This window comes from Pseudomonas sp. B34(2017) (assembly GCF_002112915.1).
GTDB lineage: Bacteria > Pseudomonadota > Gammaproteobacteria > Pseudomonadales > Pseudomonadaceae > Aquipseudomonas > Aquipseudomonas pharyngis.
In genome coordinates this window covers 848,208-1,078,370 of sequence record NZ_NEJA01000001.1, presented here as the reverse complement: position 1 = coordinate 1,078,370, position 230,163 = coordinate 848,208, and the positions used below count along the sequence as shown (strand labels likewise).

The window sequence follows — 230,163 nt, the reverse complement described above, 5'->3', positions numbered from 1 at the left end:
TGGGTGCCGAAGTTGTGGTTCTGTCCGCGCAGCCCAATGGTCTGAATATCAACGACAACTGTGGCTCCACGCACATGGGGCAATTGCAGGCGGCGGTGTTGTCCGAGCATGCGGATCTGGGTATCGCCTTCGACGGTGATGGTGATCGGGTGCTGATGGTCGACCACACCGGGGCGATAGTCGATGGTGACGAGCTGATTTTCATCATCGCGCGCGATCTGCATGAGCGAGGCAAATTGCAGGGCGGTGTGGTCGGTACGCTGATGAGCAATCTGGGCCTGGAGTTGGCTCTGGCGGATCTGGGTATTCCTTTTGTGCGTGCAAATGTCGGCGACCGCTATGTGATTGCCGAGTTGCTGGAGCGCGATTGGCTGGTCGGGGGCGAGAACTCCGGACATGTCGTTTGCTTCAATCACACGACGACTGGCGATGCGATCATTGCGGCGTTGCAGGTGCTGATGGCGTTGAAAACACGCAACGAAGGTCTGGCGCAAACTCGTCAGGCCCTGCGTAAGTGTCCTCAAGTGCTGATCAACGTGCGCTTCGGCGGTGGCGACAGCCCGCTGGAGCACCCGGCTGTCAAGGAGGCGAGCGCACGCGTAACCCAGGCTATGGCGGGGCGCGGGCGTGTGCTTTTGCGCAAGTCCGGGACAGAGCCTCTGGTACGTGTGATGGTCGAAGGCGAGGACGAAATCCAGGTTCGTGGCTATGCCGAAGAACTGGCAAAACTGGTAACTGAAGTTTCTGCCTGATTCGGCTTGCCAGCCATGATTGTGTTGGGTAACATCTGCGCCCACTTTGACCGACGAGGTACAGCATGCGTCGCCCTATGGTAGCTGGTAACTGGAAGATGCACGGTACCCGCGCCAGCGTCGCTGAGCTGATCAACGGCCTTCGTCATCTGGCCTTGCCAAGCGGTGTTGATGTCGCGGTATTCCCGCCTTGCTTGTATATCAATCAAGTGATTGATGGCTTGAAAGGCAAATCGATTTCGGTCGGTGCGCAGAATTCTGCGGTGGAGTCCATGCAAGGTGCATTGACGGGCGAGATTGCGCCGAGTCAGTTGGTGGATGCAGGTTGTTCCCTGGTGCTTGTCGGGCACTCCGAACGCCGCCAGATCATGGGCGAGCGAGACGGAATGCTGAATCGCAAGTTCGCAGCGGCACAGGCATGTGGCTTGATTCCGGTGTTGTGTGTAGGGGAGACCCTGGAGCAGCGCGAAGCCGGAAAGACTCTTGAGGTTGTCGGGCGTCAGCTAGGCAGTATCATCGAGGAGCTGGGTGTCGGTGCTTTTGCCAACGCAGTGATCGCTTACGAGCCGGTCTGGGCGATTGGTACCGGGCTGACTGCAACGCCGCAACAGGCTCAGGATGTGCATAAAGCCATTCGCGAGCAGTTGGCGGCAGAGAATTCTGAAGTGGCACGAGGTGTGCGGCTTCTATACGGCGGCAGCGTGAAGGCGGCCAATGCGGTCGAACTGTTCGGCATGCCGGATATCGATGGGGGGCTCATTGGTGGAGCTTCCCTGAATGCAGATGAGTTCGGTGCGATTTGTCGCGCCGCGGGAAACTGAAAAAATGCTGGAAACAGTCGTAGTCGTTTTTCATCTGCTGGGTGCATTGGGCGTAGTTGCTCTGGTTTTGCTGCAGCAGGGTAAAGGTGCGGACGCTGGCGCGTCTTTCGGAGCAGGTGCTTCAAATACTGTGTTCGGAAGCCAAGGTTCCTCTACCTTTCTTAGTAAGTTTACTGCTATACTTGCCGCCGGTTTCTTCATAACCAGCTTGGGGTTAGGATACTTTGCTAAAGAGAAGGCTCATCAGCTGACTCAAGCAGGTTTGCCAAACCCGGCAGTGTTGGAAGTTCCAAAGCAACAGCCGGCTTCTGATGATGTCCCGGTGCTTCAAGAGCAAAAGTCGGCTACTCCAGCGACTGACGTACCTCCAGCTCAAGAGCAGAAGTAAGAAGGGTTTCAAACGTAGTATTGCCGAGGTGGTGGAATTGGTAGACACGCAACCTTGAGGTGGTTGTGCCCATAGGGTGTAGGGGTTCGAGTCCCCTTCTCGGTACCAATTAGTCAGGAGAGCCCGCTGTTGCGGGCTTTCTTGCAGGTGGAAGGTTACATTGACCCTAAAAGGGATCGGTCGTATACTTCCGCCCCAGCTTTGTCGCGGGGTGGAGCAGTCTGGTAGCTCGTCGGGCTCATAACCCGAAGGTCGTCGGTTCAAATCCGGCCCCCGCAACCAGTTTAAGGAGCCCCTTTTAAGGGGCTTTTTGTTAGCTGGACACTTTCAACGCCGCTGTTCGACGGCGTTTCAAGGATGGGCGTTTCGCCCATTTTTTTATTTTGCATAGCATGCACATACATGCACGAGGGGGTTCAGGTGTCGAGCAAGCTAGAAGAGTTGCAGGCCTTGCTGGCCCCGGTGGTCGTGGCCCTAGGCTATGAATGCTGGGGTATTGAGTTTTCGGCTCAAGGTCGCCACTCAATGTTGCGCGTTTATATCGATAAGGAAGGCGGCGTACTGGTGGACGATTGTGCCATCGTCAGCCGTCAGATCAGCGGTGTGCTGGATGTTGAAGATCCGATCTCCGTTGAATACACCCTTGAAGTTTCCTCGCCAGGCATGGAACGCCCACTGTTCACTCTTGAGCAGTTTGCCAAATATGTCGGTGAACAAGTGAAGATCAAGCTGCGCTCGCCTTTTGAAGGTCGACGCAACTTTCAGGGCCTTCTGCGCGGTGTAGAAGAGCAGGACGTCGTGGTGCAGGTAGATGACCATGAGTTCCTGTTGCCGATCGATATGATCGACAAGGCCAACATTATTCCCAGTTTTGACTGAGACGCGGATCCCGCGGATCCAATGGCTTGCGAAAGGCGAGGCGTACGATGAGCAAAGAAGTACTGCTGGTTGTTGAGTCGGTATCCAATGAAAAGGGTGTACCGGCAAGCGTGATTTTTGAAGCGCTGGAGCTGGCTCTGGCCACTGCTACCAAAAAGCGTTTTGAAGACGAAGTTGATCTGCGTGTGGAAATCAATCGCCACACCGGTTCTTACGAAACTTTCCGTCGCTGGACGGTCGTCGAAGAGAATGATCTCGATGATCCGGCTATCGAAACCTGGCCTAGCAAGGTTGCTGAAACGCATCCTGGCGCCAAGGTTGGCGACGTCGTTGAAGAAAAGATCGAGTCCATCGAGTTCGGCCGCATCGCTGCGCAGACCGCCAAGCAGGTCATCGTGCAGAAAGTGCGCGAAGCCGAGCGCGCTCAAGTGGTTGACGCTTATCGCGAGCGCCTGGGAGAAATCATCTCCGGCACCGTGAAGAAAGTGACCCGCGACAACGTGATCGTCGACCTGGGTAATAACGCTGAAGCGTTGCTGGCCCGTGAAGACATCATTTCTCGCGAAACCTTCCGTGTTGGCGTGCGTCTGCGTGCGCTGCTCAAGGAAATCCGCACCGAGAACCGCGGCCCTCAGCTGATCCTGTCGCGTACCGCGCCGGAAATGCTGATCGAGCTGTTCCGTATCGAAGTGCCGGAAATCGCTGAAGGTCTGATCGAAGTCATGGCCGCTTCCCGTGATCCGGGTTCGCGCGCCAAGATCGCTGTCCGCTCCAAGGACAAACGCATCGACCCGCAAGGCGCGTGCATCGGTATGCGCGGTTCGCGCGTCCAGGCCGTGTCGGGCGAGTTGGGTGGCGAGCGTGTCGATATCGTCCTGTGGGACGACAACCCGGCACAGTTCGTGATCAATGCCATGTCGCCGGCAGAAGTGGCGGCCATCATCGTTGACGAAGATGCCCATGCCATGGACATCGCCGTTGGCGCAGACAATCTGGCTCAGGCCATCGGTCGTGGTGGTCAGAACGTGCGTCTGGCGAGCCAGCTGACTGGCTGGACCCTGAACGTGATGACCGAATCGGACATCCAGGCTAAGCAACAAGCGGAAACCGGCGACATCCTGCGCAACTTCATCGACGAGCTGGAAGTCGACGAAGAACTGGCTCAGGTGCTGGTAGACGAAGGCTTCACCAGCCTGGAAGAGATTGCCTACGTACCGTTGGAAGAAATGCTCAACATCGACGGCTTTGACGAAGACATCGTCAACGAGCTTCGCGCTCGTGCCAAGGATCGCTTGTTGACCAAAGCCATCGCTACTGAGGAAAAGCTGGCAGACGCCCATCCGGCCGAAGACCTGCTCTCGCTTGAGGGTATGGACAAGGATTTGGCGATGGAACTGGCGGTGCGCGGCGTAATTACCCGCGAAGACCTGGCCGAGCAGTCTATTGACGATCTGCTCGACATCGACGGCATTGACGATGATCGTGCCGGCAAGTTGATCATGGCCGCCCGAGCCCACTGGTTCGAGTAATTAGGCGCGGCCTGAGGAGAGAAGTGCATGACGCAAGTCACGGTGAAACAACTGGCCGATGAGGTCAAAACACCGGTAGAGCGCCTGTTGCAGCAGATGCGTGAGGCAGGTCTGCCGCACACCGCCGCCGAAGAAAATGTGACTGACAGTGAGAAGCAATCCCTGCTGACCCACTTGAAAAGCAGCCACAAGGCGAAAGTGGAAGAACCACGCAAGATCACGCTGCAGCGTAAAACCACCAGCACCCTGCGTGTGGCTGGCAGCAAAAGCATCAGCGTTGAAGTCCGCAAGAAGAAAGTTTTCGTACAGCGTAGCCCGGAAGAAATCGAAGCCGAGCGCAAGCGTGAACTGGATGAACGTCGCGCAGTAGAAAATGCTGCCCGTCAGAAGGCTGAAGAAGAAGCCCGCGTTCGCGCCGAAGAAGAAGCGCGTCGCCAGCCTGCTGCGCCGTCCGCTCCTGCCGAAGCCGTCGCTGCCCCTGCTCCAGTGGCCGAACCAGTGCGCGAAGCTGCGCCGGTTGTGGCTGCTGCGCCAGCTGCCGACACTCGCAAGCGTGACGAACAGCGCCGTCCGGACAAACCACGTGCTGACGACAACAACCGTCGTGGCGGTGGTGATGGCGAGCGCAAAAACGCTCCGCATCGCGCATCGGTCAAGGAAAAGGCTCCGGCTCCACGTGTGGCGCCACGCACTACCGACGAAGAAAGCGATGGCTTCCGTCGCGGCGGTCGCGGCAAGGCCAAGCTGAAGAAACGCAACGCCCACGGTTTCCAGAGCCCGACCGGCCCTGTCGTGCGTGAAGTGAAGATCGGCGAAACCATCACTGTTGGCGATCTCGCCCAGCAGATGTCGGTCAAGGCTGCCGAAATCATCAAATTCATGTTCAAGCTGGGCACCCCGGCCACCATCAACCAGGTACTGGATCAGGAAACTGCCCAGCTGGTCGCAGAAGAACTGGGCCACAAAGTGACCCTGGTCAGCGACACCGCCCTGGAAGATTCCCTGGCCGAGTCCCTGAAGTTCGAAGGTGAAGCGGTTCCTCGTGCGCCGGTCGTGACCGTAATGGGTCACGTTGACCACGGTAAGACCTCGCTGCTCGACTACATCCGTCGTGCCAAGGTAGCTGCTGGCGAAGCCGGCGGTATCACCCAGCACATCGGTGCATACCACGTTGAAACCGAACGCGGCATGGTCACCTTCCTCGACACCCCTGGTCACGCCGCGTTTACCGCCATGCGTGCCCGTGGTGCCAAGGCGACCGACATCGTGATCCTGGTGGTTGCGGCGGACGACGGCGTGATGCCACAAACCATCGAAGCCGTTCAGCACGCTGTTGCTGCCGGCGTTCCGCTGGTGGTTGCGGTGAACAAGATCGACAAGCCGGGTGCTGATCTCGATCGCATCCGCAGCGAACTGTCGGCTCACGGCGTGACCTCTGAAGACTGGGGTGGCGACACTCCATTCGTGCCGGTTTCGGCGAAGATGGGTACCGGCGTCGACGAGCTGCTTGAAGCTGTATTGCTGCAGGCTGAAGTTCTCGAGCTGACCGCCACTCCTTCGGCTCCTGGCCGCGGTGTCGTGGTTGAATCGCGTCTCGACAAGGGCCGTGGCCCGGTGGCGACCGTTCTGGTTCAGGACGGTACGCTGCGTCAAGGCGACATGGTGCTGGTCGGCTCGAACTATGGCCGCGTGCGCGCCATGCTCGACGAGAACGGCAAGCCGATCAAGGAAGCGGGTCCGGCCATTCCGGTCGAGATCCTCGGCCTGGACGGTACGCCTGACGCCGGCGACGAAATGAGCGTGGTTGCCGACGAGAAGAAAGCCCGTGAAGTGGCTCTGTTCCGTCAAGGCAAGTTCCGCGAAGTCAAACTGGCTCGCGCTCACGCCGGCAAGCTGGAAAACATCTTCGAAAGCATGGGCCAGGAAGAGAAGAAGACGCTCAACATCGTCCTCAAATCCGACGTCCGTGGTTCGCTGGAAGCCTTGCAGGGCGCTCTGAACGGCCTGGGCAACGACGAAGTGCAAGTGCGCGTGGTCGGTGGCGGTGTCGGTGGTATCACCGAATCCGACGCCAACCTGGCACTGGCTTCCAACGCTGTACTGTTCGGCTTCAACGTGCGTGCCGATGCCGGCGCCCGGAAGATCGTCGAGCAGGAAGGTCTGGACATGCGTTACTACAACGTGATCTACGACATCATCGAAGACGTCAAGAAAGCCCTGACCGGTATGCTTGGCAGCGACGTTCGCGAGAACATCCTCGGTGTGGCCGAAGTCCGTGACGTGTTCCGTTCGCCGAAGTTTGGCGCGATCGCTGGTTGCATGGTGATCGAAGGTGTTGTGCACCGTAACCGTCCGATCCGTGTACTGCGTGAAGATATCGTGATCTTCGAAGGCGAGCTGGAATCCCTGCGCCGCTTCAAGGATGACGCTTCCGAAGTACGTGCCGGCATGGAATGCGGTATCGGCGTGAAGAGCTACAACGACGTCAAAGTCGGCGACAAGATCGAAGTCTTCGAGAAGGTTCAGGTTGCTCGCAGCCTCTGACTCGCGCACTTCAAGGGCCACGTCGGGCCGCCGCATGCAAGTGCGCGGCACGGCGTCAGGACTCTAAACGCAACGCCCGGTCTGGCTTTTGTCAGGCCGGGCGTTTGCCGCTTTCAGACCTTGCGGGTTTCACCGCAGGGCAGTAACAGGTAACAAATCATGGCAAAAGAATACAGCCGTACCCAACGTATCGGCGATCAGATGCAGCGTGAGCTGGCCCAGCTGATCCGTCGTGAAGTCAAAGACCCGCGCGTCGGCCTGGTCACCATTACCGCTGTGGAAGTCAGCCGTGACGTCGGTCACGCGAAGATCTTCATCACCGTGATGGGGCAGGACAACGCCGAAGACATCGCGCAAAGCATCAAGGTGCTCAACGCTGCCGCCGGTTTCCTGCGCATGCAGCTGGCCCGCGAAATGAAGCTACGCAGCGTGCCGCAATTGCACTTCCACTACGACGAAAGCGTCGTGCGGGGTGCGCACCTGTCGGCCCTGATCGAGCGCGCCGTGGCTGAGGACAATCAGCACGTGGCTGCGGCAGAACCCGAAGACACCAAGGAGTAACTCGGTGGCTCAGGTCAAACGTATCCGTCGTAACGTCAGCGGCATCATCCTGCTCGACAAGCCGCTGGGGTTCACCTCCAACGCCGCGTTGCAGAAGGTCCGCTGGTTGCTCAACGCCGAGAAGGCCGGTCACACCGGCAGTCTCGATCCCCTGGCCACCGGCGTTCTGCCGCTGTGCTTTGGCGAGGCGACCAAGTTCTCGCAGTACCTGCTCGATTCCGACAAGGGTTACGAAACCCTGGCGCAACTGGGCAAGACCACCACCACGGCAGACGCCGAAGGCGAGGTTTTGCAGGAGCGTCCGGTGACCGTTGGTCAGGCCGACATTGAAGCGGTTCTGCCGAAATTTCGCGGGCAAATCAGTCAGATACCGCCGATGTACTCCGCTCTCAAGCGTGATGGCCAGCCGCTGTACAAGTTGGCCCGTGCAGGCGAAGTAGTGGAGCGCGAACCGCGTTCTGTTACTATTGCGCGCTTGGAATTGCTGGCCTTCGAAGGCGATACTGCGCGACTCGCGGTGGATTGCAGCAAGGGCACCTATATTCGCACCCTGGTGGAGGATATCGGTGAGCAACTCGGTTGTGGTGCGTACGTCGCTGAATTGCGCCGTACCCAGGCCGGGCCTTTCACCCTGGCGCAGACCGTGACCCTCGAAGAGCTGGAAGCGGTACATGCCGAAGGCGGCAACGAAGCGGTCGACCGCTTCCTGATGCCATCGGACAGCGGCCTGCAGGATTGGCCGTTGCTGCAGTTCTCGGAAGCGAGCGCGTTCTACTGGCTCAACGGCCAGCCGGTACGTGCCCCGGATGCTCCGAAGTTCGGCATGGTGCGGGTACAGGATCACAATGGTCGCTTCATCGGTATCGGTGAAGTGAGCGAAGACGGGCGCATCGCGCCGCGTCGACTGATTCGGTCAGAATGACCGGAAACCGGTCTGTGTAACAGCAGGCCGGCGAGTGTGGCTGTCAACAGGCACGGTCACTACTCATTTATAGATACAGGGATTTGTCCCTGGCCTGTTGAAACCGTTTTTGAAACGGTTTCCTGATAAAAGGATTGCCTCATGGCTCTCGACGTTCAAGAAAAAGCTCAAATCGTTGCCGACTACCAGCAAGCTGTTGGTGACACTGGTTCGCCAGAAGTGCAAGTTGCACTGCTGACCGCCAACATCAACAAACTGCAAGGTCACTTCAAGGCCAACGGTAAAGACCACCACTCCCGTCGTGGTCTGATCCGCATGGTTAACCAGCGTCGCAAGCTGCTGGACTACCTGAAAGGCAAGGACGTGAGCCGTTACAGCGCTCTGATCGCTCGCCTGGGTCTGCGTCGCTAATCAGCGATTGCGCTATGAGGTTGGTTGTCTGTCAGACGTCAGCGGGTTTCCGCCGGCGTCCGGCAGGCTCCCAGCCTCAAGTTTTATCTGGATACACGTTTTACCCTGGACAGGCGTCGGGCCGATTCCCGGCATTGCCCAAGAATTTCGCAAGAAACCAGTTCCCCCAAGAGCCACAAAGAAGGTAGGACACCGTGAACCCGGTAATCAAAAAATTCCAGTTCGGTCAGTCGACCGTTACCCTCGAGACTGGCCGTATCGCCCGTCAGGCCTCCGGCGCAGTATTGGTCACCGTTGACGACGACGTCAGCGTATTGGTGACCGTAGTCGGTGCCAAGCAAGCCGATCCGGGCAAGGGCTTCTTCCCTCTGTCCGTTCACTACCAGGAAAAGACTTACGCTGCCGGTAAGATCCCTGGCGGTTTCTTCAAGCGTGAAGGCCGTCCTTCCGAGAAAGAAACCCTGACTTCCCGACTGATCGACCGTCCGATCCGTCCACTGTTCCCTGAAGGTTTCATGAACGAAGTGCAGGTTGTCTGCACCGTCGTTTCCACCAGCAAGAAGACCGATCCGGACATCGCTGCGATGATCGGTACCTCGGCTGCCCTGGCGATCTCCGGCATTCCGTTCGACGGCCCGATCGGCGCCGCTCGCGTTGCTTTCCACGAAAGCACCGGCTACCTGCTGAACCCGACCTACGAGCAGCAGGCTGCCTCGAGCCTGGACATGGTCGTTGCCGGTACTTCGGACGCCGTACTGATGGTTGAATCGGAAGCCAAAGAGCTGACCGAAGACCAGATGCTGGGCGCAGTACTGTTTGCTCACGACGAGTTCCAGGTCGTGATCAACGCCGTTAAGGAACTGGCTGCCGAAGCCGCCAAGCCAACCTGGACCTGGGCACCTGCTCCAGAAGCCACCGAGCTGCTGGCCGCTATCCGTTCCGAGTTCGGCGAAGCGATCTCCCAGGCTTACACCATCACCATCAAGGCCGACCGTTACGCGCGTCTGGGCGAGCTGCGTGACCAGGTTGTGGCCAAGCTGTCCGGTGAAGAAGGCCAGCCTTCGGCTGCCGACGTCAAAGCCGCTTTTGGTGAAATCGAATACCGCACCGTTCGCGAAAACATCGTTAACGGCAAGCCACGTATCGACGGTCGCGACACCCGCACCGTACGTCCGCTGAACATCGAAGTCGGCGTTCTGCCGAAGACTCACGGTTCGGCACTGTTCACCCGTGGCGAAACCCAGGCTCTGGTCGTCGCGACGCTGGGCACCGCCCGTGACGCGCAACTGCTGGACACCCTGGAAGGCGAGAAAAAAGACCCGTTCATGCTGCACTACAACTTCCCTCCGTTCTCGGTGGGCGAGTGTGGTCGCATGGGTGGCGCCGGTCGTCGCGAAATCGGTCACGGCCGTCTGGCCCGTCGCTCGGTTTCGGCCATGCTGCCTGCCGCTGACGTGTTCCCGTACACCATCCGTGTGGTATCGGAAATCACCGAATCCAACGGTTCGAGCTCGATGGCTTCCGTTTGCGGCGCTTCCCTGGCCCTGATGGACGCTGGTGTCCCGATGAAGGCACCGGTTGCCGGTATCGCCATGGGTCTGGTTAAAGAAGGCGAGAAGTTCGCCGTCCTGACCGACATCCTGGGTGACGAAGACCACCTGGGCGACATGGACTTCAAAGTAGCCGGTACCGCCAAAGGTGTGACCGCGCTGCAGATGGACATCAAGATCAAGGGCATCACCGAAGAGATCATGGAAATCGCTCTGGGCCAAGCCCTGGAAGCGCGCCTGAACATCCTCGGCCAGATGAACCAGATCATCGGCCAGTCGCGTACCGAACTGTCGGCCAACGCTCCGACCATGATCGCTATGAAGATCGACACCGACAAGATCCGTGACGTTATCGGTAAGGGTGGCGCGACCATCCGTGCGATCTGCGAAGAGACCAAGGCTTCGATCGACATCGAAGACGACGGCTCGATCAAGATCTTCGGCGAAACCAAGGAAGCGGCTGAAGCAGCTCGTCAGCGCGTTCTGGGTATCACCGCAGAGGCCGAGATCGGCAAGATCTACGTCGGCAAGGTTGAGCGCATCGTCGACTTCGGCGCATTCGTCAACATCCTGCCGGGCAAGGACGGTCTGGTTCACATCTCGATGCTGAGCGACGCTCGCGTAGAGAAAGTGACCGACATCCTGAAAGAAGGCCAGGAAGTGGAAGTACTGGTACTGGACGTGGACAACCGCGGCCGTATCAAGCTGTCCATCAAAGACGTGGCAGCTGCCAAGGCTTCGGGCGTTTAATCACCCCGCAGTCCTAGCGCAATGAAAATGCCCCGCCGTGAAAACGGCGGGGCATTTTTTTGTCCATGAAATATCGAGTCATTCGGCGAAGTTGCCGACCTGCAAGACCAGTGCTAGGTTTAGCCCACCGCCCGTGTAGCTCAGCCGGTAGAGCAGCGCACTCGTAACGCGAAGGTCGCAGGTTCGATTCCTGTCTCGGGCACCACCTCTCCCTAATCCTTTTGAACCGGCATTTATGTTCCACAGGTCAACTTTTTGTGGGAGAGATGTAAAGAGCCGTGTAATTCGCCATGCAAACGTCCTATATTCGGTGCCTGCATGAGCATCGCCCAGCAGTTTTCAGATGATCCCGAATGGTTCCGAAGGCCGGACAGTCCGCGTCAGAGAGATCCTTGATGATCCAGATCCATCCTCCATTCCTATGATCAGCGAGAACGCCATGACCGAATTAACTCAAGAGCAACGTCACGAAGAAGCGCTTAGAAAATACATCCTGGATGTTCCGGATCTGAAGGAAGAGATCAAGGACCTGAGTCCCGATGATCAGAAAGACCAGATCCAGTGGGCGTTCGAAGATGAAGCCGAAGCCCAGGGCCTGCAGCCGTGGGAATTGACCCTCAAGTACACCAGCACACCTGAGGAGTTCGAGGCCAAGCGCCTGGAGCTGCACAAGGAAGCGGCCGAGGTGTTGGGCGTCGAGTGGGAAGAGTACTGCGAGATGAACAATCTCGTCGTTTGACGAGAGCTGCCAGCTACAAGCCGCAAGCTACAAGTAAAAGCACAACCGCTTTGGCTTGCAGCTTGTAGCTCGCATCTTGCCGCTGCCCTTAAATGCTCAGTCGCATCGACAGATCCACGGCCTTCACGTCCTTGGTCATCGCGCCGATCGAAATGTAATCCACCCCGGTCTGTGCGATCGGCAGCAGCGTGCTTTCGTTGATGCCGCCACTGGCTTCCAGTTTTGCCTTGCCGCCGTTCAGGCGCACGGCTTCGCGCATGTCGTCGAGGCTCAGCTCATCGAGCATGATGATGTCGGCTCCGGCGGCCAGCGCCTCCTTCAGCTCTTCCAGACTTTCCACTTCGATTTCCACCGGCTTGCCCGGGGCGATCTTGTGCGCAGCGGCAATGGCCTGCGGGATGCCGCCGCTGGCAGCGATGTGGTTTTCCTTGATCAGGAACGCGTCGTAGAGACCGATGCGATGGTTATGGCAACCGCCGCAGGTGACCGCGTATTTCTGCGCCAGACGCAGGCCCGGCAGGGTCTTGCGGGTGTCGAGCAGTTTTACCGAGGTCTCGGCGACGAAGTCCGCCAGGTACTGCGCGCGGGTCGCCACGCCCGACAGCAATTGCAGGAAGTTCAGGGCGCTGCGCTCGCCGGTCAGTAGCGAGCGGGCAGGGCCTTCCAGATGAAACAGCGGCTGATTGGGCGAAACCCGTTCGCCATCGCGCACCTGCCAATGCACCGCCACCCGCGGATCGAGCTGGCGGAACACCGCATCGACCCAGGCCGTGCCACTGATGACGGCGGCGTCACGGGTGATGATGGTGGCTTTGGCCAGGCGTTCGGCCGGGATCAGTTGCGCGGTGATGTCGCCGCTGCCGATGTCTTCGAGCAACGCACGGCGCACGTTGGCTTCGATTTCGGCGGTCAAATCGGCGAGACGTAGATTCGGCATAACGGGCTCCACAAACTAAGTGGTCCGATTATAGGGGCATGGCGTCGGCCAACCCAAGGCGAGAACAGCCACGCAGCCCTGCATCCGGTCGATTTTCTTTGAGCAAACCCGATTCTGTCGTGGTCACTTCAAGGTGTCGGCGCATAGGGGAAACCCTGACGGCTCTGGCGCCGGAGACATCTTTTGCAAGATAATCCGCCTTGCATTTGACGCCATAGCTTTGACGTCGGCAAATCACCGTTTCAGGAGGCTTGGATGCACAACGACGGGAATGTAGTGCCTTTGCACAAGGCCACTACCGATCAGGCGCCTCACTCGCCGCTCGCCCGCCTGCCTGTGATTCTGCTTCAGGTTCGCGACAAGGCTGCCCAACGCCTGCGCAACGGTTTGCAGGAGCTGTTCGATAACGCCGACGACACCCTGTTCGAAATGGCCGACCGGGCACGCAACGACGTCGAACAGAACATCTTTTTCGAAGCCATGCGCGACCTGCGCCTCAAGCGCAAGAACATCGAGCGTGGTTTTCTCGAGCAGTTTTTCGAAGCCTTTGTCGGCCTCACTCAATTCGATCCCGTTCCCGCCGTCCTCTCGCACGCCTTGCAATACGGGGACACGACAGCGCGCACCGATGACATGGAGCGCAGCGTCGCGGTCGAAACCATGGTCGGCCGCGTGCTCAATCGCGACGGCTTCGCCCTCGACCAACTGACCGCGCGGTTCAATGCGTTGTTGGGCAAGACGCTGGGCGATCATTACAACCCGCTGGGCCCGGCGATGCTTTGCGAGTACTTCCTGCAGGCCGGGCGCAATCTGGGGGTGGAGATCAAGGTCAAGCTGATCCTGCTCAAATTGTTCGAGCGCTATGTGCTGGCCGATACCGATCAACTCTACGCCGAAGCCAACCAACTGCTGATCGCCACGGGTGTGTTGCCCGAACTCAAGCCGGCACCGGCCCGTCGTGCCATCGATCAGGCCGTGGCCAGCGTGCAGAGCGAATTCGAGGGCGTCGACAAACCCCAGACCGATGCCGGCGTGCAGGAGGTCTTCGCCGCGTTGCAGGAGTTGCTGCTGCACGTGCGCGGCACCGTCGCGCCGACCCTTGAACCCAGCGCTCCGGCGCAGCCGATTTCCACCCGCGACCTGCTGCGCCTGCTCTCGCACCTGCAGCAATACGTGCCGGCGCTGGCAGTGCAGGACGACTTCGATCTGCGCCATCAGCTTGAACAACTGCTGACGCGGGTCAGCGTACGCAGCGGCAAATCGCGAATTGTCGGCGGGGCTGACGAGGACGTGATCAATCTGGTGGCCATGGTCTTCGACTGCATCCTCGATGATCGCAACCTGCCGGATTCCCTCAAGGCGCTGATTGCCCGGTTGCAGATCCCGATGTTGAAGGTCGCGGTGATCGACAAAAGCTTCTTCAGCCGCAGCAGCCACCCGGCGCGGCGCCTGCTCAACGAAATCGCCGAGGCGGCGATGGGCTGGGGCGAGTGCGACGGTAATGCGCGCGACAGCCTGTACCTGCGCATCGAGCAAGTGGTGCAGCGCCTGCTGACGGATTTCGTCGATGACCCGGCGATTTTTTCCGAGTTGCTGGCGGACTTCCTCGCCTTCACCAGTGACGAGCGCCGTCGCAGCGAATTGCTTGAACAGCGTTTGCGCGATGCCGAAGAGGGCCGGGCGAAAACCGAACTGGCTCGCCAGCGGGTCGAGCAGGCGCTCAATCAGGCTTTGCTGGGCAAGGTTCTGCCACCGTCGGTGGTGACGTTCGTGCAGGACGCCTGGAGCAAGGTGTTGCTGCTGACCTGCCTCAAGCACGGCGATCAGTCCGCCGAATGGCAGGCCGACGTGCAGACCATGGAGCAATTGATCTGGAGCGTGCAGCGCCACGACGATGCCGAAGCCGGCCTGCGTCTGCTGGCGCTGGTGCCGGGGTTGCTCAAGTCACTGCGCGACGGCTTGAGCACTTCGGCCTTCGATCCGTTTGCCACCAGCGGCTTTTTCAGTGAGCTGGAAGCGCTGCATGTGCGGCTGCTCGAACCGTCCGGCGCACCGGATCAGTCCGTGCTGCCGGAAATGATCGAAGTGTCGCAGACGATTGTCCTGCAGATGGCCGACGACGGTCTCAAACCACGCACGCCAGCGCGTTTGCCAGCCGACGATGTCGGTCTGCGCCAGGTCGAACAGTTGCGTCTGGGCAGCTGGGTGGCGTTCGAGGAGGACGAAGAACACACTCTGCGCTGCAAACTGGCGGCGATCATCGAGGCGACCGGCAAGTACGTGTTCGTCGACCGCACCGGCATGAAAGTGCTGGAGCGCGACCGCACGGAACTGGCCCTGGCGTTTCGTCGCGGCGCGGTGCGGGCGCTGGACGACACCTTGCTGTTCGACCGGGCGCTGGAGTCGGTGCTCGGCAATCTGCGGCGGCTCAATCGCGGCAAGTGATCGCGCGCCGGGGGCCGATCACGGCATACTGGTCGCAACACAGTCGGCGTTGAAGGAATCGGTATGCAGTTGGATCCCGCAAGCGGGTGGTGTCACGGGGTGCAGGTCTGCCCTTCGCCCAACTTCAATGAACGCCCGGCGGGCGAAGTCTCCCTGTTGGTCATCCACAACATCAGCCTGCCACCGGCGCAGTTCGCCACCGGCAAGGTCCAGGAATTTTTCCAGAATCGTCTGGATGTCACGGAACATCCCTACTTTGCGGGGATCGCCGACCTGCGCGTGTCTGCGCATTTTCTGATCGAACGTGACGGCAAGGTCACCCAGTTTGTCTCCTGTCTTGAACGGGCCTGGCATGCTGGTGTTTCGATGTTCGAGGGGCGGGAAACCTGTAACGATTTTTCGGTAGGCATCGAGCTGGAAGGCACCGATGATCTGCCGTTCACCGATGCGCAGTACCGGGCGCTGACCGCGCTGACCCGGCAGATACAGGCGGCGTTCCCGGCAATCACCGTCCAGCGCATCTGCGGGCACAGTGATATCGCCCCCGGACGCAAGACCGACCCCGGACCCGCATTCGACTGGGCACGCTACCGCGCCGCCCTGGCACAAGAGGAAGGACAATGAGTTTTCTGGTGTTACTGCTGGCGGTATGGATCGAGAAGTTCTCGGCTCTGCGCCAACGGGTGCAACGCGATGGCGGATGGATCCGCGAACTGCACAAGCTTGAAACCGGTGGGCTGGCGAAACAGCCGTGGCTGGTGCTGATTGTTCTGGTGCTGCTGCCGGTGGCATTGCTGGGCTTGTTGCTGCTGGTGCTGGAGCCGGTGGCCTATGGTCTGCTGGCATTGCCGGTGCATTTACTGGTGGTGATTTACAGCCTGGGGCGGGGTGACCTGCTCGGCGAACTCGGGCCGTTTCGCGACGCCTGGCGCCGCGAGGACCTGCAGGCCGCCGCCCATGTGGCCAAGCGTGATCTGAACATCTGCGCCGAAAGCGGAGAACAATTGCTGGAGCAAGTGCAGCGGCATCTGTTGTGGCAGGCCTACCAGAGCTTTTTTGCGGTGATTTTCTGGTACTTCCTGCTCGGTCCGGTGGCGGCACTGAGTTACCGCTTGCTGGCGCTGGCGGAGGAAAACGCCCAGAACCCGGCGGTGGCCGAACGGGCAGGGCAACTGCGTCATGCCTTCGACTGGGTGCCGGTGCGCCTGCTGGCGGCGAGCCTTGCACTGGTCGGCAATTTCGTCGCGGTCAGTCGGGTGATGCTGCACGAGCTGCTGAACTGGAACATCAGCGCCGCGCAACTGATCAACAGGGTCGGGCTCGCGGCCGGGGAAATCCCGCCGGCCGCTGTCGGCCCCGAAGGCATCAACACCCTCGACTACCTGTGGGAGTTGCTGCTGCGGGCGGCAGTGTTGTGGTATGCCGGATTTGCCCTGTGGACAGTGCTGGCGTAGGCCGTTCGAGTGATGAGGGGGGCAATCCCCCTCGTTAACCTTAAGTTACAAAACCTCCCTTCGATTTGAGCTATACAGAGATAGCGCCCGATAGTGGCTATCTGCTGTCGCCCCGCGCCTGCCAATAAAAACAAGAAAAAACCAAGGGAGACTTCCAGTGAAGAGCTTGCTCTATCCCGCCGTCTCGCTGATGAACCGCTTGAGCTTCGGCATGAAGTTCAGCCTGATCAGCGTGCTGTTCCTGGTGCCGATGCTGGTGACCAATTTCTATCTGGTGCGCGATTCCTACCGCGAATTCCAGGGCACCCGGGTCGAGCTGCAGAGCCTCGACCTGCTGGGCAGCAGCCTGACCCTGCGCCGGGATCTGGAAACCCTCAACAATCTGGTGCAGATCAATGTCACCCTCGGCCAGTCCGGAAAGGCCGGCAATGTCGAGGCGCAGATCACCAGTCTTGAGCAAAACGTTCTGGCGCGCCTGCAAGGGCTGACGCCCATGACCGAGGATCCGGAGCAGATCAAGTTCTTCGAGGCCAAGCGCGATGAAATGATCGCCGCTTTCAAGGCTCAGCAGGCGGAAAACTCCCTGCAAAGCAAAAGTGCGCTGATCGGCAAGCTGCTGGGCAATGCGCAGGTTTTCAGCCAGATCGTCGCCAGTCAGGCCGGATTGAGTCGCGACAACCAGAGCGACATACGCCAGCTCAGCGAGCTGATCACCGCGATCACGCCGGCCGTCACCCAGGCGTTGGGCGAAGGTCGGGCGATGGGCTCGTATTCATTGGGCCAGGGCTTTCTCAATAGTTCGTCGAGCACCCGCTTCGACGAGTTGCTGGTGCAGATCGAAAAGCTTCAGGCCGAATATGGCCTGAAATTGCAGGATGCGCTGGGGTCGAGCAAAGCCGCCCGTGACTCCCTGAGCGCCCCGGCCGATGCCAGCAAGGCGTCGCTGAAACAGGCCGGCACACTGATCGAAGAGCAAGTGGTGATGGCCGAAACCCTCGACGCCCCATGGCAGGGTTTTTATGACCAGCTCACCGGGCTGATGGACCAGACCTATCAGCTCAACGACGCCACCCTGAAATTTCTCGACACCCAATTGCAGCAGCGCCTGGGGCAAAACCGCACGCACATGGTGCTGCAAGCCGTGGCGTTGTCGCTGGTGTTCGTGCTGATTTTCTATCTCTACGGTGGCTTCTATGCCTCGACCCGCGCCACCCTGAAAAACCTCGGCGCCATGATGGATAAAGTCGCGGCGGGCGACATGACGGTGAATTTCCACGCCAACAGCCGCGATGAACTCGGCGAGTTGGGCGAAGTGTTCAACGGTACGGTGAGGAAAATCCATGACCTGATCGAACGGGTCGGCCACACCGTTGGCGAGGTCGAGCGGCAGGCGGGGCAGGTGGAAAACGTCTCGGCGCGAAGCAATCAGGCGGTCGCCGGGCAACGCACACAGATCGAACAAGTGGCTACGGCGATGAACCAGATGTCGGCAACGTCGCTGGAGGTGGCACGCAGTGCGGCGGCAGCGGTCAGCAGCGCCCACAGCGTGAACGATGAAACCATCAATGGGCGCGGACTGGTGGAATCGCAGCAGGGCAGCATCGCGGCACTGGCGAGCGAAATCGATCAATCGGTGCTGGTGATCAACCAGTTGGCCAGCGACAGCCAGGCGATCAGCCGCGTTCTGGAAGTGATCAAGAGCATCGCCGAACAGACCAACCTGCTGGCGCTCAACGCCGCGATTGAAGCCGCACGGGCCGGTGAGCAGGGGCGCGGTTTTGCCGTGGTCGCCGACGAAGTCCGCACGCTGGCCAAGCGCACCCAGCAATCGACCGAAGAAATCGAGCAGATGATCGCCAAGCTCCATGGCGGCGTCGGCGCGGCAGTGAAGGCCATGGGCGTCAGCCATCAGATGGCCAATGGCACAGTGGGACAGTCGGAAAAAGTCCAGCAGGCGCTGGAAAACATCCTCGGCGCTGTCGGCATGATCGTCGACCAGAACCAGCAGATCGCCGCCGCCGTCGAGCAGCAGACCGCCGTCGCCCACGATATCGACCAGAACATCGTCGAGATCAACCGTGCCGGCGAGCGCACTGCAGAAGGTGCACACCAGACCGAAGATGCCAGCCGTGCGTTGTCGGCGCAGGTGGTCGAGTTGAAGCAGTTGATCAGCGCGTTCCGGGTTTGAATCGACCTGCCTCCTCTGAGGCAGGTTTTTTCGGAATGGTTTGTAGTACTTTTTTGCCTGCATCTGTAAGCCCAATCCTGTTTTCCTCCAGGCGCTGGTTTTTCGGCTTCAATGAACCAAGATCAATTCATTGACCACTTGGAGGAGATCGCACATGTCCGTCGCAACCCTGGGCGTCCAGGGCCGCTGCGCCCACTGCCAGACCACGCTGGCACTCAAACCCTGGCAGCTGAATGCCATTTCGATTCACGAAGCGTTCACCTGCGCCCATTGCCAGAAAAGCCTGGAATTGCGTTGCCCCAAGCAGATCAAACGTTTCCGTTCGCTCGATTCACTCGGCCTGCTGCGCGCCAGTGCGCTGGTGACGGTGTGCACCGCGCTGCTGGTGGCCCTGGTGACGGAATGGGTGGGGCTGCTCAGCGTCACCGAACAACTGAACGGATCGCTGATCGCGATTTTCGTGTACTTCGCGGTGATTCGTTATGCCCGGCAGCGCCAGCACCTGACGCTGATTCTCGACGCGGCCAAGGCCCACGCCGACTGACTACCAGCCGAACACCTCGCAGCTGTTGGCGGTACTGGCGGCGGCGAGTTGTTGCGCACTGATGTTCATTAAAGTGGCCAGTGAGTCGCAGATCGCCGGCAAATGCGCCGGCGTATTGCGCACGCCGGGAAACATGGCGGGCGCCATGTCCGGTGAGTCGGTTTCCAGCACCACCGCGTCCAGCGGCAAGTCGGCCAGCACCCGATGCATGCGCAACGCCTGCGGCCAGGTCGGTGCGCCCCCGAGGCCAAGTTTGAAACCGAGCTTGATGTACTCCCGCGCTTCTTCACGGCTGCCAGCAAAGGCGTGGATGATGCCGGCGCGTTTGAGCTTGAAGCGCTTGAGCGTGGCGATCACCGCCGCATGGCTGCGTCGTACGTGGATCAGCGCCGGTAATTCGAAATCCGCCGCCAGTTGCAGCTGCGCTTCGAACAGCGCCTGCTGGCGTTCGCGGTCGAGGGTTTCGATGAAGTAATCCAGGCCGATTTCGCCGACCGCGCACAGCTGCCTATGACCCTTTAGCCGTGTCAGCCAGTCGCCCAGTGCCAGCAAGTCTTGCGGCCGATGCTGATCGAGATACACCGGGTGCAAACCGAGGGCCGCGTACAGATCGGCATCGCTTTGCACCAGATCCCACACCCGTTGCCAGTTACCCTCGTAGACCCCGAGCACCACCATTCGCCGCACCCCGAGGGCGCGGCTTTCGGTGAGCAGCGCCGCGCGGTCGGCGTCGAAGTCGGGGAAGTCCAGATGGGTGTGGCTGTCGATCAGCTCCACGGCTCAGTCCCGGTGAATACGCTGCTTGAAGGTACGGGCGATGGCCTGCACGCCGGGCTGGTAGTCCGATTGCTCGACGGCTGCGAGTGCCAGTTCCAGCGCCTTGTCGGCGATCAACTGGTGCTGCTGGGCCATGGCGTTGACCGGCAGCGGCAGGAAGTCGAGCAGTTGGGTGTCGCCGAATGTGCCGAGGCGCAGCGGGCGGTTTTTAAGCGGGAAGTCATGCAGCGCGTCGAACACACCCTGCAGCAGCACGTAGGACGTGGTCACCAGCGCATCCGGCAAATGCCCGAGGCGTTGCAGGAGTTCTTCCATCAACTGCTTGCCGCACTCGCGGCTGAAGGATTCGGCGTGTTCGATCAGCACTTCGCCCTTGAATCCGGCGAGGGCTTGCTTGAATCCGGCCGCACGTTCCTGGCTGATGCTCAGTTCCGGGCGGGCGCCCAGCAGCACGATCTGCTTCGGCTGCGGGTCGAGCAGGCTTTCGGTCAGGTGCAGGCTGGCTTCGCGGTCGTCGCTGACCACCGAGCAGAAATGCTCGGCATCCATCACCCGGTCGATGGCAATGATCGGCAGGCCCTTGGCCTGCAACTGGCGATAACTGTCGTCACCGGCCGGGAGACAACTGGCGACGATCAACGCATCGCAGCGCCGGGCGCGGAACAGTTGCAGCAGTTGTCGCTCGCTGTCCGGCGCATCGTCGGAGCTGGCGATCAGCAGCTGATAGCCCCGCGCCCGGGCGCCTTGCTCCAGCAGTTTGGCGATCCGCGCGTAACTGGGGTTTTCCAGATCCGGCAGGATAAAACCCAGGGTCCGGGTGTGCCGACTGCGCAGCCCGGCTGCCTGTGGATTGGGGGTAAAGCCGTGCAGATCGACCACCGCTCGCACCCGCTCGACGGTGGCGGTGCTGATGCGCTGCTGTTCGGCCTTGCCGTTGATGACGTAGCTGGCGGTGGTCACGGACACTCCGGCCAACCGCGCGATATCACTGAGTTTCAACCCGGGATTTCCTTGTTTTTTCGAGCTTGCCGCGACATTTTCGCCAATCCTACCCGATTCAGGCAGGCGACCATTGTCTCAGCGCATCCGACAAGTTGGACTTCAAGGATGGGACATTATCGAGTAACGTGCCGATCAATCTAGATTAAACGTTTCAGCAAGCGTATTTTCTACGTTTTAGACGCCTTTGGCCGGTTCTGCCGTGAAACCGCCAAAACTGCCTCCTGAAAAGGATGGCCCATAGCGCCTAAGCTGCAACCATTCAAAACAATACCTGGCGCGCCACCGCGCCAAAAAGGAGATCGCATGCTCGAGCTCACTGTAGAGCAGATATCCATGGGCCAGTCGGCTGTGGATAAACCCGCCGCTTTGCAATTGCTGGCCAGTCATCTGGTCGCCGATGGTCTGGTCGCCGACGGATACCTCGCTGGCCTGCAGGCCCGGGAGGCTCAGGGCTCGACCTTCCTCGGCCAAGGCATTGCGATCCCCCACGGCACGCCCGAAACCCGCGATCAGGTGTTCGCCACCGGCGTGCGCCTGATGCAGTTCCCCGATGGCGTGGACTGGGGCGACGGCCAGATCGTTTATCTGGCCATCGGCATCGCCGCCAAATCCGACGAACACCTGCGCCTGCTGCAACTGCTGACCCGCGCCCTCGGCGAGACCGATCTGGGCCAGGCCCTGCGCCGCGCGAGTTCTCCCGAAGCGCTGCTGAAACTGCTGCAAGGTGCGCCGCAAGAGCTGGCGCTGGATGCGCAGATGATCGGCCTCGGGGTCTCCGCCGACGATTTCGAAGAACTGGTCTGGCGTGGTGCGCGGCTGCTGCGTCAGGCCGATTGCGTGAGCAACGGTTTCGCCGGCGTGCTGCAGCAGGTCGAAGCGCTGCCGCTGGGCGATGGCCTGTGGTGGCTGCACAGCGAGCAGACCGTGAAGCGTCCAGGCCTGGCCTTCGTCACCCCGGACAAACCGATGCGCTACCTCGGCCAACCGCTCAGCGGTCTGTTCTGTCTGGCCAGTCTGGGTGAAGCGCATCAGGCGTTGCTCGAGCGGTTGTGCGCGTTGCTGATCGAAGGTCGCGGCCATGAACTGGGCCGCGCCACCAGCAGCCGAAAGGTTCTCGAAGTGCTCGGCGGGGAATTGCCGGCCGACTGGCCGAGCGCACGTATCGCATTGGCCAACGCCCATGGTCTGCACGCGCGGCCGGCGAAAATCCTCGCGCAACTGGCGAAAAGTTTTGACGGCGAGATTCGTGTGCGCATCGTCGACGGTCAGGACAGCGCCGTATCGGTGAAGAGCCTGAGCAAACTGCTGAGCCTCGGCGCCCGTCGCGGGCAGGTGCTGGAAATCATCGCCGAGCCGAGCATTGCCGCTGACGCCTTGCCGGCGCTGCTGGCCGCCATCGAAGAAGGCCTCGGCGAAGAAGTCGAACCGTTGCCCGCAGTCAGTCAACAGCGCGAAGTGATTACGGACATTGCAGAAGTGCTGACCGCCCCGGCCTCCGGCAGTCTGCTGCAAGCGATTCCCGCCGCCCCCGGCATCGCCATCGGCCCGGCGCACATTCAAGTCCAGCAAGCCATCGATTACCCGTTGCGCGGCGAGTCTGCCGCCATCGAGCGCGAACGTCTCAAGCAAGCGCTGGCCGACGTGCGTCAGGACATTCAGGGCCTGATCGAGCGTAGCAAGGCCAAGGCGATCCGCGAGATTTTCATCACTCACCAGGAAATGCTCGACGACCCGGAACTCACCGACGAAGTCGACACCCGCCTCAAGCAGGGCGAAAGCGCCGAAGCGGCGTGGATGGCCGTGATCGAGGCCGCCGCAAAACAACAGGAAGCGTTGCAGGACGCGTTGCTCGCCGAACGCGCCGCCGACCTGCGCGACATCGGTCGCCGGGTGCTGGCGCAACTGTGTGGTGTGCAGACGCCCGCCGAGCCCGAGCAACCGTACATTCTGGTGATGGATGAGGTCGGCCCGTCCGACGTGGCGCGGCTGGATCCGGCGCGGGTCGCGGGGATTCTTACCGCCCGTGGCGGCGCCACCGCCCACAGCGCCATCGTGGCTCGCGCGCTGGGGATTCCGGCGCTGGTCGGTGCGGGCGCTGCGGTGTTGCTGCTGAAGCCGGGCACGCCGTTGCTGCTCGACGGCCAGCGTGGGCGACTGCATGTGGACGCGGATGCCGCGACCCTGCAACGCGCCAGCGAAGAACGCGACACCCGCGAACAACGCCTGAAAGCCGCCGCCGAACAACGCCATCAACCGGCGCACACCACCGACGGCCACGCCGTGGAAGTGTTCGCCAACATCGGTGAAAGCGCCGGTGTGATCAGCGCGGTGGAGCAGGGCGCCGAAGGCATCGGCCTGCTGCGCACCGAGTTGATTTTCATGGCTCATCCACAGGCGCCGGACGAGGCGACTCAGGAAGCCGAATACCGCCGCGTCCTCGACGGTCTCGCCGGTCGGCCACTGGTGGTGCGCACCCTCGATGTCGGCGGCGACAAACCGCTGCCGTATTGGCCGATCGCCAAGGAAGAAAACCCGTTCCTCGGCGTACGCGGGATTCGCCTGACCTTGCAGCGTCCGCAGATCATGGAAGCGCAGTTGCGCGCCTTGCTGCGTTCGGCGGACAACCGTCCATTGCGGATCATGTTCCCGATGGTCGGCAGCGTCGAAGAGTGGCGTCAAGCTCGTGACATGACCGAGCGTCTGCGCCTGGAAATCCCGGTCGCCGACCTGCAACTGGGGATCATGATCGAAGTGCCGTCCGCCGCACTGCTGGCGCCGGTGCTGGCCAAAGAGGTGGACTTCTTCAGCGTCGGCACCAACGACCTGACTCAGTACACGCTGGCGATCGACCGTGGTCATCCGACCCTGTCCGCCCAGGCTGACGGCCTGCACCCGGCAGTGCTGCAACTGATCGACATCACCGTGCGCGCGGCCCATGCCCATGGCAAATGGGTCGGTGTGTGCGGCGAGCTGGCGGCGGATCCGCTGGCGGTGCCGGTGCTGGTCGGCCTCGGTGTGGATGAACTGAGTGTCTCCGGGCGCAGCATCGCCGAGGTCAAGGCACGCATCCGCGAACTCAGCCTGACGCAAACGCAAACCCTTGCTCAACAAGCCCTGGCCGTGGGCAGCGCCAACGAAGTGCGCGCATTAGTGGAGGCCCTGTAATGGCCAAGATTCTCACCCTGACCCTCAACCCGGCGCTGGACCTTACGGTGCAGTTGCCACGTCTGGAGGCCGGTCAGGTCAATCGCAGCGACGAGATGCACACCCACGCCGCCGGCAAGGGCGTCAACGTTGCGCAAGTGCTGGCCGACCTCGGTCATCAACTGACGGTCAGCGGCTTTCTCGGCGAAGACAATCTGCAAGCGTTCGAAACCCTGTTCGCCAAACGCGGTTTCACCGATGCGTTTATCCGGGTGCCCGGCGAGACCCGCAGCAACATCAAGGTCGCGGAACAGGATGGCCGCATTACCGACATCAACGGCCCGGGGCCGGTGGTCGGCGTGGTGGCGCAACAGGCGTTGCTGGATCGACTGGTGCAGATCGCGCCGGGGCATGATGCGGTTGTAGTTGCGGGCAGCTTGCCGCGCGGAGTCACTGCACAGTGGTTGCGCGAACTGGTCGAGCGCTTGAAAACGTTGGGCCTGAAAGTCGCTCTGGACACCAGCGGCGATGCCTTGCGTGCAGCGCTCAAGGCCGGCCCGTGGCTGATCAAACCGAACACCGAAGAGCTGGCCGATGCGCTGGGTTGTGAAACGGTGTCCCACGCGTCTCAGGCCGAAGCGGCCAATCGGCTGCACGCCCAGGGCATCGAGCATGTGGTGATTTCCCATGGCGCCGAGGGTGTGAACTGGTACAGCGTCGGCTCGGCGCTGCATGCGACGCCGCCGAAGGTCAGCGTCGCCAGCACGGTCGGTGCCGGCGATTCGTTGCTGGCCGGCATGCTCCACGGCCTGCTCAGCGCCGACACGCCCGAACAAACCCTGCGCACGGCCACCGCAATTGCGGCGCAGGCGGTGACCCAGATCGGATTCGGTATTCACGATGCTGCGCAACTGACGCAGCTCGAACAGGGCGTGCGCGTGCGCCCCCTGACAGAACAATAAGAGGGTTTGTCATGAAGTTAGCCATTGTCACGGCCTGCCCTAACGGCATGGTCACCAGTGTGCTGTGCGCCCGGCTGCTGGATGCCGCGGCCCAGCGTCAGGGCTGGAGCACCAGCGTCGAAGTGGTGGATGCCGCGCACCCGGAACGCGAGTTGTCAGCGGCCACCATCGAAGCCGCCGAGTGGGTGTTGCTGGTGACCACGGGACCGGTGGACATGACCCGGTTCATCGGCAAGAAAGTCTTTCGGATTGCGCCGGCGCAAGCCCTGCAGGATGTTGAAGACGTGTTGCGGCGTGGCGCCGTCGAGGCGCAGGTTTACGTCGCTGACGAAACGCCGCCCGTGGTTGCCAGCGCGCAAGCGCCGCGTCTGGTCGCGGTCACTGCATGCCCGACCGGCGTCGCCCACACCTTCATGGCCGCCGAAGCCTTGCAGCAAGCCGCCAAGCGTCTGGGCTACGACCTGCAAGTCGAAACCCAGGGCTCGGTCGGCGCGCGAAATCCGCTGAGCGCAACCGCGATTGCCGAGGCTGACGTAGTGCTGCTGGCGGCTGACATTGAAGTCGCCACCGAGCGTTTCGCCGGCAAGAAAATCTACCGCTGCAGCACCGGCATTGCGTTGAAGCAATCCGAAGCCACGCTGAAAAAAGCCCTGGCCGAAGGTGTCGTTGAAAACGCTGCCGGCGACGGCAAGGCCCCGGCCAAACAAGAGAAAAGCGGCGTCTACAAACACCTGCTGACCGGTGTGTCGTTCATGCTGCCGATGGTGGTAGCGGGCGGTCTGATGATCGCCTTGTCGTTCGTGTTCGGCATCACCGCGTTCAAGGAAGAGGGCACGCTGGCGGCGGCGCTGATGCAGATCGGTGGCGAGACCGCGTTCAAATTGATGGTGCCGCTGCTGGCCGGTTACATCGCCTGGTCGATTGCCGACCGTCCCGGACTCGCACCGGGGATGATCGGCGGTTTGCTGGCGAGCACCCTGGGCGCCGGATTCATCGGTGGGATCGTTGCCGGGTTTATCGCAGGCTATGCCGCCAAAGCAATCAGTCGCTATGTGGCGCTGCCGCAAAGTCTCGAAGCGCTGAAACCGATTCTGATCATCCCGCTGTTCGCCAGTCTGTTCACCGGACTGGTGATGATTTACGTGGTCGGCAAACCGGTGGCCGGGATGCTTGCGGCGCTGACGCATTTCCTCGACAGCATGGGCACCACCAACGCGATCCTGCTCGGTGTGCTGCTGGGCGGCATGATGTGCGTCGACCTCGGCGGGCCGATCAACAAGGCCGCGTATGCGTTCTCGGTGGGGCTGCTCGCCTCGCAGAGTTATGCACCGATGGCCGCGACCATGGCCGCCGGCATGGTGCCGCCGATCGGACTGGGTATCGCCACCTTCATCGCCCGACGCAAGTTTGCCCAGACCGAACGCGAGGCCGGTAAAGCGGCGCTGGTGCTCGGGTTGTGCTTCATCTCCGAAGGGGCGATTCCGTTTGCCGCGAAAGACCCGTTGCGGGTGATTCCGGCGAGCATTGCCGGCGGTGCGCTGACCGGTGCGCTGTCGATGTACTTCGGCTGCAAACTGATGGCGCCCCACGGTGGCCTGTTCGTGCTGGCGATCCCGAATGCGATCAACCATGCGCTGCTGTATCTGCTGGCGATTGTCGCGGGCAGTCTGCTGACGGCGGTGGTGTATGCGCTGGTCAAGCGCCCGGAAGCCGTGGAACTGGCGCTGGAGCCCGCGAAGGCGTGAGGTGTCACACCCCTTTCATCTAGCGGTGCTTAAGTTTTCCTTTTTTCAGGGAGAACACCATGAGCGATTTCAATCCCGGTCGCCGGCGCGTGATGCAAGCCGTCGGCGCCGGACTGCTGATGCCGGGGCTGGCGCCGGCCGTCATCGCCTCGGTCAAGGATCGACCGCAACTGACTGACGGCGTGCAATCTGGCGACTTGCAGGGCGACCGGGCGATGATCTGGGGCCGCGCCGACCGCCCGGCGCAGATGGTGGTGGAGTGGGACACTCGCAGTCAGTTCCGCCATCCGCGCCGCGTGGTCTCGGCGCTGGCCGATGCCCGCAGCGATTTCACCGCCTGCGTCGAGCTCACCGGGTTGCCCGCCGATCAGGCGATTTTCTACCGCGTGTATTTCAAGGACGCCCGCACCGGCGTCGCCAGCGAACCGTGGCTTGGCCATTTGCGCAGCGCACCGACGGCGCGGCGCAATCTCCGTTTTGTCTGGAGCGGCGACACCGTCGGCCAGGGCTTCGGCATCAACCCCGATATCGGCGGCATGCGCATCTATGAAGCCATGCGCATGCGCCTGCCGGACTTCTTTATCCACAGCGGCGACACCATCTACGCCGACGGCCCGGTGCCGGCGCAACTGACCACCGAAGGTGGCCGGATCTGGCGCAACCTCACCACCGAAGCCAAGAGCAAGGTCGCGCAAACCCTCGACGATTATCGCGGCAATTACCGCTACAACCTGATGGACGAAAACGTCCGTCGTTTCAACGCCGAAGTGCCGCAGATCTGGCAGTGGGACGACCATGAAGTGGTCAACAACTGGTCGCCGGGCAAGCAGCTCGACGAGCGTTATCAGGAAAAAAATATCCACACCCTGGTCGGCCGTGCGCGTCAGGCCTGGCTCGAATATTCGCCGATGCGCCGTCAGGCAGCGGACGGTGGCGGGCGGATCTATCGCAAGCTGAGTTACGGGCCGATGCTCGATGTGTTCGTGCTCGACATGCGCAGTTATCGCGGGGCCAACGACGACAATCTCGGGGCGGAAAAGCCGTTCCTCGGGCGGGAGCAACTGAACTGGCTCAAGCGTGGATTGAAGGCCTCGAAAGCCCAGTGGAAAGTGATTGCCGCCGACATGCCGATCGGTCTCGGCGTGCCCGACGGTGAAGTCAGTCCCGGTGTTGCACGCTGGGAAGCGGTGGCCAACGGCGACCCCGGTCCGGCCCAGGGGCGCGAGCTGGAAGTGGCCGAATTGCTCGGGTTCCTGCGGGCACATCAGGTGCGCAATTTCGTGTTCCTGACGGCAGACGTGCATTACTGCGCGGCGCATCATTACCACCCGGATCGCGCGGCGTTCCAGGATTTCGAACCGTTCTGGGAGTTTGTCGCAGGGCCGTTGAACGCCGGCAGTTTCGGCCCCAATCCGCTGGACAAGACCTTCGGCCCGCAAGTGGTGTTTCAGAAAGCGCCACCGACGCAAAACGCTTCACCGTTTGCCGGTTTTCAGTTTTTCGGCGAAGTGAACATTGAGGGGCAGAGCGGGGAGATGAGCGTGGTGTTGCGGGATCTGGAGGGGGTTGCGGTGTTTGAGCAGAAGCTGCAGCCGGTCTGAATGCAGCGCTGAAGCTGTGGGAGCAAGCTTGCTCCCACAGTTATCCAAGGTGAATCAGTAAACGTCGCGGCGATAGCGACCCTGTTCGATCAGGCGTTCGACTTCGGCAGCGCCCAGCACTTCATTGAGCACCTGATCCACCCCCGAAGCCATGCCTTGAAGGCTGCCGCAGATGTAGATCACTGCACCGTCCGCCAGCCATTTCTTCAACTCGCCGGCCGATTCGCGCAGGCGATCCTGCACGTAAATCTTCTCGGCCTGATCCCGCGAGAACGCCAGATCGAGGCGTTCCAGATCGCCATTGATCAACCACTCTTCCAGCTCCGCACGACAGAGGAAGTCGTGCTCGCGATTGCGTTCGCCAAACAGCAGCCAGTGGCGCTGTTGGTTGTCGGCGATCCGTGCCTTGAGCAAGCTGCGCAGCCCGGCAAGGCCGGTGCCGTTGCCCAGCAGAATCATCGGCACCGGAGCGTTCGGCAGGTGGAAACCGCTGTTGCGGCGCACCCGCAGGCTGATGCTGCCGCCGATCTGCGCATGCTCGGTCAGCCAGCCGGAGCCGATGCCGAGGCTGCCATCGGCATGTTGTTCCTGACGCACGATCAGCTCCAGTACGCCGTCGGCGGCAATCGAGGCGATCGAGTATTCGCGCATCGCCAGCGGCACCATCGCATCGACCAGCGCCTGAGCGTGCAGGCCCACCAGATGGGCGCGGTGCTCGGGCAACTGGCGGCTGGCGAGGGCCACTTCCAGCGATTCCTGCAGGCCGTTGACCTTGACGCTGGTTTCGCCACGGATGCCGAGGCCGTCGAGGAAATGCTCGATGGCCCACGGGCAGTTGCGCGGCAGCACTTCCACCAGATCGCCGGCCAGCCAGCTGCGGGAGGTCGGTGCGGTCAGACCCAGCAGATAGACCGGTGCGCCGGCGCTGTCCGGGTTCATCAGCTCGCGGCGTACCAGTGTCCAGTTCTCGTAGCTCGGTGCCTGCCAGGTGTCGACCGGTGCTTGCCCGGTGAGCAGGCCGAGCTGGGTCTGCCAGTGACGCAGGGCGTAAGGGTCGCCGCTGTCGACTTCGACCGGGGCGAACAGGGTCTTGCCGCCGTGTTCGCCCAGCCATTGATGCAGGCGTCGGGCGAAACCGCAGAAGTGTTGATACTGCCGATCGCCAAGGCCGAGTACGGCGTAGTTGAGGCTGTCGAGGGTCGAGGCGTTGCTCAATACCTTGCGCTCGAAACCGCGAGCGCTATCCGGTGCTTCGCCGTCGCCGAAGGTACTGACCACGAACAGCGCGTTGTTCGATTCGCGCAGATCCTGCTCGCTGACATTCGCCAGCGGCTGCACCTTCACCGGCAATCCGGCGGCCTGCAATTGCCCGGCGGTCTGCCACGCCAGTTGCTCGGCAAAACCGCTCTGGCTGGCGAAACCGATCAGCCACGCCGGTGTATCGCCGGCCGGTTGGTCGAGGCCTTTGCGGGCATCCTTGATCTGCTTTTTCTTGCGCCGGCGATCCAGGTACAACAGCCAGCCGGTGATGAAGAACAGCGGCATCAAGACGGCCGCGACGGTGACGATGATCCGCCCGACCAGTCCGAAATAACTGCCGACGTGCAGCGCGTAAATGCTGGTCAGCAATTGCGCCTTGAAGCTTTTGTCGGCGTAGCGGTCGACGCGCTTGACCACGCCGGTGGCCGGGTCGAGGGTGATCTGGTTCAGCGCGCGGTCATGGGGCGAGCTGTCGAGCAGGTAGAACACGGTCGCCGGTTGACCGGCGACTGGCGGCATGCGGATGTTGTAGGCGGCGAGGCCCGGGCCGGCGGTGCTGTAGATGCTGAGCCACATGGCGGCGTAATCGGCAGTCGGCGCCGGACCTTCAGGGGCCGGGCCACGACCGCCGCGCACGCGCTCGTTTTGCGGTGCGTCGGAAAGCAACCTGGTCAGGCCTTTGTTGTACCACTCGTAGGACCAGGACAGTCCGGTCAGTGCCAGCAGCAGGTAAACCAGCATGCACCAGGTGCCGAACACCGAGTGCAGATCCCAGTTGAAGCTGCGGCCCTTTTTCTTCCAGTCGAGAGTCAGCCAGACGCGCCAGCTGTGCCACTGGCGCGGCCAGCGCAGGTACAGGCCGGACAGGCAGAAGAACAGCAGCATCAGGGTGCAGGCGCCGGTGATGTTGCGGCCGGTATCGCCCATGGCGAGGAACCGGTGCAGTTGCAGCATCAGGCCAAAGAAGTCCTGGCCCGTGGCATCGCCCTTGAACTCGGCGGTGTAGGGATCGAAGTAGCGCATCTCGCCCCGGCGCTCGCCTTTGGGCGGGGTGAACCAGACACGTCCGGCGCTGCCGCTTTCGGTCTCGACCGAGAGCATCGAGACTTTCTTGCCCGAGGCGGCTTCGATCTGCGCCACCAGATCGGCGGGGGGCAGCACGCCAGCGACCTGCTTCTCTACCTGCAACACCGAAGGGTTGAGGGCTTTGAGAATTTCGTCCTGAAACGAATAGGCAGCGCCGGTGATGCCCATCAGGGCCAGCACCAGCCCGGCAGTGATGCCAAAAAACCAGTGCAACTGGAACAGGGTTTTCTTCAACACGTTGCTTGCCTTGTCCGTTCGGAGGTTGTGTTCACGGCGTGCATTATGCCGTGGCCTATCGAGAAACGTTCTTTATTACGCACAAAAGCCCCGCTCAAATGAATGAACGGGGCTCGGTACTTCCCGCTTCGATCAGAAGTGGAAGTTGGTGCTCAGCAATGCCGTACGGCCCGCCGCCTGATTGGCGAAGTGGGTCGAGAAGGCCTTGTCGTAGTAGGTCTCGTTGGTCAGGTTCTGCACGTTCAGTTGCAGGTCGACGTTCTTGCTCAGCTTGTACGCCGCCATCGCGTCGTAGCGAACGTAGGAATCGACCATGGTGGTGTTGGCCACGTTGCCGAATACGTCATCCACATAGAACGCACCGCCACCGATGGTCAGCTTCGGCGTGACCTGGTAAGTGGTCCACAGGCTGGCGCTGTTCTTCGGCGTGTTGGGCAACTCGTTACCGTTGTTGGCCTTGTTGGCCGGCAGGTCACCACCGTCCACCTGTTCGCTGTCCATGTAGGCGTAGCCGGCGAACACTTGCCACTTGTCGGTGATCTTGCCGCTGGCGGACAACTCGATACCTTGTACACGAGTCTTGCCGGCGTTTTCGTACGAGGTGGTATCGACCTGGACACGCGCGTTTTCTTTCTCGGTGCGGAAGATGTCGGCGGTCAGCGACAGGCGATCGTTCAGCAGATCCCACTTGGTACCGACTTCGTAGTTCTTGGTGGTTTCCGGCTCCATGTCGCTCTTGAGCAGGTTGCCGTTGCGATCCGGCGTGCCGCCCAGCGGGTTGCCTTCCTGACCTTCACCCAGGGTATTGCCCGGCGGAGTGGCCGAGGTGGCGTAGGACGCATAGATGCTGCCGTTCTCTGCCGGTTTGTAGACGACGCCGAACTGGCCGGTGACGAACTCGCTGGTGTCCGAACCCTTGGAGGTGGTGCGGCCAGCGTTGGTGTACGTCTTGTAGCCGGTTTCGAAGTGGTCGTAGCGCAGGCCCATGTTTACCAGCCATTGCTCGGACAGCTCCAGGGTGTCGAACGCATACAGTGCGTAGGTATCGGACTGGGTGTCGGTGCCGGCGTAGTTGCGCGAAATGGCGCCGTTCCACGGATCGTTCGGCGTCGGGTTCGACAGCGAGGTGCAGTTGTAGCCGCTGGCGGCGCCGATCAGACCCGGGTTGCAGTTGGTGGTCACGGCCGAGGTGCGCGGCGTGGTGTCGGTGTTGACGTTGTACGAGGATTTGCTGCTTTCCTCACGGGTGTACTCGACACCGGTGGAGAAGCTGTTCTTGAAGCCGGCAACGTAGAAGTTGCCGAACAGATCGGTCTGGTTGGTGGTGGTCTCGGTGTTGCTCACACGAGTGTTCGCACGACGCCAGACGCTGCCGTTGTTCACGTTGCCCTTGCTGTCGTCCGGCTGGGTCAGGATGTAATCCTGCATGCTGGTGCCGTGACGCAGGGTGTTCTTGATCGTCAGCGAGTCGCTCAGGTCATGCTCGATGGCGAAGGTCGCGGTGTCGGTGCGGCCCTTGCGGAAGTCGCGGTCCAGACCGTAGAAATTGCTGTGATCGCCGCCGGCGTACGGCTTGTCCGGGCTGGACTTGGTGCGCGCCGCCGAGCCGCCGGCCGGGATGGTGTAAGGGATGCCCGAATCCGGCGTGTCGTTGCTTTCGAGATGGTAGTAATCGAGGTTGACGCGAGTGTCGGTGCCCAGGCCGAAGGCCAGGGACGGCGCGATGCCCCAGCGGTCGTAGTCGACCTTGTCGCGACCGGCGACGTTGCTCTCGTGGCTCATCAGGTTCAGACGGCCGGCAGCGGTGTCGCTGAACTGGTAGTTGCCATCCATGGTGTAGCGCTGGGTCTGGTCGGAGCCCCAGGTGAAGCCACCGTCGAACGAGTTGCCCAAGTGGGCTTTCTTGCTCACCAGGTTGATGCTGCCGCCGGCTGCGCCGCGACCGCCGATGGCGGAGTTCGGGCCCTTGCTGACTTCGATGTTTTCCACGGCGAAGATTTCGCGGCTCTGGGAGCCGGTGTCGCGCACGCCGTCGAGGTAGGTGTCGCCCTGGGCGTCGAAACCACGGATGAACGGACGGTCGCCCTGCGGGTTGCCGCCTTCACCGGCACCGAAGGTGATGCCCGGTACGGTGCGCAGCGCATCCTGCATGTTCAGGGCGCCGGTGTCTTTCAGCACTTGTTGCGGGATAACGGTGACCGAACGCGGGGTATCAACCAGCGGCGCGGTGTACTTGGGCGAGGAGGCTTTCTCGACCTGGTAGGAGGTCGAGTCCTGGGCTTCGCCGGTGATGGCGGTGGCGTCCAGGGCGATGGCATTGCCGGTGGCTTTGCTGTCGGTTTTTTCGGCGGCGAACACCATGTGGCCTGCGGAGCCGGCGGTGATCGCCACGCCGATGGCGGAAGCGAGCAGACGTGGTGAACTGACCGGTACTTGTGCTGGTTGACGTGCCATTTTTATTCCCCTCCCCAAGGATTTGAGGCGGCGGAATATAGGGTAAACAGGTATTCGTATCAATTGCGAAACATTACTATTCGCGACAAATTTACATTCTTTACAATTTAACCTTACGGTTTTTGCCAGTTCATTCGTCTAGCGGGTTTTACACAGTCAATAAGAATCAATACCATTGGCATCCTTTTGCCATCTGGTGACGTCGCCATGCTCCTGCACATCCCCGCGCTGTTCGAGAAAGACGAAGTGCAGCGCATTCGCGAGGCGCTGGAACAAGCGGACTGGGCCGATGGCAAGATCACCGCCGGCTATCAATCGGCCAAGGCCAAGCACAATCTGCAACTGCCCGAAGGCCATCCGCTGGCCAAGGAAATCGGCGCGGCGATGCTCGAACGCCTGTGGAAAAACCCGCTGTTCATGTCGGCCGCGCTGCCGCACAAAGTGTTCCCGCCGTTACTCAACTGCTACACGGCGGGTGGCAGTTTCGATTTTCACATCGACAATGCCGTACGCCAGCCCAAGGGCAGCATCGAACGGGTACGCACTGATCTGTCGGCCACGCTGTTCTTCAGCGAACCCGAGGACTACGACGGCGGCGAGCTGGAAATCCAGGACACCTTCGGCACCCAGCGGGTAAAACTGCCCGCCGGCGATATGGTGCTGTACCCCGGCACCAGCCTGCACAAGGTCAACGCGGTGACTCGCGGTGCGCGCTATGCCTCGTTCTTCTGGACTCAAAGCCTGGTGCGCGAGGACAGCCAACGCGCGTTGCTGTTCGAGATGGACGGTGCGATCCAGCAGCTTACCCAGGACATGCCCGATCACCCTTCGCTGATCCGCCTCACCGGCACCTATCACAACCTGCTGCGTCGCTGGGTCGAGGTGTAAGTGGCGGACTTTCGTTTGCGCCGCGAGGAAGTCCTCGACGGCGAACGCCTCACGGCCATGCTCGAAGAAAGCCCTGCCCGCGCGGCTCAGGCGATTCTGATCGCGGCGGGTGAGGGCGTGCTGGAAGCGCAGGCGCTGCTTGGGCAGATCCTGCTCGATGGTCACGGGATTGCTCAGGATCAGCCGCTGGCCTTGCGCTGGTTTGAAATCGCCGCAGGGCAAGGTCATCTGATGGCGCGTAACATGCTCGGTCGCTGCCATGAGCACGGATGGGGTTGTGTGGCCGACGCAGCGATTGCCGCCCAGCAATATCGCGTTGCAGCGGATGCCGGGCTGGATTGGGCGATGTATAACCTGGCCAACCTGCTGGCAACCGGGCGCGGTGTTGCGGTCGATCATCTTCAGGCCATGGCGCTGTATCAGCGCGCGGCAGAGTCCGGGCATGCCAAGTCGATGAACCTGCTCGGGCGGTATCTGGAAGAGGGGCAAGTGTGCCCGGCGAATCCGGCAGCGGCCCGTGACTGGTATCGACGTTCGGCCGAAGGCGGGGATTTTCGTGGGCAGTTCAGCTACGCGGCGGTGTTGGCGGCTGAGGGGCGCGTTGATGAGGCGTTGGTCTGGCTGGAGAAAGCTCTGGCCGGCGGCAACCTGAATTTTCTGCGCGTGGCCAGCCAGACGCTGGCGAGCGCAACCGATCCGAGAATCCAGGCGCTGGCGCAGGCCTACACTCACCGTTGCGTCGAGTTACAGGACACCTGAACCGCAGCTACAAAAAAGCCCATGACACGTCATGGGCTTTTTGCATTACGCCAGCATCGCTTACACGTAGAACGATTTCAGCGGCGGGAAGCCGTTGAACTCTACGGCGCTGTAGCTGGTGGTGTACGCACCGGTCGACAGCCAGTACAGGCGATCACCGATCGCCAGGTTCAGCGGCAGGCCGTACTTGTAGTTTTCGTACATGATGTCGGCGCTGTCGCAGGTCGGGCCGGCGATCACGACTTCTTCCATCTCGCCTTTCTTCTCGGTCCAGATCGGGAACTTGATCGCTTCGTCCATGGTTTCGATCAGGCCGGAGAACTTGCCCACATCGGTGTAAACCCAACGCTCGACGGCGGTGCGGGATTTACGCGCAACCAGCACCACTTCGCTGACCAGGATGCCAGCGTTGGCGATCAGCGAACGGCCCGGCTCCAGAATGATTTCCGGCAGGTCATCACCGAAGTCTTCCTTGAGGAAGCGGATGATTTCTTCGGCATAGGTTTCCAGGCTGTTGGTGCGAGTGATGTAGTTGGCCGGGAAGCCACCGCCCATGTTGATCAGCTTCAGGTGGATGCCGTCTTCTTCTTTCAGGCGCTCGAAGATCACTTTGACCTTGGCGATCGCCGCGTCCCAGACGCTGATGTCACGCTGTTGCGAACCGACGTGGAACGAGATGCCGTAAGGCACCAGGCCCAGGTCACGAGCAAGGATCAGCAGGTCCATGGCCATGTCGGTCTGGCAGCCGAATTTGCGCGACAGTGGCCAGTCGGCCGTGGTCGAGCCTTCGGTCAGGATGCGCACATAGACTTTGGCGCCCGGTGCGGCCTTGGCGATGTTGCGCAGGTCGGCTTCCGAGTCGGTGGCGAACAGGCGCACGCCCTTCTCATAGAAGTAGCGAATGTCCTTGGACTTCTTGATGGTGTTGCCGTAGCTGATCTGGTCCGCGCTGACGCCACGGCTCAGCACTTTGTCCAGCTCATAGATCGAGGCGATGTCGAAGCTCGAACCTTTCTCTTTGAGCAGATCGATGATCTCGACGGCCGGGTTGGCCTTGACCGCGTAGTAGACCTTGGCGAATTCGAAACCGGCGCGCAGGTCATCGTAGGCCTGGGCGATCATCGCGGTGTCGATCACCACGAACGGGGTTTCCTGTTTGTCGGCGAACGCCTTCATTTTCTGAAAGGTTTCGCGCGCGAAATAGTCTTCGACCTGGATCGACATGCTGGGAACTCTCCTACTGGCAAACAAAGTTAATCAATGGGTGCGAGGGTGTGTCATCAATGAATTCGCGAGTGCGTTGTGCCTGAGCGCGTGCCAGGCAAGGCGCAGGCCGCAGCTAATGGTTGCTCCCTTCGCAAGGCCTGCAACGCAGCATGGCGCGCGCTCAGGCACAACCCGAAGGGCCGGGCCTGCTTTTGCGCAGGGCTGCGTTGCTCGTCCCTTATTTGGAACAACCAAACTGCGGGCCTCGCGCCTTGCCCTGCGCAAAAGCATGCCCGGCGCACTCGTGAATTCATTGATGACACACCCTCCTGAACGTCCTCCGTATCCCCACTTTGGTTCGCCTACTTCCCAAGGCATGTCGCCGAAAGCAAAAAGGCCATGGGAAATGGAGCTTTCTTTCCCTTGGCCTTGCTGTCTCGTCGTCAGTACTTGAGCCGGATGGATCGTTTCCAGCATGGACGTTCGGCGCGAACTTTAGGGCGTGAGGGGCCTGAGATCAACTAAAAATGTCGCGTTTTTGCACGCTTCTGACGTACGTCGCGGATATCACTCTTTGTACCCGACCGAGATGACGGCCAGATGTTCCGCAATAATTTTCAGGTGTTAAAAATACCTGCACGTTCGACGCTGATGTGTGCCAAGTCTCAGATAAGTGCGTTCACTTCAACATCGGCGACGTTGGCGGCGAGAAGGGGAGGTGCGAGGGAAGTTGCTGGTTGAGGCAGAGATCTTCGGGCGGGTTCAACCTTCTGACGTGTTGATATTTCTTGCCGGCTCATAGTCGGCAAAATAATCACGGCTTTCAGATTCCGGCGGTCGAAAAAAAGGGCTGTCGAACAGCCCTTTTGCATTTGATCAGGCCACCGCTTCGGCCGGTGACACGATATTGGTCTTCATTCCGCGCGAACGGCCCGAACTCAGGTAAGCCGCAATCGACTCCTGGGTGACCTCGCCAAGGAACACACGCTCGGCATCCATCACTGGCAGCCATGAGCGATTGAACTCGTACATGCGCGACAACAGAATGCGCAAATGCTCGTCGTAGGCAGCGGTGGCGTTGAACTCGCGCAGGAACTGCGCACAGGTGCCGGTCTGACGGTGCAGGTCGCGACGGCGCACATAACCCAGAGCCTTGTTCTCCGCGTCAGTGACGACGACATAACGACGGTCATGCTCGTCCATCAACTCCAGCGCATCGGCCACCGGGGTTTCCGGGCTCACCGACGGCGCGTTGTCCGCGGCGTCTTCGGCTTTGACCAGCAGCAGACGTTTGAGGGTGCTGTCCTGACCGACGAAGTTGCTGACAAAGTCGTCCGCCGGATGAGCGAGCAGGGTGTCCGGATGATCGATCTGCAGCAACTTGCCGGCGCGGAAAATCGCGATCTTGTCGCCGAGCTTGATCGCTTCGTCGATGTCATGGCTGACCATGATCACGGTCTTGTTCAGCGCGCGCTGCATCTCGAAGAATTCGTTCTGGATCATCTCGCGGTTGATCGGGTCCACCGCGCCGAACGGTTCGTCCATCAGCAGCAGCGGTGCATCCGCCGCCAGCGCACGGATCACGCCGATCCGTTGCTGCTGGCCACCGGACAGTTCGCGCGGGTAGCGATGCAGATACTGCTTGGGTTCAAGCTTGATCATGCTCATCAGTTCGCGGGCGCGGTCGTGGCATTTCTGTTTGTCCCAGCCGAGCAGTTTCGGCACCACGACAATGTTCTCTTCGATGGTCATGTTCGGGAACAGACCGATCTGCTGGATCACGTAGCCGATGTTGCGGCGCAGGGTCACTTCGTCGAGGTCGGTGGTGTCTTCGCCGTTGATCAGGATCTTGCCCGAGGTCGGCTTGATCAGGCGGTTGATCATTTTCAGCGTGGTGCTTTTGCCGCAACCCGATGGCCCGAGGAACACACAGATTTCGCCTTCATTGACGGTCAGGCTTACCGAGTCCACGGCTTTCACATCTTTGCCGTTGCTTTGGAAGGTCTTGCTGAGGTTTTGAAGTTCGATCATTTGAGGAGTCCTTTTGGAGTCAGCGAACGTTGCAGCCACTGCAAAATGAGGTCGGCGAAGATCGCCAGAAGACTGACCAGCAGCGCGCCGACGATGAGCATCGACATGTCGCTGCGGCTGATGGAGGCGAGGATCAGCACGCCGAGGCCGCCGGCGCCGATGGTCGCGGCAATGGTCATCACACCGATGTTCATCACCACGGCAGTGCGTACGCCGGCGAGGATCACCGGCACGGCGATCGGCAACTCGACCATGCGCAGGCGTTGGCCGAAGGTCATGCCGATGCCGCGCGCGGCTTCGCGGATGCCCGGTTCGACACCGGTCAGGGCAAGGTAGGTGTTACGCATGATCGGCAGCAGTGAATAAAGGAACACAGCGGTGATCGCCGGCATCGGGCCGAGGCCCTGGCCGAACTTCGAGTAGAACGGCAGCAGCAGGCCGAACAGGGCAATCGACGGCACGGTCAGCAGCACCGTGGCGCTGGCCTGCAAGGGGCCGGCGAGGCTCGGGAAGCGTGTCATCAGGATGCCCAGCGGCACGCCGATGAGGATTGCCAGGCTGACAGCAATGCCGACCAGTGTGATGTGCTGCCAGGTCAGGTGCATCACCTGCTGCCAGTCGAGGTGGGAAAAGGCGTTCAAAAATTCCATGACTTTTCCTCCTTTAATTCAGTGGATGCTGGCGCAGGAAGTCGGCAGCGACTTTCGACGGGCTCTCGTGATCGACATCGACCCGCGCGTTGAGCTGGCGCATGGTTTCGTCGTCGAACAGCTCGGCCAGCGGCTTGAGTTGCTCGGCCAGTTGCGGATGCGCGTCGAGGTAGGCCTGACGCACGACCGGCGCTGCGGTGTAGTCCGGGAAATAATGCTTGTCGTCTTCCAGCAGCTTCAGGCCGAACGCGTTGAGGCGACCGTCGGTGGTGTAGACCAGACCGGCAAACACCTGACCGTTGCGCAGCGCGGTGTAGACCAGCCCCGCGTCCATCTGCCGGATGTTCTGGCGGGTCAGGTTCATGTCGTAGAGCTTGACCATGCCGTCCAGACCGTCGGAGCGGTTGGCGAACTCGGTGTCCAGCGCCACCAGATGATTGGTTTTGGCTTCAGCGCGCAGCACTTCGTTCAACTGGCTGATGGTGTGAATCTGCGGATATTCCTCGGCCACGGTCTTCGGCAGGGCGAGGGCGTAGGTGTTGCTGAATTTCGACGGTGTCAGCCAGACCAGGCCTTTCTTCGCATCGAGTTCTTTGACCCGGGCGTAGGACTGTTCGCTGTCGAGTTTTTCGGTGACATGGTTGTAGGCCACCAGCGACACGCCGGTGTATTCCCAAAGCATGTCCAACTGTCCGGTTTCGTGGGCGCTGCGGGCCAGGTTGCTGCCCAGACCGCCGGTGATCTGCGCGTCGTAGCCTTTGCTGCGCAGGTATTGCGCGGTGATTTCCGCGAGCAGGGTCTGCTCGGTGAATACCCGGGCGCCAAGGCGGATCACTGGTTTGTCAGCGGCTTGGGCGATGCCTGTGAAGAGCAGCACGCAGCCCAGAATCAAACTAAGTCTTTTCATAAATATTCCTTCGCAAAGCCTCAAGACGGGCGCAAACCGCGTTCCAGCCAGAGACGGCTGGCGAGGGTGACCACGCCATCGAGCAGCAGGGCCAGCAGCGCGGTGCACGCGGCGCCGAGCAGCAGTTGCGGCTGATTGTTCAGGGCGATGCCGGGGAAGATCAGGCTGCCGAGGCTGTTGGCGCCGATCAGGAAGGCCAGCGGCGCGGTACCGACATTGATCGCCAGCGCCACCCGCACACCGCCGACGATGATCGGCACGGCGTTGGGCAACTCGACTTTCCACAGCACCTGGCGCGGGGTCATGCCGATGCCGACAGCGGCCTCTTTCAGCGAGCCCTGGACGTTTTTCAGGCCTTCGTAGGTGTTGCGCACAATCGGCAACAGCGAGGCGAGGAACAGGGCGAAGATCGCCGGACCGCTGCCGATGCCGAGAATCCCCAGGGCAATCGCCAGCACGGCCAGCGGCGGCACGGTGTTGCCGATGTTGAAGATCTGCATGAAGCGTTCAGCGCGGCCGACCATGGTCGGGCGGCTCAGGAAGATGCCGGCGGGGAGGCCCACGATCAGGGCGGCCAGCATTGAGGCGAGGACGAGAATCAGATGAGCTTGCAGGTAAAACAACAAATCGTCGCGGTAGTGTTCGATCGTGTTGATGCCGATCCAGTGGACCAGCAGGGCCAGGAGCGCGATCACCACCGCACCTCCCATCAGCCCTTTGCCATAGCGGATAGCCACAGGCGGACTCCTTTTTTTAGTCGGCGACCGCTGCTCCGTGTGGCATGCCATGCCTGGCTGCCGGAGTCAGTGTTCGCGAGAAGCAGCTTTTTTTCAGTCCGGCAAAAGCGGTCTGAAAGCGAGCCATGAGCGCAGCCTCGTCAGGCTAACTTGCTGATTTTTCAGCCCCTGACGAATTGTCGTAACAGGGGATGGACGTCTCCGTGCTTTAAAAGGTTCCCATCCGAGGCAGCATTTGGCCACCCTTAATGTGCTCAACGGTTCGGTTATTGAATCGAGTTGGGCTATAATCGCCGCCCTTTTTTGAATCACCGCCAGGCGATTTCCCATGACCAGACAGGCCGCCGAAGTCGCGAAACGCCGCACTTTCGCCATTATTTCCCACCCCGATGCCGGTAAAACCACCATCACCGAAAAGCTCTTGCTGATGGGCAAGGCGATTGCCGTGGCCGGTACGGTGAAATCCCGTAAATCCGACCGCCACGCGACATCCGACTGGATGGAGATGGAAAAGCAGCGGGGCATCTCGATCACCACGTCGGTCATGCAGTTCCCGTATCGCGAACACATGATCAACCTGCTCGACACCCCGGGCCACGAAGACTTCTCCGAAGACACCTACCGCACCCTGACTGCGGTGGACTCGGCCTTGATGGTTCTCGACGGCGGTAAAGGTGTAGAGCCACGGACCATCGCGCTGATGGACGTCTGCCGTCTGCGTGACACGCCTATCGTCAGCTTCATCAACAAACTCGACCGTGACATCCGCGACCCGATCGAACTGCTCGACGAGATCGAAGCCGTCCTGAAGATCAAGGCTGCGCCGATCACCTGGCCGATCGGTTGCTACCGCGACTTCAAGGGCGTGTACCACCTGGCGGACGACTACATCATTGTCTACACCGCCGGTCACGGTCACGAACGCACCGAAACCAAGATCATCGAGAAGCTCGACTCCGACGAAGCCCGCGCACACCTGGGCGATGAGTACGAGCGTTTCCTCGAACAGCTGGAACTGGTGCAGGGCGCCTGCCACGAGTTCAACCAGCAGGAGTTCCTCGACGGTCAACTGACCCCGGTGTTCTTCGGTACTGCACTGGGCAACTTCGGTGTCGACCACGTACTCGACGCCGTGGTCGACTGGGCCCCGCGCCCGCTGCCACGCGTAGCCAACGAGCGCACCGTGGAGCCGGTGGAAGAGAAGTTCTCGGGCTTCATCTTCAAGATCCAGGCGAACATGGACCCGAAACACCGCGACCGTATCGCCTTCATGCGTATCTGCTCCGGCAAGTACGAGAAAGGCATGAAGATGCGTCATGTGCGTACCGGCAAGGACGTGCGCATCGGCGACGCCCTGACGTTCTTCTCCTCCGAGCGTGAACAGCTGGAAGAAGCGTACGCCGGCGACATCATCGGTCTGCACAACCACGGCACGATCCAGATTGGCGACACCTTCAGCGAAGGCGAAACCCTGGGCTTCACCGGTATCCCGCACTTCGCCCCGGAACTGTTCCGCCGCGTACGCCTGCGCGACCCGCTGAAATCCAAGCAACTGCGCCAGGGCCTGCAACAGCTCGCCGAAGAAGGCGCGACCCAAGTGTTCTTCCCGGAGCGCAGCAACGACATCATCCTCGGCGCCGTCGGTGTGCTGCAGTTCGATGTGGTCGCCAGCCGCCTGAAAGAGGAATACAAGGTCGAGTGCTCCTACGAGCCGATCACCGTGTACTCCGCGCGCTGGATCGAATGCAGCGACAAGAAGAAGCTCGAGGAATTCTCCAACAAGGCCGTGGAAAACCTGGCACTGGACGGCGGCGGTCACCTGACCTACCTCGCGCCGACCCGGGTCAACCTGGCCCTGATGGAAGAGCGCTGGCCGGACGTGAAATTCCGTGCGACGCGTGAGCATCACTAAGCGCTGATTGGCTGCACCCAAAACCCCGTCGCGAAAGCTGCGGGGTTTTTTATTGCCGGAAAATACCTGTGGGGAGCGAGCCAGCTCGCGATAGCGGATGGTCAGCCGAAGTTGGACGGGCTCATCAATCGCCATCGCGAGCAGGCTCGCTCCCCTAGGAGACCTTCCACATTAGATGGATTGGGTATAGGCGTTATTTCCAACCAGTCTCTACAGTCACGGCATTTCCAGCCGCTCCACAACGTCCTATCTGGTGAACCCGGCGGATTGGAACTAGATTTCAATCAGCGTCAGGTCAGCATGAATTTCTCACCTGGAACAGGATGGACTCGGCTATGAAAAGCAGGTTGCTACGGATTTTGCTGCTGTTGAAAGTGATGGTGATGCTGTCCCTCGGCACCGCGACGGCCTGGGCCGAGTGCGAGGATCACGATACCCAGGCGTCCAGCGGGCAGGTGGGGCACAGCACGCTGATGCTGGCCAAGTACGAGTCCGAGCCGGGCGATAAGGGCCAGGGTGGCAGCGGCGACGATGACGACTCGACCACCGACGAGCCGGACTCCGATGATCCGGATGAAGGCGACAGCCAAACTTAGTGTGCGGAGGGCACATTTCTACGCATTCGGGTTTCAGATGGACGGGTTGAGAAAAGGCGAAGCGTGGAGCTTCGCCTTTTTATTTTCTCTGCGTGCTTAGCGTGGCTGGATTGGAGCCTTTCCGGAATTGAGGATTGGGACTTCGTAAGTGCTGTACCACTCATCTTTCATGTGGTCGTAGATACCGCTGACAATCCCTTTGCAAACAGCAATGGTGTTTTCCAGGAAAAAGTATCCACCCGGAGTTCCAGCCTTGGAGCGAGGCTGCGACAAGAAGTACTGGATCTTACGAGCACGGCTAACCGTCAGCTTGTCCTCGTCCGACAGTTCGTCGATACCCAGTGTTGCAATGATGTCTTTCAGTGGTTCGTATTTCTCCAGCAAGTTCAGAACGCTATTAGCTGTTTTGTAGTGTTCTTCACTGACCACGTCCGGGTTCAGCAGGCGCGAAGTCGAGCTCAGTGGATCTACCGCTGGATAGATATTGTCGGCGGCCAGTTTTGTAGACAGAACGAAGGAGGCGTCCAGGTCGGCGAAAGTGGTCGACGGCGCCGGGTCGGTCAGGTCCTCCGCAGGTGTGTAGATGGCTTGTACAGAAGTTATCGATCCCCTCGGCTCTCGCGGGGCGCCTATCTCTGTCGCGAGGGTCGGCTGGTAAGCGACTTCCGAAGGTATTCGACCGAGCAGTGCGGAGACTTCGCTACCGGCCTGGGTGAATCGGGGGGAGGAATCGATTGTCACCAGAACGTTACGACCTTCGTCACGGAAATGCTCGGCCACGGCCAATCCGACTTTTACCGCCCTTAGATAGTCGTCCTGTGAGTCATGTTCCGAGCCGATCAATCTCAATCGTTTGTCATCACTTGCGTCCTTACTTATGGAGTTCGGGTAGCTCGACCCAAGCCCGTTTTCTATAGAAACAACAAAAAACGATTGCTGAGATTTTGCGATGTTATTTATCAGTTCCTGTATCAATACCGTCTTGCCAACCCCTGCTCCCCCGAACACACCGATTTTGCTGCCCTTCAGAACGGGGCGCAGCAGATCGATCGTCTTGATCCCGGTTTTCAGCGTGTGGGAATCCGTTGGCTCTGACGTGATGTCTATGGGGTAGTCTTTGCTAGCCCTGGCAGTGAGCTCCCCCTTGCCGTCCCGCGGTTGGAGATTAAAGTCAACCACCCGATCCAGCAGCGCACGAGGGTGCGGTGTAGCGATGTGTTCATCGTTCATTTCCTGATACTCCAGATCCAACAATAGAGGGATTGAGTGCAGCGTCACGCGTATTGAGTACGTGAAACCATAAGCCTGCCTCGCTCTATCGAGCACCTGTCATAACTGACAGTTGTTTAGACCGTTGCGCGATAGCCCGGGATTTTTTGGTCACCCCACCGAATATCCAACGACGCCGGGTCAGCCGGATGTAAACGCCGGACAAAAGAAAACCCCTTCTTTCTCGACTGATGCGCAATCGGGGCAGAAGGGGTTTGGTCAACTCATCAACAACCCGCCCCGGGAAACGGGGCGGGTTTTTTCAGGCCGCGCCGTCGAGGAACTGCTCGGCGTAATGGCAGGCAACCTGACGGGTGTCGAGCTGGCGCAGGGCCGGCTCTTCGCTGCTGCAACGCGCGGTGGCGTATGGGCAGCGCTTGTGGAACGCGCAGCCAGGTGGCGGGTTCAGCGGGTTGGGCAACTCGCCGACGATCTTGATTTTCGGCTTGTCCGGATCCGGATGGATGGTCGGGGTCGCCGACAACAGCGCCTGGGTGTACGGGTGCAGAGGGCGGGCATAGATGTCGTGCTTCGGACCGATTTCCACCGGGCGACCGAGGTACATCACCATCACGTCATCCGCCACGTGCTGCACCACCGCCAGGTTGTGCGAGATGAACACGTAACCGGTGTTGAACTCCTGCTGCATGTCCATGAACAGGTTCAGCACCTGCGCCTGGATCGACACGTCCAGCGCCGAGGTCGGTTCGTCCGCCACCAGCACTTTCGGTTGCAGCATCATGGCGCGGGCCAGCGCGATACGCTGACGCTGACCGCCGGAGAACATGTGCGGATAACGCTGGTAGTGCTCGGGACGCAAGCCGACCTGCTTCATCATCGCCTGGACTTTCTCGCGACGTTCGGCGGCCGACAGGTTGGTGTTGATCAACAGCGGCTCGGCCAGTTGATCACCGATTTTCTGCCGTGGGTTCAACGACGCGTACGGGCTCTGGAACACCATCTGCACGTCTTTGCGCAGTTGTTTGCGCTGAGCCTTGTCGGCGCCGGCCACTTCTTGCCCGGCGATTTTCAGGGAACCGGACGACGGCTCTTCGATCAGGGTCAGGGCGCGGGCGAGGGTGGATTTGCCGCAGCCCGATTCACCGACGACGGCGAGGGTCTTGCCGGCTTCCAGCTCGAACGACACGCCGTTGAGGGCGCGCACGGTGGCGTGGCCCTTGAACAGGCCACGGGAGACTTCGTAGTGACGGGTCAGGTCGCGGGCGGTAAGTACGACGGCCATTACGCCACCTCCTGGTTCAGCGGATAGAAGCAGCGGGCGAGGCTGTGGCTTTTCGGGTCAAGGGTCGGACGCTGCGCGCGGCAGCTGTCCTGCACGTACGGGCAGCGCGGCGACAGCAGGCAGCCTTGCGGGCGGTCGTAACGGCCGGGAACGATGCCCGGCAGCGTGGCCAGACGCTCGGCACCCTGGCTGTGTTCCGGAATCGCCTTGAGCAGCGCTTCGCTGTACGGGTGGGCCGGGATGTCGAACAGTTGCGGAACCTGACCGACTTCAACGGCTTGACCGGCGTACATCACGCACACGCGCTGGGCGGTTTCAGCCACGACGGCGAGGTCGTGGGTGATCAGCACCAGGCCCATGTTCTGCTCTTTCTGCAACGCCAGCAGCAGATCCATGATTTGCGCCTGAATGGTCACGTCGAGTGCAGTGGTCGGTTCGTCGGCGATCAGCAGTTTCGGCTCGCCGGCAATCGCCATGGCAATTGCCACACGCTGGCTCATGCCGCCGGACAGTTGATGCGGGTAGGCATCCATACGGCTGGCGGCGCCCGGGATCTCGACTTTTTCCAGCAGTTCGATCGCACGCTTGCGCGCTTGCTTGCCGGACATTTTCAGGTGCAGGCGCAGCACTTCTTCGATCTGGAAACCGACGGTGTAGCTCGGGTTCAGCGCGGTCATCGGGTCCTGGAACACCATCGCCAGGTCTTTGCCGACGATCTGCCGACGCTGGCGGTTGTTCAACTTGAGCATGTTCTTGCCGTCGAAGCTCAGGGCGTCGGCGGTGACGATCCCCGGGTGCTCGATCAGGCCCATCAGCGCCATCATGGTCACGGACTTGCCGGAACCCGACTCGCCCACGATCGCCAGGACTTCGCCCTTGTCGACTTTCAGGTCGAGGCCGTCGACGACCGGGGTGGCGTTCTTGTCGCCGAAGCGAACGTTGAGATTCTTGATTTCTAACAGTGACATGGGAATCTCCTCAGGCGGCGTTCTTGAGTTTCGGGTCCAGCGCATCGCGCAGGCCGTCGCCCATCAAGTTGATTGCCAGCACGCTGAGCAAAATGGTCAAACCAGGCAGACTCACCACCCACCAGGCGCGTTCGATGTAGTCGCGGGCCGAAGCCAGCATGGTGCCCCACTCAGGGGTTGGCGGCTGAACGCCGAGGCCGAGGAAGCCCAGGGCGGCGGCATCGAGAATCGCGGAGGAGAAGCTCAACGTCGCCTGGACGATCAGCGGTGCCATGCAGTTCGGCAGCACGGTGATGAACATCAGGCGTGGCAGACCGGCACCGGCCAGGCGCGCGGCGGTCACGTAGTCGCGGTTCAACTCGCCCATCACGGCGGCACGGGTCAGACGCACGTAGGACGGCAAGGACACCACGGCAATCGCGATCACGGTGTTGATCAGGCCAGGGCCGAGGATGGCGACGATCGCCACGGCCAGCAGCAGCGACGGCAGGGCCAGCATGATGTCCATCAGACGCATGATGGTCGGGCCGACCACTTTCGGGAAGAAACCGGCGAACAGACCCAGCAGGATCCCCGGGATCAGCGACATCACCACCGACGACAGACCGATCAGCAGCGACAGGCGCGAACCCTGGATCAGACGCGACAGCAGGTCGCGACCCAGTTCATCGGTGCCGAGCAGGAATTGCATCTGCCCGCCTTCGAGCCACGCCGGCGGCGTCAGCAGGAAGTCGCGGTATTGCTCGCTCGGGTTATGCGGGGCGACCCACGGCGCGAAGATCGCGCAGAAAATCACCAGCAGCATGAACAGCAGGCCGGCGACGGCGCCCTTGTTCTTGGCGAAAGCCTGCCAGAACTCTTTGTACGGTGACGGGTACAGCAGACTTTGATCCACGGCGGTGGCGGCGGTGACTACTGAGGAAGTTGGAGTGCTCATGGGTATTGACCTCAGCGCTGATGACGGATGCGTGGGTTGGCAAAGCCGTAGAGGATATCCACCACGAAGTTGACCAGAATCACCAGGCAGGCGATTAACAGGATGCCGTTTTGCACAACCGGGTAGTCCCGGGCGCCAATGGCTTCGATCAGCCATTTACCGATGCCGGGCCAGGAGAAGATGGTTTCGGTCAGGACCGCACCGGCCAGCAGGGTGCCGACTTGCAGGCCGACCACGGTCAGTACCGGGATCAGCGCGTTGCGCAGGCCGTGTACGAACACCACGCGCGACGGCGACAGGCCTTTGGCCTTGGCGGTGCGGATGTAGTCTTCACGCAGTACTTCGAGCATCGACGAACGGGTCATTCGCGCGATCACCGCCAGCGGAATGGTACCCAGCACGATGGCCGGCAGAATCAGGTGGTGCAGGGCATCGAGGAACGCGCCCATGTCATCGGCCAGCAGGGTGTCGATCAGCATGAAGCCGGTGCGTGGCTCGATGTCGTAAAGCAGGTCGATCCGCCCGGACACCGGGGTCCAGCCCAGGCTCACCGAGAAGAACATGATGAGGATCAGGCCCCACCAGAAGATCGGCATCGAGTAACCCGCGAGGGAGATGCCCATCACCCCGTGGTCGAACAGGGATCCTCGCTTGAGGGCCGCGATCACCCCGGCCAACAGGCCCAGGATACCGGCGAACAGCAGGGCGGCCATGGACAGTTCCAGGGTCGCCGGGAAGAGGGAGGTGAACTCGGTCCATACGCTCTCACGGGTGCGCAGGGATTCGCCGAGATCGCCGTGGGCCAGTTTGCCGATGTAGTCCAGGTATTGGGCGTACAGCGGTTTGTTCAGACCGAGGCGTTCCATTGCCTGAGCGTGCATTTCGGGGTCGACCCGACGTTCGCCCATCATCACTTCCACGGGGTCGCCGGGAATCATGCGAATCAACGCGAAAGTCAGCAAGGTGATGCCGAAAAACGTGGGGATCAACAACCCCAGTCGGCGGGCAATAAAACTAAACATCGTGTGTGGTACCTCATCAGCCGGTTAGGCGTGCCCGGTTTCCCTGGGGTCAGGGAAACCGGGAGTTTTCTTATCTACTTCACCTGGGTGGTGGCGAAGTTATTGGTTGTCAGAGGGCTGATGTGATAACCCTCTACGTTGTTGCGCATTGCGGTGAACATGCGGGTGTGGGCCATGCTGATCCACGGCTGATCCTGATTGAACAGCACTTGAGCCTGTTCATACAGCCTGGCGCGTTCGGCCGGATCTACTTTAGCCCGTGCTTCGTCGAGCAGGGCCTGGAATTTCTCGTTGCACCAGCGCGCGTAGTTTTCGCCGTTCTTGGCCGCTTCGCAACTGAGCATAGGCGTCAGGAAGTTATCCGGGTCGCCGTTGTCGCCCGCCCATCCGGCCGAGACCATGTCGTGCTCGCCGGCCTTGGCGCGTTTGAGCATCTCGCCCCATTCCATCACGCGGATGTCGATCTTGATCCCGACTTTCGCCAGGTCAGCCTGCATCATCTGCGCGCCGAGCATCGGGTTCGGGTTGGTCGGGCCGCCACCGTTGCGGGTGAACAGGGTGAGCGTGGTGCCTTCCGGTACACCGGCTTCCTTGAGCAGGGCGCGGGCCTTGTCGAGGTCACGTGGCGGGTTTTTCAGCTCGTGGTTATAGCCCAGCAGGGTTGGCGGGTACGGGTTGACCGCAACCGTCGCGTTGCCTTTGCCGAACAGGGCGTTGACGTAGGCTTCCTTGTCGAAGGCGATGTCGATCGCTTTGCGCACCCGCACGTCGCTGATGTACTTGTGCTGGGTGTTCATGGCGACGTACGAGACGGTCATCGCATCCAGTTCGTCGACTTTCAGGTTGCTGTCTTTCTTGATGCTCGGGATGTCATCCGGTTTCGGGTACAGCGCGATCTGGCACTCGTTGGCCTTGAGTTTCTGCAAGCGCACGTTGTTGTCGGTGGCGATCGCCAGGATCAGCGCGTCAGCCGGCGGCTTGCCACGGAAATAGTCCGGGTTGGCCTTGAAGCGAACCTGGGCGTCCTTGTTGTAGCGCTGGAAGATGAACGGCCCGGTGCCGACCGGTTTGTTGTTCAGGTCGCCGGTCTTGTTGGCCTTGAGCAACTGGTCGGCGTACTCGGCCGAATAGATCGAGGAGAACGCCATGGCGATGTCGGCCAGGAATGGCGCTTCGCGACGGGTCAGGGTGAACTTGACGGTGTTGTCGTCGACTTTCTCGACGCTTTTGAGCAGTTCCTTGAAGCCCATGCTTTCAAAGTACGGGAAGCCCACGCTCGACAGCTTGTGCCACGGGTGATTCGGGTCCAGCTGACGCTGGAAACTCCAGACCACGTCGTCGGCGTTCATGTCGCGGGTCGGCTTGAAATATTCGGTGGTGTGAAACTTGACGCCTTTGCGCAGGTGGAACGTGTAGGTCAGGCCGTCGTCGCTGATGTCCCAAGATTCGGCCAGCGCCGGAATCACTTCGGTGGTGCCGGGCTTGAAGTCCGCCAGACGGTTTAAGATGGTTTCGGCCACCGCGTCGGCTGTGACTGCAGTCGTGTACTGGACTATATCGAAGCCTTCCGGACTGGCTTCGGTGCAGACCACCAAGGGTTTGGCCGAGACGCCGACAGCGACACTCAGCAACGCAGCCGCGATGGCCGCACGTAGGGGAAGCATTTTCATCAAGAACCCTCTGCAATCGGTTGAAGACAAAAGCCGAACGGCCGACTCGTCACTGAGTCAGCCGTCGGCGTGCGGTTTTACAGGATGTTGAACGGGATGGTGGTCACGAGACGGAACTCGTTGATGCTGCCGTCCGACTGGAATTCGCTCGCACGGTGCGCGGTGTAGGTGCCGCGAATGGTGGTCGCTTTAAGAGGGCCGCTCTGTACTGCGTAGGTGGCACCGATACCGTATTCATAATGGTGCTCGCCATCTTGTTCCTGGATACCGTCGTAACCCTTGCCGGCAACGCCTTTGTTGCCGTTGTAGTGGGTACCGTCGATGCCCCAGCCGCGTGCCTGATAGATGTTGAACTTCAGGCCTGGCACGCCGTATTCGGCCATGTTTATGCCGTAGGAAACCTGGAAGGATTTCTCGTTCGGGCCGTTGAAGTCCGACAGCAGGGAGTTGGCCAGGTAGATGCCGTTGGTTTCATGCAGGTAGTCGAAGTACTCGTTACCGTTCACTTGCTGGTACGAGAACGTCAGGCTGTGGGCCTGGTGGGTCAGGCCGAACGACAGAGAGTAGGTGTCGTTGTCGATATCGCCCAGCAGTTTTTTGCCTTCATCAACGGTCTTGTAGTAGTTAAGACCGGTAGTCAGGGCGAGGACATTGCTGTCACCCAGTTCATGGGTGGCGCCGAAGTAGTACTGGTTCCACAGGTCTTCGACCTGAGTGCCCCAAACACTGGTTTTCAGGCTTTCAAGTGGCTGGTAGCTGATACCGGCAGTGTGCACGTGATCGGATTCGACACGGCCGTTGGCGTATTCGGCGCGGAATTTCTGCAGGCTCTGTTCCGAACGTGGCGACACGCGGTCGAACGTGGCCAGGTCGAAGGACAGGTTGTTCAGCTCTTCACTGTGCAGGGAAATACCTTCGAAGCTCGAAGGCAGTGCACGGTTGCCGATCACGTCGACTTGCGGGCTGCTGAAGTTCATGCGACCTGCGGTCAGCGTGGTGTTGGAAATACGGGCCTTGATGTTGGCCAGCCCGATTTTGCTCCACTGATCGACCGCTTCACCGTTGTTCTTGTGAGTCAGGGTACGGTTGTTACCGGAGAAGGAGCCGGTCTTCGGTGCACCACCGTTGCCGGAGGCCAGATTCTCACGATCACGCTCCAGCGCGATGGCGTTGTACGCGGCAACTTCGGTGCTGATCCCTACAGTGCCTTCGGTGAAGCCCGAGTTGTACTTGACGATGGTGCCTTGCACCCAGTTGATACGACGGTCGGTCTCGGCGATTGCACCATCTTTCTTATAGGCAAACTTGCCGCCACGCTTCAGTTGTTCGTTGGCGTACCAGTTGCGGGTAGTGCCGGTGATCGACTGACCTTCGACGAAACCGGTGGCTTCTGCCTGGGCGCTCTTGGTGTTGACGGTCACCGGGGTGAACGCCTGGCTTTGGGTTTCCGCGTAAGCCGTGGCGGTGATGCTGCTGATGGCCAAGGCCAATATCGCGGTATTGCTCAGTTTCATGGGTGAAGCTCCTTTACTTTCTTTTTATGCCGGCTTTTTTGGGTTGGCCGGTTATTGGTTTAGAACTCATTCACACATCGCAAACGTTTGCAAAATGCCTGATTGGCGAATTTCGGCAAAGCGCTTGCGTGAGGGGGTAGACGGCCCCCTCAGCATTGCGGCTAATCGGTTTTTTGTTTAATCGATGCTGACACCCGAAAACACGTTGCGACCGAACGGGCTCACCTTGAACCCTTCGACTTTGGCGCTCAGCGGCTGGTTGACCGTCGAGTGGGCGACAGGCGTGATCGGCACTTGCTGCTTGAGCAGTTGCTGGGCCTGTTTGTAGAGCACGGTGCGCTGGTCACGGTCGGTGACGACCTTGGCCTGTTTGATCAGCTTGTCGTAAGCCGGATCGCACCACATGGAGTAGTTGTTGCCGCCGATGGCGTCGCAGCTGTATAGCGTGCCGAGCCAGTTGTCCGGATCCCCGTTGTCACCGGTCCAGCCGATCAGGCTGACGTCGTGCTCGCCATTCTTGGTGCGTTTGATGTACTCGCCCCATTCGTAGCTGACGATCTTCACTTTCAGACCGATCTTGGCCCAGTCGGCCTGGAGCATTTCGGCCATCAGTTTGGCGTTCGGGTTGTACGGACGTTGTACCGGCATCGCCCACAGGGTGATCTCGGTGCCTTCCTTGACGCCGGCAGCCTTGAGCAGCTCTTTGGCTTTCTCCGGGTTATAGGCGGCGTCCTTGATCGTGTCGTCGTAGGACCATTGGGTCGGCGGCATGGCGTTGACGGCCAGTTGACCGGCGCCTTGATAAACAGCGTTGAGAATTCCCTGTTTATTCACCGCCATGTCCAGCGCCTGACGCACTTCGAGCTGGTCGAACGGCTTGTGACGGACGTTGTAGGCGATGTAGCCGAGGTTGAAGCCCGGTTTCTCGATCAATTGCAGTTTCGGGTCGTTCTTCAGTGCCGGCACATCGGCCGGACGCGGGTGCAGGGTGACCTGACATTCACCGGCCTTGAGCTTCTGCACACGTACCGAGGCGTCGGTATTGATCGCGAAAATCAGGTTCTTCAGCTTCACCCGGCTCGGATCCCAGTAGTGCGGGTTGCCGGTGTAGCGAATGTTCGAGTCTTTCTGGTAGCTCTTGAACACGAACGGGCCAGTGCCGATCGGCTTCTGGTTGATGTCGCTCGGCTTGCCTTCGGCCAGCAGCTTGTCGGCGTACTCGGCGGACAGAATGGCGGCGAAGCTCATGGCAATGTTCTGGATGAACGCGGCGTCGACGCTGTTGAGCGTGAACTGCACGGTCAGCGGCCCGGTCTTCTCGACCTTGGCGATGTTCTTGTTGAGGCTCATCCCGTTGAAATACGGGAACTCGGTCGGATAAGCCTTACGGAAAGGCTGTTGCGGATCGAGCATGCGGTTAAACGTGAACAGCACGTCGTCGGCGTTGAAATCGCGTGTAGGTTTGAAGTACGGCGTTGTATGAAATTTCACACCTTCACGCAGGTGAAAGGTGTACTTGAGGCCGTCCTCGGAAATATCCCAGCTGGTTGCGAGGCCCGGTACTACACCGGTCGCACCTTTTTCGAACTCGGCCAGGCGGTTGTACAGCGGTTCGGCGGCGTCGTTATCGGTCGCCGTCGTGTACTGCGCGGTATCGAAACCGGCCGGGCTGCCTTCGGAGCAGAACACCAGACTGTCGCTGGCGGCGAAACTGGCGGACGTGGCGGCCAACAGGCCGGCGCCCAGCAATGCGGAAAAAACCAAGGTATGGCGCATGACGCTCCCTCTTTTTTAGTGTTTTTCAATGCGCCGCGATCCCGTCCAGGGACGTTGTGGCTGCATTGAGCTCCAACCGAAACGAACAGCAAAACCGAAAGCCCACGCAGTCACTGGTCAGAACCCGACGGTAGGGGCCGTGGGTCTGGCAGTAAATGCGCTGAGTCCTAAAGACTCGTAGGAAAAGGCGACACGTCCTAAACCATCCCGGTAAGACGGGGTGGAAAAAGTTGTAGGCAAATTCCTAACTTCTCGGCAAAAAAACAGCGGCGACGCTGAAAACGTCGCCGCTGCCTCTTTTATTTGCTGACGCTGACGCCGTAGAAGGAGTTCAAGCCGAACGGGCTGATCTTGAAGTCCTGCACGTTGGCGCGCATGGGTTGATACACCGTCGAGTGAGCGATAGGTGTCATAGGGACTGCATCTTTGAGGACGTGCTGCGCCTCTTTGTAGAGTTCGGTGCGCTTGGCCTGGTCAGTGGTGCGCTTGGCTTCTTTCACGAGGCCGTCGAATTTCTTGTCGCACCATTTGGAGAAGTTGTTGCCGCTCAGGGAGTCGCAACCAAACAGCACGTTGAGCCAGTTGTCCGGATCACCATTGTCACCGCTCCAGCCAATCAGCATGCCCTGGTTCTCGCCACCCTTGGAGCGCTTGATGTACTCGCCCCACTCGTAGCTCTGAATCTTCACGTTCAGACCGATTTTCTTCCAGTCGGACTGGAGCATTTCGGCCATCAGTTTGGCGTTCGGGTTGTACGGACGCTGAACCGGCATCGCCCACAGAACGATCTCGGTACCTTCCTTGACGCCGGCTTCCTTGAGCAGCTGTTTGGCTTTCTCAGGATCGTACTTGGCGTCCTTGATGGTGGTGTCGTAGGACCACTGGGTCGGCGGCATGGCGTTGACGGCCAGTTGGCCCGCGCCCTGGTATACCGAGTCGATGATCTGTGGCTTGTTGACCGACATGTCCAGCGCCTGGCGAACGCGCAGGTCGGCCAGCGGATTAGGCTCGTTGCTGCCCTTGACCTTGTCCATCACGTTGTAGGCGATGTAGCCCAGGTTGAAGCCAGCCTGGTCAGGCATCTTCAGCGCAGGATCGGCTTTCAGTGCCGCGAGGTCGGCCGGACGCGGGAACAGGGTGACCTGACACTCGTTCTTCTTCAGCTTCTGGATACGTACCGACGGGTCGGTGGTGATGGCGAAGATCAGGTTGTCGATCTTCACGTCTTCAGGCTTCCAGTATTCCTTGTTGCCGGTATAGCGGATGTTGGAGTCTTTCTGGTAGCTCTTGAACACGAAAGGACCAGTGCCGATCGGCTTCTGGTTGATGTCGGCAGCCTTGCCTTCTTTCAGCAGCTGGGCTGCGTACTCGGCGGACTGGATCGACGCGAAGCTCATGGCCATGTTCTGGATGAACGCAGCGTCGACTTCTTTCAGGGTGAACTTGACGGTGTGGTCGTCGACTTTATCGATCTTGGTGATGTTGGTGTCCATCCCCATGTCGGTGAAGTACGGGAATTCGGTCGGGTACGCCTTACGGAACGGGTCATCCTTGTTAATCATGCGATTGAAGGTGAACAGCACGTCGTCGGCGTTGAACTCACGAGTCGGCTTGAAATACGGGGTGGTGTGGAACTTGACGCCTTCGCGCAGGTGGAAGGTGTAAGTCAGGCCGTCATCCGAAATGTCCCACTTGGTCGCCAGACCAGGAATCACGGCGGTACCGCCACGCTCGAACTGGGTCAGACGGTTGAACATGGTTTCGGCTGAGGCGTCGAAGTCGGTTCCGGTGGTGTATTGGCCTGGATCGAAACCGGCCGGGCTGCCTTCGGAGCAGAACACCAGGTTAGTCGCAGCGGTGGCGAAAGGTGCGGAGGCTAACAAGCCTGCGCCGACTAAAAACGGAATGACCGCGTGTTTAAGCATGTTGGCCTCATGATTTGTTGTCATTTTTTAGTAGTGAGGTACGACCTCGTGAGTCGTGCCTGCGGATACTTATGCAGGGCCCATACCCAATGCAAGATCCAGAGCGCTCGGCGGCCTCAAAGCGTGGCACGAACGTACCTTAATGTCGCATCCGTATAACTTCTGACGCATTTGACCGTTTGCGACCGGTTTTTACGGTGCAAATGGAGCCCCAAAACGGTGCATTGGTCACGCTGTGCGCGCCGGATTGGGGCCGGGTGTTACTTATTTATACCCACGCCATAGAAGGGGGTTAGACCGAACGGGCTGATCTTGAAATCGGTGACTTCCTTGCGCAGCGGCTGGAACACCGTGGAGTTGGCGATCGGCGTGATCGGCACCTGCTGTTTAAGGATGAGTTGCGCCTGTTGATACAGTTTTACCCGTTGCGATTTATCGGTGGATACCTTGGCTTGTTGTACCAGCTTGTCGTAGGCCGGATCGCACCATTTGGCGTAGTTGCTGCCGTTCACCGCCGCGCAGCTGTAAAGCACGCCCAGCCAGTTGTCGGGATCACCGTTGTCACCGGTCCAGCCGTAGATCATCGCGTCATGTTCGCCATTCTTGGCGCGCTTGATGTACTCGCCCCATTCATAGCTGACGATGTTGGCCTTGATACCGATCTTCTCCCAATCCTGCTGGATCATCTGTGCCGACATCCGCGCATTCGGGTTCGAGGCGCGCTGCACGGTCATGGCCCAGAGGTTGATGGTTGTACCCGGTGCAACCCCGGCTTCCTTGAGTAGCGCCCTGGCTTTCGCAGGGTCGTGCGGCGCGTCTTTTATGTTCGGATCGAACGACCATTGCGCTGGCGGCAAGGCGTTTTGCGCCAGCTGTCCGGCACTCTGATAAACCGCTTTGATGATTGCCGGTTTGTCGATGGCCATGTCCAGCGCCTGGCGCACTTTGAGCTGATCCAGCGGCGGATGGGTGGTGTTGTAGGCGAGGAAGCCGAGGTTGAAACCGGGCTGCTTCAACACCCGCAGGTTCGGGTCTTTTTCCATCACTTCGATGTCGGCGGGGCGCGGGTAGCCGCTGACCTGGCATTCGCCGGTCCTGAGCTTTTGCAGGCGTACGGCGGCGTCCGGGGTGATCGAGAACACCAGGTTATCGAGCTTTACGTCCTCTGGTTTCCAGTAGTCCTTGTTCGCGGCGTAACGGATCTGCGCGTCCTTCTGATAGCGCTTGAACACGAACGGGCCGGTGCCGACTGGTTTCTGGTTGAGGTCGGCGGCGTGGCCTTCCTTTAGCAATTGGGCGGCGTATTCGGCCGATTGCACCGAGGCGAAGCTCATGGCGAGGTTTTGCACGAACGCGGCGTCGACGTTGTTCAGGTTGAAGCGCACGGTGTTGTCGTCGAGTTTTTCCACGGATTTGATCGTGGTGTTCAGGCCCATGTCGGTGAAGTACGGGGACTCGGCGGGGTAGGCCTTGCGAAAGGCGTTGTCCGGGTCGAGCAGGCGCTGGAAGGTGAAGAGGACGTCGTCGGCGTTGAAGGTTCGGGTTGGGGTGAAGTAGTCGGTGGTGTGGAATTTTACGTTTTGGCGCAGGTGGAAGGTGTACTGGAGGCCGTCCGGGCTTACGTCCCATTTGGTTGCGAGGCCGGGTTCGACTTCGGTGCCGCCGCGTTTGAATTGGGTGAGACGGTTGAAGAGGGTTTCGGCGGAGGCGTCGAAGTCGGTGCCGCTGGTGTATTGGCTGGGGTCGAAGCCTGCGGGGCTGGCTTCGGAGCAGTAGACCAGGGTTGTTGCTGCGTTTGCGAGTGGGGTTATGGCGGTCAGGGCCAGGGTGATCAGGAGTGGTTTTAGGGTGGATCTATGCATGTCTGGCCCGTGGGTTTTTAGGTGGTTGTTGTTTGAGGTTAGCGGGGATTTGGGGGTGTTCGGAAATATCGTTTTTTGAGGGGATGCGTCTATCTCGGTATATCTGGCGGGTTTTTGGGCATATCCGTTTTTTCGGGTGCTGCGGCTTATGGTTCCGCCCTTACGGCGGGTCACTTTTTACAAACGCCTAAAAAGTAACCAAAAACGCTTTGCTCCTGCGTTCGGCCCCTCGCTGGGGCTCGGGGTTCCTTCGTTACGGGATTCATCCGGGGGCATCGCCTACGGTTTGCTTCGCTGCACCTCCTCTCGATGTGTTTGGCTTCGCCAAACGGTCGCTACGCTCCCACCCCCGAATAAATCCCTCCACTCAGCCTTCCGACGTCGCCCGAAGATCAAAAGCGGTACTCGAGCTAACGCTCATCGTGTTGAGTGGTGGGAAGCGGAAAGCGGAAAGCGGAAAGCGGAAAGCGGAAAGCGGAAAGCAACTGCGGACTGCTTGATCGTTCCCACGCTCCGCGTGGGAATGCAGCCCGGGACGCTCCGCGTTCCATTTTCGAATGTTTAAAGATGTGTGGGATTCACCGAACCTTCCCACAAGGTTTTCAGGTTGTCCGTCGGAACCACGATCCCTAGTCTTTGGTTGTCGCAGAAAACTCTGTGATTGGGTGTGAGAACCCAGGCAAGCGAGTGTCATTCGAACGCCAGTCCGACCATAATTGCCGCCAGCATTTCTGCTGCCTGTAATTGATTTATGGCGGCCGTGTGCGGGCAGACTTTGGTCTGGCCGGAATCTCCTTGCCCGGTTTCTCACCCCGCACATAGCTGCCACCTCTTCGCCGCGTGAGAACGGCATTGGGTGGCTTCAAGTCAGCAAGGAGTTAATCAATGAACAAGGTTGTCCCCGACCCACCCCTCGAAACACCCACACCCCTCGAAGAAGCCATGCGCGCCGAAGACCTCGCCCGCAACCGCGAAGCCATCAAACGCGCCCTCGACTATTACCTGTGCCCCAACCCCACCAAACCGCGCCCGAGCACGATGTACATGGTCACGCCCAACGTCGACACCGAAAGCCTGCTGGCCAATGCCTGCGAATCCCTGGCCTCGGCCAGTACCATCGCCAGCAATTTCGCCAACGAACTCAGCGGCCCGCAACGCAATACGGCACTGGGTATCCAGCAGATCATCATGCTGGCGGAGCTTGCAGTGAACCGCGCGCTGGATCGGGTTGATCCGCAAACCTGACAACACAAATCCCAGGTATAAAAAAAACCGGCGATCATCACTGATCGCCGGTTTTTCATTCAGTCGTCATTCAATCACTGCATCAACACTTCAATCGAGCCATCAGCGGTCAGGCTGACCTGGCTGGTGCCGGCTTCGACTTCAGGCGTGACGGGCGCCGAATCCATGCCAGCGGCTTTCATCATCATCGGGGCGCGCATGTACGGTTGTGGGAAGCCGTTGCTGTTGAGGTTCAGGTTGACGATTTTGTAACCCTTGCCGCCCAGGGCGTCGGTGGCCAGTTGGGCGCGGGCCTTGAAGGCGGTGACGGCTTCTTTGAGCAGTTGGTCTTCGCTGGCCTTGCGGGTGGGGGCGGCGATGGCGAAGTCCATTCCTCCCATTTTTAGGTCGGTCAGCAGCTCGCCGGTGAGTTTGGACAGGGCGGCGAAGTCGGCGCTTTCCAGGCGCAGTTCGGCGCGTTCGCGCCAGCCGGTGATTTTCTGGCCCTTGGTGTCGTAGATCGGGTAGCTGTTGCGGCTGCCCTGGCGCAGGGTGATGTCTTTGACCTGCTTCGCCTGGGCGAGGGCCTTGTTCATGGTGGTGCTGACGTCGGCGGCGAGTTTGGCCGGGTCGGTGTTCTGTTCTTCGGTGTAGAGGGTCACGATCATCAGGTCGCGGGCCACTTCCTGGCTGACTTCGGCGCGCAGGGAAATCTGGTTGTAGTGCAGCTCATCGGCGGCCAGGGCCGGAAGGCTGGCGATGCTGCCGACGGTCAGGGCGAGAAGGGCGGCGCTGCGGCGAAATGTGTGCATGAAAGCTCCTTGATGAGGGCGCAGGTGATGGTTCGGGGGCCTGCGTGAAACCATCAGACTCTAGCGTTTATGATCCGGTTCGCCCAGTTACAACTTCTATACAGATGACAAGGCCAGCGACGAGATTCAAGCTGCAAGCCGCAAGCTTTTGCTCGTAGCTTGAAGCTCGCAACTTGCAACTGCTTTTGGGTGTGGTCGTTTGCCGCACTTTCGCCTCTCAAGCCCGCGCCTTGGTTATACTCCGTGCGATCCGCCTGGAGCGCTCATCAGGAGAGCTCATGCTCGCCCCCGTACAACTGACTTCCGCCACTCGCCAGAATCTCTGGCGGCTGACTTTCATCCGCACCCTGGTGCTCGCCGCGCAGGCCGGTTCCGTGGGCCTCGCTTACTGGCTGGATCTGTTGCCGTTGCCGTGGGTGCAACTGGTGATGACCCTCGGCTGTTCGATCCTGCTGTGTGTGTTCACCGCTGTGCGCCTGCGTACCTCGTGGCCGGTGACCGAGCTCGAGTACGCGCTGCAACTGGCCTGCGATCTGGTTATCCACAGTGCCTTGCTGTATTTCTCCGGTGGTTCGACCAACCCGTTCGTTTCGTATTATCTGGTGCCGCTGACCATCGCTGCGGTGACGCTGCCATGGCGTTATTCGGTGGTGCTGTCCGGTATTGCGCTGGCCTTGTACACATTGATGCTGACGCACTTCTATCCGCTGGAAACCCTGCCGGTGGCCCGGGAGAACTTGCAGATCTACGGCATGTGGCTGAGCTTCGCCCTGGCGGCAGCGGTGATCACCTTCTTCGCCGCGCGCATGGCTGAAGAGCTGCGCCGGCAGGAAGAGTTACGGGCGATCCGCCGTGAAGAAGGCCTGCGCGATCAGCAATTGCTGGCCGTGGCGACTCAGGCCGCCGGTGCCGCCCATGAACTGGGCACCCCGCTGGCAACCATGAGCGTGCTGCTCAACGAAATGCAGCAGGATCATCACGACCCGATGCTTCAGGAAGATCTGAAGGTGCTGAAGGATCAGGTGAAACTCTGCAAGGAGACCCTGCAGCAACTGGTGCGCGCCGCCGAAGCCAATCGCCGGATGGCGGTGGAGATGCAGGACGTTACCGAGTGGCTCGACGAAGCGCTCAATCGCTGGCACCTGATGCGTCCCGAGGCCAGTTATCGCTTCCAGCGTCTGGGCCAGGGCCCGTTGCCGCGTGTGGCACCGCCGCCGGATCTGACCCAGGCACTGTTGAATCTGTTGAACAACGCCGCCGACGCCTGCCCGGAAAACCTTCAGGTGACCCTGGACTGGACCGCCGAAGACCTGACCATCAGCATCCGCGATCATGGTGCCGGTGTGCCGCTGGCCATCGCCGAGCAGATCGGCAAACCGTTTTTTACCACCAAGGGCAAAGGTTTCGGCCTAGGCCTGTTTTTGAGCAAGGCCAGCGTGACACGCGCCGGCGGCTCAGTGAAACTCTATAGTCATGAGGAAGGCGGCACGCTCACCGAGCTGCGCCTGCCCCACGGCGCACGAGGAGAGCAACATGAGTGACGAAATCCAAGTCGAAGGCGAAGAACTGCCGCATTTGCTGCTGGTCGATGACGACGCGACCTTCACCCGAGTGATGGCCCGTGCCATGGCCCGCCGCGGTTTCCGCGTCAGCACCGCCGGTTCTGCCGAAGAAGGCCTGACCATCGCTCAGGCCGATCTGCCGGACTATGCCGCGCTGGACCTGAAAATGGACGGCGATTCCGGTCTGGTCCTGCTGCCGAAACTGCTGGAGCTGGACCCGGAAATGCGCGTGGTGATCCTCACCGGTTACTCGAGCATTGCCACCGCAGTCGAAGCGATCAAGCGCGGCGCCTGCAATTACCTGTGCAAACCGGCGGATGCCGACGACGTGCTGGCAGCGCTGCTTTCCGAGCATGCCGACCTCGACAGCCTGGTGCCGGAAAACCCGATGTCGGTGGATCGCCTGCAGTGGGAGCACATCCAGCGCGTGCTGACCGAGCACGAAGGCAACATTTCCGCCACTGCCCGCGCCCTGGGCATGCACCGCCGCACCTTGCAGCGCAAACTGCAGAAGCGTCCGGTTCGTCGCTGAACCTGCGCTGAACGACCATCGCCAGCCCTCGCGATAAAACGCACCGATCATCTATGATCGGTGCGTGTCTGTTCTTTTCTTTATCGAGCCTTTTCCATGAATCAGAACGCTGAATATTCCGCGGTCAACGATACTGTGCGCGGGCAGTTTTTTCGCAAGGTGTGGGCCATGACCACGCCTTACTGGCGCAGCGAAGAGAAGGGCAAGGCCTGGACGTTGCTGATCGCCGTGATTGCGCTGACGTTGTTCAGCGTGGCGATCTCGGTGTGGATCAACAGTTGGTACAAGGATTTCTATAACGCCCTGCAGAAGAAGGATGAGGCGGCGTTCTGGCAGTTGATCCTGTATTTCTGCGGCATCGCGGCCGTGGCGATTCTTGGCGCGGTGTATCGCCTGTACCTGACGCAGATGCTGACCATCCGTTGGCGGGCATGGCTCACCGAGAACCATTTCAAACGCTGGCTCGGGCACAAGAACTATTACCAGCTGGAGCAGGGCGGTTACACCGACAACCCTGACCAGCGGATTTCCGAAGACCTCAATACCTTCACCACCAACACCTTGAATCTCGCGTTGGGCCTGATCCGCACGGTGGTCAGCCTGGTGTCGTTTTCGATCATTCTGTGGGGCGTCTCCGGCAGCATCGAAGTGTTTGGTATCGAGATTCCCGGCTACATGTTCTGGTGTGCGCTGCTGTACGCAGCGGTCGGCAGTTGGCTGACGCACCTGATCGGTCGACGCCTGATCGGCCTGAACAATCAACAACAACGCTTCGAAGCTGACCTGCGTTTCTCCATGGTCCGCGTACGTGAGAACGCCGAGAGCATTGCGCTGTACAACGGTGAGCCGAACGAGAATCGCCGTCTGAGCAATCGCTTCGGTCTGGTCTGGCACAACTTCTGGGACATCATGCGGGTGTCCAAGCGCCTGACGTTCTTCACCTCGGGTTACGGCCAGATCGCAATCATCTTCCCGTTCATCGTCGCGGCCCCGCGTTACCTGACCGGCAAGATCGAACTGGGTGAGCTGATGCAGATCAACTCGGCATTCGGCAACGTGCAGGAGAACTTCAGCTGGTTCATCAATGCCTATGCGGACCTCGCCGCGTGGCGCGCCACGTGTGATCGTCTGCTGAGCTTCCGCCAGGCCATGACCGACAACGAAGAACGTGCGCCGGCCATCGACGTGCAGAATAAGGGCAATGAGCTGAAGGTTCATAACCTCGGCCTCGATCTGGCCGACGGTCGTCATCTACTGACCAGCGCCGACATGACCGTGGAGCAGGGCGATCGGGTGATGCTCAGCGGTCGTTCCGGCAGCGGTAAATCCACGCTGCTGCGGGCGATGGGCCATTTGTGGCCGGCCGGGCACGGCAGCATTCGCCTGCCGGCTTCGCGTTATCTGTTCCTGCCGCAAAAGCCGTATTTGCCGATCGGCACCCTGCGCGACGCCTTGAGTTATCCACAGCCGGGCGACACCTACGCACCAGAACGTTATGCACAAGTGCTGGAAACCTGCCGTCTGCCGCATCTGGTGGCTCGACTGGACGAGGCCAATCACTGGCAGCGCATGCTCTCGCCGGGTGAACAGCAACGTCTGGCCTTCGCCCGCGCGCTGCTCTATGCGCCGCAATGGCTGTACATGGATGAAGCAACGTCGGCAATGGATGAAGAGGATGAAGCCACGCTGTATCAGGCGCTGATCGATCAGTTGCCCGGCCTGAGCATCGTCAGCGTCGGCCATCGCAGCAGCCTCAAGCGCTTCCATCCACGGCATGTGCGGATCGACAGTGGTCACCTGGTTGAGCAGAACGTGACCGCCTGATATGTCCACACAGACCCTGTGAGGGCTGGCTTGCCGCCTCCCACAGGGTTTGTGTGGAAACGGAAAGTGATCGTACAACCCGCTTGAGCTATGATGCCCACAAGCCGAATTTTCGAGACAAGATGCAGACCATGGAAAACCTGATCGACACCCCGCGACTCCCTCGCAAGCGCCGCAGCCTGGCTCAGGAACTGGTGACGGTGCTGACCGAGCAGATCCGCGACGGTCTGCTCAAGCGCGGCGACAAGTTGCCGACCGAGTCGGCGATCATGGAAGCCCACGGCGTCAGCCGCACCGTGGTGCGCGAGGCGATTTCCCGTTTGCAGGCGGCGGGGCAGGTGGAAACCCGTCATGGCATCGGCACCTTCGTGCTCGACACCCCGAGCCCAAGCGGTTTCCGGATCGACCCGGCCACCGTGGTCACCCTGCGTGACGTGTTGGCCATTCTCGAATTGCGTATCAGCCTCGAAGTCGAATCCGCCGGCCTTGCCGCGCAGCGCCGCAGCACCGAGCAACTTGCTGCGATGCGCGCGGCCCTTGATGCGCTGAATGACAGCGTGGCCCACGCCAGCGATGCAGTGGCGTCGGACTTCCAGTTCCATCTGCAAATCGCGCTGTCCACCGGCAACCGCTATTTCACCGACATCATGACCCACCTGGGCACCAGCATCATTCCGCGCACGCGGCTGAATTCGGCGCGCCTGGCCCATGACGATCAGCAGCACTACATGAGTCGCCTGAGTCGCGAGCACGAGGAAATCTACGACGCCATCGCCCGTCAGGATTCCGATGCCGCCCGTGCGGCCATGCGCCTCCATTTGACCAACAGCCGGGAAAGACTGCGCCAGGCTCATGAAGAGGCACAGGCGCAGGGGTGATTGTTGCTTATCGTTCGAGTTGAACTGTCAGCAATGGGGATGACGAAGCATTACCGTTGTTTATGGTGACGGTGTAATGCAGTTCGGCCCTCGCACCGGGAACAAGTTTTTTCTCAAAGACATCTTTGGGGATGGCGAAGATCACTGACTTTCCCACCTCGGCTGCGGTCAGGGTATGTCTTGCTTCCCATTTGTTACCGGTCGAGGTCTCTACTTTCATGGTAATCACGTCGCCAGCGACGGCCTGCTGGTAAGGCGGTACATCACCGTGAGCGTCTCCTTTGAGTTTGCTAAGGAAGAGCACACCGTTCTCGGCTTCCTTGAGAATAGGTGCCACCAAGGTTTTGACTTGTGCAGTCATGATCAAACTCCTTTTCACATCCATTTGAACCGTTGTAAGAACGCAAACCATGGTGTTGCGTCGATGGAGCCGGTTCGTTAACTCCCAAGTCAGTAAGCCCGAACCTGCCAAGCGTTCGCACCTGTCAGAAATGACAGTTGCGATGAACGGTAGTAGTGAGCTCGGTCTTGGAAGGACTCGAAAGAGCAGGATCAGGACTCGATGTACAGTTTCAGCGGCTCCGAACAAGGCTCGAGACCGGCCTCATCAGCGAACTTGTAGCGCAGTTCAACGGTGCTGTTCAGGTACTTTTCCAGCTCGAATCTCGGGATGCTCAGTTCGATCCCGGTCAGGCCGACCATGTCATCCAGTGTGTCATCCCAGACGCCGGTCGGCTCCGCCAAACCCTGCCATTCAGGCTCCTCCGGATCATCACCGAGGATCGGGTACACATCCCAGTTCGGCGGTGTGTTCTGCCCGTCGGGCACACGGACGATCAAGTCATCATCCAGAGTTGATAACCGCAGGATGATCGAGTCGCTGGCGTGGTCGGGGAATTGCGGAAGGTGTGCAGCGGCAAACGTCATGTTTCGCTCTCCTTAAAAGATCTGCCGCGATCCTTCGCGGCAGTCGTCGCACTTTACCCGGCGAATCGGTGAGGCGCGCCGGGGCAATCTTGTCCGGGCATTTCAGCTGTGGGGCAGAATCGAACGATCCACCCTGACCGCCAGTTTTCCCGGGCCGGGCCTGACGTCGAACGTTGCCTGGCCGTGAGCATCCACCGACGCCCGGGCGATGGCCACGCCGTCGCACAGCAGTTGCAGCGGCGCACCTTTCATCGATTGGCCCGAGGCCAGTTCCAGTTTCAATTTGATCGTCATCGAATCGCTCCTTAATTCGTGTTGCCGCTTGGGTGATAGTCCTTGAGCAGCAGGTAGGTGCTCCAGCCCCACCAGTCGTCGACGGTGGCAGTGTCGTTGAGGTTGTTGACGTCCTTGCGCCGCAGGACTTTGTTGCCCTCGACGCGGAACAGTGGCGAGAAGTTGTTGGCCGGGTCCAGCACGGCCGTCAGATCCGGCAACCGTTGCAGCGCGTTGAAGGTGGTCGGCACGTTGCCGCTTGAATACGCGGCGTACACCTCGTCCGCCGAATCCTGTACCGCCCGATTCACCTGATTGCGGTTGTCAGCGTCCGTGGCGTCGAAGTAGCGCTTGTCACCGAATGCCCGCCATTGCTCGCCATGTCCGTTGCGTACCTTGAGGCCGAACTTGCTGTCTTCGTCGTGCATGAAACGTGTGATGAGCGAGCCCAGATCGCTCGGTGTCACCGCTGCGGCCATGGCTTTGCGCGGCACTCGCAAATGCCCGGAAGAGAACAGATCGGTGAGGTAGTGGTCGGCGAATGCGTTCATCGCGTAGGCCCGTTCCAGTTGCAGTTCGTCCTGACTGGCGTGGGCGGCAGCGGCGGTTTGCAGGGCGGCGGTGTGCCCGGCGATGTAGGCCTGGCGAGCCCATTCGCCGAAGTGGTCGGCGTTGTTCGCTGCCAGTTTCAGATAGCGACCGAGCGGGAACAGGGCCGAGACAAAACTCCCGCCGCCGGTGATTTTGTTCCACTCTTCCGACAACGTATCTCCCAACGCGTCGTAGGCCTCATGAGGTTGCTTGCCATCCTTGATGGCCTGTTTAACCGCGTCGATCTCCTTTTGCATGATTGCGAGAATTTGCGTCGCCTCGATCTTCGAGGCCGACAGCGTGGCGAGAGTGTCGAAGGCCGCCGTGAAGCGCTGAAGGCGATCAGCCGAAGTCGACCCTTCATTGATCGGACGGTCGACGATTCCGTAGAAATCACCGCCCAGCGCCAGCACCTGGCCGTAGGTCAGCGCCAATCCGTTCGGCAGATGCAGCGGCACATTTTGCGCGAGCACCGGCTCGGCATTTTCAATAAAGCGCAGCCGGGTGTTATCGCCTATAGCCTTGTGTTCCGCACCTTCGAAGCGCAGTTGCGGCTTGCCTTTCAAGGCTTGAGCGGGCAGGGCGATCGCGGGTTCGACATCGCTGTGCGAGTCGGCGATGTGCAACAGCAAGTGCGGGTTCTCGGCATTGAAGGCGATGCCGCCGGGGGTAAACAAGTCATCAAAACGGGCGATGACCGGTGCAGGTTTTTCGAGGCATTTTGTTTGTAGACCGGACATTTCTTTCTCCTTGATATGTCGTCGGCAGGTTGTATTTGACTGTACGTATATACAGTTAAAATCAGCCTAGTCGAGAAATTTCCTACGTCAAAAAGAAATCTTGTCCGACAAAAAATGCCCTGCAACGATGAAATGCAGTTGACGGTTATATTTTAAGTTGTACGATGACCTACAACTTCAGCGAAGGCTGAACGGTCCACTCACAAAAAACGTTGCTACCAGGGTGTTCGAATAATGAATCCACAAGAACTGAAGTCCATCCTCTCCGCCGGCCTGCTCTCGTTCCCGGTGACCGATTTCAATGCTCAGGGCGATTTCAACCGCGCTGGCTACATCAAACGCCTGGAATGGCTGGCCCCGTACGGTGCTTCAGCCCTGTTCGCCGCCGGTGGTACCGGTGAATTCTTCTCCCTGGCTGCCAGCGAATACTCGGAAATCATCAAGACTGCCGTCGACACCTGCGCCAGCAGCGTGCCGATCCTCGCTGGTGTCGGTGGTTCGACCCGTCAGGCCATCGAATACGCTCAGGAAGCCGAGCGTCTGGGCGCCAAAGGTCTGTTGCTGCTGCCGCACTACCTGACCGAAGCCAGCCAGGACGGCGTCGCCGCCCACGTTGAAGCGGTGTGCAAATCGGTCAACATCGGCGTGGTGGTCTACAACCGCAACGTCTGCCGCCTGACCGCGCCGCTGCTGGAACGCCTGGCCGAGCGCTGCCCGAACCTGATCGGTTACAAGGACGGTCTGGGTGATATCGAACTGATGGTGTCGATCCGTCGTCGCCTCGGTGATCGCTTCAGCTACCTCGGTGGTCTGCCGACCGCCGAAGTCTACGCCGCGGCCTACAAGGCCCTGGGCGTGCCGGTCTACTCGTCGGCGGTGTTCAACTTCATCCCGAAAACCGCGATGGACTTCTACCACGCGATTGCCCGTGAAGATCACGCCACCGTCGGCAAGATCATCGACGACTTCTTCCTGCCGTACCTGGACATCCGCAACCGCAAAGCCGGTTACGCCGTGAGCATCGTCAAGGCAGGCGCCAAGATCGCCGGCTATGACGCAGGCCCGGTGCGGGCGCCGCTGACCGACCTGACCGGCGAAGAGTACGAAATGCTCGCTGCGCTGATCGACAAGCAAGGTGCGCAGTAACACACCTCTATAAACAAGGCCGCTGAGCAATCAGCGGCCTTTTGCGTCAGGAGAATGATTCGTGACCAAGCGCTATGACAACTACATCAACGGTGAATGGGTCGCCGGTAACGATTACTCGGCGAACATCAACCCGTCCGAACTGAGCGACACCATCGGCGATTACGCCAAGGCTGACCTGGCTCAGGTCAACGCCGCCATCGACGCCGCGCGCGCCGCGTTCCCGGCGTGGTCGACCTCGGGCATTCAGGCCCGTCACGATTCGCTGGACAAAGTCGGTACTGAAATCCTCGCCCGCCGCGAAGAGCTCGGCACCCTGCTGGCCCGGGAAGAGGGCAAGACCCTGCCCGAAGCCATCGGCGAAGTGACCCGCGCCGGCAATATCTTCAAGTTCTTCGCTGGCGAGTGCCTGCGCCTGTCCGGCGACTACGTGCCGTCGGTGCGCCCGGGCGTCAACGTCGAAGTCACCCGCGAAGCCCTGGGTGTGGTCGGCCTGATCACCCCGTGGAACTTCCCGATTGCCATCCCGTCGTGGAAAATCGCCCCGGCCCTGGCCTATGGCAACTGCGTGGTGTTGAAACCGGCGGATCTGGTGCCGGGTTGCGCCTGGGCCCTGGCCGAAATCATCTCCCGCGCAGGCTTCCCGGCCGGCGTGTTCAACCTGGTGATGGGCAGCGGTCGTGTGGTCGGTGAAGCGTTGGTCAACAGCCCGAAAGTCGACGGCATCAGCTTCACCGGCTCCGTCGGTGTGGGCCGTCAGATCGCCGTCAACTGCGTGTCGCGCCAGGCCAAGGTTCAGTTGGAGATGGGCGGCAAGAACCCGCAGATCATTCTCGACGACGCCGACCTCAAGCAGGCGGTCGAGTTGTCGGTGCAGAGCGCGTTCTACTCCACCGGCCAGCGTTGCACGGCTTCGAGCCGACTGATCGTCACTGCCGGGATTCATGACAAGTTCGTCGAAGCCATGGCCGAGCGCATGAAGTCGATCAAGGTCGGCCACGCGCTGAAGGCTGGCACCGATATCGGTCCGGTGGTTTCGCAAGCGCAGCTTGAACAGGACATGAAGTACATCGACATCGGTCAGTCCGAAGGTGCGCGTCTGGTCAGCGGCGGTGCTCTGGTGACCTGCGACACCGAGGGTTACTTCCTTGCGCCGACCCTGTTTGCCGACAGCGAAGCGTCGATGCGCATCAGCCGCGAAGAGATCTTCGGCCCGGTGGCCAACATCGTTCGCGTGGCCGATTACGAGGCTGCACTGGCCATGGCCAACGACACCGAATTCGGTCTGTCGGCGGGTATCGCCACCACGTCGCTGAAGTACGCCAACCATTTCAAGCGTCATTCCCAGGCCGGGATGGTGATGGTCAACCTGCCGACCGCCGGTGTCGATTATCACGTTCCGTTCGGTGGCCGTAAGGGTTCATCCTATGGCTCACGTGAGCAAGGCCGCTATGCGCAAGAGTTCTACACGGTCGTGAAGACCAGCTACATCGGTTCGTAAATCGCTGCACCCGCGCCGGGCCTTCGCCTGAGGCCCTGCGCGGTACAAGACCAAAGAATGTTTTACCCGCATAAAAATAATCAGTGGGAGTACATCTACATGCAATCGTCCAAGCCGACTCACGTCCGCTATTTGATCCTGCTCATGCTGTTTCTGGTGACCACGATCAACTACGCCGACCGCGCCACCATCGCGATCGCCGGTTCCAGTTTGCAAAAAGACCTCGGCATCGACGCGGTCACCCTCGGCTACATCTTCTCTGCTTTCGGTTGGGCCTACGTGGCCGGGCAAATTCCCGGCGGCTGGCTGCTCGATCGCTTCGGCTCGAAAAAAGTCTATGCCCTGAGCATTTTCACCTGGTCGCTGTTCACCGTGCTGCAAGGCTTCGTCGGTGAGTTCGGCATGTCCACGGCCATCGTCGCGCTGTTCATGTTGCGCTTCCTCGTGGGTCTGGCCGAGGCGCCATCGTTCCCCGGCAACGCACGCATTGTGGCGGCCTGGTTCCCGACTGCCGAACGCGGCACCGCTTCGGCGATCTTCAACTCGGCGCAATACTTTGCCACCGTGTTGTTCGCGCCGCTGATGGGCTGGATCGTGTTCTCCTTTGGCTGGGAGCACGTGTTCATCGTCATGGGCCTGCTCGGCATCGTGTTCTCGCTGGTCTGGCTCAAGGTTATCCACAGCCCGCGCCAACACCCGATGGCCAACGAAGCGGAAGTGAAGTTCATCGCCGACAACGGCGGCATGGTCGACATGGACCAGAAACAAGGCAAAAAGGCTGACGGCCCGAAATGGGATTACATCCGCCAGCTGCTGACCAACCGCATGATGCTCGGCGTTTACCTGGGCCAGTACTGCATCAACGGCATCACCTATTTCTTCCTGACCTGGTTCCCGGTGTACCTGGTGCAGGAACGCGGCATGACCATCCTCAAGGCCGGTTTCATCGCCTCGTTGCCGGCGATCTGCGGCTTTATCGGCGGCGTGCTCGGCGGGGTGATTTCCGATTACCTGCTGCGCAAGGGCCATTCGCTGACCTTTGCCCGCAAGGCGCCGATCATTGCCGGTCTGCTGGTTTCGAGCAGCATCGTGGCGTGCAACTATGTCGACGTTGAATGGATGGTGGTCGGCTTCATGGCCCTGGCATTCTTCGGCAAAGGCGTGGGCGCGCTGGGCTGGGCGGTGGTGTCCGACACCTCGCCGAAACAGATCGCCGGTCTGAGCGGTGGCCTGTTCAACACCTTCGGCAACATCGCCTCGATCACCACTCCGATCGTCATCGGTTACATCATCAGTTCCACCGGCTCGTTCAAATGGGCGCTGGTGTTCGTCGGTGCCAACGCACTCGTGGCGGTGTTCAGCTACCTGGTGATCGTCGGCCCGATCAAACGTGTGGTCCTTAAAGAGCCGCCAACCCAAGGCGGTTCCGAAGCCACCGGCAAATTGTCTCAAGCGCATTCCTGAGGAGCGGCGTCATGCAGTTGATTGAACATTCCGACTCGCCGCGCTACATCCGCCTGCACGAGCGGGACAACGTAGTGGTAGTGGTGAACGACCAGGGCGTGCCGGCCGGCACCGCATTTGCCGATGGCCTGGTGACGGTGGATTTCGTGCCGCAGAGTCACAAGGTCAGCCTCGTGGATATCCCCGAGGGGGGCACGGTGATTCGCTACGGCCAGATCATTGGCTACGCGTTGCAGCCGATTCCCCGTGGCAGTTGGGTCAAGGAAGATCAACTGCGCATGCCGACCGCGCCACCGCTGGACAGCCTGCCGCTATCCACCGATGTGCCGGCCGCCCAGGCACCGCTGGAAGGCTTCACGTTCGAGGGTTATCGCAACGCCGACGGCACCGTCGGCACGCGCAACATTCTCGGGATCACCACCACCGTGCAATGCGTCACCGGGGTGCTGGATCACGCGGTAAAACGCATCAAGGACGAACTGTTGCCCAAGTACCCGCACGTTGATGACGTGGTGGCGCTGACCCACAGTTATGGTTGCGGCGTGGCCATCACGGCCACCGACGCCTACATCCCGATCCGCACTGTGCGCAATCTGGCGCGCAACCCGAATCTCGGTGGCGAGGCGTTGGTGATCAGCCTGGGATGCGAGAAATTGCAGGCCGGGCAGGTGATGCACGAGGACGATGCGTCGGTGGATCTGAGCGAGCCATGGTTGTATCGCTTGCAGGATTCCAGTCACGGCTTCACCGAGATGATCGAGCAGATCATGGAACTGGCCGAAGTCCGCTTGAAGAAGCTCGACCAGCGCCGCCGGGAAACCGTGCCGGCGTCTGAGTTGATTCTCGGCATGCAGTGCGGCGGCAGTGATGCGTTTTCCGGCATTACCGCCAACCCCGCGCTGGGTTACGCCTCGGACTTGCTGCTGCGGGCGGGCGCGACGGTGATGTTTTCCGAAGTCACCGAAGTGCGCGATGCGATCTACCTGCTGACCTCACGGGCGCAGAGCAAAACCGTTGCCGAGGAACTGGTGCGCGAAATGGACTGGTACGACCGTTACCTGGCCAAGGGTGAAGCGGATCGCAGCGCCAACACCACCCCGGGCAACAAGAAGGGCGGGTTGTCGAACATCGTCGAAAAGTCGCTGGGCTCGATCGTGAAGTCCGGCAGCAGCGCGATCAGCGGTGTGCTCGGCCCTGGGGAGCGCTTCAAGCAGAAGGGCCTGATTTTCTGTGCGACGCCGGCGAGCGATTTTGTCTGCGGCACCTTGCAACTGGCGGCGGGGATGAATCTGCATGTGTTCACTACCGGGCGTGGCACGCCTTATGGTCTGGCCATGGCGCCGGTGGTGAAGGTTTCGACTCGTACCGAACTGGCGCAGCGCTGGCCGGATCTGATCGACATCGATGCCGGGCGGATTGCCACCGGGCGCGCAACCATCGAGGAGTTGGGCTGGGAGTTGTTCCACTACTACCTGGATGTGGCGAGCGGCAAGCAGCAGACGTGGGCGGAGAAGCACAAGCTGCACAACGACATTACGTTGTTCAATCCGGCGCCGATTACTTGATCTGTTTGAGGGGGGTGGATCGTTCCCACGCTCCGCGTGGGAATGCAGCCCGGGACGCTCCGCGTCCCAACAGTGTGACGCGGAGCGTCACAGGAGACGTTACCACGCAGAGCGTGGGAACGATCAGGGTGAAAGTGGCTTATCATTAGCGCCCTAACGACGCTCACCTCCAAGGCTCCCCGGCATGCTGGCAATCTTCCTCGAAACCCTGAACATCACCGCGCCGGTGTTTGCCATGCTGTTTCTCGGTGTGCTGCTCAAGCGCATCGACTGGATCAACGACAACTTTATCCACACCGCTTCGTCGCTGGTGTTCAACGTCACCATGCCGGCGCTGCTGTTTCTCGGCATCCTGCACGCCGACCTGCACGCCGCGCTGCAACCGGCGCTGCTGATCTATTTCGCCCTCGCCACGCTGGTCAGTTTTGCCGTGGCCTGGGGCTGGGCGATTTTCCGTTGTCCGCGTGAAGATCGTGGCATCTACACCCAAGGCGCGTTTCGCGGCAACAACGGGGTGATCGGCCTGGCGCTGGCGGCGAGCATGTATGGCGACTACGGAATTTCCCTCGGAGCGATTCTCGCGGCGCTGGTGATCCTGTTCTACAACACCCTGTCGACCATCGTGCTGGCGGTCTACAGCCCGGTGATCAAGTCGGACCCGTGGAGCATCTGCAAAAGCGTGGTCAGCAATCCGTTGATCATCAGCGTGATCGCGGCGGCGCCGTTCGCTTATTTCAAGATCGGTCTGCCGGGGTGGCTGGAAACCTCCGGTCAGTACCTGGCACAGACCACGCTGCCGCTGGCACTGATCTGCATTGGCGGCACGCTGTCGCTGGCGGCGCTGCGCAAGAGCGGCAACATGGCGCTCAGTTCGAGTCTGGTGAAGATGGTCGGCCTGCCGGTGATCGCCACGCTGGGTGCATGGCTGTGGGGTTTTCGCGGGGCGGAGCTGGGGATTCTGTTTCTGTATTTCGGCAGCCCGACTGCCGCCGCCAGTTTTGTCATGGCCCGTGCGGCGCAGGGCAACCATGAACTGGCGGCGGCGATCATCGTGCTCACCACGCTGATGGCGGCGATCACCACCAACATCGGGATTTTCTTTTTGCAGTGGGGCGGGTGGATCTGAGGCCAGCGATTACTCAGGCTTCTGGTAACTGTCGATCACTTCCTGCGCCGCGCGGAACGCATCGATCGCCGCCGGCACGCCGGCATAAACCGCGCAATGCAACAGCGCTTCGCGGATCTCTTCAACGGTGCAGCCGTTGTTCAACGCGCCGCGCACGTGACCTTTCAACTCTTGCGGGCACTTCAGCGCGGTCAGCGCGGCGAGGGTGATCAGGCTGCGGGTTTTCAGCGGCAGACCTTCGCGATTCCACACGCCGCCCCAGGCGTGTTCGTTGACGAAGTCCTGCAAGGGTTGAGTGAACTCGGTGGCGTTTCCCAGCGCGCGATCGACAAACGCGTCGCCCATTACCTGACGGCGGACTTCAACCCCGGACTTCTTCGATTCGGTCATGGCACATCCTTCTTGTGGTGTTGGCGGCGCCAGGCGCGCACGGACGTGAAAAACAGAAACGCCAGCAGCGTCGGCAGCACATAAAACAGCATCAATCGTTCAAGCTTGCCGGCCAGTGGCATGCCGGTGGTGAACGACACCACGTGCAGCCCGTACGCCAGATACAAACCCAGCAGCAGCAGACCTTCCGCGCGAGTCACTCGGTAGCCGGAATAGAACACCGGCAGGCATAGCAACGCGACGCCGAGCATTACCGGCAGGTCGAAATCCAGCGCATTGGGCGAGACCGACAGCGGTGTCGGTGCGATCAGCGCGGTGAGGCCCAGCACCCCGAGCAGGTTGAACAGGTTGGCGCCGATCACGTTGCCCACGGCGATGTCCCGCTGACCGCGCAGCGCGGCGATCAGCGAGGTGGCGAGTTCCGGCAGCGAAGTGCCGACCGCGACCACGGTCAGGCCGATGACCCGTTCGGAGAAACCCAGATCGGTGGCCACCACCACGGCCGCCCCCAGCAGCAAGTGTCCGGCGAACACCAGCATGCCCAGGCCGCCGACAATCATCAGCAGGCTGGTAAACCACGGGGCTTGCGGATCGTGGGGTTGATCGGAATGCGGGCGGGTCGAGTGCCGCGACTGGCGCAGCAACAATCCGAGGTAAAGCGCCAGGGCACCGAGCAACAGAATGCCGTCGAAGCGCCCGAGTTCTTCATTCCACGCCAGCACGAATACCAGCAGGCTGGCGCCGATCATCAACGGGATGTCGAGGCGTACCAGTTGCCGCGACACCCGTAGCGGAATGATCAGCGCTGACAGGCCGAGGGTGACAAGAATGTTGAAAATGCTGCTGCCGATCACGCTGCTGACCGCGATGTCCGGCGTGTGCGCCTGCACGGCTTGCAGGCTGACCGCCATTTGCGGGGCGCTGCTGCCGAGGGCGACGATGGTCAGGCCGATAATCAGTGGTCGTACATGCAGGCGCGCGGCCAGGCGCACGGCGGCGCGCACCATCAGCTCGGCGCCGGCGATCAGCAGGAACAGCCCGCTGAGCAATTCGATCACGCTGATCAGCGGCAAGTCGGTCAGTCCGAAAATGGTGGACGCTCCATCAGTCGTCGAGGGCCTGCACCCGAACCCGGGCGGTTCCACTGCGCAGCATACCGAGCTGTTCGGCCGCCGCACGTGAAACATCGATCAGGCGGCCACGGGTGTGCGGGCCACGGTCGTTGATGCGGACCACGACGGATTCATCGTTTTTCAGGTTGGTGACCTTCACCCGAGTGCCGAACGGCAACTGGCGGTGGGCGGCGGTCAGGGAATTCTGGTTGAACGCTTCGCCGCTGGCGGTACGTTTACCGTGGTGTTTGGCTCCGTAATAGGAGGCGACGCCGGTCTGGTCGTAACCGTGCGGGTCGATGGTGTCGGTGCTGGCGCAACCGGCCAGCAAAGAGAGCAGGGCGCAGGCGCCGAGCAGACGTTTCATTCATAAGCTCCCAAGTGATCGTTCCCACGCTCCGGCGTGGGAATGCACCCCGTGACGCTCTGCGTCACACCGCAATGGACGCGGAGCGTCCGAGGCGGCATTCCCACGCAGAGCGTGGGAACGATCCTCAGGCGCGGGGCCATCGTCAGCCTTCGAGCTTGCTTTTCAGCAGTTCGTTCACTTGCTGCGGGTTGGCCTTGCCCTTGGAGGCTTTCATGGCCTGACCGACGAAGAAGCCGAACATCTTGCCGCGCTTGGCTTCGTCTGCCGCGCGGTATTGTTCGACCTGCTCGGCGTTGGCCGCGAGCATTTCGTCCAGCACCGCCGAGATCGCGCCAGTGTCGGTAACCTGCTTCAGGCCGCGCTTTTCGATGATCTCGTCTGCGCTGCCTTCGCCGTTGGCCATCGCTTCGAACACCACCTTGGCGATCTTGCCGGAGATGGTGTTGTCCTTGATGCGCTGCAGCATGCCGCCCAGTTGCTCGGCGGAAACTGGTGAATCCTCGATGTCCAGGTTCTGCTTGTTGAGCAGGCTGCCCAACTCGACCATCACCCAGTTCGCCGCCAGTTTGGCGTCGCCGCCGATGCTCGCGACTTTCTCGAAGTAGTCCGCCTGCTCACGGCTGGTGGCCAGCACATTGGCGTCGTAGGCCGACAGACCGAAGGCACTCTGGAAGCGCTCGCGTTTTTGCGGTGGCAGCTCCGGCAGGGTGGCGCGCACGTCATTGAGGAACGAGTCCTCGATGACCACCGGCAGCAGGTCCGGATCGGGGAAGTAACGGTAGTCGTTGGCTTCCTCTTTGCTGCGCATCGGACGGGTTTCGTCCTTGTTCGGATCGTACAGACGGGTCTGCTGGATCACTTTGCCGCCGTCTTCGATCAGGTCGATCTGACGCTGGATCTCGGAGTTGATCGCTTTCTCGATGAAGCGGAACGAGTTGACGTTCTTGATCTCGCAGCGGGTGCCGAACTCGACCTGGCCTTTCGGACGTACCGACACGTTGCAGTCGCAACGCAGCGAACCCTCGGCCATGTTGCCGTCGCAGATGCCCAGGTAACGCACCAGCGCGTGGATCGCCTTGACGTAGGCCACCGCTTCCTTGGCGCTGCGCATGTCAGGCTCGGACACGATTTCCAGCAGCGGCGTGCCGGCACGGTTCAGGTCGATGCCGGTGGCACCGCTGAATTCTTCGTGCAGGCTCTTGCCGGCGTCTTCTTCCAGGTGCGCACGGGTGATACCGACGCGTTTGACCGTGCCGTCTTCCAGGGCGATGTCCAGGTGGCCCTTGCCGACGATCGGCAACTCCATCTGGCTGATCTGGTAGCCCTTCGGCAGATCCGGGTAGAAGTAGTTTTTACGGGCGAACACGTTGTGCTGGCCGATCTCGGCGTCAATCGCCAGACCGAACATCACCGCCATGCGCACCGCTTCCTGGTTGAGCACTGGCAGCACGCCGGGCATGCCCAGGTCGATCAGGCTGGCCTGGGTGTTCGGCTCGGAACCGAACTGGGTGGAACTACCGGAAAAGATTTTCGACCGGGTGGTGAGCTGGGTGTGAATCTCCAGCCCGATCACGACTTCCCATTGCATGTGTGTCTCCTCAGAAGCCGGTTGGGGTGCGAGTGTGCCAGTCAGTGTTCAACTGATACTGGTGCGCAACGTTGAGCAAGCGGCCTTCCTGGAAATACGGAGCGAGCAGTTGCACGCCGACCGGCAGACCGTCGACGAAACCGGCCGGCATCGACAGGCCCGGCAGGCCCGCGAGGTTGGCGGTGATGGTGTAGACGTCTTCCAGGTAGGCAGCGACCGGGTCGCTGTTCTTGGCACCGAGTTTCCAGGCCGGGTTTGGCGTGGTCGGGCCGAGGATGATGTCGACTTCATTAAAGGCAGTCATGAAGTCGTTCTTCACCAGGCGACGGATCTTCTGTGCTTTCAGGTAGTAGGCGTCGTAGTAACCGGCGGACAGCGCGTAGGCACCGACCATGATCCGGCGCTGTACTTCAGGCCCGAAACCTTCGCCACGGGAGCGCTTGTACAGGTCTTCCAGGTTCTTCGGGTCTGCGCAGCGGTGGCCGAAGCGCACGCCGTCGAAACGCGACAGGTTGGAGGACGCTTCTGCCGGGGCGATCACGTAGTACGCAGGAATCGCGTGCTGCATGTTCGGCAGGCTGATTTCCTTGATCACGGCACCGAGCTTCTGCAGCTCTTTGATGCTGTTCTGGATCAGGTCGGCGATGCGCGGGTCGAGACCTGCACCGAAGTACTCCTTCGGCACACCGATGCGCAGGCCTTGCAGCGAACCATTCAGGCCAGCGGCGTAGTCCGGCACTGGCTCATCGATGCTGGTGGAGTCGTTCGGATCGAACCCGGCCATACCTTGCAACAAAATTGCGCAGTCTTCGGCCGTGCGTGCCAGAGGGCCGCCCTGATCGAGGCTGGAGGCGTAAGCGATCATGCCCCAGCGCGAAACGCGACCGTAGGTCGGTTTCAGGCCGGTGAGGTTGGTGAATGCAGCTGGCTGCCGGATCGAACCGCCGGTGTCGGTGGCCGTCGCAGCAGGCAACAGACGAGCGGCAACCGCGGCAGCCGAACCACCGGACGAACCGCCCGGCACGTGTTCCAGGTTCCACGGGTTTTTCACCGCGCCGTACCAGCTCGACTCGTTGGCCGAACCCATGGCGAATTCGTCCATGTTGGTCTTGCCCAGGGTCACGGTGCCGGCGGCGGCCAGCTTCGACACCACGGTGGCGTCGTACGGGGCCTTGAAGTTGTCGAGCATCTTCGAGCCGCAGCTGGTGCGGATGCCCTGGGTGCAGAACAGGTCTTTATGGGCGATCGGCGCGCCGAGCAGGGCGCCGTTCTCACCATTGGCCCGGCGCACGTCGGCGGCTTTCGCCTGCTCAAGGGCCAGCTCTTCGGTGAGGCTGATGAAACTGTTGAGCTGCGGGTCGAGCTGGGTAATGCGCGCCAGCAGGACTTTGGTCAGCTCTTCGGAGGAAAACTTTTTATCGGCGAGACCGCGGGCGATCTCGGCCAGAGTCAATTGGTGCATTGCAGGCTCTTTCCCTTTAGTCGATGACTTTCGGAACCAGGTACAGGCCGTTTTCGACCGCTGGTGCGATGGACTGATAAGCCTCGCGGTTATTGCTTTCGGTCACGACGTCGGCGCGCAGGCGCTGACTGGCTTCCAGCGGGTGGGCCAGCGGCTCGATACCGTCGGTATTGACCGCCTGCATTTCGTCGACCAGCCCGAGAATGCTGTTGAGGGCCGAAGTGATGTGTGGAAGATCGGCGTCATTCAGGCCAAGGCTGGCCAGATGAGCGATTTTTTCCACGTCGGAGCGTTCTAGCGCCATCGGGTTTCTCCAGTGGAAAACAGGACGGACGGCGTCCGTGTGTTAGATTGTCGGAACACTACCGCACTTCTACGGTCATAAGGCCGCGATTGTGGGGCTTGGTGCACAGAAAAGCGGCCAATTTAACATATTGGCGCCTTGCCCAAAATCCCTGTCGTTGTTAGAGTTTGCCGCACTTTTTTACCCACGCGTTGCCTAGGGTCCCTTTCCCATGTTCAAGAAACTGCGTGGCATGTTTTCCAGCGATCTTTCCATTGACCTGGGCACTGCCAACACCCTTATTTACGTGCGCGAGCGCGGTATCGTCCTGAATGAGCCATCGGTTGTGGCCATTCGGACACACGGTAACCAGAAAAGTGTCGTCGCTGTCGGCACCGAGGCCAAGCGCATGCTCGGCCGTACGCCGGGCAACATTGCTGCCATTCGTCCGATGAAGGACGGCGTGATCGCCGACTTCAGCGTCTGCGAAAAGATGCTGCAATACTTTATCAACAAGGTTCACGAAAACAGCTTTCTGCAGCCCAGCCCTCGTGTGCTGATCTGCGTTCCATGCAAGTCCACCCAGGTTGAGCGTCGTGCCATCCGTGAATCGGCCCTTGGTGCCGGTGCCCGTGAAGTGTTCCTGATCGAAGAGCCGATGGCCGCTGCGATCGGTGCCGGCCTGCCGGTTGAAGAAGCTCGCGGTTCGATGGTCGTGGATATCGGTGGTGGTACCACCGAAATCGCGCTGATCTCCCTGAACGGTGTGGTCTATGCCGAATCCGTACGCGTTGGCGGCGACCGCTTCGACGAAGCGATCATCACCTACGTGCGCCGCAACTACGGCAGCCTGATCGGCGAATCCACCGCCGAGCGCATCAAGCAGGAAATCGGCACGGCCTATCCGGGCGGTGAAGTTCGCGAAGTCGACGTTCGCGGTCGCAACCTGGCCGAAGGCGTTCCACGCGCATTCACCCTGAACTCCAACGAAGTGCTGGAAGCTCTGCAAGAGTCCCTGGCAACCATCGTTCAGGCCGTGAAAAGCGCCCTGGAGCAATCGCCGCCGGAACTGGCTTCCGACATCGCCGAGCGTGGCCTGGTGCTGACGGGCGGTGGCGCGCTGCTGCGTGACCTCGACAAGCTGCTGGCCCAGGAAACCGGTCTGCCGGTGATCGTTGCCGAAGATCCGCTGACCTGCGTTGCTCGCGGCGGTGGCCGTGCACTGGAAATGATGGACAAGCACACCATGGACCTGCTCTCCAGCGAATAATCGCCGGGTGCAATACGTGGGTGAGCGCACAGGCAGCACTTTGCAGTGCTGCCTGTTGGCGTTTATCTTCTGTCAGTCTTCATCCAGGCCGGTTTGATGCCGTATGAATAAACAGAACATTTGCCTGGGAGGAGCGGCTTATTAAACCGCTTTTCGCCAAGGGCCCCTCACTGGGCGTGCGCTTGTTGGTGCTGGCCGTACTGTCGGTCGCGCTGATGGTCGTTGACGCGCGCTTCAGCCTGCTTAAACCCGTACGCAGCCAGGCCTCGCTGGTGCTGATGGACGCCTACTGGATTACTGACCTGCCCGGACGGTTGTGGGAAGGTATCGCCAGCCAGTTCGGCAGTCGCACCGAGCTCGTCGCCGAAAATGAAAAACTCAAGTCGGAGAACCTGCTGTTGCAGGGTCGCATGCAGAAGCTTGCCGCCCTCACCGAGCAGAACGTCCGTCTGCGCGAGTTGCTCAATTCCTCCGCGCTGGTCAACGAGAAGGTCGAAGTGGCCGAGCTGATCGGCATGGACCCCAACCCCTTCACCCATCGCATCATCATCAACAAAGGCGAGCGTGATGGCGTGGTGCTCGGTCAGCCGGTGCTCGATGCTCGCGGCCTGATGGGGCAGGTGGTCGAACTGATGCCGTACACCTCCCGTGTGCTGCTGCTGACCGACTCCACCCACAGCATTCCTGTGCAGGTGAACCGTAACGGTCTGCGGGCGATCGCCAGCGGCACCGGTAACCCGGAACGCCTTGAGTTGCGCCATGTCGCCGACACCGCCGATATCAAGGAAGGGGACCTGTTGGTCAGCTCCGGTCTCGGCCAGCGTTTCCCGGCCGGTTATCCGGTGGCGACGGTCAAGGAAGTGATCCACGATTCCGGCCAGCCATTCGCCATTGTTCGCGCCGTACCGACCGCCGCATTGAACCGCAGCCGTTACCTTCTGCTGGTATTCAGTGACAACCGCACCGCCGAAGAACGTGCCAACGATGCCGCGCAGGCTCAGGAAAACCTCGATGCCTTTGGTGGCGGTCCGGTGGTTCCGGCCACGGTGCCGAAAATCGTCACCCCGCCTGCCGCAGCCGCAGCCGCAACCCCTGCCACGACGACAGCGCCGGCTACGCCTGCCGCCGACACCACGCCGGCCAAACCCGCTGCGAGCAAACCGCCTGCAGCCACACCCGCGGTCAGCAAGCCACCGGCGAATCAGCCCGCTGCTCGACCAGCAGCCAAACCGCCTGTCACTGCGCCGGCGACCACCGGGAGGCAAGAATAATGGTCGGAGCTACCGCATCGCGTAACGGCTGGATCGTCTGGCTGACGTTTATCGTCGGCATACTGCTCAGCGTGTCGCCATTGCCGATTTTCATGGAAATCCTGCGCCCGCTGTGGCTGGCTTTGCTCCTGGCCTTCTGGGCTTTGTACCTGCCGCATACGGTCGGCATGGTCACGGCTTTCTGCCTGGGGCTGGCCGAAGACGTGCTGCAAGGCGATCTGCTCGGTCAGAATGCATTGATCCTGACACTGATCACGTTCCTGGTGCTGTCATTGCAGCAACGCCTGCGAATGTTCCCGATGTGGCAGCAGAGCCTGGTGATTCTGGTGATCTTCGGCCTCGCCCAGCTCGTACAGCTTTGGCTCAGTGCCTTGACCGGCAACCGTCAGCCGACCCTTGCGCTGGTCCTGCCGGCACTGGTCAGTGCCTTGCTCTGGCCATGGGTCAGCTTCGCTTTGCGTGGATTGCGCCGGCGCTACAAAATCAACTGATTCGGTCAGGCATGGGCCCCCACCGGTGCCATGAGGCAGGGCACTCAACAGGGAGATGTTTGGATGAAGCCGCTTTACCTCGCCTCAGGATCGCCGCGTCGGCGTGAATTGCTCACTCAGATCGGCATCCCGTTTACCGCCATCAGCGCGGATATCGATGAAACCCCTCTCGCCAATGAATCCCCATCGGCCTACGTCGAGCGCCTGGCGCGCGGCAAGGCAGACGCCGGACGGCGCACCGTCGTCTGCGACGTAGCGTTTTGCGTACTGGGCGCCGACACCGCCGTGGTGCTGGACGGCAAAATTCTTGGCAAACCGGTGGACGAAGCCGATGCATGCGCCATGCTGATGATGTTGTCCGGCAAGGAGCATGAAGTGCTGACGGCGATTGCCGTGCTCGACGGCGAGCGCTGCGAGTCGCGGGTGGTGCGCAGTCGGGTGCGGTTCCGCTCGATCAGTCGCGAAGAAGCCGCCGCCTACTGGGCCAGCGGCGAGCCCCGGGACAAGGCGGGTGGCTACGGCATTCAGGGGCTTGGCGCGGTGTTCGTCGCCGGCCTAAACGGCAGTTACTCGGCGGTCGTCGGCTTGCCGGTGTGCGAAAGCGCAGAACTGCTCGGCCATTTCGGCATACCCTGTTGGCAAACCCTGAACGCGCAATGAGCGTCGAACGGACAAGATGCAGCCATTATCGTGAACATGCCTGAACGAGACCCTGCCATGAGTGAAGAGATTCTGATCAACATCACGCCGATGGAATCGCGCGTGGCGGTGGTCGAAAACGGTGTGCTGCAAGAAGTGCACGTCGAGCGTACGCAAAAACGCGGGATCGTCGGCAACATCTATAAAGGCAAGGTGGTGCGGGTCCTGCCGGGCATGCAGGCGGCATTCGTCGACATCGGCCTGGATCGCGCAGCCTTCATTCATGCCTCGGAAATTTCCCTGCGCGAAGGTCCTGCGGTGGAAAGCATCAGTGCGCTTGTACACGAAGGCCAGAGCCTGGTGGTGCAAGTCACCAAGGACCCGATCGGTTCCAAAGGTGCGCGATTGACAACGCAATTGTCGATCCCGTCGCGCTATCTGGTGTACATGCCGCGCACCGCCCACGTCGGCATTTCCCTGAAGATCGAAGACGAAGCCGAGCGCGAACGCCTCAAACAGGTGGTCAGCGACTGCGTGGCCAAAGAAGGCATCAAGGAGGCCGGCGGCTTCATTTTGCGTACCGCCGCCGAAGGTGCCGGGGCCGATGAGATCCTGATGGACATCCGCTACCTGCGCCGCCTGTGGGATCAGATCAACGAGCAGATCAAGACCATCGGCGCACCGAGCGTGATCTACGAAGACTTGGGCCTGGCGCTGCGTACCCTGCGCGATCTGGTCAGCCCGAAGATCGAGAAGATCCGCATCGACTCCCGGGAAACGTTTCAGAAAACCACGCAGTTCGTCGCCGAACTGATGCCGGAAATCGCCGATCGTCTGGAACACTACCCGGGTGAGCGGCCGATCTTCGACCTGTACGGCGTCGAAGACGAAATCCAGAAAGCCCTGGAGCGCAAGGTGCCGCTGAAGTCCGGTGGTTATCTGGTGATCGATCCGGCGGAAGCCATGACCACCATCGATGTGAACACCGGGGCGTTCGTCGGTCATCGCAACCTCGAAGAAACCATCTTCAAGACCAACCTCGAAGCCGCGACCGCGATTGCCCGGCAGATGCGCCTGCGCAACCTGGGCGGGATCATCATCATCGACTTCATCGACATGGAAGACGAAGAGCACCAGCGTCAGGTGCTGCGTACCCTGGAGAAACAACTGGAGCGCGATCACGCCAAGACCAACATCATCGGCATTACCGAGTTGGGCCTGGTGCAGATGACGCGCAAGCGCACCCGTGAAAGCCTTGAGCAAGTGTTGTGCGAACCGTGCAGCAGCTGTCAGGGCCGGGGCAAGCTGAAAACTCCGGAAACCATTTGCTACGAGATTTTCCGCGAGATCCTGCGCGAAGCCCGGGCCTATCAGGCCGAGGGTTATCGGGTGCTGGCGAACCAGAAAGTCGTCGACCGGCTGCTCGATGAAGAGTCCGGTAACGTGGCCGAACTTGAAGGTTTCATCGGGCGCACCATACGCTTCCAGGTGGAAACCATGTATTCCCAGGAACAATATGACGTGGTGCTGCTCTGAACCCCTGCATCACCTTTTTCCTGAAACGGCTGGCCTCAGCTTTTTGCAGTATTTTTGCCATGGGAGCCAACTGACATGGAACGTCTGACACGCATTTTGGCCGCACTGACCCGCTGGGGTCTGGGCCTGTGCGCGTTGGTTCTGGTATTGATGGCGTTGTACGTCAGTCTCGGCCGGGAACTCACGCCACTGGTGGCCGAATACCGCACCGATATCGAAGACAAGGCCAGTGCCGCATTGGGCATGCCGCTGCAGATCGGCGAGCTGGAAGGCAACTGGAGCGGGTTTGCCCCGATCCTGCTGGCCCACGACGTGATGGTCGGCAGCGGCGCCAATGCCCTGCGCCTGGATCGGGTGCGCGCGGTGCCGGATCTTTGGGCCAGTTTGCTCGCCCGGGAAGTACGCATCGCCCATCTTGAACTCAACGGTCTGAAGATCAGCCTCAAGGAAGGCGAAGACGGAAAGTGGGCGCTGGAAGGCTTGCCGGTGCAGCAGGATCAGCCCATGGATCCCGAGCAACTGTTCAACCGCATGCAAATGATTCAGCAACTGTCGGTGCTCGACAGTCAGGTGACGTTGCAGCCGCTGGAGCAGGCGCCGCTGACCCTCACTTATGTCGGCCTCAATCTGAAGACCGGGTCCAGCCGCCAACGCCTCGATGCGCGCCTGACCCTGCCCGACGGTCAGCCTGTGGCGCTGAGCCTACGCACACGACTTCGTCCGAATCAGTGGCAGAGCAGCGAAGTGGAAGGTTATGTCAGCCTGCCGCAGAGCGACTGGTCAAAATGGCTACCCGAGCGCTTGACCCAACAATGGAATTTCTCCGAGATCAAGGCCGGTGGCGAGCTGTGGGTCAACTGGCGCGAGGGGGCGTTGCAGAGTGCTGCGATCCGTCTCAATGCGCCGCAACTGACCGGCGCCTACGCTGAACGCAAGCCGATCCAGATCAACAATCTGGCGCTCAATGGCTATTTCCAGCGCGGTTCCGAGGGAGCCATTGTCACGCTTGATTCGCTGGCGATGAATTTCGGCGAAACCCGCTGGGAATCCCATGTCCAGATCAAACAGACTGCCGCCACCGACAAGAACGAAGAACTCTGGCATCTGCAGGCTGACCGGCTCGACCTGACGCCGATCACCCCTTTGCTCAATGCCCTCGGCCCGTTGCCCCAAGGCGTCGCCACCGTGGTCGAGCGCCTGAAAGTAACCGGCGGTCTGCGTAACGTGCTGCTGGATTTCCGGCCGAACGCCACCGACGACAGCAAATTCAGCTTCGCCGCCAACCTCGATCAAGTCGGCTTCGACGCCTACCACGGCGCGCCGGCCGCACGGAATGTCAGCGGCAGTCTTACCGGCAATCTCGGCGGGGGCGAACTGCGCATGGACAGCAAGGATTTCGTCCTGCACCTCGATCCGATTTTCGCCAAGCCGTGGCAATACATTCAGGCCAACGCCCGGTTGACCTGGAAGCTCGATAAAGAAGGTTTCACCCTGATCGCGCCGTACCTGAAGGTGCTCGGCGAGGAAGGCAAGATCGCCGGCGACTTCCTGATCCGCCTGCATTTCGATCACAGCCAGGAAGACTACATGGATCTACGGGTCGGTCTGGTGGATGGCGACGGTCGCTACACCGCCAAGTACCTGCCGCAAGTCCTGAGCCCGGCCCTCGACGAATGGCTGCGTACGGCGATTCTCAAGGGCGCGGTGGATCAGGGGTTCTTCCAGTATCAAGGCTCGCTGAACAAGAACGCCGGGGAAGCGGATCGCAGCATCAGTCTGTTCTTCAAGGTGCACGACGCCGAGCTGGCTTTCCAGCCGGGCTGGCCGCACGTGAGCAAGGTCAACGGTGACGTATTCATCGAAGACAGCGGCGTGCGCATTCTCGCCAGCAAGGGCCAGTTGCTCGATACCCAGGTCGGCGACGTCTTCGTCAATATTCCCCATGTGCCGAGCGGCGAGCACAGCCACATGTTCCTCGACGGCAGCTTTGCTGGCGGGCTGGGCGATGGCCTGAAGATTCTTCAGGAGGCGCCGATTGGCACCGCCGATACTTTTGCCGGCTGGGAAGGCGAGGGTGACCTGCAAGGCAAGCTCAAACTCGATGTGCCATTGGCCAAGGGCGATCAGCCGAAAATTCTCGTCGACTTCAAAACCGCCAATGCGCGCTTGAAGCTGGCGGAGCCGAAGCTTGAATTGAGCCAGCTCAAGGGCGACTTCCGCTTCGACAGCGCAAAAGGGCTGAGCGGACAGAACATCAGTGCCCGGGCTTTTGACAAGCCGGTGACCGCGCAGATCTTCGCCGACGGTGCCCCCGGCAATCTCAAGACCCGGATCGCGGCGTCAGGGCAGGTCGAGGTCAAGAAACTCACCGACTGGCTGGGCGTGACTCAGCCATTGCCGGTGTCCGGGACCATCCCATATCAGTTGCAAGTGAATCTGGACGGCGCCGACAGCCAATTGATGGTCAGTTCCAGTCTGAAGGGCGTGGCGGTGGATCTGCCGGCGCCGTTCGGCATGGCCGCCGATGTCGGGCGTGACACGGTGTTCCGCATGACGTTGCAGGGGCAGGAGCGGCGTTACTGGGTCAATTACGATCAACTGGCCAACTTCACCTTCGCCGCGCCACCGGGCAACTTTGCCGATGGTCGGGGTGAGCTGTTCCTCGGCGCTGGCGAAGCGGTGTTGCCGGGCAGCAAAGGCCTGCGGGTGCGTGGCGTGTTGTCGGAGCTGGACGTAAAGCCGTGGCAGGATCTGCTGGACAAATACGCCGGCCAGGATCCAGGCGGCAACGCCAAACAGTTGCTCAGCAGCGCAGATTTCAAGATCGGCAAACTCACCGCCTTCGGCACCACCCTGGATCAGGCAGCCGTGCAGGTGAATCGCAAGCCCGGTGCCTGGGCGCTGGCCCTCGACAGCCAGCAGGCCAAAGGCACGGCGGGCATTCCTGACGCCAAGGGCGCGCCGATTGCGGTGAACCTGCAATACGTGCGATTGCCAGCGCCGGACCCGACGGTGCAGGCCGACGAGAACGCGCCGGACCCGCTGGCTTCCGTCGATCCGAGCAAGATCCCGGCGCTGGATATCACCATCAATCAATTGTTCCAGGGCCAGGACTTGGTCGGTGGCTGGTCACTCAAGATTCGGCCGACCGCCAAGGGCATCGCCCTGAACAACCTCGATCTGGGCCTCAAGGGCATCCTCCTGCAGGGCAGCGGCGGCTGGGAAGGAACCCCCGGTGCCACGACCAGTTGGTACAAGGGCCGGATCGGCGGCAAGAACCTCGCCGATGTGCTCAAGGGCTGGGGTTTTGCGCCGAGCGTGACCAGCGAAGAATTCCACATGGATGTCGATGGCCGCTGGCCGGGCTCGCCGGCGTGGCTGGCGACCAAGCGCTTCTCCGGCACCCTCGATGCGTCCCTCAACAAAGGCCAGTTTGTTGAAGTGGAGGGCGGCGCTCAGGCATTGCGCGTGTTCGGTCTGCTCAACTTCAACTCGATTGGCCGGCGTTTGCGTCTCGACTTCTCCGACCTGTTCGGCAAAGGCCTGAGCTACGACCGGGTCAAGGGATTGCTGGTGGCGACCAACGGCGTGTATGTGACGAAAGAGCCGATCAAGTTGACCGGTCCCTCGAGCAACCTGGAACTGGACGGCACGCTGGATCTGGTGGGCGACAAGGTGGATGCCAAATTGCTGGTGACTTTGCCTGTGACCAACAACCTGCCGATTGCCGCGCTGATTGTCGGCGCGCCGGCCGTCGGCGGTGCGTTGTTCCTGATCGACAAGCTGATCGGCGATCGCGTGGCGCGGTTCGCCAGCGTCAAATACACCGTGAAAGGCCCGTGGAAAGAGCCGAAAATCACCTTCGACAAGCCTTTTTGAACAGCCAGCCCCTGAACCGATGGAGTAGCATGGCCGCATACCTCTTGCGGAGTGCGCCATGTCTTTAGCGGTGATTCAAATGGTCAGCCAGAGCGATGTGCTGGCCAATCTGCGCGATGCCCGACGTTTGCTCGAACAGGCAGCCAACGCCGGCGCGAAGCTGGCGGTGCTGCCGGAAAACTTCGCGGCCATGGGCCGTCGCGACATCGCCGATATTGGCCGCGCCGAAGCGCTTGGCGAAGGCCCGATCCTGCCGTGGTTGAAACAGACCGCCCGCGACCTCAGGTTATGGATTGTGGCCGGCACCTTGCCGTTGCCGCCGGCGGGTCAGCCTGAGGCGAAGTCCCATGCCTGCTCGCTGCTGGTGAACGATCAGGGCGAAATCGTTGCACGCTATGACAAGTTGCACCTGTTCGATGTCGACGTAGCGGACAATCGCGGCCGTTACCGCGAATCCGATGACTATGCTTATGGCAGTGGCGTGGTGGTCGCGGACACGCCGGTCGGGCGATTGGGCCTGACGGTGTGCTACGACCTGCGCTTCCCGGAGATGTACAGCGAACTGCGCGCTGCCGGGGCTGAACTGATTACCGCACCGTCGGCCTTCACTGCGGTGACCGGGGCGGCGCACTGGGATGTACTGATCCGCGCGCGGGCCATTGAAACCCAGTGCTACGTGCTGGCGGCAGCCCAGGGCGGAACGCATCCGGGGCCGCGGGAAACCTTTGGCCACGGGGCGATTGTCGACCCGTGGGGCCGCGTGCTGGCGCAGCAGGAACAAGGCGAAGCCGTGTTGCTGGCCGAGCGCGACAGCAATGAACAAGCGTCCATCCGGGCGCGAATGCCGGTGACCGGTCATCGGCGGTTTTTTTCGCAGGGCGCACAGCGACCTGCTTCAGAACACGAATTTAAGGCGTAAAACCTATGAGCGAGTTGTTGTCCTCAGTCAGTGATCACCTGTTGGCGCCCGGCGGCGTGACGATCGAGAGCCTGCAAGGCGTGCTCGGTGATCTGGCGGGTCCAGGCATCGATGCGGCCGACCTGTATTTCCAGGGGCAGATTTCCGAGTCCTGGTCGCTGGAAGACGGCATCGTCAAGGAAGGCAGTTTCAACCTCGACCAGGGTGTTGGCGTGCGTGCGCAGTCCGGCGAAAAAACCGGTTTTGCCTACAGCAACGCGATCACCCTGGAAGCCCTCGGCGCAGCGGCCCGTGCGGCCCGTTCGATTTCCCGCGCCGGGCAGAACGGCACGGTGCAGGCGTTCAGCAGCCAGGACGTCGCCCAGTTGTACGCGCCGGATAACCCGCTGGAAGTCCTGAGCCGCGCTGAAAAAGTCGAACTGCTCAAGCGCATCGACGTGGCGACCCGCGCCCTCGATCCGCGAATCCAGCAGGTCAGCGTGAGCATGGCCGGGGTCTGGGAGCGGATTCTGGTGGCTTCGACCGACGGCGGCCTGGCGGCCGATGTGCGTCCGCTGGTACGTTTCAACGTCAGCGTGATCGTCGAGCAGAACGGCCGCCGCGAGCGCGGCGGTCATGGCGGCGGCGGGCGTACCGACTACCGTTATTTCCTCGCCGAAGACCGCGCCATGGGCTATGCCCGTGAGGCGCTGCGTCAGGCGCTGGTGAACCTGGAAGCGATTCCGGCACCGGCCGGGACCTTGCCGGTGGTTCTCGGCTCGGGCTGGTCCGGCGTGCTGCTGCACGAGGCGGTCGGCCACGGCCTGGAAGGCGATTTCAACCGCAAGGGCAGTTCAGCCTACAGCGGACGCATGGGCGAAATGGTTGCCTCGAAACTTTGCACCATCGTCGATGACGGCACTCTGAGCGGTCGTCGCGGCTCCCTGAGCGTCGACGACGAAGGCACCCCGACCGAGTGCACCACGCTGATCGAAAACGGCGTGCTCAAAGGCTACATGCAGGACAAGCTCAACGCGCGGCTGATGGGCGTGGCCCGCACCGGCAACGGTCGCCGGGAATCCTACGCGCACCTGCCGATGCCTCGGATGACCAACACTTACATGCTCGGCGGCCAGAGCGATCCGGCGGAAATCATCGCGTCGGTGAAGAAGGGCATCTACTGCGCCAATCTCGGCGGCGGTCAGGTCGACATCACCAGCGGCAAATTCGTGTTCTCCACCAGCGAGGCTTATCTGATCGAGGACGGCAAGATCACTGCACCGGTCAAAGGCGCAACGTTGATCGGCAACGGTCCGGAAGCGATGAGCCGGGTGTCGATGGTCGGTAACGATCTGGCGCTGGACAGCGGTGTGGGCACATGCGGCAAGGACGGGCAGTCAGTGCCGGTGGGCGTGGGTCAGCCGACCTTGAAAATCGATGCGATCACCGTGGGTGGCACGGGCGCATAAGAAGGAATGGAGCTTCGGGTGGCGCGCGGTGCGGCCACCCGGTGGCGAATATCAACGCAGACCGCGTTGAGTCTCGTCCAGCTCACGGATGTACTTGAAGATCTTGCGGCTCGAGGCAGGAGGTTTGTTTTGCGCAACCTCGTGCTGGGCCTGACGGATCAGGGAACGCAGTTGCTGGCGGTCGGCGTCCGGGTAATCGACGACGAATTTCTCCAGCACGGCATCGTCACCGGCGATCAGGCGGTCACGCCAGCGTTCGAGGTTGTGAAAACGCTCGTTGTACTGACGGGTAGAGGCATCGAGTTGATCGAGCAGAGTGAGAATCGCGTCAGTGTCCTGATCGCGCATCAGTTTGCCGATGAACTGCAAATGCCGTTTACGCGCGATGTTCGCGGTGTGCTTGGGCGCATCGGCCAGGGCCCGGCGCAAAGCGTCGGTCAATGGCAGTTTTGCCTGCAAGTCGGGCTTGAGCGTTGTAAGGCGCTCGCCAAGGTCAACCAGAGCATGCAGCTCGCGTTTGACCTGGGATTTGCTTTTTTCTCCCGTATCGAGGGAGTCGTCGTAAGAATCAACCATGGTGGCAGTCCGCAAAGAAACGCCGCCATGATAACCAGTCGGGGGCCGCTTGTCCGGCCCGGTCGCTCGAAGGCCCCAGCCGAAAGCAGAATTTGAGTGGAGATGAGCATGAGTGCAGTTGAAAGCGTCGGCCCACAGGCATTGCCGGCACTGCAGGAACAGGTCGAACAGATCATCGCCGAAGCCAAGCGTCAGGGTGCCAGTGCCTGTGAAGTGGCGGTGTCGCTGGAGCAGGGCCTGTCGACGTCGGTGCGTCAACGTGAAGTCGAAACGGTCGAGTTCAACCGCGATCAGGGTTTTGGCATCACGTTATATGTCGGCCAGCGCAAGGGCTCGGCCAGCACTTCCGCCACCGGGCCGGATGCGATTCGCGAGACTGTCGCCGCCGCGCTGGCGATTGCCAAACACACGTCGGAAGACGAAGCCTCGGGGTTGGCCGATGCGGCGCTGATGGCCAGGGATATTCAGGATTTCGACCTGTTCCACCAATGGGACATCACGCCGGAGCAGGCCATCGAGAAGGCGTTGCTCTGTGAAGCTGCCGCGTTCGACGCCGATGCGCGCATCAAGAATGCTGATGGCACCACGTTGAGCACTCATCAGGGCTGCCGCGTGTATGGCAACAGCCATGGTTTCATCGGCGGTTACGCTTCGACCCGGCACAGCCTGAGCTGCGTGATGATCGCCGAGGCCGATGGCCAGATGCAGCGCGATTACTGGTATGACGTGAACCGCCAGGGCAGTTTGCTGGCGGATCCGGTGAGCATTGGCCAGCGCGCGGCGCAGCGTGCGGCTAGCCGTCTGGGTGCGCGCCCGGTGCCGACCTGCGAAGTGCCTGTATTGTTTTCGGCGGAACTGGCGGGTGGGTTGTTCGGCAGCTTCCTGTCGGCGATTTCCGGCGGCAGTCTGTACCGCAAATCGTCGTTCCTCGAAGGCACTTTGGGGCAGAAGCTGTTCCCGGAATGGCTGACCATCGACGAGCGTCCGCACCTGATGCGTGCCATGGGCAGTGCGTCGTATGACGGCGACGGCCTGGCGACCTATGCCAAACCGTTCGTCGAAAAGGGCGAACTGGTGTCGTACATCCTGGGCACATACTCCGGTCGCAAACTCGGCATGCCGAGCACCGCCAACGCGGGCGGTGTGCATAACCTGTTCGTCACCCATGGCGATGAAGACCAGGCCGCCTTGCTGCGACGCATGGGTCGTGGCCTGTTGGTCACCGAATTGATGGGCCATGGTCTGAACATGGTGACCGGTGATTACTCGCGCGGTGCGGCGGGGTTCTGGGTCGAGAATGGGGAGATCCAGTTCGCGGTGCAGGAAGTGACCATCGCCGGCAACATGCGCGACATGTTCAAGCAGATCGTCGCGGTGGGTAACGATCTGGAACTGCGCAGCAACATTCGCACCGGTTCGGTGTTGATCGAAAAGATGACTGTCGCGGGCAGCTAAGCCCAGACAGGTACACAAAAGGCGCGCCACCCGATTGGGTGGCGCGCCTTTTTTATGCCTGCAAATCTTTTCAGCTGCTCAGGGCAGCTGAAAAGCCACCCTTGTGTTGGTTCTCATTATCATCTAATAATAAATCTCATTATCGGATGAGCCCAGGATCATGAGTTCTGCCTTGCACGAGCAGCCGTATCTCGAAAGCTGGCGCTGGATGAGTCGCCGGATCCGTTGCGCGATGGATCCCGACGAGCCACGACTGATCGAACACTACCTGGCCGAAGGCCGGTATCTGGCCTGCTGCACGGCGACTTCGCCCTGGATGATCGCTGAAACCTCCTTCCGTCTGCTGCTCGACACGGCCACCGATATCGCGCTGCCGTGGCACTGGCGCAGCCTGTGTCTCGATCAAGCCTGGCGCCCCTTGCGTGAAATGGAGCGCCTCTCGCTGTGCAAGTGCCGGCTCAAGCGCTGGCAAAGCTACACCTGGCAATTGGCGACCTGCGAGTTGCTTCCCTCGATTCCTCTCATAGAACTGGTGCAAGGATTTTCAGATGACCAAGACACGTATTGAGCGCGACAGCATGGGCGAACTGCAGGTGCCGGTGGACGCTCTCTACGGCGCGCAGACCCAGCGCGCAGTGGATAACTTCCCGATCAGCGGCAAGCCGATGCCGACCCAGTTCATCCGCGCCCTGATTCTGGCGAAAGCGGCCGCCGCGCGCGCCAACGTTGAACTCAACCAGCTCAGCGCCGCCCAGGGCAAGGCAATCAGCGATGCCGCCCAAGGGTTGCTGGAAGGCGACTTCATGCGGCATTTCCCGGTGGACATCTTCCAGACCGGTTCCGGCACCAGCTCCAACATGAACGCCAATGAAGTGATTGCCACCCTGGCCAGCCGCTTGCTCGACGAACCGGTGAACGCCAACGACCACGTCAACTGTGGGCAGAGCAGCAACGACATCATTCCTACCACTATCCACGTCAGCGCCGCGCTGGCCCTGCACGAACAACTGCTGCCGGCACTGCTGCACCTGGTGCAAGTGATCGAACGCAAGGCCGAGCAAGTCCATCACCACGTCAAGACTGGCCGCACCCACTTGATGGATGCCATGCCGGTGCGTATGAGTCAGGCGTTGAACGGTTGGGCGCAGCAGCTCAAGGCTAATATCGGTCACCTGCAGGATTTGCTGCCAAGCCTGCAATCCTTGGCTCAGGGCGGTACAGCGGTCGGTACCGGGATCAATGCGCATCCGGAATTTGCTGCGCGGTTCAGCCGCCAGCTCAGCCAGTTGACCAATGTCCAGTTCACCCCTGGCAAGAATCTGTTCGCCCTGATCGGCTCGCAGGACACTGCCGTGGCCGTCTCGGGCCAGCTCAAGGCCACCGCCGTGTCCCTGATGAAAGTCGCCAACGACCTGCGCTGGATGAACTCCGGCCCGCTCGCCGGGCTCGGTGAAATCGAGCTTGAGGGCCTGCAGCCGGGCTCATCGATCATGCCAGGCAAGGTCAATCCGGTGATTCCGGAAGCCACCGCCATGGTAGCTGCGCAAGTGATCGGCAATGACTCGGTGATCACCATCGCCGGTCAATCAGGCAATTTCGAGCTGAACGTGATGCTGCCTATCATTGCCCAGAATCTGCTGAGCAGCATTGAGTTGCTGGCCAACTCCAGCCGTTTGCTGGGTGACAAGGCCATCGCCACCTTCAAGGTCAACGAGTCGCGCCTCAAGGAAGCGCTGTCGCGCAACCCGATTCTGGTGACCGCGCTCAACCCGATCATCGGTTACCAGAAAGCTGCCGAGATTGCCAAGCAGGCCTACAAGCAGGGTCGCCCGGTGATCGACGTTGCGCTGGAACACACCGACCTGTCGCGCAGCCAGCTGGAAGAGTTGCTCAATCCCGAGAAACTCACCGCCGGTGGCGTGTAAGCACCGCAACCGCTTTGGAGGTTCACCATGGAGCACTGGAAACGCACGATCGAACGGGCCAATCGCTGCTTCATCCTGGGCGAGCTGATCGATGCCCGCGAGGCCTACCTGCAAGCTTTGGCTTTGGCGCAGGTGTTGTTCGAGCGCTGGGCCGATGCCGACGAAGCGGTGGCAGCCTGCGTCATCTCCCACCACAACCTGGCGGATCTGCATCTGCGCCTGAATCAGCCGGAGGAGAGCGCCGAGTACCTGTGCGCGATTCATCAACGGCTGTTGCAGACCATGCAGGACGAGCGCCTGCGCCCGGCGCTGCGTGAAGCGGCCCTTCGCCAGAGCAGCAAAACCTACGTCGAGCTGCTCAATTTCATCAGCGAACACGGCGAATACCCGCGCACCCAGCGTTTGCTGCACTCGGATACCGGCAACGCGCGCCGAGTGCCTGCCCCACATCACCATGGAGTCCACTGAAATGGCTTTTACCCTGCCAGCCTTGCCTTACGCCTACGACGCACTGGAGCCGCACATCGATGCGCAAACCATGGAGATCCACTACACCAAGCATCATCAGACTTACATCAACAACCTGAACGCTGCGGTCGAGGGCACCGAATTCGCGGAATGGCCGGTGGAGAAGCTGGTCGCCAGCGTCCAGCAACTGCCGGAAAAGCTCCGCGCGGCGGTGATCAACCAGGGCGGCGGTCATGCCAACCATTCGCTGTTCTGGGAAGTGATGGTGCCCAACGGCGGTGGCAAACCGGACGGTGCGCTGGCCAGGGCGATCGATGAGCAGCTGGGTGGCCTCGACAGCTTCAAGGACGCCTTCACCAAAGCCGCGTTGACCCGTTTCGGCAGTGGCTGGGCGTGGCTCAGCGTCACGCCCGACAAGAAACTGGTGGTGGAAAGCAGCGGCAACCAGGACAGCCCGCTGATGAACGGCAACACGCCGATTCTCGGGCTCGACGTGTGGGAACACGCGTACTACCTGCGTTATCAGAACCGTCGGCCGGAATACATCAGCGCGTTCTACAACGTGATCAACTGGCCGCAAGTTGCTGCGCGCTATCAGGCCGCGATGGTTTAAGTCCCTATAAAAACAATCCAAGGCTGACTATGGGCACTGAAACACTGGCGATCGGAAGTGGGCGTATGTTTCGTTACGCAATCGGTTCGCTGCTGCTGTTGGCGGGCATGTCCCTGTTGCTCGCACACGGACTCGATTGGCTGAATCTGGAGCCGAGGTTGTCGCGGGCGTTGCAGGGCGGCGCGATCTGCGCGCTCGGCACCGCGCTGGGGGCTGTTCCGGTGCTGGTAATCCGCAACATGCCCCAGGCGCTGGGCGATACGCTGTTGGGTTTTGGCGCCGGTGTAATGCTGGCGGCGACCGCGTTTTCACTGATCGTGCCGGGAATCGCCGCCGCCGAAAGTCTGGGACTGAGCCCATGGGGCGCCAGCGGCCTGATTTGCTTCGGCATCATGCTCGGGGCGTTCGGTCTGTATCTGGTTGATCGCCGTGTGTCGGGGGCCTCGCCGGAAATGCTCATCGGCACCGTCGAACATCCGGTGATTCCGCCACGGATCTGGTTGTTCGTGTTCGCCATCATTGCCCATAACATCCCGGAAGGCATGGCGGTCGGTGTCTCGGCGGGCGGTGGAATGCCTGACGCAGAAAGTCTGGCGATGGGCATTGCCTTGCAGGATGTGCCGGAAGGGTTGGTGATTGCACTGGTGCTGGCCGGCGCCGGGATGTCGCGGGTCAAGGCGTTTTTGATTGGCGCAGCGTCAGGTCTGGTCGAACCGGTATTTGCGCTGCTCTGTGCGTGGCTGGTCAGTCTTGCCGAACTGTTGCTGCCCTTGGGGTTGGCGCTGGCGGCTGGCGCCATGCTGCTGGTGGTGACTCACGAGGTCATCCCCGAGTCGCGACGCAATGGTCACGAGAAGCTGGCCAGTCTGGGATTGCTGATCGGCTTCTGTCTGATGATGGTGATGGATACGGCGTTGGGATGAACCGGGGGAGGGAGCGGGCTACTTCGCCTCAGGCGTTTCAACCGCCTTCGTCGAAGTAGTTGTTGATCAGTGTCACCAGCGCGTCCATGGCTTCCTGTTCCTGGTGACCTTCGGTACTCAGGTGGATTTTGGTGCCCTTGCCCGCAGCGAGCATCATCATCGCCATGATGCTTTTACCGTCAACCGTGGTGTCCGGTGTGCGGCCCACTCTGATCGTGCAATCGGGAAACTGGCCCGCCACTCCGACGAATTTTGCCGATGCGCGGGCGTGCAGGCCCAGCTTGTTGATGATTTCTATTTCCCGAGCAGGCATCGCGTTGTGAATCCTTTAGCTGAGGTCGCGGTGGCGAACCTGGACGTTCTTCAGGGTCTTCTGCAGCGCCTGGCCAAGACGTTCGGTCAGGTAAACGGAACGGTGATGCCCGCCGGTGCAGCCGATGGCAATGGTGACGTAAGCGCGGTTGCTCGCCGCAAAGCGCGGCAACCATTTGTTCAGATACGTATAAATGTCCTGGTACATCTCCTCGACCTCCGGCTGCGCCGCCAGATACTCGGCGACCGGCTGATCGAGACCGGATTGCGCTCGCAGTTCCGGTTTCCAGTACGGGTTCGGCAGGCAGCGAACATCGAACACCAGATCCGCATCCACCGGCATGCCGCGTTTGAAACCGAAGGACTCCACCAGAAACGCGGTCCCCGGCTCCGGCTGGTTCAACAGTCGCAGCTTGATGGTATCGCGCAGTTGGTAGAGGTTCAGATTGGTGGTATTGACCTTCAGATCGGCCAGATCGGCAATCGGGCCCAGCAGGGCGGTTTCGTCGTCGATGGCTTCGGCCAGCGAGCGGTTGGCGTTGCTGAGCGGGTGACGACGACGAGTTTCCGAAAAGCGTTTGAGCAACGTTTCGTCATCGGCGTCGAGGTACAGGACATCGCACTGGATATGCCGGCTGCGCACTTCCTCGAGCAACTCTGGAAAACGTGACAGATGACTCGGCAGGTTGCGGGCGTCGATCGAGACGGCCACCAGCGGCTGGAGCATTTCGGTATGAACCAGCGCACGTTCGGCCAGATCCGGCAGAAGACCTGCCGGCAGGTTATCGATGCAGTAGTAACCGTTGTCCTCAAGGACATCCAGGGCGGTACTTTTACCCGAGCCGGAACGGCCACTGACAATGATCAAGCGCATGGTTACGGCCTGTTCTGTTCTTCCAGTACAACCTGGTACAAGGCTTCGTTGCTAGGCGCGCTACGCAGTCTGTCGCGCACGTCCTTGCGGTCGAGCATGCTGGCGATCTGGCGTAACAGCTCCAGGTGCGCATCGGTGGCGGCTTCCGGCACCAGCAGGACGAAGAGCAGGTCCACGGGCGCGCCGTCGATAGCGTCGAAATCGATAGGGGCATCAAGGTGCATCAGCGCACTGATCGGCGCTTCGCAGCCCTTGAGGCGGCAGTGGGGAATGGCGATGCCGTTGCCAAAACCGGTGGAGCCCAGTTTTTCACGGGCAATCAATGCCTCGAATACATCTTGCATCTCCAGATCCGGAACTTCCCGGGCGATCAGGTTGGCAATTTGTTCCAGGGCTTTCTTTTTACTGCCGCCCGGCACGTTCACCAGGGAACGGCCGGGGGTCAGGATACTTTCAAGTCGGATCATGGGGGTGGGGGTTATCGACCGGTAGCGCCCTGAAGCAGGCTCTGGGTCTTTTCCTTATGCTTTTTGAGTTGTTTATCAAGCTTGTCGGTCAGCGCGTCGATCGCAGCGTACATATCGGTATGTTCCGCGTTTGCGACGACCTCATTGCCGGGAATATGCAGCGTGGCTTCGATTTTCTGCTTCAGTTTTTCGACGCACATCGTGACTTGCACGTTGGTGATCTTGTCGAAATGCCCTTCGAGCTTCTTGAGCTTGAGCTCGATGTACTCGCGCAGAGGCTGGGTAACTTCCAGTTGGTGTCCACTGATGTTGACTTGCATACAGCTTCTCCTTCGTTGCCAGTGCATAAAGCGGCAGGCCGAAGAGCCTGCCACTGGAACGCTGTAACGTGGCTTACATCAACCGCTTGCGTTCGCTCGAAGGCGCGATCCCGAGGGATTCGCGGTACTTGGCGACCGTGCGGCGAGCCACCTGAATGCCTTGTGCCTCCAGTAAACCAGCGATCTTGCTGTCACTCAACGGCTTTTTCTGATTTTCCGCGGCAACCAGTTTCTTGATGATCGCGCGGATCGCCGTGGACGAGCATTCACCGCCCTCGGAGGTGCTCACATGGCTGGAGAAAAAGTATTTCAGCTCATATATGCCCCGTGGGGTATGCATGAATTTTTGCGTGGTTACGCGGGAAATCGTCGACTCGTGCATGCCTACCGCTTCCGCGATGTCATGCAGGACCAACGGCTTCATGGCTTCGTCGCCATACTCCAGAAAACCGCGCTGATGCTCGACGATCTGGGTGGCCACTTTCATCAGGGTTTCGTTGCGGCTTTGCAGGCTCTTGATGAACCAGCGGGCTTCCTGCAACTGATTGCGCATGAAGGTGTTGTCGGCGCTGGTGTCGGCGCGGCGCACGAAACCGGCGTACTGGGCGTTGACCCGCAGGCGCGGCACCGACTCCTGGTTCAGCTCGACCAGCCAGCGCTCGTTGTCCTTGCGCACGATGACGTCAGGCACCACGTATTCGGCTTCGGTGGACTCGATCTGCGAACCGGGGCGCGGGTTGAGGCTCTGCACCAGTTCGATGACCTGACGCAGCTCGTCTTCCTTGAGCTTCATGCGGCGCATCAACTGGCTGTAGTCGCGGCTGCCGAGCAAGTCGATGTAATCGGTGACCAGGCGCTTGGCTTCGGCCAGCCAAGGGGTCTTGGCCGACAGCTGGCGCAATTGCAGCAGCAGGCATTCGCCCAGGTTGCGTGCGCCGATGCCGGCCGGTTCGAATTGCTGGATGCGGTGCAGGACGGCTTCGATCTCGTCCAGCTCGATGTCGAGTTCCGGATCAAAGGCGTCGAGGATTTCTTCGAGGGTTTCGTCCAGGTAGCCCTGATTGTTGATGCAATCGATCAGGGTGACAGCGATCAGGCGATCGGTGTCGGACATCGGTGCCAGGTTCAACTGCCACAGCAGGTGGCTTTGCAGGCTCTCGCCGGCGGAGGTGCGGGTGGTGAAGTCCCACTCGTCATCGTCGCTGCTCGGCAGGCTGCTGGCGCTGGTCTGGTAGACGTCTTCCCAGGCGGTGTCGACGGGCAGTTCGTTGGGGATTCGCTCGTTCCATTCGCCGTCTTCGAGGTTATCGACTGTCGGCGCGGTCTCCTGATAGGAGGGTTCCTGGATCTCGGTGTTGGGCTTCTGTTCGGCGTTGTCGGCCATGGGATCGGAGTTGTCGAAGTCGTCGCCGTCTTCCTGGCGTTCGAGCATCGGATTGGATTCCAGAGCCTCCTGGATTTCCTGTTGCAGATCCAGGGTCGACAATTGGAGCAGGCGGATGGCCTGTTGCAGCTGCGGTGTCATCGTCAGCTGCTGGCCCATTCTCAAGACTAGCGATGGTTTCATGGCAGGGGCTTAACACCTTATTCGCCGGCGCTATGCGCCATCCACTACAGGGCGCCGGAGCGCCAAACTTAAGCAAATTATATGCCTGAAACTGTCGTGTTTGCCTAGAGCGCTGTAACAATAAAAGCGTAGAAAAAAGGCGCTTCAACGTTACAGCACCCGGACGGCTGGTCGGATGCTGTCGCGCTTACAGGCGGAACTCGTGACCCAGATAGACTTCCTTCACCAGATCATTGGCGAGGATGGTCGCGGAGTCGCCCTCGGCGATCAACTGGCCGTCATTGACGATGTAGGCGGTTTCGCAGATATCCAGCGTCTCACGGACGTTGTGGTCGGTGATCAATACACCGATACCCTTGGCCTTGAGGTGGTGGATGATCTGCTTGATGTCGCCGACCGAGATCGGGTCGACACCGGCGAACGGTTCGTCGAGCAGGATGAACTTCGGTGCCGTGGCCAGTGCGCGGGCGATTTCCACGCGACGGCGCTCACCACCGGACAGGCTCATGCCGAGGTTGTCGCGGATGTGGCTGATATGGAATTCCTGCAGCAGGCTTTCCAACTCCTTGCGACGACCGGCCTTGTCGAGTTCCTGACGGGTCTCGAGGATGGCCATGATGTTGTCGGCCACCGACAGTTTGCGGAAGATCGACGCTTCTTGCGGCAGATAGCCGATACCAGCCTTTGCACGGCCATGCATCGGCTGGTGGCTGACGTCCAGGTCGTCGATCAGTACGCGACCCTGATCGGCCTGAACCAGGCCGACGATCATGTAGAAGCAGGTGGTCTTGCCGGCGCCGTTCGGGCCGAGCAGGCCGACGATCTGACCGCTGTCGATCGACAGGCTGACGTCGCGCACGACCTGGCGGCTTTTATAGGCCTTGGCCAGGTGCTGAGCTTTCAGAGTTGCCATTACTGGGTTTTCTCGTCGGTTTTCTTCTTCGGCTGGATCACCATGTCAATGCGCGGACGCGCTTCGGTGACCTTGTTGCCGGTGGCACGACCAGCGCTGGCCAGCTTTTTCACCGTGTCATAGACGATTTTCTCGCCCTGAGTGGTGTTGTTGTCCTTGTCGACGACTTTCGCCTTGTCGATCAGCACAACGCGGTTTTGCGCGGCGTGGTACTGAATGGTCACGCCCCAGCCCTGTACAGGCTTGGTGTCGCCCGCCGTCTGCAACTGCTCGAAGTAGGCAAGGTTGCCCACCGAGGTCACGACGTCGATATCGCCGGTCTGGGTGCGGGTGATGGTCACGGTGTTGCCTTTGACGATCATCGAACCCTGAGTGATGATTACGTCACCTTTATAGGTAGCAACGCCGTTCTTGTCGTCCAGCTGGGCATCGTCGGCCTGAATACGGATTGGCTGCTCTTGATCGTTCGGCAGAGCCCAGGCGCTCACGCTTCCCAGTGCTGCGCCCAGACTGAGCAAAATAGGGAGGGTTTTAACGAGCCTCATACTGTCCTCTTACGTTCGATAGCAGGTGTATCCTGCTTTCCTTCAAATACGCTTTCATTCCTACGCCAGTCGATACACCGCCAGCGCCGTCGATTCTAACGGGTTGCTGGGTCTGCGCATATTGCTGCTGCGGGAACACCGTCATGCGAGTGGAGGTGATCAGGGTGTCGCGGTTCTTTTCGTCGGTGCGTTTGACGCGTACCGAGTCGATCAGCTCGACCTCGGTGCCACCGGAGTTCACTTCACCGCGTTCGCTGGTCACGTGCCACGGGAAGTCGGTGCCACGGAACATGTTCAGATCGGGCTTGGTGACCAGTGTAATGTCGGTTGCCTTGACGTGCTCGGCCTTGTCGGACGTCATTTCGTACTGCACTTTGCCGTCTTCGAGGTACTGGATCGTGTGCGTATTGGTCGCGTACCAGTCGATCGGGCTTTCCTCTGCCGAAACCGGCGGTTTGTCGAGGAAGCGTTCCGGGCTGATGTTCCAGTAGCCGACCGCACCGAAAATCGCCGCGATGCAACCGAACAGCAGGATGTTGCGAAACTTTTTGCTAAACATGGTTGGACTCACAGATACGCATTGTTGGCGGCGTCGAGGCTGCCTTGGGCGCGCAGGATCAGTTCGCAGAATTCGCGGGCGGCACCTTCGCCGCCACGGGCGTGGGTGACGCCGTGAGCGTGTTCGCGCACGAAGGCTGCTGCGTTGGCCACGGCCATGCCCAGCCCCACGCGACGGATCACCGGCAGGTCGGGCAGGTCGTCACCGAGATAGGCGACTTGTTCATAGCTTAGGCCCAGTTGCTCCAGAAGACCGTCGAGAACGACCAGTTTGTCTTCGCGACCCTGAAACAGGTGCGGGATCCCCAGGTTCTTCGCCCGACGCTCGACCACCGGAGTCTTGCGACCGCTGATGATGGCGGTCTGTACGCCGGCGTTCATCAGCATCTTGATGCCCTGGCCATCGAGCGTGTTGAAGGTCTTGAATTCACTTCCGTCTTCAAGGAAGTACAGGCGCCCGTCGGTGAGGACGCCGTCGACGTCGAAAACCGCCAGTTTGATGGCCTTGCCGCGTTGCAGCAGATCGGTGCTCATTTACATCACTCCTGCGCGCAGCAGATCGGAGAGGTTGAAGGCGCCGATCGGGCGATCCTCTTCATCTACGACAACCAGCGCGTTGATTCGGTGGTCTTCCATGATTTTCAGGGCTTCGGCCGCGAGCATCTCGGCGCGGGCGGTCTTGCCGTGCACGGTCATCACCTGGTCGATGGTGGCGCTGTGGATATCGATGCTGCGATCCAGGGTGCGACGAAGGTCGCCGTCAGTGAAGATCCCGGCCAGTTTGCCGTCCGCTTCAAGAATGACGGTCATGCCCAGACCCTTGCGAGTCATTTCCATCAGCGCGTCCTTGAGCAGGGTGCCGCGCTGTACCTGTGGCAGCTCATGACCGGCGTGCATGACATTTTCCACTTTCAGCAGCAGGCGTCGGCCCAATGCACCGCCCGGGTGGGAAAAGGCGAAGTCTTCGGCGGTGAAACCGCGCGCTTCCAGCAGTGCCACGGCCAGGGCGTCGCCCATGACCAATGCGGCGGTGGTCGAGGAGGTCGGCGCCAGGTTCAGCGGGCAGGCTTCGTGCTCGACGTGCACGTTGAGATTGACCTCTGCCGCTTTGGCCAGCGGCGACTGTGGGTTGCCGGTGACGCTGATCAGCTGGATGCCCAGGCGCTTGATCAGTGGCAGCAGGGTGACGATTTCGTTGGTGGAGCCGGAGTTCGACAGGGCCAGGATCACGTCGTCACGGGTGATCATGCCCATATCGCCGTGACTGGCCTCGGCCGGGTGTACGAAAAACGCCGGGGTGCCGGTGCTGGCCAGGGTCGCGGCAATCTTGTTGCCGATGTGCCCGGACTTGCCCATGCCGACCACGACAACACGGCCCTTGCTGGCCAGAATCATCTCGCAAGCGCGTACGAAATCGGCGTCGATATGGGGCAACAAGCCTTGTACGGCTTCCACTTCGAGGCGGATGGTGCGTTGTGCCGATTGAATCAGGTCGCTGGTTTGGCTCATGTCAGAAATCGTATAGCCCGATGAAAAGGCGGCGATTATAGCGGTTATGTTGAAAAGCCTCACGCAAGTTCGTCGTGCTTTGTCATTCCTCGTTACCAAATCTCTGCAAATAAGGCGTCAAGCCCTTCAACTCGCAGAATGCGGGCCGGTGCAGGCCTTGGGCGCTTGCCCTTTGCAGTGATATAGTTCGCCGCCAGTTCGGCCTGCCCGGGATGTAGGGGCTTTCCTCAGAAAGCCAGGCGTCCGAGTGAGAGGCTGCATCGCAAGGAGTTTAGATGAGTGCCGATAACGCCTACGCGGTCGAGCTGAAGGGAGTCTCCTTCAAGCGCGGTGCGCGGAGCATTTTCAATAACGTCGATATCCGCATCCCGCGCGGCAAGGTCACCGGCATCATGGGGCCTTCCGGGTGTGGCAAGACCACACTGTTGCGCCTGATGGGCGCCCAGTTGCGGCCATCCAAGGGCGAGGTCTGGGTCAACGGCCAGAACCTGCCGAAGCTGTCGCGCAGCGATCTGTTCGATGCGCGCAAGCACATGGGCGTGCTGTTTCAGAGTGGCGCCCTGTTCACCGATCTCGATGTGTTCGAGAACGTCGCCTTCCCGCTGCGTGTTCATACCGACCTGCCGGACGAGATGATCCGCGACATCGTCCTGCTCAAATTGCAGGCAGTAGGGTTGCGCGGTGCGATCGAGCTGATGCCTGACGAGCTTTCCGGCGGCATGAAGCGCCGGGTCGCCCTGGCCCGGGCCATCGCCCTCGATCCGCAGATCCTCATGTACGACGAACCGTTCGTCGGCCAGGATCCGATCGCCATGGGTGTGCTGGTTCGCCTGATCCGTCTGCTCAACGATGCGCTGGGAATCACCAGCATCGTGGTGTCCCACGACCTCGCCGAAACCGCGAGCATTGCTGACTACATCTATGTGGTCGGTGATGGCCAGGTATTGGGGCAGGGCACGCCGGACGAACTGATGGGCTCGGACGATCCGCGTATCCGCCAGTTCATGACCGGGGAACCCGACGGCCCGGTGCCGTATCACTTTCCAGCGCCGGATTACCGCGCAGATCTTCTGGGGAAGCGCCGCTGATGCGCAGAATTACATTAATGGAGCGTGTGCGTCGTTTCGGCCTCGCCGGAATCGACAGCGTCGCAGTGTTCGGGCGTTCGACCCTGTTCCTGTTTCATGCCCTGCTCGGGCGAGGCGGCATCGGCGGCGGGTTTGGCCTGCTGGTCAAGCAGCTGCATTCCGTCGGCGTGATGTCGCTGGTGATCATCGTGGTGTCCGGGATTTTCATCGGCATGGTACTGGCGCTGCAGGGCTTCAACATTCTGTCGAGTTACGGTTCGGAGCAGGCCGTCGGCCAGATGGTGGCGCTGACCCTGCTGCGTGAGCTGGGGCCGGTGGTGACCGCGCTGTTGTTCGCCGGTCGTGCCGGTTCGGCGCTGACGGCGGAAATCGGCAACATGAAATCCACCGAACAGCTGTCCAGCCTGGAAATGATCGGGGTCGACCCGCTCAAGTACATCATTGCCCCGCGTCTGTGGGCCGGCTTCATTTCCCTGCCGGTGCTGGCGATGATCTTCAGCGTGGTCGGCATCTGGGGCGGTTCGTGGGTCGCCGTTGACTGGCTGGGTGTCTACGAAGGTTCCTACTGGTCGAACATGCAGAACAGCGTGAGCTTCGGTGACGATGTGCTCAACGGCATCATCAAAAGTGCAGTATTCGCTTTTGTCGTCACCTGGATCGCCGTATTTCAAGGCTATGACTGCGAACCCACTTCCGAGGGGATCAGCCGTGCCACCACCAAGACCGTGGTTTACGCCTCGCTGGCAGTACTCGGCCTGGACTTTATTCTGACTGCTTTGATGTTTGGAGATTTCTGATGCAAAACCGCACCCTGGAAATCGGTGTCGGCCTGTTCCTGCTGGCAGGGATCCTGGCTTTGTTGCTGCTGGCCCTGCGGGTCAGTGGCCTGTCTCCGACTTCGACCACCGATACCTACAAGCTTTACGCGTATTTCGACAATATCGCCGGTTTGACGGTCAGAGCCAAAGTGACCATGGCGGGTGTGACCATCGGCAAGGTCACCGCGATCGATCTGGACCGCGACAGCTTCACCGGTCGGGTAACCCTGCAAGTGGACAAAAGCGTCGACAATCTGCCGACCGACTCCACAGCATCTATCCTGACAGCGGGTCTGCTGGGCGAGAAGTACATCGGTATCAGCGTGGGCGGCGAAGACACCCGCCTCAAGGATGGTGGAACCATCCACGACACGCAGTCGTCTCTGGTACTGGAAGACCTGATCGGTAAATTCCTGCTCAATACCGTTAGCAAAGACGCCAAATGAGGAGCTTTTGAATGATCTCTACCTTGCGACGTGGCCTGTTGGTGTTGCTTGCGGCACTGCCGCTGGTGGCTAACGCCGTGGCGGCACAATCGGCGCACGATCTGGTTCAGGACACCACGAACCGGATGCTCGCCGACCTGGCGGCCAATAAAGAGAAGTACAAGCAGGATCCGCAGGATTTCTATACGGCGCTGAACACCATCGTCGGCCCTGTGGTCGATGCCGAAGGTATTTCCAAGAGCATCATGACGGTCAAGTATTCGCGCAAGGCAACCCCGGCGCAGATGAAGACCTTCGAGGAAAACTTCAAGCGCGGTCTGTTCCAGTTCTACGGCAACGCCTTGCTCGAGTACAACAACCAGGGCATTACCGTCGATGCGCCCAAGGATGAATCGGGTGACCGCACCAGTGTCGGCATGACCGTCAAAGGCAACAATGGCGCGATCTACCCTGTGCAGTACACCCTGGAGAAGATCAACGGCGAGTGGAAACTGCGTAACGTGATCATCAACGGCATCAACATCGGCAAGCTGTTCCGTGACCAGTTCGCCGACGCGATGCAACGCAATGGCAACGATCTGGACAAGACCATCAACGGCTGGGCCGGTGAAGTCGCCAAGGCCAAGCAGTCGGCCGAGCAGAACGAGAAGCCTGCCCAATGACCGAGTCGGCCATTCGTCTGGACGAAGCCAGCGAGCTGCAGCTCAGCGGTGTGCTGGATTACCGCACCGGCCCTGACCTGCGCGAGCAGGGCCGGGCGCTGATCAAGTCGTGCACCGCGCCAGCATTGGTGATCGATTGCTCGGCGGTGGAGAAGTCCAGCAGCGTCGGTCTGTCGCTGCTGCTGTGCTTCATTCGCGATGCAAAGGCCGCCGGCAAGGCGGTCAGCATCCGCGGGATGCCCGAAGACATGCGCGAAATTGCTCAGGTCAGCGAACTGACCGAGCTGTTGGCGCAACCCTGAACCCGCATCAATAGAGAAGCCCCCCGTCAGAGTCCTGCGCAGCGGGGTTCGCAGGCGCGGGGCTTTTTTGTATGATGTCCGACCCGTGCGCACAGGGCGCCGATTGAGGTTGAGCATGCAGGCCGTAGAAGTGAAGAGCTTCCTTGAAGGAAAGCTGCCAGGAACGCTGGTGGAAGTTGAAGGCGAAGGCTGCAACTTTCAGCTGAACGTGATTAGTGATGAACTGGCGGCGTTGAGCCCGGTCAAGCGTCAGCAAAGCATCTATGCCCATTTGAACCCTTGGATCGCCGATGGCAGCATCCACGCGGTCACTATGAAATTTTTCAGCAGCGCGGCCTGGGCCGAGCGCACCTGAGCCCTAGGGCGTCGAGATTCTTATGGATAAATTGATTATTACCGGTGGCGCTCGTCTTGATGGCGAGATCCGCATCTCCGGGGCGAAGAACTCCGCCCTGCCGATCTTGGCCGCCACCCTGCTGTGCGATGGCCCGGTTACCGTCGGCAACCTGCCGCACCTGCACGACATCACCACCATGATCGAGCTGTTCGGTCGCATGGGCATCGAGCCTGTGATCGACGAGAAGCTCAGCGTCGAAATCGACCCGCGCACCATCAAGACCCTGATCGCTCCGTACGAACTGGTGAAAACCATGCGTGCGTCGATCCTGGTGCTTGGCCCGATGGTTGCGCGCTTCGGTGAAGCCGAAGTTGCACTGCCTGGCGGTTGCGCCATCGGTTCGCGTCCGGTCGACCTGCACATCCGTGGTCTGGAAGCCATGGGCGCGGTCATCGACGTCGAAGGCGGCTACATCAAGGCCAAGGCGCCTGAGGGCGGCCTGCGCGGCGCGCATTTCTTCTTCGATACCGTCAGTGTGACCGGTACCGAAAACATCATGATGGCTGCCGCTCTGGCCAAGGGCCGCAGCGTGTTGCAGAACGCCGCCCGTGAACCTGAAGTGGTCGACCTGGCGAACTTCCTTAACGCCATGGGCGCCAAGGTATCCGGTGCCGGCACCGACACCATCACCATTGACGGCGTCGAGCGTCTGGGCTCGGCCTTCTACAAGGTCATGCCTGACCGTATCGAAACCGGCACTTACCTGGTGGCCGCTGCGGTTACCGGTGGCCGTGTGAAGGTCAAGGACACCGATCCGACCATCCTCGAAGCCGTTCTGGAAAAACTCCGTGAAGCCGGCGCAGAAATCACCTGTGGTGAAGACTGGATCGAGCTGAACATGCACGGCAAGCGGCCGAAAGCGGTCAACGTGCGCACTGCGCCGTACCCGGCGTTCCCGACCGACATGCAGGCGCAGTTCATTTCGCTCAACGCCATTGCCGAAGGCACCGGTGCCGTGATCGAGACGATCTTCGAAAACCGCTTCATGCACGTGTACGAACTGCACCGCATGGGCGCCAAGATCCAGGTCGAAGGCAACACGGCCATCGTCACCGGCACCGAAATCCTCAAGGGCGCGCCGGTCATGGCTACCGACCTGCGGGCTTCGGCAAGCCTCGTGATCTCGGCCCTGATGGCTGAAGGCGATACCCTGATCGACCGCATCTACCACATCGACCGTGGTTATGAGTGCATCGAGGAAAAACTGCAGATGCTGGGCGCCAGGATCCGTCGCGTTCCGGGCTAGTCGCTGCATCTGGACACAGGGAAGTGTCCGTTGAATTCGTTTTGATCGGGGGTGGCAACGCCCTCGATGTATGTCCGGCGCCGATTGCGACCGGGCATGAGTACCTTGATAAGGACTGACGTTTCCCATGTTGACCATCGCACTGTCCAAGGGCCGCATCCTTGACGACACCCTGCCGCTTCTCGCCGAAGCGGGCATCGTGCCGACCGAGAATCCGGACAAGAGCCGCAAGCTGATCATCCCCACGACCCAGGAAGACGTTCGCCTGTTGATCGTGCGGGCCACCGACGTGCCGACCTATGTCGAGCATGGCGCGGCCGACCTCGGCGTTGCCGGTAAAGACGTGCTGATGGAATACACCGGTCAGGGCCTGTACGAGCCGCTGGATCTGCAGATTGCCCAGTGCAAGCTGATGACCGCCGGCAAGGTCGGCGCGGTCGAGCCCAAGGGGCGCCTGCGCGTCGCCACCAAATTCGTCAACGTCGCCAAGCGTTACTACGCCGAGCAGGGCCGTCAGGTCGACATCATCAAGCTGTATGGCTCGATGGAGCTGGCGCCACTGATCGGTCTGGCCGACAAGATCATCGACGTGGTCGACACCGGCAACACCCTGCGCGCCAACGGCCTGGAACCCCAGGAACTGATCGCCACGATCAGCTCGCGTCTGGTAGTCAATAAAGCTTCGATGAAAATGCAACACGCCCGAATCCAGGCGTTGATCGACACCCTGCGCAAGGCAGTGGAGTCTCGACACCGCGGCTGATGTACCTGCGCGACGTTAAGTCGCGCCCGTCTATCCGCCTCATAGCCAGAATCTCAGGTGCCCAAGCGGAAACGACTGCTAAGTTAGGGCGCCTGAGTTTTTGCCATTCCTATGAGGCTCTCGCTATGACCGCACCGACTGCAATTCGCCGACTCAACGCTGCTGACCCGGATTTCGCGCATCATCTGGATCATCTGCTGAGCTGGGAAAGTGTGTCTGACGACTCGGTCAATCAGCGAGTGCTGGACATCATCAAGGCTGTGCGCGAGCGCGGTGACGCGGCACTGGTCGAGTTCACCCAGAAATTCGACGGCCTCGAAGTCGCTTCGATGGCGGACCTGATCCTGCCGCGCGAGCGTCTGGAACTGGCCCTGACCCGCATCACCGTGCCGCAACGCGAAGCGCTGGAAAAAGCCGCCGCCCGCGTGCGCAGCTATCACGAAAAACAGAAGCAGGACTCCTGGAGCTACACCGAAGCCGACGGCACCGTGCTGGGTCAGAAGGTCACGCCACTGGATCGCGCCGGTCTGTACGTGCCGGGCGGCAAGGCGTCGTACCCGTCCTCGGTGTTGATGAACGCGATTCCGGCCAAGGTCGCCGGCGTGACCGAAGTGGTCATGGTGGTGCCGACCCCGCGCGGCGAAGTCAACGAGCTGGTGCTGGCGGCGGCATGCATCGCCGGCGTTGATCGGGTGTTCACCATCGGTGGTGCGCAAGCCGTTGCCGCATTGGCCTATGGCACCGAAAGCGTGCCGCAGGTGGACAAGGTCGTCGGTCCGGGCAACATCTATGTTGCCACGGCCAAGCGTCACGTATTCGGTCAGGTCGGTATCGACATGATCGCCGGCCCGTCGGAAATCCTCGTGGTATGCGACGGCCAGACCGACCCGGACTGGATCGCCATGGACCTGTTCTCCCAGGCCGAGCACGACGAAGACGCCCAGGCGATCCTGGTCAGCCCGGACGCCGAGTTCCTCGACAAGGTCGCCGCGAGCATCGACAAGCTGCTGCCGACCATGGATCGCGCAACCATCATCGAAACCTCGATCAACGGCCGTGGTGCCCTGATCCACGTGCGTGACATGACCCAGGCCATCGAAGTCGCCAACCGCATCGCCCCGGAACACCTTGAGCTGTCGGTCGCCGACCCGCAGGCCTGGCTGCCGCAGATCCGCCACGCCGGCGCGATCTTCATGGGCCGCCACACCTCCGAGGCGCTGGGCGACTACTGCGCGGGTCCGAACCACGTGCTGCCGACCTCCGGCACCGCGCGTTTCTCCTCGCCGCTGGGCGTGTATGACTTCCAGAAACGCTCGTCGATCATCTTCTGCTCCGAAGACGGTGCTTCGGAACTTGGCAAGACCGCCTCGATCCTGGCCCGTGGCGAATCGCTGAGCGCCCACGCGCGCAGCGCCGAATACCGCATCAAAGACGAAGTGAAGGGGAACTGAACATGAGTAAATTCTGGAGCCCGTTCGTCAAGGATCTGGTGCCTTACGTGCCGGGCGAGCAGCCGAAGCTGACCCGTCTGGTCAAACTCAACACCAACGAAAATCCGTATGGCCCGTCGCCCAAAGCCCTGGCGGCGATGCAGACCGAACTCAACGACAACCTGCGCCTGTACCCGGACCCGAACAGCGATCTGCTGAAAAACGCCGTCGCCAAGTACTACGGCGTACAAAGCAATCAGGTGTTCCTCGGCAACGGTTCGGATGAAGTGCTGGCGCACATCTTCCACGGACTGCTGCAACACGATCAGCCGATCCTGTTCCCGGACATTAGCTACAGCTTCTATCCGGTGTACTGCGGCCTTTACGGCGTCAAGTTCGATTCGGTGCCGCTGGACGCGCAGTTCCAGATCAACCCGGCGGACTACGCCAAGCCGAACGGCGGGATCATCTTCCCTAATCCGAACGCACCAACCGGTTGCCTGCTGGCGCTGGAAGCGGTCGAGCAGATTCTCAAGGCCAGCCAGGATTCGGTGGTGGTGGTCGACGAGGCCTATATCGACTTCGGCGGAGAAACTGCGATCAGCCTGGTGGACCGTTATCCGAACCTGCTGGTGACCCAGACCCTGTCCAAGTCCCGTTCGCTGGCGGGCCTGCGGGTCGGTCTGGCGGTCGGCCATCCGGACCTGATCGAGGCGCTGGAGCGGATCAAGAACAGCTTCAATTCCTACCCGATCGATCGCATGGCGAATGTCGGCGCGGCGGCGGCGTTCGAAGATCGCGAGTACTTCGACAAGACCTGCGCACTGGTCATCGAGGGTCGCGAATGGGTGGTTGCGCAGTTGCAGGCTAAGGGCTTCGAAGTGCTGCCGTCGGCCGCGAACTTCATCTTCGCCCGGCATCCGCAACACGATGCGGCAGGGCTGGCGGCCAAGCTGCGTGAGCAGGGCGTGATCGTGCGCCACTTCAAGCAGGAGCGGATTGCCCAGTTCCTGCGGATCTCGATCGGCACGCCGGAGCAGAATCAGGCGTTGATCGACGGTCTGGGCGACCTCTAAATTTTTATAGAAAATGCAGAGGATTCTGTGTTGCAGGGATAAGCATGGAATCCTCTTTAAGAATTATATTTTCTTTTTTTTGTCAGTGCTTTGCGGGTACTGATTAGATCTGAAGAGTAGGCGTTGTACCAATCAGATTGATGCAAAGTCTGTTTCTGAATTACTGCGCTAATTCCAGTTGATTTCAAAATCCCCGTCGATTTTTTTGCCACTTCCATCGGTAAATTCAAATGATCCGGAGGTATTCAGATTTTGGGAGAACTTTACAGTCACTCGTCCTGTTACTGCACTATAACGCTTGTTGTTATAGTCCAAAGTCCAATTGATGTAGGGTTTGTTCTCGAAATCAATCGGGTAGAGGTAGGTGGACTCTGTATTCGGCTTCGCGCTTTTGGCATAGCCGATGATAATACCTTTTCCGTTGTTTCTTCCTGCTAAATAACCGCCGTAGTCATCCGAAAATTCATGCCGCTCTACATCGTTGAAATATATGGGCGAGCTGCCGTCAATTCGCACAGTAAAGTGGCCGACTTGTTTAACCGAAGCCATGATTTTCATTCCTTGGTAAGAAGCTATTTTTAAGAGGCGTTTAATAAACTTGTTGCATTGGTGATGCTAGTTTCACGTGATTCGGTTAGCTACTGTCAGAAATGACAGGTTCTTAGAACTTTTTGCGATAATTCTCCGCTCAATCAGAGGGAGTCGTGTGGCGCTTCAGGCAGGAGCGGATTGCCCAGTTCCTGCGGATCTCGATCGGTACGCCGGAGCAGAATCAGGCGTTGATCGATGGGCTCGGCGATTTATGATTGTTGAATAAGCACAGTTCCCGCTTTGTCGGCGGGGACTGTGCGGATCAGCGGTCATAGCTCTGTTCTTGAACAGACTTATTCGAGACGTTTTTGGGCTTTGAATGTAATTTTTGCAACATCGCCGCTCTCGGAAATCATTTCAATGGTTGCGTCAATACTTCTGTAACCAGTTGAGAATGTTCCGGTGGTCGAGCCGGTTCTAGGATAGTGCAGTTTATTTTCGTACTTTAAAGCCCAGCCAAAATGATGGTCTGTAACGCCGCGTTCGTAAAGCTGTTGAAAGTTATATTGTGTGTTGGCAAGCAGGCTAACGACAAAGACATCATTGTCTGCCCCCCCCCCCTCGGGTGAGCCGTCAGCCGGTTTTATGTAGTTTGCGGTCATCAAGCCGTTATTGAAGAAAACAATTTTCGACGTAAGCCTTTTACCCTGCCATTCGATGTTGGCCTCTCCGATGTCGAAGCTTGGTTCATCCTTGCTGTCTGGTAGTTTTTTGAAATCGTACGGTTGTTGAGTTGTCATGGTTCTTCCTTTCAGAAACGAAGTTGATGGGATCAAACTCAACTCTCTGTGGCCGAGTTGCGGAAGCTCAACATTAATAGACAGACGAACTGAGCTCACCTGTCATATCTGACAGGTGAGCTAGATTCATTGGTTTGGAAAGTTATCGCGAACGCAATCAAAGGACATTCAGACACATTGCATGTCTGGGTGAGGGGGCGGCGCGAACGCCCCCGCTTTCATAGCCATTTGGGGCGAGTCTTACTCTTCTTTTTCCTTCATCGGTGCCGGCGGCGGACGCAGACCGATCTCGGCGGTCAGCTTCAACTCCTTGCCATTGCGCATCACCTGAATCGTGACCTTGTCGGTCGGCTTGATCCGTGCAACCTGATTCATCGACTTGCGGCCATCACCGGCCGGTTCGCCGTCGATGCTCAGGATCACGTCACCCAGTTGCAGGCCGGCCTTCTGGGCCGGGCCGTCGCGGAAAATCCCCGCCACGACGATTCCCGGACGCCCGGACAGGCCAAACGACTCGGCCAGTTCCTGAGTCAGCGGTTGTACTTCGATGCCGAGCCAGCCGCGAATCACCTGGCCGTGCTCGATGATCGATTTCATCACTTCCATCGCCAGTTTCACCGGGATCGCAAAACCGATGCCCTGGGAGCCGCCGGACTTGGAGAAAATCGCGGTGTTGATGCCGGTGAGGTTGCCGTTGGCGTCGACCAGTGCGCCGCCGGAGTTGCCCGGGTTGATCGCCGCGTCGGTCTGGATGAAGTCTTCGTAGTTGTTCAGGCCCAGCTGATTACGGCCGGTGGCGCTGATGATGCCCATGGTCACGGTCTGGCCGACGCCGAACGGGTTGCCGATGGCCAGTGCGACGTCGCCGATGCGGATGTTGTCGGAGCGGCCGACGGTGATCGACGGCAGGGTTTTCAGGTCGATCTTCAGGACTGCGAGGTCGGTTTCCGGATCGCTGCCGATCACTCGGGCCAGGGTTTCGCGACCGTCCTTGAGCGCCACGACGATCTGGTCGGCGCCGCTGGTGACGTGGTTGTTGGTCAGGATGTAGCCTTCCGGGCTCATGATTACGCCGGAGCCGAGGCTCGATTCCATGCGCTTCTGCTTCGGTGAATTGTCACCGAAGAAACGGCGGAACTGCGGATCCTCGAACAGCGGATGGCTCGGCTTGTTGATGACTTTGGTGGTGTAGAGATTCACCACCGACGGCGCGGCGATGCTCACCGCGTCGGCATAGGACACCGGCCCCTGCTGCACGCTGGTAGTCTGCGGGGCCTGTTGCAGGTTGACGTCGAGGCTCGGAAGCCCGACCCACTGCGGGTAACGCTGAATAATCAACAGAGCGATAAGCACGCCGGCCAACAGCGGCCAGCCGAAAAAACGCAGCGCCTTGAGCATTAAGCACGTCCTGGAAAAGTTGCAGGCGGGGTCAGACCGCCCATAATGTCGCGCATTATACGAGGCCGCGCGTGCCTCTGAACGGGATATTTAGGAGTCTTTCATGGCCGTCGCCCTGAGCACCCTGGTCGAAGAAGCCGACCGTTACCTCGGCAGTGCGAAAATTGCCGATTATTGCCCCAACGGGCTGCAGGTCGAGGGCCGTCCGCAGGTGATGCGCATTGTCAGCGGCGTCACCGCCAGCCAGGCGTTGCTCGATGCCGCCGTCGAAGCCGAAGCCGATCTGGTGCTGGTGCATCACGGTTATTTCTGGAAGGGCGAGAACCCGTGCATCACCGGCATGAAGCAGCGCCGTCTGAAGACGCTGCTCAAGCACGACATCAGCCTGCTCGGTTATCACCTGCCGCTGGATCTGCACCCGGACGTCGGCAATAACGTGCAACTGGCCCGTCAGCTGGACATCACCGTCGAAGGGCCGCTGGATCCGGACAATCTGAAGATCGTCGGTCTGGTCGGTTCACTGAGCGAGCCGATGACTCCGCGTGACTTCGCTCGCAAAGTGCAGGAAGTCATGGGCCGTGAGCCGCTGCTGGTCGAAGGCAGTGCGATGATCCGCCGTGTTGGCTGGTGCACCGGCGGCGGTCAGGGCTACATCGACAACGCCATCGCTGCCGGCGTCGATCTGTTCCTCAGCGGCGAAGCCTCCGAGCGGACGTTCCACAGCGCCCGGGAAAACGACATCAGCTTCATCGCCGCCGGCCACCACGCCACCGAACGCTATGGCGTGCAGGCGCTGGGCGATTATCTGGCGAAACGTTTTGCGCTGGAGCACATCTTTATCGATTGCCCGAATCCGATCTGAGCGCCCGAACAGGCAGGCATATTCATATACCCTTTCGATCTAGTTGGCGTCCTGATTAGAAGGGGTCGCTGTGCTAGGATTCCCCGCTCGAACACGGCCCGCTGGCCGTTCATAAGAAAGCTTTCGTGAGTAGCCATGGTCGACAAACTGACGCATCTGAAACAGCTGGAGGCGGAAAGCATCCACATCATCCGCGAGGTGGCCGCCGAGTTCGACAACCCGGTGATGCTGTACTCCATCGGTAAAGACTCCGCCGTGATGCTGCATCTGGCACGCAAGGCGTTCTTCCCGGGCAAACTGCCGTTTCCGGTGATGCACGTCGACACCCGCTGGAAATTCCAGGAAATGTACAAGTTCCGCGACAAGATGGTCGAAGAGCTTGGTCTGGACCTCATCACTCACATCAACCCCGATGGCGTGGCGCAGAACATCAACCCGTTCACCCACGGCAGCGCCAAGCACACCGACATCATGAAGACCGAGGGCCTGAAGCAGGCACTCGACAAGCATGGTTTCGACGCCGCTTTCGGCGGTGCCCGTCGCGATGAAGAGAAGTCCCGCGCCAAGGAGCGCGTCTACTCGTTCCGTGACAGCAAACATCGCTGGGACCCGAAGAACCAGCGTCCCGAGCTGTGGAACGTCTACAACGGCAAGGTCAACAAGGGCGAATCCATTCGTGTATTCCCGCTGTCGAACTGGACCGAGCTGGACATCTGGCAGTACATCTACCTCGAAGGCATCCCGATCGTACCGCTGTACTTCGCCGCCGAACGCGAAGTGATCGAGAAGAACGGCACGCTGATCATGATCGACGACGAGCGCATCCTCGAGCACCTGTCCGACGAGGACAAGGCGCGCATCGTCAAAAAGAAAGTGCGTTTCCGTACCCTTGGCTGCTACCCGTTGACGGGCGCGGTGGAGTCCGAGGCCGAAAGCCTGACGGACATCATTCAGGAAATGCTCCTGACGCGAACTTCCGAGCGCCAGGGCCGGGTCATCGACCACGATGGCGCAGGCTCGATGGAAGACAAGAAACGTCAGGGGTACTTTTAAGCTTCGAGTTACAAGCCGCAAGCTGCAAGTTAAAGGCGGTATGCGTAACTTTGCAGTTTGGTGCTTGCAGACGGTTGCTGTGAGCCGGAATCGGATGGCTCGTAATGGATTTCGAGAAGCTGGTTGTTTGGCAGCGAAGCAAGTGTCTGGCAGTGGGGATCTACAGAGAGTTCGCACGATGTGGGGATTTTGGATTCAAGGACCAAATCACCCGCTCAGCACTTTCAGTGCCTTCCAATATCGCCGAGGGCATGGAGCGTCGTAGTACCAGAGAAAAAATTCATTTTCTTTGGGTTGCGAAAGGCTCTTGTGGGGAGTTGCGAACCCAGGTCCTTATTGCTCGAGACATTGCATATATCGCAGACCCGCTGGCTGAAAACTGGATTATGGAAACTCGCGAGCTTTCTCGAATGCTGGGCGGGTTGATTAACAAAATTTCTGACTAGCTGTACGCCGACAAGCTTGCCGCTTGAAGCTTACAGCTCGGAGCTTGAATGCAATGAGCCACGCATCTGATTTGATCAGCGAGGACATCCTCGCCTACCTGGGCCAGCACGAACGTAAAGAGCTGCTGCGCTTTTTGACCTGCGGTAACGTCGATGACGGCAAGAGCACCCTGATCGGGCGCCTGCTGCACGACTCGAAGATGATCTACGAAGATCACCTCGAAGCCATCACCCGCGACTCGAAGAAAGTCGGCACCACCGGTGACGACATCGACCTGGCATTGCTGGTCGACGGCCTGCAGGCCGAGCGCGAGCAGGGCATCACCATCGATGTCGCCTACCGCTATTTCTCCACCGCCAAGCGCAAATTCATCATCGCCGACACCCCCGGCCATGAGCAGTACACCCGCAACATGGCCACAGGTGCGTCCACCTGTGACCTGGCGATCATCCTGGTCGACGCCCGTTACGGCGTGCAGACCCAGACCCGCCGCCACAGCTTTATCGCATCCCTGTTGGGCATCAAGCACATCGTTGTTGCCATCAACAAGATGGACCTCAAGGGCTTCGATCAGGGCGTGTTCGAGTCGATCAAGGCCGACTACCTGAAGTTCGCCGAAGGCTTGAAGATGAAGCCGACCAGCATGCACTTCGTGCCGATGTCCGCTCTGAAGGGCGACAACGTGGTGAACAAGTCCGAGCGCTCGCCGTGGTACACCGGCCAGTCGCTGATGGAAATCCTCGAGACCGTGGAAGTGGCGGGCGACCGCAACTTCACCGATCTGCGTTTCCCGGTGCAGTACGTCAACCGTCCGAACCTGAACTTCCGCGGTTTCGCCGGCACCCTGGCCAGCGGCATCGTCAAGAAGGGCGACGAGGTCGTGGTGCTGCCGTCAGGCAAGAGCAGCCGCGTGAAATCCATCGTCACTTTCGAAGGTGAACTGGAACACGCCGGCCCTGGCCAGGCCGTGACGCTGACCATGGAAGACGAGATCGACATCTCCCGTGGCGACCTGCTGGTACACGCCGACAACGTTCCGCCAGTGACCGACAGCTTCGAAGCGATGCTGGTGTGGATGGCTGAAGAGCCGATGCTGCCGGGCAAGAAATACGACATCAAGCGCGCCACCAGTTACGTGCCGGGCTCCATCGCCAGCATCGTCAACAAGGTCGACGTCAACACCCTCGAAGAGGGCCCGGCGAGCGCGTTGCAGCTCAACGAAATCGGCAAGGTGAAGATCGCGCTCGACGCGCCGATCGCCCTCGACGGTTACGACAGCAACCGCACCACCGGCGCGTTCATCGTCATCGACCGTTTGACCAACGGCACCGTCGGCGCCGGCATGATCGTCGCCCAGCCGGTGACCCACGGTACGGCTACGCATCACGGCAAACTGGCCCATGTAGCGACCGAAGAACGCGCTCAGCGTTTCGGTCAGCAACCGGCTACCGTGCTGTTCAGCGGCCTGTCCGGTGCTGGCAAGAGCACCTTGGCATACGCGGTCGAGCGCAAGCTGTTCGATCTGGGGCGTGCGGTGTTTGTGCTGGATGGCCAGAACCTGCGTCACGATCTCAACAAGGGTCTGCCGCAGGATCGCGCCGGTCGCACCGAGAACTGGCGTCGTGCCGCGCATGTGGCGCGTCAGTTCAACGAAGCGGGTCTGCTGACGCTTGCGGCGTTCGTCGCGCCGAGTGCCGAAGGCCGTGAACAGGCGAAGGATCTGATTGGCAAGGAGCGTCTGCTGACGGTCTATGTCCAGGCCTCGCCGACTGTTTGCGCCGAGCGTGATCCGCAAGGTCTGTATGCTGCGGGTGGCGACAACATTCCGGGCGAATCCTTCCCGTATGACGTGCCGCTGGATGCTGATCTGGTGATCGACACCCAATCGCTGTCGTTGGATGAAAGCGTCAAGCAGGTGCTGGATCTGCTGCGCAAGCGTGGCGCGATTTAAGCGTTCGCTGCAAAAAGAAAACCCGCAGACAAGTGATTGTTTGCGGGTTTTTTATAGATCGTTCCCACGCTCTGCGTGGGAATGCCTCATTGGACGCTCCGCGTCCGCTTCGACAGGGACGCAGAGCAATTCCCACGCAGAGCGTGGGAACGATCAGTGCCTCAAGGTGCGAACGATCGATTAGCGGCGATCCGGATACTCGCGGTGCATCTGTTCGAGCAACGCATCCTTGTCTTGCCACAGCTGGTTGATCCAGCCCTGGAATTGCAGGCGGTATTCGCCGTCCTGGTCGTAGTTTTTGCCGATGAACTGCGGTGGGATTTTCAGTTCTTCGAAGTGCACCACTACGTCTCGGACGTTGCCGCACAGCAGATCCCAGAAGCCAGGGCGTCCGCCCGGGTAGTGGATGGTGACGTTGACGATCGATTCCAACTGTTCGCCCATCGCATCCAGCACGAATGCGATGCCGCCGGCCTTGGGCTTGAGCAGGTATTTGAACGGTGATTGCTGCTGCGCATGCTTGCCTTCGGTAAAGCGTGTGCCCTCGACGAAGTTGAAGATGCCTACCGGATTGTCGCGGAATTTCGCGCAGGTCTTGCGGGTGGTTTCGAGGTCTTTGCCTTTCTTTTCCGGGTGCTTCTGCAGATAGGCTTTTGAATAGCGCTTCATGAACGGGAAGCCCAGTGTCCACCACGCCAGGCCGATGACCGGGACCCAGATCAGTTCCTGCTTGAGAAAGAACTTCAACGGCTGGATGCGCCGGTTGAGCACGTATTGCAGCACCAGGATGTCGACCCAGCTCTGGTGGTTGCTGGTGATCAGGTACGAGTGCTGGTAGTCCAGACCTTGCAGACCGCTGAGGTGCCAGCGGGTGCGGCGCACCAGGTTCATCCAGCCTTTGTTGTTGCTGATCCAGGCTTCGTGGGTGTGGCTCATCAGCCAGCGTGAGGCGCGGCGTGCGAGGTCGAACGGCAGCACTTTGATCAGTGCCACGAGAAACAGGAACGAGCACAGCAGAATCGTGTTCAGCGCCAGCAGCAGCGCGGCGATTACGCCGCGCAGGGTGGCAGGGAGAAAAGCCAGCATCGGGTCAGATATCCAGAGGTCGGTTGGCAGCCTGAATCGCGGTCAGGGCGATGGTGTAGACGATGTCATCGACCTGCGCGCCGCGCGGCAGATCGTTCACCGGTTTGCGCAGGCCTTGCAGCATCGGGCCGAGGCTCACGCAATCGGAGCTGCGTTGCACGGCTTTGTGGGTGGTGTTGCCGGTGTTCAGGTCGGGGAACACGAACACCGTGGCGCGACCGGCCACCTGGCTGTTCGGCGCCAGTTGCCGGGCCACGGTTTCGTTGGCAGCGGCGTCGTACTGCAACGGACCGTCGATCAGCAGCGAGTGCTGTTGTTCGTGGGCGAGCAGGGTGGCTTCGCGGACTTTCTCGACTTCTTCGCCGGTGGCGGATTCGCCGCTGGAGTAGCTGATCATCGCCACGCGCGGGGTGATGCCGAAGGCGGCGGCCGAGTCGGCGCTTTGCAGGGCGATCTCCGCCAGTTCGCTGGCGCTCGGGTGCGGGTTCATCACGCAGTCGCCGTAGACCAGTACTTCCTCGGGAAACAGCATGAAGAACACCGACGACACCAGCGTGCAGCCCGGCGCCGTCTTGATCAACTGCAAGGCCGGGCGGATGGTGTTGGCGGTGGTGTTGATGACGCCGGAAACCAGCCCGTCGACTTCATCCAGCGCCAGCATCATGGTGCCGATCACCACGGTGTCTTCCAATTGCTGCTCGGCCATCGGCGCGTTGAGGCTTTTGCTCTTGCGCAGGGCGACCATCGGTTCGACGTAGCGCTCACGGATCAGGTCCGGATCGAGAATTTCCAGCCCCGGCGGCAACACGATGCCCTGGGCCCGGGCGACGGCTTCGACGTCCGCCGGTTTGGCCAGCAGCACGCAACGGGCAATCCCGCGTTCCTGACAGATCGCCGCCGCTTGCACGGTGAACGGCTCGCTGCCTTCGGGCAAGACGATGCGTTTGTTGGCGGCCTGGGCGCGTTGAATCAATTGATAGCGGAACACCGCCGGCGACAGGCGCATTTCCCGTGGCGTGCCACAGCGCTGGTGCAGCCAGTTGGCATCGAGGTGACTGGCGACGAAGTCGGTAATGATCTCCGCACGTTCGCGGTCATCGACGGGGATTTCCTTGTTCAGGCCGTTGAGCAGGTTGGCGGTGTCGTAGGAGCCGGTGCTCACCGACAGCACCGGCAAGCCAGCCTGCAACGCGCCACGGCACAGGTCCATGATGCGCGGATCGGGCAGGGTGTCGCTGGTCAGCAGCAGGCCGGCCAGCGGTACGCCGTTGATGGCCGCGAGGCTGACGGCGAGGATGATGTCGTCGCGATCGCCGGGGGTCACCACCAGCACGCCGGGCTTGAGCAGATCCACGGTGTTGCGCATGGTGCGGGCGCAAATGATGGTCTTGGTCATGCGCCGGGTTTCGTAGTCGCCGGCGTTGAGCACCTGGGCGCCCATCAGGTCGGCGACGTCGCGGGTGCGCGGGGCGTTGAGTTCCGGCTGGAACGGAATGCAGCCGAGCAGACGGAAATCCCCCGTGCGCAGCAATGGCGAATGCTCTTTCAGACGCGCGGCGAAGGCGTCCATGCTTTCGTCGGTCTTGACCTTGTTGAGGATCACGCCGAGGACTTTCGGGTCTTTCGGCCCACCGAACAACTGCGCCTGCAACTCGACGCGGCCGGACAGCTCGGTCAGCACTTCGTTTTCCGGGGCCGAGACCAGAATCACCTCGGCATCCAGGCTCTTGGCCAGGTGCAGGTTGACCCGCGCGGCGTAGCTGGCGCTGCGGGTCGGCACCATGCCTTCGACGACCAGTACGTCTTTGCCGATGGCGGCCTGCTGGTAGAGAGTGATGATTTCTTCAAGCAACTCGTCGAGCTGGCCGTCGCCGAGCATCCGCTCGACGTGGGCCAGGCCCAGTGGCTGCGGCGGTTTCAGGCCGTGGGTGCGGGCCACCAGCTCGGTGGAGCGCTCAGGGCCGGTGTCGCCCGGATGCGGCTGGGCGATCGGTTTGAAGAAGCCGACTTTCAGCCCGGCCCGTTCCAGCGTACGCACCAGCCCGAGGCTGATGGAGGTCAGACCCACACCAAAGTCGGTGGGCGCGATAAAAAAAGTTTGCATGCGGATTCTCTAAGGGTGCATGGCAATGGCGATCGTCTCTGTGTGCCGATCTGCCGCAATTCAGTCGCCAAGGTTATCGCTAACCGAGCCTTGTGCGCACCAACCGCAAGCAAAGGGTTGGCCTATTTTTTCAATACGTTGAGCGGCGTCCAGCACCCACGCCCGGGACTGCCAGGGCGGGAGGTGGCGCAGGTGCTGGGTGTGGCCGCAGGAGAGCTCGGCGACCCAGTGGCCGTCCTCATCCTGATGGAATCCGCTGACCGTCACGGGCGCCAATCCGTCCCGTCTGTCCGGGTTCTGTTCGCTTTCGGGCAAATCCTTGTTTAGACTTGTCCGTTCTTCATTCTTATGCAAAAGGTCTCGCCCCATGCTGATCGCCGCCAATAAGGCTGTCTCCATCGACTATACCCTGACCAACGACGCTGGTGAGGTCATCGACAGCTCCGCCGGCGGCGCTCCGCTGGTCTACCTGCATGGCGCAGGCAACATCATCCCGGGCCTGGAAAAAGCCCTGGAAGGTAAAGAAGTCGGCAACGAGCTGGACGTTTCCGTCGAGCCGGAAGATGCCTACGGCGAATACGCCGCCGAACTGGTCAGCACCCTGAGCCGCAGCATGTTCGAAGGCGTTGACGAGCTGGAAGTCGGCATGCAGTTCCACGCTTCGGCGCCGGACGGCCAGATGCAGATCGTCACCATTCGTGACCTGGACGGCGACGACGTCACTGTCGACGGCAACCACCCGCTGGCCGGTCAGCGCCTGAACTTCAAAGTGAAGGTCGTTGCCATCCGTGATGCCAGCCAGGAAGAAATCGCTCATGGTCACGTCCATGGCGAAGGTGGCCATCACCACTGATTTTCTGCGCTAAGCTTTCGAGTACTGGAGAGGCGCCCGAGGGCGCCTTTTTAGTCCGCGGCTGTCCTTGGTGGTCTCGCCAAGTGGCTGTTTCGAGTAGAAAACGGGAATCTGGAGTTCGTCATGAGTGCTTTTCACGACCTTAAGTTGACAGCCCTGGATGGCCAGGAGCTACCGCTGGCACCCTTCAAGGGCCAAGTCGTGCTGGTGGTCAACGTCGCCTCCAAATGCGGCTTGACCCCACAGTACGCGGCACTGGAAAACCTTTATCAGCAATACAAAGGCAAAGGCTTCAGTGTGCTGGGCCTGCCGTGCAACCAGTTTGCCGGCCAGGAACCGGGCAGTGAGCAGGAGATCCAGGAATTCTGCAGCCTCAACTATGGCGTGAGTTTTCCATTGTCGAAAAAGCTCGAAGTCAACGGTCACGACCGCCATCAGCTGTACCGTCTGCTGGCGGGCGAGGGCGCGGAGTTTCCCGGTGACATCACCTGGAATTTCGAGAAATTCCTGCTCGGCAAGGACGGTCGGGTGCTGGCGCGATTCTCGCCGCGCACGGCGCCGGATGATCCTTCGGTGATCACGGCGATTGAAAAAGCCCTGAGCTGAAGCACAAAAATCGCAGCCATCGAGCTGCGATTTTTTTCGCCTGCCTTTTGACCCTTAATCATTCAGATCAATAGTGCTATCGGCTGGGTGGAACTAAACATATTATCGCCGTCATATGAATCGCATGCCCGTCGATCAACTTTTCGTGGAGCCTCCCATGCCCGTGCAAGCCCTGTTCAAACCGTTCCAGCTCGGTGCCCTCGAACTGCCGACCCGCGTGGTCATGGCACCGATGACCCGTTCGTTTTCCCCGGGTGGCGTCCCCAATTCCAAAGTGATCGAGTACTACCGTCGCCGCGCGGCGGCCGGCGTCGGTCTGATCATCACCGAAGGCACTACCGTCGGCCATCAGGCTTCCAACGGTTACCCGAACGTGCCGCACTTCTACGGTGAAGCCGCGCTGGCCGGTTGGAAAAAAGTCGTGGAAGCGGTACACGCCGAAGGCGGCAAAATCGTTCCGCAACTGTGGCACGTCGGCAATGTGCGCCGTCTGGGCACCGAGCCGGACGCGAGCGTGCCGGGTTATGGCCCGTCGGAAAAACTCAAGGACGGTCAGGTCGTCGTACACGGCATGACCAAACAGGACATTCAGGACGTGATCGCCGCCTTCGCCCAAGCGGCGAAAGATGCCCAGAGCATCGGCATGGACGGCGTGGAAATCCACGGCGCCCACGGTTACCTGATCGACCAGTTCTTCTGGGAGGGCAGCAACCAGCGCACCGACGAATACGGTGGCAGCCTGGCCAACCGTTCGCGTTTCGCCATCGAGCTGATTCAGGCCGTACGTGAGGCGGTGGGCGAAGGCTTCCCGATCATCTTCCGCTTCTCGCAGTGGAAACAGCAGGACTACACCGCGCGTCTGGTGCAAACCGCCGAAGCGCTGGGCGAGTTCCTCAAGCCGTTGTCCGACGCCGGCGTGGACATTTTCCACTGCTCGACGCGCCGTTTCTGGGAGCCGGAATTCGACGGTTCCGACCTGAACCTGGCTGGCTGGACACGCAAGCTGACCGGCAAACCGACCATCACCGTCGGCAGCGTCGGCCTCGACGGCGAGTTCCTGCAGTTCATGGTCAACACCGACAAGGTCGCGCAACCGGCCAGTCTGGAAAAACTGCTGGAGCGTCTGAACAACGACGAGTTCGATCTGGTGGCAGTGGGGCGTGCGCTGCTGGTGGATCCGGACTGGGCGCTGAAAGTGCGCGAAGGCCGCGAGCAGGACATTCTGCCGTTCAGCCGTGAGGCGTTGATGACGCTGGTTTGATCGTTGTGGGAGGCTTGTCGCGCAGGTCGCGGCAAGCCCCCAACAAATGGTTTTCAAACTGTTCGACGATAGCCGCCCAACCCTGGCGGCTGGCGTGTTGGCGTGCGTTCAGGCGTACGCAGCGCAACCGTTCATCCTCTTCCAGCAGCCACGCCGCTGCCTCGCAGAACGCCTCTTCATCCCCGGGCATCGCCAGCACGCCGTTGTAGCCATGGCGAATATGCTGGGCCGCCGCAGCCTGATCGTAAGCCACCACCCCGAGGCCCGAGGCCAGCGCTTCCAGCACGACGTTGCCGAAGGTTTCGGTCAGGCTCGGAAACAAAAACACATCCCCTGATGCATAGTGCGCCGCCAGCGCTTCGCCCCGTTGCGAGCCGCAGAAAATTGCCTCGGGCAGTTCATTTTCCAGTGCCATTCGTTGCGGCCCGTCGCCGACCACGATCAGCTTCAGATTGCGTTGTGGATAAGTGCCGGCGAGCTTTTCGAAACTGCGCTTGAGCAGGCCCAGATTCTTCTCTGGTGCCAGGCGTCCTACGTGAATGACCGCAATGTCCTGCTCGCCAAGACCCCATTGCTCACGCAAGGCATTCAGGCGCTTGGCCGGGTGAAACAACTGACTGTCGACACCTCGCGACAGCAGCGCCAGGCGCTCGAAGTGCCGGCGCTCCAGTTCCAGGCGCTGGCTGACGCTCGGCACCAGGGTCAGGGCCGAACGATTGTGAAACCAGCGCAGATAGTGGGTGAGCAAGCGCGTCAGCAAACCCAGCCCATATTGGTGGGTGTACTGCTGGAAATTGGTATGAAAGCCGCTGACCACGGCAATCCCCAGACGCCGTGCCGCGCGCAATGCCGACAACCCGAGCGGGCCTTCGGTGGCGATATAGAGCACGTCCGGGCGCTGGCGCGTCCAGCGCCGCAGCAACTTGTGCATCGACGACTGCCCCCATTGCAGCCCCGGATAACCCGGCAACGGCCAGCCTCGGCACAGCAGCAGCGAGTCATCTTCACTTCGCTGCGGATCGTCGGCCTGACGCGGTCGCACCAGTTCCACCCGATGCCCGCGTGCGCGCAAGCCGTCGCACAAGCGGCCAAGGGTATTGGCCACGCCGTTGATTTCCGGTGGGAAGGTTTCGCTGATGAGGGTGATATGTAGAGCTGTCGTCATGGCCTCAGTGTCGGCTGAGGCCATGTCGTGGTTGTGACGTTCGGATGATGGATTTGTGACTTAGCGTTGAGTCACCAGATTCTCGGCTCCGCGCTCACGCACCCAGAACAGTGTCGCGCCAGCCACGGCGGCCGGCATCATCAGGATGTTGACCACCGGAATCAGCAACACCAGATAGACGATTGCGCCGAAGCTCATGCTCTGCCAGCGTTTCTGCCGCAGCCAGGCGAGCATCTCGTTCCAGCCCAGCTTGTGGTTATCCGCCGGGTAGTCGATGTACTGGATCGCCATCATCCACACCCCGAACAGCAGCCACAGCGGTGCGGCGACGATGTTCACCACCGGGATGAACGAGAGGATGAACAGGCCGATCGCCCGGGGCAGGAAGTAACCGAGCTTGCGCATTTCCCGGGCCAGGGTGCGCGGGATCATGGCGATCAGTTCACCCCAGCTGAAGGCCGGAAAGTCGTCGGTACCGCGTACCACCACTTCAACCTTTTCCGCGAGGAAACCGTTGAATGGGGCGGCGATCACGTTGGCCAGCATGGTGAAGGTGAAGAACACCATCAACGCCACCAGCACCACGAACAGCGGCCACAGGATGTAACTGAGAAAGCTCAGCCATTCGGGCAGCGACGGCATCAGCGTGTCGACCCACAGGCTGAATTGGTGACCGGCCAGATAGATCAATCCGACGAACAGCACCAGGTTGATGGCCAGCGGCAGCAGCACGAACAGGCGCAGGCCCGGGCTCAAGACCAGTTTGAGGCCCTCGCGCAGGTATTGCGGGCCGGACAGAACAGGGGCGGGCATAAGGTGCTCCGAGCAAGGGAAAACGCGCCGACCTTACCGACTTTGCAGAACCTGTGAAAGCGCGGCAGGGGGATCGACATTCACTGTAACAAAGACGTCCATCTCGTCAGTGTGTCGGCATAGAGACCACCTATGAGCTGGATTGTTAAACCGTATTTCCTTAATCTTGCCCCCCTCGATACGCTGCACCCAACTTTTTACAGGACTGTCGAGCTCACGCCTTCCCCAAGGTTATCCACAGTCCTTTTTTATTCCCGCCGGCAGTCCGGCGTCCGGCCAGGTGTCTTGGCCGGTCAACAGGAGCAGGTTCATGTCTGAAGTCCGTCATTCGCGAGTGATCATCCTCGGTTCCGGCCCTGCCGGTTACAGCGCTGCCGTCTACGCTGCCCGCGCCAACCTCAAGCCGCTGCTGATCACCGGCATGCAGGCCGGCGGTCAACTGACCACCACCACCGAAGTCGACAACTGGCCGGGCGACGTCCATGGTCTGACCGGCCCGGTGCTGATGGAGCGCATGCGCGAGCACGCCGAGCGTTTTGAAACCGAGATCGTCTTCGATCACATCAACGCCGTGGACTTTGCTTCCAAGCCATACAGCCTGACCGGCGACAGCGGCACCTACACCTGCGACGCGCTGATCATCGCCACCGGCGCCAGCGCTCGTTACCTGGGCCTGCCGTCGGAAGAGGCGTTCATGGGTAAAGGCGTTTCGGCCTGCGCGACCTGCGACGGTTTCTTCTATCGCAACAAGCCGGTGGCCGTTGTCGGTGGCGGCAACACCGCTGTCGAAGAAGCCCTGTACCTGGCCAACATCGCCAGCAAGGTCACCCTGATCCACCGTCGCGAAACCTTCCGCGCCGAGAAGATCCTGATCGACAAGCTCAACGCCCGTGTGGCCGAAGGCAAGATCGAGCTGAAACTGAACGCGACCCTGGACGAAGTGCTGGGCGACAACATGGGTGTGACCGGTGCACGTCTGAAGAACAACGACGGCAGCTTCGACGAAATCAAGGTCGACGGCGTGTTCATCGCGATCGGCCACACCCCGAACACCTCGCTGTTCGAAGGTCAGCTGGAGCTGAAGGACGGCTACCTCGTGGTTCAGGGCGGCCGTGAAGGCAACGCCACCGCGACCAGCGTCGAAGGCATCTTCGCTGCCGGCGACGTGGCCGACCACGTTTACCGTCAGGCCATCACCTCGGCCGGCGCTGGCTGTATGGCGGCACTGGACACCGAGCGTTACCTGGACGGTCTGCAGAACGCTTCGTTCTAAGATCGCAGACAACACGACAATGATCGTTCCCACGCTCTGCTTGGGAATGCCTCATCTGGACGCTCTGCGTCCTTGGGACGCGGAGCGTCCCCGGCTGCATTCCCACGCTGAGCATGGGAACGATCTGACGAAAAAAACCGGCCAATTGGCCGGTTTTTTCATGCCTGCGATTCGCTCGGAATCAGCGGCGGGTCAGCGGTTGCGCTTCGAATTTCACGCCCGCCAGACCGTGCTGGATCAGCGCACGGATATTGCCGTGATCGCTGCCTTCAGGCGTTGCCACGACCGAACGGTAGTGTTCGCCGAATGCCAGCAGCGCTTCTTCATCGCTCAAGCCTTCCAGCAGCGCCAGACCCAAAGTCTTGCACGAACCTTCGTTCTGCCCGGCGGCGTTTTCCACGCCGCCATTGTTGAACGCCTGCGGCTGGTAGTCGTAACCGGCGGCGATGAACGACAGGGTGTCGGCAAAAACGTGTTCGCCGCTCTTGAGGCTGGCGCGCAGGGTGTTCAGATCACTCATTGGGTTTTCCTTTGGCAAACGCCGCTTGCTGTTCGGCGCTGGCTTCTTGCTGATATTGGGCTTTCCAGTCGGCGTACGGCATGCCGTAAACCACTTCACGGGCATCGTCGAGGCTGACCTCGATCCGGCGCTCGTCGGCCTCGGCCTTGTACCACTTGGACAGGCAGTTGCGGCAGAACCCGGCGAGGTTCATCAGGTCAATGTTCTGCACGTCCTTGCGGCTGTCCAGGTGGGCGACCAGCCGGCGGAAGGCGGCGGCTTCGAGTTCGAGGCGTTGTTGTTCGGTCATGGAAGTCTCTTCGAGACAGCTGAGAGCGGCAAGCTCCAAGCTGCAAGATTCTGGATGGTGGGTGCCCCTAGCTTACCGCTTGAAGCTCGAGGCTTGAAGCTTAGCGGCTGGCCGCGAGCGTGATTGACACCGACTCGGCAAAACGCAAGGCATGCGGCTTGTCGACTTCAACCTCGGCATACAGCACCGACTCGTTGGCCATCACCAGATCCAGCAGCTCTTGGGTCAGGCGTTCGAGCAGCGCGAAGCGGTTGCCTTCCACGTGGGCGATGATCGCCTTGGTGATGGTGCGGTAGTTCAGCGCGTGGTCGATGTCGTTGTCACGCACCGCTTCCTGCGCGGCATACAGGATGGTCAGGTTGATCAGCACATCCTGCTTGTTGAGGATTTCGTCCTCGTTGATCCCGATAAAGGTGCGCAGGCGCAGATCCTTGACCCGGATGCGCGCCATTCCCGGTTGAAGTTGTGGCATTTACTTGCTCCGTCCAATCAATTGCAGGAACTCCTGGCGGGTGTTGCTCGACTCGCGGAAGGCGCCGAGCATGACCGAGGTGTTCATGGTCGAATTCTGTTTCTCGACACCGCGCATCATCATGCACATGTGCCGGGCTTCGATGACCACCGCGACACCGGCGGCATCGGTGACTTGCCGGACCGCTTCGGCGATCTGGCGGGTGAGGTTTTCCTGGATCTGCAGGCGGCGGGCGAACATGTCCACCAGCCGTGCGATCTTCGACAGCCCCAGCACCTTGCCCGTCGGAATATAAGCCACATGGGCCTTGCCGATGAAGGGCAGCAGGTGATGTTCGCACAACGAATAGAGCTCGATGTCGGCGACGATGATCATTTCGTCGGTGTCGGAGGCAAACAACGCGCCATTGACGATCTCTTCAACGCTCTGTTCGTAGCCGTGACACAGATACTGCATGGCCTTGGCCGCCCGCACCGGTGTGTCGAGCAGTCCTTCGCGGTCAGGGTTTTCACCCAGGCCGATCAGGATCTCGCGGTAATTCTCGGGCAGGGAACGGGTCATGGAGCATCCTCGCGGGGGGCGTTTTACTTGACGTGCCGCCCGCCGTTGACGGTCAGGGTCGTGCCGGTGACATACGGGTTGTCGAGCAGATAACGCAGGCTCTGATAAATCACTTCGCTGCCGGGTTCGATGCCCAGCGCGGACTTGGCCAGCGCCTTGGCGCGGTACGCCGCGTCGTCGTCGGGATTGAACAATAGCAGGGCTGGCGCGATGCCGTTGACCTTGATTGACGGCGCGTAGCGCGCAGCGAAGGACAACGTGAGACTGTCGAGTCCGGCCTTGCTGGCGCAATAGCCGATGTGTTTGCTGCTGCCCTTGCGCGTGACGTCATCGCTGATGTGGATGATGTCGGCAGGGCTCGAACGTTGCAGCAGTTCGGCGCAATGCAGGTTGATCAGGTAGGGCGCCAGCATATGAATGTTGAACATGCGGCTGAAGGCTTCGGCTTCGCCGTCGTCGGTTTCCGCCAGCCACTCCGAGGCGTTGTGCACGATGGCGCGCAGGCTGTCGGTGTGAGTCTTCAGTTCGGTGATGAACGCGAGGATCGAAGCTTCACTGGAAAAATCCGCATGCAACCCGAGGGCGCCCAGATCCCGCAACGTCTTCACCCCCGGTCGTTCGCTGCGATAGGTAAAGATCACCCGATGGCCGTCTTCCAGCAGACGCTGCGCACAATGCAGGCCAACCCGCTGGCCGGCGCCGGTGATGAGGAAGGGAGCTGTGGAGGAAGTCATGTACGGCTCGCGTCGAAGTCAGAGCAAAAACTATAACAGCGACGCGAGCGACGGCTTCAGCGATTTTGTGTGGAGGGGGCGGCAGGCAGCGGGCGTGCAGGCGCCGGGTTGAGCCAGCCGGCCAGCAGGCGGGTCGACAGCGGAATGAAGAAATAGACCATCAACGGGGTCAGACACAGCGTGCTGATGAAGACTCTCGGCAACAGGCTCATTTCAGCGAGCAGCGGGCCCAGCACGAAGTTGAACAGCAGCGACACCGGGAAGAACGCCAGCCAGATCGCCACGGCCTGTTTCCAGCGCGGCGGGCGATGACCGGCAGCACCGAACCAGCCTTCGATCCCGCTGACCCGATGTTCCGTCGGGTGGGCAAACAGATCGCTGCCACGGGCCAGCCATGCAGTGCGCGATGCCGAGTGTTCCCAGGCGTGCAGGGTCTGTTCGTCGACGAAGCGGAAAATGATCTGGAATTCATCGTCGCCGGGAGGCGGTGCCAGTACGCCGGAGCCGAGATAACCGGGGAAGTCGGTGGCCAGTTGTTCGCCTTCTCGCAACCAGGCGATCAGGTCCTGATAACGACCATTGGCGACACGACGCGCTACCATCAGCGTCACGGGGGAAGTAGACATTGTGTATCTCCGTATTGCAGGTGCGTCGCTCCGGGTAGGAGTTTCGCCTGACGCAGCGCCGGGGTAGAGGGCTGCGTTTTTTGACAAGCAAGGATTATTCCTCATTTTCGTGTCGAACCAGAGACTTTCGTCCCATTTGATTGCTTGAACCCTCATAGGGCATCAGGAGTAGAATGGATCCAACTTTGCCAACAAGGATGTGTCCGCACCAATGCCTGTGATCACAGACGTTCGCCCTGCTTTGCAGGCGCCTGTTGCGCTGGAGCGCGAGGAGTTGTTCCCGATCCGCGAGGTGGCGCGTCTGACCGGCGTGAACCCGGTCACGCTGCGCGCGTGGGAGCGCCGCTATGGTTTGATCCAGCCGACACGCACCGAAAGTGGGCATCGTCTGTATTCGATGACCGATATCGAGCGCGTTCGCAGCATCGTCGACTGGATCGATCGGGGCGTTTCGGTTAGCAAGGTCGGCAAGATCCTGGCCAAGACCGAGCCAATGAAAGTGCTGGCCCACTTCATTCCCGATGATCTGGTGCAGGCGGACTATCTCCAGTGGCAGGAACAGGTCCGGCAGGCAGTCAGTTCGTTCGACGATCAGTTGCTTGATCGCGTCTACGGTCAGATTTTCTCCTCCTATGCTCTGCCCGTGGTGTTTCAGGACATCCTGATGCCGCTGTGGCTGCAAATGCTGCAGCGTCAGGATGCGTTCGGACAAACCAGTGAGTGGCTGTTCTTCGATGGTTTTCTACGGGCGAAGGTGCTGCAGCGCATCGTCGTGCTGCGGGGCACGCAGCCGCGCAAGGTGATCGTCAGCGCGCTGGCCGGTCAGTGCCGCGAGCTTGAGTTGTTGGTGGCAGCGCTGTTTCTCAGCGGCAATGACGCGGGGGTTCGTGTGCTAACCACCGGTCAACCGTTCGATGAGCTGACGCTGGTGTGCGAGAAGATCAAGCCCGAGGCGCTGGTGCTGTTTTCCAATCACGCCCCGGCACCCGAGTTGCCGCGTCGGCTGAATCGTCTGGCGTTGAGTCTTGATTGTCAGTTGATGCTGGCGGGGGATGCTGCCGACCTGGCGCAGGACAGCCTGGCGGGATCATCGGTCGGCTGTCTGGGCAATGAAGGATCGACCATGCGCCAGCGCATGAATCAGTTTCTGGCGGGGACGCTGGATACCTGAGAATCAGGTGTGCAGGGCAGGGTGGGTCAGACGATGCTGTTGCAGGATGAACTGGCGCAGGCGCTCGGTTTCGTCGGCATCGCTCTGGCTTAGCTCGTAAGCATAAAAGCCGCTTTCGGTTTCCCGCTCGAAGGTCCCGCGCAGGGCAATCCGCTCATAGCCCGACGGGCTGAACCACAACGCAAAATGCTTCGGCGGCTTGGTCTTGTTGCGCACTTCCAGCAGCACACCCTTGTGCGAAACCTCGTGAACCCACAGAGTGCCCGGCTGGCCCTTGGCATTTTCCAGTGCCACCGGCTCTTCCAGGGTCAGGCGCCATGGACGCACCATCGGCCCGTCTTCATAGATGCTCGGCACCCCAAGACGCAGATGCAGGGCGTGGAACTCGTCTTCCACCAGATGCAGCGGGAAGGTCATCTGCTGATTTTCGAAGTTGGCCTGGATGGTGACTTGCTCATGGGCCGCCAGGCGCGTGAGCAGATCACGGATCTGCGAACCACCGTTGACCAGCAGGCTCGACGTCGCATCCCGCACATTGAGTTGCGGGTTGTGTTGCATGGTCTGGATGAAATCCAGCTCATCCTGGGTCAGGAGGGCGTCACGCTGCATGGCTAACTCGAAATGAATAATTACAAAGTCATTGGTGATTGTAGTTAATGACAATTAGTTCGCTGTTTTGTTTACGCCGTTCGTCGCTTTCAAGGCAGCAATTTCTGCTTCCAGTGCCGCAACCTGGGCTTCCAGTTGCGCCACCCGCTGCTGCGCCTTGACCTGAACCGTAACGTCCTTTTGTACGCCGACAAAGTAGGTCTGCCCGTCGTCGGCATTTTTTACCGTCGAAAGAGACAGTTCGTTCCAGAAGGGAGTGCCGTCCTTGCGGTAATTGCGCAGGATTTCCCGGCATGAGCCACCGTTTTTCAAAACATCGCGAATCAGTTCCAGACTGGCCTGGTCGCGATCCCCGGCCTGCAGGAAACGGCAGTCCTGATAGAGAATTTCTTCGCTGGTGTAGCCGGTCAGTTTTTCGAAAGCCGGATTCACGTAGATCAGAATGTTGTCCTGATCGCCTTCTTTTTCTGCTACCACAATCCCGTCGTTCGACGCGTTGATCACCATTTGCAGCAGGCTGGCATTGATCATCTTTGAATCCTTTCAAGGTTGTCAGTGGCTGGCATTCTAGAAGATCGTCCAGCGCTGTCTACTGGCCGGCAGCCCTTATCGAGAGCCAATCGCATCATGGCGTCGCTGGCTGTTACTATCGCCGCTCTTTTTTCAGTTTCAGGATCAGATTGATGAAAGTCGCCATCCTCTCCGGCTCGGTGTACGGCACGGCCGAAGAAGTCGCTCGCCACGCTCAGAGCCTGTTGAACGCCGCCGGTTTTGAAACCTTCTACAACTCGCGCGCCAGCCTCGCCGATCTCCAGGCGTTTGGCCCTGAAGCCTTGCTCGGCGTGACCTCGACCACCGGCATGGGCGAACTGCCGGACAACCTGCAACCGTTGTATTCGGCCATTCGTGATCAACTGCCGGCAGCCTGGCGTGGTTTGCCCGGCGGGGTAATCGCACTGGGCGACGCCAGCTACGGCGACACTTTCTGCGGCGGCGGCGAGCAATTGCGCGAATTGTTCGGCGAGCTGGGTGTGCGCGAAGTGCAGGACATGCTGCGCATTGACGCCAGCGAAAGCGTTACCCCGGAATCCGACGCCGAGCCTTGGCTGGAACAGTTGATCGCCACGCTCAAGGGCTGATCCCGCGCTCACGCAGCAGCGCCAGCCAGGCCTGTGCAGCCTTTGACAGGTAGGCGCCCCGGCGCCAGATGAAGGCGATGTCCCAGCGCAAGTAATCCGGCGCGTTCAAGGTCAGGCGCACCACGCCTGGCCGCACCAGGCCCCGCGCCACTACGCTGGGCAGCAGCACCACACCTTGTCCGGCGGCGACCAGCGCCGCGAGAAAATCCGCCTGCCCGCTGCGTCCGCCTTCCCTCGGGGTGAAGCCCATTTGCTGGCACGCCTGGAGCAAACGATCGTTGAGCACGAAACTGCGCTGATACAAAAGAAACGGCGTATCTGCCAGCTCCTCCAGACCGATTTCACCTTTTGCCGCCAGTGGGTGATCCACAGGCAGCAGCGCATCCAGCGGTTCATCGCAGAATGGCTGAAAGTCGAATTGCGGATCCTTCGGCAGCAGACTGCCACCCAACTCCAGCTCCCCGCTGAGCACCGCCTGTTCGATGTTACGGCTGCCGCCTTCAAGCAATTGCACATTGATGTTCGGGTAGCGCCGTCGGTATTCGGCGAACAGACCGGCAAACAACGCATCGCTGCCCAGCAATGGCAACCCGAGACGTAACTCGCCGCGCGCGAGATGACTGAGGTCATCCAGTTCGCTGAGCAATTCATCGCGCAACCGCAGCATGCCTTCGGCCCGGTGCAGCACCACGCTGCCGGCGGCGGTCAGGCGTATCTGCGAGCCGAGTCGTTCAAGCAAAGGCGTGCCGAGGCTCTGTTCGAGCTGGGCGATTTGCTTGCTCACAGCGGACTGACTGATGTGCAGGGTTTTTGCAGCTTGAGTGAAACCGCCCTGATGCATGACTTCGACGAAACTTCTGAGTTGCTTGAATTCCATGGCATGATTCCAGATTGGAATGGCTTTGAGTCTAACAATTCGCTTCGGAGATGGTAGCCGGGTTCGTAAGATAGCCACCTGAAAGGAGCCCATCGATGAAAGCCTCGACCCTCAAATACCTCTCTCGCCTGCTGGCCGAACTGGCCGTGCTGCTTGCTCTTTACCTGCTCGGCTGCCAGATCGCAGCGTGGCTGGCCTGGCCGATTCCCGGCGGCGTGATCGGCATGGCGCTGTTGCTGCTGGGTTTTGCGTTCGGCTGGGTCAAACCGGCGGCGCTGCAAATGGGCGCAGGCTTGTTGATGGCCGAGATGCTGCTGTTCTTCATTCCGGCGCTGATGAGCCTGCTGGATTACGGCGCATTGTTGCGCGATGACGGCTGGCGGATCTTGTTGGTGATCGCAGCCAGTACGCTGATGGTGATGCTGGTGACCGCGTTCACCGTGGAGCTGGCCGTTCGCCTGAGGCGGTCCCATGAAGCTTGAGCTGATGCCGATGTTCTGGCTGGCGTTCACCTTGCTGGCTTATCTGTTCAGTCGCTGGCTGTATCGCCGGACCGGGCGCTACGTGCTGTCCCCACTGATTCTGGTCCCTGCGTTGCTGCTGGCGCTTGCCGTGCCGCTGCACACCGCTTACGCCGAGTACTCCAGCAACACCCATTGGCTGATGCTGGTGCTCGGGCCGGTCACCGTGGCGTTTGCGGTGCCGATCTGGCAACAGCGACGCCTGCTGGTGCGGCATTGGTCGGCGTTGCTGCTGGGCATTCTGGCCGGCAGCGCTGCGTCGATCGCCACCTCGTTCGGCCTGGCGAAAGCGCTGGCGCTGGACAGTTCGGTGACGCTGTCGCTGGTGCCGCGCTCGATCACCACACCGTTCGCCATGCCGCTGGCGCAGGACCTGGGTGGTGTACCGGAACTGACGGCCGTATTTGTGATGTTCACGGGGGTGATCGGCGCCATGCTCGGCGGTGTGCTGCTCAAGTGGCTGCCGTTGCGCAGTGCCTTGGCTCGTGGAGCGTTGTTTGCCGTGGGGGCTCATGGCGCGGGTGTCAGTCGCGCCCATGAAGTGGGTGGTGAAGAGGGCTCGGTGGCGGGGCTGGTGATGGTACTGACGGGGCTGCTCAATCTGTTCGCCGCGCCTTTGTTGGCGTCGTTGCTTTGACATGGATCCAAGCTGTTTGCGTCGCTGACTCGTTCAGTCATCAAGCTGGCTGCCAATGCAACTACGCGACCGTCCGGGGCTGACTAGACTGCTGACACACGCAAAAACAATAAGAACGCAGAGGTGCATACAGTGAGCGTAGCCCCCGTCCCTTCGTCCGTGAATGTCAAAGATCAGGTCAGTGCCGCGGAATGGCAGACCCGGGTCGATCTGGCCGCCTGTTATCGTCTGGTCGCGCTGCATGGCTGGGACGATCTGATCTTCACCCACATTTCCGCCAAGGTGCCCGGCACCGAAGATTTCCTGATCAACCCGTTCGGCCTGATGTTCCATGAGATCACCGCGTCCAGTCTGGTGAAGGTCGACCAGGCCGGTAACAAGCTCATGGACAGCCCCTACGAAATCAATCCCGCCGGCTACACCATCCACAGTGCCGTGCACGAAGTGCGGCACGACGTGGCCTGCGTGCTGCACACCCACACCGCCTCCGGTGTTGCGGTGTCGGCGCAGAAGCAGGGCGTGTTGCCGATCAGCCAGCAATCGTTGTTCGTGCTGTCGAGCCTGGCCTTTCACGCCTACGAGGGTGTGGCGCTCAACCATGAAGAGAAAGCGCGGTTGCAGGCGGATCTCGGTGACAACAATTTCCTGATGCTGCACAACCACGGTCTGCTGACCTGCGGCGGCACCATCGCCGACACGTTCCTGATGATGTTCACCTTCCAGCGCGCCTGCGACATCCAGGTCATGGCGCAGACCGGCGGTGCCGAACTGATCGCCATCGAACCGCAGATTCTGGCAGGCGCCAAAGCGATGATTGCCGGCGTCACCAAAAGTGCTCAAGGCATGGGTGGCGCGCTGGCCTGGCCGGCGCTGCTGCGCAAACTCGATAAACAAGACCCGGGGTATAGACTCTAATGCCTCTCGCCGAGATCCCTCTGAGTGTCTGGCGCAAACGCGGCCAGACGTTTGTCTTCCGTGGTCAGCCGATCCGTTACTGGACGGCCGGGCAGGGCGAACCGCTGCTGCTGATCCATGGCTTTCCGACGGCCAGTTGGGACTGGCATTACCTGTGGCAGCCGCTGTCCCAGCGCTACCGGGTGATTGCCTGCGACATGCTCGGCTTCGGCGACTCGGCCAAACCGCTCAATCACACCTATAGCCTGCTGGAACAGGCCGATCTGCAACAGGCCTTGCTGGCGCATCTGCAGATCGAACAACCAGTGCACATTCTGGCCCACGACTACGGTGACAGTGTTGCCCAGGAGTTGCTGGCCCGGCATTACGAAGATCTGATCGAGGTCGCCAGTTGCGTGTTTCTCAACGGTGGTCTGTTCCCGGAAACCCATCGACCGCTGCTGGCGCAAAAACTGCTGCTCAGCCCATTGGGCTGGATGATCGGCCGGGCCTTCTCCCGTGATGCGCTGGTCAAGAGCTTCCAGCAGATTTTCGGCCCGGACACCCGGCCCAGCGAGAGCGAAATGGATGATTTCTGGAGTCTGATCGAATGCAATCGCGGGCAACGCGTCATGCACAAGCTGATTCACTACATTCCCGAGCGCCGGGTCCAGCGTAACCGCTGGGTCGCGGCGATGCAGCGCGGCGAGGTGCCGCTGCGGGTGATCGATGGCGAAGTCGATCCGATCTCCGGGGCGCACATGATCGAGCGTTATCGCGAGCTGATCCCCGACGCCGACACCGTGTTGTTGCCAGGCATCGGCCATTACCCGCAAAGCGAAGCGCCGGTGCAGGTGCTCAAGCACTACCTCGAATTTCGCGATCACTTCGTGTTGCCGCCGCGCAAGGTGGCGTGCTCCTGACTTGGTGCCCGAGGCGCCTGACGCCTCGGCACGTTTCATCATCCCCCAGCCTTATCGCGCACCATTCAGCCTCAGCCTGTTCGTTGTGACCGCACGCCCTGTGCCTGACACTCGGGGACACTTGTCCCTCAGGCCTGCTGGAGTTGCCCCGATGAATGATTCTGTGCGTTTCGAAGATAAAGTCGTGATCGTCACCGGAGCCGGTGGTGGCCTGGGACGCGCTCATGCTTTGCTGTTCGCCAGACAGGGCGCCAAAGTGCTGGTCAACGACCTCGGCGGCTCGACCCAGGGTGAAGGCGCCAACGCTTCGGCCGCTGATCGCGTGGTGGCGGAAATCCGCGAGGCCGGCGGCATCGCCGAAGCCAACCATGACTCGGTCACCGACGGCGACAAACTGGTGCAGAACGCGCTCGATGTGTTCGGCCGCGTCGATGTGGTGGTCAACAACGCCGGGATCCTGCGTGACAAATCCTTCCACAAAATGGAAGACGCCGACTGGGATCTGGTCTACCGCGTCCACGTCGAAGGCGCCTACAAGGTGACCCGCGCCGCGTGGCCACACATGCGTGAGCAGAACTATGGGCGAGTGATTTTCACCGCATCGACTTCGGGCATCTACGGCAACTTCGGCCAGTCCAACTACGGCATGGCCAAACTCGGTCTCTACGGCCTGACCCGCACCCTGGCCATCGAAGGTCGCAAGAACAACATCCTGGTCAACGCCATTGCCCCCACCGGCGGTACGCGCATGACTGAAGGCCTGATCCCGCCGCAAGTGTTCGAACAACTCAAGCCGGAGCTGGTCAGCCCGTTGGTGGTGTACCTGGCCAGCGAGCAGTGCCAGGAAACCTCGGGCCTGTTCGAAGTCGGCGGCGGCTGGATGGGCAAGGTGCGTTGGGAACGCAGCCTTGGTGCCGGGTTCGATCCTCGCGTCGGATTTTCCCCGGAAGATGTCGCGGCGCACTGGCAGCAGATCTGTGATTTCGAAGGGGCGGCGCATCCGAAGGACAACATTGAGGCGCTGAAGGAGATGATGGGGAATTTGCAGAAGTATTCGATTTGAACTCTGAAAACCACCCGACTATTCAGGGATAGTCAGGTGGTTTTTTAATAATTAATCGTAACGTTTTTCTACTAGGAACTTAGGCGCCTTCCAGTTGGGCCCTTTGACTGTCTTGCCGCTCTTATCGCTGGAGAGCACCCCGTCATTGAATAGTGAATTGTAAGTGGCGACCAAAATACCGTCTCGAATTACCTCGCTACGATATAGCCCATACATCCTGTCAATACGCATTGCTGGCCAAAGCAGTGCAAATAAGGAGACCACATCGGCAACCGGCTCATTTTTGATGATTCTTTCGACCGTGTTCATTGTTCGAAACTCCTCATGTCCTTTTCGTACTCTCTCTGATCCTGCGCATACATCGCATTGATTGCCTGTTCGGTATATAGGAGGGTTAATTCACTGCCGAGTTTGTAGTCTTCAAGGGCCGCTGTATGAGCATTGTTCCATATCGGGGACTCATCCGATGGCGAGGTATTGTCGCTATAGCCGAAGGCCCTATACCGCTCAAGCTCTCTTATTTCATGAGTGTAGTAGCGCAAGTCCGTGTCTGAGTGCGTCCGGTGTCCGCTGAGAATATCTTCCAGGCGTTGAATCATAATGTCGTTAGCGTCCGATTGATTGAGCCTTGCGATGTGTAGCTTTACCGCTTCAATCCCCTCTCGGGTGATGATGGCCGATCTCCAATCCAGATTAAGTATCGGCCCGCCAGCCTGCTCTGGATTGAATTTGCGGCCACTGTATTTACCTTTGACTGAGGCCCCCTCATAAGGACTGCTGAAAACCACATACAGCGGTTCAATCCCCGAATCAGCCGGAAACACGATGATGAATCGATCCCAGCCTTCCACCAGTATCGGATTCAAATCCAGCCGTCCTTCAACCGGCACGATGGATACCCCGGAGTAAGCGGGAGAATCGGTATCCACTATTGGCGAGGCGGTCGAGGCGTCACCCGGCGAGATAGCGGGTGTCCAGGTCAAGTAGTCGGTGGGCGAGTCCGATAGCGCGACCTTGTATACGTCGTTGAGCAGATCGTAGGCGGCATTCAGGACCAGCACACTTGAGCGAATATGGAAGTCATCGCTCGTAGCGACGAACACTTGCATACCTGCACCGAGTCGCCTGACGCCGAGCCCGGCTTGCATCTCCAGCGTACCCTGTCGATCGGCGATTTCCCGGAGCGTCTCTGCCGGCTCGGACGACAACTCGGCGAAAGGAACACTCATGGAAAAACGCTCGCCGTTGCCCAGATTTGAAGGCATCAACAGCGCCGCGAACCCCATCAATACCGGACTGCCGAACAGCGCCGTGCCCGTCGCTGTCAGGGTCGCTGTTGCGGTACGCAGTGCATTGAGTATTCCCGCCGAGTTGGCCGGGCTGAGGTTGACCGCTGTCGAAGCGAAAGAAACGGCAGGGCCGTTGCTGGCCATTGCTCCGGAAGCCGGGAAGACATGCTTCCTTTCCTCCTGTAACCGAGCCTGTTCTGCCGCAAGCGCCAGCGCCGCTGTTTCAGCCTTGGCTTGTGCCTCGGCCTGGGCGATCTTCAACGCAGCCACCCGCTCTTTCTCCCGAGCTTCAGCCTCAGCGTTCAGGCGCGCGGTCTCGGCCGCCAGTCGAGCCTGTTCGGCATCCCGACGTTGTTTCTCCGCCAATGCGGCCAGTCGAGCCTGTTCTCGTGCACGTATTTCCTCCTGCTCCCGGCGCGCTGCTTCGGCAATGTCTCGCTGGCGTTGTTGCTCCGCCGCAATTCGGGCACGTTCCGCGGCCTGCCGCTGCGCCTCTGCCGCAGCCGCCTGATCCTGTGCTTGCACGGTGGCCAGCCAGTTGAGCACGCCGACCTGTTGCTGGTTGAGAAGCGCCAATGTCTGGCCCAGCAGCCGGGCTTCGTGGGCGGCCCGAAACGATTCACTCCATAACGCTCTGCTCTTGACCCCCGCGCCGTGCGCTCGTCGAAGGGCAGATGCCTGATCCAGGTAATCCTTGAAGGTTTTCCCCAGCGGATCGCTGCCATAAAAGCGGTTGGCGATGGCGGTCTGTCTTTGAAACTCTGCGCTCTTGCGTTGAATCAGCGTGTTCCTGACGCCCACTTCGCGAGCCAATGCCGCCGCGGGTGGCAGAGGGGTCGTCGGGCCTTCCAGTCTGATGGTCGCCAGTTCCACTTCGATGGATTGTGGGATCGAGGCGGCTTTTGCGTTGAATTCCTGTTCAACGGCAAGTTGTGTTTCATGCATCAATTGACGCGTTTGCGAATTGGCACCGGCAGGGCCGAATGTGCCACTGTAGGAATAACCCACATTGGTTTCTTTGAATGGCTCGTAATCATCCGGGGCGAACTCCCGGATATGTAATGCGTCCAGCTCTAACGGTGGAGGTTTTGGCATATTCATGTCCTTTTGAATGTGCGTTTTCATTCGCCCGAAAAATGCCCAGGGGGGCGATGACATCCGTGTCACCGGCGAATGGTTGAGGTGTTTCAGGTTACCTCGCAACGGCGGTGATCAAATCCGAGAAGCCCGTAAGTAACAGGGCGTTGTGTGGAAAGGGTTTTCGCGGGTTGCTGTTAATGCAGAAGGGATTCGTTCGGGACTCAAGGAAATGTCTGACGCGGTAATCGGAGGATCTTTGCAATCCGCCATCCACATTTTTTAAACGCCCATAAAAAAGGCCGCTGCAAACGCAGCGGCCAAGGTAAGACGTTGGATCAAGGAGCTACAAATCAACGTCAGTGAACACCGGGGCGATGGATCGAAAAACGCTTCGCGCCATCAGAAATCGGTTGCCGACGACTCGGTCGCGGACTTCGTGCTTTCTCGCGGTCTGCGGTGAAAGCCGGCACAGAATAAGGGCTGGCGCCTCAGGGAAAAATAGCGATTCCGGACATGCACTGTTGCGGGGCGTGTAACAGTGGCGCGCACTGGGGTGGTCATTATCCGCTGCGTTGATAGTGGTCCATCCAGCCTGTTCATGGCGGGCGCAAACCCTTGTCGCAGGCGGGGATTCATCCTTTCGAGCGACAGCGTGAATACCTCCTTTGTGCGCTTATCCTCGCCGTGGCGCGGCAGTAGGGTGGGGCCTTCTGTCACTCACCGGGGAAGACGCATGACAAAAACAACAATGCGCGCCATCTTCACGCCGCAGGCGCTCGCCGCTGCTGTGGCTTTGGGTTGCTGTGCCCAGGCGCAAGCGGTCGCTTTCAATATCGGGGAAATCGAAGGCACCTTCGATTCGTCGCTGTCGGTCGGAGCGAGCTGGGGCATGCGCGATGCCGACAAGTCGCTGGTCGGTACGGTCAACGGCGGCACGGGCCAGTCTTCCACCGGTGATGACGGGCGTTTGAACTTCAAGAAGGGTGAGACCTTTTCCAAGATCTTCAAAGGCATCCACGACCTCGAACTGAAGTACGGCGACACCGGTGTGTTTGTGCGCGGCAAGTACTGGTACGACTTCGAACTCAAGGACGAAGACCGCGAGTTCAAACAGATCAGTGACAAGGGACGCAAGGAAGGCGCGAAGTCGTCCGGCGCGCAGATTCTCGACGCGTTCGTTTATCACAACTACTCCATCGCCGATTTGCCGGGCACCGTGCGCGCCGGCAAACAGGTGGTGAGCTGGGGCGAAAGCACCTTCATCGGCAACTCGATCAACAGCATCAACCCGATCGACGTCTCGGCGTTCCGGCGGCCGGGTGCGGAGATCAAGGAGGGGCTGATTCCGGTGAACATGCTGTTCGCCTCTCAGGGGCTCACCGACCAACTGACGGTCGAGGGCTTCTATCAACTGGAATGGGATCAGACCGTCCTCGACAACTGCGGGACGTTTTTCGGCGTCGATGTGGCAGCGGACGGTTGCAACAACGGCTACACCGTCGGCAGCCCGGCGATCGCCCCGTTGGCGCCGCTGGCGGCAGCCTTCGGCCAGCCGATCCAGGTGACCCGCGAAGGGGTGATCGTGCCCCGTGGCGGCGACCGCGATGCGCGGGACTCCGGGCAATGGGGCACGGCGTTGCGCTGGCTCGGCGACGACACCGAATACGGCCTCTACTTCATGAACTACCACAGCCGCACGCCGACCGTTGGCACCAGTACCGCCGGTCTGTCGACCCTGGCGTCATTGCCGGGCATGGTCGGGATCGCCAACCGCCTGGCGCCCGGCAGCGGTTCGGGACTGGCGCAAAGCGTGATGCTCGGGCGCGGCCAGTACTACCTCGAATACCCGGAAGACATTCGCCTGTACGGCGCGAGTTTCTCCACCACGTTGCCAACCGGCACCGCCTGGACCGGTGAGATCAGCTATCGGCCCAATGCGCCGGTGCAGGTCAACACCAACGACCTGACCCTGGCGCTGGTCAATCCGATTGCCGGCGGTGCCGCGTCGCCGCTGGTCACCTCGCCGGGGGCCGACAACAAGGGTTACCGACGCAAGGAAGTGACGCAGATCCAGAGCACGCTGACGCACTTTATCGATCAGGTCTGGGGGGCGCAGCGCCTGACCCTGGTCGGCGAGGCGGCGGTGGTGCGGGTTGGCGGACTGGAGTCGCGCAGCAAGCTGCGTTATGGGCGTGACTCGGTCTACGGCCAGTATGGTTTCGGGGGGGATACCGACGGTTTCGTTACTTCCACCTCCTGGGGCTATCGCGCCCGGGCGATCCTCGATTACGCCAACGTGATCGGCGGGATCAACCTCAAGCCCAACCTGTCCTGGTCCCACGACGTCGCCGGCTATGGCCCCAACGGTCTGTTCAACGAAGGCGCCAAGGCTGTCAGCGTCGGAGTCGATGCCGACTATCGCAACACCTATACCGCGAGCCTGAGTTACACCGACTTTTTCGGTGGTGACTACAACACCCTCGAAGACCGTGACTTCGTGGCCCTGAGCTTCGGTGTGAACTTCTGATCTGCCCGAGAAGGATGAATGCAATGCGCAAGATGATTCTGCAATGCGGTGTCCTGGCCTTGAGCCTGCTGGCCGCCAACGTGATCGCGGCGGTGTCGCCGGAGGAAGCCAACAAGCTCGGCACCAGCCTGACGCCGCTGGGCGCCGAGAAGGCCGGCAACGCCGACGGCTCGATTCCGGCCTGGACCGGCGGTATCCCGAAAAACGCCGGAGCAGTCGACAGCAAGGGTTTTCTGGCTGACCCGTTTGCCAGCGAAAAACCGTTGTTCACGATTACTGCCGCCAACGTCGACAAGTACAAGGACAAGCTGTCCGACGGCCAGGTGGCGATGTTCAAGCGCTACCCGGAAACCTACAGGATCCCGGTCTACCCGACCCATCGCACCGTGGCCGCACCGCCGGAAATCTACGAGTCGGCCAAACGCAGCGCACTCAACGTCACCAGCATCAACGATGGCAACGGCCTGGCCAATTTCACCGGTAACCGCTACTACGCGTTCCCCATTCCCAAAAATGGCGTCGAGGTGTTGTGGAACCACATCACCCGTTATCACGGCGGCAACCTGCGGCGGATCATCACGCAGGTGACGCCGCAAACCAACGGCAGCTACACGCCGATCCGCTTCGAAGAAGAGATCGCCGTGCCGCAACTGATGAAGGATCTCGATCCGGAAAAAGCCGCCAACGTCCTGACCTTCTTCAAGCAGTCGGTGACGGCCCCGGCGCGCCTGGCCGGTAACGTGCTGCTGGTACACGAAACCCTCGATCAGGTGAAGGAACCGCGTCTGGCGTGGATCTACAACGCCGGTCAGCGTCGGGTCCGTCGTGCACCGCAAGTCGCCTATGACGGCCCGGGCACCGCCGCCGACGGCCTGCGCACCTCGGACAACTTCGACATGTTCTCCGGCGCCCCGGATCGCTATGACTGGAAACTGATCGGCAAGAAGGAAATGTACATTCCGTACAACAGCTACAAGCTCGACTCGCCGAGCCTCAAGTACGACGACATCGTCAAGGCCGGGCACATCAACCAGGACCTGACCCGCTATGAACTGCACCGGGTCTGGGAAGTGGTCGGCACAGTCAAACCGAACGAACGGCACATCTACGCCAAGCGCCACATGTACATCGACGAGGACAGCTGGCAAGTGGCGCTGGCCGATCACTACGACGGTCGCGGGCAACTGTGGCGAGTGGCTGAAGGACACGCGCAGTACTACTACGATCACCAGGCCCAGGCCTACACCCTCGAAGCGCTCTACGACATCATCGCCGGCCGTTACATTGCCCTGGGGATGAAGAACGAAGAGAAGCACAGCTTCGAATTCGGCTTCGAAGCCAAGGCCGCCGATTACACCCCGTCGGCCTTGCGTTCGGAGGGCGTACGGTAAGGGTCTCGATACAGGGGCAGACAAAAAGGCGACCGCACGGTCGCCTTTTTTATGGGCGCCAATCAGCGTACTGAATACTCGTCAACAAGCAGCAGGGAGAGGGCTAGGGTGAGCGTACAACGATAAAAAGGCGTACCCGATGACCGCCATGACCCACGCTCCGGATCGTCCGGGATTCTTGCCCAGACTCTCGGCTCATCATCTTCCACGTCCGCGTCTGACTGCATCACTGCTCGAATCTGCGGCAAGGGTCCGGCTGATCTGCGCACCGGCCGGCAGTGGCAAGAGCACGTTATTCACCGAATGCCTGTTGCAGGCGCCCGTCGAATGTACGGTGTGCTGGCTGCCGTTGGCGGGCATGTCGATGAGTGTTGCGGCATTTTGCGAGCGACTGGCGCAGGCATTGGGGCTGGCCACGGCGGATGAGTCGTCGCTGCTGCATGAGCTGGCGCGCCGGTCCTCGCCGGTCTGGGTGTTTCTCGACGATTACTGTCGTGTTGAAGAGCCGGCGCTGGATGCACTGCTCGACCGGATGCTGGCGCTTGCCGGCCCCGCCGTCACCTGGTGGATCGGCACGCGTCGACGCCCGCAATGCAACTGGCCGCGCCTGTTGCTCGATGACGCCTTGTACGAGTGCGAATGCGCGGCGCTGGCGTTGAGTCGCGGCGAGATCGCGCAATTGTTGCGGCACCTGCCGTCCGTCCAGGCCGATCAAGTGGCTGCTCGCATTCATCAGCGCAGCGGCGGCTGGTGCGCCGGGGTGCGAATGCTGTTGATGCAAAAATGCGACTGGTCGCAAAAGACCTTGCCGCAGCAACGCATGGACACTCTGCTGGATTATCTGCAACACGAACTGTTCAGTGGATTGAGCCCGGAACTGGCCGAGGCCTGGCGGGTGTTGGCGCATCTGCCGCGGTTCAACGCCAGCCTGTGCGATCACCTGTTCGGTGCAGGCGAAGGCGCGCAGTGGATGCGCACGCTGCAAACGCTTGGGTGTTTTATCGAACCCTGGCAAGGGTCGCCGGACTGGTTGCAGGTGTGCGCTGCGCTGTCGCGCTTGATGCGCGATGAGCCCTGGCCCGCCGGACGTTCCTGGCATCGTCGGGCCTGTCAGTGGTTCGCTGCCGGACAGCATTGGAAATGCGCCTTTGAACAGGCGCTGCTGGCCGAAGAATACGAGGTGGCGGTGAGCCTGCTGCAACACTTCAGTTTCGAGCATTTGTTCGAGGAACAGACAGTCGTGTTGTTACTGCGCCTGTACGAGCAACGCGGCGAGGAACTGCTGCTGGGCTCGGCGCAACTGGTCGGTCTGATCACGGCGGCGTTGCTGTTCGCCGGACGATTTACCCAGGCGGCGGAATGCATCGGACAACTGTCGCGTTTTCTACCGCCACCGTCGGCGGGTCAGCAACGGCAATTGATCGCGCGCTGGCAGGCTCAGCAAGGATGGCTGTTGCATTTGCAGGGGCATATGGACGAGGCGCGCGAGCATTTCGAGCAAGCCTTGAACGATCTTTCGCCGCAGGCCTGGACGGCCCGTCTGCTGTGCCTGTCGGGCCGCACTCAGCAAGCGTTGCTGTGCGGTGATCTGGAGCTGGCTCATTCGATCAATCGTGAAGCGCTGTGCCTGGCACGGGCCGAGGGCTCATTGCTGTTCGAGGCGTTGCTGGAGCTTGATCACGCCCAACTGCTGGAGCAACGGGGCGCGTCGGCTCGCGCCGAAGAGTTGCTGGCCAATCTTTGCGAAATGCTTGAGTCCTCCATCGAGCGACCGACGCCGTTGTTGGGCCGTATCGCCTTGCGCCGGGGGCGACTGGCGCTGAGCATGGGGCAATCAATACGGGCTGCCGAGCTCTTTCAGCAGGGGCTCGACGACTGCTTGCGCAGCTTTGACAAGCGCGTGCTGTACGGTTTTCTCGGTCAGGCGCAACTGGCCGCTGATCAGGGTGATTATTCGCAAGCATTCATGCACCTGCGCGATGCCGAACGTTTGATGCAGCAGCGGCAGATTCCAGACACGGTTTATCGCGGTGTTCTGTTGCAGGTCAGCAGTGAGTTCTGGCTGCAACAGGGACGACCCGAACTGGCTCGTGAAGCGTTGAGTCGAGTGCTCAGGCACTATCGTGGCCCGCGTGGACGGCAGGCGCCGCCGGCGACGCTGGAGCTGATCCCGCGTATCGAGTATTTGCTGATTCTGGCCGAGACCCGCTTGAAGCAGGCGCACCAGCCGCAGGCGCGGCTGCAGTCCTTGCTCGAGCAGGCTCAGTCTTGCCGGATGATCGTTCTGGAAGCCGAGCAGTGGCTGGCAATGAGCGAGGTGGCGTCGATTCTCAATGATCGGGAATCTGCCCGACAGTATTTCGACAGGGGCCGCAAGCTGGCCTGTCAGTTCAACTTGCAGCGTCTGGTCATGAAGTTTGACGAAGCTGCTTCGGATATTCGCCCTGAGTCACCCGAACATCCATTTCTTGATGGCAGTGACAATGAAAATTCATTAAGCCTGAGAGAATCGCAAGTGTTGGGGTTGATTGCGGCGGGAAGTTCCAATCAACAAATAGCGGATAAGTTGTTCATCTCGTTGCATACCGTTAAAACTCATGTCCGGCGAATTCATGCAAAGTTGGGCGTCGAACGCCGGACGCATGCCGTGGCGCGCGCGAGAATGCTGGGTTTGTGTTGTTAATTGTCAGTTAATCAGTATGTTGGTTTTTTTTAAGTTTGATCTTTTAAATGTCTTGCAAAGGACGGTGGGTTTTTTATTGGTTTTGCTCCGGTTAAGTTATTTGCACGGCTTGGGCGATGTTTTGTCGTCTGGTTATCCTGTGTAATAACGGAGTTTTATCATGAATGCAGTTGGAAGGTTATCGGCGGAAAAACATCTGAGTGAAATCAATAAGCGCAGGTACGACCTGGAAGGTTTGCTGGGTGCACTACCGTCGTTCAAATCGCTTTTGCAGGATTTGGTGTTAAAGGAACTTCAACAGTTATCACCGAATATTTATATCAGCAAAACTTACATTGCCGCCCAGCATTCAGAGATTGCGAATCCACAACCGACCGGGTTGTTGATGGACGTGTTCATGCAGTGCCTGGTGTCCGGCAATGCGCCCGTCTATGACGCCAGTCTGTACGGCGTCTACGATTGGCCTGACTCCACGGATGAAGAGGACCGGATTGAAGGGCTGGATGTAGTAGCCGTCGGTTCGTTGATCGGTCATGTGCTGGGATCGCTGGCGCAGAAGTACACGCCTTTGCTGGCGCAATACTGGGCTGCATCTTCGGGGAAGGACGGCCTGGGGCGTGAGCTGGCTTCGCGCAGTCGTCAGTTGCAGGATGCCTATGCAGCGCTGTTCTGGCAGGAATTGGGCGCGACGGTGCAGATGCAAGGCGTTCGGCCGGAGGTAGAGGAAAGCTATGCCGTTTTCATCAAGGGCACATCTTTGACTCCGGCCTACAGTCTTTCACTGCAACTGGAAAACGGTCGATTCGCAACGCTCGCCGGCTGCTTTGTCACGTACCTTTCGGGGCGCTCTATCCCCGAACTGGTTCTGGACGATGACGAATGGGTTGTCCTCTACACTTCCGTGAACGGCCTGGAAACATTCCGCACACCCACCTTGATGCATCAAGCGTTGCAGCAACGCCTGGGCAATGCAGAAACCCGGGCACAACTGCTCGGGAGCCTTTCACAGGAAGATGCCGAGCAGCTCGGCAGCGTTCCGGATATCCGTTACCTGAACATTCAAGGCGAAATCTTCCAGACTCTCACCGCCCAGCTTCTTGAAAAACAACAGCGCGACGTTGCTTACCATCTTCGCCGGTTACAGGCGCCGGGCGGGGATCGGCCTGCTCTCGTGCGTTCGGTCGAGAGCACCCTTCAGCAGCAGGCAGTCATCGACGCTGCCCGGAGGCGGGTCGCGAGACTACTGGCCCTGATGAACCGAAACGCCCGGCCGCAATGGTTGAAAGATGCCACCGCCAACCATCAGGAAGTATTCGCTTCTCTGGAAAAGGAACTGCTCAGGGGGCAGGTGAGCCTGCATGAGGCCCTGGGGGGAGTATCTTCTTTTCAGGACTACGTGCGCGGAGTTGTCGAAACCCACATCAGCGCGGGCGATACCCGGCGAGTGGACCCTGATACTGTCTGGGTAACAGTGGAATATTCTTTGCGTATGGGCACTCGGCGTATTGAACATGTCGAGCGTAAAACCCTGACTCAGTTGTTCATGTACGGCGTGCATGACACGGCGGCTCCCTACACGATCAAGCTCGAAGCCTTTCACACCAATCCTCGACTGACGGCTTCGAGTATCGAACTCGCCATCCGCCAGTTTGATCTGCGTTTGCAATATGCCAATCAACGCAATCAGCGTTTCGCACAGGCACGGATTCGCGAAGCCATGCGCGAAGTCCTGGGGCAGGAAATTGCGCTCAGCCACTTCGCCGCCGTCCTGCAAAAACACATCGGCCCGCAAGGGCAGAATATGGTGCAGCGGTATCTGCATGGCGATCCGGGAGTCGAAGCGTTTGGCGTTGCGTTTCGTCAATACTACAAGCCGTTCAAGGACATGATTGCGTTTCGTGCAAGGGGGGCTGCGCCAGACCTCCAGCTACATGTGCTGTATGCGCCGGGTGCCCCGACCGGGCAGCAATGGTACGAATTCTCCGATCTGACCGGATTGAAACGACAGTTCATCTCCTGGGGGTTCGAGCCACGTGATCGTGAATTCCTGACCGCTCAGGCTTTCAGCAAGGATCGCGCAGCTTTCGTGAAAGACGAGCTTTCTTATGTCGAGCCAGGCCCTGTGTTTGAACCGAGGTGGTGGGGTGGAGTCACCCTGGTCGAGTGGACTCGGGGGCACGGTGAAGGGCCACTGATGGGGGCCATCCATGAAATCATCGATTGGGAAATCGCTGAGGAACAGGTGGCCACGCCCGTCTGGTACAGGAATGCGGCGTCGCGGGATCGCGAGATGCTTACCCGAGTGAACACGGATTTCAAGGCGCTCTACGAACTGTCGAAAGACGAGCTGAATATCCCCACGCTGGTTTCTTATTCGCGAGACCAGGTGATGGAACGGTTGAACAGTCACCTGCGTCGTTCTGACCCGAACCACCCCTTGATCGATCCTGATCGCGTTAATGTCAAGGTGAAAGGGCAGGACTGGATGACGCTTACCCAGCTCTTCATTCAATGGCAGCTTTGGCCTGGTGATGATCAGGTGGCATTCGTCTCCAGGGATGGTTCTTCACTGGGAAATCTGAATGCGACGGTCGTCAAATCGTTGATCGGTTTGCGGCCGGGCATGATGTATGAGTGGCATCTGGTCGACCGCTTTGCCAACGGCCCGTCGCTGGATCTCAAGGCGAAACTGTTCTGCAAGCTCAAGCAGAACGAAATGCTCAGGGCCGCATTGACTCAGAAGATGCAGGGCTCTCTGTCCTCCGAACAGTTCAATTGGCTGGCGGGACTGGTCGACGGGCTCGATCATGACCGTCCTCATCAAGTGGAACCGTTCAAGCCGGGCACTACCCCGCAGGAGGGTATCTACACGCTGGTTCTTGAAGGGCGACGCATCGAGGGCGCTTATACGTTTGGACGTCGGGTGGCAGGGAAGCTGCAGCTGCTGGCCTATATTCCGAAGGCTCCGGACGGGCTGAGTTTCCGCCCGCTCGAATCCTTGACACTGGGGCTCAAGGACGCCGACCTGGGAAATCACGTCATTGCACTGACCAGGCTCGAACACAGGGGTGTCGTACAGAACTTTGTCATTCGCTGCCAAAACGCTTCAGGCGCTCTCCCTGTCCCTGCGTTGGACAACAGTTATGCCGTGACCCATTTCAAGTTCGAATTCGACAGCATGATTTCCCGTGTGCTCAGCGACGTTGACTATCAAACCACCACACCTGCCGAGCGATTCTGGAACACGGTCATGGTGATCACCGAGCTTGCGGTGGATATCGTCTCGCTGTTTGTCCCGCCGGTGGGATTGGTGAGCAGCATCGTGCGCATCACACGTTCGATCGTCCAGGGCATCGTTGCCTACAGTCTGGGAGATGACAAAGCCGGCAAGAACCATCTCGCCTCGGCGTGGAGAAGCTCCATTCTCTTGTATGTGGGAATTGTGGCAGGCGTTGGCGGATCTGTTTCGGCGGTGGGGCTGCTGTCGCGAGTCAAGGATATTTCCGAGATCGTGTCGACCGTGACCGGGGTGCCGGTGGGGATTGGATATGTCACCGCCGTGGCTTCTCCCTACGTGATCGCGGACAGTAAAACCCGAATCATCGGCTGACCCCTTGCCTCGTCAATCTGGCTGATAACCCATCCGCCAACTCACGGCCCGCGTCGCAGCCAATAACCGCTGCGCCGCCGGGCCGTTTTCGTCGGCGTGGAACAACGATGTCGGGCCGACGATGGTCAATACCGCAGCGACCTGGCCGGGGGCGTTGAACACCGGAGCCGACAGGGCATCGACGCCGGGCATCAGCAAGCCGTGGACATGATGCAGACCGCGTTCGCGGATCTGTTCGCACAATGCCTCATAAGCTTTTTCGTCCGCCAGCGGATGGCCGCCGACGGCGATTTCCTGCTCTCGCAATTCGTCGGTTTCCCGGTGCGGCAGGTAAGCGCCGAACACCAGGCCGGTGGAGGAACTGAGTAGCGGCAACACCGAGCCCAGTTGCGTCACCACCGTCACCGCGCGCACCGCCGGTTCGATGTGCACCACGGTCGCGCCCTGATTGCCCCACACCGCCAGGAAACAGGTTTCGTTGAGTTCGTCGCGCAGTTCGGCCAGCGGCAGGGCGGCGACTTTCAGCACGTCCATACTGTTGAGAGCGGCCAGACCCACCCGCAACGCTTCACGGCCGAGACCGTAGTGGTTGGTGGCGGTGTTCTGTTCGGCAAAGCCCGAGGCAATCAAGGCCTGCAGGTAACGGTGAACCTTGCTCGCCGGCATCTGCACATGTTCGGCCAGACGCGACAGCGAAGTGGACGGCGACAACTCGGCCAGAGCCTTGAGGATGTCGGTGCCGACTTCGGCGGAGCGGACTTTCTGTTTGCCGTTGCTGTCGCTGGTTTTTTCCATGGTGCTGCCGTGTCCCGGAACGAATGGGCGTCTTTATAGCTTGACGCTGGATAGCGAGCAAATTACGTTATGCGTAATTGAATTACGATAAAAATAACCCCGGTGTGCCAAGACCTCCGATCCAGAGCGTCCGGCCATGCCGACTCCCTGTTCAGGAGGCTCCATGAACCTCGATTCAGCCCTGGCTTACCAGTCCGGTTTCGGCAACGAATTCAGCTCCGAAGCGTTGCCCGGCGCACTGCCCGTCGGCCAGAACTCCCCGCAGAAAGCCCCGTACGGTCTGTACACCGAACTGTTCTCCGGCACCGCGTTCACCATGACTCGCAGCGAAGCGCGGCGCACCTGGATGTACCGGATCCAGCCGTCGGCCAATCACCCGGCATTCGTCAAACTCGAGCGGCAACTGGCGGGCGGCCCGTTGGGCGAAGTCACCCCCAATCGCCTGCGCTGGAACCCGCTGGACATCCCGACCGAACCGACCGATTTCATCGACGGTCTGGTCAGCATGGCGGCCAATTCCGGCGCCGAAAAACCGGCCGGCATCAGCATCTATCACTACTGCGCCAACCGTTCGATGGAGCGCGTTTTCTTCAACGCCGACGGCGAGCTGCTGCTGGTGCCGCAACTGGGGCGCCTGCGCATCGCCACTGAACTGGGTGTGCTGGAAGTGGCGCCATTGGAAATCGTCGTGCTGCCACGGGGCCTGAAATTCCGTGTCGAACTGCTCGATCCGCAAGCGCGCGGTTATGTCGCCGAGAACCATGGCGCGCCGTTGCGTCTTCCGGATCTGGGACCGATCGGCAGCAACGGTCTGGCCAATCCGCGGGATTTCCTGACCCCGGTCGCTGCCTACGAAAACCTGCAACAGCCGACTACGCTGGTGCAAAAATTCCTCGGCCAGTTGTGGGGCACCGAACTCAATCACTCGCCGCTGAACGTGGTCGCCTGGCACGGCAACAACGTGCCGTACAAATATGACCTGCGCCGCTTCAACACCATCGGCACCGTCAGTTTCGATCACCCGGATCCGTCGATCTTCACCGTGCTGACCTCGCCGACCAGCGTCCACGGTCTGGCCAACCTCGACTTCGTGATCTTCCCGCCGCGCTGGATGGTGGCCGAGAACACCTTCCGTCCGCCGTGGTTCCACCGCAACCTGATGAACGAATTCATGGGCCTGATCCAGGGCGAGTACGACGCCAAGGCCGAAGGTTTCGTGCCCGGCGGTGCATCGCTGCACAGCTGCATGAGCGCCCACGGCCCGGACGGCGAGACCTGCACCAAAGCCATCAACGCGGACCTCAAACCGGCGAAGATCGACAACACCATGGCCTTCATGTTCGAGACCAGCCAGGTGCTGCGCCCAAGCCGTTTCGCCCTCGACTGCCCGCAATTGCAATCCACTTACGACGCCTGCTGGGCCACGCTGCCCGCCACGTTCGACCCGACCCGGAGATAACCCATGACTCAGAATTCCATCACCCGCAGTTGGGTCGCTTCGGCCAACGGCCACACCGAATTCCCGCTGCAGAACCTGCCGCTGGGCGTGTTCAGCACCAATGGCTCGGCACCGCGCGCCGGCGTGGCGATTGGTGAACATATCTTCGATCTGCAAGTGGCGCTGGAGGCCGGTCTGTTCGACGGCGTCGCGCGCAGTGCCGTCGAAGCCATGCGCGGCGGTCAGTTGAACGCGTTCTTCGAACTCGGCCGAGACGCCCGCGTTGCCTTGCGCGAGCGTCTGCTGGAACTGTTCAGCGAAGGCAGCACTCACCGCGGCAACATTGAAGCCCAGGGCGCAAAACTGCTGCCACTGGCCGCCGATTGCCAACTGCACCTGCCGGCGCGCATCAGCGACTACACCGACTTCTACGTCGGCATCGAACACGCGCAGAACGTCGGCAAACTGTTCCGTCCGGACAACCCGTTGCTGCCGAACTACAAACACGTGCCGATCGGCTACCACGGTCGCGCGTCCACCGTGCGCGCTTCCGGTGCCGACGTGCGCCGCCCGAAAGGCCAGACCCTGCCGGCCGGCGCAACCGAGCCGACCTTCGGCCCGTGCGCACGGCTGGACTATGAGCTGGAACTGGGGATCTGGATCGGTCAGGGCAACGAGATGGGCGAGCCGATCGCCATTGGTGACGCCGCCGAGCACATCGCCGGTTTCTGCCTGCTGAACGATTGGTCGGCCCGTGACATCCAGGCCTGGGAATACCAGCCGCTCGGCCCGTTCCTGTCCAAGAGCTTTATCACCAGTGTCTCGCCATGGGTGGTGACCGCCGAAGCGCTGGCGCCATTCCGCACCGCGCAACCGGCGCGTCCGCAAGGCGATCCGCAGCCGCTGCCGTACCTGCTCGACAAACGCGATCAGGAGGGCGGTGCCTTCGACATCGAGTTGGAAGTGCTGCTGCTCACCGAAAAAATGCGCGAGCAGAACCTGCCGGCCCATCGCCTGACCCTGAGCAACACCCGCTACATGTACTGGACTGTCGCGCAAATGGTTGCGCACCACAGCGTCAACGGTTGCCAGTTGCAGGCCGGTGACCTGTTCGGTTCTGGCACCTTGTCCGGCCCTGAAAACGGTCAATTCGGCAGCCTGCTGGAAATCACCGAGGGCGGTAAAAAGCCGATCGAACTGGCGTCCGGTGAAGTGCGCAAATTCCTTGAAGACGGCGACGAAATCATCCTGCGCGCCCGCTGCGCCCGCGAAGGTTTTGCCTCGATCGGCTTCGGCGAATGCCGTGGCACCGTGCTGGCGGCGCGCTGACAGGAGCGGCTCATGGACCTCTACACCTATTACCGTTCCACCTCGTCGTACCGGGTGCGGATCGCGCTGGCACTCAAGGGCCTCGACTATCAGGCGTTGCCGGTCAACCTGATCGCACCGCCCGGTGGCGAGCATCGGCAACCGGCGTACCTGGCGATCAATCCCCAGGGCCGGGTGCCGGCCTTGCGCACTGATGACGACAAGTTGCTGATTCAGTCACCGGCGATCATCGAGTACCTGGAAGAGCGTTATCCACAGGTGCCGTTACTGCCCGAAGACCTCGTTGCCCGTGCACAGGTGCGCGGTGTGGCGTCGGTGATCGGCTGCGACGTACATCCGCTGCACAACGTCAGCGTGCTCAATCGCCTGCGCGGGTTGGGGCATGACGAGCCGCAGGTGACCGAGTGGATCGGCCACTGGATCAGTCAGGGGCTGGCGACGGTCGAGCAGTTGATCGGCGACAGCGGCTTCTGTTTCGGCGAGTGGCCGTGCGTGGCGGACGTGTACCTGATTCCGCAGCTGTACGCGGCCGAGCGATTCAACGTTTCGCTGGAGGCGTATCCACGGATTCGTCGGGTGGCGGCGCTGGCTGCGGAACATCCAGCGTTCATTGTCGCGCATCCGGCGAATCAGCCGGACACGCCGAAATAACTGAGCACACCCACGCTCTGCGTGGGTGTGCTGCCAAGGATGCTCTGTGCCCAGTGTGACGCGGAGCGTCACGGGATGCATTCCCACGCGGAGCGTGGGAACGATCTCTCGATATGCGCTGTGACCAAAAAATCATAAAAACAAAACAGGTACCTTGCGATGCACAACCAGATTGCCAGCTTCCGGGCGGCACTCGACGCCCGTCCTGTGTCCCGCTTTCAGTGGTTGCTCCTGATGCTTCTCGCCTTGCTGCTGGTCACCGACGGCTATGACGCCCAGGTGCTCGGTTACGTGGTGCCGGCGCTGGCGCAGGACTGGGGGCTGGAGAAATCCGCATTCGGCCCGGTGTTCAGTGCCAACCTGCTGGGGCTGACCCTCGGTTCTCTCGCCGTGACGCCGCTGGCCGACCGTTTCGGCGTTCGACGGATTCTGCTCGCCTGCGTGCTGATCTACGCCAGCCTCACCGTGCTGATGGTTTTCGCCGATTCCCTGAATACCCTGATGATCGCGCGCTTCATCTGCGGCATCGGCATGGGCGGTGCGATGCCCAGCGCCATGGCGTTGATGTCGGAATATTCACCGCCACGCCTGCGCACGCTGATGGTGACGCTGGCGGCGTGCGGCTTCTCCTTCGGTGGTGCGGCAGGTGGTTTTGTTGCGGCCGGCTTCATCGACCGGTTTGGCTGGCAGGCGGTATTCCTCGCCGGCGGTGTCACGCCGTTGCTGCTGTTTCCGTTTCTCTGGTGGATGCTGCCGGAATCCTTGCCACGCCTGCTGCGTGACGCGCCGCCCTATGCGCGCCTGCGCAAGGTCACCGCACGGATGCTTCCGGACTGGCAACCGCCCGCTGCATCGGTCGAACAGAACGAGCGCGAGCAGGGCAGCAAACTGACCGTGGTGGAGTTGTTCCGCAACGGTTACGCACGCCCGACCTTGCTGATCTGGGCCACGTTTTTCGTCAGCCTGATCCTGCTGTATTTCATGATCAGCTGGCTGCCGTCGCTGCTGCTGGAAAGTGGCCTGAAGCTCAACGAAGCGAACCTGGTGACGTCGATGTTCCTGTTCGCCGGTACGCTGGGCGCGATCTGCATGGCGTGGTTCGCCGACCGGTTGAAAAGCAAGGTGAGGCTGCTGTCCGGTGTGCTGGCTGGCGCGGCGGTGTGCACGATCCTGCTGGGCCTGAATCACGACAACCCGCGCTATCTGGTGGCCTGTGTGTTTGCGGCGGGCTTCTGCATCATCGGCGGGCAACTGACGCTCAATGCGTTCGCCAGCAATTTCTATCCGGCCCACGTGCGCGCCACCGGCACCGGTTGGGCGCTGGGGGTAGGGCGCTTCGGCTCGATTCTCGGGCCGCTGTTCGGCAGCCTGTTGTTGGCGATGCACATTCCAGTGGAGCAGATTTTCTTTTTCTGCGCGATTCCGGCGGTGATTGCGGCGTTGCTGATCATTCAGGTGCGTTCGCCAGCCACTGCGCTGTTCAGTGGACAACCGCGTTCGGTGGCAGATGCCCCAGCCGTTCCGTCAGGCGAAGTCGCTGAATCGGGTCGTCACTGAGCAATAGCGCGTGCTCCAGATCGAAACGCTCGGCGTTTGGGCAATCGAGGCGCTGGTACAGACTGGCCCGGGCCAGATAGTCGGCGGCGCTGGCATTGCCCAGTTCGAGCACGCGCTCGGCATCGATCAACGCGGCGATGAAGTCGTCGTGGGTCAGGTGCAACTGGCGCAGGTTGCGTGACAGGCGCTGAAGCATCTGCACCGGTTCGGCAGTCAGCAGATGGTCGGCGCTGAGTTTCATCTGGTGGCCGTACTGGCGGTGCAGCAGTTCACGGCAGTCGTTCGGATACAGACGCCGTCCGCCGCAGGGATCGAGCAGGTGATCGGCCCCGGGAACCTTAAGCAGGAAATGTCCGGGGAAGTTCACCCCGACCAGCGGAATCTCCAGGCCATGGGCCAGTTCCAGAGCGATCAGTGCCAGCGCCAGCGGCTGGCCGCGTTTGGTCTGCATGACTTTGTGCACCATTGCGGCCTGTGGGCGCAGCGGTATGAAATCATCTTGCGCGAAGCCCAGATCGGTCATCCGCCGCAACAAAGGTTGCGCCAGTTCGCTGACCGGCAGCAACGGCAAGCCATAGCTGACCCGCTGTTGCAGCTCCTTGAAGTCCTGCAGCAGTGCTTCGGGATCGGCTTGTTTGTCGTGTTCGGCGGCCATCCACAACGCGGCTTCGAACAGCGCGGGCGGTGAACGGTGCAGACATTCGAAAAAACGTTGGCGCGGACTCATCTCAATCTCCGGGGCATGCCTCGTTTTAGCCCCGTCTTTGCCATTCGTCCAGTGCCGGGCCGCTCTGCCATCGGGTTATGCCACAACCCGGTGATCAGTGGCGGCGCTTATTCCGGCGCGCTTCAGCAATTTTCAGGCGCAAGCCTATACTGGCGTCTACCAGAAGTGATTCGGGAGCCTGCCGATGTTCGCTCTCATGCAAAGCACTCGCCTGGAATCGCTGCACCTTAGCGTTGATCCGGTGTCCGGATTGAAGGCGGTCATTGCCATTCATAACAGTCGCCTCGGGCCTGCCCTGGGCGGGTGTCGTTATCTTGCCTACCCGAACGACGAATCCGCAGTCGAGGACGCCATACGCCTGGCCCAGGGCATGAGCTACAAGGCTGCATTGGCCGGACTCGCCCAGGGTGGCGGGGTGGCCGTGATCGTGCGGCCGGCCCATGTGGAAAACCGCGCCGCACTGTTCGAGGCGTTCGGTCGTTGCATCGATCAGCTCGACGGGCGCTACATCACCGCCATCGACAGCGGCACTTCGGTGGCGGACATGGACTGCATTGCCCAGCAGACCCAGCATGTCACCAGCACCACCTCCGCCGGCGACCCGGCGCCGCATGCGGCGATGGGCGTGTTCACCGGAATTCGCGCCACGGCCATGGCGCGGCTGGGCAGCGACAACCTAGAAGGCTTGCGCGTGGCGATCCAGGGGCTGGGCAATGTTGGTTATGCCCTCGCTGAACAGCTGCACGCTGCCGGTGCCGAACTGCTGGTCAGTGACATCGACCACGGCAAGGTGCAACTGGCGATGGAACAGCTCAACGCACACCCGATTGCCAACGACGCATTGCTCAGTACGCCGTGCGACATCCTCGCGCCGTGCGGCCTCGGCGGTGTGCTCAACAGCCACACGGTCACCCAGTTGCGCTGCTCGGCGGTGGCGGGCTCGGCCAACAATCAGCTGACGCACCTGGATGTCGCTGATCAACTGGAACGACGCGGCATCCTGTATGCGCCGGATTACGTGATCAATGCCGGCGGGCTGATCTACGTTTCCCTCAAGCATCGCGGCGAAGAACTGACGACCATCACCGCGCACCTGTCGAAGATCAGTTCGCGCCTGACCGAAGTCTTCGCCCACGCCCAGGCGGAAAAACGTTCACCCGCGCGGGTGGCGGACGAACTGGCGGAAAAGGTGTTGTACCGCTGAGGTTTGTCCGGACATGAAAAAGCCCCTGAGTCTTTCAACTCAGGGGCTATTCAATTCAGAGGCTTCAATTACTTCGCAGCCTTTGCCGCTTTGGCAGGTTTGGCTGGCGCTTCTACCGGTTCAGCCACGTCTGCTGGCTCGGTTGCCACAACCGGTGCCGCCGGTGCGTTGATCAGCTCCGACAGGGCATCAGGCTGGCTCTTGAACGCCCGGGCGAACACATCGCGGTTCTTCGCCATGAAGATCCCGACTTCTTCCACTTGCTGCTCGCTCAACGAAGGAACGGCTTTTTCCAGCACTTCGGCCAACAGTTCGGCCAGTTCGAGCATTTTGTCATGACGGTCAGCTTCGGCTTTATCCATGAACAAGCGCTCCAGATCTCGGCTGCTGCGGTATACCACTTCGACGGCCATTCACCACCTCACATGCCTTCACATTAAGTTGTCTTTGCGACTACTGTATCTATATACAGCGAAAAGGATAAGCGAATCCCTGCGCTTTGGGTAGTGGCTTTTTAATGTAGACCGGATTCGGATTTTGTCAGCCCGACGCCTGCGCACAGGTGCGACCAAACGCCACGGCGCAGGTTTCGCGGCGGCTCGCCATGATGGCGTGGCCTCTTTTCTGCATGCATCTGCGTACGTGCGCAATAACCGTCACGTCCAGCAAGCAACATCCGCTCGAACCGGGCTAAGGAACCTTCATCGTGAAAATCAACTGGGCCGAGAAACTGCGGCAAAACGTGCATCAACTGGCCGAGTCCCTGGGCAACCTGTTCGTCGAGACTTTCCACTACCTGGCGCTGTTCGCCATTGGTGCGGTAACCGCATGGGCGGCGGTGATGGAGTTTCTCGGGATGCTCGAGGAAGGGCACATCAAGATCGATGACATTCTGTTGCTGTTCATCTATCTGGAACTGGGGGCGATGGTCGGGATTTACTTCAAGACCAACCACATGCCGGTGCGCTTCCTGATCTACGTGGCGATCACGGCACTGACGCGCCTGCTGATCTCCAACGTCTCGCACCACAATCCGCCGGACATGGGCATCATCTACCTGTGCGGCGGGATTCTGCTGCTCGCATTCTCGATTCTGGTGGTGCGTTACGCCTCGTCGCAATTCCCTTCGGTGAAGATCGAGAACCCGCACCGCAAGATCGGCACGGGCTCCAGTGAACACCCGGAAGTAGAGAAGGGCGAACTCTAAAGGCCCGCGGCTGGCCGGGGCTGGTGCTTGACCCCGCGCGGTGGCGGGGTGATTGCGTCGCCGCGTGTCATGGCGTCGAGTACCGCCATGGCGCTGTGGCCCTGTTCGATGGCAATGCCGAACTGAATGCTTTGCACCAGGCGTTTGAGGCGCTTGGGGTCATTGCGCTGTTCGGCGCTGATCATCCGTTTGGCGACGATCCGCCCGCTTTTGGAGAGGGTCAGCATGATGCTGCCGTCGAGCCCCTGAATGCTCAGGTTGATCTGATAGTCCGGCGCGAAGGCATCGGTAATGATCTGAAAAGGATTGTCCATGATGCGTCACCGCCTGATTGAACGTGCAGTTGTTGACCGGCCTTGATCGGGTTGGTTCGCCAAACCTGACCATCGGCCTTTCCGTGGTCCTGTCTCCTTCAGCGATGTAGCAAGGGACATGCCGGGAATATTGTCGAACAATGAAACCGGCCAAAAAGAAGGCGAGCCCCTGGCTCGCCTTCTTCGTTTGCGGCCCGTTTCAGGGCAGAACCGAGTAGATGATCGCAGACAGTGCAATCAGGCCGATCAACACCACGAACACGTTGGACGCCTGGCCCGAATACTGGCGCAAGGCCGGCACACGGCGGATGGCGTACATCGGCATCAGGAACAGCAGGCAGGCAATCACCGGCCCACCGAGGGTTTCGATCATGCCGAGGATGCTCGGGTTGAAGGTCGCCACGGCCCAGCAGCTGAGGATCATGAACAGTGCGGTCGCACGGTTCAGCCAGCTCGCCGACATCACCCGGCCACGACTGCGCAGGCTTTTGACGATCATGCCCTGGAAGCCTTCGCTGGCGCCGATGTAATGGCCGAGGAAGGACTTGGTGATCGCCACCAGCGCAATCAACGGCGCGGCGTAGGCGATGACCGGGGTCTGGAAGTGGTTGGCCAGGTACGACAGGATCGAAATGTTCTGCGCCTTGGCCGCTGCCAGGTCTGCCGGCGACAGCGCCAGCACGCAGCTGAAGCAGAAGAACATCACCGTCACCACCATCATGCCGTGAGCCATGGCGAGAATGCCGCTGCTCTTGCGTTCGGCCTGTTCGCCATAGCGCTGTTTCTGCTCAACCGCGAACGCGGAAATGATCGGCGAATGGTTGAACGAGAACACCATCACCGGGATAGCCAGCCACAGGGTCTTGAGGAACACCGACATTTCCATCGGTTCTTGAGCACTGGCGAAGAATGCGCCGTTCCAGTTCGGAATCAGGCTGATGCCGAGCAACAGCAGCGCGGCGACGAACGGATAGACCAGCACGCTCATGGCTTTGACGATCACGCTCTGACCGCAACGGACGATGGCCATCAGACCGAGGATCAGCGCCAGCGACAGCACCGCGCGCGGCGGCGGGGCGATGTGCAATTGATGTTCGAGGAAGCTGCTGAGGGTGTTGGTCAGCGCCACGCTGTACACCAGCAGGATCGGGAAGATCGCGAAGAAATACAGCAGCGTGATCAGCTTGCCGGCGCCGATGCCGAAGTGTTCCTCCACCACTTCGGTGATGTCACCGGAGCGGCCGGACAGCACGAAGCGGGTCAGGCCCCGGTGCGCGAAGAAGGTCATCGGGAACGCCAGCACCGCCAGGATCAGCAACGGCCAGAAGCCGCCGACACCGGCGTTGATCGGCAGGAACAAGGTGCCGGCGCCGATGGCGGTGCCATACAGGCCGAGCATCCAGGTGGTGTCGAATTTGCTCCAGCCCTTGTGGGTGGTTTCGGTATTGCGTGTGCGGTCTACAGCGGGATTTTCGGCAGCAGGTGTGCGTACATCGGTCATCGTTTTTGCCTCGTTATTATTCTTGCTCGGGCTCACGTGTTACGGGCGGTCAGGGAGTGCTCCTCAGCACTCCACCCAGCTCACGGCCAGACCGCCCCGTGAAGTCTCTTTGTATTTGTCATGCATGTCGGCGCCGGTATCGCGCATGGTGCGGATCACCCGGTCGAGAGAAATGAAGTGTTTGCCGTCGCCGCGCAGGGCCATTTGCGTGGCGTTGATCGCCTTCACCGCAGCGATGGCGTTGCGCTCGATGCACGGCACCTGTACGAGCCCGCCAACCGGGTCGCAGGTCAGACCGAGGTTGTGTTCCAGGCCGATTTCGGCGGCGTTTTCCAGTTGCTCCGGGGTGGCGCCGAGCACATCGGCCAGACCTGCAGCGGCCATCGCACAGGCGGAGCCGACTTCACCCTGGCAGCCGACTTCGGCACCGGAAATCGAAGCGTTTTTCTTGCACAGGATGCCGACCGCTGCCGCGCCCAGAAAGAACGCAACCACGTCGTCGTCCGACGCATCCGGATTGAATTTCATGTAGTAGTGCAGGACGGCCGGGATGATCCCGGCGGCACCGTTGGTCGGCGCGGTCACCATGCGCCCGCCGGCGGCGTTCTCTTCGTTGACGGCGAGGGCGAACAGGTTGACCCACTCCATCGCCGACAGGGTCGAACTGATGACGTTCGGCTTGCCGATTTCCAGCAGGCTGCGGTGCAATTTCGCAGCGCGGCGGGGAACATTCAGACCGCCAGGCAGGATGCCTTCGTGACGCAGGCCTTGCTCGACGCATTCGCGCATCACCGACCAGATGTGCAGCAGGCCCTGACGGATCTCGGCGTCGCTGCGCCAGGCCCGTTCGTTGGCCATCATCAGTTCGGACACCCGCAGGTTGTGCTGCTTGCACAGCGCCAGCAGTTCGACGGCGCTGGAGAATTCGTAAGGCAACTCGACGTCGCCGGCCGGCGCGACACCGGATTCGGCTTCGGCCGCTTCGATGATGAAACCGCCGCCGACCGAGTAGTACGTTTGCTCGAACAGTTGGCCGGATGCGCCAAAGGCTGTCAGCGACATGGCGTTGGGGTGGTAGGGCAGGCTCTCGTCCAGCAGCAGGAGATCGTGCTGCCAGTTGAAGGTGATCGAGCGTTTACCGGCCAGAGACAGTTGGCCGGTTTCGCGCAGTTGCTGGATGCGTGGCTCGATGGTCGACGGATCGATGCTGTCCGGCCATTCGCCCATCAAACCCATGACCGTTGCGCGGTCAGTGGCATGGCCGACGCCGGTGGCCGAAAGCGAGCCGTACAAACGGATTTCCACCCGCTGCACATCGTTCAGCAAATGCTGGTCGATCAGGGCTTGAGCGAAGGTCGCGGCGGCGCGCATCGGGCCGACGGTGTGGGAACTGGACGGGCCGATGCCGACTTTGAATAGATCGAAAACACTGATAGCCATGCTAAACCCTTACAAGCAATGGAGTAGGAATCGCTGCCATTTTTTGTAGGACAAGCGCAATGTCGGCGATACTGCCTACCTCGCTTCAACGTGACTAACGAAACTTCCTAAGTAAGCCTTTAGCAGGACTAAACCATGAGTCGTCAATTGCATGCCCAGACTTACGTCTGGCTGCAGGTGTTTTCCTGTGCCGCGCGGCACCTGTCATTCACCCGCTGTGCCGAGGAACTGCACATCACGCCGGGGGCTGTGAGTCAGCAAATCCGACAGCTGGAAGAGCGACTGGGGTTTCGCCTGTTTCATCGCCGTGCGCGGGGCGTGGAGTTGAGCGCGGAAGGGCAGCGACTGGCGATCACGGTCAACGAGGCTTACGGCAGCATTGATGCGGAATTGCGTCGCCTGGATGCGGGGATGATCAGCGGGATTCTGCGGGTGCGCTCGATTCCGTCGTTCCTCAGCAAGTGGCTGACCCCGCGCTTGCCACGCCTGCAACAGCGTTACCCGGACATCCAGCTGCGGCTGGTGGCCGAGGACAGCAGCGTGCCGTTGCATGAAGGGGATTTCGACCTGGCCATCGACCTGAACGACGGCAGTTATCCGGGACTGTTATCCACAGCCTTGCTCGATGAGCAGATTTTCCCGGTGTGCGCACCGGGCCTGCTGCGCGGACGGCCGCCGCTGCACGGGCCGGCGGATCTCGTGCATTTCCCGCTGCTGCACGACATCACCGCCTGGCGCGGCAGCTATGAATACGCGGAGTGGGAGTTTTATCTCAATGCCATCGGTTTCGAGGGCGCGGATGTGCGGCGCGGGCACACGTTCAATCGCAACCACCTGACCATCGAAGCGGCGATTGCCGGCATGGGCGTGGCGATTGCCCGGCGCACGCTGCTCAACGACGAGCTGGAGCGGGGGACATTGATCGTGCCGTTCGGGATTTCGGTGCCCAATCACAAGCGCTATGTATTGCTTTATGCGCCGGGGGCCTTGAGCCATCCGGGCGTACGGGCGGTGCATGACTGGCTGGTGGAAGAGGCGGGGATTTTTCGCAGCCTGCACCCGTTGGGTGATGGCCAATTGTGAGCAGATTTTTCGGAGGGGCGGGGCGACCCAACTCCCGACCTTACCAGCGCTTTACTCGGTTGTCCGGCTTTTTTTGCGAATGAATATTTATCTTTTTTAAGGGGTTGAAATGTTCGTCCGGCGGGCCGATTGTTGTAATCAAGAGGTCACGAAATCCTGTTCCAGGCCTCTTGCGAGCTAGCTGAAATAAGGGATGAACTATGCAAATCCAAGTCAACAGCGACAACCATATTCAAAGCAGCAAACGACTGGAGGAGTGGGTACGAACCACAATTGAGAGCACGCTCGACCGTTATGAGGAAGACCTGACCCGTGTCGAAGTCCATCTGAGCGACGAGAACGGTGACAAACCAGGTCCTCATGATTTGCGCTGCCAACTGGAAGCGCGGCCAAAAGGCCATCAACCGATTTCCGTCACCCACAAAGCCGATTCGCTGGAACAGGCGATCGATGGTGCAGCCGAAAAACTGGAGCACGCGCTGGAGCACCTGTTTGGCAAACTGCGCGGCAAACCGCGAGCCGCTGTGGTGCCATTCACAAGCAAAGCCAATGACAAGCTGTTGGCGGAAGAGTTTGACGAGAACGAACAGGCAGCGATCAACAGTTGATGCGCTGATTTTCCAAGCCACCCAATGAGAAAGGGCCTGCAATTGCAGGCCCTTTCTGTTTTCAGCAGGGGTCAGAACGCAACGGAAGTCTGCACGTATACCGTGCGTGGCTCACCGACATACTTTCCTTTGTTGTTGTCATCGAACGAGCGGGTGAAGTACTGGGTGTTGAAGATGTTCTTCACCCCCACCGCGACGTTCAGGTCCGACAGTTGCGGGCCGAAGTCATAACCGGCGCGGCTGCTGAATAGCATGTAACCGGGGAACTTGCCGGTGCTGCCGTCGGCGCTTTCTTTCGAGGTGTTGGCGTTGTCGGCGAACTGGTCGCTCTGGAAGCTGCTGTCCAGGTTGAGCTTCCACGGGCCTTCGGTGTAACCGACGCCGATCGTGCCTTTGTGTTTCGACGAGAACGGCACACGATTGCCCTTGTTCGGCCCGTCTTCGCGGATGGTCGCGTCGACATAGGCGTAAGTGGCGTACACGTCGAAACCAGCCAGTGCCGGGCTCAAGTCATCCAGCGCGTAATTGACGCTGGTCTCGATGCCCTGATGGCGGGTTTCGCCACGGGCGATCACCGAATCATTGGTCTGGTTGCTTTCGTACTGGTTGTCGAAGTTGATCAGGAACGCGCCGATCTCCGCTCGCAGCGCGCCGTTGTCGTAACGGGTGCCGACTTCCCAGGTGCGGGCCTTCTCCGGTTTCACTTCGCCGCTGCTCACGCGGTTGGGCATCTGGCTGTATTGCACGCTGCCGAATGAACCCTCGGTGTTGGCGTACAGGTTCCAGCTGTCGGTCAGGTGATACAGCACGTTCAACGCCGGCAGTGCGGTGTTGTAGTCGCCCTTGTATTTGACGTTGGTCAGATTGTTGGTCTGTTGCGACTCGATCATCTCGTAGCGCACGCCCGGGGTGATCGTCCACTTGCCGATGTCGATCCGGTCATCGACGAAGAACGCATTGGCTTCGGTGCCGCCGCGAGTGTCGCGGTCATTGCGGCTGTTGGTGGTCGGGTATTCGTTGCTGCTGATCGGCGTGCGATAGCGCAGTTCGTGGCCGGCTTCGTTGATGTAGCGATAGCCGACGCCGACTTCATGGCTGGTGGCGCCGAGGTCGAAGCCTTGGGCGAAGCGGGTTTCCAGACCGCGCACCCAATACTCGCGCGGCGACAGCGACAGGAACGTGCCCTGATCCAGGTAACCGCTGCGCAGGGTCTTGGTGAAGAAGGTATTGGCGGTGAATTCGCGGCGGTCTTCCTGATAGCGATAGCCGACATTGAACATCGTGCGACGGCCCCAGAACTGGTCTTTTGGCCGGGTCGACTGATACGGATCGGCATCGTAATCGGCGACATTCAGGCCGCCGGGCATGTCGGCCTTGCCTTCGTAATACTGGGCCATGGCGGTGAAACTGTTGGCCTCGTCGAGTTGGTATTTGCCCTTGAGGATCAGGTCGTCGATTTCTGTATCGCTGTGCTCACGCCAGTCGCCTCCGCGAGTGCCGGAGTACAGCAACGCGCCGCCCAGACCGTTGGCATTGGTGCCGCCGGCCAGCAGGTTGGCGCTGGTCTTGAAGCCGTCATGGCTGGACGATGGACTGGTTTCAGTCTGGAAACCGCCCTTGACGGTCGGCTCGTCCGGAATCGCCCGGGTCACGAAGTTGACCACGCCGCCGACGTTCTGCGGGCCGTAACGCACGGCGCCGCCACCACGCACCACGTCCACGGCGTCCATGTTGCCCATGCTGATCGGCGCGAACGACAACTGCGGCTGGCCATAAGGGGCGAACGGCACGGGAATGCCGTCCATCAATACGGTCGAGCGTGCGGCCAGGCGCGGGTTGAGGCCGCGAATGCCGAAGTTCAGCGCCATGTCGTGGCTGCCGGTGCCGTTGTTTTCCGGCGCGTTGACGCCGGGAATGCGGTTGAGCACATCGCGGGCCTGGGTCGCACCCTGGCGCTCGAACTCTTCGCGGCGGATCACGTCACGGGCACCGGGATGTTCGAACACGTTGACCTGCGCCGCCTCGCCCAGCCAGTCGCCGACCACTTTCGAGGTGTCCAGCTCCAGGGCGTTGTCGTTCGACGGCTGCAGGCTGAAGGCATTGCCACCCTCGGCGCGGGCTTGCAGGCCGGTGCCTTCGAGCAGCGCGTTCAGACCTTGTTCCGCTGTGTAGTTGCCTTCCAGACCACGGCTTTGCACACCGCTGGTGACTTGCGAGCCGAACGAGATCAGCACGCCGGCTTCACGGCCGAACTGGTTGAGGGCGTTTTCCAGCGTCGACGGGGCGATGTGATAAGCCTTGGTATCGGCGGCTTGCGCAAGGGGCAGGGCGCTGAAGCTCAGGCTGGCGCCGAGAACGAGGTTGCGCAGGGTTCGGGCCAGCGGCGTGAGACGGGTGGGGTGCATGGAGGACGGTCCTGAGAAGGTTGAATCAAGGGGGCTTTCCTTCTCTGTCACGCCAGATCTGAAAAACGGCTCATTTATTTTTACGCTTGATCAAACCTTGGCTTCGACCGTCACCCAATAGCGAGTAAAACGCTTCACTTTCACGGGCAGGCTTATTTCCAGCAGGTCGAGAATCCGCTCGCTGTCGTCCAGTGGATAAGTCCCGGAAATCAGCAGGTCAGCCACTTTCGCATCGCAATGGAGCTGCCCGCGACGGTAGCGACCGAGTTCATCGAGGAAGTCGCCCAGGCGCATGTGCGCGGCCACCAGCATGCCGTCGGCCCAGGCGCCGCTGTTGGCGTCCAACGGTTTGGCGTCACTGATGGAGGTGGTGCTGAAACTCAGTTGTCGGGCGACCGGCAGCAGCATCGGCGCGCGACTTGGCACGTTCAGTTCAACCCGACCTTCAAACAGTGCAACCTGCGTGCGGTCGGCAAACTGCCGTACGTTTATTCGCGCGCCCTGGGTTTTCAGCAGGCCTTGGGCGGTTTGCACTTCGAAGGATTGCGTGGCGGTCAGCAGCATTTCGCCTTCGAGCAGACGGATCAAACCATCGCCCCGTACATCCGCCGCGCTCGCGGTGTTGAGTTGCAACTGGCCGCCGGCGCCGAGCGATATCTTGCGGCGTTGACCAATCGGGCTGCGGTAATCGGCCAGCAGCGATGGCAACGGATTGTGCTCGCGCATGCTCCAGGTGACTGCTGAGCCGGCGCCAAGAATCATCAACAGCTTCAGCGCCTGACGACGGCTGCCGGACTTCGGCGCATTCAGCGCGGCGTGAGCCAGTGGCGATGACAATCCGCGCAACCGCGAATTGACCCGCTGAATGTGCTCCCACGCGCGGCGGTGTTCGCTGTGGGCATCGATCCATTGTTGCCAGGCTTGTTGCTGACGCGGGCTCAATTGGCCCTGCTGCATTTCCAGCAACCAGTGCACCGCCTGTTCGGCGACCTGCGCGGAAAAATCCATCGACGGGTTCACAGGGCGAAGTAGCAGCGCATCGCTGCCTTGTTCAGATGACGTTTGACCGTGGCCACGGAAATGCCCAGTTCGGCGGCGATCTGCGGATAGGTCAGGCCATCGACCTGCGCCAGCAGAAATGCCCGCTTGACGACGCGCGGCAGGCCATCAAGCAACTGATCCATCTCCATCAGGGTTTGCAGGATGATGGCTTTCTCTTCTTCCGAAGGCGCGACCATCTCCGGCATCTGCGCGAGGGTGTCGAGGTAGGCGCGCTCCAGGTCCTGGCGGCGGTAATGGTTGAACAGCACGCGCTTGGCCAGGGTGGTGAGGAATGCGCGCGGTTCGATAATCACTGGCGGCTCGCGGGCGGTCAGCACCCGGATGAAGGTGTCCTGAGCGAGATCGGCGGCGCTGTCCGGGCAGCCGAGTTTGCGCCGCAGCCAGCCGGTGAGCCAGCTGTGATGGGCCTGATAGAGCGATTCGACAGGATGGGCGGACGACAACGGCATCACTCCGGGCGCATGCGGGATGCGTTAGAGAACAAGAATGGTTCGCATTGTAGGGCTGCCAGTGAAGTCCGGCAATCAGACTCTTTTGCGTATGAGAATATTTATCATTAATATTGCTCGCCTGTCGTCCGGCGTGTTGGCCGGGCGTTAACCGTTTCAGGGTCGAAACATGAAAGCCAAACTCGCCACACTTCCCCTGTCCTATCGTCTGGCCGTCACTTCGCGGGTGCTCGCGGCGGTGTTCGGCGGCTATCTGGTCGCGGCATTGGCCAGTGTCACGCTGACGTTGTGGCTGCCGCTGAACCGCGCCGAGGCGGTGGTGACCGGCATGACCGTTTCGTTCCTGGTCTATCTGGTGGCGGTGCTCTGGTGTTTCGCTTGTCGCACGGCGTGGTCGGCGTGGGTCGGTCTGCTGGTGCCGAGTGTGATTCTGGCGACCGTGTCCGGCGCTGCGCGCGGTCTGGGTCTGGCATGAAAGAGGGCTTCCGGCAGGCGATGGCCTGGCTTCACACATGGACCGGGCTGGTTTTCGGCTGGCTGTTGTTCGCGATTTTTCTGACTGGAACCCTGGCCTATTTCAAAGATGAAACCACTCACTGGATGCAGCCGGAAATCCACGCGCATCCATTGGATGCCGAAAAAAGCCTGACGCTGGCCCAGCAGTATCTGCAACAACAAGCCCCCGACGCTTCGCGCTGGATCATTGGCCTGCCCGACGCCCGCGATCCCGGTCTGAGCGTGGGCTGGCAGCAGACGCCCGCCAAACCGGGCGAACGCGGCGCATTCACGCGCAAGACTCTCGACGCGCAAACCGGTGCCGAAGTGCAGCCCCGGGAAAGCATGGGCGGCGAGTTTTTCTACCGATTCCACTTCCAACTGCAAATGCCTTATCCGTGGGGCCGCTGGCTCTCGACCATCGCCGCGATGGTGATGTTCGTCGCGCTGATCACCGGGATCATCACCCACAAGAAAATCTTCAAGGACTTCTTCACCTTCCGCCCGCGCAAGGGCCAGCGTTCGTGGCTCGACGGGCACAACGCGGTGGGTGTGCTGGTGTTGCCTTTTCATCTGATGATCACCTACAGCAGTCTGGTGATCTTCATGTCGATGGTGATGCCGGCGAGCATTCTGGCTTCGTACGGCAACAACGTTCGAGCGTTTTACGACGAGGTTTTTCCCGAATCCAGCATTCCCGAACGGGCCAATCAACCGGCGACACTGGCACCGCTGGCGCCCCTGTTGCTGGCGGCCAGCGAGCAATGGTCGGGTGGACATGTCGGGCGTATCAGCGTGAACAATCCGGGCGATGCCAATGCCTCGGTGGTGATATCCCGCGCGGGCTCCGACCGTGTGGTAAATGTTTCCGGCAGCGCCGTGACCTTCAGCGGGGTCAGCGGAGAAGTCATTGGCACAACGCCCGATCAGCCAATGGCGATGGCGGTTGCCGGCAGTTTCTACGGTTTGCACATGGGCCACTTTGCCGGGCCGGTGTTGCGTTGGCTGTATTTCATCTGCGGTCTGGCGGGCACGGCGATGATCGGCACCGGGCTGGTGATCTGGCTCGGCAAGCGTCAGCTCAAACATACCAAAACCGGTGTGATGCCCTTCGAGTTGCGGCTGGTTGAAGTGCTGAACATTGCCAGCATGGCCGGGCTGGTGGCAGCGGTCGCCGTGTTCTTCTGGGCCAATCGTCTGCTACCGGTGAGTCTGGCCGGGCGTGACGACTGGGAAGTGAACGCGTTCTTCATCACCTGGGGCTTGAGCGTGGTGCACGCCATGTTGCGGCCGGGGCGCAAGGCCTGGGTCGAACAGCTGTCGCTGGGAGCAGCACTGTTTGTCGCAGTGCCGCTTCTTAACGGATTGACCTCCCCGTATCACCTCGGCGTGACAGTGCCCGAAGGCGACTGGGCCCTGGCCGGTTTCGACTTGACGTGTCTAGGTAGCGGCCTTTTCCTCGCCTGGGCCGCCCGGAAAATGCAGCGCGCCGGACACACCGTCAACGTGCAAAAGCCAGCCCGCGAGAAGCCCCGGCCGATCACCCTTGAGCAGGGAGCGAACTGAATGCTGCTGGCGCTGTTGCTCTGTTATTGCGCTTTCACCGCGCTGTGCCTGGCGATGCCTCGGCATCACGAGGAACTGCTGGGCCACAAACCTTCGACTCGCCGTCGGCAAGGTTTGAAACTCGCAGGCTGGCTGTTGCTGGGGCTGTCGCTGTGGGCGGCGGTTGCCATGAAGGGCTGGAGTTTTGGTCTGGTCGACTGGTGCGCGGTGTTGATGCTCAGTGCGCTGACGTTGGTGCTGTTGTTGCCCTATCGCCCACGCCTGGCCTTGACCATGGCCGGACTGAGCCTGCTCGCCAGCCCGGTCGCTGCGTGGGCCTTGAACTGACATGCTGATCGGCCATCCTCCCGAACACCGCGACGACGAACCCCACGGCGCCCGTGCGCATTTTCTTCAGGTGTTCCTGTCCCAGCGTTCGCAGATGGAAGCGCTGGTGAGCCGGCGCGTCGGTTGCCGGGCGACGGCAGCGGATCTGGTGCAGGATCTGTTTCTGCGTTTCTGGCGTCGGCCGCTGGTGCAGGTCGAAGAGCTCAGCACTTATCTGTTGCGCTGCGCCGGCAATATCGCCATCGATCATTTGCGCAGCGAAGGCGCGCGGGTGCGGGTCAACGAAGGCTGGCAACCGGATGAGCCGGACAGCAGCGCCAGCGAACCGCAGGCGGCGCTCGAAGCGGGCAACGATTTGCGCCATGTCGAAGCGGCGTTGCGCGCGCTGCCCGAGCGCACGCGGCAGATTTTTTTGCTCAATCGCATCCATGGCCGCAAGTACGCCGAGATCGCCAAGGCCATGGGCCTGTCCCAAAGCGCTGTGGAAAAACATATGATGCGCGCCCTCGAGGCCTGCAAGGCCAGCCTGCGGGAAACCGCGCCACGCCTGCCAGGGAAAGCACCGTGAATCACACCGAACGCGTCATCCCGACGCCCGCTCAGGAACAGGCCGCTTTCGCCTGGCTGAGCCTGCTGCATGACCGCCCGAGCACCGGTGATCAACTGACGTTCAGTCAATGGCTGCACGCTGACCCGGCCCACGCCGAGGCCTATGCCCAGGCGCAAGTGGTGTGGGAATTGAGCGAAGGGCCGGCGCGCACTCTGGCCGATGAAGACGCGCTGGCGTTGCAGGGGTTGCTCGATGCGATGGACCGGCCGCGTCGTCCGCAGGTCCGGCGTTGGGCCGGCGCGCTGGCGATGGCGGCCTGTCTGCTGCTGATGATCAGCCTCGGCAGCGGTTGGCAGCCGCAGCGCTGGATCGATGATCTGGGCGCTGATTACGTGTCGGCACCGGGCGAGATCCGCACCGTGACCCTGGCCGATCAATCACAGGTGACGCTGGACGCCGACAGCGCCATCGCCGTGGATTTCAGTCACGGCGAGCGGCATGTGCAATTGCGCCGAGGGGCCGGATTCTTCAGCGTGACTCACACGGGTGATCCCTTTGTGGTCGAGGCCGAGAAAGGCCAGGCGCGAGTGTTGGGCACGCAGTTCGAAGTGCGCCTGCAACCTCATGGCGCACAAGTCACTGTGCTTTCAGGGCGCGTCGGCGTGACGGCGGCGCGTGATGCCGAGCAGCAGATTCTCACCGCCGGCCAGCAAGTGGCGTACGGCGCCGGCACTGCAGAAAAACTCCACGCGGTGGACAGCGAAGCTCAACTGGCCTGGCGCCAGGGTTGGCTGACTTACTACAAGTCGACACTGGCCGATGTGGTGCAGGATCTGCGGCGTTATTACTCCGGACGGATCGTGTTGCTCAACGACGAACTGGGTGCGCGCAAGGTCAGCGGCAGCTTTCCGAGCAAGGATCCGCAAGCGGTGCTGAACTCGCTGCAAGGGGTGTTGGGATTCGAGCAGCATCAGGTGTTGGGCAAGCTGATCATCCTGCGCTGAAAATATTTTCAACTTTGTGGTGAGGTAAACCCGGACGCCATCCGTGTAGTGACTGAAACTGCGAGTCATTCGCATCCGTTGCGGTTCTACACAGGTCATGAGCAATGAAGTCCAGGGCAAAATCGGGTTCGGTCAAACAGTGGTTGGGCGTTTCGGCCTTGAGTTTTTCGGCATTGGCCCTGTTGCCGGTGAGCGTGGCGCTGGCCGCTGAATCCGTCAGCAGTCAGCCACAAAAGCAATTCAGTTTTTCCCTGGCCGCCAAGCCGTTGCCTCAGGCCCTGAGCGACTTCAGCCGCGTCACCGGGCAGAGCGTGGTTTACACCGATGAAGCCCCGTATGGCCTCACCGCTCCAGCGATCAACGGCCAGATGAGTGCCGAACAGGCGCTGCAACGTCTGCTCACCGGCTCCGGCCTGACCTTCCGCCGCACCGACAGCCATACCCTGGCGCTCGAACCGCAACCGACCGCAGGCGCGTTGAACCTCGGCGCGACGAACATCACCTCGGTCATCGATCAACCGATGAGTTACCAGCCACCGGAAACCAGTTCGGTGATGCGCTCTTCCGCTTCGCTTCAGGAAATCCCCCAGACGGTCAACGTGATTGCGGCCCAGGTCATTCGTGATCAGGCACCGCGCAATCTCGATGATGCACTGGCCAACGTCAGCGGCATCACCCAGGGCAACACCTTGGGCAGCACCCAGGATTCGGTGATGACCCGCGGTTTCGGCGACAACCGCAACGGCTCGATCATGCGCGACGGCATGCCGCTGGTGCAGGGCCGTGGCATGAACGCCACCGTGGATCGCGTCGAAGTGCTCAAGGGCCCGGCCTCGCTGCTCTACGGGATTCAGGACCCGGGCGGCGTGGTCAACATGGTCAGCAAGAAGCCTGAACTGACCCAGTACAACGCGCTGACCCTGCGTGGCTCGACCTACGGCGACGGCAAGAATGGCAGCGGCGGCTCGTTCGACAGCACCGGTGCGCTGGGGGATTCCGGCCTCGCGTATCGCATGGTGCTGGACCACGAAGACGAGGATTACTGGCGCAATTTCGGCACCCACCGTGAAACCCTGATCGCGCCGTCGCTGGCCTGGTATGGCGAGCGCACCAAGTTGCTGTTCGCTTATGAGCACCGCGAATTCCTGACCCCGTTCGATCGTGGAACCCTGATCGATCCGCGCACCAACCATCCGCTGGACATCTCGCGCAACGAGCGTCTCGACGAGAAATTCAACGACATGGAAGGCCGCTCGGACCTCTATCACTTCGAGGCCGACCACGAACTCAACGACGACTGGAAAGCCCATTTCGGCTACAGCTGGAACCGCGAAACCTACGACGCCAGCCAAGTCCGCGTAACCGCGATCGACACCAAAAAAGGCACCCTGACCCGCAGCATGGACGGCACGCACGGCGCGATCAGCACCGACCGCTTCACCACCGCCAGCCTCGAAGGCAAGGTCAACGTGCTGGGCATGCAGCATGACCTGGTGTTCGGCGTCGACGACGAGTACCGCAAGATCTACCGCGCCGACCTGATCCGCCAGAAAAGCCTGAGCACCTTCAGTTACGTCAATCCGGTGTACGGTCGTGAGGTCGAAGGCACCACCGTCAGCCCGGCGGACAGTGCGCAGACCGACGAACTGCGCAGCGATTCGGTGTTCCTGCAGGACTCGATCCACCTCAACGACCAGTGGATTCTGGTGGCCGGCGGGCGTTTCCAGGAATACGACCAGTACGCCGGCAAAGGCGTGCCGTTCAAGGCCAACACCGACAGCAACGGCCAGAAGTGGGTGCCGCGCGCAGGTCTGGTGTATCGCTACACCGACGCATTGTCGTTCTACGGCAGCTACACCGAATCGTTCAAACCCAACTCGACCATCGCGCCGCTCAGTGGCAGCAGCACCGTGCTCGACGGCAGCATCGCGCCGGAAGAAGCCAAGTCCTGGGAGTTGGGCGCACGTCTCGACATACCGGGTCGCATCACCGGCAACATCGCCCTGTTCGACATCAAGAAACGCAACGTGCTGGTGGCCAATTCCGAAGGGCCGACGACGATTTACAGCGCCGCCGGCGAAGTGCGTTCCCGGGGCCTGGAAGTAGACCTGACCGGTCAGCTCAGCGACCGCTGGAGCATGATCGGCAGCTACGCCTATACCGACGCCGAGGTTACGGAAGATCCGGACTACAAAGGCAACAGGCTGCAGAACGTGGCGAAAAATACCGGCTCGCTGTCGGCGGTCTACGACTTCGGCAGCGTGATCGGTGGTGATCAACTTCGGGTCGGCGCCGGCGCGCGCTATGTCGGTGAACGAGCGGGTAACGCGGTCAACGATTTCGATCTGCCGAGCTACACCGTGGCCGATGCGTTCGCCACTTACGACACCAGGGTTGAGGGGCAGAAGGTCAAGTTTCAACTCAACGTGAAGAACCTGTTCGACCGCACTTACTACACCTCGGCGGCGAGCCGCTTCTTCGTGTCGATGGGCGACTCGCGGCAGATTTCGTTGTCGAGCACGCTGGAGTTCTGATCAGCGCAAAAACGCCTGGCGATACTCGCCGGGCGTTCCACCCAGCACCTGGCGAAAGCGGTTGGTGAAGTGGCTGGCACTGGCAAATCCGCACGCCAGGGCAATCTCTCCCAGCGGCAACGCCGTGCCCCGCAACAACTCCCGCGCCCGACTCAAACGCCGCGCCAGCACATACTGATGTGGCGGCAGTCCGAAGCTCACCCGGAACATCCGCGCGAAGTGGTATTCCGACAACGCACACAACCCCGCCAGTTGCCCGAGGCTGATCGGCTCGGCCAGTTGGCTGTCGATGAACTCCACCAGTTGCCGACGTTGATGCGACGCCAGCCCGCCCTTGAGACGCAAGCCGTGGCGTACGCCGACCTGGCTCAACAAGGTTTGGCTGATCAGTTCGTGGGCCAGGCTGCTGGTCAGCAGACGCTCGCCAGGCTCGTTCCAATTGAGAGTGAGTAACTGGCGAAACCGTCGGGCCTGTTGCGGATCTTCCAGAAAAGTCTGTTCGCGCAGCTGCATTTCCCGGGGCTCGCGATCCAGCAGCGTGACGCAACCCAAGGCAAATTGTTCGGCGCTGAAATACAGGTGGGCCAGGCGAATGTCGCCATTGATCACCCACCCCGACTCGTGGTCGGCTGGCAGGATGCACAACTTGTCCGGACTGCCTTTGTTTCCGGGGGCGCCACGGCGGAACGTGCCGGTGCCGCCAGCGATGTAGCAGGAGAGCGTGTGATGGCTCGGCGCGTCATAGTCGCGGGCGTCGTGGTGGTTGGTCCACAAGGCTGCGGACAGGCCGTCCCCCAGCTCGGCGCTGCGCACAAGGCATGCGTTGGGCGAGCTGTTCAAGGCTTGAAAGACTTGCAGGGTATCGATGGCGGCCATGGTCGGTTCTCTTCAACGCCTTGCATCCTACTCCGTAGATGTTGCGCTGCCAGCCTGCACGCCGACAAAAGCGCAAGTTTATGCAAGCGAGGGGTGAAGGCGCAGGCGGACACTGAAACCCAATCGAGGAGTGTCTGCCATGAACCTGTCGTTGTATTTGTTAACCGTGCTGATCTGGGGCACCACCTGGATTGCCCTTAAATGGCAACTGGGCGTGGTGGCGATTCCGGTGTCGATCGTCTATCGCTTCGGTCTCGCGGCGCTGGTGTTGTTCGCGCTGTTGCTGCTCAGCCGTCGCCTGCAACCGATGAATCGGCGCGGGCATCTGATCTGTGTCGCGCAGGGCTTGTGCCTGTTCTGTGTCAATTTCATGTGCTTCCTGACCGCCAGCCAATGGATTCCCAGCGGTCTGGTGGCTGTGGTGTTTTCTACCGCAACGTTGTGGAACGCGCTGAATGCACGGGTGTTCTTCGGCCAGCGGATCGCGCGCAATGTATTGATGGGCGGGGCGCTGGGGCTAACTGGCCTGGGCCTGTTGTTCTGGCCGGAGCTGGCCGGGCATCACGCCAGTCCGCAAACCTTGCTCGGTCTTGCCCTGACGCTCTGCGGCACGCTGTGTTTCTCGGCGGGCAACATGCTCTCGAGCCTGCAACAGAAGGCCGGCCTCAAGCCGCTGACGACCAATGCCTGGGGCATGGCCTACGGCGCGGCGATGCTCTCGGTGTGGTGTCTGGTCAAAGGCATTCCGTTCGAGATGGAATGGACGTCGCGCTACATCGGCGCGCTGCTGTACCTGGTGATACCGGGTTCGGTGATCGGTTTCACGGCGTACCTGACGCTGGTCGGTCGCATGGGGCCGGAGCGCGCCGCCTATTGCACGGTGCTGTTCCCGGTGGTGGCTTTGAACGTTTCGGCCTTTGCCGAAGGCTATCAATGGACGGCACCCGCATTGGCGGGGCTGGTATTGGTGATGCTGGGGAATGTGCTGGTGTTTCGTAAACCCGCAGTTGCAGTTGTTTCCACGCATGGAAAGTTGGCCTGAGATCGATTTGGCTTTGAGCGCTGTCTATTCAGCGCTCGTTTTTCAATGTTATGAAAATCAGTACAGGCAATATGAAGTCGACAATATGTCGTGCCCAGTCTTTCGCATTCCATACTTGTGAAGTGTCCATGTCGAACCATTCAACACCGATGGTTTGCAGGCAAACGTAATAGGTGAAGATTGCGATCAGCAAGCCAATGATCGAGAACCTTTTTGCCTCGTGAAATACAGCCGCAGATTCATTGACTTTGCGATAGAGATAATAAGTGCCGAGCAGGCAATAGGCGGTGTAGATCGCTTCCGTCGTGATGATGAACCAATAGATCCGATGGTGCATCATGGGCGATTCAATCGCCCTGTAACGTATGTTCTCGTTGATTTGAGTGGTATCCATACTCAGGATGTGTCCGACGTACACATAGTTTGCCGAATAGTCGGTCAGGTTTCCGTACATCACCAATAGTCCAAAAAAACTGATGTAGGCCATCAGGCAGACTTTGCTGTAACGGATTAATTGATCGGTATTGGAAATTCTCAAGGTGGCTATTCTCTGGAGTGTTTATCGTTATATTTGATAAGTCCGGAAATTTTATAGCGCGATAGTTTATTTTGTTGGTGTGTTGATTTTCAAAGTGTGTATTGGCTGTAAGTTGTGCGGGCAAGTACTTTGCAATACTTGCCCGATTTATTTATCCGCGCCAGACCTGCGGGTTCACCAGATCCTGCGGACGCTCGCCGAGCAGGGCGCTACGCAGGTTGGCCAGGGCACGATTGGCCATGGCTTCGCGGGTTTCGTGGGTGGCCGAACCGATGTGCGGCAAGGTCACGGCGTTTTTCATCTGGAACAGCGGTGACTCGGCCAGCGGTTCCTTCTCGTAGACGTCCAGACCGGCACCGCGAATCCGGTTGTTCTGCAATGCCTCGATCAATGCCGGCTCGTTGACCACCGGGCCGCGGGAGATGTTCACCAGAATCGCATCCGGCTTCATCAGCGCCAGTTCGCGATGGCTGATCAGGTGGCGGGTCTTGTCGCTTAGCGGCACCACCAGGCAAACGAAGTCGGCCTCGGCCAGCAGTTGGTCAAGACTGCGGAACTGTGCGCCGAGTTGCTGTTCGAGTTCGGTCTTGCGGCTGTTGCCGCTGTAGAGGATCGGCATGTTGAAGCCGAAGTGGCCGCGACGGGCGACGGCGGCGCCGATGTTGCCCATGCCGACGATGCCCAGGGTCTTGCCGTGCACGTCGCAACCGAACAGCGGTGCGCCGACGCTGGCCTGCCATTGGCCGGCCTTGGTCCAGGCGTCGAGTTCGGCGACGCGGCGGGCGCTGCTCATGATCAGGGCGAAGGCCAGGTCGGCGGTGCTTTCGGTGAGCACGTCCGGGGTGTTGGTAAGCATGATCCCGCGTTCGTTGAAATAGGCGAGGTCGTAGTTGTCGTAGCCGACGGAGACGCTGGAGACCACTTCGAGTCTGGCGGCGGTTTCCAGTTGGGCCTTGCCGAGTTTGCGACCGACGCCGATCAGGCCGTGGGCGTGGGGCAGGGCTTCGTTGAACTGGGCGTTGATGTCGCCGTTTTTCGGGTTGGGGACGATGACGTCGAACTCCTGTTGCAGGCGTTCGATCATGGGCGGGGTGATGCGGCTGAAGGCCAGGACTGTTTTTTTCATTGGCATTTGGCTCGGCTGTTCTGGGTTGCCAAGCAAGCTAACATTCTTCGCCAGGTTTGGCTTGTCCTTGGCGGCCTCTGGGCCGACCAGGTTCTTGGGGTTTTGGGTGAATATCCGTTGCTTCGGGGGTTGCGGCTGGCGGTTTCGCTTTTACAGCGAGTCACTTTGGCAAACGCCCCAAAGTAACCAAAACGCTGGGCCCCGGCGTTCGGCACCTCGCCTAGGCTCGGTGTTCCTTCGCTCCGGGATTCATCCGGGGGCATCGCCTCCGGTTTGCTTCGCTGCACCTCCTCTCGATGTGTTTGGCTTCGCCAAACGGTCGCTGCGCTCCCACCCCCGGATAAATCCCTCCACTCAGCCTTCCGATGGGGCCGGTACGTCAAAAGCCTTACTCGAGCTAACGCTCATCGTTTTGAGTGGTGAGAAGCGAACAGCGAACTCGAGCTAACGCTCATCGTTTTGAGTGGTGAGAAGCGAACAGCGAACTTGAGCTAACGCTCATCGTTTGATCGTTCCCACGCTCTGCGTGGGAATGCAGCCCGGGACGCTCTGCGTCCCATCCGAGCTGCCAGCGAATGCGGTTGTCGCTGGCAGGTCGGTTTGGTCAGAGCGGCTTAGCTGTGTGTGGGATGACGTTGTACTTCGACGTTATCCAGCACGCGGTTCACGGCGAGCTCGGCGAGCATGATGACTTGTTGAATGCCCAGAATCCGGTGTCGCTGTGGTGAGTCGACATAGGCTGCCACGTCACTGGCCATGACGCTGGCCGAGGCCAGGGATTCGCAGGCGTGGGCCAGCAGGCTTTCGTCGTCCATGTCCGGTGAAATCTGGAACATTTCGCTCGGTTTGCGGCCGGGGCATTTTTTCGGGAGAGGGTTCAGGTAGTGGTCGAGCGCGCGTTCGGCGGCGTCGTGGAGTTTGTTTGAATCGGCGGATTCGTAGGGCGAGGTGTCGTTGGTTTCAGGGGGATTCGGAGTAAGTTTTTTCATGGCAAAGATCCTTAAGTCTTGGAGGAGCTGCCATTTTTCGTTTTCCAGGCGAAAGAGGTGGCAGCTGTACGCGGACTGGAAAAACCGGAAAGGATCAAACCCGGCAGACCCGAAGGTCTCCCACGTACAGCTACCATAACGTCGCGAAAAAACGCCGCATTATGTCATGGGCTGTGATCCTGAACTTCGGGTTTTCCAGACCCGGCCGCTGATGCGTCAGCGACCCTCAAAAGCCTATCCACCTCGTTTCCGAGGGACAACCGACGCGACTTGTCGGAAACGTCCCCCCAAATCACCCCGTCTGTAGGACGGTAAACTCAGTTCGCGAGCCTGGCTCCACCCAGACTCCCACTCATCTCATAAGCCGCCAACTCCGCCTGATGCCCCGCCAATATCTCCGGCAGCGAACCACGCAGGTATTCAACCCAGGTCTTGATCTTCGCATCCAGGTACTGCCGTGACGGGTAGATCGCATACAGGTTCAGTTCCTGCGAGCGGTAGTTCGGCATTACCCGCACCAGTGAGCCGTTGCGCAAGCCTTCAATCGCCGCGTACACCGGCAATACGCCGACACCCATCCCACTGGTGATCGCGCTTTTCATCGCGTCGGCGGAGTTCACCAGGAAGGGCGAGCTGTTGATAGTGACAACTTCCTGACCGTCAGGACCATCGAAGGCCCATTTTTCCAGGGGGATCACCGGGCTCACCAGGCGCAGGCAGGCGTGGTTCAGCAGGTCGCTGGGTTTTTGTGCGCAGCCGTTGGCTTTCACGTAGGCCGGCGAGGCGCAGACGATGCTGTAGGTGATGCCCAGGCGTTGCGAAACGAAACCCGAGTCCGGCAGTTCGCGGGCCAGGACGATGGACACGTCGTAGCCTTCGTCGAGCAGGTCCGGCACGCGGTTGGCCATGGTCAGGTCGAAGGTCACGTCCGGGTGGGTCTTGCGGTAGCGGGCGATGGCGTCGATCACGAAGTGCTGGCCGATGCCGGTCATGGTGTGCACTTTCAATTGTCCGGCCGGGCGGGCGTGGGCCTCGCTGGCTTCGGCTTCGGCCTCTTCGACGTAGGCGAGGATCTGCTCGCAACGCAGCAGATAGCGCTTGCCGGCTTCGGTGAGCGCGATGCGGCGGGTCGTGCGATTGAGCAGGCGGGTTTGCAGGTGGGCCTCAAGGTTGGAGACCGCGCGCGATACGTTGGCGGTGGTGGTGTCGAGCTGCACGGCGGCGGCGGTGAAGCTGCCGGCTTCGGCCACACAACTGAAGGCGCGCATGTTTTGCAAAGTGTCCATGGGGTGCTCTCAAGGGAGATGGCAAATTGTGACACGAAGTTTCAGGGTCTGAGACCCCCGACCAAGGGATTATCTCGTTAACGGTAACAAAGATTCACAGGATTCCCAGCTTATCGCCGTAATGGCGCCCCCCTAGAATTGCGCCCACCTCGAAACATCTCCCACCTCAGGAATTCGCAGCAGTGCCGCGTCGCATCAACAGAGCGCTTTTGCCGCTCAGTGTTCTGGCTCTTTCGTTAGGTCTCGGCGGCTGCATTGGAACCGGAGGAATTGCCCCGCAGGGCAAGGCTCTGGAGGCTAATGAACTGGCCACCGACGAGGCCATCGCCCACGCCGCCCGTGACGCAAACTGGCCCACCGCCCAATGGTGGCAAGCCTACGGTGACCCGCAACTCAACCATTGGATCGACCTTGCCGTGCAAGGCAGCCCGACTATGGCGATGGCCGCCGCGCGCGTGCGTCAGGCCCGGTCCGTGGCCGGTGTCGCCGAAGCCGCCGAGTCGTTACAGATCAATGGCGAGTCGACCCTCAAGCGCCACAACTGGCCGACCGACCCGTTCTACGGCCCCGGTGAGCTGGCCAACAGCACCACCTGGGACAACAACGCCGCGCTGGGTTTCAGTTACGCCCTCGACCTCTGGGGGCGTGAAAGCAACAGCACCGAGCGTGCGGTCGATCTGGCGCACATGAGCGCGGCCGAGGCGCGTCAGGCGCAACTCGAATTGCAGAACAACATCGTGCGCGCCTATATCGAGCTGTCGCTGCATTACGCCCAGCGCGATATCGTGGCGGCGACGCTCAAGCAGCAACAGCAGATTCTCGAACTGGCACAGAAACGCCTGGACGGCGGGATCGGCACCCACTTCGAAGTCAGCCAGGCCGAAACCCCGCTGCCGGAAACCCATCGGCAACTGGATGCGCTGGACGAAGAAATCGCCCTGAGCCGCAACCAGATCGCTGCACTGGCCGGCAAGGGGCCGGGCGCCGGCGCGCAATTGCAGCGGCCGACCCTGTCCCTTGGCACAGCGCTCAAACTGCCGTCGGCACTGCCCGCCGAACTGCTCGGCCAGCGTCCGGACGTGGTCGCCAGTCGCTGGCAAGTGGCGGCGCAGGCGCGCGGGATCGATGTGGCGCATGCCGGGTTTTACCCTAACGTCGATCTGGTCGGCAGCCTCGGCTACATGGCCACCGGCGGCGGGGCGCTGGAGTTCCTGACCGGCAAGAAACTCAACTACAACGTCGGGCCGGCGATCTCGCTGCCGATCTTTGACGGCGGACGACTGCGTGCGGAGCTTGGCGAAGCGTCGGCGGGTTACGACATCGCCGTCGCGCATTACAACCAGACCCTGGTCAATGCGCTGAAGAACATCTCGGACCAGTTGATCCGCCGCGAGTCGATGGACAAGCAGCAGACATTCGCCGCCGAATCCGTGGCCACGGCGCAGAAGACCTACGACATCGCGATGATCGCCTACCAGCGCGGGCTCACCGATTACCTCAACGTGCTCAATGCGCAGACCTTGCTGTTCAAACAGCAGCAGGTGCAGCAGCAGGTGCAGGCAGCGCGGTTGAGTGCCCATGCGGAACTGGTGACGGCATTGGGTGGTGGACTTGGTGCGGGTAAAGACGTGCCGACTGCCGCACAGACCGCCGCCCCGAAAACCCCGGCCCTTCTTCAAGCCCTCGACCACTGAGCAAGCCTTAATGACTCCCTTGCCCGCACCTTTGCGCTGGCTCTACTCCCTGGAATGGCGCCGGGGTTTCTTCGACTGGGCGCGCAGCGACGGCGTGACCTGGGTCTACATCTTCAAGGTGTTGATCGCCGCATTCCTGACCCTGTGGCTGGCGATGCGTCTGGAACTGCCGCAGCCGCGCACGGCGATGATCACCGTGTTCATCGTCATGCAGCCGCAGAGCGGTCAGGTGTTCGCCAAGAGTTTCTACCGTTTTCTCGGCACCCTGGCCGGGTCGGCGATGATGGTCACGCTGATTTCACTGTTCGCCCAGAACACTGAACTGTTCCTCGGTTCACTGGCGATCTGGGTCGGCATCTGCTCGGCCGGCGCCGCCCGTTGCCGCAACTTTCGCGCCTACGGTTTTGTGCTGGCCGGATACACCGCCGCGATGGTCGGTCTGCCGGCGCTGGCTCATCCTGACGGTGCGTTCATGGCGGCGGTGTGGCGGGTGCTGGAAATCTCGCTGGGTATTCTCTGTTCGACCCTGGTCAGTGCCGCGTTCCTGCCGCAAACCGCCAGCGCCGCGATGCGCAACGCCTTGTATCAGCGCTTCGGTGTGTTCGCGTTGTTCGTCACCGATGGCCTGCGCGGGCGCAGCAAACCGGAGTCGTTCGAGGCCAGCAACGTACGCTTCATCGCCGAAGCGGTAGGGCTGGAAGGGCTGCGCAGCGTGACCGTGTTCGAAGACCCGCACATGCGTCGACGCAACGGCCGGCTCAGTCGCCTGAACAGCGAGTTCATGGGCATCACCACCCGTTTCAACGCCTTGCACCAGTTGCTCGAACGCCTGCGCAACAACGGTGCCGATCATGTGGAAGCGGCGATCAAACCGGGCCTGCAGGACTTGGCCGAAGTGCTCGACGGCTTCAGTGGCCGCGCCCTGACCAGCCCGGATGCGGCGCGTCTGGTGCTGGCGCTGGCGGCGTACAAGGAAGGCTTGCCGGCGCGGGTGCGCAGTCTGCGGGCGATCTTCCAGGAGAGTGAACCGAGCGACGCCGAGCAGCTGGATTTCCACACCGCATACGAGCTGCTCTATCGCTTCGTCGATGACTTGCACAGTTATGCACAGACCCACGCGTCTCTGGCCGATCACAGCCACGAACGCGAGCGCTGGGATGAGCCGTTCACCCCGCAAACCAGTTGGTGGGCTGCAGCGGCTTCGGGGATTCGTGCGTCATTCATTCTGATCGTGCTTGGCAGTTACTGGGTCGCCACTGCGTGGCCGAGCGGCGCGACCATGACCCTGATCGCCGCGGCCACCGTGGGCCTGTCCGCCGCCACGCCGAACCCGAAACGCATGGCATTTCAGATGGCGTGCGGTACTTTTCTTGGGGCGCTGATCGGCTTCGTTGAGATGTTTTTCATCTTCCCGTGGATCGACGGTTTCCCACTGTTGTGCGTGATGCTCGCGCCGGTGATCGTGCTCGGCTCGTTCCTCGCATCGCGGCCGCAATATGCCGGTGTTGGCCTCGGTCTGCTGATTTTTTTCAGCACCGGTTCGGTGCCGGACAACCTGACGATCTACAACCCCTACACCTTCATCAACGACTACATCGCCATGGTCATGGGCATGCTGGTTTGCGCGGCGGCAGGTGCGATCATTCTGCCGCCGAACAGCCGCTGGTTGTGGCAGCGCCTGGAGCAGGATCTGCGCGGGCAAGTGGTGTACGCGATCAGCGGCAAGCTCAAGGGCCTGGCGTCGAGTTTCGAAAGCCGTACCCGCGACCTGATGCATCAGGCTTATGGCCTGGCGGCCGGTCAGCCGCTGGTGCAGAAAAACCTGCTGCGCTGGATGTTCGTGGTGCTGGAAGTCGGCCACGCGATCATCGAGTTGCGCAAGGAACAGGCGATCCTGCCGGTGCACCCGGCGTATGCCGAATCGCAGCCTTGGCGTCAGGCGATCAGGGTCATGGGGCGTTCGCTGGTGCGGCTGTTCCTGCAACCGAATTCGAGCAATCTGGAACGCGCGCTGGTCGCGGTCGATCACGCGATCAGCCGGGTCGCCGCCACTGACGAGCCGTTCGCACCGCACTTCGATACCTCGGCACTGCGGCGGGTGAAAAGCTATCTGCACTTCATCCGCACCTCGTTGCTCGACCCGCAATCGCCCCTTGCTGCCTACGCCATCGCCAAGCCCGAAGGACTTGCCCATGCCTCGTGAAATCGCCTTCCACGGCGTGTACATGCCGACCATGACCCTGATGTTTTTCGTCGCCGCGGCACTGGCCTGGGCGCTGGACCGGTTTCTGTCGGGGTTCGATCTGTACCGCTTCTTCTGGCACCCGGCGCTATTGCGCCTGAGCCTGTTTACCTGTCTGTTCGGCGCGATGGCGCTGACTGTCTACCGTTGAGAACGTTCTGATGAAAAAGTTTTTCAGCCTGCTCGCGACCCTGCTGGTGCTGGCCCTGGCGCTGTGGATCGGCCGCACGTTGTGGGAGCACTACATGAACACCCCGTGGACCCGCGACGGCCGGGTGCGCGCCGACATCATCAACGTCGCGGCCGACGTCACCGGTGAAGTGGTCGACGTGCCGGTGCACGACAACCAGTTGGTGAAGAAAGGTGATCTGCTGATGCAGATCGACCCCGAGCACTATCGCCTGGCGGTGAAACAGGCGCAGTCGCTGGTCGCTTCGCGCAAGGCCACGTGGGAGATGCGCAAGGTCAACGCCCATCGCCGCGCCGACCTCGACAACCTGGTGATCTCCAAGGAAAACCGCGACGACGCCAGCAACATCGCCGACTCGGCGCTGGCCGATTACCAACAGGCCCAGGCACAACTGGAAGCCGCCGAACTCAACCTCAAGCGCACCGAAGTGCGGGCGGCGGTGGACGGCTACGTGACCAACCTTAACGTCCATCGCGGCGATTACGCCCGCATCGGCGAAGCGAAAATGGCTGTGGTCGACATGAACTCGTTCTGGGTCTACGGCTTCTTCGAAGAAACCAAACTGCCCCACGTGCGCGTCGGCGATAAAGCCGACATGCAGCTGATGAGCGGCGAAGTCCTCAAGGGCCACGTGGAAAGTATTTCCCGCGGCATCTACGACCGCGACAACCCGGAAAGCCGCGAGCTGATCGCCGATGTGAACCCGACGTTCAACTGGGTGCGTCTTGCGCAACGGGTGCCGGTGCGGATTCACATCGATGAAGTGCCGGAGGGTGTTCTGTTGGCGGCGGGGATTACTTGCACGGTAGTTATTGAGGGTTTGAACTAAAAGCAAGCATGTCGCGAGAGATAAGTGCTTTCGCGACTTGTGCTTTTAGTTGTGCTTTTAGTTGTGGTTGTTAGTGGGGTGTTTGAAGTTTTTTTGAATTGTAAGTGCCTGTTGTTTTTCGGTTCCTGACTTTATTCCTGTGTTAGTGTTTTTTCGTCGCCTGGATAAAGGCGCTATCTCATTGATTTTAATATTGCCGATTGCAATCAGGCATTGGCAGCTATTGGCTTTTTAATAGGAAGTTTTAAGTTATGGAACTGATTGATATCAGGATGGATGACTTTGTCAGTCATATAGTCAGCGGGGAAACGGTGACATTGGGCTTTACAATGTTGACCGATGGTACGCCACCCCCCGTTGGCTCGCGTATGCAGTTTCGGGCCTACAACGGCGCAGCGTTTGTGCACGCTTCGATGCCCGCCAGCGGTGCGCAGATGAGCTATTCCGAAGCGTCAAAGTCCGCCACTTTGACCATTACCGAAGATCAACTTGAAGGATGGAATCCAAGGCGCACGCTGACGTTTACAGCACCTGTGAACATGGACCCTTCAGAAGTGTGCGAAATGTTAAGCATTGTTTATTATCAGCCCCGGTATGAGGCAGGGAACTTTTCTGTACTCGTTAAGCCGGATGGGGAACAGGCCATTTCGGCCAGGCAGGTATTTACTGCAAAATGGCAGGACATTGTGACCGGCGGCTGGGTTTATAGTTACGACGTTATGGTCCAAGCAAATAATCAATCGTTTGCCCAATGGAAGTTTTCAAGTGCAGGCTTACCGGTGGGAACGAAAATTTACGCCAATCCGTGGCTTGACGTCGTTCATGATGCAAAAGAGGGCATTGTCGAACTGGCCACACCACCGGGAGACAAGTATTTTCTGATCCCGGGCCAGGAAGTCGCCATTTCGATCCAGCTCTTATACCCAGCAGCATCGGGACAATCTCCAGCCTTTGAATCCTTGCCCAATCTGATGGCGTTCCCGCGCTGACGCTACGGGGTAACCAGGTTGTGATGGTTTGAGCCCGCCGCTGGCGAGCTCAAACCTGTGGATCAGAGTTTCCCTTGCAGCCCGAAGCGCTTCATCAACGTCGATTCCAGCAACCCTTTCGGCAGCAACGTCGCCAGCAGCGGCAACGCCCGGCTGCCATTGCCGATGCGGATCAAGCGTGGCAGCTTGCTTTGCTCTACGGCTTTGAGCAATTCAGCTGCAAACTCACTGGCCGGCGTCGGCTTGTCCTGCGACGCCTTGGCCCGCGCGCGAATGCCCTCACGCAATGGAAACCACGGCGATTGCTCGTTGATCAATTGCTCGGCTTCATGCCCGGCGTTTTTGGCAAAACTCGACTGGATCGCCCCCGGCTGAACCTCCATTACGCGTATGCCGAACGGTGCGAGTTCCATGCGCAAGGCATCGCTCAATGCATGCACCGCTGCTTTCGATGCGCAGTAAGCACCGGCAAACGGCGTGACCAAAACCCCTGACACACTGCCGACATTCACCACCAATCCCTTGGCCCGGCGCAGTACCGGGAACAACGCACGGGTCACGCCGACAATCGAAAACACGTTGGTTTCGAACTGGCGCTGCATGGCCGGAACGCCGCCGTCGAGCAGCGGCCCCATGGCGCCGTAACCGGCGTTGTTGATCAGCACGTCGAGGCCGCCATGTTGCTGGTTGATCCGTTCGGCGAGTTGTTCCAGCGCTGCGCTGTCATTGACGTCGAGCTGCACCGCCGTGAACCCGGCCGCACCGAGTGCCGCGACATCTTCAGCCTTGCGCGCACTGGCCCAGACCTCGTAGCCGGCGCTTTTGAAGGCATCGGCAAGGGCGCGGCCGATGCCGCTGGAACAACCGGTAATCAACGCAACGGGCATGGCGCATTCCTTGTGCAAAAGAGTGGGAGAGGGGATCAGTCGGAGAAACTACCCTGCAATCGCTCGGCGCGAAACTCCAGGGTTTGCGGGCGATAACCGGGACGCAACGGCGGCATCGGCAGACAGTCTTCCCAGTTGCCGCCGGGCTGCAATTCGCCGGGGCCGCGATAGCGCGGGGCGGCGTATTGATTGTCGGCCAGATTCACGGTGTCGCCCGGCGCATACGCGGCAATGCGCCAGCGCAGTTCGGTCAGCGGCACGTCGTTACCATTGTTCAGCTTGAGCAGCAGCGGACGGTCGGCGGGGCAGTGTTCGGGGGCATAGACGATGCGCAGTTCCAGACGCGCCAGCTGCTTGACCTCGCGATTGTCCAGCCACACCACCCACATCGCCACCAGCCCCAGGCCCACAGCGGCGGCCATCGACACCGGCAAGGCCTTGGCCGGGTAGCGCAACAGCAGGATCAGCCAGGTGATGACCAGCAAGACGCCGATGAACATGTTCTAACGCTCCTTGAACTTGTGCCTGCCATCCTACCGAAGGGGCGCGGGAATGGACATTCGCGGATTGCGCGCAGGTGCCGTTGGTCGGGACTGTCATTTCCGACAGTAGCCGAAACAGCGCTGAGCTTGCTCTGATGCCAGAGGCAGTAAGAAATGCCGGTCGCGCGGGGAGCGCGCTTCATGAGCTTGCATACCAATACGCCGAGGATGTCTGTGGTCGACCCACGCGGCTTGCCGGTCCGCACGGTCGACTATTGCCGTGTAATCCAGGGTGGACCTGTCGAGCCCCGGATCAACCGAGTGCTTCATGATCCGCAGGGAAACGCGATCAAACAGTGGGATCCACGTCTGTGGGAACTACAAGCCGAAGACCTTCTGACACCGGCCAACCTGACGCAGGTGTTTACTCTGGACTCCACGGTGATTCGTTCGGACAGCGTTGATGCCGGCACGCAAATCGAGTTGAACGGGCTTGCCGGGCAAACAGTGTTCAGTTGGGACAGCCGGCAGACGCGACGCGACATTGAATGCGACTTCATGCAGCGACCAGTCGCAATATTCGAACAAGGCGCAAACGAGCCACGTCGTTGCGTAGAGCGAATGACCTACGGTCATCCCGGCTGTGGGGATCAGTCGCGAAACCAGTACGGTCAGCTGATTCGTCATGACCATCCGGCGGGCAGCGTACTGTTCAAAGGGTTTGCAATCAGCGGCCCCTGCACCGAAGACATCCGCCACTTCACGCTGGAACCGCTGGCAACTGACTGGCCGGAGCGGGAGGAGGATCGTCTGCGGCTGCTGGAACCCGGCGCCGGTGCGACATCGCGGTGGCGCCATGGTGCGCTCGGCGATGTACTGGAGCAGACGGACGCCCGAGACAACCGACATACATTCGCGCTGACCGTCGATGGCCGCTTGCGCGAGCGCCGCTTGCAGTTGAGGGGTGAGGCTGAACAGATCCTGATCAGCGATATTCACTACAACGCTTACGGCAGTATCGAGCAGGAAACCGCTGGCAACGGTGTGCAGACCACCCGCGTATATCGGCCCGAAGACGGTCGCCTGATGGTCCGTCGGGACGAAGACACTCGCGGTGGAGTGCTGCAACACTTGCGTTATGGATACGACAGGACTGGCAATGTCCTGAGTATCGAAGACAAGGCGCTGCCGATCCGTTACTTCGCCAACCAGCGAATCGATCCGGTCAGCCGCTTTGTCTACGACAGCCTTGACCAGTTGATCATGGCGTCGGGCTGGGAAGCCGGAATGGCGAGGCAGGGCCCGCAATCGATAGGGCGCGTCGATCCGGCGGTTGTCAGTAACTATCAGCAGACTTACGAATATGATCCCGCTGGCAACCTGCGCAGGCTGACTCATGCGGGCGCACAAAGTCACGGGCGCAAACTGCAACCGGCGAGTTACAGCAACCGCGCTCTGCCTTATGACGACACACCTCCCGACGACGCTCAAATCGAAGCCGCCTACGACCGCAGAGGCAACCTGTTGCAGCTGGAACCGGGGCGGGTACTGAGCTGGAACCTGCGCAACCAACTGCAATCAGTCAGCCCGGTGGAGCGCACCTTCGGGCTCGCCGACCAAGAGGTCTATCTCTACGCGTCTGGCAGTCAGCGAGTACGCAAGATCCGCTCATTACGAACCAACGCCCGCACCCTGGTTTCCGATGTGCGCTATTTACCTGGACTGGAATTGCGCATCGACAACGGCACCGGCGAACGGGTGCAAGTCATCATTGCCGACAACGCTCGAGTACAGCACTGGGAAAGCCCGCCGCCTTCGGGAATCAACAATCGGTATAGATATCAACATGTCGATCATCTGGGTTCGGTCTGTCTGGAAACCGCCGCTGACGGCGCGATGATCAACCGCGAAAGGTTTCACCCTTTCGGCACCAGCGCCTGGCGGGACGGCGAATTCAGCTGCAAATTCGTCCGTTACTCGGGCAAGGAGCGCGATGCCTCCGGGCTCGACTACTTTGGTCTGCGTTACTACATCCCATGGCTACAACGCTGGTCCAGTGCGGACCCTGCCGGTCATGGCGACGGTGCCAACCTCTACCGAATGGTTCGCAACAATCCACTCACCTTCACCGATGACGAGGGGGCGGTCACGCGTAGAAGGCTGGCCAACGGATTGTGGCAGCCTGTTATCGCGACGGGGGCTGATCGATTGATGACCGGAGCTCTGGAGGTGAAAAGCGGCGCACCTCGGCGCGGAGTGCCCGCAACAGGCAGGTCTGGCAACATCCGAAAGTCGCTGGAGATTGGCGAGCTGGGCAGGATTGAGGTCAGTACCAAACTGCTGGACCCCACTCCCGGACGTTACTCGAACGAAACCGTCGCGCAGTTGAGCCGCCGTAACGGTGGCGCCGAGTTTATTTTCAGTATGGATCGCATGACTTATTCCGGTGCTGGCAGTGGGGAATTCAATGCTTTGCGGATCGTCGATATTCCCAATGGCGAGATCCCTGACCAGAACAACGCGGTATCCGGGTATTGGGCGCCTCAGGGTGGCTATGTCGATATTCCGCTGCATCCGACAGGTACTCAGCCTGACTATGTATTTACCCCCGGTTTCAGCGGTTGCTCACTGACGGTGGATCAACTCAACGACAACGTGCTGCGTGTCCGGCATGTGGAAGGCGGATATGAAAATGCCCAATACAACGATCTCTCCGAAGGCCACGGAATGGGGCAGGCCGCCGCCATGGAATATCAGGATTATGGTTATGCACCGGATGATCAGGGCCGTCAGGAAAACCTCACGACCGGTTTCGCTTTCATGAAGTACGACCGCAAACAGCAGCAATGGAACATCCATTATCAGACCATTCAGGGCTCCAGCGGAATCGAGCGTTACAGCCCTGGCAGCACCGGGTTTTTCAAGAAAACCAATGCATCGGTTTCGGTTTATCCACAGACACGTATCAGGAAAACCATGAGCCGAGCAGTCATTCCGAGTGACAGGCGCAAGACGGGCTGAAAAAAGCCCCCGCCCAACCCGCTGCGGATAGGGGACGCAGCGGGCTGGACGGGGGCTTCTTATTGCAGGTCGATCACTGCGCGATGGGTTTCACCGACACGCCGCGTTCGACCGGGGTGGAGCGACCGTAGATATCTTCGAAGCGCTCGATATCGTCTTCGCCCAGGTATGAGCCCGACTGCACTTCGATGATTTTCAGCGGGATCTTGTCGGGGTTGCGCGCAGGTGCCGTTGGTCGGGACTGTAATTTCCGACAGTAGCCGAACCAGCGCTGAGCTTGCTCAGATGCCCGGAGGCACAACAAATGCCGGTTGCGGGGAAGTACGCTCCATGAGCTTGCACGTCAATACGCCGAGAATGTCTGTGGTCGACCCGCGCGGCTTGCCGGTGCGCACGGTCGACTATTGCCGAGACATCGAGGACGGACCGGTCGAGTCCCGGATCAACCGCACCCTGCATGACGCTGCGGGGCGTGCGGTGAAACAGTGGGACCCGCGACTTTGGCTGTCGCAGGCCGGCGATCCGCTGCCCCCGGCCAACCTGACGCAGGTGTTTACTCTGGACTCCACGGTGATTCGTTCGGACAGCGTTGATGCCGGCACGCAAATCGAGTTGAAGGGGCTCGCCGGGCAAACAGTGTTCAGTTGGGACAGCCGGCAGACGCGACGCGACATTGAATGCGACTTCATGCAGCGACCAGTCGCAATATTCGAACAAGGCGCAAACGAGCCACGTCGTTGCGTAGAGCGAATGACCTACGGTCATCCCGGCTGTGGGGATCCGTCGCGTAACCAATACGGTCAGCTGATTCGTCATGATCATCCGGCCGGCAGCGTGCTGTTCGACGCGTTTGCAATCAGCGGTCCCCGCACCAAGGACATCCGCCACTTCACGCTGGAACCGCTGGCAACTGACTGGCCGGAGCGGGAGGAGGATCGTCAGCGGCTGCTGGAGCCAGGCGTCGGTGCGACCACACAGTGGCGCTATGGTGCGCTGGGTGATGTGCTGGAGCAGACGGATGCCCGAGACAACCGGCATACGTTCGAGCTGACCGTCGATGGCCGTTTGCGTGAACGCCGACTGCAGTTGAAGGACCAGCCCGCGCAGATCCTGGTCAGTGACATCCGCTACAGCGCGGATGGCAGCATCGAGCGCGAAACGGCCGGCAATGGCGTGGTGGCCGCGCTGACGTATCGCCCAGAGGACGGTCGCCTGACGGTCCGCCGGGATAAGGATGCCGCCGGCCGAGTACTGCAGCACTGGATTTACGACTATGACCCGATGGGCAATGTCTTGAGCATCGAGGACAAGGCGCTGCCGATCCGTTATTTCGCCAATCAGCGAATAGAGCCGGTCAGCCGGTTTGTCTATGACAGTCTTTATCAGTTGATCATGGCGTTCGGTTGGGAAGCTGGCAGTGCCAGTCAGGGCCCGCAATCAATGGGACGAGTCGACCCGGCGGCGGTCAGCAACTATCAGCAGACTTATGAATATGATTCCGGCGGCAACTTGCGCAGGCTGACTCATGTCGGCGCACAAAGTCATGGGCGCAAACTGCAACCGGCGTGTTACAGCAACCGCGCTCTGCCTTACGAGCACGCACCTCCCGACGACGCTCAAATCGAAGCCGCCTACGACCGCAGAGGCAACGTGTTGCAGCTGGAGCCGGGGCGGATACTGAGCTGGAACCTGCGCAACCAACTGCAATCGGTCAGCCCGGTGGAGCGTGCCTCCGGGGGCAACGACTGCGAGGTCTATCTCTACGGCGATGTCGGCCTGCGAGTGCGCAAGATCCGCTCATTAAAAACCAACGCACGCACCGTGGTTGCCGAGGTGCGCTATTTGCCCGGGTTGGAGCTGCGTACCGATAACGAGATCGGTGAACGTTTGCAGGTCATCACTGCCGAGGGCGGGCTGAACAATATTCGAGTACTGCATTGGGAGATCCCTCCGCCCACGGGGACCAACGATCGATATCGATATGCGTGCTCGGATCACCTGGGGTCAGTCAGCCTGGAGTCGGACGACCGTGGCGCAATTATCAGTCAGGAAGTATTTCACCCGTTCGGTACTACGGCCTGGCAAAACGGTGAACTCAAATATAAATACGTGCGTTACTCGGGCAAGGAGCACGATGCGACGGGGCTTTACTATTATGGCTTCCGTTATTACATCCCGTGGTTGCAACGCTGGGCCAGCACCGATCCTGCCGGCTATTCGGATGGGCTGAATATTTACCGGATGGTTCGCAACAATCCGCTCACGATGAGAGACGCGCTGGGGCTGCAAGCCGAGACCGGAACCTACGAAGCGGACGTGGGCATTCGAGTGAGATTGGCCTTCAAGCTGCTTTCCTCCCAAGCACATGTGTCCAGGCTTGACCTGGGAGGTGTGGAATACAGCAAGTCTGCTGATTTCAAACTGGTTGAAGTCGGCGAGGGCCCGGATTTTTCAGTGAGCAAGCGCGAGCTCTTGAGTCATCTGAGGATGTACCGGCGCCAGTACCGTGAGATGTACCACGACTCTATGCGGCGAGAACTGCAGAACACAAATGTCAGCGCGGAACAAAATTTTGAATTGGGAAAAGAGATCGCCGAGATCACATCCTCGTCCCTCAAGTATTCAAGCGAACCACGGGTATCGGAGGAAAAAACGGTCACCAAGCACTTCTTCGCACTGATCAATCGCGACGATGTCGAAAAAAAGGGCCAGGATAAAGTGATTTATGGCATCGCTGAGTTGAGTGTCTCGTCAACAAAGGGCGGAGAAAGCACGGTTCATGTGAGCAACGTAATTGCGCACCCACTGACGCAGCCGGGCGTGGATAAGTTCCTGGGTGAATCGGTCGAGACCACCGAGGCCATCCAACCTTTCAAATTGCGTGGTATTGGGACCTACCTGACCGTCAAGTCGTTGGCCAGGATGGTGAGCACGCACAACGTTCAGAAAGTCAGGACGGCCGCGGTCAATCCGCGATCAGCGGCTATCGCCAAAAGACTGGGAGCCAGAAAAGTGGCGTAAAAAAGCCCCCGCCCAACCCGCTGCGGATAGGGGACGCAGCGGGCTGGACGGGGGCTTCTTGTTACGGAACGCTTACTGCGCGATGGTTTTCACCGACACGCCGCGTTCGACCGGGGTGGAGCGACCGTAGATATCTTCGAAGCGCTCGATATCGTCTTCGCCCAGGTATGAGCCCGACTGCACTTCGATGATTTCCAGCGGGATCTTGCCCGGGTTGCGCAGGCGATGCACCGAGGCGATCGGGATGTAGGTCGACTGGTTTTCAGTGAGCAGAAACACGTTCTCGTCGCAGGTCACTTCGGCGGTTCCGCTGACCACGATCCAGTGTTCGGCGCGGTGGTGGTGCATCTGCAGCGACAGGCACGCGCCCGGCTTGACCGAGATGTGCTTGACCTGGAAGCGGCCACCCATGTCCACCGAGTCGTACGAGCCCCACGGACGGTACACCTCGCAGTGGTTCTGGGTTTCGCTGCGGCCCTGGGCGTTGAGGGTGTTGACCATCTGCTTGACGCCTTGGACCTTGTCCTTGTGGGCGATCATCATGGCGTCCTTGGTTTCGACCACGACGATGTTTTCCAGACCGATCACCGACACCAGTTTGCCGTTGCCGTGGATCATGCAGTTCCTGCTGTCCTGGATCACCACGTCGCCCTTGCTGACGTTGCCGTTGGCGTCCTTCTCGTTGACCTCCCACAGCGACGACCAGCAACCGACATCGCTCCAGCCGGCGGTCAGCGGCACCACGCAGGCGCGCTGGGTTTTTTCCATCACGGAATAGTCGATGGAGTTGTCCGGGCAGCAGGCGAAGGTGGCTTCGTCCAGTGTGACGGTATCGGCATCCTGTTGGCTGCGCTCGAGGGTCAGCAGGCAGGTGTCGTAGATGTCCGGATCATGCTTTTTCAGTTCTTCGAGGAAGCGGCTGGCGCGGAACAGGAACATGCCGCTGTTCCAGTAGTAACCGCCGGACTCTACGTACTCGGTGGCGCGTTTGACGTCGGGTTTTTCCACGAAGTGCGAGACGCGGCTGACGCCTTCCGGCAGCAGCGAATCACCGGTGGACTTGATGTAGCCGTAACCGGTTTCCGGTTTGGTGGCCGGCACGCCGAACAGCACCATCTCGCCGTTTTCGGCGGCAACGGTGGCCAGAGCGAGGGCACGTTGCAGGGCTTTCTGGTCTTCCAGAACGTGGTCGGCCGGCAGCACCAGCATCAATTCGTCGCGACCTTCATTGACCAGCATCATCGCGGTCAGGGCCACGGCCGGCGCGGTGTTGCGCCCGAACGGTTCCATCAGGATGCGTTGGCATTCCAGATTGCGGCTGGCCAACTGCTCGTTGACGATGAAGCGGTGATCCTTGTTGCAGACCACGATCGGGGTGTCCATGCCTTCGAACACCAGACGCTCGAGGGTTTGCTGGAACAGTGTGTGTTCGCCGGTCAGGGCGAGGAACTGCTTGGGAAACTGCTTGCGCGAAAGCGGCCAAAGACGTGAGCCGCTACCACCTGACAAGATCACCGGAATCATATTGTTTACTCCTAAAAATGCAGTTGGGAGCTGCAAGCTGCAAGCGGCGAGTTAGAAGCACTTCACTTGCAGCTTGAGGCTTGTAGCTGATAGCTCGAGCGATTAGCGAGTCGACACCGGGCGTTTCACCCAGACTGGCGACAGGTTGCTGCCGTTGCCGGTGACGTACAGCACGGCTGCTTCACCGCGCTCCAGGGCGACTGGTTTGACGTCGCCGACTTTCTTGTCACCTTCGTACAGCGCCAGGCTGACTTTCACCGGGTTGATTTCACGCTCGCCACGGCCCTTGGCGGCCACGTTCGGCACCACGTCGGTCTTGCCGTCGGCGGTCTTCAGGGTCAGCGACTTGTCGCTGAGGTTCTGCACGCGCACCAGGGATTTCTGCTTGTTCTTGAACGGCGGTTCTTCGATCAGTTGCGGCGCGCCGGAAGCGTTGTTGACCAGGGTGTAGTAGTGGTCACCGGCGAGTTTCACCGGCAGGGTCTGGCTGCCGACCTTGGCGCTGTAATCACCGCCCGGCATGAAGCTGAAGTCGCTGCTGGCCAGCGGCGCGACGTCGGCGAGGTTAGTGCTGCCGACGGTGGCGCTGACTTCAGCGTTGCTGGCGTTGTAGACGCGCACGAAGGTCGAGCCTTTCGGTGCAGTCGGGCCGTACAGCGCAGCGTCGCCACCGGCGAAGGCCTGGACCGACAGCACGCTCAGACCCGCAACCAGAGCGAAGCGTTTAGCGAGACGACGAGGAGTTGTAGTGAAAGTCATGGTGTACCTCTCTTTCAGTTTTGCGCCCGATCGGGCGTCTCGGATTTAGTGTTTACAGCTACGTTTTGTTGGCGCGCGCCGGCTTGTTTAAGCTCTGCGACCCACTGCGGGTCGGCGTCGCCGATTTCGTTGTTCACAGGCAGATATCGTTCAGGAAACTCCCAGATCAGCACTTGTGGCGGGCTGTTCTTGAAGTCATCGCTTTTCAGGTAGCTGAGCATCGGCAGGATCGGGCCGTGGCCGTCTTCTGCGTAGTTGACGACGTCGCTGTGCAGGGCTTGCTTGAGCGCACCGACGAAGTTCCAGTTCGGGTTGGCGCTGTAGCTGGTGCCGATCAGCGCGACCGGCACTTCGTTGTTGGCGAACAGGGCGTCGTCCCCGGCAGGTTGCTCGACGGCCACGGTGTTGCGCTTTTGCAGCGGTTCCTTGGCCGGCATCAGGTTTTCGAACAGCGGATCCAGCGGCAGGAACAGACGCAGGTCGCCCTTGTGCGTGACCTTCTCCGCCGGGGTGGTGACGAAGCGCTGCGGCTCGCCACTGAGCGGGAACTTGTCGGCGATGGTCCTGGCCAGGGTGTTGGCGGCGATTTCCGCGCCTTCCGGGGTCCAGTGGGTGTCGGTGCGCAGGAACACTTGCTGACCGTTCTGCTTGGCCGCTTGCAGCGGGCCGAGCAGGTCGGGGGCGAGGATCTTGTCCGCCGCGACACGGGCGTGGAAGTCCTGATAGAGGTTGGCGTGGATGCTCGCCGGTTTCACTTCACCCAGGTGTTCCGGGTACAGGCGAGCCTTGGCCGGCACGATCGCCATCACCAGTTTCACGCCTTTCTCTTTCAGGGTCTGGCGCACGCCTTCGACCAGCGCGTAGTTGCCTTGCAGGTTCAGCTCTTCGTTGACGATCGGGTTGAATTCCTCATCGCTGTACAACCACTGATCGCGACCGAGCACCACGCCCGGACGACCTTCGTTGAACAGTTTGAAATCCAGCGCGGCCCAGAGGTTGGTGCCCAGGCGCTTGATCGGGAATTCGTCGTCGTAGTGGGTTTCCACCGCTTTGGTCCAGCGACCGTTGAGCACCGTCGCATCGGCGTTGGTGCTGAAGCCGAAGAAGCTGCGCACCGACCACAGACCAAGCACCAGCAGGGTCACCAGAAACAGCGCGATGTAGAAGATGCGTAATGAGCGGGTCATGTCAGATCCCTCAGAACTGGAAGTAAAGGAACGGCGAGAAGCTTTGCGCCGAGAGTTTGAGAATCGAGGCGATGAACAGCAGCAGGATCAGCCCGCGCATCACGTAGCGCGACCAGTCCGCGGTCCAGTAGGCCGGTTGCACCTGGGCTTCGACGCCGACGGTGTAGCCGGGCTCGTGGATGCTCGCCGGGTTTTCGCCCGGAGCGGCCTTGATCATTCCCGGCGTCGCCGTGGCAGGGCCATTGGCCTCGACGTTGACCTCAGGTTTGGTCTTGGCCGGCGGCTGGTTGGTGTACAGATCACGCAGGCCGAAGAACGCCAGGGTCACGTAAGCCACCACCAGGGTCGCCACTTGCAGACCGGTGAGGCTGGCCTGGTTGAGTTCCGACAGCGACCAGTCGCCGAAGCTGAACATCGCGCCGTACATGCGGCCGGCGACGTGCAGGTTCTCGGCGCGGAAGATCACCCAGCCCATGACCACCAGCAGGAAGGTCAGCGCCCAGCGGATCGGATTGAGGCTGCGCGGCGCGGTGTTGAGGCCGAGCATTTTTTCAATCGCCAGCCACATGCCGTGCCACGCACCCCAGACGATGTAGGTGATGTTCGCGCCGTGCCACAGACCACCGAGCAGCATGGTCAGGAACAGGTTGCGATAGGTCATCAGCGTGCCTTTGCGGTTGCCGCCAAGCGTGATGTACAGGTAGTCACGCAGCCAGGTCGACAGACTGATGTGCCAGCGGCGCCAGAACTCGGTGATCGACTGGCTGATGTACGGCTGCTTGAAGTTTTCCATGAAGCGAAAACCCATCATCAGGCCCAGGCCGATGGCCATGTCGCTGTAACCGGAGAAGTCGAAATACAGCTGCGCGGTGTAGGCCAGCGCGCCGAGCCAGGCATCGCCCGTGGTCGGGTTTTGCAGGGCGAAGCAATGGTCGGCCACCACGGCGAGGGTGTCGGCGATGAACACCTTCTTGATGAAACCCTGCATGAACCGCGTGCAGCCCTCGGAGAACTTGTCGAGGGTGTGGGTGCGGTTGTTGAACTGATCGGCCAGGTCACGGAAACGCAGAACGGGACCGGCAATCAGGTGCGGGAAGATCGCCACGAACGCCGCGAAGTCGATCAGGTTGCGGGTGGCCGGGGTATCGCCGCGGTAGACGTCGATGATGTAGCTGATCGACTCGAAGATGTAGAACGAGATACCGATCGGCAGCAGCACGTGGGTCAGGATGAACGGCTCAAGGCCCATCGAGGTCATGATCGCGTTGATGCTCTCGACCCCGAAGTTGGCGTACTTGAAGTAGCCGAGGATGCACAGGTCCACCGCCACGCCGAGCAGCAGCCAGCGCTGGGCCGGTTTGGTGCGCACGCCGGCGGCGCCGACTTTCAGGCCGATCCAGTAGTTCCACAGGGTGACGCCGGCGAACAGCGCCAGAAAGTCCACCCGCCACCACGCGTAGAACACGTAGCTGGCGATCAGCAGCAGCAGGTTGCGATAGCGTTGCCCGCTCAGGTAGTACAAGCCGAGAAAGATCGGCAAGAACAGAAACAGGAACACGTTGGATGAAAATACCATCCCGATCTCTCCATGTTTGAACCAACAGTCAAGGGCCAAAGCCCCCCCAAACCCCCCGTGGAATTGGAGGGGTGAAACAGTCCTGCGATCGTTCCCACGCAGACGGTTCGACGCCTCGACGTGGGAACGATCAGCGGTCAGTGTCAGGAACCTTTGTTGCCCTTTTCATGGGACGGGTCGTAGACCTTGGTCAGGTCGCCGCCGAGGCGGAAGGTCTTGAACGGCTGCATCCCGTGTTTCTTCTCGAGCACATCCGGCGGGCAGGTGTAGAGGGTGCAGAACGGTTCGAGCCAGGCGAATTTCATGTCCTCTTTCAAATCGGTCATGTCCTGCTCTTTGCCGTTCTTCTTCTCGAACTGATCCGGGTCTTTCACTCCGGCCAGCACCCGGTCACCCAGGCGTTTCAGCGCGCCGTTGTTTTCCTGACGCAGATCCACACCGTTGACCTGGGCGAAACTGGCGATCATCGCCAGTGGCGGCAGGGCGTAGTTGTGATAGGCGAGGGCGCGTTGCTGGCGCTTGAGTTCGTTCGGCAGGAAACCGTCGGCATCGACTTGATTGACGCCGACCTTGTATTCCTTGACTGCCCAATCGAACAGGTCGCGGCGGTTGGTCGCGACCGCTGTCGCCATCACCGACCACGCGGCCCAGTACGAGTGGTTGTTGGTTTTTTCCAGCGGCAGGTTGTCCCAGTCGCTGACCACCTGATCGGCCATCTTGCTGAACCAGGCTTCGATCACCTGGGCTTCCTGCTGATGCTGGGCCAGCGGATGGGAGTCGGAGAACTTCAGGCGAATGTACGAAGACGCCATGCTGCCCAGCGCCCATTTGCGCATCGACTTGCCGGTGTGGTTGAAGTCTTTCGACATCAGCGCATCGGCCTTGGCCCACGCGGTGAGCCAGTTGAGCGTGCAATCGAGCTGTTCCGGGCGACCGTCGCGCATGAACTGCATCACCCGTTTGGCAGTGCCGCGTTCCAGGTTGGTGATGTCTTTCGTGGTGTCGCGAAAGGCTTTTTCCGACTGCACGTTCAGCGTCGCGCGAGCCTTGTCCGAGCCTTCGTATTTGCTGCGAAATTGCAGCGGGCCGGTGTAGGGCGTCGGCATCGCATCGCAGCCTTCGCTCTTGTCGCCGGTCTTGAATTTATCCACAGGCGCAAAATAGCCCTGTGGCGGACGCAGTGGTGCGGCGGCCTGCGCGGTGCCGGCGAAGATCGCCAGCCCGAGCAGCGTCGGCGCCAAAAGAGTTTTCAGTTTCGGATTTCGCATAGCAGACCTCATTGCCCGACCTGAGCGGTTTGTTGCCCAGCGCCCGGGAATACGTTGCGTTTGCAGATTTTCGCTTCGACTTTCTGTGGCGCGGTGCCCGCTTCCGGGCCCTGGACTTCGACCGCCAGCAGGTTTTGCGAGGCCCAGTCTTCGTCCGTGCGCAACTCAAAGGCGAAACGACCGTCGGTATCGGAGGTTTCCGGTTTCTCGATCTTGATGTCCTCGTGGCGACCGTTCATGTACCAGAGGGTGGCTTGCAGAGTTTTCACCGAGGTGTCGGCGAAGCGGATGTCGACCTGGTGGCTGCTGTTCTGCAGGTTCAGGTTCTTGCTGTTGACCAGCAGTTCTTGTTTGCCGCCCGGCTTGAGCGTGGTGCTGGCGGACATTTGCGCCTCTTTGCCTTCGCAGCCGTTGTCGAGCAGCGCCATCATCTGGCGATAGATGGTTTCCTGGTCGAGGCGGTACAGCGGCGAGAATTCCCAGATGAGAATTTTCGGCGGCGTCTTCTGGAATTCGTCGCTGCCCAGGTACTGCAGCATCGAACCTTCCAGACCGCCGCCGGGGAACGCGACGTTGAGAATGTCGGCGCCGATGGCTTCTTCGAGGAAACCGGCGAAGTTGTAGTTCTTGCCGCTGTGCGAAGTGCCCACGAGGGTGATCTGCGGATTGCCGGAATCACCGAACAGGTCGCCGTCACCCGCTTCGCCTTTCGGCTCGGTGGTGAACTGGTCCATGTACTGGATCGCGTAACTGGTGCCGCACAGTTGCCCGGCCATGTTGTGCAGGGTGCCGGTCTTGCCCATGCGTCCGGAGCGTTTGGTTTCGAACTCACGCTTGGGAATGTCGGCGAAGGCCGGAATCTGCTTGACCTTCTCGGCGACGATTTTCGCCGTGCGCTGGGCGCCGTACGGGGTCCAGTGCTGGTCGCCGCGGAAGTAGAAATCGTGGGCGGGCAGGGTCTCCGGCAGCGACTCGTTGGTCAGTGGCGACAGGTCCGGCACCACGTAACCCATCTTGGCGAAACGGCCGAGCATGGTCTTGTAATTGCCCAGCGCTTTCTCGTAATCGAACGCGGCTTTTTCCGCCGGGTTGAGCTTGTTGCGGTTCACCAGGCCACGGGTCGGCTGGTAGACGATCACCAGTTCGACGCCTTTGGCCTTGAACGCATCGTGCAGCTGTTGCAGGCGTTTGTAACCGGCCGGGGTGGTGTTGAACTCGGTGCGCAGGTCTTCCTGGGTCCGGAACAACCAGTCGCCCTGCGCTTGCACCAGAGTGGTGAAGTTCTGCTGATAGCGCGTGGTGTAGTTCTTCGCGTCATGGGCGGCCGGGCACAGACTGCAGCACGGTTCGGCGGTGAACGTCGGCGCTTTCACTTCGTCCGCGCGGGCGCCGTTGCTGGCCGCCAGGATGCCCACGGTCAGGGCCGACAGGCTGAGTAATTTGATCAGGTGTGGGTGCATAAAATTATCCTCAGTCCTGCAATTCGGTCTGGCGTTCGACAGGGTCGATCAGCACGGCTTTCTGCTGGCGCACCAGCAGGTCGAGAATTTCATCCTGGCGCTCGCCGAGGATGCCGTTGAAGCTGATGCCGCTGGATTTGGTCGGCGCCAGCATCGACACGCGATACAACTCGACACTCAACGGCGAATCGATTGACAGCGGGCCGCTGCCGTTGGCCGCCAGTTCACCGCCGACCACGATCAGCGAGACCTGGGCGTCGAACGGGTCAAGCTTGATGTCACGGTCGGTGTCGGTCAGGTCCTTGATGTGCCCGTAGACGCCGGTCAGGCCGTTGGCCATGGCGACGTTTTCGTAGAGGCGGATGTTCACGCTGTTACGAATGCGGATGCCGTGGCGCTTGTTGCTGATGACCTTGTTGCCCCACAGCAGGTTGTCGGCGGACTCGTAGAGGGTGATGCCGTCGGTGTGGTTCTTGTAGATCTCGTTGTAGGCGATCAGGTTGTTCACGCTGTTACGGTCGATCACCAGCCCCGAGAGGTGGTTGTCGTAGCTTTTGTTGTTGAAGATGAAGCTGTCGTTCACTTCACGGGAAATGATGATCCCGTGCTTCTTCTTCGTGCCGTACACCGTGTTCTCGGCAATGATCAGACCGTGGGAACGGTCGTGCGGGTCGATGCCGTAGACGATGTTGTCCTTGTAAGTGTTGCCCTTGACCACGAAGTCGCGGGTCTCGTAGCAGTAGAAGCCGTACCACATGTCCGAGAACTCGGAGCCGACGATCCAGCCGGTCGGCTCGGGACGCTTGAGCACCTTGGCCATGTTCGGCGTGTACTGGGAAATACTCACCCCGTAGGACTTACTGTTGGCGTAGCCGAAGCTGGCCATCTTGCTGTTGACGATGTAGGTCTCGGTGCCGCCCCAGGCCAACAGGAACGGGCGGAATTCCTTCGGCGAACGGAAGGTCGCCGGGCCGTTTTCCTTCTCGCGCCAGCCAGTGACCTTGGTATCACGCACGAACAACTGGCCGTCGTTGACCAGGAACGAACCGGCCTCCTGGGACAGGCGCAACTCCTGGGTCTGGCCGTCGATTTCGAGGATGCCTTTGCGGCCGACCACGATCGGCAACTTGGCCAGGTAGACGCCCGGCGAGGTTTCGCTGAAGTACTGCTTGGGCAGTTTCTGCGCCAGCTCTTTCAGGTTCATGTAGCCGTCGTCGACGAAGATCGCCTGCGGGATGCCGTGCTGACGCACCACCCATTCGGCCATCTTGTTGTCGCCGCCGATGAAGTCCTTCAGGGCGTCTTCCTGCATCATCCGGCGCACGCTGATCTTGCCCGGTTTGCTGCGCACGATTTTCGCGGCGGTGGCTTCGGCGGTGTAGCCGGAGAGGTCGGGCAATTTCGGCTTGGCCAGTTCCAGCGCTTCGGTCGGCGCGCTGCTGACGGTGTAGGTCTTGGCCTGTTGCAGCTCCTTGGCGGTGGTCGCGGGTTTGGCCGGTTCCACACTGGCGAAGGCGCCGGCCGAGGCCAGCAGCATCGCGCCGGCCAGCAGGCTGAGTGAGCCTTTGCGGGCACTGTTCATGTCGGGCACTCCCTTGGCGGTCAGCATCAGAAGCGCCAGATCACGTCGATGAACGCGCGGTGCATGTACGAATCGACCTGGCTGCCATAGGCGTCACCCGGCTTGAACACGCCGCCTCGGAAACGCACCAGCGCCGACGGTTCGTCGATCGACTGGCTCAGCGCCGCCGGCAGCAAGCCTTGCTTGAAGTACTTGGTGACCACCAGATCCATTTCCTGGCCCAGATCCTTGTTGCCGTCCTGCAGTGGCAGGGAAGTGCTGGAAAGGATCGCGCCGGTGACGTCGTCGGTGTTGTTCTCCACGGCGTTGATGCCGTTGCTGCCCACCGGCTTGTTGCCGTCCACACGCCAGAACTTGTGGTAGATCAGGCTGGCGTCGTACTGGTCGTTGAGCATCCACGAACCGAACAGGGTGGCGGTCTGCATGTTGTTCATTTCGCCACGGAAGGCCTCGCCGAAACGGTGAACCCGCGAGCGAGTACCGGTGTAGTTCGAGCGGTTGCTTTCCAGGCCGTTCTGTTCGTAATCGGCGCTGGCACGGGCATACGCCGCACCGACCTGCCATTGCGGATCGAGGCGCAGGCGCACACCGATATCGGTGGCCCAGCCGTCGACGTTGTCACTGCGCTTGGCTTGCGCCGGACGAGTGCCGTCGGCGTTGAGAGCGTTGACCGTATCGCGGTCGCCGCTCATGCCGGTGATGCTGCCCCAGTAGTTGACGGTGTTGGTGTTGCGCCAGTTGTAGGCGTCGCTGTCAGCGGTCAGGCCGAGCCAGCTGATGTCGCCGTTTTCTTTCTTGTCCAGCGAATCGCCGGCCACGCCCGGCTCCGGATAGTCGAGCTTGCCGTCGTCGTGGGTGTGGTGACCGCGAATCCCGACCCAGTTGCCCGGTGTCCACTGGTAAGCGGCATCGGCGTAGGCGTGCAGGCGATCCTTGTCTTTCGGCGCCAGCTCTTTCAAGTCGGTGCGGTATTCGCTGAAGCGTTCGGCGACACCGGCGTTGGCGCGCAGCAGGGTGGTGTCGAAGGTCCAGTTCAGGGCTTCGATGTTGGTGTCGCGCCACTGGCCGTCGTCGTTGCGCAGGCGCTGGCGACCGAACTTGAGGATCTCGCCGGGGTAGGGCGTCAGGCCGCTGTAGCCGACCCAGAACTCACGCATCGCCAGGTAGTTTTTCTTGGTCTTGCGGTCGCCGTTGTCGGTGGTCTGGGTGCCGTCGCTGTCGGACTGCTGCAGGGTATCGGTCTCGATGATGTCGGTCGAGGTCACGGCCTGGCCCATGGCGTAGGCGCTCCACGCGCCGCTTTCGCCGTAGACCCACGGGCGCAGGTCGAGGCCGAGGCCGTTGACGTCGCCGCCGCTGGCGGTGCCGAGGTCGCGGTCGTCTTCGGACTGGCCGGTGATTTTCACTTCGAGGCCGAAGTTCTTCGATTCAGTCATCGCAGCCAGGGTCGGGCAAGACCAGATCAGCGCGAACGTGAGGCCAATGCCGGCCTTCACAAAGGGATTCAATTTCATGGTTTTTCCTCGCCGTCTTCTTCTTGCAGGGCGTGCAGTTGCAGCGTGTTCTGGCTCAGGGCGCCACGGGTCGCCTGTTCCTGTTGCAGCAGGCGCCGGGCTTCGGCCAGGCGCTCGGGCGGCAGTTGGGCGGCGAGGGTGGTCGCCAGCTCATCGGCTTGCGGGGTGTTTTGCGCCTTGGCCAACTGGCTGAACACATAGGCATTGAGCGGGTCGGGCTTGGTGCCCTTGCCTTGGGAAAACAGCTGGGCGATGGCGAAATCGGCGCTGTTCTGGCCGTTGCGCGCAGCGGTCAGCAGATGGTCGAGGGCCTTCTGCGGATAGACCTTGCCCAGGTAGCCACGGCGGTAGATCTGGCCGAGGTAGTAATCGGCAGCGACTTCGCGGCCGACGGCTTTCTGGAAATGTTCCTCGGCGACTTTGGCGTCGGCCGGGACCAGTTTGCCTTCGTAGTAGAGCTTGCCCAGCAGCAGTTCGGCGCGCGGCTGATCGGCGGCGCGGCCGTTGTCCAAGTACTTCATCATCTGGTCGACGTCGCCCAGTTCCGGGAAGTCGTAGAGCAGTTGCGCGAGGGTGACCCACGACGCGGGGTAACCCGGCGCGATCGGCTCGAGCAGCGACTGCGCGGTTTTTTCGTCGGTCTTGCCCAGGGTCGAATCGGCCAGCACACGGGCCACGGAGTCCACCCGCTGAGCACTGACGGTGCCGCGGCTGTAACCGGCCTGCAGCTGCTTGATCAGTTCGGCCTGTTGCTCCGGCGCGCCACGTTTCTGATAGACCGTGGCCAGCTCGACGTAGCAGATGTCGGTGGTGTTGAGCGCGGCCTTGCAGATTTTTTCCACGTCATCCAGATGCTGGTCGTAAGTGCCCTGGGTGCGATACAGCAGCACTTGTGCGAGACCTGCTTCCGGGTAACCGGATTTGCGCCACTGGTCGATCTGCTGCTGGGCATTGATGTTCGGGAAACTGTGCGGGTATTGCAGGTACAGCATCGCGAGCGGGATCAGTGTGTTGCCTTCGCCACTGGCGGCGGCTTTCTTCAGCAGGCTTTCGGCTTCCTGATGCTCGGCCTCGGTGGAGCCGGGCTTGGCCACCAGCAGACGACCGAGCCGGGCCTGGGCACGCGGCGAAACACTGGCGGCTGCGCGGTAGGTGGCTTCGGCCTGTTTCATTTGTTCCGGATCGCGGCTGTCGACCTGGATATCGGCGAGGCCCACCTGGGCTTCGCTGTAACCCAGATCGGCCAGCGCACGGTAGTTCTGCGCGGCGGTCGCGGTGTCACCGCGCTTGAGCGCTTCGTTGGCCAGACGCTGGTCGGGCAGGCCGGCGCAACCGGCCAGGGCGATTGCCATGGCCAGCGTCAGCGGGACCGGCAGGATTCTGATAGGGCTCGTCACGGGCATGTCCTCGACTTAAAGACCGGCAGCCATGGCTTTGTCGATCAGCCAGTTCAGGTTCGGACCACGGTCGCTGTTGACTTCCACCGGGCGGCCGGCGAAGCGGCTGTCCAGCGGCTCGTCAGGCTGGATCTGCACACGGATGTCGGAGGACAGGTCGGCACTTTTCAGGCTGGTGCTGCTGACGATCTTGCCGGTGCGGGTCTTGTCTTCGCCGGCGATCTGGAAGCTCACCGGGGTGCCCGGACGCACGTCGCCGAACTGGCGATAGGAGAAGCGCGCATCGACGGTGGCCTGGGTGTTGCGCGGCACCAGCTGGAAGATCACGTCGCCCTTGCTCGCGTATTGACCGTCGGCCACCAGTTGCTGGGCCACGGTGCAATCGCACGGCGAGGTCAGGGTGCCGGTCATCTGTTTGCCGAACAGTTCTTCAACCTTGGCCGGGGACAGTTGATCTTCTTCCAGGTGACCTTTGAGTACGTCGAGCATGCTGGTGCTGAACGTCGCCAGCGGTGCGCCCTTGGCGGCGACGCCGTCGGACTTCACCAGGCTTTGCACGGTGCCGTCGCGCGGCATGGTGATGTTCATCCCCGGCACGCTGACCAGACCGGCCTGCGCATGGCTGACGAAGTACATGCTGTACACCGATTTGAAAATGAAACCCGCCGCCACCAGGCCGACCGCGAAGATACCGGCGCTGAACGTCACCGCTTTCAGACGCCCGAACGGGGTCATGCCGGAGTCGCCGTCCTTGACCTTGCGGGCCTTGGTGAAGTTATCGCGCTGCAGGGTTGCCAGCACTTCGCCGATGCTGACGATGTCGCCGGCCAGGTGCGAAGTGATCAGGTGGCGCAGGGTGGAAATGTCCTGCGGCTCGAGGTTCTGGAACTGGCAGCCAGCACGACCCGTCTGGCGGTCGTAGGAGCGCACTTGCAGTTCAACGTCCATGGCCAGGCCGAGGTTGTCGATGACGAACTGCAGACGCGCCTTGTACACCTCGCCGACGGTCAGCGGCAGTTGTCCGGCGTTGAACGCCAGACCACCGGCGGACAGGTCGAGGACCCGCGCTTCAACCGGACTCCGGTCGGGGCCGAAGAAACGCAGCTTGGCCGGGATTTTCACACGGGCGTGCTGGCGCTGGGCTTCGGATTCATGCACTACGTTGGCGTTGACGGCGGTATTCATGGGGGCGATTTCCTTGTTAATTCAATAGGGGCAGGTCAGACCATCATCAGCAGCACGGCGACGAAAATGCTGCCGGCGGAGAAGGTCATGGTCCGAGACGACCAGGTGTTGAACCAACGTTGAAAGCTGGCGAGATCACGGGTCAGGGAAGTGGGTTGTCGGGTCCAGGATTGTTGGTCGAGGCGGAAGAACACGTAGATCTTCACCAGCGCACCGACGATCTGGTTGTAATAGAGAATTGCCGGGTAAGCCGGGCCGATCCGGTGGCCGGAGCAGGACAGCAGCAGCGTCAGAATCAGACGGGTGATGCCGATCCACAGCAGGTAAACCAGGATGAACGCGGTGCCGTACTTGAAGCTGGCGATGATTGCCACGGTCAGGCCGAGCAAGGATGTCCACATCGATACGCGCTGGTCGAACAGCACCACCGAGGTGAAGGCGCCGAGGCGTTTTACACCCAGACCCAGAGCCCGGGAGTTCTGGCGCAGGTTGTTGCCGTACCAGCGGAACATCAGTTTGCGGCTGGCCTTGATGAAGCTCTTTTCCGGCGGGTGTTCAACGGTGTTGATCGCCGCATCCGGCACGTAGAAGGTGTCGTAGCCCAGGCGCATCAGGCTGAACCAGCTCGACTTGTCGTCGCCGGTCAGGAATTTGAAACGGCCCAGGCGCCAGTGTTGCAGCGAGTCGCTTTCAACGTCGGCGATGAATTCCGGGTTGGTGACCACGGTGGCGCGGAACACCGACATGCGCCCGGTCATGGTCAGCACGCGTTTGGACAGGGCCATCGAGCACATGTTGATGTGGCGCTGGGCGAAACGCAGCTTGTGCCATTCGCTCATGATGTAGCCGCCGCGCACTTCGCAGAATTCGTTGGTGGTCAGGCCGCCGACGTTGCCGAACATCTGGAACCACGGCACGGTTTTGCGCACTACGCCTTCGCCGAGCACGGTGTCGCCATCGATCACGGCCACCACGGCGCGGTCGTCCGGCAGGTGACGGGAGATCGCGCGGAAACCATAGGCCAGGCCATCGCGTTTGCCGGTGCCGGGAATGCGTACGAAGTCGAGTTTCACGCGGTCTGGCGGATTCATCCGCGCCCACAGTGCCTTGACCAGCAGCTCATCGGACATTTCGACGATGGAGCAGACCACGGTGGTCGGCAGTTCGCAGTCGATGGCTTCGCGGATCACCGAGCTGTAAACCTGCGCGGTGGTCAACGCGTCGATGCGGAAACTGGTGACCATCAGAAACACATGGGACGGGTCCGCCGCCTTACCCAGCTTGCGAACCTTGCGGCGCAGGTGCGGGTAGACGATGTAGAGAAAAATCATGCCGCGCACAAAGTGCGTGGCACCCATCGAGTAGCGCCAGATACCTACGGCGCCAATCAGGAAAATGAAGTCCTTCGACTCGGAGTCGAATGTGGACGTGGGCAGCATCAGGGCCAGGCCCATCAGCAGGCTCAGAAACAAAAGCCAGCCGGCGGATTGCAGAAAAAAATGTTTGAGCTTGGACATGACCGTCATCCGAAGGTGATGGGAGCTTTAAGCGACAAGCTTCAAGCTTCGAGCTGCAAGTGAAACGCTTTGGCTTGCAGCTCGAGGCTTGTCGCTTAGGGCCGAGTTACCAGCAGATGCCTTCAGTGCGGCTACCGGCGCTGGTGGCCTTGGACATGAAGCCCACCAGGTCTATCACCTGCTTGCCCTGCGGCGCCTCTTCGGCGAGGGCGCGGAACTTCTCGTCGCGGTTGCCCAGGATGATCACGTCGGAGTTGTCGATCACCGAATCGAAGTCCGAATTGAGCAGGGACGATACGTGCGGGATCTTCGACTCGATGTAGTCCTTGTTCGCGCCGTGGACACGGGCGTACTGGACGTTGCTGTCGTAGATGCTCAGGTCGTAGCCTTTGCCGATCAGCATCTCGGCCAGTTCCACCAGCGGACTTTCGCGCAGGTCGTCGGTGCCGGCCTTGAAGCTCAGGCCCAGCAGGGCGACTTTGCGTTTGTCGTGGCTTTCAACGATGTCAAAGGCGTTCTGCACTTGCGATTCGTTGCTGCGCATCAGCGAGTTGAGCAGCGGCGCTTCGACGTCCAGGGAACCGGCGCGGTAGGTCAGGGCGCGCACATCTTTCGGCAGGCACGAACCGCCGAAGGCGAAGCCCGGGCGCATGTAGTACTGGGACAGGTTGAGGGTCTTGTCCTGGCAGACCACGTCCATCACTTCGCGGCCATCGACGCCCACCGCTTTGGCGATGTTGCCGATCTCGTTGGCGAAGGTCACTTTGGTGGCGTGCCAGACGTTGCAGGTGTACTTGATCATCTCGGCGACGGCGATGTCCTTGCGGATGATCGGTGCGTCGAGTTCTTCGTACAGCGATTGCAGAACGTCACCCGACGCCTTGTCGAACTCGCCGATGACGGTCATCGGTGGCTGGTCGTAGTCGGCGATCGCGGTGGATTCACGCAGGAACTCTGGGTTGACCGCCACGCCGAAATCGACGCCGGCTTTCTTGCCGGAGCAGTCTTCGAGAATCGGGATGACAACGTTTGCCACGGTGCCCGGCAGTACGGTGCTGCGCACGACGATGGTGTGACGGGTGGATTTTTCACGCAGGACAAAACCGATCTCGCGGCACACCGCTTCGATGTAGTTCAGTTCCAGGTCGCCGTTCTTCTTGCTCGGCGTACCGACGCAGATCATCGACAGGTCGGTGTCGCGAATCGCTTCGGCGAAGTTGGTCGTACCGCGCAGACGACCGGTCTGGATACCTTGTGCGAGCAACTCACCCAGGCCCGGTTCAACAATGGGAGATTTGCCAGCGTTGATCATGTCGATCTTGTCTTTGGCAACATCGACGCCCACCACGTCGTGGCCCCGAGCAGACAGGCAACCGGCACATACTGCGCCAACGTAACCCAAACCAAATATGCTGATGCGCATCGCAATTACCTCTGTATATATCAGGCCTTAGAGGGCCGGAGTTAATGGTGTTCAGCGTTCATTAGTGCACTCGAAAGTGCGGCATACAGGCGCCACAATGCCGTGTGCAGGCATACTAAGTTTCGAGTGTCTAAATAAGTGCACTCAAGATGTGCGTAACCAGGCCTTGTTGTTATGACGTGCCCTGTTATGCAGCCGATCTTCTTTGGAGAAGACTCTTGTGCAATCGTCTTGCGCGCTCGATGTCAGGATGAAAGTCCCGTAAATCAAGCGGTTGGGTGCTCAGGCGAGCACGTTTATAAGGGCGCGGCCATGGCCTTTGTAGGGGATATTAATGGTTCGTATCTCCTGTCCATCGTCTGCTTTGAGACTAGTTAGTCATCTAGGCAAGTTGCTGTGACAACTTGGTTACATGGCTATCTGCTCCGCGTAAGTTATCTCGTACAAACTCGGCGAGAATCGTTACCGGTGGTATGAGCTATGCATTCGGACGAAGTTCCTGTCCGCTCATCGCGAAATCTGAAATTTCTTGAAATATTGTCAGAGATGGCACCAGTATCAATTTGATAGCAATTTCGTTTTCGACCTTTAATAACAGGCGAAAAATCACGTTAGATAGTTTTGTGCCACTACGGTGAAAAAATTTAGGTGCCACTACTGAAAAAAATGATCAGTGTCGAGTGAAACTAATCTTAGAAAAGGCAGGGAGGTTTTTCTGGCGCCATTAAAATGGCGAAATGTGGCGAGGGTTTTTTGACATCGTGCGAGCTGCACGACTCTTCATATAAAGAGTCGTGCATTAGGCATGCTTTATTCGGGGGCGTGATCGCGTAGAAACACCAGATTATCCGGTTTCGATTGCTCGGCGCTGTAGCGATAACCCTGCACATCGAACTGTTTGAGCAGGGCCGGATCGTTGATTTTTTCCTGGATCACGAAACGGCTCATCAGGCCTCGGGCCTTTTTCGCGTAGAAGCTGATGATCTTGTATTGGCCGTTCTTCTGATCCTTGAATTCGGTGTTGATGATCCGCGCGTTCAGGGCCGTGCGCTTGACCGCCGAGAAGTACTCGTTGGATGCCAGGTTCAACAGCACGTCATCGCCCTGATCGGCCAGCGCTTCGTTCAGCCACTCGCTGATGCGCGTGCCCCAGAAGGCGTACAAGTCTTTGCCCCGGGCGTTGGCCAGTTTGGTGCCCATTTCCAGGCGATATGGCTGCATCAGGTCGAGCGGGCGCAGCAGGCCATAGAGGCCGGAGAGCATGCGCAGGTGTTTTTGCGCGTAATCGAAATTGGCTTCACTGAAGGATTGCGCGTCGAGACCGGTGTAGACGTCACCCTTGAACGCGAGCAGCGCCTGCTTGGCGTTTTCCGGTGTGAACGCTGGTGTCCAGCTGCCGAAACGCGCGGCGTTGAGGCCGCCGATCTTGTCGGACACGTGCATCAGTTCGCTGATCTGCGCCGGGCTCAGTTCGCGCAGTTGCTGGATCAGTTCCTGGGAATGGTCGAGGTATTGCGGCTGAGTGAAGCGCTGGGTCGCCGGCGGTGTTTCGTAATCGAGGGTCTTGGCGGGGGAAATCACCATCAGCATGAAGTCGTCTCCTTTAATCGTGGGGGCGATTCTAGGGGGTTGGGGCGGATGACTCCAGCTATCAGGTCCATAGGTGATCGGCGGTGTGCCACCCAACCCTGATCGTTTCCACGCTCTGCATGGGAATGTAGTCAGTGACGCTCTGCGTCACCCCGGCAGCGGACGCAGCGCGTCCGGGGAGGCGTTACCACGCAGAGCGTGGGACGATCATCTGTGTGCCTGCAGGAATTACTGTCGGATCGGCTATAGTGCGGCGCGGGTTTTGTAATGGAGACACCCTTTGCGCATTGTTCTTTTCTTCACCGCGTGGCTGTTGAGCGTCGGTGCCGTTGCGGCGCCGGGCGATATCGCGACGCTGGATCGCAGCACCTGGCCGGAAAAGCTCGACAACCCGACGCTGTTCGACGTCGCCTCGCGGGCGGAAATTCTGATGTTCGCCCGAGGCCTGCTCGGCACCGAAGCGCTGGATGAGGCTGCGCTGGCTCAGCGTCTGGGGCTGCGCACGGTCAATCTGGATGCGATCAACAGCCTGCGCGAGCGGCTGTGGCAGCGTCTGCTCGCCAACTACAACTTCGCCCAGCAAAGCTGCGATCAGGACGCCTCGTTCTGCTTCCTCGTCGAAGACCTGCCGACCTTGCGCGAGCAGGCCGCCAAATTCGTGGTCAGCGACGAAAGCTATTACACCAAGTGGGCCGAGCCGAGCCGGATCTTCCATCTGCAATATCTCGATGAACTGATGCGCAAGGCGGCGCTGTCGCCGCAGACCAGCAGCGAAATCGATCATTTCGGAGACTACGAGCGCAACGGCGACGACATGCACGATCGCCTGTTTCTGCTGACTTTCGACAGCGCCGCCAACCTGCAGCCGGACAATACCGACTGGCTCGCCGAGTACCTGCGCAAGTCGAACCTGAGCGGCACCTTCTTCATGTTGGGCAAGGATGTTCAGGCGCGATTGGCCGACCGTTCCGTCAGCAGCCTGCAAGCGGCGTTTTCGCAGCAGTGCGTCGGCGTGCAGGGCTGGGAATTCAGGTCCCACAGCCACTGGCAGGACTGGCAGGATTCGGTGCGGCGCAGTGCCGATCTGGTCCGCAACAAGCTGCCGGAAAACTACGTGCCGCTGTTCCGTCCACCGGAAGGGCAACGTCGCAGCGATGCCCGGAGCTTTTTCAACAGCCAGGGCCTGCAAGTGGCGCTGTGGGACATCGATGCCCAGGACGGCGCCGGCAAGCTCAAGGGCGCTCCGAGCGCGCAGCGGGTGCTGACCCTGATGCTGCTGTGGCGGCACGGGGTGATCAATTTCAACATGAAACAGGATGCGGTGAAGACCGCGTTGCCGTGGCTGATCACGCAAACCGCGCAAAGCGGCATCGGCTGGGAAGACTGTCAGGACGCGTTTCGCTGAAAAACGGCAAGAGCCCGGAAACATTGGGCTTGGGGTGAATTTTTTGCAGAATTCGATTCAGGCGGACTTCCGACTCTAACGGGGGCAGGGCGGTCCGCCAAGGGCTTTTCGTCACTTTGCAAAATAAACTTCAAAAAAGCGTCAAAGTGCTTTTTTCTGTCACGGGTTTTGGAGTATTACGAAGTCAGACCGCCGAAACCTGCAACACAGGTGGCGTCTTCCAAGACCCATTTTGTGTGCGGTTCACCTGCTATCCCGACAAAAGCTGTGCAGGTGGATTCGGCAGTCACTTCGAGGCGCAGCACCGCCGAGGTATTGCGTCGAATGGCTCCCACAAAGGTGACCGAGTATGGATGATCACGGACGTAGCCCTTCCTCCAACCAGCCAATCCTTTATGTACTCGATACCAACGTACTGATTCACGATCCGAACGCCCTGCTGAATTTCGAAGAACACCACGTCGCGATCCCGATGACCGTGCTTGAAGAGCTGGACAAGCTCAAGAGCGGGCATCACAGCGTGGCCGCCGAATGCCGTCAGGCGATCCGGCTGATCGACAAGACCCTGGGCGATGCCTCACCCGATGATGTCGAACAGGGCGTGCCGATCCAGCGTGGCAAGGGCGGTCCGAAGGGCTTGCTGTCGATTCTGATGAGCAAGCAGGCCGAATCGAACCTGATTCTGCCCGAGCATCTGAACGACAACAAAATCATCAACCAGCTGATTGACCTGCACACCCGCGAACCGAGCAAACCGGTGGTGCTGGTCACCAAAGACATCAACATGCGCCTCAAGGCGCGCGCCTGCGGGATCGACGCCGAGGACTACAGCACCGACCAACTGGTCGACGACGTGTCCCTGCTGCCCAACGGCTATCACAACATGACCGGCTCTTTCTGGGACCGCGTGAGCAAGGTCGAAACCCGTCAGGACCACGGTCGCACCTGGCATCAGGTCCAACTGATCGACAACCTGCCTGCCGTGCATATCAACGAATTCATCATTGATGAGCAGGGCTTCGTCGGCTGGATCAAGGAGATCGAAGAAGACAAGCTGCTGATCCTCGACCTGCACCAGGAACCGCTGTTGCACCAGGAAGCCTGGGGCCTCAAGCCACGGGACATCTATCAGAGCCTGGCGCTGTATGCGCTGCTGGATCCGGATATTCACCTGGTCAACCTGTCCGGTGCCGCCGGTTCGGGTAAAACCATTCTGGCGCTGGCCGCTGCGATCGAGCAGACCATGGTCAGCAAGCGTTATCGCCGCATCATCGCCACCCGCAGCGTGCAGGGCCTGGACCAGGAAATCGGCTTCCTGCCGGGCACCGAAGCGGAAAAAATGGAGCCTTGGCTCGGCGCCATCACCGACAACCTCGAAGCCTTGCACATGGATGACGAAAACACCCATGGCAGCGTCGACTACATCCTCAGCAAAGTGCCGTTGCAGTTCAAATCGCTCAACTACATTCGCGGTCGCAGCTTCCAGCAGAGCCTGATCCTGATCGACGAATGCCAGAACCTCACGCCGCACCAGATGAAAACCATCATCACCCGGGCCGGCGCCGGTTCCAAAGTGGTGTGCCTGGGCAACCTGGCACAGATCGACACCCCTTACCTGTCCGCGACCAGCTCCGGGCTGACTTACCTGACCGAACGCTTCAAGGATTTCCCCAACGGTGTGCACATCACCCTGCAAGGGGTGCCTCGCTCGATCCTGGCCGAATACGCCGAATCGCATCTGTAACCGTCAAACCGAACCGGGCGACTGCAAAGTCGCCCGGTTTTTTATGTGCGCAATTCTGACCCCCAGGTTTACAATCGACGCTCCTGATCAGGAGTAATCCCGTGCTGACTCATCTCGATTCCCAAGGTCGCGCCAACATGGTCGACGTCACCGAAAAAGCCGTGACGTTCCGTGAAGCGACGGCCCAAGCGCTGGTGCGCATGCTGCCCGATACCCTGCAGATGATTGTCAGCGGCGGCCATCCCAAGGGCGACGTGTTCGCCGTGGCGCGCATTGCCGGCATTCAGGCGGCGAAGAAAACCAGTGACCTGATTCCCCTGTGCCATCCGCTGATGCTGACCGGCGTCAAGGTCGAACTCAGCGCCGAAGGCGATGACACGGTACGCATCGTGGCTCGCTGCAAACTGTCCGGGCAGACCGGCGTCGAGATGGAAGCACTGACCGCCGCCAGCGTCGCCGCGCTGACGATCTACGACATGTGCAAGGCCGTGGACCGTGGCATGACCATCGAAAGCGTGCGTCTGCTGGAGAAGGTCGGCGGCAAGAGCGGGCATTTCCAGGCGGAGCAGCCATGAACCTGACCGTGAAGTTTTTTGCCCGTTACCGCGAGGCGCTGGGCGTGGATTCGGTGAAGGTCGAGGGTGATTTCTTCACCGTCGATGACGTTCGTGCGTTGCTGGCGCAGCGTGAGGGGGCCGAGGTGCTGAGCGAACAGAACCTGATGTGCGCACGCAACGAAGACCTCTGCCAGCTCGACGAGCCGGTGGTGGATGGCGACGAAGTGGCGTTTTTCCCCACCGTGACCGGAGGCTGAGCCATGCACATTCGGGTGCAGTCCGAACCGTTCGATCCGGGTGCCGAAGTCAACGCGATGCACGCGGCCAATGTCGGCGTCGGCGCGGTGGTGAGTTTTGTCGGCTACGTGCGCGACTTCAACGATGGCCTCGATGTCGCCGGAATGTTCCTCGAACACTATCCGGGCATGACCGAAAAGGCCCTCGGCAAGATCGCCGTTGAAGCCGAGGAGCGCTGGCCGCTGTTGAAGCTGGAAGTGCTGCACCGCATCGGCGCGCTGGAACCGGGTGAGCCGATCGTGTTTGTCGCCGCTGCCAGTGCCCACCGCCAGGCAGCGTTCGACGCCTGCGCCTTCGTCATGGATTACCTGAAAACCCGCGCACCGTTCTGGAAGAAAGAGAACACCAGCGACGGCCCGCGCTGGGTCGAAGGCCGTGACAGCGATCATGCGGCGGCGGATCGCTGGAAGCAGTAAATCTTCTTTTATCCCCTCTAGTGCATCAGCCGACCATTGGCTGATGCCGATGGCTTTTGCCTGATTGACGATTTGTACATGAAAGTCCAATATGGATTTACAAGTACAAAAATAGTCTCATGCTTGAAGCTTCAGGCTTGCCGCTTGCAGCTGCTCTTCTTCGTCTTGCCAAACCAACAACAACCCGCGAGAGAACGAACATGAAGAAATTCCCCCTCATCACCGGTCTGGCACTGAGCCTGTTGGCGTGCAGCAGCGCGTTCGCCGCCGAGAAAATCCTGCGCATCGGTATCGAAGCGGCGTATCCGCCCTTCGCCTCGAAAACCGACAAGGGTGAAATCGTCGGTTTCGACTACGACATCGGCAATGCCCTGTGTGCGCAGATGCAGGTCAAGTGCGTGTGGGTCGAGGGCGAGTTCGACGGTCTGATTCCTTCCCTGAAAGTGAAGAAAATCGACATGGCGCTGTCGTCCATGACCATCAACGAAGACCGCAAGAAGTCGGTGGACTTCACCCACAAGTACTATTTCACCTCGTCGCGGCTGGTGATGAAGGAAGGCGCGAGCGTCGATGACCAGTACGCCAGCCTCAAAGGCAAGACCGTCGGCGTGCAGCGTGCAACCACCACCGACCGTTACGCCACCGAGGTGTTCGAGCCCAAGGGCATCAACGTCAAACGCTATGGCAACAACGAAGAAATCTACATGGACCTGGCGGCCGGGCGTCTCGACGCGATCTTCGCCGACACCATCCCGCTGAACGACTTCCTGTCGATGCCGCGCGGCAAGGGTTACGCCTTTGTCGGGCCTGAGCTGAAGGATCCGAAGTACGTGGGCGAGGGCGCGGGGATCGCGGTGCGCAAGGGCAATACCGAACTGGTCAGCCAGTTGAACAGTGCCATCGACGGCATTCGCGCCAGTGGCGAATATCAGAAGATTTCCGAGAAGTACTTCAAATCGGACATCTACGGCGACTAATCGTCCGCCATCGCTGGCAAGCCAGCTCCCACAGAGATTTTCGGTGTACACAAAACCTGTGGGAGCTGGCTTGCCAGCGATGAGGCCGTCAGATTCACCGCAAAATCTTCAGCCCTTCAATTCCTTCAAATGCTTGTACACCGTCGCCCGCCCCATGTTCAGCACATTGGCCACATAGTTCGAGGCGCTCTTGCCCTTGAACGCCCCCTCGGCGTGCAGCGCCAATACCAGTTCGCGTTTGTGATCGCGGGTCAGCAGGTTCAGGCTCAGTTGCCGTTCGCGTAGCCAGGCGTGCAGAAAGGTGTTGATCCGCTCCTGCCAGTCATCGCGAAACAGCGAGTCCGGTTGCGGGATCAGTTTGCTCGGCGAGAGGAACAGGTCCAGCGCAGCTTTGGCATTTTCGAACAGCGAAATATTCAGGTTGATGCACAGCACCGCCAGCGGATGACCTTCGCTGTCGCGCAGCACGGTGCTCAGGCTGCGAATCTTCTGGCCGTCCCAATTGAGCTTTTCGTACGGGCCGATGTTCCGTTCGCTGACCTCGTCGCTGAGCATGTCTTCCAGTGACGATTCGTCGCCGATCACCCGTTTCGACAGGTTGTTGGCGATGTAGTCGACCTTCTGCGTGCGCAGGTCATGCAACACCACTTCGGCATGGGGAAAGAACAGCGTGGCAATGGCGTCGGCGATGGCGTGGTAGTTGTCCAGCGCGGCGTCATGCAGCTCGGGCGTGTGTTCGGGGGCGGTCATAACTGTGGAGCTCCAGGCAACGTCAACGCCCCCGTGATCCGGGGGCGTTGAGAGTGTGCCGCAATCCGTCGGGCGCGTCATCCGGGCGGACGGTCAGGCCAGGCGGGCAGGGGCGAGCATGGCGGCGGTCAGGCCGAATTGCTGAAGGTGTTCGGGTAACGATTCACCACGCACCAGTGCCGCACTGGCCTGACCCATGGCCGGGGAGGTCTGGATACCGTAACCGCCCTGGGCCGCGACCCAGAACAGCCCCGGCACCTGCGGATCGAACCCGGACAGCAAATCGCCGTCGGCGACGAAACTGCGCAGGCCGGCCCAGGTGCGGGTCGGGCGGCGGATGGTCAGGGTCGTCGCTTCCTCGATCTGGTAAATGCCCATGGCAATGTCCAGTTCTTCGGGCTGTACGTCGTGGGGTTCGACCGGATCGGCGTTGGCCGGCGAGCCGAGGAACATGCCGGCGTCGGGCTTCATATAGAAGGATTCGTCGAGGCTGACCAGCATCGGCCAATGGTGGATGTCGACGCCCTCGGGGCCGGCGAAAATGAACGCGGCCCGGCGTTTCGGTTGCAGGCCCAGCGGCCGGGCGCCGGCCAGGGCAGCGATCTTGTCGGCCCAGGCGCCGGCGGCGTTGATCACGACGGGAGCGCTGAAGCTCTGGCCGTTGGTCTGCACTTGCCAGATGCCGTCGGCGTCGCGGCTCATTCCGAGCACTTCGCAATCGGTCTGCACCTGGCCGTTGTTGCGGCGGATACCGCGCAGATAGCCCTGATGCAGGGCGTCGGTGTCGATGTCGCTGGCGGTCGGGTCGTAGATCGCGCCATGGACTTTCTCCCGACGCAGGATCGGCAGCCGCGCGCAGGCTTCATCCGCGCTGAGCAGCTGCATCTGCGGCACCGTGGCCTTGGCGCTGAGGTATTGATTGTTCAGCTCGGCGGCGTCGCCGGTGAAGTCGACGGTCATTTCGCCGCGCGGGGTCAGCAGCGGGTGCTCGCAGAAGCCGCTGGGCGGATGGTCGAAGAATTCACGGCTGGCCTGGGTCAGCGCCCGGACCTGTGCTGTGCCATAAGCAGCGGTGAACAGCGCAGCCGAACGACCGGTCGAGTGATAAGCCGGGTGCGACTCGCGCTCCAGCACCACAACCTTGCCGTGTTGCGACAGCCAGAAACCGGTGGACGCGCCGGCAATCCCGCCGCCGATGATGATGAAATCTGCATGACTCATGAAAATCTCCGGTGTCAGCGCTGCAATTGATAGACGGCGTTGGCCAGGGCGATGTCTTCCAGGCCCAGACCGATGGAGCGGAAAAACACGTGACGGTTGTAATCGGGGCGCTGCACTTTTTCGCTGAGCAGATCCGCGAGATCACCGAGGATCGCGCTGTGGTCCCAGCCATGTTGTTCGCTGGCGATCAGCATCTCGCCGGCCGAGTCCGGGGTGGTCATACGATAGTCACAGAACACCTGCATGTCGTTGAGGCTTTGCGGCGGCACTTCGTGGGCGCGCGGTGCGTTGGTGCTTATCGAAGTGATGAGCGCCGGTTTGCTTAAAGTTGCCGGGTCGATCACGGGGCCGGCGGACGAGGTACAGAGCATGATCACGTCGGCATCGGCGATAGCGGTTTCGCGGCTGTCGGCGATGTTCACCCGTGGATCGAGGGCTTGCAGTTGGCGGGCGGTTGCCGGGTCGTCGCTCAAGGTCGGCGAGTACACACTGATGCTCTGCCAGTCGCGCAACGTTTTGACGTAATGCAGGTGCGCCTGGGCGACCTTGCCGCTGCCGATGATTGCCAGTCGCGTGGCTTTCAGGGGGGCGAGGGCATCGACCGCCACGGCGGTGGTCGCAGCGGTACGGGCGGTGGTCAGTTCGCCGGCATCGCAGAGCAGCAGCGGCTGGCCGGTGTGTATCGACATCAACAACGTCCACGCCGTCACCAGCGGGCCTTGTTCGCGAACGATGTACGGCGAGGTCTTGACCCCGTACACGCCGTCTTCCGCCAGCACGCCCAGATAGTTGATGAAGTCCCCGGCGCCCTGGGGGAACTCCACCAGTTGCTGCGCCGGTTGCACCGCATGCCCGGCCGCCAGATCGCGGAACAGCTTGCGCAGGATCTGCGGCACATCGATCCGGGCCAGCAGCTCGCGGGCCTGGGTTTGGTCGATCACGTAAGGCGTACTGGGCATGTCGGACTCCGCAGATTGTTTATAAACTAATTTGTCCATTATGGACTTTTAGTGTTGTTGAACAATATCCGGGCGAAAAAAAAGCGCAGTCCGTTGCCGGATGCGCTTCTCTTTATAGCGTCGGTTACTGTGGACGCTTGCGCTCAACCGCCCGCAATAGATGGGTCGGCGGCGTTTCACAGCTGATCTTGCGACCGAGTTTTTCTTCGATGGACGGCAACTGATAGGAGTCGTCCTCACCGGCGAAGCTGATCGACACGCCGTCGGCGCCAGCACGACCGGTACGACCGATACGGTGCACATAGTCGTCCGGGACTTCCGGCAGGGTGAAGTTGATCACGTGGCTGATGCCGTCGATGTGGATACCGCGCCCGGCCACGTCGGTGGCGACCAGTACCCGGATCTTGCCTTCGCGGAAGCCTTCGAGCGTCTTGATCCGCTTGTGCTGCGGCACGTCGCCGGACAGTTGCGCGGCGTTGATGCCGTCACGCACCAGGCGTTCTTCGATACGGCGCACTTCGTCCTTGCGGTTGGCGAACACGATGACCCGCTCCCAGCCGTTATCGTTGACCAGGTTGAACAGCAGTTTGTATTTGTCGGCACCGGCCACCGCGTAGATGTGCTGCTCGACGTTCTCGTTGGCCACGTTGGTGACTTCGATTTCGACGATCGCAGGATCGGTGGTCCACTGCTTGGCGAGGTTCATCACGTCCTCGGTGAAGGTCGCGGAGAACAGCAGAGTCTGGCGTTCGCTTTTCGGCGGGGTCTGGCGAATGATCTGCCGGACCTGCGGGATGAAGCCCATGTCGAGCATGCGGTCGGCTTCGTCCAGCACCATCACTTCGACCATGTCCAGGTGCACGTCACCGCGCTGGTTGAAGTCAAGCAGGCGGCCCGGGGTCGCGACGAGGATGTCGCAATGGCGCGCTTCGAGGTGCTTGAGCTGCTTGTCGAAGTCCATGCCGCCGACGAACGTCATGACGTTGAGGCCGGTGTACTTGGTCAGGTCGGCTGCGTCCTTGGCGATCTGCACCACCAGCTCGCGGGTCGGCGCGATGATCAGCGCCCGTGGTTCGCCCATGTAGCGCTCTTTCGGCGGCGGGGTCTGCAACAGCTGGGTGATGATCGAGATCAGGAACGCGGCGGTCTTGCCGGTGCCGGTCTGGGCGCGGCCGATGGCGTCTTTGCCGGCGAGGGTATAACCCAGCACCTGGGCCTGGATCGGTGTGCAATACGGGAAACCCAGGTCGTGGATGGCGTGCATCAGTTCCGGGGCGAGCTTGAAATCGTGGAAGCGGGTCTTGCCTTCCTGCGGCTCGACGACGAAGTCTTCGAGTTTCCAGGGAATCACCGGCGCCTTGGGCTTGGGTTCGCGACGTGGTTTGGCCGGTTTCGGTGCTTCGCTGCGGGCCGGCTCGGTAGCGGGCGCGGCAGCTGGAGCGGGTTTCGGTTCGCGTTTGGGCGTCTGGCGGTCGGCCTGGCTGGCATCGTTGCGATGACCGGGGGCGTGCGACGGCGCAGTGGGGACTGGCGCGAGCTGCTCAGCCTCGCTTTTACCGAACATTTTCTTGAGTGCTTTGAGCACGGTCATCTCATCAATTGGTTAAGGAATGTACGCCGGCCAGTGTAATGCAAGAAACGGGCGCGGCGTAGTGGGATGATCAAAGGGCGACCCCTGTCGCAATTGTCAGCGCAGGCGTTCGCTCAACCATGTGCCGATGTCGCGAATTTCTTCGGGTAACACTTCGTGCTCCATTGGGTATTCCTGCCATGTCACGGTGACACCATGGGCCTTGAGATACTCATAAGCCGTGCGACCCATGGAGTTCTGCACCACGTTGTCGAACTGGCCGTGCAGTGCCAGCACCGGAATCCGCTGCTGGCTGGCGGACAACTCCAGTTCATCGCTGAACGTCGGCGCGTATGTCGATAGTGCCAGCACCCCGCCCAACGGCCCCTGCCATTTCAGGAATGCGGTGTGATAGACCACGGCGCCGCCCTGGGAAAAGCCGGCGAGGAAAATCCGCGAAGCGTCTATTCCGCTGCTTCGCTGTTCTTCGATCAATTCGATGATGCGGTCGGCGGACGCTTCCAGCTCATCGCGGTCGATTGCCCGGGCCGGGCTCATGGCTTTGATGTCGTACCAGCTCGGCATGGCATATCCGCCATTTATCGTCACCGGACGGGTCGGCGCCTGGGGCAGGACGAACCGCGTGCTCAGCAGGCTTTCCTGAAGCGCTTCGGCCACCGGCAGAAAGTCGTAGCGGTCGGCGCCGAGGCCGTGCAGCCAGATCACGCAGGCGTCTGCGGGCTTAACAGGCTGAAGAATCAAGGGCTCGGTCATGGCTGCTCCAATTGTGTGCGGGCGCTCTCATTGAGTGCGTGATTTGCGTGCGCGCCCGGTTGATCCGTTAAGAAGATGTCGCAAGGCTGCAAGTTTTGCTATTGACCTGCCACTCAATCGCTTCAGCAGCCGGTGTGGTACGGGCTTTGCTATGAGGTAGTCGTGCAATCGATCTCGCGCCTGGCGGTAACACTATCAGTGAACGCCTGGCGACGGGATAGCAAAGAATCCGGTGATGGATGTTCGCCAATGGCCGCAACGGGCTTAGCGAACGTGAAAGGGCTACCGCCCGTTCGGCCGACTGGTGAGAAGTGAGTTGTCCATGATGTGGATTGTCTCCTACTAGACTCATAGCGAAGGTCCTGCGTCGGTTGACCCCAAAAAAAGCCAACACGGGTCAACAACGCCTCAAAAGGGTGCGACTGGACTCAAGCTCCGACACAACAAGAGCAAAACTGGAGGTTTGAATGAAGATGTTGAAATCCACTCTGGCGATCGTGACTGCTGCTGCAGTACTGGGTGTCAGCGGGTTCGCTCAGGCGGGTGCAACCCTGGATGCAGTGAAGAAGAAAGGATTCGTGCAGTGCGGCGTCAGCGATGGCTTGCCAGGCTTCTCGGTTCCGGATTCCACCGGCAAGATCGTGGGTATCGATGCTGACGTCTGCCGCGCCGTGGCCGCTGCCGTGTTCGGCGACGCGACCAAGGTCAAGTTCAGTCAGTTGAACGCCAAGGAGCGTTTCACCGCGCTGCAGTCGGGCGAGATTGACATCCTGTCGCGCAACACCACCATGACCAGCTCCCGTGACGCGGGCATGGGCCTGAAATTCCCGGGCTTCATTACCTACTACGACGGCATCGGCTTCCTGGTAAACAACAAGCTGGGCGTGAAGAGTGCCAAAGAGCTGGACGGTGCAACCATCTGCATCCAGGCGGGTACCACCACCGAGCTGAACGTTTCCGACTACTTCCGCGGCAACGGTCTGAAATACACCCCGATCACTTTCGACACCTCCGATGAAAGCGCCAAGTCGCTGGAATCCGGTCGTTGCGACGTGCTGACCTCCGACAAGTCCCAGCTGTTCGCCCAGCGCAGCAAGCTGGCTTCGCCGAAGGACTACGTGGTTCTGCCGGAAACCATTTCCAAGGAACCCCTGGGCCCGGTCGTGCGTAACGGCGACGACGAGTGGCTGGCCATCGTGCGTTGGGTTGGCTACGCGCTGCTGAACACCGAAGAAGCCGGCATCTCTTCGAAGAACGTCGAAGCTGAAGCCAAAGCCACCAAGAACCCGGATGTCGCTCGTATGCTCGGCGCAGACGGCGAATACGGCAAAGACCTGAAACTGCCGAAGGACTGGGTCGTACAGATCGTCAAGCAAGTCGGCAACTACGGCGAAATCTTCGAGAAAAACCTCGGCAAGAGCACTCCGCTGGAAATCGACCGCGGCCTGAACGCGCTGTGGAACAACGGCGGCATTCAATACGCACCACCAGTGCGCTGATGGTTCTGTCACCCGGCAGGCCAACTGCCGGGTGACGTTCTGTTCCATTATTTCCGGGGCACTTCATGCAAAATTCAATCGGCGCACCAAAGCAGAGGCTCAGCCTCAGCGATCCACGAGTGCGTGCGTGGGTATTTCAGATCATCACCATCGTGGCGGTGGTCTCCCTGGGCTGGTATCTGTTCGATAACACCCAGACCAACCTGCAACACCGGGGTATCACTTCGGGGTTCGACTTTCTCGAGCGCAGTGCCGGGTTCGGCATCGCTCAACACCTGATCTCCTACACCGAAGCGGACAGTTATGCCCGGGTGTTTGTCATCGGCCTGCTCAACACGCTGCTGGTGACCTTCATCGGCGTGATCCTGGCCACGATCCTCGGCTTCATCGTCGGCGTGGCGCGCCTGTCGAAGAACTGGATCATCGCCAAACTGGCGACGGTGTACGTGGAGGTGTTCCGTAACATCCCGCCACTGCTGCAGATCCTGTTCTGGTACTTCGCGGTGTTCCTGACCATGCCGGGGCCGCGCAACAGCCACAACTTCGGCGATACCTTCTTCGTCAGCAGCCGTGGCCTGAACATGCCGGCCGCGCAAATGGCCGACGGTTTCTGGGCGTTCGTGATCAGCATCGTGGTGGCCATCGTCGCCATCGTGCTGATGAGCCGCTGGGCCAACAAACGCTTTGAAGCCACCGGCGAGCCGTTCCACAAGTTCTGGGCCGGTCTGGCGCTGTTCCTGGTGATCCCGGCGCTGTGCGCGCTGATCTTCGGTGCGCCCGTGCATTGGGAAATGCCGAAGCTGCAAGGCTTCAACTTCGTCGGTGGCTGGGTGCTGATTCCGGAACTGCTGGCCTTGACCCTGGCGCTGACGGTTTACACCGCCGCGTTTATCGCCGAGATCGTGCGTTCGGGCATCAAGTCGGTCAGCCACGGCCAGACCGAGGCGGCGCATTCGCTCGGCCTGCGCAACGGTCCGACCCTGCGCAAGGTGATCATTCCGCAAGCGCTGCGGGTCATCATCCCGCCGCTGACCAGCCAATACCTGAACCTGGCGAAGAACTCCTCGCTGGCGGCCGGTATCGGTTATCCGGAAATGGTTTCGCTGTTCGCCGGCACCGTGCTGAACCAGACCGGTCAGGCGATCGAAGTCATTGCCATCACCATGAGCGTGTACCTGGCGATCAGTATCAGCATTTCCCTGCTGATGAACTGGTACAACAAGCGCATCGCGCTGATCGAGCGGTAAGGAATAGCGCATGAGTACTCATACTTTCAAACCCGACATGCCACCGCCGGCCAAGGTCTTCGGCCCGATGGCGTGGATCCGCGCGAACATGTTCTCCAGTTGGCTCAACACCCTGCTGACCCTGTTCGCGTTCTACCTGATCTATCTGGTGATTCCGCCGATCCTCAGCTGGGCGATCATCGATGCCAACTGGGTCGGCACTACCCGCGCCGACTGCACCAAGGACGGCGCCTGCTGGGTGTTCATCCAGCAGCGTTTCGGTCAGTTCATGTACGGCTACTACCCGCCGGAACTACGCTGGCGCGTGGACCTGACGGTGTGGCTGGCGGTCATCGGCGTGGCGCCACTGTTCATCAAGCGCGTGGCGCACAAGGCGGTGTACGGCCTGAGCTTCCTGGTGGTCTACCCGATCGTTGCCTGGTGCCTGCTGCATGGCGGCGTCTTCGGCCTCGACACCGTGGCGACCAGCCAGTGGGGCGGTCTGATGCTGACCCTGGTGATCGCCACTGTCGGCATCGCCGGTGCGTTGCCGCTGGGGATTGTCCTGGCGCTGGGCCGGCGTTCGAACATGCCGGCGATCCGTGTGGTCTGCGTGACCTTCATCGAGTTCTGGCGCGGCGTGCCGTTGATCACCGTGCTGTTCATGTCCTCGGTGATGCTGCCGCTGTTCCTGCCCGAAGGCATGAACTTCGACAAGCTGCTGCGGGCGCTGATCGGCGTGATCCTGTTCCAGTCGGCGTACGTCGCCGAAGTGGTGCGCGGCGGTCTGCAAGCGATCCCCAAGGGCCAGTACGAAGCCGCGGCCGCGATGGGGCTCGGTTACTGGCGCGCCATGGGCCTGGTGATTCTGCCGCAAGCCCTGAAGCTGGTGATTCCCGGCATCGTCAACACCTTCATCGCGCTGTTCAAGGACACCAGCCTGGTGATCATCATCGGCCTCTTTGACCTGCTCAACAGCGTCAAGCAAGCCGCTGCCGATCCGAAATGGCTGGGCATGGCCACCGAAGGCTACGTGTTCGCCGCCCTGGTGTTCTGGATTTTCTGTTTTGGTATGTCGCGCTATTCCATGCACCTGGAACGCAAGCTCGACACTGGCCACAAGCGTTAGGAGTTTTTTCGATGAGCGAAGCAATCAAAAAGCCAGTGGGCCCTGAAGGCATCATTCAGATGCAGGGCGTGAACAAGTGGTACGGCCAGTTCCACGTGCTGAAAGACATCAACCTCAACGTGCGTCAGGGCGAGCGTATCGTGCTGTGCGGCCCGTCGGGTTCCGGCAAATCCACCACCATCCGCTGCCTCAACCGTCTGGAAGAGCACCAGCAGGGCCGCATCGTGGTCGATGGCGTGGAGCTGACCAACGACCTCAAGCAGATCGAAGCGATCCGCCGTGAAGTCGGCATGGTGTTCCAGCACTTCAACCTGTTCCCGCACCTGACCATCCTGCAGAACTGCACCCTGGCGCCGATGTGGGTACGCAAGATGCCCAAGCGCAAGGCCGAGGAAATCGCCATGCATTACCTGGAACGCGTACGCATTCCGGAGCAGGCGCACAAGTACCCGGGGCAACTGTCCGGCGGTCAGCAGCAGCGTGTGGCGATCGCCCGCGCGTTGTGCATGAAACCGAAAATCATGCTGTTCGACGAACCGACCTCGGCACTCGACCCGGAGATGGTGAAAGAAGTACTCGACACCATGATCGGCCTCGCCGAAGACGGTATGACCATGCTCTGCGTGACCCACGAAATGGGCTTCGCCCGCACCGTGGCCAACCGCGTGATCTTCATGGACAAGGGCGAAATCGTCGAGCAGGCGGCACCCAACGACTTCTTCGACAATCCGCAGAATGATCGGACGAAGCTGTTCCTGAGTCAGATCCTGCATTGATATCTGATGAGTAAAACCAACCCGGCCTAGTGCCGGGTTTGTTTTTTGTGGGTCAGGAGGCGGTGAGGGCTTCTTGTTCTTTGTGCTCGGTGAACTTGAAGGCGTTCCTCAGATCCGCCCCTTCACCCAGGGCTTTCGCATCGGCGAGCAAGTGCGGATAGCGATCGAGCAGGCGCATCAGCAGCATCAACGCCTTCGGCGGAAGCACTTCGCCGCGCTCATAGCGGGAAAATGCGTTGTGTCCGCCACCAGAAAGCAGTTGCACCGTTTCTTTTTGCGTCAGGTGCAATTTGCGCCGGATGCGCTTCATCTCGTTACCGATCATTTGTCGGGCAGCAATCACCAGATCATCACCGGCTTGCGTGTAGCGTTCTGCACTATCGGTATCGGCGTCCCACTCGACCTCACCGCATTTGCGACATTCCCAGCCAGCAAGGTCATCGATACGACGTTCCATGCCTTTGACACTGATGGTTTCGCCGCGGCCCTCGAAATGTGTCATTCCCTCACGTGCACCGCAGCTGAAACATTGCCGGGTCTTCATTGGTTTTTCTCCTTGAAGGAGATTACCGGTGGGCCACCTTCGGGGCGGTATGTCACCTTGATGTAAATCTCCAGATCGTGTGAGTGCGTGTGATAAACGTCTTGCCAGACTCGATGATCGTCATAGGTGGTCATCGACTTGTACAACATCCTGTTCTGCAGTTCGAAAACGATTTCTTGCATCTCTATGATGCTGAAGCCGAGATCCAGTCCGGTTTTTTCTGCGCTCTTGGTGAATGCCTGTCTTCCCCGTCGCCTGACCTCTGCCTTGATCACCACCAAGTCGTAATGGGGTGTGTTCTTTTCCATAAGAAACCAAAACCCTGTCCCTGAAATTACCCTTAAAGGGTAATTTTGACTAATCGAAAATCCCGCTCCATTTGTCTCTCTCTGACCCTAGGTGGTTGCCGTCCTACACGGAGCTGACTAACATGTCAGAAAATTCATCCCATGATTGGATGAAAGGGCGAATCCTATGTCAGACATTTCTCCACTCATTAAGCGATCTTTGGTCGATCAGGCCCTGGATCAATTGCGTCAGCGCATCACCGACGGCACCTGGCAGGTCGGTCAGCGGTTGCCGACCGAGCCCGAGCTGTGCGCCGAACTCGGCATCAGCCGCAACACCGTGCGCGAGGCGATGCGGGTGCTGGCATTTTCCGGGTTGATCGAAATCCGTCAGGGTGACGGCAGTTACCTGCGGGCGGTGGTTGATCCGATGGACACGCTCAAGGCACTGTCCAGATGCTCGCTGGATCAGGCCCGGGAAACCCGGCACATCCTTGAAGTCGAGGCCATCGGCCTGGCGGCTTTGCGTCGGACCGACGACGACCTTGTGGCTCTGCGCGAGGCACTGGGGCACGCCGGCAGTCACTACCATGGCGACCTCGACAGCTACATCGCCTGCGATCTGGTGTTTCACCGCCGTCTGGTGGACGCCGCGCACAACCCGACCCTCAGCGAGCTGTATCGCTATTTTTCCAGCATCGTTGGCGCGCAACTGCGCCAGACCCTGAACATCGTCCCCCGTCGACAGGAAGTCTTCGATTTGCACGTCGCCTTGCTGGAGGCCGTCGAGCAACGCGACCCGGAGCGGGCCAAAGCCCTGTCGAGGCAGTTGATCAATGAACCTTGAAACCGAGAAAACCATGTCCCGCCCAGAAGTGTCCCCGGCTGCCGTTCGCAAGGCCGAGCTCGAAGAGTTGTTGATCGACGCCGAAGCCGATGACGAGCAGGTGCAGCAAAGCCATCCGCTGGTGCGGCGCCCGTGGCTGTTGCTGCTGGGGCTGATCCTGGTGGCGTTGAACCTGCGACCGGCGCTGTCGAGCATGGCGCCGTTGCTCAGTGAGGTGTCGAGAAGCCTTGGCTTGTCAGCTGCTCAGGCAGGATTGCTGACGACATTGCCGGTGCTCTGCCTCGGCTTGTTCGCCC

Annotated in this window: 207 protein-coding genes, 3 tRNA genes and 4 pseudogenes (2 of these 214 running past the window's edge); 116 read left to right on the top strand and 98 right to left on the bottom strand. The window is 60.5% G+C overall.

Annotated features, from left to right (window positions below; all coding sequences use genetic code 11):
* The 14 genes from glmM to CAF80_RS05090 form a co-directional block, all read left to right on the top strand.
* On the top strand, positions 1-752 hold the 3' portion of the coding sequence (glmM, locus tag CAF80_RS05155; protein WP_039769173.1) for a phosphoglucosamine mutase. It extends 586 nt beyond the left edge of the window; only the last 752 of its 1,338 coding nucleotides appear in the window; its start codon lies off the left edge, out of view; its stop codon occupies positions 750-752.
* 65 nt (positions 753-817) lie between these two features.
* Positions 818-1,573, top strand: coding sequence for a triose-phosphate isomerase (tpiA, locus tag CAF80_RS05150; RefSeq protein WP_007953744.1), 756 nt, complete (start codon positions 818-820; stop codon positions 1,571-1,573).
* A 4-nt stretch (positions 1,574-1,577) separates the two neighbouring features.
* Entirely contained in the window at positions 1,578-1,961 is a 384-nt protein-coding gene (secG, locus tag CAF80_RS05145; RefSeq protein ID WP_011332406.1) for a preprotein translocase subunit SecG, read from the top strand.
* Positions 1,962-1,983: 22 nt separating this feature from the next.
* Positions 1,984-2,069: transfer RNA gene (locus CAF80_RS05140), tRNA-Leu, on the top strand.
* Positions 2,070-2,166: 97 nt separating this feature from the next.
* Positions 2,167-2,243: transfer RNA gene (locus CAF80_RS05135), tRNA-Met, on the top strand.
* A gap of 138 nt (positions 2,244-2,381) precedes the next feature.
* Entirely contained in the window at positions 2,382-2,840 is a 459-nt protein-coding gene (gene rimP, locus CAF80_RS05130; protein WP_039769696.1) for a ribosome maturation factor RimP, read from the top strand.
* Between the two features lie 47 nt (positions 2,841-2,887).
* The gene (gene nusA / locus CAF80_RS05125) at positions 2,888-4,369 is read left to right on the top strand and encodes a transcription termination factor NusA (RefSeq protein ID WP_003221546.1); all 1,482 of its coding nucleotides are present in this window, start codon (positions 2,888-2,890) and stop codon (positions 4,367-4,369) included.
* A 27-nt stretch (positions 4,370-4,396) separates the two neighbouring features.
* Positions 4,397-6,913, top strand: a complete 2,517-nt coding sequence (gene infB / locus CAF80_RS05120; RefSeq protein ID WP_064593340.1) for a translation initiation factor IF-2 — start codon at positions 4,397-4,399, stop codon at positions 6,911-6,913.
* 159 nt (positions 6,914-7,072) lie between these two features.
* Positions 7,073-7,474 (top strand): 30S ribosome-binding factor RbfA, encoded by a 402-nt coding sequence (rbfA, locus tag CAF80_RS05115; protein ID WP_007953741.1) that lies wholly within the window; start codon positions 7,073-7,075, stop codon positions 7,472-7,474.
* A 4-nt stretch (positions 7,475-7,478) separates the two neighbouring features.
* Positions 7,479-8,396, top strand: a complete 918-nt coding sequence (truB, locus tag CAF80_RS05110; protein WP_007953739.1) for a tRNA pseudouridine(55) synthase TruB — start codon at positions 7,479-7,481, stop codon at positions 8,394-8,396.
* Between the two features lie 141 nt (positions 8,397-8,537).
* Entirely contained in the window at positions 8,538-8,807 is a 270-nt protein-coding gene (rpsO, locus tag CAF80_RS05105; RefSeq protein ID WP_011332409.1) for a 30S ribosomal protein S15, read from the top strand.
* Between the two features lie 194 nt (positions 8,808-9,001).
* Complete coding sequence (pnp, locus tag CAF80_RS05100; protein WP_011332410.1) at positions 9,002-11,107, top strand: polyribonucleotide nucleotidyltransferase; 2,106 nt, start codon at positions 9,002-9,004, stop codon at positions 11,105-11,107.
* A 129-nt stretch (positions 11,108-11,236) separates the two neighbouring features.
* A tRNA-Thr gene (locus CAF80_RS05095) sits at positions 11,237-11,312 on the top strand.
* Positions 11,313-11,546: 234 nt separating this feature from the next.
* Positions 11,547-11,846 carry a DUF6388 family protein gene (locus CAF80_RS05090; protein WP_039769697.1) on the top strand — a complete coding sequence of 100 codons (300 nt, stop codon included), beginning with the start codon at positions 11,547-11,549 and terminating at the stop codon, positions 11,844-11,846.
* An 88-nt stretch (positions 11,847-11,934) separates the two neighbouring features.
* Here the strand turns inward: CAF80_RS05090 and nadC are convergent, their stop codons facing one another.
* Positions 11,935-12,783 (bottom strand): carboxylating nicotinate-nucleotide diphosphorylase, encoded by an 849-nt coding sequence (gene nadC / locus CAF80_RS05085; RefSeq protein WP_007953729.1) that lies wholly within the window; start codon positions 12,781-12,783, stop codon positions 11,935-11,937.
* Positions 12,784-13,038: 255 nt separating this feature from the next.
* Here nadC and CAF80_RS05080 point away from each other — a divergent pair, with 255 nt between their 5' ends.
* The 6 genes and pseudogenes from CAF80_RS05080 (at position 13,039) to CAF80_RS05060 (ending at position 19,414) form a co-directional block, all read left to right on the top strand.
* Complete coding sequence (locus CAF80_RS05080) at positions 13,039-15,228, top strand: DUF1631 domain-containing protein (protein WP_039769182.1); 2,190 nt, start codon at positions 13,039-13,041, stop codon at positions 15,226-15,228.
* 63 nt (positions 15,229-15,291) lie between these two features.
* Positions 15,292-15,852, top strand: a complete 561-nt coding sequence (ampD, locus tag CAF80_RS05075; RefSeq protein WP_085666921.1) for a 1,6-anhydro-N-acetylmuramyl-L-alanine amidase AmpD — start codon at positions 15,292-15,294, stop codon at positions 15,850-15,852.
* Positions 15,849-16,682: a regulatory signaling modulator protein AmpE gene (gene ampE / locus CAF80_RS05070; protein ID WP_085666920.1), complete on the top strand. Its 834-nt coding sequence runs from the start codon at positions 15,849-15,851 to the stop codon at positions 16,680-16,682. The genes ampD and ampE overlap by 4 nt, the downstream gene beginning before the upstream one ends.
* A gap of 190 nt (positions 16,683-16,872) precedes the next feature.
* Positions 16,873-18,012 (top strand): annotated as a pseudogene (locus CAF80_RS29185) (HAMP domain-containing protein); the annotation flags it as partial.
* Positions 18,013-18,156: 144 nt separating this feature from the next.
* Positions 18,157-18,870, top strand: a complete 714-nt coding sequence (locus CAF80_RS29180) for a methyl-accepting chemotaxis protein (RefSeq protein ID WP_371916405.1) — start codon at positions 18,157-18,159, stop codon at positions 18,868-18,870.
* A 154-nt stretch (positions 18,871-19,024) separates the two neighbouring features.
* Positions 19,025-19,414, top strand: coding sequence for a hypothetical protein (locus CAF80_RS05060; RefSeq protein ID WP_085666918.1), 390 nt, complete (start codon positions 19,025-19,027; stop codon positions 19,412-19,414).
* On the opposite strand, the gene CAF80_RS05055 is transcribed toward CAF80_RS05060, so the two are convergent.
* Positions 19,415-20,191 carry a TatD family hydrolase gene (locus CAF80_RS05055; RefSeq protein ID WP_085666917.1) on the bottom strand — a complete coding sequence of 259 codons (777 nt, stop codon included), beginning with the start codon at positions 20,189-20,191 and terminating at the stop codon, positions 19,415-19,417. It abuts the gene before it with no gap.
* 3 nt (positions 20,192-20,194) lie between these two features.
* Entirely contained in the window at positions 20,195-21,190 is a 996-nt protein-coding gene (gene cra / locus CAF80_RS05050; protein WP_074691885.1) for a catabolite repressor/activator, read from the bottom strand.
* Between the two features lie 306 nt (positions 21,191-21,496).
* Here cra and ptsP point away from each other — a divergent pair, with 306 nt between their 5' ends.
* From ptsP to CAF80_RS05030, 4 genes are read left to right on the top strand one after another with little or no spacing between them, the layout of a single operon-like run.
* Positions 21,497-24,358, top strand: coding sequence for a phosphoenolpyruvate--protein phosphotransferase (ptsP, locus tag CAF80_RS05045; protein ID WP_085666916.1), 2,862 nt, complete (start codon positions 21,497-21,499; stop codon positions 24,356-24,358).
* The gene (gene pfkB / locus CAF80_RS05040) at positions 24,358-25,299 is read left to right on the top strand and encodes a 1-phosphofructokinase (protein ID WP_085666915.1); all 942 of its coding nucleotides are present in this window, start codon (positions 24,358-24,360) and stop codon (positions 25,297-25,299) included. The genes ptsP and pfkB overlap by 1 nt, the downstream gene beginning before the upstream one ends.
* 11 nt (positions 25,300-25,310) lie before the next feature.
* Entirely contained in the window at positions 25,311-27,044 is a 1,734-nt protein-coding gene (locus tag CAF80_RS05035) for a PTS fructose-like transporter subunit IIB (protein ID WP_074691877.1), read from the top strand.
* Between the two features lie 59 nt (positions 27,045-27,103).
* Positions 27,104-28,645 (top strand): alkaline phosphatase, encoded by a 1,542-nt coding sequence (locus CAF80_RS05030; RefSeq protein WP_085666914.1) that lies wholly within the window; start codon positions 27,104-27,106, stop codon positions 28,643-28,645.
* Positions 28,646-28,699: 54 nt separating this feature from the next.
* On the opposite strand, the gene CAF80_RS05025 is transcribed toward CAF80_RS05030, so the two are convergent.
* On the bottom strand, positions 28,700-31,228 hold the full coding sequence (locus CAF80_RS05025) for a sulfite reductase flavoprotein subunit alpha (RefSeq protein WP_085666913.1): 2,529 nt from the start codon (positions 31,226-31,228) through the stop codon (positions 28,700-28,702).
* 132 nt (positions 31,229-31,360) lie between these two features.
* Complete coding sequence (locus CAF80_RS05020) at positions 31,361-33,682, bottom strand: TonB-dependent siderophore receptor (protein ID WP_085666912.1); 2,322 nt, start codon at positions 33,680-33,682, stop codon at positions 31,361-31,363.
* A 207-nt stretch (positions 33,683-33,889) separates the two neighbouring features.
* On the opposite strand from CAF80_RS05020, the gene CAF80_RS05015 reads away from it, so the two are divergent.
* Together CAF80_RS05015 and CAF80_RS05010 are read left to right on the top strand one after the other, a co-directional pair.
* Entirely contained in the window at positions 33,890-34,570 is a 681-nt protein-coding gene (locus CAF80_RS05015; protein ID WP_039769208.1) for a Fe2+-dependent dioxygenase, read from the top strand.
* Entirely contained in the window at positions 34,571-35,329 is a 759-nt protein-coding gene (locus tag CAF80_RS05010; RefSeq protein WP_256578093.1) for a tetratricopeptide repeat protein, read from the top strand.
* 60 nt (positions 35,330-35,389) lie between these two features.
* Here CAF80_RS05010 and CAF80_RS05005 read toward each other — a convergent pair whose 3' ends face one another.
* From CAF80_RS05005 to CAF80_RS04985, 5 genes are all read right to left on the bottom strand, one after another.
* Complete coding sequence (locus tag CAF80_RS05005; protein ID WP_007953693.1) at positions 35,390-36,553, bottom strand: type III PLP-dependent enzyme; 1,164 nt, start codon at positions 36,551-36,553, stop codon at positions 35,390-35,392.
* An 858-nt stretch (positions 36,554-37,411) separates the two neighbouring features.
* Positions 37,412-38,566: a betaine/proline/choline family ABC transporter ATP-binding protein gene (locus CAF80_RS05000; RefSeq protein ID WP_039769215.1), complete on the bottom strand. Its 1,155-nt coding sequence runs from the start codon at positions 38,564-38,566 to the stop codon at positions 37,412-37,414.
* The gene (locus tag CAF80_RS04995) at positions 38,563-39,216 is read right to left on the bottom strand and encodes an ABC transporter permease (RefSeq protein WP_007953690.1); all 654 of its coding nucleotides are present in this window, start codon (positions 39,214-39,216) and stop codon (positions 38,563-38,565) included. The genes CAF80_RS05000 and CAF80_RS04995 overlap by 4 nt, the downstream gene beginning before the upstream one ends.
* A gap of 13 nt (positions 39,217-39,229) precedes the next feature.
* Complete coding sequence (locus CAF80_RS04990) at positions 39,230-40,123, bottom strand: glycine betaine ABC transporter substrate-binding protein (RefSeq protein WP_085666911.1); 894 nt, start codon at positions 40,121-40,123, stop codon at positions 39,230-39,232.
* A gap of 20 nt (positions 40,124-40,143) precedes the next feature.
* On the bottom strand, positions 40,144-40,833 hold the full coding sequence (locus CAF80_RS04985) for an ABC transporter permease (protein ID WP_170844896.1): 690 nt from the start codon (positions 40,831-40,833) through the stop codon (positions 40,144-40,146).
* Positions 40,834-41,188: 355 nt separating this feature from the next.
* On the opposite strand from CAF80_RS04985, the gene CAF80_RS04980 reads away from it, so the two are divergent.
* Complete coding sequence (locus tag CAF80_RS04980; protein ID WP_011332431.1) at positions 41,189-42,772, top strand: peptide chain release factor 3; 1,584 nt, start codon at positions 41,189-41,191, stop codon at positions 42,770-42,772.
* Positions 42,773-43,107: 335 nt separating this feature from the next.
* The gene (locus CAF80_RS04975; protein ID WP_085666910.1) at positions 43,108-43,368 is read left to right on the top strand and encodes a hypothetical protein; all 261 of its coding nucleotides are present in this window, start codon (positions 43,108-43,110) and stop codon (positions 43,366-43,368) included.
* A 96-nt stretch (positions 43,369-43,464) separates the two neighbouring features.
* On the opposite strand, the gene CAF80_RS04970 is transcribed toward CAF80_RS04975, so the two are convergent.
* From CAF80_RS04970 to CAF80_RS04925, 10 genes are all read right to left on the bottom strand, one after another.
* Positions 43,465-44,598, bottom strand: coding sequence for a hypothetical protein (locus tag CAF80_RS04970; protein WP_085666909.1), 1,134 nt, complete (start codon positions 44,596-44,598; stop codon positions 43,465-43,467).
* A 301-nt stretch (positions 44,599-44,899) separates the two neighbouring features.
* Positions 44,900-45,880, bottom strand: a complete 981-nt coding sequence (locus tag CAF80_RS04965; RefSeq protein WP_007953682.1) for a peptide ABC transporter ATP-binding protein — start codon at positions 45,878-45,880, stop codon at positions 44,900-44,902.
* Positions 45,880-46,848: an ABC transporter ATP-binding protein gene (locus CAF80_RS04960; protein ID WP_064382563.1), complete on the bottom strand. Its 969-nt coding sequence runs from the start codon at positions 46,846-46,848 to the stop codon at positions 45,880-45,882. Before CAF80_RS04960 ends, CAF80_RS04965 begins: the two co-directional genes overlap by 1 nt.
* Positions 46,849-46,858: 10 nt before the next feature.
* Positions 46,859-47,785 (bottom strand): ABC transporter permease subunit, encoded by a 927-nt coding sequence (locus CAF80_RS04955; RefSeq protein WP_039769224.1) that lies wholly within the window; start codon positions 47,783-47,785, stop codon positions 46,859-46,861.
* Positions 47,786-47,796: 11 nt separating this feature from the next.
* The gene (locus CAF80_RS04950) at positions 47,797-48,807 is read right to left on the bottom strand and encodes an ABC transporter permease subunit (protein WP_007953665.1); all 1,011 of its coding nucleotides are present in this window, start codon (positions 48,805-48,807) and stop codon (positions 47,797-47,799) included.
* Positions 48,808-48,881: 74 nt separating this feature from the next.
* Entirely contained in the window at positions 48,882-50,477 is a 1,596-nt protein-coding gene (locus tag CAF80_RS04945) for an ABC transporter substrate-binding protein (protein WP_085666908.1), read from the bottom strand.
* Positions 50,478-50,554: 77 nt separating this feature from the next.
* Complete coding sequence (locus CAF80_RS04940; RefSeq protein WP_039769228.1) at positions 50,555-51,991, bottom strand: OprD family porin; 1,437 nt, start codon at positions 51,989-51,991, stop codon at positions 50,555-50,557.
* 177 nt (positions 51,992-52,168) lie between these two features.
* A complete protein-coding gene (locus CAF80_RS04935; RefSeq protein WP_074691859.1) occupies positions 52,169-53,767 on the bottom strand; it encodes an ABC transporter substrate-binding protein in 1,599 nt (532 codons plus the stop codon).
* A 299-nt stretch (positions 53,768-54,066) separates the two neighbouring features.
* A complete protein-coding gene (locus CAF80_RS04930; RefSeq protein ID WP_064593358.1) occupies positions 54,067-55,692 on the bottom strand; it encodes an ABC transporter substrate-binding protein in 1,626 nt (541 codons plus the stop codon).
* A 260-nt stretch (positions 55,693-55,952) separates the two neighbouring features.
* On the bottom strand, positions 55,953-57,554 hold the full coding sequence (locus CAF80_RS04925; RefSeq protein WP_085666907.1) for an ABC transporter substrate-binding protein: 1,602 nt from the start codon (positions 57,552-57,554) through the stop codon (positions 55,953-55,955).
* An 885-nt stretch (positions 57,555-58,439) separates the two neighbouring features.
* Here CAF80_RS04925 and CAF80_RS04920 point away from each other — a divergent pair.
* The gene (locus tag CAF80_RS04920) at positions 58,440-58,799 is read left to right on the top strand and encodes a DUF6124 family protein (RefSeq protein WP_085666906.1); all 360 of its coding nucleotides are present in this window, start codon (positions 58,440-58,442) and stop codon (positions 58,797-58,799) included.
* Positions 58,800-58,873: 74 nt separating this feature from the next.
* On the opposite strand, the gene CAF80_RS04915 is transcribed toward CAF80_RS04920, so the two are convergent.
* Entirely contained in the window at positions 58,874-59,590 is a 717-nt protein-coding gene (locus CAF80_RS04915; RefSeq protein WP_085666905.1) for an SIMPL domain-containing protein, read from the bottom strand.
* Positions 59,591-59,868: 278 nt separating this feature from the next.
* On the opposite strand from CAF80_RS04915, the gene CAF80_RS04910 reads away from it, so the two are divergent.
* The 4 genes from CAF80_RS04910 to CAF80_RS04895 all read left to right on the top strand — a co-directional run bounded on the left by CAF80_RS04910 (position 59,869) and on the right by CAF80_RS04895 (position 64,386).
* On the top strand, positions 59,869-61,131 hold the full coding sequence (locus CAF80_RS04910) for an ATP-binding protein (protein ID WP_011332442.1): 1,263 nt from the start codon (positions 59,869-59,871) through the stop codon (positions 61,129-61,131).
* Positions 61,124-61,684 (top strand): response regulator transcription factor, encoded by a 561-nt coding sequence (locus CAF80_RS04905; protein ID WP_003221630.1) that lies wholly within the window; start codon positions 61,124-61,126, stop codon positions 61,682-61,684. The genes CAF80_RS04910 and CAF80_RS04905 overlap by 8 nt, the downstream gene beginning before the upstream one ends.
* A 96-nt stretch (positions 61,685-61,780) precedes the next feature.
* Positions 61,781-63,508, top strand: a complete 1,728-nt coding sequence (locus CAF80_RS04900; RefSeq protein WP_085666904.1) for an ABC transporter ATP-binding protein/permease — start codon at positions 61,781-61,783, stop codon at positions 63,506-63,508.
* Between the two features lie 131 nt (positions 63,509-63,639).
* The gene (locus CAF80_RS04895; RefSeq protein WP_176240928.1) at positions 63,640-64,386 is read left to right on the top strand and encodes a FadR/GntR family transcriptional regulator; all 747 of its coding nucleotides are present in this window, start codon (positions 63,640-63,642) and stop codon (positions 64,384-64,386) included.
* 7 nt (positions 64,387-64,393) lie between these two features.
* On the opposite strand, the gene CAF80_RS04890 is transcribed toward CAF80_RS04895, so the two are convergent.
* From CAF80_RS04890 to CAF80_RS04875, 4 genes are all read right to left on the bottom strand, one after another.
* Positions 64,394-64,747 carry a hypothetical protein gene (locus CAF80_RS04890; protein ID WP_039769246.1) on the bottom strand — a complete coding sequence of 118 codons (354 nt, stop codon included), beginning with the start codon at positions 64,745-64,747 and terminating at the stop codon, positions 64,394-64,396.
* Between the two features lie 191 nt (positions 64,748-64,938).
* Positions 64,939-65,313: a hypothetical protein gene (locus CAF80_RS04885; protein ID WP_039769248.1), complete on the bottom strand. Its 375-nt coding sequence runs from the start codon at positions 65,311-65,313 to the stop codon at positions 64,939-64,941.
* Positions 65,314-65,415: 102 nt separating this feature from the next.
* Positions 65,416-65,607 carry a hypothetical protein gene (locus tag CAF80_RS04880; protein ID WP_085666903.1) on the bottom strand — a complete coding sequence of 64 codons (192 nt, stop codon included), beginning with the start codon at positions 65,605-65,607 and terminating at the stop codon, positions 65,416-65,418.
* Between the two features lie 11 nt (positions 65,608-65,618).
* Positions 65,619-66,917 carry a phospholipase gene (locus CAF80_RS04875; RefSeq protein WP_085666902.1) on the bottom strand — a complete coding sequence of 433 codons (1,299 nt, stop codon included), beginning with the start codon at positions 66,915-66,917 and terminating at the stop codon, positions 65,619-65,621.
* A 234-nt stretch (positions 66,918-67,151) separates the two neighbouring features.
* Between CAF80_RS04875 and kdgD the strand changes: the two genes are divergently transcribed.
* The 5 genes from kdgD to CAF80_RS04850 all read left to right on the top strand — a co-directional run bounded on the left by kdgD (position 67,152) and on the right by CAF80_RS04850 (position 73,719).
* Positions 67,152-68,063, top strand: coding sequence for a 5-dehydro-4-deoxyglucarate dehydratase (gene kdgD / locus CAF80_RS04870; RefSeq protein ID WP_011332448.1), 912 nt, complete (start codon positions 67,152-67,154; stop codon positions 68,061-68,063).
* 61 nt (positions 68,064-68,124) lie between these two features.
* On the top strand, positions 68,125-69,564 hold the full coding sequence (locus CAF80_RS04865; protein ID WP_039769256.1) for an aldehyde dehydrogenase family protein: 1,440 nt from the start codon (positions 68,125-68,127) through the stop codon (positions 69,562-69,564).
* A 99-nt stretch (positions 69,565-69,663) separates the two neighbouring features.
* Entirely contained in the window at positions 69,664-71,028 is a 1,365-nt protein-coding gene (locus CAF80_RS04860; protein WP_039769701.1) for an MFS transporter, read from the top strand.
* Between the two features lie 11 nt (positions 71,029-71,039).
* Entirely contained in the window at positions 71,040-72,593 is a 1,554-nt protein-coding gene (gene garD / locus CAF80_RS04855) for a galactarate dehydratase (RefSeq protein ID WP_085666901.1), read from the top strand.
* A 184-nt stretch (positions 72,594-72,777) separates the two neighbouring features.
* Positions 72,778-73,719 carry an AEC family transporter gene (locus CAF80_RS04850; protein WP_007953620.1) on the top strand — a complete coding sequence of 314 codons (942 nt, stop codon included), beginning with the start codon at positions 72,778-72,780 and terminating at the stop codon, positions 73,717-73,719.
* 9 nt (positions 73,720-73,728) lie between these two features.
* Here CAF80_RS04850 and CAF80_RS04845 read toward each other — a convergent pair whose 3' ends face one another.
* From CAF80_RS04845 to gatC, 6 genes are all read right to left on the bottom strand, one after another.
* Positions 73,729-74,109, bottom strand: a complete 381-nt coding sequence (locus CAF80_RS04845; protein ID WP_039769260.1) for a carboxymuconolactone decarboxylase family protein — start codon at positions 74,107-74,109, stop codon at positions 73,729-73,731.
* The gene (locus tag CAF80_RS04840) at positions 74,106-75,167 is read right to left on the bottom strand and encodes a calcium/sodium antiporter (RefSeq protein ID WP_085666963.1); all 1,062 of its coding nucleotides are present in this window, start codon (positions 75,165-75,167) and stop codon (positions 74,106-74,108) included. Before CAF80_RS04840 ends, CAF80_RS04845 begins: the two co-directional genes overlap by 4 nt.
* A gap of 46 nt (positions 75,168-75,213) precedes the next feature.
* Entirely contained in the window at positions 75,214-75,588 is a 375-nt protein-coding gene (locus CAF80_RS04835) for a septal ring lytic transglycosylase RlpA family protein (protein ID WP_039769262.1), read from the bottom strand.
* Between the two features lie 145 nt (positions 75,589-75,733).
* Positions 75,734-77,179 carry an Asp-tRNA(Asn)/Glu-tRNA(Gln) amidotransferase subunit GatB gene (gene gatB / locus CAF80_RS04830; protein WP_039769265.1) on the bottom strand — a complete coding sequence of 482 codons (1,446 nt, stop codon included), beginning with the start codon at positions 77,177-77,179 and terminating at the stop codon, positions 75,734-75,736.
* A 10-nt stretch (positions 77,180-77,189) separates the two neighbouring features.
* Positions 77,190-78,641 carry an Asp-tRNA(Asn)/Glu-tRNA(Gln) amidotransferase subunit GatA gene (gatA, locus tag CAF80_RS04825; protein ID WP_039769267.1) on the bottom strand — a complete coding sequence of 484 codons (1,452 nt, stop codon included), beginning with the start codon at positions 78,639-78,641 and terminating at the stop codon, positions 77,190-77,192.
* Between the two features lie 16 nt (positions 78,642-78,657).
* Positions 78,658-78,945: an Asp-tRNA(Asn)/Glu-tRNA(Gln) amidotransferase subunit GatC gene (gene gatC, locus CAF80_RS04820; RefSeq protein ID WP_007953612.1), complete on the bottom strand. Its 288-nt coding sequence runs from the start codon at positions 78,943-78,945 to the stop codon at positions 78,658-78,660.
* Between the two features lie 211 nt (positions 78,946-79,156).
* Here gatC and mreB point away from each other — a divergent pair, with 211 nt between their 5' ends.
* From mreB to tldD, 8 genes are all read left to right on the top strand, one after another.
* Positions 79,157-80,194, top strand: coding sequence for a rod shape-determining protein MreB (gene mreB, locus CAF80_RS04815; RefSeq protein ID WP_002555108.1), 1,038 nt, complete (start codon positions 79,157-79,159; stop codon positions 80,192-80,194).
* Positions 80,195-80,334: 140 nt separating this feature from the next.
* On the top strand, positions 80,335-81,465 hold the full coding sequence (gene mreC, locus CAF80_RS04810; RefSeq protein ID WP_074691838.1) for a rod shape-determining protein MreC: 1,131 nt from the start codon (positions 80,335-80,337) through the stop codon (positions 81,463-81,465).
* Complete coding sequence (gene mreD, locus CAF80_RS04805) at positions 81,465-81,956, top strand: rod shape-determining protein MreD (RefSeq protein ID WP_039769270.1); 492 nt, start codon at positions 81,465-81,467, stop codon at positions 81,954-81,956. The genes mreC and mreD overlap by 1 nt, the downstream gene beginning before the upstream one ends.
* A gap of 63 nt (positions 81,957-82,019) precedes the next feature.
* A complete protein-coding gene (locus tag CAF80_RS04800) occupies positions 82,020-82,616 on the top strand; it encodes a nucleoside triphosphate pyrophosphatase (RefSeq protein WP_074691835.1) in 597 nt (198 codons plus the stop codon).
* A 57-nt stretch (positions 82,617-82,673) separates the two neighbouring features.
* Positions 82,674-84,131 carry a ribonuclease G gene (gene rng, locus CAF80_RS04795; RefSeq protein ID WP_007953605.1) on the top strand — a complete coding sequence of 486 codons (1,458 nt, stop codon included), beginning with the start codon at positions 82,674-82,676 and terminating at the stop codon, positions 84,129-84,131.
* Positions 84,132-84,206: 75 nt separating this feature from the next.
* A complete protein-coding gene (locus CAF80_RS04790; protein WP_074691832.1) occupies positions 84,207-88,010 on the top strand; it encodes a YhdP family protein in 3,804 nt (1,267 codons plus the stop codon).
* A 58-nt stretch (positions 88,011-88,068) separates the two neighbouring features.
* Positions 88,069-88,929, top strand: a complete 861-nt coding sequence (locus CAF80_RS04785) for a carbon-nitrogen hydrolase family protein (RefSeq protein WP_074691829.1) — start codon at positions 88,069-88,071, stop codon at positions 88,927-88,929.
* A gap of 5 nt (positions 88,930-88,934) precedes the next feature.
* A complete protein-coding gene (tldD, locus tag CAF80_RS04780; protein ID WP_011332462.1) occupies positions 88,935-90,377 on the top strand; it encodes a metalloprotease TldD in 1,443 nt (480 codons plus the stop codon).
* A 51-nt stretch (positions 90,378-90,428) separates the two neighbouring features.
* Here tldD and yjgA read toward each other — a convergent pair whose 3' ends face one another.
* Positions 90,429-90,953 (bottom strand): ribosome biogenesis factor YjgA, encoded by a 525-nt coding sequence (gene yjgA / locus CAF80_RS04775; protein WP_007953598.1) that lies wholly within the window; start codon positions 90,951-90,953, stop codon positions 90,429-90,431.
* Positions 90,954-91,061: 108 nt separating this feature from the next.
* Here yjgA and pmbA point away from each other — a divergent pair, with 108 nt between their 5' ends.
* The 6 genes from pmbA to CAF80_RS04745 all read left to right on the top strand — a co-directional run bounded on the left by pmbA (position 91,062) and on the right by CAF80_RS04745 (position 96,337).
* Entirely contained in the window at positions 91,062-92,408 is a 1,347-nt protein-coding gene (gene pmbA / locus CAF80_RS04770; RefSeq protein WP_039769277.1) for a metalloprotease PmbA, read from the top strand.
* Between the two features lie 160 nt (positions 92,409-92,568).
* Positions 92,569-92,976: a hypothetical protein gene (locus tag CAF80_RS04765; protein WP_039769279.1), complete on the top strand. Its 408-nt coding sequence runs from the start codon at positions 92,569-92,571 to the stop codon at positions 92,974-92,976.
* The gene (locus CAF80_RS04760; RefSeq protein WP_085666900.1) at positions 92,957-94,333 is read left to right on the top strand and encodes a lyase family protein; all 1,377 of its coding nucleotides are present in this window, start codon (positions 92,957-92,959) and stop codon (positions 94,331-94,333) included. The genes CAF80_RS04765 and CAF80_RS04760 overlap by 20 nt, the downstream gene beginning before the upstream one ends.
* Positions 94,334-94,360: 27 nt before the next feature.
* Entirely contained in the window at positions 94,361-94,801 is a 441-nt protein-coding gene (locus CAF80_RS04755; protein WP_039769283.1) for a hypothetical protein, read from the top strand.
* A 1-nt stretch (position 94,802) separates the two neighbouring features.
* Complete coding sequence (locus tag CAF80_RS04750; RefSeq protein ID WP_039769285.1) at positions 94,803-95,414, top strand: superoxide dismutase; 612 nt, start codon at positions 94,803-94,805, stop codon at positions 95,412-95,414.
* A 29-nt stretch (positions 95,415-95,443) separates the two neighbouring features.
* On the top strand, positions 95,444-96,337 hold the full coding sequence (locus tag CAF80_RS04745; protein ID WP_085666899.1) for a ZIP family metal transporter: 894 nt from the start codon (positions 95,444-95,446) through the stop codon (positions 96,335-96,337).
* A 37-nt stretch (positions 96,338-96,374) separates the two neighbouring features.
* Here the strand turns inward: CAF80_RS04745 and CAF80_RS04740 are convergent, their stop codons facing one another.
* From CAF80_RS04740 to CAF80_RS04695, 10 genes are all read right to left on the bottom strand, one after another.
* A complete protein-coding gene (locus CAF80_RS04740) occupies positions 96,375-96,650 on the bottom strand; it encodes an HPr family phosphocarrier protein (RefSeq protein WP_039769289.1) in 276 nt (91 codons plus the stop codon).
* A 15-nt stretch (positions 96,651-96,665) separates the two neighbouring features.
* Positions 96,666-97,523, bottom strand: coding sequence for an RNase adapter RapZ (gene rapZ / locus CAF80_RS04735; RefSeq protein ID WP_039769291.1), 858 nt, complete (start codon positions 97,521-97,523; stop codon positions 96,666-96,668).
* A 2-nt stretch (positions 97,524-97,525) separates the two neighbouring features.
* Positions 97,526-97,990 carry a PTS IIA-like nitrogen regulatory protein PtsN gene (ptsN, locus tag CAF80_RS04730; RefSeq protein WP_007953580.1) on the bottom strand — a complete coding sequence of 155 codons (465 nt, stop codon included), beginning with the start codon at positions 97,988-97,990 and terminating at the stop codon, positions 97,526-97,528.
* Positions 97,991-98,001: 11 nt separating this feature from the next.
* Entirely contained in the window at positions 98,002-98,310 is a 309-nt protein-coding gene (hpf, locus tag CAF80_RS04725) for a ribosome hibernation-promoting factor, HPF/YfiA family (protein WP_011332471.1), read from the bottom strand.
* 73 nt (positions 98,311-98,383) lie between these two features.
* The gene (locus CAF80_RS04720) at positions 98,384-99,877 is read right to left on the bottom strand and encodes an RNA polymerase factor sigma-54 (protein WP_011332472.1); all 1,494 of its coding nucleotides are present in this window, start codon (positions 99,875-99,877) and stop codon (positions 98,384-98,386) included.
* Between the two features lie 187 nt (positions 99,878-100,064).
* Entirely contained in the window at positions 100,065-100,790 is a 726-nt protein-coding gene (gene lptB / locus CAF80_RS04715) for an LPS export ABC transporter ATP-binding protein (RefSeq protein WP_007953572.1), read from the bottom strand.
* Complete coding sequence (lptA, locus tag CAF80_RS04710) at positions 100,790-101,335, bottom strand: lipopolysaccharide transport periplasmic protein LptA (RefSeq protein WP_074691817.1); 546 nt, start codon at positions 101,333-101,335, stop codon at positions 100,790-100,792. The genes lptB and lptA overlap by 1 nt, the downstream gene beginning before the upstream one ends.
* Entirely contained in the window at positions 101,322-101,894 is a 573-nt protein-coding gene (gene lptC / locus CAF80_RS04705; protein WP_007953568.1) for an LPS export ABC transporter periplasmic protein LptC, read from the bottom strand. Before lptC ends, lptA begins: the two co-directional genes overlap by 14 nt.
* Before the next feature lie 8 nt (positions 101,895-101,902).
* Positions 101,903-102,427, bottom strand: a complete 525-nt coding sequence (locus CAF80_RS04700; RefSeq protein WP_074691813.1) for an HAD family hydrolase — start codon at positions 102,425-102,427, stop codon at positions 101,903-101,905.
* The gene (locus CAF80_RS04695) at positions 102,428-103,402 is read right to left on the bottom strand and encodes a KpsF/GutQ family sugar-phosphate isomerase (protein ID WP_039769296.1); all 975 of its coding nucleotides are present in this window, start codon (positions 103,400-103,402) and stop codon (positions 102,428-102,430) included.
* 275 nt (positions 103,403-103,677) lie between these two features.
* On the opposite strand from CAF80_RS04695, the gene CAF80_RS04690 reads away from it, so the two are divergent.
* The 10 genes from CAF80_RS04690 (at position 103,678) to hisC (ending at position 111,630) form a co-directional block, all read left to right on the top strand.
* The gene (locus CAF80_RS04690) at positions 103,678-104,490 is read left to right on the top strand and encodes an ATP-binding cassette domain-containing protein (RefSeq protein ID WP_039769298.1); all 813 of its coding nucleotides are present in this window, start codon (positions 103,678-103,680) and stop codon (positions 104,488-104,490) included.
* Positions 104,490-105,287, top strand: coding sequence for a lipid asymmetry maintenance ABC transporter permease subunit MlaE (mlaE, locus tag CAF80_RS04685; RefSeq protein WP_007953561.1), 798 nt, complete (start codon positions 104,490-104,492; stop codon positions 105,285-105,287). Before CAF80_RS04690 ends, mlaE begins: the two co-directional genes overlap by 1 nt.
* A complete protein-coding gene (mlaD, locus tag CAF80_RS04680; protein WP_007953559.1) occupies positions 105,287-105,754 on the top strand; it encodes an outer membrane lipid asymmetry maintenance protein MlaD in 468 nt (155 codons plus the stop codon). The genes mlaE and mlaD overlap by 1 nt, the downstream gene beginning before the upstream one ends.
* An 11-nt stretch (positions 105,755-105,765) precedes the next feature.
* Positions 105,766-106,416 (top strand): phospholipid-binding protein MlaC, encoded by a 651-nt coding sequence (locus CAF80_RS04675; RefSeq protein WP_039769300.1) that lies wholly within the window; start codon positions 105,766-105,768, stop codon positions 106,414-106,416.
* Entirely contained in the window at positions 106,413-106,718 is a 306-nt protein-coding gene (locus CAF80_RS04670; RefSeq protein ID WP_039769302.1) for a lipid asymmetry maintenance protein MlaB, read from the top strand. Before CAF80_RS04675 ends, CAF80_RS04670 begins: the two co-directional genes overlap by 4 nt.
* Positions 106,719-106,833: 115 nt before the next feature.
* Entirely contained in the window at positions 106,834-107,073 is a 240-nt protein-coding gene (locus CAF80_RS04665; protein ID WP_039769303.1) for a BolA family protein, read from the top strand.
* A 22-nt stretch (positions 107,074-107,095) separates the two neighbouring features.
* Positions 107,096-108,361, top strand: a complete 1,266-nt coding sequence (murA, locus tag CAF80_RS04660; protein WP_074691804.1) for a UDP-N-acetylglucosamine 1-carboxyvinyltransferase — start codon at positions 107,096-107,098, stop codon at positions 108,359-108,361.
* Between the two features lie 127 nt (positions 108,362-108,488).
* Positions 108,489-109,124: an ATP phosphoribosyltransferase gene (gene hisG, locus CAF80_RS04655; protein WP_007953554.1), complete on the top strand. Its 636-nt coding sequence runs from the start codon at positions 108,489-108,491 to the stop codon at positions 109,122-109,124.
* 125 nt (positions 109,125-109,249) lie between these two features.
* Positions 109,250-110,575, top strand: a complete 1,326-nt coding sequence (gene hisD, locus CAF80_RS04650; RefSeq protein WP_039769310.1) for a histidinol dehydrogenase — start codon at positions 109,250-109,252, stop codon at positions 110,573-110,575.
* A gap of 2 nt (positions 110,576-110,577) precedes the next feature.
* Positions 110,578-111,630, top strand: a complete 1,053-nt coding sequence (hisC, locus tag CAF80_RS04645; protein WP_085666898.1) for a histidinol-phosphate transaminase — start codon at positions 110,578-110,580, stop codon at positions 111,628-111,630.
* Positions 111,631-111,798: 168 nt separating this feature from the next.
* On the opposite strand, the gene CAF80_RS04640 is transcribed toward hisC, so the two are convergent.
* Complete coding sequence (locus tag CAF80_RS04640) at positions 111,799-112,179, bottom strand: hypothetical protein (RefSeq protein WP_085666897.1); 381 nt, start codon at positions 112,177-112,179, stop codon at positions 111,799-111,801.
* A 149-nt stretch (positions 112,180-112,328) separates the two neighbouring features.
* Here CAF80_RS04640 and CAF80_RS28485 point away from each other — a divergent pair.
* Positions 112,329-112,436, top strand: a pseudogene (locus tag CAF80_RS28485) (hypothetical protein); the annotation flags it as partial.
* Positions 112,437-112,514: 78 nt separating this feature from the next.
* Here CAF80_RS28485 and CAF80_RS04635 read toward each other — a convergent pair.
* Both CAF80_RS04635 and algW read right to left on the bottom strand, forming a co-directional pair.
* Entirely contained in the window at positions 112,515-112,961 is a 447-nt protein-coding gene (locus CAF80_RS04635; RefSeq protein WP_085666896.1) for a hypothetical protein, read from the bottom strand.
* A gap of 240 nt (positions 112,962-113,201) precedes the next feature.
* Positions 113,202-114,359 carry a Do family serine endopeptidase AlgW gene (gene algW, locus CAF80_RS04630; protein WP_039769316.1) on the bottom strand — a complete coding sequence of 386 codons (1,158 nt, stop codon included), beginning with the start codon at positions 114,357-114,359 and terminating at the stop codon, positions 113,202-113,204.
* Between the two features lie 103 nt (positions 114,360-114,462).
* Here algW and CAF80_RS04625 point away from each other — a divergent pair, with 103 nt between their 5' ends.
* The 4 genes from CAF80_RS04625 (at position 114,463) to cysN (ending at position 118,672) form a co-directional block, all read left to right on the top strand.
* The gene (locus CAF80_RS04625) at positions 114,463-115,221 is read left to right on the top strand and encodes a Nif3-like dinuclear metal center hexameric protein (protein ID WP_085666895.1); all 759 of its coding nucleotides are present in this window, start codon (positions 114,463-114,465) and stop codon (positions 115,219-115,221) included.
* 135 nt (positions 115,222-115,356) lie between these two features.
* Positions 115,357-116,274 carry a sulfate adenylyltransferase subunit CysD gene (gene cysD, locus CAF80_RS04620; protein WP_007912374.1) on the top strand — a complete coding sequence of 306 codons (918 nt, stop codon included), beginning with the start codon at positions 115,357-115,359 and terminating at the stop codon, positions 116,272-116,274.
* A 104-nt stretch (positions 116,275-116,378) separates the two neighbouring features.
* A complete protein-coding gene (locus CAF80_RS04615) occupies positions 116,379-116,720 on the top strand; it encodes a four helix bundle protein (protein ID WP_039769318.1) in 342 nt (113 codons plus the stop codon).
* Between the two features lie 53 nt (positions 116,721-116,773).
* Entirely contained in the window at positions 116,774-118,672 is a 1,899-nt protein-coding gene (gene cysN / locus CAF80_RS04610) for a sulfate adenylyltransferase subunit CysN (RefSeq protein WP_085666894.1), read from the top strand.
* 180 nt (positions 118,673-118,852) lie between these two features.
* On the opposite strand, the gene CAF80_RS04605 is transcribed toward cysN, so the two are convergent.
* Genes CAF80_RS04605 through CAF80_RS04595 form a run of 3 tightly spaced genes read right to left on the bottom strand, consistent with a single transcriptional unit; the run spans position 118,853 to position 122,261 of the window.
* Positions 118,853-119,758 (bottom strand): acyltransferase, encoded by a 906-nt coding sequence (locus CAF80_RS04605; RefSeq protein ID WP_085666893.1) that lies wholly within the window; start codon positions 119,756-119,758, stop codon positions 118,853-118,855.
* A gap of 4 nt (positions 119,759-119,762) precedes the next feature.
* Positions 119,763-121,862 carry a phosphate acetyltransferase gene (gene pta, locus CAF80_RS04600; RefSeq protein ID WP_085666892.1) on the bottom strand — a complete coding sequence of 700 codons (2,100 nt, stop codon included), beginning with the start codon at positions 121,860-121,862 and terminating at the stop codon, positions 119,763-119,765.
* A gap of 60 nt (positions 121,863-121,922) precedes the next feature.
* Positions 121,923-122,261, bottom strand: a complete 339-nt coding sequence (locus CAF80_RS04595; protein ID WP_039769326.1) for a DUF3565 domain-containing protein — start codon at positions 122,259-122,261, stop codon at positions 121,923-121,925.
* Between CAF80_RS04595 and CAF80_RS04590 the strand changes: the two genes are divergently transcribed.
* The 3 genes from CAF80_RS04590 (at position 122,230) to CAF80_RS04580 (ending at position 124,582) form a co-directional block, all read left to right on the top strand.
* A complete protein-coding gene (locus tag CAF80_RS04590) occupies positions 122,230-122,715 on the top strand; it encodes a peptidylprolyl isomerase (RefSeq protein ID WP_007959084.1) in 486 nt (161 codons plus the stop codon). The two genes, CAF80_RS04595 and CAF80_RS04590, sit on opposite strands and share 32 nt — an antisense overlap.
* 123 nt (positions 122,716-122,838) lie before the next feature.
* Positions 122,839-123,321 carry a glutathione peroxidase gene (locus CAF80_RS04585; protein ID WP_007959082.1) on the top strand — a complete coding sequence of 161 codons (483 nt, stop codon included), beginning with the start codon at positions 122,839-122,841 and terminating at the stop codon, positions 123,319-123,321.
* A 157-nt stretch (positions 123,322-123,478) separates the two neighbouring features.
* The gene (locus CAF80_RS04580; protein WP_074691792.1) at positions 123,479-124,582 is read left to right on the top strand and encodes an NADH:flavin oxidoreductase; all 1,104 of its coding nucleotides are present in this window, start codon (positions 123,479-123,481) and stop codon (positions 124,580-124,582) included.
* On the opposite strand, the gene CAF80_RS04575 is transcribed toward CAF80_RS04580, so the two are convergent.
* Entirely contained in the window at positions 124,551-125,771 is a 1,221-nt protein-coding gene (locus CAF80_RS04575; protein ID WP_039769331.1) for a glycosyltransferase family 1 protein, read from the bottom strand. The genes CAF80_RS04580 and CAF80_RS04575 overlap by 32 nt on opposite strands.
* Before the next feature lie 36 nt (positions 125,772-125,807).
* Positions 125,808-126,560 carry a sulfate transporter CysZ gene (cysZ, locus tag CAF80_RS04570; protein ID WP_074691786.1) on the bottom strand — a complete coding sequence of 251 codons (753 nt, stop codon included), beginning with the start codon at positions 126,558-126,560 and terminating at the stop codon, positions 125,808-125,810.
* A 310-nt stretch (positions 126,561-126,870) separates the two neighbouring features.
* Here cysZ and trxB point away from each other — a divergent pair, with 310 nt between their 5' ends.
* Entirely contained in the window at positions 126,871-127,833 is a 963-nt protein-coding gene (trxB, locus tag CAF80_RS04560) for a thioredoxin-disulfide reductase (RefSeq protein WP_039769336.1), read from the top strand.
* 181 nt (positions 127,834-128,014) lie between these two features.
* Here the strand turns inward: trxB and CAF80_RS04555 are convergent, their stop codons facing one another.
* From CAF80_RS04555 to CAF80_RS04530, 6 genes are all read right to left on the bottom strand, one after another.
* Entirely contained in the window at positions 128,015-128,353 is a 339-nt protein-coding gene (locus CAF80_RS04555; RefSeq protein WP_011332495.1) for a HopJ type III effector protein, read from the bottom strand.
* Positions 128,346-128,642: a DUF1244 domain-containing protein gene (locus CAF80_RS04550; protein ID WP_007957206.1), complete on the bottom strand. Its 297-nt coding sequence runs from the start codon at positions 128,640-128,642 to the stop codon at positions 128,346-128,348. Before CAF80_RS04550 ends, CAF80_RS04555 begins: the two co-directional genes overlap by 8 nt.
* 100 nt (positions 128,643-128,742) lie before the next feature.
* Positions 128,743-129,114, bottom strand: coding sequence for a dihydroneopterin triphosphate 2'-epimerase (gene folX / locus CAF80_RS04545; protein ID WP_007957207.1), 372 nt, complete (start codon positions 129,112-129,114; stop codon positions 128,743-128,745).
* Positions 129,115-129,675, bottom strand: coding sequence for a GTP cyclohydrolase I FolE (gene folE, locus CAF80_RS04540; protein WP_039769341.1), 561 nt, complete (start codon positions 129,673-129,675; stop codon positions 129,115-129,117).
* A gap of 23 nt (positions 129,676-129,698) precedes the next feature.
* Positions 129,699-130,409, bottom strand: coding sequence for a dihydromonapterin reductase (gene folM / locus CAF80_RS04535; RefSeq protein ID WP_039769343.1), 711 nt, complete (start codon positions 130,407-130,409; stop codon positions 129,699-129,701).
* Positions 130,410-130,465: 56 nt separating this feature from the next.
* Positions 130,466-131,035, bottom strand: a complete 570-nt coding sequence (locus tag CAF80_RS04530) for an antibiotic biosynthesis monooxygenase (RefSeq protein ID WP_011332499.1) — start codon at positions 131,033-131,035, stop codon at positions 130,466-130,468.
* 211 nt (positions 131,036-131,246) lie between these two features.
* On the opposite strand from CAF80_RS04530, the gene CAF80_RS04525 reads away from it, so the two are divergent.
* Complete coding sequence (locus CAF80_RS04525; protein ID WP_074691783.1) at positions 131,247-132,206, top strand: MerR family transcriptional regulator; 960 nt, start codon at positions 131,247-131,249, stop codon at positions 132,204-132,206.
* 3 nt (positions 132,207-132,209) lie between these two features.
* Here CAF80_RS04525 and CAF80_RS04520 read toward each other — a convergent pair whose 3' ends face one another.
* Together CAF80_RS04520 and CAF80_RS04515 are read right to left on the bottom strand one after the other, a co-directional pair.
* Positions 132,210-132,815, bottom strand: a complete 606-nt coding sequence (locus CAF80_RS04520) for a hypothetical protein (RefSeq protein ID WP_039769347.1) — start codon at positions 132,813-132,815, stop codon at positions 132,210-132,212.
* Positions 132,816-132,869: 54 nt separating this feature from the next.
* A complete protein-coding gene (locus tag CAF80_RS04515) occupies positions 132,870-133,346 on the bottom strand; it encodes a PAS domain-containing protein (RefSeq protein ID WP_039769349.1) in 477 nt (158 codons plus the stop codon).
* Positions 133,347-133,498: 152 nt separating this feature from the next.
* On the opposite strand from CAF80_RS04515, the gene CAF80_RS04510 reads away from it, so the two are divergent.
* Entirely contained in the window at positions 133,499-133,954 is a 456-nt protein-coding gene (locus CAF80_RS04510; RefSeq protein WP_039769351.1) for a flavodoxin, read from the top strand.
* Here the strand turns inward: CAF80_RS04510 and CAF80_RS04505 are convergent.
* The gene (locus CAF80_RS04505) at positions 133,944-134,831 is read right to left on the bottom strand and encodes a LysR family transcriptional regulator (protein WP_074691780.1); all 888 of its coding nucleotides are present in this window, start codon (positions 134,829-134,831) and stop codon (positions 133,944-133,946) included. The two genes, CAF80_RS04510 and CAF80_RS04505, sit on opposite strands and share 11 nt — an antisense overlap.
* 95 nt (positions 134,832-134,926) lie before the next feature.
* Between CAF80_RS04505 and CAF80_RS04500 the strand changes: the two genes are divergently transcribed.
* From CAF80_RS04500 to CAF80_RS04480, 5 genes are all read left to right on the top strand, one after another.
* On the top strand, positions 134,927-135,313 hold the full coding sequence (locus CAF80_RS04500) for a CidA/LrgA family protein (protein WP_074691777.1): 387 nt from the start codon (positions 134,927-134,929) through the stop codon (positions 135,311-135,313).
* Entirely contained in the window at positions 135,303-135,989 is a 687-nt protein-coding gene (locus tag CAF80_RS04495; RefSeq protein ID WP_039769357.1) for an LrgB family protein, read from the top strand. Before CAF80_RS04500 ends, CAF80_RS04495 begins: the two co-directional genes overlap by 11 nt.
* Before the next feature lie 132 nt (positions 135,990-136,121).
* On the top strand, positions 136,122-136,904 hold the full coding sequence (locus CAF80_RS04490) for a class II aldolase/adducin family protein (protein ID WP_039769359.1): 783 nt from the start codon (positions 136,122-136,124) through the stop codon (positions 136,902-136,904).
* Positions 136,904-137,806, top strand: a complete 903-nt coding sequence (locus CAF80_RS04485; RefSeq protein ID WP_039769361.1) for an alpha/beta fold hydrolase — start codon at positions 136,904-136,906, stop codon at positions 137,804-137,806. The genes CAF80_RS04490 and CAF80_RS04485 overlap by 1 nt, the downstream gene beginning before the upstream one ends.
* Positions 137,807-137,957: 151 nt before the next feature.
* Positions 137,958-138,869 (top strand): SDR family oxidoreductase, encoded by a 912-nt coding sequence (locus CAF80_RS04480; protein WP_085666891.1) that lies wholly within the window; start codon positions 137,958-137,960, stop codon positions 138,867-138,869.
* Positions 138,870-138,920: 51 nt separating this feature from the next.
* On the opposite strand, the gene CAF80_RS04475 is transcribed toward CAF80_RS04480, so the two are convergent.
* Both CAF80_RS04475 and CAF80_RS04470 read right to left on the bottom strand, forming a co-directional pair.
* The gene (locus tag CAF80_RS04475) at positions 138,921-139,178 is read right to left on the bottom strand and encodes an immunity protein (protein WP_085666890.1); all 258 of its coding nucleotides are present in this window, start codon (positions 139,176-139,178) and stop codon (positions 138,921-138,923) included.
* Positions 139,175-141,316, bottom strand: a complete 2,142-nt coding sequence (locus tag CAF80_RS04470; RefSeq protein WP_256578091.1) for an S-type pyocin domain-containing protein — start codon at positions 141,314-141,316, stop codon at positions 139,175-139,177. Before CAF80_RS04470 ends, CAF80_RS04475 begins: the two co-directional genes overlap by 4 nt.
* Positions 141,317-141,971: 655 nt before the next feature.
* Between CAF80_RS04470 and CAF80_RS04465 the strand changes: the two genes are divergently transcribed.
* The 4 genes from CAF80_RS04465 (at position 141,972) to CAF80_RS04450 (ending at position 151,449) form a co-directional block, all read left to right on the top strand.
* Entirely contained in the window at positions 141,972-143,765 is a 1,794-nt protein-coding gene (locus tag CAF80_RS04465) for a DUF1302 domain-containing protein (RefSeq protein ID WP_074691771.1), read from the top strand.
* 23 nt (positions 143,766-143,788) lie between these two features.
* Entirely contained in the window at positions 143,789-145,156 is a 1,368-nt protein-coding gene (locus CAF80_RS04460; RefSeq protein ID WP_039769368.1) for a DUF1329 domain-containing protein, read from the top strand.
* 139 nt (positions 145,157-145,295) lie between these two features.
* Positions 145,296-147,839, top strand: coding sequence for a LuxR C-terminal-related transcriptional regulator (locus CAF80_RS04455; protein WP_074691767.1), 2,544 nt, complete (start codon positions 145,296-145,298; stop codon positions 147,837-147,839).
* Positions 147,840-147,999: 160 nt separating this feature from the next.
* On the top strand, positions 148,000-151,449 hold the full coding sequence (locus CAF80_RS04450) for a dermonecrotic toxin domain-containing protein (RefSeq protein ID WP_085666889.1): 3,450 nt from the start codon (positions 148,000-148,002) through the stop codon (positions 151,447-151,449).
* A gap of 12 nt (positions 151,450-151,461) precedes the next feature.
* On the opposite strand, the gene CAF80_RS04445 is transcribed toward CAF80_RS04450, so the two are convergent.
* Positions 151,462-152,244 (bottom strand): IclR family transcriptional regulator, encoded by a 783-nt coding sequence (locus tag CAF80_RS04445; RefSeq protein WP_074691761.1) that lies wholly within the window; start codon positions 152,242-152,244, stop codon positions 151,462-151,464.
* A gap of 163 nt (positions 152,245-152,407) precedes the next feature.
* Here CAF80_RS04445 and hmgA point away from each other — a divergent pair, with 163 nt between their 5' ends.
* The 4 genes from hmgA (at position 152,408) to CAF80_RS04425 (ending at position 157,219) form a co-directional block, all read left to right on the top strand.
* Complete coding sequence (hmgA, locus tag CAF80_RS04440; RefSeq protein ID WP_039769379.1) at positions 152,408-153,703, top strand: homogentisate 1,2-dioxygenase; 1,296 nt, start codon at positions 152,408-152,410, stop codon at positions 153,701-153,703.
* A gap of 3 nt (positions 153,704-153,706) precedes the next feature.
* A complete protein-coding gene (gene fahA, locus CAF80_RS04435; RefSeq protein WP_085666888.1) occupies positions 153,707-155,011 on the top strand; it encodes a fumarylacetoacetase in 1,305 nt (434 codons plus the stop codon).
* Positions 155,012-155,023: 12 nt separating this feature from the next.
* Positions 155,024-155,662: a maleylacetoacetate isomerase gene (gene maiA / locus CAF80_RS04430; protein ID WP_085666887.1), complete on the top strand. Its 639-nt coding sequence runs from the start codon at positions 155,024-155,026 to the stop codon at positions 155,660-155,662.
* A 159-nt stretch (positions 155,663-155,821) separates the two neighbouring features.
* The gene (locus CAF80_RS04425) at positions 155,822-157,219 is read left to right on the top strand and encodes an aromatic acid/H+ symport family MFS transporter (protein WP_085666886.1); all 1,398 of its coding nucleotides are present in this window, start codon (positions 155,822-155,824) and stop codon (positions 157,217-157,219) included.
* Here CAF80_RS04425 and CAF80_RS04420 read toward each other — a convergent pair.
* Entirely contained in the window at positions 157,143-157,946 is an 804-nt protein-coding gene (locus CAF80_RS04420) for a SirB1 family protein (RefSeq protein WP_085666885.1), read from the bottom strand. The genes CAF80_RS04425 and CAF80_RS04420 overlap by 77 nt on opposite strands.
* A gap of 184 nt (positions 157,947-158,130) precedes the next feature.
* Here CAF80_RS04420 and CAF80_RS04415 point away from each other — a divergent pair, with 184 nt between their 5' ends.
* Positions 158,131-159,150 carry a Glu/Leu/Phe/Val dehydrogenase dimerization domain-containing protein gene (locus tag CAF80_RS04415; protein ID WP_011332519.1) on the top strand — a complete coding sequence of 340 codons (1,020 nt, stop codon included), beginning with the start codon at positions 158,131-158,133 and terminating at the stop codon, positions 159,148-159,150.
* Between the two features lie 155 nt (positions 159,151-159,305).
* On the opposite strand, the pseudogene CAF80_RS04410 reads toward CAF80_RS04415, so the two are convergent.
* A pseudogene (locus tag CAF80_RS04410) lies at positions 159,306-159,563 on the bottom strand (YebG family protein); the annotation flags it as partial.
* Between the two features lie 293 nt (positions 159,564-159,856).
* Between CAF80_RS04410 and CAF80_RS04405 the strand changes: the two are divergent.
* Entirely contained in the window at positions 159,857-160,357 is a 501-nt protein-coding gene (locus CAF80_RS04405) for a phosphate-starvation-inducible protein PsiE (protein WP_007957255.1), read from the top strand.
* Here the strand turns inward: CAF80_RS04405 and CAF80_RS04400 are convergent.
* The 3 genes from CAF80_RS04400 to CAF80_RS04390 form a co-directional block, all read right to left on the bottom strand.
* Positions 160,354-160,671 carry a DUF3509 domain-containing protein gene (locus tag CAF80_RS04400; protein ID WP_064382489.1) on the bottom strand — a complete coding sequence of 106 codons (318 nt, stop codon included), beginning with the start codon at positions 160,669-160,671 and terminating at the stop codon, positions 160,354-160,356. The two genes, CAF80_RS04405 and CAF80_RS04400, sit on opposite strands and share 4 nt — an antisense overlap.
* A 199-nt stretch (positions 160,672-160,870) precedes the next feature.
* Entirely contained in the window at positions 160,871-162,172 is a 1,302-nt protein-coding gene (locus tag CAF80_RS04395) for an HAAAP family serine/threonine permease (protein ID WP_085666884.1), read from the bottom strand.
* 63 nt (positions 162,173-162,235) lie between these two features.
* The gene (locus tag CAF80_RS04390; RefSeq protein WP_085666883.1) at positions 162,236-163,612 is read right to left on the bottom strand and encodes an L-serine ammonia-lyase; all 1,377 of its coding nucleotides are present in this window, start codon (positions 163,610-163,612) and stop codon (positions 162,236-162,238) included.
* Positions 163,613-163,747: 135 nt separating this feature from the next.
* Between CAF80_RS04390 and CAF80_RS04385 the strand changes: the two genes are divergently transcribed.
* Together CAF80_RS04385 and CAF80_RS04380 are read left to right on the top strand one after the other, a co-directional pair.
* A complete protein-coding gene (locus CAF80_RS04385; RefSeq protein ID WP_011332523.1) occupies positions 163,748-164,695 on the top strand; it encodes a LysR substrate-binding domain-containing protein in 948 nt (315 codons plus the stop codon).
* A 200-nt stretch (positions 164,696-164,895) separates the two neighbouring features.
* The gene (locus CAF80_RS04380) at positions 164,896-165,303 is read left to right on the top strand and encodes an HPF/RaiA family ribosome-associated protein (RefSeq protein ID WP_011332524.1); all 408 of its coding nucleotides are present in this window, start codon (positions 164,896-164,898) and stop codon (positions 165,301-165,303) included.
* Between the two features lie 71 nt (positions 165,304-165,374).
* On the opposite strand, the gene fecA is transcribed toward CAF80_RS04380, so the two are convergent.
* The 3 genes from fecA to CAF80_RS04365 form a co-directional block, all read right to left on the bottom strand.
* Complete coding sequence (gene fecA, locus CAF80_RS04375) at positions 165,375-167,708, bottom strand: TonB-dependent Fe(3+) dicitrate receptor FecA (protein WP_085666882.1); 2,334 nt, start codon at positions 167,706-167,708, stop codon at positions 165,375-165,377.
* 90 nt (positions 167,709-167,798) lie between these two features.
* Entirely contained in the window at positions 167,799-168,716 is a 918-nt protein-coding gene (locus tag CAF80_RS04370; RefSeq protein WP_371916403.1) for a DUF4880 domain-containing protein, read from the bottom strand.
* Between the two features lie 8 nt (positions 168,717-168,724).
* On the bottom strand, positions 168,725-169,213 hold the full coding sequence (locus CAF80_RS04365) for a sigma-70 family RNA polymerase sigma factor (RefSeq protein WP_085666961.1): 489 nt from the start codon (positions 169,211-169,213) through the stop codon (positions 168,725-168,727).
* A 175-nt stretch (positions 169,214-169,388) separates the two neighbouring features.
* On the opposite strand from CAF80_RS04365, the gene CAF80_RS04360 reads away from it, so the two are divergent.
* From CAF80_RS04360 to CAF80_RS04335, 6 genes are all read left to right on the top strand, one after another.
* Positions 169,389-169,694, top strand: a complete 306-nt coding sequence (locus CAF80_RS04360; RefSeq protein ID WP_039769401.1) for a DUF3649 domain-containing protein — start codon at positions 169,389-169,391, stop codon at positions 169,692-169,694.
* Positions 169,691-171,280, top strand: a complete 1,590-nt coding sequence (locus tag CAF80_RS04355; protein WP_085666880.1) for a PepSY domain-containing protein — start codon at positions 169,691-169,693, stop codon at positions 171,278-171,280. The genes CAF80_RS04360 and CAF80_RS04355 overlap by 4 nt, the downstream gene beginning before the upstream one ends.
* Complete coding sequence (locus CAF80_RS04350) at positions 171,281-171,607, top strand: DUF3325 domain-containing protein (protein WP_074691728.1); 327 nt, start codon at positions 171,281-171,283, stop codon at positions 171,605-171,607. It begins immediately after the preceding gene.
* A 1-nt stretch (position 171,608) separates the two neighbouring features.
* Positions 171,609-172,175, top strand: a complete 567-nt coding sequence (locus CAF80_RS04345; RefSeq protein ID WP_085666879.1) for an RNA polymerase sigma factor — start codon at positions 171,609-171,611, stop codon at positions 172,173-172,175.
* Positions 172,172-173,161, top strand: coding sequence for a FecR family protein (locus tag CAF80_RS04340; RefSeq protein ID WP_085666878.1), 990 nt, complete (start codon positions 172,172-172,174; stop codon positions 173,159-173,161). The genes CAF80_RS04345 and CAF80_RS04340 overlap by 4 nt, the downstream gene beginning before the upstream one ends.
* Positions 173,162-173,265: 104 nt before the next feature.
* The gene (locus CAF80_RS04335) at positions 173,266-175,695 is read left to right on the top strand and encodes a TonB-dependent receptor (RefSeq protein WP_085666877.1); all 2,430 of its coding nucleotides are present in this window, start codon (positions 173,266-173,268) and stop codon (positions 175,693-175,695) included.
* Here CAF80_RS04335 and CAF80_RS04330 read toward each other — a convergent pair whose 3' ends face one another.
* Positions 175,696-176,571, bottom strand: a complete 876-nt coding sequence (locus tag CAF80_RS04330; RefSeq protein ID WP_039769408.1) for a helix-turn-helix domain-containing protein — start codon at positions 176,569-176,571, stop codon at positions 175,696-175,698.
* A gap of 139 nt (positions 176,572-176,710) precedes the next feature.
* Between CAF80_RS04330 and CAF80_RS04325 the strand changes: the two genes are divergently transcribed.
* A complete protein-coding gene (locus CAF80_RS04325; RefSeq protein WP_085666876.1) occupies positions 176,711-177,613 on the top strand; it encodes a DMT family transporter in 903 nt (300 codons plus the stop codon).
* Positions 177,614-177,641: 28 nt separating this feature from the next.
* Here the strand turns inward: CAF80_RS04325 and CAF80_RS04320 are convergent, their stop codons facing one another.
* From CAF80_RS04320 to CAF80_RS04305, 4 genes are all read right to left on the bottom strand, one after another.
* Entirely contained in the window at positions 177,642-178,151 is a 510-nt protein-coding gene (locus tag CAF80_RS04320) for a DUF2165 family protein (protein ID WP_039769411.1), read from the bottom strand.
* A gap of 151 nt (positions 178,152-178,302) precedes the next feature.
* Positions 178,303-179,277 (bottom strand): D-glycerate dehydrogenase, encoded by a 975-nt coding sequence (locus CAF80_RS04315; RefSeq protein WP_039769412.1) that lies wholly within the window; start codon positions 179,275-179,277, stop codon positions 178,303-178,305.
* Between the two features lie 614 nt (positions 179,278-179,891).
* Positions 179,892-180,266, bottom strand: coding sequence for a DUF6124 family protein (locus CAF80_RS04310; protein ID WP_039769418.1), 375 nt, complete (start codon positions 180,264-180,266; stop codon positions 179,892-179,894).
* 317 nt (positions 180,267-180,583) lie between these two features.
* Positions 180,584-181,552: a LysR family transcriptional regulator gene (locus CAF80_RS04305; protein WP_039769420.1), complete on the bottom strand. Its 969-nt coding sequence runs from the start codon at positions 181,550-181,552 to the stop codon at positions 180,584-180,586.
* A 182-nt stretch (positions 181,553-181,734) separates the two neighbouring features.
* On the opposite strand from CAF80_RS04305, the gene CAF80_RS04300 reads away from it, so the two are divergent.
* The 5 genes from CAF80_RS04300 to CAF80_RS04280 all read left to right on the top strand — a co-directional run bounded on the left by CAF80_RS04300 (position 181,735) and on the right by CAF80_RS04280 (position 187,496).
* Positions 181,735-183,246, top strand: coding sequence for an efflux transporter outer membrane subunit (locus tag CAF80_RS04300; RefSeq protein ID WP_085666875.1), 1,512 nt, complete (start codon positions 181,735-181,737; stop codon positions 183,244-183,246).
* A gap of 10 nt (positions 183,247-183,256) precedes the next feature.
* Positions 183,257-185,449 carry an FUSC family protein gene (locus CAF80_RS04295; protein WP_085666874.1) on the top strand — a complete coding sequence of 731 codons (2,193 nt, stop codon included), beginning with the start codon at positions 183,257-183,259 and terminating at the stop codon, positions 185,447-185,449.
* Positions 185,439-185,639, top strand: a complete 201-nt coding sequence (locus tag CAF80_RS04290; protein ID WP_003221811.1) for a DUF1656 domain-containing protein — start codon at positions 185,439-185,441, stop codon at positions 185,637-185,639. Before CAF80_RS04295 ends, CAF80_RS04290 begins: the two co-directional genes overlap by 11 nt.
* A 10-nt stretch (positions 185,640-185,649) precedes the next feature.
* Positions 185,650-186,507 carry an HlyD family secretion protein gene (locus CAF80_RS04285; protein WP_085666873.1) on the top strand — a complete coding sequence of 286 codons (858 nt, stop codon included), beginning with the start codon at positions 185,650-185,652 and terminating at the stop codon, positions 186,505-186,507.
* Positions 186,508-186,758: 251 nt separating this feature from the next.
* The gene (locus tag CAF80_RS04280; protein ID WP_039769433.1) at positions 186,759-187,496 is read left to right on the top strand and encodes a hypothetical protein; all 738 of its coding nucleotides are present in this window, start codon (positions 186,759-186,761) and stop codon (positions 187,494-187,496) included.
* A 62-nt stretch (positions 187,497-187,558) separates the two neighbouring features.
* On the opposite strand, the gene CAF80_RS04275 is transcribed toward CAF80_RS04280, so the two are convergent.
* Together CAF80_RS04275 and CAF80_RS04270 are read right to left on the bottom strand one after the other, a co-directional pair.
* Positions 187,559-188,383: an SDR family oxidoreductase gene (locus tag CAF80_RS04275; protein ID WP_085666872.1), complete on the bottom strand. Its 825-nt coding sequence runs from the start codon at positions 188,381-188,383 to the stop codon at positions 187,559-187,561.
* Positions 188,384-188,418: 35 nt separating this feature from the next.
* A complete protein-coding gene (locus tag CAF80_RS04270) occupies positions 188,419-188,883 on the bottom strand; it encodes a hypothetical protein (protein WP_039769436.1) in 465 nt (154 codons plus the stop codon).
* A 183-nt stretch (positions 188,884-189,066) separates the two neighbouring features.
* Between CAF80_RS04270 and CAF80_RS04265 the strand changes: the two genes are divergently transcribed.
* Positions 189,067-191,886 (top strand): RHS repeat-associated core domain-containing protein, encoded by a 2,820-nt coding sequence (locus tag CAF80_RS04265; protein WP_085666871.1) that lies wholly within the window; start codon positions 189,067-189,069, stop codon positions 191,884-191,886.
* A 73-nt stretch (positions 191,887-191,959) separates the two neighbouring features.
* On the opposite strand, the pseudogene CAF80_RS04260 reads toward CAF80_RS04265, so the two are convergent.
* Positions 191,960-192,103 (bottom strand): annotated as a pseudogene (locus tag CAF80_RS04260) (hypothetical protein); the annotation flags it as partial.
* Between the two features lie 113 nt (positions 192,104-192,216).
* Here CAF80_RS04260 and CAF80_RS04255 point away from each other — a divergent pair.
* Positions 192,217-194,907 (top strand): RHS repeat domain-containing protein, encoded by a 2,691-nt coding sequence (locus tag CAF80_RS04255; RefSeq protein ID WP_085666870.1) that lies wholly within the window; start codon positions 192,217-192,219, stop codon positions 194,905-194,907.
* 72 nt (positions 194,908-194,979) lie between these two features.
* Here CAF80_RS04255 and CAF80_RS04250 read toward each other — a convergent pair whose 3' ends face one another.
* The 13 genes from CAF80_RS04250 to yaaA all read right to left on the bottom strand — a co-directional run bounded on the left by CAF80_RS04250 (position 194,980) and on the right by yaaA (position 212,889).
* On the bottom strand, positions 194,980-196,431 hold the full coding sequence (locus CAF80_RS04250; RefSeq protein WP_039769441.1) for a mannose-1-phosphate guanylyltransferase/mannose-6-phosphate isomerase: 1,452 nt from the start codon (positions 196,429-196,431) through the stop codon (positions 194,980-194,982).
* Between the two features lie 102 nt (positions 196,432-196,533).
* Complete coding sequence (locus tag CAF80_RS04245) at positions 196,534-197,190, bottom strand: alginate O-acetyltransferase AlgF (RefSeq protein WP_039769442.1); 657 nt, start codon at positions 197,188-197,190, stop codon at positions 196,534-196,536.
* A gap of 14 nt (positions 197,191-197,204) precedes the next feature.
* Positions 197,205-198,377 carry an alginate O-acetyltransferase gene (locus CAF80_RS04240; RefSeq protein ID WP_074691166.1) on the bottom strand — a complete coding sequence of 391 codons (1,173 nt, stop codon included), beginning with the start codon at positions 198,375-198,377 and terminating at the stop codon, positions 197,205-197,207.
* A gap of 10 nt (positions 198,378-198,387) precedes the next feature.
* A complete protein-coding gene (locus CAF80_RS04235) occupies positions 198,388-199,953 on the bottom strand; it encodes an MBOAT family protein (protein WP_039769445.1) in 1,566 nt (521 codons plus the stop codon).
* A gap of 143 nt (positions 199,954-200,096) precedes the next feature.
* Entirely contained in the window at positions 200,097-201,221 is a 1,125-nt protein-coding gene (locus CAF80_RS04230; protein ID WP_085666869.1) for a mannuronate-specific alginate lyase, read from the bottom strand.
* 8 nt (positions 201,222-201,229) lie between these two features.
* Positions 201,230-202,681, bottom strand: a complete 1,452-nt coding sequence (locus CAF80_RS04225; protein WP_039769449.1) for an alginate O-acetyltransferase — start codon at positions 202,679-202,681, stop codon at positions 201,230-201,232.
* Positions 202,682-202,691: 10 nt separating this feature from the next.
* On the bottom strand, positions 202,692-204,263 hold the full coding sequence (gene algG / locus CAF80_RS04220; RefSeq protein WP_074691430.1) for a mannuronan 5-epimerase AlgG: 1,572 nt from the start codon (positions 204,261-204,263) through the stop codon (positions 202,692-202,694).
* Positions 204,264-204,289: 26 nt separating this feature from the next.
* The gene (locus tag CAF80_RS04215; protein ID WP_074691171.1) at positions 204,290-205,777 is read right to left on the bottom strand and encodes an alginate export family protein; all 1,488 of its coding nucleotides are present in this window, start codon (positions 205,775-205,777) and stop codon (positions 204,290-204,292) included.
* Complete coding sequence (gene algK, locus CAF80_RS04210; protein ID WP_074691173.1) at positions 205,774-207,180, bottom strand: alginate biosynthesis TPR repeat lipoprotein AlgK; 1,407 nt, start codon at positions 207,178-207,180, stop codon at positions 205,774-205,776. Before algK ends, CAF80_RS04215 begins: the two co-directional genes overlap by 4 nt.
* Before the next feature lie 9 nt (positions 207,181-207,189).
* Entirely contained in the window at positions 207,190-208,359 is a 1,170-nt protein-coding gene (locus tag CAF80_RS04205; RefSeq protein WP_074691175.1) for an alginate biosynthesis protein Alg44, read from the bottom strand.
* 35 nt (positions 208,360-208,394) lie between these two features.
* Positions 208,395-209,876 carry a mannuronan synthase gene (alg8, locus tag CAF80_RS04200; RefSeq protein WP_163974069.1) on the bottom strand — a complete coding sequence of 494 codons (1,482 nt, stop codon included), beginning with the start codon at positions 209,874-209,876 and terminating at the stop codon, positions 208,395-208,397.
* A 106-nt stretch (positions 209,877-209,982) separates the two neighbouring features.
* The gene (locus tag CAF80_RS04195) at positions 209,983-211,299 is read right to left on the bottom strand and encodes a nucleotide sugar dehydrogenase (RefSeq protein WP_039769459.1); all 1,317 of its coding nucleotides are present in this window, start codon (positions 211,297-211,299) and stop codon (positions 209,983-209,985) included.
* Positions 211,300-212,109: 810 nt separating this feature from the next.
* Positions 212,110-212,889 carry a peroxide stress protein YaaA gene (gene yaaA / locus CAF80_RS04190; RefSeq protein WP_011332561.1) on the bottom strand — a complete coding sequence of 260 codons (780 nt, stop codon included), beginning with the start codon at positions 212,887-212,889 and terminating at the stop codon, positions 212,110-212,112.
* Positions 212,890-213,169: 280 nt separating this feature from the next.
* Here yaaA and CAF80_RS04185 point away from each other — a divergent pair, with 280 nt between their 5' ends.
* The 6 genes from CAF80_RS04185 to CAF80_RS04160 all read left to right on the top strand — a co-directional run bounded on the left by CAF80_RS04185 (position 213,170) and on the right by CAF80_RS04160 (position 218,285).
* Positions 213,170-214,294: a polysaccharide deacetylase family protein gene (locus CAF80_RS04185; protein WP_039769461.1), complete on the top strand. Its 1,125-nt coding sequence runs from the start codon at positions 213,170-213,172 to the stop codon at positions 214,292-214,294.
* 349 nt (positions 214,295-214,643) lie between these two features.
* On the top strand, positions 214,644-216,038 hold the full coding sequence (locus CAF80_RS04180; protein WP_011332563.1) for a PhoH family protein: 1,395 nt from the start codon (positions 214,644-214,646) through the stop codon (positions 216,036-216,038).
* Positions 216,039-216,139: 101 nt separating this feature from the next.
* Positions 216,140-216,613, top strand: coding sequence for a cyclic pyranopterin monophosphate synthase MoaC (moaC, locus tag CAF80_RS04175; protein ID WP_064382454.1), 474 nt, complete (start codon positions 216,140-216,142; stop codon positions 216,611-216,613).
* Entirely contained in the window at positions 216,610-216,852 is a 243-nt protein-coding gene (locus tag CAF80_RS04170; protein ID WP_039769463.1) for a MoaD/ThiS family protein, read from the top strand. Before moaC ends, CAF80_RS04170 begins: the two co-directional genes overlap by 4 nt.
* Before the next feature lie 3 nt (positions 216,853-216,855).
* Positions 216,856-217,308, top strand: a complete 453-nt coding sequence (gene moaE / locus CAF80_RS04165) for a molybdopterin synthase catalytic subunit MoaE (RefSeq protein ID WP_039769465.1) — start codon at positions 216,856-216,858, stop codon at positions 217,306-217,308.
* 200 nt (positions 217,309-217,508) lie between these two features.
* A complete protein-coding gene (locus CAF80_RS04160) occupies positions 217,509-218,285 on the top strand; it encodes an ABC transporter substrate-binding protein (protein ID WP_085666868.1) in 777 nt (258 codons plus the stop codon).
* Between the two features lie 108 nt (positions 218,286-218,393).
* Here CAF80_RS04160 and CAF80_RS04155 read toward each other — a convergent pair whose 3' ends face one another.
* The 5 genes from CAF80_RS04155 to CAF80_RS04135 form a co-directional block, all read right to left on the bottom strand.
* On the bottom strand, positions 218,394-219,035 hold the full coding sequence (locus CAF80_RS04155; RefSeq protein ID WP_039769469.1) for a transcriptional regulator: 642 nt from the start codon (positions 219,033-219,035) through the stop codon (positions 218,394-218,396).
* Positions 219,036-219,128: 93 nt separating this feature from the next.
* Positions 219,129-220,256: an FAD-binding oxidoreductase gene (locus CAF80_RS04150; RefSeq protein ID WP_085666867.1), complete on the bottom strand. Its 1,128-nt coding sequence runs from the start codon at positions 220,254-220,256 to the stop codon at positions 219,129-219,131.
* 14 nt (positions 220,257-220,270) lie between these two features.
* On the bottom strand, positions 220,271-221,215 hold the full coding sequence (locus CAF80_RS04145; protein WP_085666866.1) for an ornithine cyclodeaminase family protein: 945 nt from the start codon (positions 221,213-221,215) through the stop codon (positions 220,271-220,273).
* Positions 221,216-221,339: 124 nt separating this feature from the next.
* Positions 221,340-222,806, bottom strand: coding sequence for an ATP-dependent RNA helicase RhlB (rhlB, locus tag CAF80_RS04140; protein ID WP_074691183.1), 1,467 nt, complete (start codon positions 222,804-222,806; stop codon positions 221,340-221,342).
* 96 nt (positions 222,807-222,902) lie between these two features.
* The gene (locus tag CAF80_RS04135) at positions 222,903-223,559 is read right to left on the bottom strand and encodes an alpha/beta hydrolase (protein ID WP_039769482.1); all 657 of its coding nucleotides are present in this window, start codon (positions 223,557-223,559) and stop codon (positions 222,903-222,905) included.
* Between the two features lie 467 nt (positions 223,560-224,026).
* On the opposite strand from CAF80_RS04135, the gene CAF80_RS04130 reads away from it, so the two are divergent.
* The 4 genes from CAF80_RS04130 to CAF80_RS04115 all read left to right on the top strand — a co-directional run bounded on the left by CAF80_RS04130 (position 224,027) and on the right by CAF80_RS04115 (position 228,189).
* Positions 224,027-225,058, top strand: coding sequence for an amino acid ABC transporter substrate-binding protein (locus CAF80_RS04130; protein WP_007957332.1), 1,032 nt, complete (start codon positions 224,027-224,029; stop codon positions 225,056-225,058).
* Positions 225,059-225,123: 65 nt separating this feature from the next.
* Positions 225,124-226,305 (top strand): amino acid ABC transporter permease, encoded by a 1,182-nt coding sequence (locus CAF80_RS04125; protein WP_039769483.1) that lies wholly within the window; start codon positions 225,124-225,126, stop codon positions 226,303-226,305.
* 10 nt (positions 226,306-226,315) lie between these two features.
* Positions 226,316-227,413: an amino acid ABC transporter permease gene (locus CAF80_RS04120; RefSeq protein ID WP_007957335.1), complete on the top strand. Its 1,098-nt coding sequence runs from the start codon at positions 226,316-226,318 to the stop codon at positions 227,411-227,413.
* Positions 227,414-227,424: 11 nt separating this feature from the next.
* Positions 227,425-228,189 (top strand): amino acid ABC transporter ATP-binding protein, encoded by a 765-nt coding sequence (locus CAF80_RS04115; RefSeq protein WP_007957337.1) that lies wholly within the window; start codon positions 227,425-227,427, stop codon positions 228,187-228,189.
* A 52-nt stretch (positions 228,190-228,241) separates the two neighbouring features.
* Here the strand turns inward: CAF80_RS04115 and CAF80_RS04110 are convergent, their stop codons facing one another.
* Complete coding sequence (locus CAF80_RS04110; RefSeq protein WP_074691189.1) at positions 228,242-228,733, bottom strand: type II TA system antitoxin MqsA family protein; 492 nt, start codon at positions 228,731-228,733, stop codon at positions 228,242-228,244.
* Positions 228,730-229,041 (bottom strand): type II toxin-antitoxin system MqsR family toxin, encoded by a 312-nt coding sequence (locus CAF80_RS04105; RefSeq protein ID WP_074691191.1) that lies wholly within the window; start codon positions 229,039-229,041, stop codon positions 228,730-228,732. The genes CAF80_RS04110 and CAF80_RS04105 overlap by 4 nt, the downstream gene beginning before the upstream one ends.
* A gap of 166 nt (positions 229,042-229,207) precedes the next feature.
* Here CAF80_RS04105 and CAF80_RS04100 point away from each other — a divergent pair, with 166 nt between their 5' ends.
* Positions 229,208-229,867 (top strand): FadR/GntR family transcriptional regulator, encoded by a 660-nt coding sequence (locus CAF80_RS04100; RefSeq protein ID WP_039769486.1) that lies wholly within the window; start codon positions 229,208-229,210, stop codon positions 229,865-229,867.
* Positions 229,857-230,163: the beginning of a CynX/NimT family MFS transporter gene (locus CAF80_RS04095; RefSeq protein WP_039769487.1), read on the top strand. Its footprint extends 998 nt past the window's final position; the window shows 307 of its 1,305 coding nt (coding positions 1-307); the start codon lies at positions 229,857-229,859; the stop codon falls past the right edge of the window. The genes CAF80_RS04100 and CAF80_RS04095 overlap by 11 nt, the downstream gene beginning before the upstream one ends.

Coding starts and splice junctions, on each gene's coding strand:
- CAF80_RS04875 (WP_085666902.1), bottom strand. CDS start 66,917: ATGTCCGGTCTACAAACAAAATGCCTCGAAAAACCTGCACCGGTCATC.
- CAF80_RS04425 (WP_085666886.1), top strand. CDS start 155,822: ATGCACAACCAGATTGCCAGCTTCCGGGCGGCACTCGACGCCCGTCCT.
- CAF80_RS05090 (WP_039769697.1), top strand. CDS start 11,547: ATGACCGAATTAACTCAAGAGCAACGTCACGAAGAAGCGCTTAGAAAA.
- rhlB (WP_074691183.1), bottom strand. CDS start 222,806: ATGACCGTGCTCAAAGCACTCAAGAAAATGTTCGGTAAAAGCGAGGCT.
- CAF80_RS04550 (WP_007957206.1), bottom strand. CDS start 128,642: ATGACCGAACAACAACGCCTCGAACTCGAAGCCGCCGCCTTCCGCCGG.
- kdgD (WP_011332448.1), top strand. CDS start 67,152: ATGAATCCACAAGAACTGAAGTCCATCCTCTCCGCCGGCCTGCTCTCG.
- CAF80_RS04950 (WP_007953665.1), bottom strand. CDS start 48,807: ATGTTTAGTTTTATTGCCCGCCGACTGGGGTTGTTGATCCCCACGTTT.
- CAF80_RS04790 (WP_074691832.1), top strand. CDS start 84,207: ATGGAACGTCTGACACGCATTTTGGCCGCACTGACCCGCTGGGGTCTG.
- fahA (WP_085666888.1), top strand. CDS start 153,707: ATGACTCAGAATTCCATCACCCGCAGTTGGGTCGCTTCGGCCAACGGC.
- CAF80_RS04330 (WP_039769408.1), bottom strand. CDS start 176,571: ATGGCCGCCATCGATACCCTGCAAGTCTTTCAAGCCTTGAACAGCTCG.
- CAF80_RS04965 (WP_007953682.1), bottom strand. CDS start 45,880: ATGGCCGTCGTACTTACCGCCCGCGACCTGACCCGTCACTACGAAGTC.
- CAF80_RS04345 (WP_085666879.1), top strand. CDS start 171,609: ATGCTGATCGGCCATCCTCCCGAACACCGCGACGACGAACCCCACGGC.
- ptsN (WP_007953580.1), bottom strand. CDS start 97,990: ATGATCCGACTTGAAAGTATCCTGACCCCCGGCCGTTCCCTGGTGAAC.
- CAF80_RS04495 (WP_039769357.1), top strand. CDS start 135,303: ATGAAGCTTGAGCTGATGCCGATGTTCTGGCTGGCGTTCACCTTGCTG.
- CAF80_RS04935 (WP_074691859.1), bottom strand. CDS start 53,767: ATGCGCCATACCTTGGTTTTTTCCGCATTGCTGGGCGCCGGCCTGTTG.
- hmgA (WP_039769379.1), top strand. CDS start 152,408: ATGAACCTCGATTCAGCCCTGGCTTACCAGTCCGGTTTCGGCAACGAA.
- CAF80_RS04880 (WP_085666903.1), bottom strand. CDS start 65,607: ATGACGATCAAATTGAAACTGGAACTGGCCTCGGGCCAATCGATGAAA.
- cysZ (WP_074691786.1), bottom strand. CDS start 126,560: ATGCCCGCCCCTGTTCTGTCCGGCCCGCAATACCTGCGCGAGGGCCTC.
- garD (WP_085666901.1), top strand. CDS start 71,040: ATGCAGTTGATTGAACATTCCGACTCGCCGCGCTACATCCGCCTGCAC.
- CAF80_RS04160 (WP_085666868.1), top strand. CDS start 217,509: ATGAAGAAATTCCCCCTCATCACCGGTCTGGCACTGAGCCTGTTGGCG.
- CAF80_RS04110 (WP_074691189.1), bottom strand. CDS start 228,733: ATGAAGACCCGGCAATGTTTCAGCTGCGGTGCACGTGAGGGAATGACA.
- fecA (WP_085666882.1), bottom strand. CDS start 167,708: ATGCACCCCACCCGTCTCACGCCGCTGGCCCGAACCCTGCGCAACCTC.
- CAF80_RS04470 (WP_256578091.1), bottom strand. CDS start 141,316: ATGTCATCGCCCCCCTGGGCATTTTTCGGGCGAATGAAAACGCACATT.
- tldD (WP_011332462.1), top strand. CDS start 88,935: ATGAGCGAGTTGTTGTCCTCAGTCAGTGATCACCTGTTGGCGCCCGGC.
- yaaA (WP_011332561.1), bottom strand. CDS start 212,889: ATGCTGATGGTGATTTCCCCCGCCAAGACCCTCGATTACGAAACACCG.
- CAF80_RS04800 (WP_074691835.1), top strand. CDS start 82,020: ATGAAGCCGCTTTACCTCGCCTCAGGATCGCCGCGTCGGCGTGAATTG.
- CAF80_RS04350 (WP_074691728.1), top strand. CDS start 171,281: ATGCTGCTGGCGCTGTTGCTCTGTTATTGCGCTTTCACCGCGCTGTGC.
- CAF80_RS04955 (WP_039769224.1), bottom strand. CDS start 47,785: ATGAGCACTCCAACTTCCTCAGTAGTCACCGCCGCCACCGCCGTGGAT.
- mlaD (WP_007953559.1), top strand. CDS start 105,287: ATGCAAAACCGCACCCTGGAAATCGGTGTCGGCCTGTTCCTGCTGGCA.
- CAF80_RS04665 (WP_039769303.1), top strand. CDS start 106,834: ATGCAGGCCGTAGAAGTGAAGAGCTTCCTTGAAGGAAAGCTGCCAGGA.
- CAF80_RS04900 (WP_085666904.1), top strand. CDS start 61,781: ATGAATCAGAACGCTGAATATTCCGCGGTCAACGATACTGTGCGCGGG.
- CAF80_RS04275 (WP_085666872.1), bottom strand. CDS start 188,383: ATGCCCGTTGCGTTGATTACCGGTTGTTCCAGCGGCATCGGCCGCGCC.
- CAF80_RS04360 (WP_039769401.1), top strand. CDS start 169,389: ATGAAAGCCAAACTCGCCACACTTCCCCTGTCCTATCGTCTGGCCGTC.
- CAF80_RS04125 (WP_039769483.1), top strand. CDS start 225,124: ATGCAAAATTCAATCGGCGCACCAAAGCAGAGGCTCAGCCTCAGCGAT.
- CAF80_RS04240 (WP_074691166.1), bottom strand. CDS start 198,377: ATGACCCGCTCATTACGCATCTTCTACATCGCGCTGTTTCTGGTGACC.
- CAF80_RS04390 (WP_085666883.1), bottom strand. CDS start 163,612: ATGGCTATCAGTGTTTTCGATCTATTCAAAGTCGGCATCGGCCCGTCC.
- lptA (WP_074691817.1), bottom strand. CDS start 101,335: ATGAGGCTCGTTAAAACCCTCCCTATTTTGCTCAGTCTGGGCGCAGCA.
- folM (WP_039769343.1), bottom strand. CDS start 130,409: ATGACTTCCTCCACAGCTCCCTTCCTCATCACCGGCGCCGGCCAGCGG.
- CAF80_RS04720 (WP_011332472.1), bottom strand. CDS start 99,877: ATGAAACCATCGCTAGTCTTGAGAATGGGCCAGCAGCTGACGATGACA.
- mlaE (WP_007953561.1), top strand. CDS start 104,490: ATGCGCAGAATTACATTAATGGAGCGTGTGCGTCGTTTCGGCCTCGCC.
- CAF80_RS04280 (WP_039769433.1), top strand. CDS start 186,759: ATGGAACTGATTGATATCAGGATGGATGACTTTGTCAGTCATATAGTC.
- moaE (WP_039769465.1), top strand. CDS start 216,856: ATGCACATTCGGGTGCAGTCCGAACCGTTCGATCCGGGTGCCGAAGTC.
- CAF80_RS04120 (WP_007957335.1), top strand. CDS start 226,316: ATGAGTACTCATACTTTCAAACCCGACATGCCACCGCCGGCCAAGGTC.
- CAF80_RS04755 (WP_039769283.1), top strand. CDS start 94,361: ATGGAGCACTGGAAACGCACGATCGAACGGGCCAATCGCTGCTTCATC.
- CAF80_RS04585 (WP_007959082.1), top strand. CDS start 122,839: ATGAGTGCTTTTCACGACCTTAAGTTGACAGCCCTGGATGGCCAGGAG.
- CAF80_RS04555 (WP_011332495.1), bottom strand. CDS start 128,353: ATGAGTGATCTGAACACCCTGCGCGCCAGCCTCAAGAGCGGCGAACAC.
- CAF80_RS04515 (WP_039769349.1), bottom strand. CDS start 133,346: ATGATCAATGCCAGCCTGCTGCAAATGGTGATCAACGCGTCGAACGAC.
- CAF80_RS29180 (WP_371916405.1), top strand. CDS start 18,157: ATGAACCAGATGTCGGCAACGTCGCTGGAGGTGGCACGCAGTGCGGCG.
- CAF80_RS04385 (WP_011332523.1), top strand. CDS start 163,748: ATGAGTCGTCAATTGCATGCCCAGACTTACGTCTGGCTGCAGGTGTTT.
- CAF80_RS04700 (WP_074691813.1), bottom strand. CDS start 102,427: ATGAGCACCGATCTGCTGCAACGCGGCAAGGCCATCAAACTGGCGGTT.
- CAF80_RS04130 (WP_007957332.1), top strand. CDS start 224,027: ATGAAGATGTTGAAATCCACTCTGGCGATCGTGACTGCTGCTGCAGTA.
- CAF80_RS04235 (WP_039769445.1), bottom strand. CDS start 199,953: ATGGTATTTTCATCCAACGTGTTCCTGTTTCTGTTCTTGCCGATCTTT.
- CAF80_RS04745 (WP_085666899.1), top strand. CDS start 95,444: ATGGGCACTGAAACACTGGCGATCGGAAGTGGGCGTATGTTTCGTTAC.
- maiA (WP_085666887.1), top strand. CDS start 155,024: ATGGACCTCTACACCTATTACCGTTCCACCTCGTCGTACCGGGTGCGG.
- CAF80_RS04180 (WP_011332563.1), top strand. CDS start 214,644: ATGGATGATCACGGACGTAGCCCTTCCTCCAACCAGCCAATCCTTTAT.
- CAF80_RS04750 (WP_039769285.1), top strand. CDS start 94,803: ATGGCTTTTACCCTGCCAGCCTTGCCTTACGCCTACGACGCACTGGAG.
- algG (WP_074691430.1), bottom strand. CDS start 204,263: ATGAACAGTGCCCGCAAAGGCTCACTCAGCCTGCTGGCCGGCGCGATG.
- CAF80_RS04315 (WP_039769412.1), bottom strand. CDS start 179,277: ATGAAAAAAACAGTCCTGGCCTTCAGCCGCATCACCCCGCCCATGATC.
- CAF80_RS04990 (WP_085666911.1), bottom strand. CDS start 40,123: ATGAAAAGACTTAGTTTGATTCTGGGCTGCGTGCTGCTCTTCACAGGC.
- CAF80_RS04270 (WP_039769436.1), bottom strand. CDS start 188,883: ATGTTCATCGGCGTCTTGCTGGTCATCACCTGGCTGATCCTGCTGTTG.
- murA (WP_074691804.1), top strand. CDS start 107,096: ATGGATAAATTGATTATTACCGGTGGCGCTCGTCTTGATGGCGAGATC.
- tpiA (WP_007953744.1), top strand. CDS start 818: ATGCGTCGCCCTATGGTAGCTGGTAACTGGAAGATGCACGGTACCCGC.
- CAF80_RS04945 (WP_085666908.1), bottom strand. CDS start 50,477: ATGAAAATGCTTCCCCTACGTGCGGCCATCGCGGCTGCGTTGCTGAGT.
- CAF80_RS04290 (WP_003221811.1), top strand. CDS start 185,439: ATGCCTCGTGAAATCGCCTTCCACGGCGTGTACATGCCGACCATGACC.
- alg8 (WP_163974069.1), bottom strand. CDS start 209,876: ATGTCCAAGCTCAAACATTTTTTTCTGCAATCCGCCGGCTGGCTTTTG.
- CAF80_RS04625 (WP_085666895.1), top strand. CDS start 114,463: ATGGCCGTCGCCCTGAGCACCCTGGTCGAAGAAGCCGACCGTTACCTC.
- ampD (WP_085666921.1), top strand. CDS start 15,292: ATGCAGTTGGATCCCGCAAGCGGGTGGTGTCACGGGGTGCAGGTCTGC.
- pfkB (WP_085666915.1), top strand. CDS start 24,358: ATGGCCAAGATTCTCACCCTGACCCTCAACCCGGCGCTGGACCTTACG.
- CAF80_RS04335 (WP_085666877.1), top strand. CDS start 173,266: ATGAAGTCCAGGGCAAAATCGGGTTCGGTCAAACAGTGGTTGGGCGTT.
- CAF80_RS04500 (WP_074691777.1), top strand. CDS start 134,927: ATGAAAGCCTCGACCCTCAAATACCTCTCTCGCCTGCTGGCCGAACTG.
- CAF80_RS04695 (WP_039769296.1), bottom strand. CDS start 103,402: ATGAGCCAAACCAGCGACCTGATTCAATCGGCACAACGCACCATCCGC.
- CAF80_RS04505 (WP_074691780.1), bottom strand. CDS start 134,831: ATGGAATTCAAGCAACTCAGAAGTTTCGTCGAAGTCATGCATCAGGGC.
- CAF80_RS04975 (WP_085666910.1), top strand. CDS start 43,108: ATGAAAAGCAGGTTGCTACGGATTTTGCTGCTGTTGAAAGTGATGGTG.
- CAF80_RS04285 (WP_085666873.1), top strand. CDS start 185,650: ATGAAAAAGTTTTTCAGCCTGCTCGCGACCCTGCTGGTGCTGGCCCTG.
- CAF80_RS05035 (WP_074691877.1), top strand. CDS start 25,311: ATGAAGTTAGCCATTGTCACGGCCTGCCCTAACGGCATGGTCACCAGT.
- CAF80_RS04760 (WP_085666900.1), top strand. CDS start 92,957: ATGACCAAGACACGTATTGAGCGCGACAGCATGGGCGAACTGCAGGTG.
- CAF80_RS04325 (WP_085666876.1), top strand. CDS start 176,711: ATGAACCTGTCGTTGTATTTGTTAACCGTGCTGATCTGGGGCACCACC.
- CAF80_RS05080 (WP_039769182.1), top strand. CDS start 13,039: ATGCACAACGACGGGAATGTAGTGCCTTTGCACAAGGCCACTACCGAT.
- CAF80_RS04930 (WP_064593358.1), bottom strand. CDS start 55,692: ATGCTTAAACACGCGGTCATTCCGTTTTTAGTCGGCGCAGGCTTGTTA.
- CAF80_RS04910 (WP_011332442.1), top strand. CDS start 59,869: ATGCTCGCCCCCGTACAACTGACTTCCGCCACTCGCCAGAATCTCTGG.
- CAF80_RS04670 (WP_039769302.1), top strand. CDS start 106,413: ATGACCGAGTCGGCCATTCGTCTGGACGAAGCCAGCGAGCTGCAGCTC.
- CAF80_RS04510 (WP_039769351.1), top strand. CDS start 133,499: ATGAAAGTCGCCATCCTCTCCGGCTCGGTGTACGGCACGGCCGAAGAA.
- CAF80_RS04590 (WP_007959084.1), top strand. CDS start 122,230: ATGCTGATCGCCGCCAATAAGGCTGTCTCCATCGACTATACCCTGACC.
- CAF80_RS04305 (WP_039769420.1), bottom strand. CDS start 181,552: ATGGACACTTTGCAAAACATGCGCGCCTTCAGTTGTGTGGCCGAAGCC.
- CAF80_RS04145 (WP_085666866.1), bottom strand. CDS start 221,215: ATGCCCAGTACGCCTTACGTGATCGACCAAACCCAGGCCCGCGAGCTG.
- mreB (WP_002555108.1), top strand. CDS start 79,157: ATGTTCAAGAAACTGCGTGGCATGTTTTCCAGCGATCTTTCCATTGAC.
- CAF80_RS04420 (WP_085666885.1), bottom strand. CDS start 157,946: ATGAGTCCGCGCCAACGTTTTTTCGAATGTCTGCACCGTTCACCGCCC.
- algK (WP_074691173.1), bottom strand. CDS start 207,180: ATGCCCGTGACGAGCCCTATCAGAATCCTGCCGGTCCCGCTGACGCTG.
- CAF80_RS04170 (WP_039769463.1), top strand. CDS start 216,610: ATGAACCTGACCGTGAAGTTTTTTGCCCGTTACCGCGAGGCGCTGGGC.
- gatA (WP_039769267.1), bottom strand. CDS start 78,641: ATGCACCAATTGACTCTGGCCGAGATCGCCCGCGGTCTCGCCGATAAA.
- gatB (WP_039769265.1), bottom strand. CDS start 77,179: ATGCAATGGGAAGTCGTGATCGGGCTGGAGATTCACACCCAGCTCACC.
- CAF80_RS04450 (WP_085666889.1), top strand. CDS start 148,000: ATGAATGCAGTTGGAAGGTTATCGGCGGAAAAACATCTGAGTGAAATC.
- CAF80_RS04380 (WP_011332524.1), top strand. CDS start 164,896: ATGCAAATCCAAGTCAACAGCGACAACCATATTCAAAGCAGCAAACGA.
- CAF80_RS04485 (WP_039769361.1), top strand. CDS start 136,904: ATGCCTCTCGCCGAGATCCCTCTGAGTGTCTGGCGCAAACGCGGCCAG.
- CAF80_RS04370 (WP_371916403.1), bottom strand. CDS start 168,716: ATGGATTTTTCCGCGCAGGTCGCCGAACAGGCGGTGCACTGGTTGCTG.
- CAF80_RS04580 (WP_074691792.1), top strand. CDS start 123,479: ATGCCCGTGCAAGCCCTGTTCAAACCGTTCCAGCTCGGTGCCCTCGAA.
- hisD (WP_039769310.1), top strand. CDS start 109,250: ATGACCGCACCGACTGCAATTCGCCGACTCAACGCTGCTGACCCGGAT.
- CAF80_RS04615 (WP_039769318.1), top strand. CDS start 116,379: ATGGATTTCGAGAAGCTGGTTGTTTGGCAGCGAAGCAAGTGTCTGGCA.
- CAF80_RS05000 (WP_039769215.1), bottom strand. CDS start 38,566: ATGATCGAACTTCAAAACCTCAGCAAGACCTTCCAAAGCAACGGCAAA.
- CAF80_RS04230 (WP_085666869.1), bottom strand. CDS start 201,221: ATGCGAAATCCGAAACTGAAAACTCTTTTGGCGCCGACGCTGCTCGGG.
- CAF80_RS05015 (WP_039769208.1), top strand. CDS start 33,890: ATGCTCCTGCACATCCCCGCGCTGTTCGAGAAAGACGAAGTGCAGCGC.
- CAF80_RS04520 (WP_039769347.1), bottom strand. CDS start 132,815: ATGCAGCGTGACGCCCTCCTGACCCAGGATGAGCTGGATTTCATCCAG.
- CAF80_RS05060 (WP_085666918.1), top strand. CDS start 19,025: ATGTCCGTCGCAACCCTGGGCGTCCAGGGCCGCTGCGCCCACTGCCAG.
- rpsO (WP_011332409.1), top strand. CDS start 8,538: ATGGCTCTCGACGTTCAAGAAAAAGCTCAAATCGTTGCCGACTACCAG.
- CAF80_RS04530 (WP_011332499.1), bottom strand. CDS start 131,035: ATGTCTACTTCCCCCGTGACGCTGATGGTAGCGCGTCGTGTCGCCAAT.
- CAF80_RS04225 (WP_039769449.1), bottom strand. CDS start 202,681: ATGCACCCACACCTGATCAAATTACTCAGCCTGTCGGCCCTGACCGTG.
- CAF80_RS04690 (WP_039769298.1), top strand. CDS start 103,678: ATGAGTGCCGATAACGCCTACGCGGTCGAGCTGAAGGGAGTCTCCTTC.
- CAF80_RS04885 (WP_039769248.1), bottom strand. CDS start 65,313: ATGACGTTTGCCGCTGCACACCTTCCGCAATTCCCCGACCACGCCAGC.
- CAF80_RS04960 (WP_064382563.1), bottom strand. CDS start 46,848: ATGTCACTGTTAGAAATCAAGAATCTCAACGTTCGCTTCGGCGACAAG.
- CAF80_RS04850 (WP_007953620.1), top strand. CDS start 72,778: ATGCTGGCAATCTTCCTCGAAACCCTGAACATCACCGCGCCGGTGTTT.
- CAF80_RS04355 (WP_085666880.1), top strand. CDS start 169,691: ATGAAAGAGGGCTTCCGGCAGGCGATGGCCTGGCTTCACACATGGACC.
- folX (WP_007957207.1), bottom strand. CDS start 129,114: ATGCCACAACTTCAACCGGGAATGGCGCGCATCCGGGTCAAGGATCTG.
- CAF80_RS04245 (WP_039769442.1), bottom strand. CDS start 197,190: ATGACTTTCACTACAACTCCTCGTCGTCTCGCTAAACGCTTCGCTCTG.
- yjgA (WP_007953598.1), bottom strand. CDS start 90,953: ATGGTTGATTCTTACGACGACTCCCTCGATACGGGAGAAAAAAGCAAA.
- lptC (WP_007953568.1), bottom strand. CDS start 101,894: ATGTTTAGCAAAAAGTTTCGCAACATCCTGCTGTTCGGTTGCATCGCG.
- CAF80_RS04415 (WP_011332519.1), top strand. CDS start 158,131: ATGTTCGCTCTCATGCAAAGCACTCGCCTGGAATCGCTGCACCTTAGC.
- rapZ (WP_039769291.1), bottom strand. CDS start 97,523: ATGCGCTTGATCATTGTCAGTGGCCGTTCCGGCTCGGGTAAAAGTACC.
- CAF80_RS04105 (WP_074691191.1), bottom strand. CDS start 229,041: ATGGAAAAGAACACACCCCATTACGACTTGGTGGTGATCAAGGCAGAG.
- CAF80_RS04475 (WP_085666890.1), bottom strand. CDS start 139,178: ATGAACACGGTCGAAAGAATCATCAAAAATGAGCCGGTTGCCGATGTG.
- infB (WP_064593340.1), top strand. CDS start 4,397: ATGACGCAAGTCACGGTGAAACAACTGGCCGATGAGGTCAAAACACCG.
- secG (WP_011332406.1), top strand. CDS start 1,578: ATGCTGGAAACAGTCGTAGTCGTTTTTCATCTGCTGGGTGCATTGGGC.
- CAF80_RS04395 (WP_085666884.1), bottom strand. CDS start 162,172: ATGACCGATGTACGCACACCTGCTGCCGAAAATCCCGCTGTAGACCGC.
- CAF80_RS04465 (WP_074691771.1), top strand. CDS start 141,972: ATGACAAAAACAACAATGCGCGCCATCTTCACGCCGCAGGCGCTCGCC.
- CAF80_RS05030 (WP_085666914.1), top strand. CDS start 27,104: ATGAGCGATTTCAATCCCGGTCGCCGGCGCGTGATGCAAGCCGTCGGC.
- CAF80_RS04640 (WP_085666897.1), bottom strand. CDS start 112,179: ATGGCTTCGGTTAAACAAGTCGGCCACTTTACTGTGCGAATTGACGGC.
- CAF80_RS04985 (WP_170844896.1), bottom strand. CDS start 40,833: ATGGGAGGTGCGGTGGTGATCGCGCTCCTGGCCCTGCTGGTCCACTGG.
- CAF80_RS04890 (WP_039769246.1), bottom strand. CDS start 64,747: ATGACTGCACAAGTCAAAACCTTGGTGGCACCTATTCTCAAGGAAGCC.
- nadC (WP_007953729.1), bottom strand. CDS start 12,783: ATGCCGAATCTACGTCTCGCCGATTTGACCGCCGAAATCGAAGCCAAC.
- CAF80_RS04295 (WP_085666874.1), top strand. CDS start 183,257: ATGACTCCCTTGCCCGCACCTTTGCGCTGGCTCTACTCCCTGGAATGG.
- ptsP (WP_085666916.1), top strand. CDS start 21,497: ATGCTCGAGCTCACTGTAGAGCAGATATCCATGGGCCAGTCGGCTGTG.
- CAF80_RS04925 (WP_085666907.1), bottom strand. CDS start 57,554: ATGCATAGATCCACCCTAAAACCACTCCTGATCACCCTGGCCCTGACC.
- CAF80_RS04915 (WP_085666905.1), bottom strand. CDS start 59,590: ATGCACACATTTCGCCGCAGCGCCGCCCTTCTCGCCCTGACCGTCGGC.
- CAF80_RS04845 (WP_039769260.1), bottom strand. CDS start 74,109: ATGACCGAATCGAAGAAGTCCGGGGTTGAAGTCCGCCGTCAGGTAATG.
- trxB (WP_039769336.1), top strand. CDS start 126,871: ATGTCTGAAGTCCGTCATTCGCGAGTGATCATCCTCGGTTCCGGCCCT.
- CAF80_RS04480 (WP_085666891.1), top strand. CDS start 137,958: ATGAATGATTCTGTGCGTTTCGAAGATAAAGTCGTGATCGTCACCGGA.
- CAF80_RS04605 (WP_085666893.1), bottom strand. CDS start 119,758: ATGCTGGCTTTTCTCCCTGCCACCCTGCGCGGCGTAATCGCCGCGCTG.
- CAF80_RS04100 (WP_039769486.1), top strand. CDS start 229,208: ATGTCAGACATTTCTCCACTCATTAAGCGATCTTTGGTCGATCAGGCC.
- CAF80_RS04860 (WP_039769701.1), top strand. CDS start 69,664: ATGCAATCGTCCAAGCCGACTCACGTCCGCTATTTGATCCTGCTCATG.
- CAF80_RS04445 (WP_074691761.1), bottom strand. CDS start 152,244: ATGGAAAAAACCAGCGACAGCAACGGCAAACAGAAAGTCCGCTCCGCC.
- CAF80_RS04635 (WP_085666896.1), bottom strand. CDS start 112,961: ATGACAACTCAACAACCGTACGATTTCAAAAAACTACCAGACAGCAAG.
- CAF80_RS04265 (WP_085666871.1), top strand. CDS start 189,067: ATGAGCTTGCATACCAATACGCCGAGGATGTCTGTGGTCGACCCACGC.
- CAF80_RS04400 (WP_064382489.1), bottom strand. CDS start 160,671: ATGGACAATCCTTTTCAGATCATTACCGATGCCTTCGCGCCGGACTAT.
- ampE (WP_085666920.1), top strand. CDS start 15,849: ATGAGTTTTCTGGTGTTACTGCTGGCGGTATGGATCGAGAAGTTCTCG.
- rbfA (WP_007953741.1), top strand. CDS start 7,073: ATGGCAAAAGAATACAGCCGTACCCAACGTATCGGCGATCAGATGCAG.
- CAF80_RS04595 (WP_039769326.1), bottom strand. CDS start 122,261: ATGGAGACAGCCTTATTGGCGGCGATCAGCATGGGGCGAGACCTTTTG.
- folE (WP_039769341.1), bottom strand. CDS start 129,675: ATGACCCGTTCCCTGCCCGAGAATTACCGCGAGATCCTGATCGGCCTG.
- CAF80_RS04215 (WP_074691171.1), bottom strand. CDS start 205,777: ATGAAATTGAATCCCTTTGTGAAGGCCGGCATTGGCCTCACGTTCGCG.
- CAF80_RS04195 (WP_039769459.1), bottom strand. CDS start 211,299: ATGCGCATCAGCATATTTGGTTTGGGTTACGTTGGCGCAGTATGTGCC.
- CAF80_RS04785 (WP_074691829.1), top strand. CDS start 88,069: ATGTCTTTAGCGGTGATTCAAATGGTCAGCCAGAGCGATGTGCTGGCC.
- CAF80_RS04940 (WP_039769228.1), bottom strand. CDS start 51,991: ATGAAACTGAGCAATACCGCGATATTGGCCTTGGCCATCAGCAGCATC.
- pta (WP_085666892.1), bottom strand. CDS start 121,862: ATGCAAACTTTTTTTATCGCGCCCACCGACTTTGGTGTGGGTCTGACC.
- rng (WP_007953605.1), top strand. CDS start 82,674: ATGAGTGAAGAGATTCTGATCAACATCACGCCGATGGAATCGCGCGTG.
- CAF80_RS05005 (WP_007953693.1), bottom strand. CDS start 36,553: ATGTCGATCCAGGTCGAAGACTATTTCGCGCGCGAAACCTTTCAGAAA.
- CAF80_RS04135 (WP_039769482.1), bottom strand. CDS start 223,559: ATGACCGAGCCCTTGATTCTTCAGCCTGTTAAGCCCGCAGACGCCTGC.
- pmbA (WP_039769277.1), top strand. CDS start 91,062: ATGAGTGCAGTTGAAAGCGTCGGCCCACAGGCATTGCCGGCACTGCAG.
- mreD (WP_039769270.1), top strand. CDS start 81,465: ATGGTCGGAGCTACCGCATCGCGTAACGGCTGGATCGTCTGGCTGACG.
- CAF80_RS04905 (WP_003221630.1), top strand. CDS start 61,124: ATGAGTGACGAAATCCAAGTCGAAGGCGAAGAACTGCCGCATTTGCTG.
- CAF80_RS04250 (WP_039769441.1), bottom strand. CDS start 196,431: ATGATTCCGGTGATCTTGTCAGGTGGTAGCGGCTCACGTCTTTGGCCG.
- CAF80_RS04835 (WP_039769262.1), bottom strand. CDS start 75,588: ATGAAACGTCTGCTCGGCGCCTGCGCCCTGCTCTCTTTGCTGGCCGGT.
- hisC (WP_085666898.1), top strand. CDS start 110,578: ATGAGTAAATTCTGGAGCCCGTTCGTCAAGGATCTGGTGCCTTACGTG.
- CAF80_RS04740 (WP_039769289.1), bottom strand. CDS start 96,650: ATGCCTGCTCGGGAAATAGAAATCATCAACAAGCTGGGCCTGCACGCC.
- CAF80_RS04995 (WP_007953690.1), bottom strand. CDS start 39,216: ATGGAATTTTTGAACGCCTTTTCCCACCTCGACTGGCAGCAGGTGATG.
- CAF80_RS04980 (WP_011332431.1), top strand. CDS start 41,189: ATGACCAGACAGGCCGCCGAAGTCGCGAAACGCCGCACTTTCGCCATT.
- CAF80_RS04675 (WP_039769300.1), top strand. CDS start 105,766: ATGATCTCTACCTTGCGACGTGGCCTGTTGGTGTTGCTTGCGGCACTG.
- gatC (WP_007953612.1), bottom strand. CDS start 78,945: ATGGCGCTAGAACGCTCCGACGTGGAAAAAATCGCTCATCTGGCCAGC.
- lptB (WP_007953572.1), bottom strand. CDS start 100,790: ATGGCAACTCTGAAAGCTCAGCACCTGGCCAAGGCCTATAAAAGCCGC.
- CAF80_RS04155 (WP_039769469.1), bottom strand. CDS start 219,035: ATGACCGCCCCCGAACACACGCCCGAGCTGCATGACGCCGCGCTGGAC.
- CAF80_RS04895 (WP_176240928.1), top strand. CDS start 63,640: ATGGAAAACCTGATCGACACCCCGCGACTCCCTCGCAAGCGCCGCAGC.
- CAF80_RS04970 (WP_085666909.1), bottom strand. CDS start 44,598: ATGAACGATGAACACATCGCTACACCGCACCCTCGTGCGCTGCTGGAT.
- CAF80_RS04575 (WP_039769331.1), bottom strand. CDS start 125,771: ATGGCCTCAGCCGACACTGAGGCCATGACGACAGCTCTACATATCACC.
- hisG (WP_007953554.1), top strand. CDS start 108,489: ATGTTGACCATCGCACTGTCCAAGGGCCGCATCCTTGACGACACCCTG.
- algW (WP_039769316.1), bottom strand. CDS start 114,359: ATGCTCAAGGCGCTGCGTTTTTTCGGCTGGCCGCTGTTGGCCGGCGTG.
- cysN (WP_085666894.1), top strand. CDS start 116,774: ATGAGCCACGCATCTGATTTGATCAGCGAGGACATCCTCGCCTACCTG.
- CAF80_RS04205 (WP_074691175.1), bottom strand. CDS start 208,359: ATGAATACCGCCGTCAACGCCAACGTAGTGCATGAATCCGAAGCCCAG.
- CAF80_RS04460 (WP_039769368.1), top strand. CDS start 143,789: ATGCGCAAGATGATTCTGCAATGCGGTGTCCTGGCCTTGAGCCTGCTG.
- CAF80_RS04255 (WP_085666870.1), top strand. CDS start 192,217: ATGAGCTTGCACGTCAATACGCCGAGAATGTCTGTGGTCGACCCGCGC.
- CAF80_RS04765 (WP_039769279.1), top strand. CDS start 92,569: ATGAGTTCTGCCTTGCACGAGCAGCCGTATCTCGAAAGCTGGCGCTGG.
- CAF80_RS04310 (WP_039769418.1), bottom strand. CDS start 180,266: ATGAAAAAACTTACTCCGAATCCCCCTGAAACCAACGACACCTCGCCC.
- CAF80_RS04455 (WP_074691767.1), top strand. CDS start 145,296: ATGACCGCCATGACCCACGCTCCGGATCGTCCGGGATTCTTGCCCAGA.
- cysD (WP_007912374.1), top strand. CDS start 115,357: ATGGTCGACAAACTGACGCATCTGAAACAGCTGGAGGCGGAAAGCATC.
- CAF80_RS04525 (WP_074691783.1), top strand. CDS start 131,247: ATGCCTGTGATCACAGACGTTCGCCCTGCTTTGCAGGCGCCTGTTGCG.
- nusA (WP_003221546.1), top strand. CDS start 2,888: ATGAGCAAAGAAGTACTGCTGGTTGTTGAGTCGGTATCCAATGAAAAG.
- CAF80_RS04115 (WP_007957337.1), top strand. CDS start 227,425: ATGAGCGAAGCAATCAAAAAGCCAGTGGGCCCTGAAGGCATCATTCAG.
- hpf (WP_011332471.1), bottom strand. CDS start 98,310: ATGCAAGTCAACATCAGTGGACACCAACTGGAAGTTACCCAGCCTCTG.
- CAF80_RS05020 (WP_085666912.1), bottom strand. CDS start 33,682: ATGGCACGTCAACCAGCACAAGTACCGGTCAGTTCACCACGTCTGCTC.
- CAF80_RS04150 (WP_085666867.1), bottom strand. CDS start 220,256: ATGAGTCATGCAGATTTCATCATCATCGGCGGCGGGATTGCCGGCGCG.
- CAF80_RS04920 (WP_085666906.1), top strand. CDS start 58,440: ATGAACAAGGTTGTCCCCGACCCACCCCTCGAAACACCCACACCCCTC.